The organism is Niallia tiangongensis, from assembly GCF_044704065.1.
GTDB classification, from domain to species: Bacteria; Bacillota; Bacilli; order Bacillales; family Cytobacillaceae; genus Niallia; species Niallia tiangongensis.
In genome coordinates, this window is record NZ_CP162613.1 from 2,822,029 (window position 1) to 3,052,714 (window position 230,686).

Annotated in this window: 232 protein-coding genes, 1 other RNA gene, 4 pseudogenes, 1 riboswitch and 1 other annotated feature (2 of these 239 running past the window's edge); of the genes and pseudogenes, 56 read left to right on the forward strand and 181 right to left on the reverse strand. The window is 34.4% G+C overall.

What is annotated here, in order from left to right:
• The 3 genes in view from AB3U99_RS13485 to AB3U99_RS13495 are tightly spaced (at most 30 nt apart) and all read right to left on the reverse strand, a layout consistent with a single transcriptional unit that may run on beyond the window.
• Positions 1-383 carry the 5' portion of a nucleotidyltransferase domain-containing protein gene (locus AB3U99_RS13485; protein WP_400241678.1) on the reverse strand. Its footprint begins 343 nt before the window's first position, so 383 of the gene's 726 nt are visible here — the first part of the coding sequence; the start codon lies at positions 381-383; its stop codon lies off the left edge, out of view.
• 30 nt (positions 384-413) lie between these two features.
• Positions 414-1,307, reverse strand: a complete 894-nt coding sequence (locus AB3U99_RS13490; protein WP_400241680.1) for a PhzF family phenazine biosynthesis isomerase — start codon at positions 1,305-1,307, stop codon at positions 414-416.
• Positions 1,308-1,332: 25 nt separating this feature from the next.
• Positions 1,333-1,911 carry a DJ-1/PfpI family protein gene (locus AB3U99_RS13495; protein ID WP_400241682.1) on the reverse strand — a complete coding sequence of 193 codons (579 nt, stop codon included), beginning with the start codon at positions 1,909-1,911 and terminating at the stop codon, positions 1,333-1,335.
• Between the two features lie 174 nt (positions 1,912-2,085).
• Between AB3U99_RS13495 and AB3U99_RS13500 the strand changes: the two genes are divergently transcribed.
• Both AB3U99_RS13500 and AB3U99_RS13505 read left to right on the forward strand, forming a co-directional pair.
• Positions 2,086-2,406, forward strand: coding sequence for a hypothetical protein (locus AB3U99_RS13500; protein WP_400241684.1), 321 nt, complete (start codon positions 2,086-2,088; stop codon positions 2,404-2,406).
• A gap of 77 nt (positions 2,407-2,483) precedes the next feature.
• Positions 2,484-3,419 (forward strand): acetamidase/formamidase family protein, encoded by a 936-nt coding sequence (locus AB3U99_RS13505; RefSeq protein WP_400241686.1) that lies wholly within the window; start codon positions 2,484-2,486, stop codon positions 3,417-3,419.
• 227 nt (positions 3,420-3,646) lie between these two features.
• Here AB3U99_RS13505 and AB3U99_RS13510 read toward each other — a convergent pair.
• The 4 genes and pseudogenes from AB3U99_RS13510 to AB3U99_RS13525 all read right to left on the reverse strand — a co-directional run.
• A pseudogene (locus tag AB3U99_RS13510) lies at positions 3,647-4,057 on the reverse strand (RtcB family protein); the annotation flags it as partial.
• 60 nt (positions 4,058-4,117) lie between these two features.
• Entirely contained in the window at positions 4,118-4,465 is a 348-nt protein-coding gene (locus AB3U99_RS13515; RefSeq protein WP_400241688.1) for a hypothetical protein, read from the reverse strand.
• The gene (locus AB3U99_RS13520; RefSeq protein WP_400241690.1) at positions 4,446-4,865 is read right to left on the reverse strand and encodes a hypothetical protein; all 420 of its coding nucleotides are present in this window, start codon (positions 4,863-4,865) and stop codon (positions 4,446-4,448) included. The genes AB3U99_RS13515 and AB3U99_RS13520 overlap by 20 nt, the downstream gene beginning before the upstream one ends.
• Entirely contained in the window at positions 4,866-5,423 is a 558-nt protein-coding gene (locus AB3U99_RS13525) for a hypothetical protein (RefSeq protein ID WP_400241692.1), read from the reverse strand. It lies immediately after the preceding gene.
• A 409-nt stretch (positions 5,424-5,832) separates the two neighbouring features.
• Here AB3U99_RS13525 and AB3U99_RS13530 point away from each other — a divergent pair, with 409 nt between their 5' ends.
• Positions 5,833-6,447 (forward strand): DedA family protein, encoded by a 615-nt coding sequence (locus AB3U99_RS13530; protein ID WP_400241694.1) that lies wholly within the window; start codon positions 5,833-5,835, stop codon positions 6,445-6,447.
• 48 nt (positions 6,448-6,495) lie between these two features.
• Here the strand turns inward: AB3U99_RS13530 and AB3U99_RS13535 are convergent, their stop codons facing one another.
• Both AB3U99_RS13535 and AB3U99_RS13540 read right to left on the reverse strand, forming a co-directional pair.
• Entirely contained in the window at positions 6,496-6,678 is a 183-nt protein-coding gene (locus tag AB3U99_RS13535; protein ID WP_400241696.1) for a hypothetical protein, read from the reverse strand.
• 231 nt (positions 6,679-6,909) lie between these two features.
• A complete protein-coding gene (locus AB3U99_RS13540) occupies positions 6,910-7,245 on the reverse strand; it encodes a DUF4183 domain-containing protein (protein ID WP_400241698.1) in 336 nt (111 codons plus the stop codon).
• 142 nt (positions 7,246-7,387) lie between these two features.
• Here AB3U99_RS13540 and AB3U99_RS13545 point away from each other — a divergent pair, with 142 nt between their 5' ends.
• Positions 7,388-7,765, forward strand: coding sequence for a DUF4183 domain-containing protein (locus AB3U99_RS13545; RefSeq protein ID WP_400241699.1), 378 nt, complete (start codon positions 7,388-7,390; stop codon positions 7,763-7,765).
• 173 nt (positions 7,766-7,938) lie between these two features.
• Here the strand turns inward: AB3U99_RS13545 and AB3U99_RS13550 are convergent, their stop codons facing one another.
• The 8 genes from AB3U99_RS13550 to AB3U99_RS13585 form a co-directional block, all read right to left on the reverse strand.
• Complete coding sequence (locus tag AB3U99_RS13550; RefSeq protein WP_400241701.1) at positions 7,939-8,481, reverse strand: GNAT family N-acetyltransferase; 543 nt, start codon at positions 8,479-8,481, stop codon at positions 7,939-7,941.
• A gap of 140 nt (positions 8,482-8,621) precedes the next feature.
• On the reverse strand, positions 8,622-8,810 hold the full coding sequence (locus AB3U99_RS13555; protein ID WP_400241703.1) for a hypothetical protein: 189 nt from the start codon (positions 8,808-8,810) through the stop codon (positions 8,622-8,624).
• Positions 8,811-8,902: 92 nt separating this feature from the next.
• Entirely contained in the window at positions 8,903-10,006 is a 1,104-nt protein-coding gene (locus tag AB3U99_RS13560) for a DUF4179 domain-containing protein (protein ID WP_400241705.1), read from the reverse strand.
• A 2-nt stretch (positions 10,007-10,008) separates the two neighbouring features.
• Positions 10,009-10,563, reverse strand: a complete 555-nt coding sequence (locus tag AB3U99_RS13565) for a sigma-70 family RNA polymerase sigma factor (RefSeq protein ID WP_400241707.1) — start codon at positions 10,561-10,563, stop codon at positions 10,009-10,011.
• A gap of 182 nt (positions 10,564-10,745) precedes the next feature.
• Positions 10,746-11,414, reverse strand: coding sequence for a Type 1 glutamine amidotransferase-like domain-containing protein (locus tag AB3U99_RS13570; RefSeq protein ID WP_400241709.1), 669 nt, complete (start codon positions 11,412-11,414; stop codon positions 10,746-10,748).
• Positions 11,407-11,979: a histidine phosphatase family protein gene (locus AB3U99_RS13575; RefSeq protein ID WP_400241711.1), complete on the reverse strand. Its 573-nt coding sequence runs from the start codon at positions 11,977-11,979 to the stop codon at positions 11,407-11,409. Before AB3U99_RS13575 ends, AB3U99_RS13570 begins: the two co-directional genes overlap by 8 nt.
• Before the next feature lie 22 nt (positions 11,980-12,001).
• Positions 12,002-12,532 (reverse strand): GNAT family N-acetyltransferase, encoded by a 531-nt coding sequence (locus tag AB3U99_RS13580; RefSeq protein ID WP_400241713.1) that lies wholly within the window; start codon positions 12,530-12,532, stop codon positions 12,002-12,004.
• A 236-nt stretch (positions 12,533-12,768) separates the two neighbouring features.
• The gene (locus tag AB3U99_RS13585; protein ID WP_400241715.1) at positions 12,769-13,113 is read right to left on the reverse strand and encodes a hypothetical protein; all 345 of its coding nucleotides are present in this window, start codon (positions 13,111-13,113) and stop codon (positions 12,769-12,771) included.
• Between the two features lie 139 nt (positions 13,114-13,252).
• Here AB3U99_RS13585 and AB3U99_RS13590 point away from each other — a divergent pair, with 139 nt between their 5' ends.
• From AB3U99_RS13590 to AB3U99_RS13600, 3 genes are all read left to right on the forward strand, one after another.
• Complete coding sequence (locus tag AB3U99_RS13590; RefSeq protein ID WP_400241717.1) at positions 13,253-13,468, forward strand: type II toxin-antitoxin system SpoIISA family toxin; 216 nt, start codon at positions 13,253-13,255, stop codon at positions 13,466-13,468.
• A 65-nt stretch (positions 13,469-13,533) separates the two neighbouring features.
• Positions 13,534-13,689, forward strand: a complete 156-nt coding sequence (locus AB3U99_RS13595; protein ID WP_400241719.1) for a hypothetical protein — start codon at positions 13,534-13,536, stop codon at positions 13,687-13,689.
• Between the two features lie 175 nt (positions 13,690-13,864).
• A protein-coding gene (locus AB3U99_RS13600; RefSeq protein ID WP_400241721.1) for an IS3 family transposase occupies positions 13,865-15,432 on the forward strand; the annotation gives its coding sequence in 2 pieces (ribosomal slippage) (positions 13,865-14,516 and positions 14,516-15,432; 1,569 coding nt in all).
• Positions 15,433-16,269: 837 nt separating this feature from the next.
• Here AB3U99_RS13600 and AB3U99_RS13605 read toward each other — a convergent pair.
• The 4 genes from AB3U99_RS13605 to AB3U99_RS13620 all read right to left on the reverse strand — a co-directional run bounded on the left by AB3U99_RS13605 (position 16,270) and on the right by AB3U99_RS13620 (position 20,888).
• Positions 16,270-16,785, reverse strand: a complete 516-nt coding sequence (locus AB3U99_RS13605) for a hypothetical protein (RefSeq protein WP_400241723.1) — start codon at positions 16,783-16,785, stop codon at positions 16,270-16,272.
• Positions 16,786-17,329: 544 nt separating this feature from the next.
• Entirely contained in the window at positions 17,330-18,970 is a 1,641-nt protein-coding gene (gene metG / locus AB3U99_RS13610) for a methionine--tRNA ligase (RefSeq protein WP_400248071.1), read from the reverse strand.
• 140 nt (positions 18,971-19,110) lie between these two features.
• Positions 19,111-19,366: a binding site (T-box leader), on the reverse strand.
• A gap of 215 nt (positions 19,367-19,581) precedes the next feature.
• Complete coding sequence (locus AB3U99_RS13615; protein WP_400241725.1) at positions 19,582-20,430, reverse strand: class I SAM-dependent methyltransferase; 849 nt, start codon at positions 20,428-20,430, stop codon at positions 19,582-19,584.
• Positions 20,431-20,504: 74 nt separating this feature from the next.
• Positions 20,505-20,888 (reverse strand): PH domain-containing protein, encoded by a 384-nt coding sequence (locus AB3U99_RS13620; RefSeq protein WP_400241727.1) that lies wholly within the window; start codon positions 20,886-20,888, stop codon positions 20,505-20,507.
• Between the two features lie 390 nt (positions 20,889-21,278).
• Between AB3U99_RS13620 and AB3U99_RS13625 the strand changes: the two genes are divergently transcribed.
• The 4 genes from AB3U99_RS13625 to AB3U99_RS13640 all read left to right on the forward strand — a co-directional run bounded on the left by AB3U99_RS13625 (position 21,279) and on the right by AB3U99_RS13640 (position 22,756).
• A complete protein-coding gene (locus AB3U99_RS13625; protein ID WP_400241729.1) occupies positions 21,279-21,458 on the forward strand; it encodes an ArsR family transcriptional regulator in 180 nt (59 codons plus the stop codon).
• A gap of 27 nt (positions 21,459-21,485) precedes the next feature.
• Entirely contained in the window at positions 21,486-21,716 is a 231-nt protein-coding gene (locus tag AB3U99_RS13630) for a hypothetical protein (protein ID WP_400241731.1), read from the forward strand.
• 12 nt (positions 21,717-21,728) lie between these two features.
• The gene (locus tag AB3U99_RS13635; protein ID WP_400241733.1) at positions 21,729-21,956 is read left to right on the forward strand and encodes a hypothetical protein; all 228 of its coding nucleotides are present in this window, start codon (positions 21,729-21,731) and stop codon (positions 21,954-21,956) included.
• A 95-nt stretch (positions 21,957-22,051) separates the two neighbouring features.
• A complete protein-coding gene (locus tag AB3U99_RS13640; RefSeq protein WP_400241735.1) occupies positions 22,052-22,756 on the forward strand; it encodes a DUF3298 and DUF4163 domain-containing protein in 705 nt (234 codons plus the stop codon).
• An 84-nt stretch (positions 22,757-22,840) separates the two neighbouring features.
• On the opposite strand, the gene AB3U99_RS13645 is transcribed toward AB3U99_RS13640, so the two are convergent.
• Positions 22,841-23,353, reverse strand: a complete 513-nt coding sequence (locus AB3U99_RS13645; RefSeq protein ID WP_400241737.1) for an HAD family hydrolase — start codon at positions 23,351-23,353, stop codon at positions 22,841-22,843.
• A 403-nt stretch (positions 23,354-23,756) separates the two neighbouring features.
• Between AB3U99_RS13645 and AB3U99_RS13650 the strand changes: the two genes are divergently transcribed.
• A complete protein-coding gene (locus AB3U99_RS13650) occupies positions 23,757-24,083 on the forward strand; it encodes a hypothetical protein (RefSeq protein WP_400241739.1) in 327 nt (108 codons plus the stop codon).
• Between the two features lie 58 nt (positions 24,084-24,141).
• On the opposite strand, the gene AB3U99_RS13655 is transcribed toward AB3U99_RS13650, so the two are convergent.
• Both AB3U99_RS13655 and bla read right to left on the reverse strand, forming a co-directional pair.
• Positions 24,142-24,309 (reverse strand): hypothetical protein, encoded by a 168-nt coding sequence (locus AB3U99_RS13655; protein ID WP_400241741.1) that lies wholly within the window; start codon positions 24,307-24,309, stop codon positions 24,142-24,144.
• 86 nt (positions 24,310-24,395) lie between these two features.
• Positions 24,396-25,169, reverse strand: coding sequence for a class A beta-lactamase (gene bla, locus AB3U99_RS13660; protein ID WP_400241743.1), 774 nt, complete (start codon positions 25,167-25,169; stop codon positions 24,396-24,398).
• A 154-nt stretch (positions 25,170-25,323) separates the two neighbouring features.
• Here bla and AB3U99_RS13665 point away from each other — a divergent pair, with 154 nt between their 5' ends.
• From AB3U99_RS13665 to AB3U99_RS13680, 4 genes are all read left to right on the forward strand, one after another.
• Positions 25,324-25,506: a hypothetical protein gene (locus tag AB3U99_RS13665; RefSeq protein WP_400241745.1), complete on the forward strand. Its 183-nt coding sequence runs from the start codon at positions 25,324-25,326 to the stop codon at positions 25,504-25,506.
• 106 nt (positions 25,507-25,612) lie between these two features.
• Entirely contained in the window at positions 25,613-26,488 is an 876-nt protein-coding gene (locus AB3U99_RS13670) for a LysR family transcriptional regulator (protein WP_400241747.1), read from the forward strand.
• Positions 26,489-26,642: 154 nt separating this feature from the next.
• Positions 26,643-27,023 (forward strand): CidA/LrgA family protein, encoded by a 381-nt coding sequence (locus AB3U99_RS13675; RefSeq protein ID WP_400248072.1) that lies wholly within the window; start codon positions 26,643-26,645, stop codon positions 27,021-27,023.
• Positions 27,020-27,709, forward strand: a complete 690-nt coding sequence (locus AB3U99_RS13680) for an LrgB family protein (RefSeq protein ID WP_400241749.1) — start codon at positions 27,020-27,022, stop codon at positions 27,707-27,709. The genes AB3U99_RS13675 and AB3U99_RS13680 overlap by 4 nt, the downstream gene beginning before the upstream one ends.
• A gap of 213 nt (positions 27,710-27,922) precedes the next feature.
• Here the strand turns inward: AB3U99_RS13680 and AB3U99_RS13685 are convergent, their stop codons facing one another.
• Positions 27,923-28,126 (reverse strand): cold-shock protein, encoded by a 204-nt coding sequence (locus AB3U99_RS13685; RefSeq protein ID WP_031535927.1) that lies wholly within the window; start codon positions 28,124-28,126, stop codon positions 27,923-27,925.
• 554 nt (positions 28,127-28,680) lie between these two features.
• Between AB3U99_RS13685 and AB3U99_RS13690 the strand changes: the two genes are divergently transcribed.
• Together AB3U99_RS13690 and AB3U99_RS13695 are read left to right on the forward strand one after the other, a co-directional pair.
• On the forward strand, positions 28,681-30,018 hold the full coding sequence (locus tag AB3U99_RS13690; protein WP_400241751.1) for an ISLre2 family transposase: 1,338 nt from the start codon (positions 28,681-28,683) through the stop codon (positions 30,016-30,018).
• A gap of 220 nt (positions 30,019-30,238) precedes the next feature.
• Positions 30,239-30,526 (forward strand): DUF6509 family protein, encoded by a 288-nt coding sequence (locus AB3U99_RS13695; RefSeq protein ID WP_400241753.1) that lies wholly within the window; start codon positions 30,239-30,241, stop codon positions 30,524-30,526.
• Between the two features lie 56 nt (positions 30,527-30,582).
• Here AB3U99_RS13695 and AB3U99_RS13700 read toward each other — a convergent pair whose 3' ends face one another.
• The 11 genes from AB3U99_RS13700 to AB3U99_RS13750 all read right to left on the reverse strand — a co-directional run bounded on the left by AB3U99_RS13700 (position 30,583) and on the right by AB3U99_RS13750 (position 43,203).
• The gene (locus AB3U99_RS13700; protein ID WP_400241755.1) at positions 30,583-30,978 is read right to left on the reverse strand and encodes a cytosolic protein; all 396 of its coding nucleotides are present in this window, start codon (positions 30,976-30,978) and stop codon (positions 30,583-30,585) included.
• A gap of 847 nt (positions 30,979-31,825) precedes the next feature.
• A complete protein-coding gene (locus AB3U99_RS13705; RefSeq protein ID WP_031535932.1) occupies positions 31,826-32,026 on the reverse strand; it encodes a cold-shock protein in 201 nt (66 codons plus the stop codon).
• Positions 32,027-32,173: 147 nt separating this feature from the next.
• Complete coding sequence (locus AB3U99_RS13710; protein WP_400241757.1) at positions 32,174-33,640, reverse strand: DEAD/DEAH box helicase; 1,467 nt, start codon at positions 33,638-33,640, stop codon at positions 32,174-32,176.
• A 552-nt stretch (positions 33,641-34,192) separates the two neighbouring features.
• The gene (locus tag AB3U99_RS13715; protein ID WP_016203922.1) at positions 34,193-34,393 is read right to left on the reverse strand and encodes a cold-shock protein; all 201 of its coding nucleotides are present in this window, start codon (positions 34,391-34,393) and stop codon (positions 34,193-34,195) included.
• A gap of 268 nt (positions 34,394-34,661) precedes the next feature.
• Positions 34,662-35,504 carry a bifunctional 5,10-methylenetetrahydrofolate dehydrogenase/5,10-methenyltetrahydrofolate cyclohydrolase gene (locus AB3U99_RS13720; RefSeq protein ID WP_400241760.1) on the reverse strand — a complete coding sequence of 281 codons (843 nt, stop codon included), beginning with the start codon at positions 35,502-35,504 and terminating at the stop codon, positions 34,662-34,664.
• Between the two features lie 44 nt (positions 35,505-35,548).
• Positions 35,549-35,632: riboswitch (ZMP/ZTP riboswitch) on the reverse strand.
• 810 nt (positions 35,633-36,442) lie between these two features.
• Positions 36,443-38,068 (reverse strand): glycerol-3-phosphate dehydrogenase/oxidase, encoded by a 1,626-nt coding sequence (locus tag AB3U99_RS13725; protein WP_400248073.1) that lies wholly within the window; start codon positions 38,066-38,068, stop codon positions 36,443-36,445.
• 299 nt (positions 38,069-38,367) lie between these two features.
• A complete protein-coding gene (gene glpK / locus AB3U99_RS13730) occupies positions 38,368-39,858 on the reverse strand; it encodes a glycerol kinase GlpK (RefSeq protein WP_400241762.1) in 1,491 nt (496 codons plus the stop codon).
• 28 nt (positions 39,859-39,886) lie between these two features.
• Positions 39,887-40,705 (reverse strand): MIP/aquaporin family protein, encoded by an 819-nt coding sequence (locus AB3U99_RS13735; RefSeq protein WP_400241764.1) that lies wholly within the window; start codon positions 40,703-40,705, stop codon positions 39,887-39,889.
• A 318-nt stretch (positions 40,706-41,023) separates the two neighbouring features.
• Positions 41,024-41,569, reverse strand: coding sequence for a glycerol-3-phosphate responsive antiterminator (locus AB3U99_RS13740; RefSeq protein WP_400241766.1), 546 nt, complete (start codon positions 41,567-41,569; stop codon positions 41,024-41,026).
• A gap of 90 nt (positions 41,570-41,659) precedes the next feature.
• Entirely contained in the window at positions 41,660-42,307 is a 648-nt protein-coding gene (locus AB3U99_RS13745; protein ID WP_400241767.1) for a phosphatase PAP2 family protein, read from the reverse strand.
• Between the two features lie 62 nt (positions 42,308-42,369).
• Positions 42,370-43,203, reverse strand: coding sequence for a Ku protein (locus AB3U99_RS13750; protein ID WP_400241769.1), 834 nt, complete (start codon positions 43,201-43,203; stop codon positions 42,370-42,372).
• Between the two features lie 215 nt (positions 43,204-43,418).
• Between AB3U99_RS13750 and ligD the strand changes: the two genes are divergently transcribed.
• Positions 43,419-44,618, forward strand: a complete 1,200-nt coding sequence (gene ligD / locus AB3U99_RS13755) for a DNA ligase D (protein WP_400241771.1) — start codon at positions 43,419-43,421, stop codon at positions 44,616-44,618.
• Between the two features lie 36 nt (positions 44,619-44,654).
• On the opposite strand, the gene AB3U99_RS13760 is transcribed toward ligD, so the two are convergent.
• The 6 genes and pseudogenes from AB3U99_RS13760 to AB3U99_RS13785 form a co-directional block, all read right to left on the reverse strand.
• Positions 44,655-45,584 carry an RNA ligase family protein gene (locus tag AB3U99_RS13760; protein WP_400241773.1) on the reverse strand — a complete coding sequence of 310 codons (930 nt, stop codon included), beginning with the start codon at positions 45,582-45,584 and terminating at the stop codon, positions 44,655-44,657.
• 68 nt (positions 45,585-45,652) lie between these two features.
• A pseudogene (locus AB3U99_RS13765) lies at positions 45,653-46,313 on the reverse strand (thermonuclease family protein).
• 70 nt (positions 46,314-46,383) lie between these two features.
• The gene (gene dapF, locus AB3U99_RS13770; protein ID WP_400241775.1) at positions 46,384-47,370 is read right to left on the reverse strand and encodes a diaminopimelate epimerase; all 987 of its coding nucleotides are present in this window, start codon (positions 47,368-47,370) and stop codon (positions 46,384-46,386) included.
• A 150-nt stretch (positions 47,371-47,520) separates the two neighbouring features.
• Entirely contained in the window at positions 47,521-48,756 is a 1,236-nt protein-coding gene (locus AB3U99_RS13775; protein WP_400241777.1) for an EAL and HDOD domain-containing protein, read from the reverse strand.
• 226 nt (positions 48,757-48,982) lie between these two features.
• Positions 48,983-50,281: an NCS2 family permease gene (locus AB3U99_RS13780; protein WP_400241779.1), complete on the reverse strand. Its 1,299-nt coding sequence runs from the start codon at positions 50,279-50,281 to the stop codon at positions 48,983-48,985.
• Positions 50,282-50,787: 506 nt separating this feature from the next.
• Positions 50,788-51,573: a hypothetical protein gene (locus AB3U99_RS13785; RefSeq protein ID WP_400241780.1), complete on the reverse strand. Its 786-nt coding sequence runs from the start codon at positions 51,571-51,573 to the stop codon at positions 50,788-50,790.
• Positions 51,574-51,897: 324 nt separating this feature from the next.
• Between AB3U99_RS13785 and AB3U99_RS13790 the strand changes: the two are divergent.
• A pseudogene (locus AB3U99_RS13790) lies at positions 51,898-52,089 on the forward strand (YdcF family protein); the annotation flags it as partial.
• A 158-nt stretch (positions 52,090-52,247) separates the two neighbouring features.
• On the opposite strand, the gene AB3U99_RS13795 reads toward AB3U99_RS13790, so the two are convergent.
• On the reverse strand, positions 52,248-52,586 hold the full coding sequence (locus AB3U99_RS13795; RefSeq protein ID WP_400241782.1) for a DUF4870 domain-containing protein: 339 nt from the start codon (positions 52,584-52,586) through the stop codon (positions 52,248-52,250).
• A gap of 401 nt (positions 52,587-52,987) precedes the next feature.
• Here AB3U99_RS13795 and AB3U99_RS13800 point away from each other — a divergent pair, with 401 nt between their 5' ends.
• Positions 52,988-53,545 carry a GNAT family N-acetyltransferase gene (locus tag AB3U99_RS13800; protein WP_400241784.1) on the forward strand — a complete coding sequence of 186 codons (558 nt, stop codon included), beginning with the start codon at positions 52,988-52,990 and terminating at the stop codon, positions 53,543-53,545.
• Positions 53,546-53,705: 160 nt separating this feature from the next.
• Here the strand turns inward: AB3U99_RS13800 and AB3U99_RS13805 are convergent, their stop codons facing one another.
• The 4 genes from AB3U99_RS13805 to AB3U99_RS13820 form a co-directional block, all read right to left on the reverse strand.
• Positions 53,706-55,349 (reverse strand): FAD-dependent oxidoreductase, encoded by a 1,644-nt coding sequence (locus AB3U99_RS13805; RefSeq protein ID WP_400241786.1) that lies wholly within the window; start codon positions 55,347-55,349, stop codon positions 53,706-53,708.
• Positions 55,350-55,530: 181 nt separating this feature from the next.
• On the reverse strand, positions 55,531-56,829 hold the full coding sequence (locus AB3U99_RS13810; protein ID WP_400241788.1) for an arsenic transporter: 1,299 nt from the start codon (positions 56,827-56,829) through the stop codon (positions 55,531-55,533).
• A gap of 14 nt (positions 56,830-56,843) precedes the next feature.
• Entirely contained in the window at positions 56,844-57,203 is a 360-nt protein-coding gene (locus tag AB3U99_RS13815; RefSeq protein ID WP_400241790.1) for an ArsR/SmtB family transcription factor, read from the reverse strand.
• Positions 57,204-57,393: 190 nt separating this feature from the next.
• Positions 57,394-57,732 (reverse strand): ArsR/SmtB family transcription factor, encoded by a 339-nt coding sequence (locus tag AB3U99_RS13820; protein ID WP_400241792.1) that lies wholly within the window; start codon positions 57,730-57,732, stop codon positions 57,394-57,396.
• A gap of 168 nt (positions 57,733-57,900) precedes the next feature.
• On the opposite strand from AB3U99_RS13820, the gene AB3U99_RS13825 reads away from it, so the two are divergent.
• Positions 57,901-59,265 carry an MATE family efflux transporter gene (locus AB3U99_RS13825; RefSeq protein ID WP_400241794.1) on the forward strand — a complete coding sequence of 455 codons (1,365 nt, stop codon included), beginning with the start codon at positions 57,901-57,903 and terminating at the stop codon, positions 59,263-59,265.
• A 407-nt stretch (positions 59,266-59,672) separates the two neighbouring features.
• Here the strand turns inward: AB3U99_RS13825 and AB3U99_RS13830 are convergent, their stop codons facing one another.
• Positions 59,673-60,920 (reverse strand): IS4 family transposase, encoded by a 1,248-nt coding sequence (locus tag AB3U99_RS13830; protein WP_400241796.1) that lies wholly within the window; start codon positions 60,918-60,920, stop codon positions 59,673-59,675.
• Positions 60,921-62,107: 1,187 nt separating this feature from the next.
• Between AB3U99_RS13830 and AB3U99_RS13835 the strand changes: the two genes are divergently transcribed.
• Complete coding sequence (locus AB3U99_RS13835; RefSeq protein ID WP_400241798.1) at positions 62,108-62,590, forward strand: Hsp20/alpha crystallin family protein; 483 nt, start codon at positions 62,108-62,110, stop codon at positions 62,588-62,590.
• 19 nt (positions 62,591-62,609) lie between these two features.
• Positions 62,610-63,029 carry an Hsp20/alpha crystallin family protein gene (locus tag AB3U99_RS13840; protein ID WP_400241800.1) on the forward strand — a complete coding sequence of 140 codons (420 nt, stop codon included), beginning with the start codon at positions 62,610-62,612 and terminating at the stop codon, positions 63,027-63,029.
• A gap of 65 nt (positions 63,030-63,094) precedes the next feature.
• Here AB3U99_RS13840 and AB3U99_RS13845 read toward each other — a convergent pair whose 3' ends face one another.
• Together AB3U99_RS13845 and AB3U99_RS13850 are read right to left on the reverse strand one after the other, a co-directional pair.
• Positions 63,095-63,598: a GNAT family N-acetyltransferase gene (locus tag AB3U99_RS13845; RefSeq protein WP_400241801.1), complete on the reverse strand. Its 504-nt coding sequence runs from the start codon at positions 63,596-63,598 to the stop codon at positions 63,095-63,097.
• Positions 63,599-64,064: 466 nt separating this feature from the next.
• Positions 64,065-64,703, reverse strand: a pseudogene (locus AB3U99_RS13850) (CAP domain-containing protein); the annotation flags it as partial.
• A 488-nt stretch (positions 64,704-65,191) separates the two neighbouring features.
• On the opposite strand from AB3U99_RS13850, the gene AB3U99_RS13855 reads away from it, so the two are divergent.
• A complete protein-coding gene (locus AB3U99_RS13855) occupies positions 65,192-65,437 on the forward strand; it encodes a DNA alkylation repair protein (RefSeq protein ID WP_235252781.1) in 246 nt (81 codons plus the stop codon).
• A 597-nt stretch (positions 65,438-66,034) separates the two neighbouring features.
• Here AB3U99_RS13855 and AB3U99_RS13860 read toward each other — a convergent pair.
• The 5 genes from AB3U99_RS13860 to deoD form a co-directional block, all read right to left on the reverse strand.
• Positions 66,035-66,856: a hypothetical protein gene (locus AB3U99_RS13860; RefSeq protein ID WP_400241804.1), complete on the reverse strand. Its 822-nt coding sequence runs from the start codon at positions 66,854-66,856 to the stop codon at positions 66,035-66,037.
• Positions 66,857-66,993: 137 nt separating this feature from the next.
• The gene (locus AB3U99_RS13865) at positions 66,994-67,899 is read right to left on the reverse strand and encodes a CobW family GTP-binding protein (RefSeq protein WP_400241806.1); all 906 of its coding nucleotides are present in this window, start codon (positions 67,897-67,899) and stop codon (positions 66,994-66,996) included.
• Positions 67,900-68,006: 107 nt separating this feature from the next.
• On the reverse strand, positions 68,007-69,488 hold the full coding sequence (locus tag AB3U99_RS13870; RefSeq protein WP_400241808.1) for a S41 family peptidase: 1,482 nt from the start codon (positions 69,486-69,488) through the stop codon (positions 68,007-68,009).
• 145 nt (positions 69,489-69,633) lie between these two features.
• Positions 69,634-70,494, reverse strand: coding sequence for a D-alanyl-D-alanine carboxypeptidase family protein (locus AB3U99_RS13875; RefSeq protein WP_400241810.1), 861 nt, complete (start codon positions 70,492-70,494; stop codon positions 69,634-69,636).
• An 88-nt stretch (positions 70,495-70,582) separates the two neighbouring features.
• Complete coding sequence (deoD, locus tag AB3U99_RS13880) at positions 70,583-71,284, reverse strand: purine-nucleoside phosphorylase (RefSeq protein WP_400241812.1); 702 nt, start codon at positions 71,282-71,284, stop codon at positions 70,583-70,585.
• A gap of 240 nt (positions 71,285-71,524) precedes the next feature.
• Here deoD and AB3U99_RS13885 point away from each other — a divergent pair, with 240 nt between their 5' ends.
• Positions 71,525-71,650, forward strand: a complete 126-nt coding sequence (locus AB3U99_RS13885) for a hypothetical protein (protein WP_400241814.1) — start codon at positions 71,525-71,527, stop codon at positions 71,648-71,650.
• A gap of 120 nt (positions 71,651-71,770) precedes the next feature.
• On the opposite strand, the gene AB3U99_RS13890 is transcribed toward AB3U99_RS13885, so the two are convergent.
• Positions 71,771-71,941 carry a YozD family protein gene (locus AB3U99_RS13890; protein ID WP_312098154.1) on the reverse strand — a complete coding sequence of 57 codons (171 nt, stop codon included), beginning with the start codon at positions 71,939-71,941 and terminating at the stop codon, positions 71,771-71,773.
• A 225-nt stretch (positions 71,942-72,166) separates the two neighbouring features.
• Here AB3U99_RS13890 and AB3U99_RS13895 point away from each other — a divergent pair, with 225 nt between their 5' ends.
• Positions 72,167-72,319 carry a hypothetical protein gene (locus tag AB3U99_RS13895; RefSeq protein WP_400241816.1) on the forward strand — a complete coding sequence of 51 codons (153 nt, stop codon included), beginning with the start codon at positions 72,167-72,169 and terminating at the stop codon, positions 72,317-72,319.
• On the opposite strand, the gene AB3U99_RS13900 is transcribed toward AB3U99_RS13895, so the two are convergent.
• Together AB3U99_RS13900 and AB3U99_RS13905 are read right to left on the reverse strand one after the other, a co-directional pair.
• Complete coding sequence (locus AB3U99_RS13900) at positions 72,316-73,020, reverse strand: hypothetical protein (protein ID WP_400241818.1); 705 nt, start codon at positions 73,018-73,020, stop codon at positions 72,316-72,318. The two genes, AB3U99_RS13895 and AB3U99_RS13900, sit on opposite strands and share 4 nt — an antisense overlap.
• A 444-nt stretch (positions 73,021-73,464) precedes the next feature.
• Positions 73,465-73,704, reverse strand: coding sequence for a YozE family protein (locus AB3U99_RS13905; RefSeq protein WP_312098157.1), 240 nt, complete (start codon positions 73,702-73,704; stop codon positions 73,465-73,467).
• 235 nt (positions 73,705-73,939) lie between these two features.
• Between AB3U99_RS13905 and AB3U99_RS13910 the strand changes: the two genes are divergently transcribed.
• Entirely contained in the window at positions 73,940-75,013 is a 1,074-nt protein-coding gene (locus tag AB3U99_RS13910) for a GDSL-type esterase/lipase family protein (RefSeq protein ID WP_400241820.1), read from the forward strand.
• 396 nt (positions 75,014-75,409) lie between these two features.
• Here AB3U99_RS13910 and msrB read toward each other — a convergent pair whose 3' ends face one another.
• From msrB to rsgA, 3 genes are all read right to left on the reverse strand, one after another.
• Positions 75,410-75,838 carry a peptide-methionine (R)-S-oxide reductase MsrB gene (gene msrB / locus AB3U99_RS13915; protein ID WP_400241822.1) on the reverse strand — a complete coding sequence of 143 codons (429 nt, stop codon included), beginning with the start codon at positions 75,836-75,838 and terminating at the stop codon, positions 75,410-75,412.
• On the reverse strand, positions 75,838-76,371 hold the full coding sequence (gene msrA / locus AB3U99_RS13920) for a peptide-methionine (S)-S-oxide reductase MsrA (protein WP_400241824.1): 534 nt from the start codon (positions 76,369-76,371) through the stop codon (positions 75,838-75,840). The genes msrB and msrA overlap by 1 nt, the downstream gene beginning before the upstream one ends.
• Before the next feature lie 321 nt (positions 76,372-76,692).
• A complete protein-coding gene (gene rsgA, locus AB3U99_RS13925) occupies positions 76,693-77,745 on the reverse strand; it encodes a ribosome small subunit-dependent GTPase A (protein WP_400241826.1) in 1,053 nt (350 codons plus the stop codon).
• A 158-nt stretch (positions 77,746-77,903) separates the two neighbouring features.
• Between rsgA and AB3U99_RS13930 the strand changes: the two genes are divergently transcribed.
• Together AB3U99_RS13930 and AB3U99_RS13935 are read left to right on the forward strand one after the other, a co-directional pair.
• Positions 77,904-79,234 (forward strand): IS3 family transposase gene (locus AB3U99_RS13930; protein ID WP_400241672.1). Its coding sequence is split into 2 segments (ribosomal slippage): positions 77,904-78,285 and positions 78,285-79,234, totalling 1,332 coding nucleotides; the frame shifts between segments, so codons are not numbered across the junction.
• A 393-nt stretch (positions 79,235-79,627) separates the two neighbouring features.
• Positions 79,628-80,386, forward strand: a complete 759-nt coding sequence (locus AB3U99_RS13935) for a DUF4397 domain-containing protein (protein ID WP_400241828.1) — start codon at positions 79,628-79,630, stop codon at positions 80,384-80,386.
• 105 nt (positions 80,387-80,491) lie between these two features.
• Here AB3U99_RS13935 and AB3U99_RS13940 read toward each other — a convergent pair whose 3' ends face one another.
• The 3 genes from AB3U99_RS13940 to AB3U99_RS13950 all read right to left on the reverse strand — a co-directional run bounded on the left by AB3U99_RS13940 (position 80,492) and on the right by AB3U99_RS13950 (position 83,694).
• A complete protein-coding gene (locus AB3U99_RS13940) occupies positions 80,492-81,067 on the reverse strand; it encodes a YpmS family protein (RefSeq protein WP_400241830.1) in 576 nt (191 codons plus the stop codon).
• Positions 81,068-81,077: 10 nt separating this feature from the next.
• On the reverse strand, positions 81,078-81,893 hold the full coding sequence (locus tag AB3U99_RS13945) for an SGNH/GDSL hydrolase family protein (RefSeq protein ID WP_400241831.1): 816 nt from the start codon (positions 81,891-81,893) through the stop codon (positions 81,078-81,080).
• A gap of 193 nt (positions 81,894-82,086) precedes the next feature.
• Positions 82,087-83,694: an ATP-binding protein gene (locus AB3U99_RS13950; protein ID WP_400241833.1), complete on the reverse strand. Its 1,608-nt coding sequence runs from the start codon at positions 83,692-83,694 to the stop codon at positions 82,087-82,089.
• A 331-nt stretch (positions 83,695-84,025) separates the two neighbouring features.
• Between AB3U99_RS13950 and AB3U99_RS13955 the strand changes: the two genes are divergently transcribed.
• Together AB3U99_RS13955 and AB3U99_RS13960 are read left to right on the forward strand one after the other, a co-directional pair.
• Positions 84,026-84,148 (forward strand): hypothetical protein, encoded by a 123-nt coding sequence (locus AB3U99_RS13955; RefSeq protein WP_400241835.1) that lies wholly within the window; start codon positions 84,026-84,028, stop codon positions 84,146-84,148.
• 478 nt (positions 84,149-84,626) lie between these two features.
• Entirely contained in the window at positions 84,627-84,776 is a 150-nt protein-coding gene (locus AB3U99_RS13960) for a hypothetical protein (protein ID WP_400248075.1), read from the forward strand.
• A gap of 478 nt (positions 84,777-85,254) precedes the next feature.
• On the opposite strand, the gene AB3U99_RS13965 is transcribed toward AB3U99_RS13960, so the two are convergent.
• Together AB3U99_RS13965 and ilvA are read right to left on the reverse strand one after the other, a co-directional pair.
• Positions 85,255-86,097: a DegV family protein gene (locus AB3U99_RS13965; protein ID WP_400241837.1), complete on the reverse strand. Its 843-nt coding sequence runs from the start codon at positions 86,095-86,097 to the stop codon at positions 85,255-85,257.
• Positions 86,098-86,442: 345 nt separating this feature from the next.
• Positions 86,443-87,708 (reverse strand): threonine ammonia-lyase IlvA, encoded by a 1,266-nt coding sequence (gene ilvA, locus AB3U99_RS13970; protein ID WP_400241839.1) that lies wholly within the window; start codon positions 87,706-87,708, stop codon positions 86,443-86,445.
• A gap of 200 nt (positions 87,709-87,908) precedes the next feature.
• Here ilvA and trhA point away from each other — a divergent pair, with 200 nt between their 5' ends.
• Positions 87,909-88,547 carry a PAQR family membrane homeostasis protein TrhA gene (gene trhA, locus AB3U99_RS13975; RefSeq protein WP_400241841.1) on the forward strand — a complete coding sequence of 213 codons (639 nt, stop codon included), beginning with the start codon at positions 87,909-87,911 and terminating at the stop codon, positions 88,545-88,547.
• A 65-nt stretch (positions 88,548-88,612) separates the two neighbouring features.
• On the opposite strand, the gene AB3U99_RS13980 is transcribed toward trhA, so the two are convergent.
• The 7 genes from AB3U99_RS13980 to AB3U99_RS14010 all read right to left on the reverse strand — a co-directional run bounded on the left by AB3U99_RS13980 (position 88,613) and on the right by AB3U99_RS14010 (position 95,228).
• Positions 88,613-89,107 carry a dihydrofolate reductase gene (locus tag AB3U99_RS13980; protein WP_400241843.1) on the reverse strand — a complete coding sequence of 165 codons (495 nt, stop codon included), beginning with the start codon at positions 89,105-89,107 and terminating at the stop codon, positions 88,613-88,615.
• On the reverse strand, positions 89,104-89,898 hold the full coding sequence (locus tag AB3U99_RS13985; RefSeq protein WP_400241845.1) for a thymidylate synthase: 795 nt from the start codon (positions 89,896-89,898) through the stop codon (positions 89,104-89,106). Before AB3U99_RS13985 ends, AB3U99_RS13980 begins: the two co-directional genes overlap by 4 nt.
• A gap of 46 nt (positions 89,899-89,944) precedes the next feature.
• Positions 89,945-90,652 carry an anthrax toxin lethal factor-related metalloendopeptidase gene (locus tag AB3U99_RS13990; RefSeq protein ID WP_400241847.1) on the reverse strand — a complete coding sequence of 236 codons (708 nt, stop codon included), beginning with the start codon at positions 90,650-90,652 and terminating at the stop codon, positions 89,945-89,947.
• 264 nt (positions 90,653-90,916) lie between these two features.
• On the reverse strand, positions 90,917-91,495 hold the full coding sequence (locus AB3U99_RS13995; RefSeq protein WP_400241849.1) for a TerD family protein: 579 nt from the start codon (positions 91,493-91,495) through the stop codon (positions 90,917-90,919).
• Positions 91,496-91,565: 70 nt separating this feature from the next.
• Entirely contained in the window at positions 91,566-92,177 is a 612-nt protein-coding gene (locus tag AB3U99_RS14000) for a TerD family protein (protein WP_400241851.1), read from the reverse strand.
• Positions 92,178-92,477: 300 nt separating this feature from the next.
• The gene (locus tag AB3U99_RS14005; RefSeq protein WP_400241853.1) at positions 92,478-93,581 is read right to left on the reverse strand and encodes a toxic anion resistance protein; all 1,104 of its coding nucleotides are present in this window, start codon (positions 93,579-93,581) and stop codon (positions 92,478-92,480) included.
• Positions 93,582-93,584: 3 nt separating this feature from the next.
• Positions 93,585-95,228, reverse strand: a complete 1,644-nt coding sequence (locus AB3U99_RS14010; protein ID WP_400241854.1) for a YceG family protein — start codon at positions 95,226-95,228, stop codon at positions 93,585-93,587.
• 235 nt (positions 95,229-95,463) lie between these two features.
• On the opposite strand from AB3U99_RS14010, the gene AB3U99_RS14015 reads away from it, so the two are divergent.
• On the forward strand, positions 95,464-95,721 hold the full coding sequence (locus AB3U99_RS14015) for a hypothetical protein (protein ID WP_400241855.1): 258 nt from the start codon (positions 95,464-95,466) through the stop codon (positions 95,719-95,721).
• 151 nt (positions 95,722-95,872) lie between these two features.
• On the opposite strand, the gene AB3U99_RS14020 is transcribed toward AB3U99_RS14015, so the two are convergent.
• The 14 genes from AB3U99_RS14020 to AB3U99_RS14085 form a co-directional block, all read right to left on the reverse strand.
• Positions 95,873-96,667, reverse strand: a complete 795-nt coding sequence (locus AB3U99_RS14020) for an HAD family hydrolase (protein ID WP_400241856.1) — start codon at positions 96,665-96,667, stop codon at positions 95,873-95,875.
• Entirely contained in the window at positions 96,664-97,782 is a 1,119-nt protein-coding gene (locus AB3U99_RS14025; protein WP_400241858.1) for a cysteine protease StiP family protein, read from the reverse strand. Before AB3U99_RS14025 ends, AB3U99_RS14020 begins: the two co-directional genes overlap by 4 nt.
• A gap of 3 nt (positions 97,783-97,785) precedes the next feature.
• The gene (locus tag AB3U99_RS14030; protein WP_400241860.1) at positions 97,786-99,144 is read right to left on the reverse strand and encodes a phosphoribosyltransferase family protein; all 1,359 of its coding nucleotides are present in this window, start codon (positions 99,142-99,144) and stop codon (positions 97,786-97,788) included.
• The gene (locus tag AB3U99_RS14035) at positions 99,083-100,282 is read right to left on the reverse strand and encodes an HpcH/HpaI aldolase/citrate lyase family protein (RefSeq protein WP_400241861.1); all 1,200 of its coding nucleotides are present in this window, start codon (positions 100,280-100,282) and stop codon (positions 99,083-99,085) included. The genes AB3U99_RS14030 and AB3U99_RS14035 overlap by 62 nt, the downstream gene beginning before the upstream one ends.
• A 391-nt stretch (positions 100,283-100,673) precedes the next feature.
• Positions 100,674-101,453: a TerC family protein gene (locus AB3U99_RS14040; protein ID WP_400241863.1), complete on the reverse strand. Its 780-nt coding sequence runs from the start codon at positions 101,451-101,453 to the stop codon at positions 100,674-100,676.
• A gap of 34 nt (positions 101,454-101,487) precedes the next feature.
• Positions 101,488-102,069, reverse strand: coding sequence for a TerD family protein (locus AB3U99_RS14045; protein WP_400241864.1), 582 nt, complete (start codon positions 102,067-102,069; stop codon positions 101,488-101,490).
• 110 nt (positions 102,070-102,179) lie between these two features.
• On the reverse strand, positions 102,180-102,776 hold the full coding sequence (locus tag AB3U99_RS14050; protein WP_400241866.1) for a YpjP family protein: 597 nt from the start codon (positions 102,774-102,776) through the stop codon (positions 102,180-102,182).
• A 128-nt stretch (positions 102,777-102,904) separates the two neighbouring features.
• Positions 102,905-103,681, reverse strand: a complete 777-nt coding sequence (locus AB3U99_RS14055) for a class I SAM-dependent methyltransferase (protein ID WP_400241867.1) — start codon at positions 103,679-103,681, stop codon at positions 102,905-102,907.
• Positions 103,682-103,969: 288 nt separating this feature from the next.
• Positions 103,970-104,404 (reverse strand): BrxA/BrxB family bacilliredoxin, encoded by a 435-nt coding sequence (locus AB3U99_RS14060; RefSeq protein WP_400241868.1) that lies wholly within the window; start codon positions 104,402-104,404, stop codon positions 103,970-103,972.
• A gap of 97 nt (positions 104,405-104,501) precedes the next feature.
• Positions 104,502-105,623, reverse strand: a complete 1,122-nt coding sequence (locus AB3U99_RS14065) for a conserved virulence factor C family protein (RefSeq protein WP_400241870.1) — start codon at positions 105,621-105,623, stop codon at positions 104,502-104,504.
• Positions 105,624-105,973: 350 nt separating this feature from the next.
• A complete protein-coding gene (locus tag AB3U99_RS14070; protein ID WP_400241872.1) occupies positions 105,974-107,860 on the reverse strand; it encodes an ABC-F family ATP-binding cassette domain-containing protein in 1,887 nt (628 codons plus the stop codon).
• Complete coding sequence (locus AB3U99_RS14075) at positions 107,841-108,491, reverse strand: HD domain-containing protein (protein ID WP_400248077.1); 651 nt, start codon at positions 108,489-108,491, stop codon at positions 107,841-107,843. Before AB3U99_RS14075 ends, AB3U99_RS14070 begins: the two co-directional genes overlap by 20 nt.
• A 155-nt stretch (positions 108,492-108,646) precedes the next feature.
• Positions 108,647-109,507, reverse strand: coding sequence for an amidohydrolase family protein (locus tag AB3U99_RS14080; protein WP_400241874.1), 861 nt, complete (start codon positions 109,505-109,507; stop codon positions 108,647-108,649).
• A gap of 17 nt (positions 109,508-109,524) precedes the next feature.
• On the reverse strand, positions 109,525-112,587 hold the full coding sequence (locus tag AB3U99_RS14085) for a GNAT family N-acetyltransferase (protein WP_400248078.1): 3,063 nt from the start codon (positions 112,585-112,587) through the stop codon (positions 109,525-109,527).
• Between the two features lie 325 nt (positions 112,588-112,912).
• Between AB3U99_RS14085 and AB3U99_RS14090 the strand changes: the two genes are divergently transcribed.
• On the forward strand, positions 112,913-113,506 hold the full coding sequence (locus tag AB3U99_RS14090) for a MerR family transcriptional regulator (protein ID WP_400241876.1): 594 nt from the start codon (positions 112,913-112,915) through the stop codon (positions 113,504-113,506).
• A 96-nt stretch (positions 113,507-113,602) separates the two neighbouring features.
• Here AB3U99_RS14090 and AB3U99_RS14095 read toward each other — a convergent pair whose 3' ends face one another.
• From AB3U99_RS14095 to AB3U99_RS14105, 3 genes are all read right to left on the reverse strand, one after another.
• Positions 113,603-114,085: a glutathione peroxidase gene (locus AB3U99_RS14095; RefSeq protein ID WP_400241878.1), complete on the reverse strand. Its 483-nt coding sequence runs from the start codon at positions 114,083-114,085 to the stop codon at positions 113,603-113,605.
• Between the two features lie 12 nt (positions 114,086-114,097).
• Positions 114,098-114,634: a hypothetical protein gene (locus tag AB3U99_RS14100; protein ID WP_400241879.1), complete on the reverse strand. Its 537-nt coding sequence runs from the start codon at positions 114,632-114,634 to the stop codon at positions 114,098-114,100.
• A gap of 127 nt (positions 114,635-114,761) precedes the next feature.
• Positions 114,762-116,450 (reverse strand): formate--tetrahydrofolate ligase, encoded by a 1,689-nt coding sequence (locus AB3U99_RS14105; RefSeq protein WP_400241880.1) that lies wholly within the window; start codon positions 116,448-116,450, stop codon positions 114,762-114,764.
• Positions 116,451-116,849: 399 nt separating this feature from the next.
• Between AB3U99_RS14105 and metA the strand changes: the two genes are divergently transcribed.
• Positions 116,850-117,758 (forward strand): homoserine O-acetyltransferase MetA, encoded by a 909-nt coding sequence (gene metA / locus AB3U99_RS14110; RefSeq protein ID WP_400241882.1) that lies wholly within the window; start codon positions 116,850-116,852, stop codon positions 117,756-117,758.
• Positions 117,759-117,851: 93 nt separating this feature from the next.
• Here metA and AB3U99_RS14115 read toward each other — a convergent pair whose 3' ends face one another.
• Complete coding sequence (locus AB3U99_RS14115) at positions 117,852-118,556, reverse strand: AIM24 family protein (protein WP_400241884.1); 705 nt, start codon at positions 118,554-118,556, stop codon at positions 117,852-117,854.
• Positions 118,557-118,763: 207 nt separating this feature from the next.
• Here AB3U99_RS14115 and AB3U99_RS14120 point away from each other — a divergent pair, with 207 nt between their 5' ends.
• Positions 118,764-118,976: a DUF3892 domain-containing protein gene (locus tag AB3U99_RS14120; protein WP_400241886.1), complete on the forward strand. Its 213-nt coding sequence runs from the start codon at positions 118,764-118,766 to the stop codon at positions 118,974-118,976.
• Between the two features lie 89 nt (positions 118,977-119,065).
• Positions 119,066-120,195 (forward strand): IS3 family transposase gene (locus AB3U99_RS14125; protein WP_400241888.1). Its coding sequence is split into 2 segments (ribosomal slippage): positions 119,066-119,312 and positions 119,312-120,195, totalling 1,131 coding nucleotides; the frame shifts between segments, so codons are not numbered across the junction.
• A gap of 111 nt (positions 120,196-120,306) precedes the next feature.
• On the opposite strand, the gene mntR is transcribed toward AB3U99_RS14125, so the two are convergent.
• The 5 genes from mntR to AB3U99_RS14150 form a co-directional block, all read right to left on the reverse strand.
• Positions 120,307-120,732: a transcriptional regulator MntR gene (gene mntR / locus AB3U99_RS14130; RefSeq protein ID WP_400241889.1), complete on the reverse strand. Its 426-nt coding sequence runs from the start codon at positions 120,730-120,732 to the stop codon at positions 120,307-120,309.
• A 354-nt stretch (positions 120,733-121,086) separates the two neighbouring features.
• Entirely contained in the window at positions 121,087-123,237 is a 2,151-nt protein-coding gene (locus AB3U99_RS14135) for a DNA topoisomerase (protein ID WP_400241891.1), read from the reverse strand.
• Between the two features lie 320 nt (positions 123,238-123,557).
• Entirely contained in the window at positions 123,558-124,547 is a 990-nt protein-coding gene (locus tag AB3U99_RS14140; RefSeq protein WP_400241893.1) for an aromatic acid exporter family protein, read from the reverse strand.
• Complete coding sequence (locus AB3U99_RS14145; protein ID WP_400241894.1) at positions 124,547-124,846, reverse strand: hypothetical protein; 300 nt, start codon at positions 124,844-124,846, stop codon at positions 124,547-124,549. The genes AB3U99_RS14140 and AB3U99_RS14145 overlap by 1 nt, the downstream gene beginning before the upstream one ends.
• Before the next feature lie 329 nt (positions 124,847-125,175).
• Positions 125,176-125,463 (reverse strand): hypothetical protein, encoded by a 288-nt coding sequence (locus tag AB3U99_RS14150; RefSeq protein WP_400241896.1) that lies wholly within the window; start codon positions 125,461-125,463, stop codon positions 125,176-125,178.
• A gap of 397 nt (positions 125,464-125,860) precedes the next feature.
• Between AB3U99_RS14150 and cspD the strand changes: the two genes are divergently transcribed.
• Entirely contained in the window at positions 125,861-126,061 is a 201-nt protein-coding gene (gene cspD / locus AB3U99_RS14155) for a cold-shock protein CspD (RefSeq protein WP_009332654.1), read from the forward strand.
• A 148-nt stretch (positions 126,062-126,209) separates the two neighbouring features.
• Here the strand turns inward: cspD and AB3U99_RS14160 are convergent, their stop codons facing one another.
• Together AB3U99_RS14160 and AB3U99_RS14165 are read right to left on the reverse strand one after the other, a co-directional pair.
• Positions 126,210-126,395, reverse strand: a complete 186-nt coding sequence (locus AB3U99_RS14160) for a zinc-finger domain-containing protein (protein WP_400241900.1) — start codon at positions 126,393-126,395, stop codon at positions 126,210-126,212.
• Between the two features lie 29 nt (positions 126,396-126,424).
• Positions 126,425-127,084 carry a reverse transcriptase-like protein gene (locus AB3U99_RS14165; RefSeq protein WP_400241902.1) on the reverse strand — a complete coding sequence of 220 codons (660 nt, stop codon included), beginning with the start codon at positions 127,082-127,084 and terminating at the stop codon, positions 126,425-126,427.
• Between the two features lie 354 nt (positions 127,085-127,438).
• Between AB3U99_RS14165 and AB3U99_RS14170 the strand changes: the two genes are divergently transcribed.
• Positions 127,439-127,828, forward strand: coding sequence for a reverse transcriptase-like protein (locus AB3U99_RS14170; protein WP_400241903.1), 390 nt, complete (start codon positions 127,439-127,441; stop codon positions 127,826-127,828).
• 16 nt (positions 127,829-127,844) lie between these two features.
• Positions 127,845-128,777: a DMT family transporter gene (locus AB3U99_RS14175; protein WP_400241905.1), complete on the forward strand. Its 933-nt coding sequence runs from the start codon at positions 127,845-127,847 to the stop codon at positions 128,775-128,777.
• A 117-nt stretch (positions 128,778-128,894) separates the two neighbouring features.
• On the opposite strand, the gene AB3U99_RS14180 is transcribed toward AB3U99_RS14175, so the two are convergent.
• Together AB3U99_RS14180 and AB3U99_RS14185 are read right to left on the reverse strand one after the other, a co-directional pair.
• Positions 128,895-129,164: a DUF6123 family protein gene (locus tag AB3U99_RS14180; RefSeq protein ID WP_400241906.1), complete on the reverse strand. Its 270-nt coding sequence runs from the start codon at positions 129,162-129,164 to the stop codon at positions 128,895-128,897.
• Positions 129,165-129,489: 325 nt separating this feature from the next.
• Positions 129,490-129,969 (reverse strand): divergent PAP2 family protein, encoded by a 480-nt coding sequence (locus AB3U99_RS14185; RefSeq protein WP_400241907.1) that lies wholly within the window; start codon positions 129,967-129,969, stop codon positions 129,490-129,492.
• Between the two features lie 109 nt (positions 129,970-130,078).
• Between AB3U99_RS14185 and sspL the strand changes: the two genes are divergently transcribed.
• Complete coding sequence (sspL, locus tag AB3U99_RS14190) at positions 130,079-130,216, forward strand: small, acid-soluble spore protein L (RefSeq protein WP_400241909.1); 138 nt, start codon at positions 130,079-130,081, stop codon at positions 130,214-130,216.
• A 21-nt stretch (positions 130,217-130,237) separates the two neighbouring features.
• Here the strand turns inward: sspL and spoIIP are convergent, their stop codons facing one another.
• The 3 genes from spoIIP to AB3U99_RS14205 all read right to left on the reverse strand — a co-directional run bounded on the left by spoIIP (position 130,238) and on the right by AB3U99_RS14205 (position 132,965).
• Positions 130,238-131,176: a stage II sporulation protein P gene (spoIIP, locus tag AB3U99_RS14195; RefSeq protein ID WP_400241911.1), complete on the reverse strand. Its 939-nt coding sequence runs from the start codon at positions 131,174-131,176 to the stop codon at positions 130,238-130,240.
• Positions 131,166-131,705 (reverse strand): RNA polymerase sigma factor, encoded by a 540-nt coding sequence (locus AB3U99_RS14200; RefSeq protein ID WP_400241913.1) that lies wholly within the window; start codon positions 131,703-131,705, stop codon positions 131,166-131,168. The genes spoIIP and AB3U99_RS14200 overlap by 11 nt, the downstream gene beginning before the upstream one ends.
• 387 nt (positions 131,706-132,092) lie before the next feature.
• Positions 132,093-132,965: a 5'-3' exonuclease H3TH domain-containing protein gene (locus AB3U99_RS14205; protein ID WP_400248080.1), complete on the reverse strand. Its 873-nt coding sequence runs from the start codon at positions 132,963-132,965 to the stop codon at positions 132,093-132,095.
• A gap of 819 nt (positions 132,966-133,784) precedes the next feature.
• Between AB3U99_RS14205 and AB3U99_RS14210 the strand changes: the two genes are divergently transcribed.
• Entirely contained in the window at positions 133,785-135,056 is a 1,272-nt protein-coding gene (locus AB3U99_RS14210; RefSeq protein ID WP_400241915.1) for an IS110 family transposase, read from the forward strand.
• A 1,321-nt stretch (positions 135,057-136,377) separates the two neighbouring features.
• Here the strand turns inward: AB3U99_RS14210 and AB3U99_RS14215 are convergent.
• Genes AB3U99_RS14215 through AB3U99_RS14225 form a run of 3 tightly spaced genes read right to left on the reverse strand, consistent with a single transcriptional unit; the run spans position 136,378 to position 141,370 of the window.
• Complete coding sequence (locus AB3U99_RS14215) at positions 136,378-136,863, reverse strand: GNAT family N-acetyltransferase (RefSeq protein ID WP_400241916.1); 486 nt, start codon at positions 136,861-136,863, stop codon at positions 136,378-136,380.
• A 35-nt stretch (positions 136,864-136,898) separates the two neighbouring features.
• A complete protein-coding gene (locus tag AB3U99_RS14220; protein WP_400248081.1) occupies positions 136,899-137,747 on the reverse strand; it encodes a sulfurtransferase in 849 nt (282 codons plus the stop codon).
• 35 nt (positions 137,748-137,782) lie between these two features.
• Positions 137,783-141,370, reverse strand: coding sequence for a dynamin family protein (locus AB3U99_RS14225; protein WP_400241918.1), 3,588 nt, complete (start codon positions 141,368-141,370; stop codon positions 137,783-137,785).
• 737 nt (positions 141,371-142,107) lie between these two features.
• On the opposite strand from AB3U99_RS14225, the gene AB3U99_RS14230 reads away from it, so the two are divergent.
• Positions 142,108-142,560, forward strand: a complete 453-nt coding sequence (locus AB3U99_RS14230; protein WP_400241920.1) for a chemotaxis protein CheX — start codon at positions 142,108-142,110, stop codon at positions 142,558-142,560.
• 510 nt (positions 142,561-143,070) lie between these two features.
• Here the strand turns inward: AB3U99_RS14230 and AB3U99_RS14235 are convergent.
• The 12 genes from AB3U99_RS14235 to AB3U99_RS14290 form a co-directional block, all read right to left on the reverse strand.
• The gene (locus tag AB3U99_RS14235) at positions 143,071-144,594 is read right to left on the reverse strand and encodes a carboxypeptidase M32 (RefSeq protein ID WP_400241922.1); all 1,524 of its coding nucleotides are present in this window, start codon (positions 144,592-144,594) and stop codon (positions 143,071-143,073) included.
• 216 nt (positions 144,595-144,810) lie between these two features.
• The gene (locus AB3U99_RS14240) at positions 144,811-146,724 is read right to left on the reverse strand and encodes an ATP-dependent DNA helicase (RefSeq protein ID WP_400241924.1); all 1,914 of its coding nucleotides are present in this window, start codon (positions 146,722-146,724) and stop codon (positions 144,811-144,813) included.
• A gap of 369 nt (positions 146,725-147,093) precedes the next feature.
• Positions 147,094-147,264, reverse strand: a complete 171-nt coding sequence (locus tag AB3U99_RS14245; RefSeq protein WP_400241926.1) for a hypothetical protein — start codon at positions 147,262-147,264, stop codon at positions 147,094-147,096.
• Between the two features lie 108 nt (positions 147,265-147,372).
• Positions 147,373-148,506 (reverse strand): class I SAM-dependent RNA methyltransferase, encoded by a 1,134-nt coding sequence (locus AB3U99_RS14250; RefSeq protein WP_400241928.1) that lies wholly within the window; start codon positions 148,504-148,506, stop codon positions 147,373-147,375.
• Positions 148,507-148,722: 216 nt separating this feature from the next.
• Positions 148,723-149,104, reverse strand: an RNA gene (gene rnpB, locus AB3U99_RS14255) — RNase P RNA component class B.
• 107 nt (positions 149,105-149,211) lie between these two features.
• Positions 149,212-149,514 carry a cell division regulator GpsB gene (gene gpsB / locus AB3U99_RS14260; protein ID WP_400241930.1) on the reverse strand — a complete coding sequence of 101 codons (303 nt, stop codon included), beginning with the start codon at positions 149,512-149,514 and terminating at the stop codon, positions 149,212-149,214.
• Between the two features lie 76 nt (positions 149,515-149,590).
• Positions 149,591-150,148: a DUF1273 domain-containing protein gene (locus tag AB3U99_RS14265; protein ID WP_400241932.1), complete on the reverse strand. Its 558-nt coding sequence runs from the start codon at positions 150,146-150,148 to the stop codon at positions 149,591-149,593.
• A 406-nt stretch (positions 150,149-150,554) separates the two neighbouring features.
• Positions 150,555-150,899 (reverse strand): CotD family spore coat protein, encoded by a 345-nt coding sequence (locus AB3U99_RS14270; RefSeq protein WP_400241933.1) that lies wholly within the window; start codon positions 150,897-150,899, stop codon positions 150,555-150,557.
• Between the two features lie 416 nt (positions 150,900-151,315).
• Positions 151,316-152,593 carry a ribonuclease H-like domain-containing protein gene (locus AB3U99_RS14275; RefSeq protein WP_400241935.1) on the reverse strand — a complete coding sequence of 426 codons (1,278 nt, stop codon included), beginning with the start codon at positions 152,591-152,593 and terminating at the stop codon, positions 151,316-151,318.
• Between the two features lie 10 nt (positions 152,594-152,603).
• A complete protein-coding gene (locus AB3U99_RS14280) occupies positions 152,604-154,886 on the reverse strand; it encodes a DEAD/DEAH box helicase (protein ID WP_400241937.1) in 2,283 nt (760 codons plus the stop codon).
• An 86-nt stretch (positions 154,887-154,972) separates the two neighbouring features.
• Positions 154,973-155,755: an alpha/beta fold hydrolase gene (locus AB3U99_RS14285; protein ID WP_400241939.1), complete on the reverse strand. Its 783-nt coding sequence runs from the start codon at positions 155,753-155,755 to the stop codon at positions 154,973-154,975.
• A 5-nt stretch (positions 155,756-155,760) separates the two neighbouring features.
• Positions 155,761-155,895: a hypothetical protein gene (locus tag AB3U99_RS14290; protein ID WP_400241941.1), complete on the reverse strand. Its 135-nt coding sequence runs from the start codon at positions 155,893-155,895 to the stop codon at positions 155,761-155,763.
• A 267-nt stretch (positions 155,896-156,162) separates the two neighbouring features.
• Here AB3U99_RS14290 and AB3U99_RS14295 point away from each other — a divergent pair, with 267 nt between their 5' ends.
• The gene (locus tag AB3U99_RS14295) at positions 156,163-156,648 is read left to right on the forward strand and encodes an Hsp20/alpha crystallin family protein (RefSeq protein ID WP_400241943.1); all 486 of its coding nucleotides are present in this window, start codon (positions 156,163-156,165) and stop codon (positions 156,646-156,648) included.
• A 143-nt stretch (positions 156,649-156,791) separates the two neighbouring features.
• Positions 156,792-156,944: a YpzG family protein gene (locus tag AB3U99_RS14300; protein ID WP_065429091.1), complete on the forward strand. Its 153-nt coding sequence runs from the start codon at positions 156,792-156,794 to the stop codon at positions 156,942-156,944.
• Positions 156,945-156,998: 54 nt separating this feature from the next.
• On the opposite strand, the gene AB3U99_RS14305 is transcribed toward AB3U99_RS14300, so the two are convergent.
• The 4 genes from AB3U99_RS14305 to AB3U99_RS14320 all read right to left on the reverse strand — a co-directional run bounded on the left by AB3U99_RS14305 (position 156,999) and on the right by AB3U99_RS14320 (position 159,633).
• The gene (locus AB3U99_RS14305) at positions 156,999-157,511 is read right to left on the reverse strand and encodes a YppG family protein (RefSeq protein WP_400241944.1); all 513 of its coding nucleotides are present in this window, start codon (positions 157,509-157,511) and stop codon (positions 156,999-157,001) included.
• A gap of 324 nt (positions 157,512-157,835) precedes the next feature.
• Complete coding sequence (locus AB3U99_RS14310; protein WP_400241946.1) at positions 157,836-158,207, reverse strand: YppE family protein; 372 nt, start codon at positions 158,205-158,207, stop codon at positions 157,836-157,838.
• 48 nt (positions 158,208-158,255) lie between these two features.
• On the reverse strand, positions 158,256-158,516 hold the full coding sequence (locus AB3U99_RS14315) for a hypothetical protein (RefSeq protein ID WP_400241948.1): 261 nt from the start codon (positions 158,514-158,516) through the stop codon (positions 158,256-158,258).
• A 148-nt stretch (positions 158,517-158,664) separates the two neighbouring features.
• Complete coding sequence (locus AB3U99_RS14320) at positions 158,665-159,633, reverse strand: DUF2515 family protein (RefSeq protein WP_400241950.1); 969 nt, start codon at positions 159,631-159,633, stop codon at positions 158,665-158,667.
• 89 nt (positions 159,634-159,722) lie between these two features.
• Between AB3U99_RS14320 and recU the strand changes: the two genes are divergently transcribed.
• Positions 159,723-160,328 (forward strand): Holliday junction resolvase RecU, encoded by a 606-nt coding sequence (gene recU / locus AB3U99_RS14325; RefSeq protein ID WP_400241951.1) that lies wholly within the window; start codon positions 159,723-159,725, stop codon positions 160,326-160,328.
• A 35-nt stretch (positions 160,329-160,363) separates the two neighbouring features.
• Entirely contained in the window at positions 160,364-163,039 is a 2,676-nt protein-coding gene (locus AB3U99_RS14330) for a PBP1A family penicillin-binding protein (protein WP_400241953.1), read from the forward strand.
• Positions 163,040-163,129: 90 nt separating this feature from the next.
• Here the strand turns inward: AB3U99_RS14330 and AB3U99_RS14335 are convergent, their stop codons facing one another.
• The 17 genes from AB3U99_RS14335 to AB3U99_RS14415 form a co-directional block, all read right to left on the reverse strand.
• Positions 163,130-163,645 (reverse strand): YpoC family protein, encoded by a 516-nt coding sequence (locus AB3U99_RS14335; RefSeq protein ID WP_400241955.1) that lies wholly within the window; start codon positions 163,643-163,645, stop codon positions 163,130-163,132.
• Positions 163,645-164,301 carry an endonuclease III gene (gene nth / locus AB3U99_RS14340; protein ID WP_400241956.1) on the reverse strand — a complete coding sequence of 219 codons (657 nt, stop codon included), beginning with the start codon at positions 164,299-164,301 and terminating at the stop codon, positions 163,645-163,647. The genes AB3U99_RS14335 and nth overlap by 1 nt, the downstream gene beginning before the upstream one ends.
• 323 nt (positions 164,302-164,624) lie before the next feature.
• Positions 164,625-165,335, reverse strand: a complete 711-nt coding sequence (locus tag AB3U99_RS14345; RefSeq protein ID WP_400241958.1) for a DnaD domain-containing protein — start codon at positions 165,333-165,335, stop codon at positions 164,625-164,627.
• 188 nt (positions 165,336-165,523) lie between these two features.
• A complete protein-coding gene (gene asnS / locus AB3U99_RS14350) occupies positions 165,524-166,816 on the reverse strand; it encodes an asparagine--tRNA ligase (RefSeq protein ID WP_400248082.1) in 1,293 nt (430 codons plus the stop codon).
• Between the two features lie 357 nt (positions 166,817-167,173).
• Entirely contained in the window at positions 167,174-168,373 is a 1,200-nt protein-coding gene (locus AB3U99_RS14355; RefSeq protein ID WP_400241960.1) for a pyridoxal phosphate-dependent aminotransferase, read from the reverse strand.
• 22 nt (positions 168,374-168,395) lie between these two features.
• A complete protein-coding gene (locus tag AB3U99_RS14360; RefSeq protein ID WP_400241962.1) occupies positions 168,396-168,869 on the reverse strand; it encodes a DUF5590 domain-containing protein in 474 nt (157 codons plus the stop codon).
• A 202-nt stretch (positions 168,870-169,071) separates the two neighbouring features.
• Positions 169,072-171,852 (reverse strand): ATP-dependent DNA helicase DinG, encoded by a 2,781-nt coding sequence (gene dinG, locus AB3U99_RS14365; RefSeq protein WP_400241964.1) that lies wholly within the window; start codon positions 171,850-171,852, stop codon positions 169,072-169,074.
• A 436-nt stretch (positions 171,853-172,288) separates the two neighbouring features.
• Positions 172,289-172,672 (reverse strand): aspartate 1-decarboxylase, encoded by a 384-nt coding sequence (panD, locus tag AB3U99_RS14370; RefSeq protein WP_400241966.1) that lies wholly within the window; start codon positions 172,670-172,672, stop codon positions 172,289-172,291.
• Positions 172,673-172,852: 180 nt separating this feature from the next.
• Complete coding sequence (panC, locus tag AB3U99_RS14375) at positions 172,853-173,698, reverse strand: pantoate--beta-alanine ligase (RefSeq protein WP_400241968.1); 846 nt, start codon at positions 173,696-173,698, stop codon at positions 172,853-172,855.
• The gene (gene panB / locus AB3U99_RS14380) at positions 173,695-174,534 is read right to left on the reverse strand and encodes a 3-methyl-2-oxobutanoate hydroxymethyltransferase (protein ID WP_400241970.1); all 840 of its coding nucleotides are present in this window, start codon (positions 174,532-174,534) and stop codon (positions 173,695-173,697) included. The genes panC and panB overlap by 4 nt, the downstream gene beginning before the upstream one ends.
• Before the next feature lie 235 nt (positions 174,535-174,769).
• Positions 174,770-175,753, reverse strand: a complete 984-nt coding sequence (locus tag AB3U99_RS14385) for a biotin--[acetyl-CoA-carboxylase] ligase (RefSeq protein ID WP_400241972.1) — start codon at positions 175,751-175,753, stop codon at positions 174,770-174,772.
• A complete protein-coding gene (locus AB3U99_RS14390) occupies positions 175,738-176,943 on the reverse strand; it encodes a CCA tRNA nucleotidyltransferase (RefSeq protein ID WP_400241974.1) in 1,206 nt (401 codons plus the stop codon). The genes AB3U99_RS14385 and AB3U99_RS14390 overlap by 16 nt, the downstream gene beginning before the upstream one ends.
• Complete coding sequence (gene bshA / locus AB3U99_RS14395) at positions 176,927-178,081, reverse strand: N-acetyl-alpha-D-glucosaminyl L-malate synthase BshA (protein WP_400241976.1); 1,155 nt, start codon at positions 178,079-178,081, stop codon at positions 176,927-176,929. Before bshA ends, AB3U99_RS14390 begins: the two co-directional genes overlap by 17 nt.
• Positions 178,078-178,833, reverse strand: a complete 756-nt coding sequence (gene bshB1 / locus AB3U99_RS14400) for a bacillithiol biosynthesis deacetylase BshB1 (protein WP_400241978.1) — start codon at positions 178,831-178,833, stop codon at positions 178,078-178,080. Before bshB1 ends, bshA begins: the two co-directional genes overlap by 4 nt.
• Positions 178,778-179,224 carry a methylglyoxal synthase gene (mgsA, locus tag AB3U99_RS14405; RefSeq protein ID WP_400241979.1) on the reverse strand — a complete coding sequence of 149 codons (447 nt, stop codon included), beginning with the start codon at positions 179,222-179,224 and terminating at the stop codon, positions 178,778-178,780. The genes bshB1 and mgsA overlap by 56 nt, the downstream gene beginning before the upstream one ends.
• Before the next feature lie 13 nt (positions 179,225-179,237).
• A complete protein-coding gene (gene dapB / locus AB3U99_RS14410; protein WP_400241981.1) occupies positions 179,238-180,038 on the reverse strand; it encodes a 4-hydroxy-tetrahydrodipicolinate reductase in 801 nt (266 codons plus the stop codon).
• A 31-nt stretch (positions 180,039-180,069) separates the two neighbouring features.
• Entirely contained in the window at positions 180,070-180,399 is a 330-nt protein-coding gene (locus AB3U99_RS14415; RefSeq protein WP_400241983.1) for a nucleotide pyrophosphohydrolase, read from the reverse strand.
• 241 nt (positions 180,400-180,640) lie between these two features.
• Here AB3U99_RS14415 and AB3U99_RS14420 point away from each other — a divergent pair, with 241 nt between their 5' ends.
• Positions 180,641-181,519 carry a YitT family protein gene (locus AB3U99_RS14420; protein ID WP_400241985.1) on the forward strand — a complete coding sequence of 293 codons (879 nt, stop codon included), beginning with the start codon at positions 180,641-180,643 and terminating at the stop codon, positions 181,517-181,519.
• 139 nt (positions 181,520-181,658) lie between these two features.
• On the opposite strand, the gene AB3U99_RS14425 is transcribed toward AB3U99_RS14420, so the two are convergent.
• From AB3U99_RS14425 to AB3U99_RS14455, 7 genes are all read right to left on the reverse strand, one after another.
• The gene (locus AB3U99_RS14425; RefSeq protein WP_400241987.1) at positions 181,659-182,885 is read right to left on the reverse strand and encodes an MFS transporter; all 1,227 of its coding nucleotides are present in this window, start codon (positions 182,883-182,885) and stop codon (positions 181,659-181,661) included.
• A 323-nt stretch (positions 182,886-183,208) separates the two neighbouring features.
• Positions 183,209-183,883 carry a zinc metallopeptidase gene (locus AB3U99_RS14430; protein ID WP_400241989.1) on the reverse strand — a complete coding sequence of 225 codons (675 nt, stop codon included), beginning with the start codon at positions 183,881-183,883 and terminating at the stop codon, positions 183,209-183,211.
• 60 nt (positions 183,884-183,943) lie between these two features.
• Positions 183,944-184,756, reverse strand: a complete 813-nt coding sequence (gene ypjB / locus AB3U99_RS14435) for a sporulation protein YpjB (RefSeq protein WP_400241991.1) — start codon at positions 184,754-184,756, stop codon at positions 183,944-183,946.
• A gap of 70 nt (positions 184,757-184,826) precedes the next feature.
• On the reverse strand, positions 184,827-185,420 hold the full coding sequence (locus tag AB3U99_RS14440; protein WP_400248084.1) for a DUF1405 domain-containing protein: 594 nt from the start codon (positions 185,418-185,420) through the stop codon (positions 184,827-184,829).
• Between the two features lie 132 nt (positions 185,421-185,552).
• On the reverse strand, positions 185,553-186,098 hold the full coding sequence (locus AB3U99_RS14445) for a ReoY family proteolytic degradation factor (protein ID WP_400241993.1): 546 nt from the start codon (positions 186,096-186,098) through the stop codon (positions 185,553-185,555).
• Between the two features lie 205 nt (positions 186,099-186,303).
• Positions 186,304-187,566, reverse strand: a complete 1,263-nt coding sequence (locus tag AB3U99_RS14450; RefSeq protein WP_400241995.1) for a tetratricopeptide repeat protein — start codon at positions 187,564-187,566, stop codon at positions 186,304-186,306.
• Between the two features lie 24 nt (positions 187,567-187,590).
• On the reverse strand, positions 187,591-188,490 hold the full coding sequence (locus AB3U99_RS14455) for a hypothetical protein (RefSeq protein WP_400241996.1): 900 nt from the start codon (positions 188,488-188,490) through the stop codon (positions 187,591-187,593).
• Positions 188,491-188,781: 291 nt separating this feature from the next.
• Between AB3U99_RS14455 and AB3U99_RS14460 the strand changes: the two genes are divergently transcribed.
• Positions 188,782-190,107 (forward strand): ISLre2 family transposase, encoded by a 1,326-nt coding sequence (locus tag AB3U99_RS14460; protein WP_400241997.1) that lies wholly within the window; start codon positions 188,782-188,784, stop codon positions 190,105-190,107.
• A 159-nt stretch (positions 190,108-190,266) separates the two neighbouring features.
• On the opposite strand, the gene aroA is transcribed toward AB3U99_RS14460, so the two are convergent.
• From aroA to AB3U99_RS14550, 18 genes are all read right to left on the reverse strand, one after another.
• Positions 190,267-191,556 carry a 3-phosphoshikimate 1-carboxyvinyltransferase gene (gene aroA / locus AB3U99_RS14465; RefSeq protein ID WP_400241998.1) on the reverse strand — a complete coding sequence of 430 codons (1,290 nt, stop codon included), beginning with the start codon at positions 191,554-191,556 and terminating at the stop codon, positions 190,267-190,269.
• Positions 191,557-191,571: 15 nt separating this feature from the next.
• Positions 191,572-192,675 (reverse strand): prephenate dehydrogenase, encoded by a 1,104-nt coding sequence (locus AB3U99_RS14470; protein ID WP_400242000.1) that lies wholly within the window; start codon positions 192,673-192,675, stop codon positions 191,572-191,574.
• A gap of 26 nt (positions 192,676-192,701) precedes the next feature.
• A complete protein-coding gene (gene hisC / locus AB3U99_RS14475; RefSeq protein WP_400242002.1) occupies positions 192,702-193,805 on the reverse strand; it encodes a histidinol-phosphate transaminase in 1,104 nt (367 codons plus the stop codon).
• A gap of 22 nt (positions 193,806-193,827) precedes the next feature.
• Complete coding sequence (aroH, locus tag AB3U99_RS14480) at positions 193,828-194,193, reverse strand: chorismate mutase (protein WP_400242004.1); 366 nt, start codon at positions 194,191-194,193, stop codon at positions 193,828-193,830.
• Positions 194,194-195,276 carry a 3-dehydroquinate synthase gene (gene aroB / locus AB3U99_RS14485; RefSeq protein ID WP_400242006.1) on the reverse strand — a complete coding sequence of 361 codons (1,083 nt, stop codon included), beginning with the start codon at positions 195,274-195,276 and terminating at the stop codon, positions 194,194-194,196.
• Positions 195,276-196,448: a chorismate synthase gene (aroC, locus tag AB3U99_RS14490; protein ID WP_400242008.1), complete on the reverse strand. Its 1,173-nt coding sequence runs from the start codon at positions 196,446-196,448 to the stop codon at positions 195,276-195,278. The genes aroB and aroC overlap by 1 nt, the downstream gene beginning before the upstream one ends.
• A 197-nt stretch (positions 196,449-196,645) precedes the next feature.
• Positions 196,646-197,419: a CheR family methyltransferase gene (locus AB3U99_RS14495; RefSeq protein ID WP_400242009.1), complete on the reverse strand. Its 774-nt coding sequence runs from the start codon at positions 197,417-197,419 to the stop codon at positions 196,646-196,648.
• Positions 197,420-198,280: 861 nt separating this feature from the next.
• Positions 198,281-198,727, reverse strand: coding sequence for a nucleoside-diphosphate kinase (ndk, locus tag AB3U99_RS14500; RefSeq protein ID WP_400242011.1), 447 nt, complete (start codon positions 198,725-198,727; stop codon positions 198,281-198,283).
• A gap of 127 nt (positions 198,728-198,854) precedes the next feature.
• Positions 198,855-199,817, reverse strand: coding sequence for a heptaprenyl diphosphate synthase component II (gene hepT, locus AB3U99_RS14505; RefSeq protein WP_400242013.1), 963 nt, complete (start codon positions 199,815-199,817; stop codon positions 198,855-198,857).
• Positions 199,818-200,100: 283 nt separating this feature from the next.
• Positions 200,101-200,802 (reverse strand): demethylmenaquinone methyltransferase, encoded by a 702-nt coding sequence (locus tag AB3U99_RS14510; RefSeq protein WP_400242015.1) that lies wholly within the window; start codon positions 200,800-200,802, stop codon positions 200,101-200,103.
• 6 nt (positions 200,803-200,808) lie between these two features.
• Positions 200,809-201,609, reverse strand: a complete 801-nt coding sequence (locus AB3U99_RS14515) for a heptaprenyl diphosphate synthase component 1 (protein WP_400242017.1) — start codon at positions 201,607-201,609, stop codon at positions 200,809-200,811.
• A 324-nt stretch (positions 201,610-201,933) separates the two neighbouring features.
• Positions 201,934-202,206 (reverse strand): non-specific DNA-binding protein Hbs, encoded by a 273-nt coding sequence (gene hbs / locus AB3U99_RS14520; protein WP_312098566.1) that lies wholly within the window; start codon positions 202,204-202,206, stop codon positions 201,934-201,936.
• Positions 202,207-202,682: 476 nt separating this feature from the next.
• Positions 202,683-204,161: a stage IV sporulation protein A gene (gene spoIVA, locus AB3U99_RS14525; RefSeq protein WP_400242020.1), complete on the reverse strand. Its 1,479-nt coding sequence runs from the start codon at positions 204,159-204,161 to the stop codon at positions 202,683-202,685.
• A gap of 744 nt (positions 204,162-204,905) precedes the next feature.
• Positions 204,906-205,955 carry an NAD(P)H-dependent glycerol-3-phosphate dehydrogenase gene (locus AB3U99_RS14530; protein ID WP_400242021.1) on the reverse strand — a complete coding sequence of 350 codons (1,050 nt, stop codon included), beginning with the start codon at positions 205,953-205,955 and terminating at the stop codon, positions 204,906-204,908.
• 16 nt (positions 205,956-205,971) lie between these two features.
• Complete coding sequence (gene der, locus AB3U99_RS14535) at positions 205,972-207,282, reverse strand: ribosome biogenesis GTPase Der (RefSeq protein WP_400248085.1); 1,311 nt, start codon at positions 207,280-207,282, stop codon at positions 205,972-205,974.
• A gap of 830 nt (positions 207,283-208,112) precedes the next feature.
• Positions 208,113-208,298 (reverse strand): capping complex subunit for YIEGIA, encoded by a 186-nt coding sequence (locus AB3U99_RS14540; protein ID WP_400242023.1) that lies wholly within the window; start codon positions 208,296-208,298, stop codon positions 208,113-208,115.
• On the reverse strand, positions 208,295-209,185 hold the full coding sequence (locus AB3U99_RS14545) for a YIEGIA family protein (protein WP_400242025.1): 891 nt from the start codon (positions 209,183-209,185) through the stop codon (positions 208,295-208,297). Before AB3U99_RS14545 ends, AB3U99_RS14540 begins: the two co-directional genes overlap by 4 nt.
• Complete coding sequence (locus tag AB3U99_RS14550; protein ID WP_400242027.1) at positions 209,182-209,793, reverse strand: hypothetical protein; 612 nt, start codon at positions 209,791-209,793, stop codon at positions 209,182-209,184. Before AB3U99_RS14550 ends, AB3U99_RS14545 begins: the two co-directional genes overlap by 4 nt.
• A 214-nt stretch (positions 209,794-210,007) precedes the next feature.
• Between AB3U99_RS14550 and AB3U99_RS14555 the strand changes: the two genes are divergently transcribed.
• Both AB3U99_RS14555 and AB3U99_RS14560 read left to right on the forward strand, forming a co-directional pair.
• Entirely contained in the window at positions 210,008-210,145 is a 138-nt protein-coding gene (locus tag AB3U99_RS14555; protein ID WP_400242029.1) for a YpzI family protein, read from the forward strand.
• Between the two features lie 326 nt (positions 210,146-210,471).
• Positions 210,472-210,630, forward strand: a complete 159-nt coding sequence (locus AB3U99_RS14560; protein ID WP_400242031.1) for a hypothetical protein — start codon at positions 210,472-210,474, stop codon at positions 210,628-210,630.
• A 561-nt stretch (positions 210,631-211,191) separates the two neighbouring features.
• On the opposite strand, the gene rpsA is transcribed toward AB3U99_RS14560, so the two are convergent.
• The 11 genes from rpsA to AB3U99_RS14615 all read right to left on the reverse strand — a co-directional run bounded on the left by rpsA (position 211,192) and on the right by AB3U99_RS14615 (position 222,958).
• Positions 211,192-212,331, reverse strand: a complete 1,140-nt coding sequence (gene rpsA, locus AB3U99_RS14565; RefSeq protein WP_400242033.1) for a 30S ribosomal protein S1 — start codon at positions 212,329-212,331, stop codon at positions 211,192-211,194.
• 187 nt (positions 212,332-212,518) lie between these two features.
• The gene (gene cmk, locus AB3U99_RS14570; RefSeq protein ID WP_400242035.1) at positions 212,519-213,196 is read right to left on the reverse strand and encodes a (d)CMP kinase; all 678 of its coding nucleotides are present in this window, start codon (positions 213,194-213,196) and stop codon (positions 212,519-212,521) included.
• Between the two features lie 273 nt (positions 213,197-213,469).
• Complete coding sequence (locus AB3U99_RS14575) at positions 213,470-213,643, reverse strand: DUF5359 family protein (RefSeq protein ID WP_400242037.1); 174 nt, start codon at positions 213,641-213,643, stop codon at positions 213,470-213,472.
• Between the two features lie 122 nt (positions 213,644-213,765).
• Complete coding sequence (locus AB3U99_RS14580; RefSeq protein ID WP_400242038.1) at positions 213,766-214,446, reverse strand: flagellar brake protein; 681 nt, start codon at positions 214,444-214,446, stop codon at positions 213,766-213,768.
• A gap of 401 nt (positions 214,447-214,847) precedes the next feature.
• Complete coding sequence (gene ypeB, locus AB3U99_RS14585; RefSeq protein WP_400242040.1) at positions 214,848-216,194, reverse strand: germination protein YpeB; 1,347 nt, start codon at positions 216,192-216,194, stop codon at positions 214,848-214,850.
• A gap of 14 nt (positions 216,195-216,208) precedes the next feature.
• Complete coding sequence (sleB, locus tag AB3U99_RS14590) at positions 216,209-217,306, reverse strand: spore cortex-lytic enzyme (RefSeq protein WP_400242042.1); 1,098 nt, start codon at positions 217,304-217,306, stop codon at positions 216,209-216,211.
• A 200-nt stretch (positions 217,307-217,506) separates the two neighbouring features.
• Positions 217,507-218,175: a glutamic-type intramembrane protease PrsW gene (gene prsW / locus AB3U99_RS14595; protein ID WP_400242044.1), complete on the reverse strand. Its 669-nt coding sequence runs from the start codon at positions 218,173-218,175 to the stop codon at positions 217,507-217,509.
• Positions 218,176-218,214: 39 nt separating this feature from the next.
• A complete protein-coding gene (locus tag AB3U99_RS14600) occupies positions 218,215-219,183 on the reverse strand; it encodes a YpdA family putative bacillithiol disulfide reductase (RefSeq protein WP_400248086.1) in 969 nt (322 codons plus the stop codon).
• Between the two features lie 217 nt (positions 219,184-219,400).
• Positions 219,401-220,678 carry a Glu/Leu/Phe/Val dehydrogenase gene (locus AB3U99_RS14605; RefSeq protein ID WP_400242046.1) on the reverse strand — a complete coding sequence of 426 codons (1,278 nt, stop codon included), beginning with the start codon at positions 220,676-220,678 and terminating at the stop codon, positions 219,401-219,403.
• A gap of 774 nt (positions 220,679-221,452) precedes the next feature.
• Complete coding sequence (locus AB3U99_RS14610) at positions 221,453-222,034, reverse strand: adaptor protein MecA (RefSeq protein ID WP_400242047.1); 582 nt, start codon at positions 222,032-222,034, stop codon at positions 221,453-221,455.
• 129 nt (positions 222,035-222,163) lie between these two features.
• Entirely contained in the window at positions 222,164-222,958 is a 795-nt protein-coding gene (locus AB3U99_RS14615) for a metallophosphoesterase (protein ID WP_400242049.1), read from the reverse strand.
• A 246-nt stretch (positions 222,959-223,204) separates the two neighbouring features.
• Here AB3U99_RS14615 and AB3U99_RS14620 point away from each other — a divergent pair, with 246 nt between their 5' ends.
• From AB3U99_RS14620 to AB3U99_RS14630, 3 genes are read left to right on the forward strand one after another with little or no spacing between them, the layout of a single operon-like run.
• On the forward strand, positions 223,205-223,420 hold the full coding sequence (locus tag AB3U99_RS14620) for a spore coat associated protein CotJA (RefSeq protein WP_400242051.1): 216 nt from the start codon (positions 223,205-223,207) through the stop codon (positions 223,418-223,420).
• A gap of 15 nt (positions 223,421-223,435) precedes the next feature.
• Complete coding sequence (locus tag AB3U99_RS14625; RefSeq protein ID WP_400242052.1) at positions 223,436-223,696, forward strand: spore coat protein CotJB; 261 nt, start codon at positions 223,436-223,438, stop codon at positions 223,694-223,696.
• Positions 223,697-223,742: 46 nt separating this feature from the next.
• The gene (locus AB3U99_RS14630; RefSeq protein WP_312098608.1) at positions 223,743-224,312 is read left to right on the forward strand and encodes a manganese catalase family protein; all 570 of its coding nucleotides are present in this window, start codon (positions 223,743-223,745) and stop codon (positions 224,310-224,312) included.
• A gap of 796 nt (positions 224,313-225,108) precedes the next feature.
• On the opposite strand, the gene AB3U99_RS14635 is transcribed toward AB3U99_RS14630, so the two are convergent.
• The 5 genes from AB3U99_RS14635 to AB3U99_RS14655 all read right to left on the reverse strand — a co-directional run bounded on the left by AB3U99_RS14635 (position 225,109) and on the right by AB3U99_RS14655 (position 229,635).
• A complete protein-coding gene (locus AB3U99_RS14635) occupies positions 225,109-225,567 on the reverse strand; it encodes a DUF2663 family protein (RefSeq protein ID WP_400242054.1) in 459 nt (152 codons plus the stop codon).
• Between the two features lie 133 nt (positions 225,568-225,700).
• Positions 225,701-226,420, reverse strand: coding sequence for a LysM peptidoglycan-binding domain-containing protein (locus tag AB3U99_RS14640; RefSeq protein WP_400242056.1), 720 nt, complete (start codon positions 226,418-226,420; stop codon positions 225,701-225,703).
• 66 nt (positions 226,421-226,486) lie between these two features.
• Positions 226,487-227,086, reverse strand: coding sequence for a lysostaphin resistance A-like protein (locus AB3U99_RS14645; RefSeq protein WP_400242058.1), 600 nt, complete (start codon positions 227,084-227,086; stop codon positions 226,487-226,489).
• 9 nt (positions 227,087-227,095) lie between these two features.
• A complete protein-coding gene (locus AB3U99_RS14650; RefSeq protein ID WP_400242059.1) occupies positions 227,096-228,589 on the reverse strand; it encodes a RecQ family ATP-dependent DNA helicase in 1,494 nt (497 codons plus the stop codon).
• Entirely contained in the window at positions 228,586-229,635 is a 1,050-nt protein-coding gene (locus AB3U99_RS14655) for a helix-turn-helix domain-containing protein (protein ID WP_400242061.1), read from the reverse strand. Before AB3U99_RS14655 ends, AB3U99_RS14650 begins: the two co-directional genes overlap by 4 nt.
• Positions 229,636-229,950: 315 nt before the next feature.
• Between AB3U99_RS14655 and AB3U99_RS14660 the strand changes: the two genes are divergently transcribed.
• On the forward strand, positions 229,951-230,199 hold the full coding sequence (locus AB3U99_RS14660; RefSeq protein WP_400242063.1) for a ferredoxin: 249 nt from the start codon (positions 229,951-229,953) through the stop codon (positions 230,197-230,199).
• A gap of 149 nt (positions 230,200-230,348) precedes the next feature.
• On the opposite strand, the gene AB3U99_RS14665 is transcribed toward AB3U99_RS14660, so the two are convergent.
• On the reverse strand, positions 230,349-230,686 hold the 3' portion of the coding sequence (locus AB3U99_RS14665; RefSeq protein ID WP_400242065.1) for an ECF transporter S component. The gene runs 244 nt beyond the window's last position; the window shows 338 of its 582 coding nt (coding positions 245-582); its start codon lies beyond the right edge, outside the window — the gene reads right to left on this strand; it ends in the stop codon at positions 230,349-230,351.

Sequence of the window (230,686 nt, forward strand, 5' to 3'; positions counted from 1 at the left end):
GTTTCCTCCGGCCATTCTTTCGGACCCTCTTTTAGCATTTTTTCTGCTTCTTGTTTGATAGCTTGCAAAACTCCGTCATCTTTTAAAACCATTCCTTCTGTAACCATTCGCTGCATAGAGGGCTTGGCTAAATTATAATCCATTAAGAAAAAATCTTTATATGTAGCTAAATTATGTACAAATATCTCCATTGGCCAACCAAATTCCATTATGGACTCTCTATAAGAAGAAACGATCTTTTCATCAAAAATGACAATATCAAGATCGGAAGTAGCTGTCGCTTGTCCTCTTACCACACTTCCTGCCAAAATAGCCGCATTACAACTAGTAAAATAGGTATCTATAAAAAGTCGAGCTGCTTCCATTGGCTCTAATCTTTCCATGTAATTTCCCTCCTTTTCTATTTTCTCCAATCATTCGATCATTACTTTTAATTCCTTTACAAATACAGCTGTACCACATATTTGTATATCTAATTGACCTTTCCTTTCAGAAACGAGAACAGTTACTCTCCCATCACGACCTATCTCCTGACCTTGTTCAATGATAATAGGCTCATTGTTCCATTTATCATTCACATAAGTAACATAATATGCTCCCATCACTCCTGAAGCTGTTCCAGTAACAGGATCTTCTATCGTACCTGAGTAAGGGGAAGAAAAATGCCGTCCATGCATCGTTGCATTTACATCATATGTTTCAAGGCAAAATGGATGAATGGATGCATGGGGAATTTCCTTTAAAATAGATGGAAACATTTCATTATTTACATTCATTTTCGAAAATGCATGCAGTTCCTTAATAGGAACAAGTAATGTCCAAAGCCCTGTATTGCCATAAAGGATTGGATTTTTTGCATCTAAATCGGATTCTTTCATACCAAGCGCTTCAGCTAATTCTCGGTGGGCGCCTTTAAATTCTTTAAATTGTGGTGTTACTTGCTTCATAATAATGGAAGGAGAAGACTGTTTATTTTGATTGATTCGAATAGGAAGTACACCTACTTTGGTTTCAATTGAAAAGATCTCTTTTTCAGAAAGATGCCCATTTGTTTTTAATGCAATAACAGTAGCGATAGTAGCATGTCCACACAAATTCACTTCATGTCCTGGGGTAAAATAACGAATTTGTAGATCCGCACAATGAGATGGTAACACAAAGGCAGTTTCATTAAAGCCCACCTCTTTGGCTATTTTTTGCATTTCTTCCTCTGTATATTTCTCCCCCTCTAATACGATTCCAGCGGGATTTCCCATATCTGGCATTTCAGTAAAAGCATCATAATGCAAAACAGAAATTTTTTTCATCTCATTATTCTCCTCCAATTTCTATTTATCTATCATACTCCATCCACTTGGCTGTTTCCCTTCCCACTTCCTTGCCACATAATTTCTCCACTAAATGAAAGGACATATTGATTCCCGCTGAAATCCCACCAGAAGTTAGTATCTTTCCTTCATCTACAAATTTAACATTTCTTACAAGCTGGACCTTTGGGAATTCCCTTTCCAACCGGTCAATATCCATCCAGTGCGTAGTTGCCCTTAAATCATCCAACAAACCTGCTTTCGCTAACAAAAATGCTCCTGTACAGACAGAAGTCATATATTCCACTTGTCTTGCTTGCTCTTTAATCCAATTTATGACAACAGGGTTATACATTTCGATTTCTTCTGCTCCATAACCACCAGGAACAAGGAGAATATCAAAATCAGGATGGTTTTCAAAAGAAAAATCCGCTTCTATTTTCAGCCCATTTCTTGCTAAAATAGTACCCCCTTTTTCTGAAATAGTATGGACATAGAATAATTCATTCTCCCCTCCAGCTAAAGAGAAAACTTCAAATGGACCAGCAACATCCAATACTTCCACTTCATTAAAAATCAATATTCCAACAATACGCTCTTTCATACTGCCTCCTAAAATAGTAATTCGTATATAAAAGTTGAAAGGAGAAAACCCAACTAACAACTCAAGTCTTTTTCATCCTACCATGAATTTAGAATTTTTAAATAATATTTTCTCTAAATTTCTTAAAAATAAATGGTATAATATTTGTTCGAATGATTTAACTGGGAGGAAGAAATGATTCAAGCAATTGGCGTCGTTGATTTTCATTACAAGCCAATGAGAACAACGAAATATAAAGAGAATGTAACAAAGAAAATAAACGCAAAAACAAATAAATTTGATGATTCCTTTGAAGTCATTACGATTTCAGAACCATATGACATGGATAGAGACATTTATGTCCGTGTATCCTGTTCATTTACGATTTATATGTATGAAAAGGCCTATATTCGAAACCCTGAGGAATATGTTGGTTCAGTCTTTCCTACTTTAAAAGAACGAATAACACCAAATATAATTGCAACAAAAGTTTATAGTTTAACCAAAAGAAGATAAATATTTTTTCATAGATAAAAGGATTGTGCACATTTTTAGCGAATAAAAAGAAAAACAATCTTTTTAGGAGGAGAAAAATGCAACATCAATTATCATTAAAGCAAGAAAACTTGCATGGTTCCTTTAGCAACAGCTATAAACCGATATTAACAGTGGAATCAGGTGACTCGATTACGCTAAAAACATTGGATATTGAATGGGGCTATTCAGCCTCTAAAGAGGAAGATTATCGTAAATATCCCTCAAGAGAACAAGAAGAAAAACCACAGCATCCGATGATTGGTCCGATTGCTATTAAAGGAGCTAAGCCTGGAATGGTTTTAGAAGTAAAATTAAATGATATTGTTCCAGGTTGGTATGGACGAAATTGGTCCGGCGGAATGGCAAATTGGCAAAATAATGCGATTGGAATCTCTCATACGGACAGAATACAATTAGATTGGGAATTAGATACGGAGAAAATGCTTGGATCGACCTCCATTCATTCTCGACCATTCCATGTTGCTTTGCAGCCGTTTATGGGAGTTCTTGGCGTTGCCCCAAAAGAAGCAGGTGTTCATTCTACTTCTCCACCAAGATATTGTGGTGGCAATATTGATTGTAAGGAAATCGTTAAAGGAAGCAGCTTATATTTACCAATCTCTGTTGAAGATGCACTTTTCTCGATTGGAGACGGCCACGCACTCCAAGGGGATGGAGAAATTTCAGGCACAGCAATTGAATGTCCAATGGACCATGTAGACATTACATTAATTGTAAGAGAAGATATCGATTTAACGTATCCAAGAGCGAAAACGCCAAATGGCTGGATTACATTTGGATTCGATGAAGATTTGAATAAGGCGACAGAAATTGCCTTATCTGATATGATTTCTTTAATGGAGCAATTTTACTCTATCTCACGTACAGAAGCCACTGCTTTAGCAAGTGTTTCTGTTGATTTACATATTACGCAAATTGTTAATGGTGTAAAAGGTGTTCATGCCATTTTGCCCCATGGTGTTATCCGTTAATTAAAAGGATTTATTTTTGAAAAAAACAAAAGAGAATAAAGACTCCTTTGTTTGGAATCTTTTAGACTTATTACTGGATTTCATTGAAATCTTCTATGGCTTTTTTCGGTTTTTATTTCGCTCGTTTTTGAAATTCTAATTAAATATGCATGTCTGGAGAGAGGTGGAAATATTAGTTCCTCCTCTCTCTTTTTATCCCACTATACATAGCACCATTTCATTTCTGGTTAATTTGCCTTAAAGTTATACAACGGCTTAATAATTTCCTCGATATCAATAATATCTGCTGTGTGCTTAATAATTTCTTCCATCGGTTTATAAGCAAATGGACTTTCATCTAAAGTACTATTCTTTACTGAAGTGCTCCAAACACCCTACATCGATGTTTCAAAGTCCTGTAAGCTAACTGTTTTTCTCGCTTTCGTTCTCGACATCAATCTTCCTGCTCCATGTGGGGCGGATTGATTCCAGTCATCGTTTCCTTTCCCATATGCAATAATGCTGCCATCTCTCATATTTAATGAAATGATCACTTTTTCTCCTTTTCTAGCAGAGATAGCACCCTTTCTTAAAATCCTATTATCCATATCAATATAATTATGAATAGTAGTAAATTGATCTAAAAATAACGCGTCTACATTTCATAATTGTTTGTGTTTATTATTAGTTGAAAGGCTTATGTCCCAGCCTCTCTTTATTCACCACTGTTCCCCATCCCATTCATCCAGAATAGATACATGTTCCGTTTTCGCACCTGAACTTGAGGAACTGCTATTTTCGTAGTAGTTATATGGATCTACATAATTATTTTCCTTATCATAACCTTTAACGCCAAAATGCAGCCCTTCTTCTTCATTATTAAAAGAAAATAAATCTTCTTCCTGTTTCTCAACCTTTATTTGTGTTGCCTTCCATATCTTCTTCCATTCATCCGATACTTTGTATATTCCATATGACTTATCACCTAAAGAAACAACTTCCTCTATTTGAATTGCTGGTTCATAAAATTCACCACCCCATCCACTTCTAAAATTTCGATCTTTCATTAAATAAAAGGTAAGAATGATCTAAATTATATTTTGTCTCTAGATTCCATAAAAAATAAGAATCAGACTGACTACTTCCATTAATTTTCCATAGGAGAGGTTCCCCTGAAGATGTTACATAGGTTACTTCCCATTTATTATCAACCCATTCTAGTAAACTATAGCCATATTGATTATCACTAGAAAGATGAGGTATGAAAACATGCTTTTCATTTAGAGCAATCTGTTCGAAAATAGTATTTACGTTTACTTCTCCAGTATCTAAAATCATTTTCTTTAAGTTATTTTCATTTGGGAGAGATGAAGGTGTGCTTTGATTTTCATTTAATGGTAGAAAAATAAATAAACATATAGTAATCATTGCTACAACCAGTAAACTCCATAGCCACTTATACTTCATCTATTCTTTCCTCCCTTTTAAAATAGAATCAGTGGATCGAAAATAGTACTGCCCCTTCTCTGTCGAAATAAGCATGCCTTTTCCATCGGATTCGATATAAATAGTAGATTCATAGCCACTTCCCCACTTTGGACTTGCTCCCAAAAGAATATAGGGAAAGCGTTCCGTTGTCTGATATGACACCTGTTCATCCTCTTCTAATTCTTCCTCTTCTATTTCCGGAAATGATTCATCATACCAAAGTCTCGAGTCCATTTTCCTTAACTCCCATGATGATAGACTTTCTATAAAAACCACATTATTAAGATCTGCTTGTTTACCAGAAGGATGAATTAATAGAATACCAGGATCATCTAATTCAGCTAAAAAAGTCTCTACTTTATCTGGTGGATACATAAAATTCTCTACAGGAGAAATAAGCAAAGTTGTAATAAGAAAAATATAATTTCCAAAGAATCCAAGCCACGCATATGGTCGATATACCTTCCAACGTTCTTTCTTCTTTCTAAAAACCAATATAAGTATCCATACTCCAAGTGGTAAAATTGCTATTTTCACTGCTGTATCACCAACGGCGAATTGAAAGTTAAAACAAAATAAACCTACGTAAACAACAATTGCCATTTTCCATATAACAGTTTTTTTCCGTTTGTCTTCTATATAAATAAGACACAGCACCGATAAGTATAACCCAACCAAATATGCTCATCATACTTGTACTTAAATGATTTGCTATCCAAAAATCAAGCATATGTAATCTCCATTCTATAAAAACCTTAATTTTTTATACTTATTTTAGCATGTTTACCAAATAACAACGTTAATTTTTAAGAAATAAAGAATGTTATAAATGGCATGGAAATAGGATTATAATAGAAGATTCACAGTCCCTATGATAAGATACGGATAGGCAAGAATAGAAAATCTACAATTAAGAATCGCGATAATCATTTAAGGAGTGCAGTGAATGGAAAATTGGATTATGGAAACGATGGAAAATTTCGGATACATTGGTATTCTATTGTTAATTATGCTCGAAAATATCTTTCCCCCGATTCCATCGGAAGTGATATTAACTTTCGGGGGGGCGATGACGGCAAAAACAGAGATGACTATAACAGGGGTTGTTCTCGTTTCTACGATTGGGTCCGTTCTAGGAGCAATCATTCTTTATTTCATTGGATCCTTATTAGAAATCAAGAAATTAGAAAAAATAGTGGATAAATGGGGGCGAATCCTCCGATTGAAAAGAGAAGATTTATATAAAGCAGATCGCTGGTTTGATAAATACGGCTATTGGACCGTCTTCTTCTGCCGCTTTATTCCGCTAATTCGAAGCTTAATTTCACTTCCCGCTGGTATGGCAAAAATGAATTTTGGTATCTTTTTATTTTTAACAACAATCGGTACTTTCGTATGGAACTTTGTGCTTATTCGAATTGGAGCAGCAGTAGGGGACTCTTGGGAAGATATTGTTCACTATATGGACATGTACTCAAATGTTGCATATACGGTTATTGCTATCATAGGAATTGCCTTTATCGGTAGATATATTTATAAACGAATTATTAAACAAGATTAAATGATACTACTCTTCATCTCATGGACTTTTTCCATGAGATGTTTTTCTTTAACTTTTTTTCCGAATTCGATAAAAAGAATAAAATAATATTCCAATAATTATTATTACAAAAATAATGCTCATCCTCATTGGATAAATGACGATAATTCTTGCATGCTTTATAAAATCAATAAAAAAATAAGCAAAAATTCCGAGGAAAAAAATCTTCACTAATAAACTTTTATTCTTCATTTTTGCCCCCACATCTCTGTAAAGTTTTATCCATATACCATCTTATGAAGTATTCAGGATATTTAGTTATGAATTATTAAAAAGGATTTTAAGTGTATGAAGAAAGGAACCCTATTAAGAAACTACATTTCCAATTTTACAAGTAAATAATTCATCTAATTTAATCTGCTTATTTAAACAGTACGGTAGAAAAAAGCCTGCCTTATCCTTTTCACAAGACAGACCTAATATTTATACAATGAACATCTGTAAAACAACTGTCGCTCCACAAATAGGAACATCTTCTGTTTTTAGACAAATCATTCCCTTTTTCACTTCGTAATTTTCCTTTGGTTGCAATACTGCATTAATAAATAAATTCATATAGGATACTTTCGATGGATTAAGAATTTTTTGTTCTCCTAATCCCTTTACACCATTGTTCTCTGTAAAAATATTCGACATTCCATCAGCAATAGCAAAGTATTCTATTACCGTTATTTTCTTAGGAATGTGTACATAAACCGCTGTACAAGGTACATCAGGAAGTATCAAATAAGGCTCAGGCAATCTTTGTTGGTTTTCCATTTCCCCCACCTTTTTACCATAATATTCATTTTATAAATAGAATGTCAGATGGTGCAAAAAAATTGTGATTAATTCCGTAATGTCTAGTCGTTTTTATTCTATTTTCATATCATAAAGTATAATTTAATAAGGTGGTGATACTATGGTACAAATAATGAAAATTGCCGTGAGTGCAACACTTGATATTGATACTGCCCCTACAGTTGATCGTTTTTTTAATATTGTTGCAGCTCCCATAACCGGAGCTGGTACACTTACAATTACAGCAGATGAGTTTATGACAGATACTGGTGCAGTTGGTGCTACATTACCTGATTTAGCTGCCGATAACAGTTATTTTAATGTGTATATAAATGGAGTACTCCAAATGGATGACCTTCTTGCATATACACCTGGTGGTACTGGTGTTGGTGAATTAAGTATTACCGTTCCTGCAGACACTACCATTATAGCTGATACTCCTGTTGTATTAGAAGTTACAAACTTCACGCCAACTTCAGAAGCAACGATTGAAACGTAAGCATGCGACAGGCAGATAATCCCTCGAATTCTCTGCCTGTTTTTTTAATTGAACTTCAAATATAAATCCTAAATTGCCGCTATATGCATCCATCAAGCAATTTAAAGAAGTTAATAATAATTTCGACTAGTTATCTTTTACCATCAAAAAAGTTACCCTATAATGAATTTCCTCTAATCATTCGGATTAATAATCGCCAAAATCTGATGGTCTTTCCACTGTCCATTTATTTTCACATTACTTTTTGCTATTCCTTCTTTATGAAACCCTGCCTTTTCTAATACTCGAATCGATCCTATGTTATGTGGCATGACTCCTGCTTCAAGACGATGTAATTTCAGGGTGTTAAATGCATAATCAACTAACTGTTTCACTGCTATTGTCATATACCCTTGCCCATTTTGCTCTTTATCCAGTACATAACCTACAATTGCGTTATGAGCAGGTTCTCTTCTTACCATATACAGATTGACACTTCCAATCAAAGTATCCGATTCCTTTATAAAGATTCCAAAGTGATAATCGATATCTTTTATCTCATTTTCTTTCCATGTTTTAATAAGTTCTCGTTGGAAATCTAGCGTATAAAATGCTTCCTTTCTTGCAATTGAGTATTTTTCAAAAAACTCTCGATTTCTTACTTCTAATTGCCAAAGTCCTTCTGCATCTCTATCTTCAAATAACCTTATGTATATGTTTTCAGTAGTTTGTACCATTTTGACTCTCCTCTCTCCTATTAATTTTAACCACCTTCCTCAATTAAAAACAACTGATTTTTCTGATAACAAGAAATGTTAATTATAGAATTCAAAACGGAGCTACAAGAAATTTTCTCCTAGCTCCAACTTATCAATTCTCATTTTGAAATATCAATGGTAAAGGCTTGATCAAAATAATACGTATTTGGACTATAAATCGTATAGTCACTAGACATAAGATTGCCAGCCATCACCGCAATTGCATCAGAGTTTACAGTGGAAGGAACACTTTCTTTAAAAATACGATTGTACTCCTTACCTTCCTTATCCCGAATAATAAATGGCATATACTCATAAACTGGTACATCTGCATGATAGGAAAGATAGGTTTTACCATCTTTTTCTTCCTCGTTTGTAATCGTTATATAATGCTCGTTACCTATTGGCAGATTTGTTCCCCATTAGAATTAAATTTTGTAGAATTGGATGTGGTTATTATATGTGGTTCTTTATGATATTCAACCGGTACAATGGTTAAAGATTTCATCGACGGATTATTATTCTCATAGTTACTTAAGAATCTTTTTGAACCATTGTCATTCACATAAACAGAACCACCTAAATCATTTTTTGTTTCTCCACTGTCATCTTTCATCACATAAGTTAAGATGCCCTTCCTTGCACCTTGAAGTCCTTGTATATAAACTCGAATTGGGGTGATTATTAATTTTTCCACCGTAACATTTTCACCTATTGCTGGAAGCCTTTTATTTAAATCAATGGTCTTACTGTTTTCCGTTGCTTGTACCGTTTCTACAGGCAAATTAAATTCCCAGTTCCCTTTTATTTTACTATTTTTACTTCCATTATCTAAACCAAGCTCTTCCAGATTGAATTGTAAATTGAATGTTTTTGGAAGGTTATATATATCCAATTTGTTTTCTTCAATAAACTTTTCTTCTGAATCTATTTCATGATTAAAATCAAACGAGCCCTTATTTAATGGAAAAACCGTCACACCATTGTAAACTGTTTTATTTTTATCTTCAAAATCACCATATTCATTTGATACTGATACAAAAGACCCTTTATCTCCCGCTACAATTTTGGCATTTTGCGGAAACAAGATAGGCGCTTTTTTATAAGGTTCTTTCTGTTCCGCTTTATAGGACACCATTAGAACCATTAGATAATACCCATCAAAAATGGTATTGGTAATCGTTAATTTAACTCCTTTACTTTCTTGTACTTCATTTGTCTGAAGAGACACTTTTTCATAGTCATTTCCAAATAAAAGAAATTTCTCTACGTAGGAAGGAATACCAATATTTTGTGCTAATGATGGGTTCATTTGAAGTGATGCTATGGATAAAACAAGAATTGCGGCAGCTGCTGTTGAAATAATCATTCGTTTTTTCTTACCGTTCATTTTTTGACTAGGTAAATTGGCTAGTGTTTCATTTATTTTGTTTTCTAGTTGTTCCGGGATCGTATATTCATCTTTTACCATTGCTTTTAACTTTTTATCAAAATGATCAGTCATTGTTATTCTCCTACCTTCTCTTCCTTATTAAGCTTTTTTTGAAGCTGTAATCTCGCTTTGGAAAGCCTTGAACGAACGGTCCCTTCTGGAAGGGCCAACAAATTGGCAATTTCTTTTGTTGATAAATCTTCATAATAAAAAAGAATCGTGACAATTCTTAATTTTTCTCTTAATGAATGAACAACATGATACAAATTAACATTTGTGTATGTATCTTCTATAGTAGCTAGATCATTAACGTTGCTTTCCATTGAAACAACTCTTTTCCGACCTCTTAAAACAGTTGTACATTCATTAATTAGAATTCGCGTAATCCATGTTTTGAAATACTCCGACACCTTTAGTTTTCTAATATGCTCATATGCTTTTAAAATTGTAATTTGAATGACATCTTCTACGTCTGCTTCGTTTTGCAATATGCCCTTTGCCACTCGGTACAAGCTTATTTTATTTTCTTGAATTAATTGTACAAATGCTTCTTTATCTCCTTGTCTTGCTAGCATTACTAAATCATTAATTTGCTCTATTTCCATACTCTTCATTGCAATTATTTTCAACTTTTTTCCCTACTTTCGAACTATTAGATAAACTAACTGATTGAAATGTTCTCTTTTTCGCAAAAACATCTTACATTGCAATATGCAACATAAGATGTTTTTGAATGGTATGTATCAATTGCCAATATTTTTTTGCTGAGGTTTTTGGATGCGTAAAATTTTATATTTTATGAAATGAAATTCTACAGCTTTGTCTCTATTTTTTCGAGTTGATTATTTTTCAAGTGATAAACGCCATTTCCATCTGTCTCCAATAGCTTATCATTATAAAAATACATTCCAGTGCCTTCGTCGATTCCAAAATTTAGGCTGGGTTGAAAAATCGTGACTGCTTTTCTTAAATGACTTTCATCCAACCATTCACTAAAATGGACTGCAATAACCGTATCTTTTAACAGACCTAGTCCAGCCTGATATTTAAAAACCTGATCGACATTATCTTTAGCTGAAACGATACATTTGTCCATACAAATAAGGGCTCCTGCTGAAAAACCGGCGATTGGCACTCCAACTGAAAATTGTTCCTTAAGTACCGTTGAAATAGGAGTCTTAACAATGAATTCTGCATAAAGCTCTGTATTCCCGCCGCCGATGATGATTCCCGAACTATTTTGAAGTAGTTTGCTTGCCACTGCTGCCGAAATAGTTGGTAAAGGTATATATTGAAATTCCCTTATCCCATGTTCCGTCAGTGTATTTGTATACTTAGGCATATAATCTTGCCAGTTTGCTCTTTCTAAAATAAGCAAAGATACTTTCCCAGTGCGTGTTGAAACCAGCTCTGCAAATTTCTTCGATAATCTACTCGTAAATGGAGGGCCACCACCAAATAAGAAAAGATGTCTATCCATTTTTGTCCCCCCATAATCTTTGCACTGCCTGTAACTGATTACCTTTAAAGGTTAGTCTATAAATATCAGGCATCTCTATATTTTTCCAGAAACGAAAATCATATTCCTTAGAAAAGTAGTTCATTATTATAACCATGATATTTCCATGGGTTCCAATAACGATGTTTTTGTTTTCATATTGATTTAGTAAATGAAAAAGTGCACGTACTCCTCTTTTTTGGGCAATGATATTCGATTCCCCGCCGTCCCATGCAAAAGTTTCCTCTGTCCACACCTTCTCAATAGCCGTATCAAAATCACTCACTTCCCCCGATGCTAATACTCGTTCTTTAAATTCTTCGATAGCTTCGATTTCTACTTGAAAATATTCAGCAGTATATTCAACAGTCTGCATCGCTCTCTTATATGGGCTAGATACAACGATATCGACTGATTCTTTTTCCATTCGCTTTGCTACTCTCTTAGCATCTGCAAAACCTTTCTCTGATAAAGGCCTGCCTAATTCATCTGTAGAATACACTGAGTGAGCATGCCTTACAAAATATATCGTTGTTAAAGACTCCACTTGTTTCTCCTACTCTCCTTTATTAAATGTCTTTCATTATTGCATATACATTTGTATCATAAGCTCTACCATTCTGAACAAAATACGATCTAAGAATGCCTTCATGTTGAAATCCGAGCTTTTTAACAAGATTATTAGATGCATCATTTTCTATATAAACCAAAGCCCCCAAGCGATTTAATTTAAGCTCTTCTAATGCATAGGTGACAACTCTTTCTACGGCTTCAGATGTATATCCATTCCTCCAATAATCGGGATGAATTTCATATCCGATTTCAGCTCGTTTGTGTGTAAGAACTATATTATTTAAACCAAGTGTACCAATTAGACGCTTACTTCCTTTCCTTTGAATTCCCCAACGAATCCCTTTATTATTTCGATAGCTATCCGAAAAGTGCTTGATTAATGTTTCCACTTGATCGATGCTTGAAAATGCTTCTTGACCATAATAGCGCATTACTTCCGGTTTAGAAAAATAAGAAAATAAGTCTGCAGCATCTTCTTTTAGTAGTTCTCTTAATATTAATCTTTCAGTCTCTAATGTTGGAAACATATTAATCCCCTTTTCTATGTTTATCTATCCCTGTTTCTTTTTACCATTTTTTTCTTATTATAAACGATATCTTCATTTTATCCTAGGGCAAAAGTGAAACTTCCAACAGTGATGGGTTCCTTCATCCCCACTGTTGGTTTGTTGAACCATTCGGACCTCGTCTTTCACTTATCGTCCTCGAATTCTCTTAAAGCTTGCAGAAGATAGTCTTACTGAAGTTTAAGAGTGGGACAAAACTAAAAAGTAAAATCCTCCTTTACTTCCACATCTAGTCTCCCATCTTTTGCTCTTCCCTTTATTTCAACAAGTAAATTTGCCTTATACAATCCGGTTAATTTCGTAAAAAGCACTACTTTCTCGGTTATCTTTAATTTTGGATTCACATATTGTAAATATAATGGCCTTTCTTCATCAGATAATTTTGCATTATAGACAGAAACCGTTTTTCTTTCTCCAGGCTTTATTTTTTTCACTCTAGCTAATTCAAACTTGTCACCAGGAAATGTTATCAAAATATTTTTTAGCGTTTCATTCGTTAAATTGTCAAGCCATACAACAGGCAAAATTTGTAGACCAAACATTGCAATCCTCTCCTTCTTAAAATTATGTGGATAATATAAATACGCGCGAACCAAGAAAACGATTTCATTTTTTTACACTTTAAAATAAATGCTGCATGTTATAATAATAGATACATAGGTGTCAAAAGGAGGAGGAACTTTGACAACGATTTATTTTAGCTTCCTTTCTGCCATTATCTTGTTGGTTGTTCTTTCACTCGGATATTTTTGGTGGCGGACAGATAAATATGTAGAAAATCTCCAAGCAATTCGAAAGTCGTATTATGTGTTATTCTTTCTTGTTATCTGCCTTGGCGTTTTTTCTAATCAACTGCAAATAGTTGACTGGAAAACTTCTTTGTCTTTTGTTGTTTAATAGTTTCATTACATACTTGCTTGTGCCTAGTTAATCAAAACCCTTTTCTTAAAGGAGGAATTGATATGGCAGGCAAAAAGAAAGCGACAGCTGCTTCAACTCCTACTCCATTCAATAAACCAAACAAACAGTCGAAAAAGTCAATGAATCCGAATAGGAGAAAAATGACAGTAGCAGTATCAGAAACATTTGAAGATATTCATGACATGAATAAGCATTAAACCTACTAGCAAAACGTGCCTAATTAGTTAGAGTCTCAAAAAATGAGTAGGGGTTGGGACATAAGTATTCCAGCCATAGTTAACCCCGAACAACCATACGAGAGTTGATATGCTCCCAATAAAGTAGACAGATGAAATAGTAAAAAATCTGTTTAACTTTATTGGGGGCTTTTTCATGGCGAAAAATGCATATTCAGCGCAAGAGAAATTTGAAATAATTATGGCTTATGTGGACAGACAAACTTCAATTTCAGACTTCTGTCAACAATATGGCATTTCAACAAGAGCTCTACACGATTGGCTTTATCTATTTCAGACCTATGGAACGTCTGGACTTCAAGCTTCTAGTGGATGGAAACGGTATACCAAAGAGGTAAAAACTGCTGCAGTACTTGATTATCTTTCAGGGGGCTATTCTCTGATTGAGATTACACATAAATATGAAATATCCAGTCGTTCGGTGTTGAAAGATTGGATAAAGAAGTATAATGATCATAGAGAATTAAAAGAGACGAAAAGGATGAACAACTCTATGATTAAAGGTCGGTCTACCACACAAGAAGAGCGTTTGGAAATCGTTATGTACAGCTTACAGAACGGCAAAAATTATCAACAGACATCGACACAGTTCAATGTTTCCTATCAACAGGTTTATCAATGGGTGAGAAAGTATGAGGAACACGGAGAAGAAGGTCTAATAGATAAGAGAGGCCAACGTAAGTCAGAACCAGAGTTAACTCCAGAAGAGAAGATCCAGCGTGAAATGAAACGGTTGGAGAGAGAGAATGAGCGCCTTCGGGCTGAGAATGCATTCTTAAAAAAGTTGGAGGAACTCGAAAGGAGGCGTTTAAAGAAACGTCCTTAAGCCAAATTCGATTGACCGATAAATATGTAGTCATTCAGGAACTTCATGAGAAAGAGAAATTCTCCATTGTGCTATTATGCGAAATTGGGAAAATTCAACGTTCTTCCTATTATAAATGGCTTAATCGTACCCCTTCCGAGAATGAAAAGTTGAATGAGCAAATTCTAGAGGAGATAAAGAATCTTTATGCGAAGGTGGACGGTATATATGGATATCGCCGCATTACGATGAACCTAAACCGTACCTTATCAAAGCCTATAAATCATAAACGTGTATACCGATTGATGGGAATCGCTGGAATTCACTCGGTAATTCGACGTAAAGGTAAAAAGTATAAGCCAAGCACACCACAACATATGGTTGAGAACATTTTGAACAGAGAATTCAACGCAGATGAGCCAAATGAAAAATGGCTAACAGATGTGACTGAAATGAAGTATGGAGCCTCACAAAAGGCTTATTTGAGTGCGATTTTAGATTTGTACGATGGCTCCATTGTAAGCTATATGTTAGGCAATTTTAATAATAATCCGCTGGTATTTAAAACATTCGATTTAGCGTTAGAAGTTAACCCAGGAGCAAAACCCCTCTTCCATAGTGATCGAGGATTTCAATACACCTCCCGAGCTTTTAAAAGGAAAATTGATAAAGCAGAAATGGTCCAAAGTATGTCAAGGGTAGGAAGGTGTATCGATAATGGACCGATGGAGGCTTTTTGGGGAACATTGAAAAGTGAAAAGTATTATCTGAACAAGTACATTACTTTTGAAGAGTTGAAGCAAGACATTGAAGAGTACATACGATTTTATAATCATGAACGATTACAAAAAAGACTAAACGGCCTTAGCCCCTTAGAATACAGGGCTAAAGCCGCTTAGAATATTTTATTTATTTCCGCTGTCTACTTGACGGGGGGCAGTTCAAGTTCCATATGATTGTTCGGGTTTTTTTATTAGTTTATAAAAGGCCTGTTTCAGTAAAGTTGGTACACTTCGCTTTCCGTGGGGCTCGCGCTAAAGTCGCGGTCTGCTTCCGCCTGCAGGGTCTCAGCTATCTCGCTAATCTCAAATGAGTCTACGTGTATCCAAGCTACTCCGTCTTTCCAATTAATTAATTTTTTACTATTTTCATAATAGTTTATAGAAAAACAATCTTTAAAAACGAAGTGGAATGGAGCGGGGGACACTTGACTTCTGCGGGAAATAGAGCAAAACCTAAGACCCCCACAGGCTTTAGCTGAGGAGGATTAGGTTGCTCCACTGCGCATCGAGTGTCTGTAGCGCAATGGAACGAATTGGTTTCTCTACTTGATTTTTTAAAAATAAAATAACGATAACCACATATTAGAAACCAGCCGTTGTTTAAATAGCTATATTAGAGATGGTTCGTCTTTACAGATTGGCAATTTAGTTTTGTCCCAGCCACTATCTCTTTTCCGAGGCTCTTTTTTTACCGTTTTAATGCTTGAATAAGATCAATGAAAAAATGGAAAACCTATATATATAAAAGTTACCTGAGGCTTATTTCTAAGACGATAAAAAGAAAACAAAATCTAAATCCTATTCGTAGACATATGTGTGTATCATCTATGCATTTTTCTGTTTCCATCTACAATAAAAATGCATTACAAATAATATTAGAATGGCTAGAAAAAAGAAAGAACGAAATTTAGTAACTGGTTTTAATCTCAAAATATACTGAGATCCCTTCGTTCACTATTTTATTTTAGGTTCCTTGTCATTACTATGCGATTCTGTTTCTAAATACTTATCAATATAGGAATAAAACTTTTCCATCGTATCCTGTTCTTTAAGGATTTTTTGGAGCTTTAAAGGATCTTTAATAACCACTTTATGTTTTTTTAAGAGCTGAATCAGCTCAGGAAAAAGACTAATATCTTCACTTTCCAAATATAAACTGGAATGGTCTTTTAAGTGAATGATAATATTTAGATGTAAGGATGATCCTAAAAGGTATAAAAAAACAGTCGGAACTCGTTGGACATTAAACTCCACTGATATAATTTCTTTATATCGAACCGTTCGTATACTTTGTTTCTTCTTTTTTCTAAATAAACCACATGGTGTAAAAAGAATTCCTAAATCGCTAAAGCTTGTATAACATATTGGATAAAGCTTACTTGCATAATGCGGATATTTTTTTCCGTATACCTCTACAATGACTGGTAAGACTCTGTTCTTTCCATGTGATACAAACTCACTCCACTTCATTTTTCGCTCCCTCCTACTTATTAACTGCTTTATTCAACCCCTTTTGCCATATACTCTCTTATAATCCGCTCTTTGTTAATTACCTTAAGTCTATTCCAGAATAAAGGAAATATTGCCAAGTAAATTTTCATACGTTCCAAGTAATGTATTTAACATAGTATATTCATAGCTATTGAAATGGTTATAAAAGATGATAATAATACTTATTTATTCGATATATTAACGCAAATTTCCTGTATCTTCCCTAAAAAAACATCAATTTTCTACAACGATTTTGTTTACTAAAGAAAAGCCTTGCTTACCGCCAAAACGGAAAAGATGGACACACGATGAATACTAGAGAATCGATGTTGATTTTTCGTAGGGAACGGGGCGGGAAGCACATAAGCCCCTTGGTGCCCTGAGCTATACATCCAATGCCTTCAGAAAACTTATAATTTCTTAACTGTTACAAAATGCTCCTTCCCATAAAGTGAAGCGAGTTATACTGAAGTATAAGAGTGAGATACTACTGAAAAAAGGGCTTAAAGATCTGTTTATAAGGTTAGACGTTTGTCACTCCATCTAGCAGCACTGTTAACTCTTCTTCGATTAAACCTAAATCCAATCTTTCAAATAGAGGGGTGACATGCAATATTTCGGATGGAAGTGTGTGTTGGTGCTTCCATTCTATTTTCTTTATACCCAGCATATCTCTAATTCTTTGGGTTGAATAAGGTACAAAAGGCTCAAGAAGCTGTGCTAAATTTATAATAATATATGTACAATTTGCTAAAGTAATTTCTCCTTCCTCCTTATTTACCTTCACCTGTTCCCAAGGTTTTTGTTGGTCGAAATAACGATTCCCATAACGGATGTAAGAAAAAATTTCTTCTACCGCTTTTTTTCCACTTCCCTTTTCAATCCATTCTCCTGCCTTTTTATAAACCTCTTCTGTAGTGGTAATAATACTTTTTGAGATCTGCTTCTCAGGAATCTTGCTATTCATTGCTTTTTGAATGAATTTCAAGGTTCTATTTACAAAGTTCCCGTATGCTCCCAAAAGTTCACTATTATGACTATAGATAAATTCTCGCCAAGAAAAGTCCGTGTCTCTTGCTTCCGGAGCATTAATCGTTAAAAAATAACGAATGGAATCAGGATCATATTTTTGTAAAATATATGGAACCCAGACTGCCCAATTTTGGCTAGTGGATAATTTCCTTTTTTCTAATGTTAAATATTCACTAGAGATGATATGGGTCGGTAAGGATTTTTTGCCCAAGCCGAGCAAAATACTCGGCCAAATAACGGAATGGAAGGGAATATTATCTTTTCCATGCACGTAATAGGAAATCGTCTCTTCATTCCAATAATCTTCAACATTCATGCCTTTCTTTTTACATGCCTCCATACTAGCCGTTAAGTAACCTGACACAGCTTCAATCCAAACATAAATTTTCTTCCCATCATAGCCTTCTAATGGAACATCAATTCCATTTGGTAAATCTCTTGTTACTGCTCTGTCTGGAAGTCCTTCCTGTAAGTAGCGTTTTGTCAAAGCAAGAGCATTTTCACGCCAAAGCTGTTTTTCTACAGCTTCTTTTAAGTATGTTTCCATCTCTTGCTGAAACTTGCTAAAAGCAAAATAGAAATGCTCTGTTTTCTGAATGACTGGTGTTTCTCCACAAATTTTACATCGTTTCTCTTCTAGCTCTAAAGGGTCTAAAATAGCAGAGCAGTGATCACATTGATCCCCTCTAGCTTTTTGTTTGCATTGGGGACAAATTCCCTCTACAAAACGATCAGGTAAAAACTGTTTATCTTTCTGACAATAGGCCTGCTCAACTGTTCTTTTATATAAATATTTATTCTTTAATAGAGCAAGAAATATCTCTTGCACCGATTGATGATGATGCCAAGCATCTGTTCTTGTATAAAGATCAAAAGAAAAGCCTAACCGGGAAAAGCATTGGTAAAATTCATGGTGGTATCGATCGGCAATTTCCTCAACAGTGGTATGCTCCTGCTGTGCCCGAATGGAGATTGGTGTTCCATTACAATCACTTCCTGAAACATAAAGAACATTCTCTCCCTTTTGGCGAAAATAACGTGCCAAAATATCACCTGGCAATAATGCTGCCACATGGCCTAAATGCAAGGATCCATTAGCATATGGCCAAGCGCCCCCGATAAATATTGTCATCATTTATTCCTCCCTCATTCAATATGTCCAATTTATCTTGCTTCTTTGAATTTATCTATCCCTATAACTCACGCTCTTACCGAATAACAAATCCCCCCTCACTTGAAAAAAGCATAAAAAAAACGCCCTAATCTTAAAAAGATTAGGACGAGTTTACCCGTGGTACCACCTAGCTTCACAAATAATTTGCACTATTTGCCTCTAATCAGTACGTCTTTTATAAAGAGATACTGCTGCTGTTATAACGAGTGCCTGTCTCGTCGTAGTCTACTCACGCTTAGTTTTCGGTACGAAGCTCAAAGGTCATTTTCAATAAGGTTCATTTACCTCCTTTCCACCATCGGAAGCTCTCTATAAAATACTGTCTTATTTACTTTTCCTTATCAATGCCATCATTTTTATTAAGGTTTATTGTAGATTTTTCTTCCTCAATTGTCAATATCTTTCGAAAAGTCCTTCGAATACACATTCGAACGATAAAGGGAAACTTCTATCAGTGGGTATTTTCCTTTATCCCCACTGATAGAAGTTGAACCGATCAGAACTTTTCGGACAGTTGATCTCCAACCTATCTTCCTCGAATTTCTCATAAACTAGTATTCTTCCAACACTCAAATGATAGCGCCTACATATACATGCAGGTCATTCGGAATTAATATTGTTTGGTCCTTACTGTACTTTTCAAAAAGAAACCCTAGTTCATCAACAAATTCATCATAAAAAATATCCTCTTTTTTTGGTGCATAGGAAGCAGACAGATTTCTGCCGATAAAATGTTCTTTATCCATTTTTAGTGGATTGGAGACAGCATAATGTTCATAGCCATGCGTGAAAAATTGATTCAAATCCAATCGTTCAATATTAATTCCACCACTAAATCCCTGGAAATTCGGACAGTATTTTTTTGATATGTTTGCTGTTTCCTTATTTAAGTTACTCGTATGGTCACGACTATTCCATATAAGCATGACAAGACCATTGTTCTTCAAAATACGTTCGCATTCTTTTTTAAAGGCAATAGCATCAAACCAGTGAAATGCTTGAGCGACCGTAACTAAATCAACACTCTTATCAGCAAGCTCTGTTTTTTCAGCTGACCCGTTTACACAGGTTACCTGTGTGAAATCTTCCATTCTTTCTTTTAGAATAGATCTCATATCGTCATTTGGCTCTATCGCTATAATATCTGTTCCAATAGTAGCAACTAATTCTGTAAAAATCCCCGTACCAGCACCAATGTCGGCAATGACGAAATTATCATTTCCGCCGATATACTCTGTAAAAAGCTCAATAAAGAACCGTTTTGGATAACCTGGACGATAACGATCATATAATGTAGACTTCCCTGTAAATTTCGCTTCTGAATTCATATTATTCCCCCTTTTCCATCCAAATCTTTCCTTCTCCCCATAATCTTTTCCTATAAGCACCATACTAAATAAATATTCCACAAAGAACATTACATTCCTTCTATATTTTTTAAGAGAATGTCCCATAACTGCTTTTAAGGAGTCAGGGACTGGTTCCAATTATATTAAGCTTTTGCAACATAACTTGCGAGCGCTTTTTGTACTTCATATATACTACTGTCTTTTTTGAATTGTTTGGATATGGCTGGCAACTCTGCTCCCGAAATCCAAATTTTTAATTCAGCATCTAAATCAAAATGACCAGCAGTTTCGATACTAAAACGAGAGATACTTTTATAAGGCACTGATAAGTACTCGACTTTTTTACCAGTTAAACCTTGTTTATCAACAAGAATTAAACGTAAATCAGTAAATACAATTAAGTCTCTAATTAATTTATATGCAAGCTCTATTTGTTCATTTGTTCCGATTATCTTATTTAATTCCTTTTCTAATTCTTTCACATCTGCTGCACTTGCATTTCCCATTAAACCATTTAAAAAGCCCATATAATCAACCTCCATTTTCTTATATTCATATACTGATTACCAGCTATAAAAGTTCCCATTTTTTTCTCTTTACTAAAAGATTGTATTTTCAATAGAAAAATATACTAAGCAACAATTTTATAAAAATAGCCTTTGCTTTTTATGGAGTCTACTCTTATTTTCCTCCATCTTCAAATTCTTTGCAAATTTTAAAAAGTATCCATGATTGCTCTTGCATTATATTTACACCTATAACAAAATTATTACATATGAAAAAATAAGTAACGGCAATCAATTACTCCTTGTCCTAGAAGCTCTGTCTAACCCCTATCGGTTAAAAATTATTGCAATCCTGCAAAAAGAAAAAAATATGTCAGCCTGTTAGCCCGAGAGCTCGGGATTAGTAGACCTTTGTTATATTTACATCTTCAAAAATTAGAAAACGCAGAAATTATTATGGGACACCATGAAATCTCTGAAGATGGAAAAGCAATGAAATATTATGAATTGATTCCTTTTTATCTTCCATTATCAGAAGTATTCATTACAGATTTGGCTGAAAGCGTATCTATTAAAAAAAGAAAGGCGTAACAAAAGAACAATTTTAGGAGGTTACGAATGCAATTTTTCAATTTTATCAATTTACTCATCTTTATTCTTCCCATTCTCATAATCCTTGGGTTTCTATTCTATTTAGCTAGATACATGAAAAGAGCGGAATCGCGAGCAGATGAAAAGCTTAATATTGAAAAAGAAAATGTTGAATATCAAAAAGAACAGATAAATGCCCTTAACAAAATAAAAGAAAGAATTGTCAACATTGAAAAAATGTTAGATGAGACAAATTAAAAGGAGAAAATTATGAACGTAGCCATTATGGTTTTGCCGACTTTATTCCTTTATATTTTCATTCCCATGCTACTTATTTTTATCGTTGTACGCTTTCTAAAACGAAAAGAGGCTAGAGCCATCGAAAGGTTAAAGGTGGAAAAAAATAGCCTATCTATTCATAAGCAGCAAGTGGCCATGATAAATGACTTAAATAATCATCTTAAATCCATTGAAAAAATGCTAAAGGATGTAGAATAATCTACTTCTTTTCGCATTTTTCCATTTATCACCATACATATCCATTCTCTTTCGTAAAAAAATAGTATTAATATCAAAAAAGAATGGAGATTTATATGAAAAAACAAACGAATTTATTTATGCTCTCAATACTTGTCGTGCATTTACTTTTACTTACTATGCAACCAATACCTGCATTTGCGATTAAAACACCTAATGTCGTGATGACAAAACAATATAAAAATATAGAAAATCTTAATTATCCTACACTAATAAGTGCACCTAATAACAAAGCTCAAAATAAAGTAAACAATATTCTTTTACAACATATCCAACATTCTTATAACAGATACTTAAAATTGATGAAAGAAATGGAAAAAATAAAAGCAGATCCAATTTGTAAAGAGTCACCATCTGTTTGTAAATACGAATACATTACCAACTACAAGGTGAAATACAACAGTAATAATAAACTAAGCATTTTATTTAATGATTATCAATTTACTGGTGGTGCACATGGGAACACAGTTATCTCGACATATAATTTTGACCTCAAATCAGGAAATCAATTAACATTAGATGACTTTCTCCCCTCAGAGCGAGAGTATGAAAAAGTAACAAATTATGCATTAGCATATATGAAAAAGCATCCTGAAATTTTTTATTCAGATCCAGCTGAATTTGCAGACTTTAAAGTAACAAATGAAACGAACTTCTTATTATCTGACAAAGGAATTGAGTTAGTATTTCAGCAATATGAAGTTGGGCCATACGTTTCTGGCAATCCCTCTATATTGATTCCAGCTTCCGTATTTCAATAAAAGTAATTATTAAAAAAGGGAAGAACTATGGTGGTCATTACCTCCTTTTCGGCAATGACCACAACCTCAGCTCCTCCCATTGTTCTATTTAATTTTTCTTTGTCTTTCTATTTCCGCTTTTAATCTGCCTTCTGGTGCAAAATCAGCCTCCCAATTTGGCGGCTTAATAATCTTGCCATCTCCTTCTCTGAATCGTGGTTTGCCATCTTCAAATAATTTCCCCATATTCGCTTCTTGTACTATTTGAAAGAGAGCAAATGGTTCAACTCCAGCAATGACAAAACTTCCTTGATTGAAATATTCAACATCTGTTAATGCATCCATCTGTGCTACTAATTTATCATCGACTGGTTTCTTTTGAGTAAGTATTTTATCAGCTGCTTTATCTAACCCTTGTAAAAACTGTTCATATAATGCTTGAAATTTTTGTTCATCTCCTTCAGCCGTAGCGTATAGAAATTCAACTAATTCTTCTCCTGTCCAAACCGCTCGATTAACAGCTGTTTTTTCATCAATAGCAGTAGGTTCTTTTGCCACTTCATGTCCAAATGCTTCATGAAAATTTTTTACCATATAATACATCTTATTATTATCCATTACTACTCCTTTTTGAAATAAACGTAAATTTAATTAAGAAAACTTAAATCAATGTGGGTTTTTCCCGAGCCCCACTTTTAGTTGATTGCTCTTATCGGATTCTTTACGGAAGAGTTTCAACACCTAGCTTCCTCGATTTTCTGTAGCTTGTGGGTTGTTCCCGTTAAGAGTGGGATAAAGACTATTGTAACATTAGTTATTCTTTTTGTAGCACTTTCCTTTCAATTTAAGGAATAACTATATAGCCAAAATAGTAAAAAAGCCTTCCTATTCGTTCTCTCAATCTTTTATATAACACCGCTAAAGGATTGTTAAATCAAGCTTTTTCAAATAGTGTAAAAACATCAATTTACTACTGTTTAATAGCCTGTTATAATACTAGAGGGAAAGAGGTGTATAATCAATGGAGATATTTAGTATTCAAGAATTAGAAAAAGTAATACGTCATGTCGAAATTGAAGGACAAGGGGGAATTTTTCAAGAACAAACTGGTAAACAGCCAAAAGATTACCCGAAGGAATTCCTTGATCGTATCGTTAATTACATTACTGATATTCAACTAATAAAGAAAATCCAGAAATTAACGGATGATGAAGCATTACACTTATTTGTGAAATCAGTTTACGTAGTCTGTATAAAGGACCTACATAGTTCGGATGATATGCAAGAAGAAGCTCTTGTACAAAAGGTTTTTTCTGATTATTTAAAAGAAACATCCATGGCTCAATAAAATATGCTGAGTTATTTTGAAACATAACAAAGACTAGGATGTGTCTCACCCTAGTCTATTATTTTTGTTCATTTTGTTTTTTTGATTTTAAACGATAAATATTACTATATTTCACTTCTGCTGCATTTTTTTTGTACAACTTTTCATACTTTCTGTGTGCGATTAAATTATCCTTCCAATTATGTGTAAAGATTATCTTATCTTTTAACTCGTGAAAAATGCTCATGTTGTTCACACCTTTCTTAAGTTGATAATCTACTTATACCACCTCGCTTTCATGTTTAAACCTAAAAATATGACGATATTAATATTTTATAGCAGTGCTTTTATAATCATTTTCGCAGTCTTCGCAATAAGCGCATCTGCAAACTTTGCATTCTTTGTATTTCTGCATGATAAAATGGCAATAACAATAGTCTTATTATCAGGAGGCCAAACAATAGCCAGGTCATTTCTTGTTCCAAAACTTGCAGCCCCACTTTTATCACCTATATCCAATCCTTCAGGTATTCCAGCACGGATTAATGTATCTCCAGTCGTATTCTCACGCAGCCAGCCGTTTAGGAGTGCCTGTTTTTCATCAGGAAGCAAATCACTAGTTGTAAACGCTTGGAAGCTTGTTGCAAGAGCCCTGGGTGTACTTGTGTCACGGAGATCTCCCGGTACTGTATCGTTTAAATCAGGCTCGAAACGATTAGACATAGTATCCATATCACCAATATCTCTTAGTGCTCTTTCAAATCCAAAGGGCCCTCCCAGTTCTTTAAGTAGAATATTTCCTGCTGTGTTGTCACTATAACAAATGGCAACAGCAGCAATCTCCTTAAGCGTCATCCCGTTTTCTACTTGCAGTACTGTGATTGGTGAATAGGTGACTAAGTCTTCTTTTCTAAATGTGATAATTTGTTCGAGATCCTTTAATGATTTCTTTAGAAGTAAGGCACCTACAGCTAACGCTTTATATGTGGAAGCGAAAGCAAATCTTTCATCTCCGCGATAGGATATTTTTTTCTCTGTCTTCATATCAATTGCAAAGACTCCAAGTCTTGCGTTGAATTCCCTCTCAAGCTTGATAAAATCGTCCATTAAATTTAGCTCCTTTAGTATCTCGATTGAATTAGGAGCAGCCAAACACACCACAATTTTCTTCAAACTACTAGGCAATAGTTGTGCTTCGCTTCTAATTTGCGTAAAATAGGTAATTATTAATACATTTTATTTAAAGGACTGGAAGTTTATTATGACTAAATTCGGTTGGTTTTTATCGTTGATTGGATTTTTTGCAATCTTAAGCAGTGTACTCTATCCACTAGACGTCATTAGCAAGCAAACAGTATTAATTCTTCTTTTTGGAGGAGCTGGCACGATGTTTGTCGGTTCGATGATTAGAAATTTATCCCTGCTAAAGAAAATACCGAAATAAACATTTTTCGGCAATTTTAGAGCTGTAACAACATAATGAATTATGATCGGAAGGCTGTCTCCTAAAATAGAGGCAGCCATTTTCCGTAATTGAAGGAGGAAGAAAAATGGAGATAAGACAATTGCATTACTTTGTAGAAGTAGTTAAGCAAAAAAATATGACGAAAGCTTCAGATAATCTTCATATATCACAGCCTGCACTAAGTAAAGCAATCAAAAGCTTAGAATCAGAAATTGGATTAACCTTAATTCATCGGTCCAATAAAACACATGAGCTAACAGATGCAGGTTCGGTCGTTTTTGAATATGGGCAAAAAATCCTCGCTCAAGTGGAAGAAATGTCATCCACACTCCACGATATGACGAATCTAACAAGAGGAAATATTAATATTGGTCTCCCGCCTATTATCGGAAGTTTATTTTTCCCGAAAATAATTGCGGCTTTTCATAAAGCATATCCTAACATCCAAATTAACATAAAGGAATATGGTGCTGCTAAAGTGGTTAAAAGTGTAGAAGAAGGCGAATTTGAAATGGGTGTAGCTGTGCTTCCTTTAACGGATGAAGCCTTTCATGTATTTCCACTTGTAAAGGAAGAATTAAAATTAATTGTGCCAGAATCGCACCGGTTTGCAAGTAGAAATAAAGTTCAAATGAAGGAATTAAAAGAGGAAGAATTTATTTTTTACAGTGAGGAATTTGCTCTATATGAAATAATGAGAAGAAAATTCATTCAAGAAGGATTTGAGCCGAATATTATCTTCAAGAGTTCTCAGTGGGACTTTATGGTCGAAATTGTAGCAGCAAATTTAGGTATCTCCATATTACCAGAATCGATATGTAATCGAGCAAATAATAATCAAGTTCGGTTCATTGACTTAGAGCCTGTTACGAATTGGGAGCTTGTTATCATAACGAAAAAGGATCGCTATCTATCGGTTGCCAGCAGAAGATTTATCGACTTTGTTCTTAACAATGAATAATTTATCATTAAATTCTTCATGTATCCCATCTTTCTATAACTTTTAGTTATACTAACTATAATAACTATGTATTTTACGAATAACGAATAGAAGCGTATGATATTCATATACCAAGGTGATGGAAGTTTTTATTCCATCAAATGAATATCAGAAGGTGATCTCATTGAAGAATATATTGATAATCGCAGGTCAAATCTTATTCCTCCATGTTTTTCTTTTTATCGGAATGGGAATTAAATTGATCGTTTCTATACCAATTCCTGCTTCAATGATTGGATTAATAGTCCTTTTTATTGCATTAAGGCTTAAAATAGTGAAAATAGAATGGGTCGAAAAAGGAGCTGCTTGGCTGCTTGCAGAATTGTTGTTATTTTTTATTCCATCTGCTGTCGGCATTGTAAATTACAACGAAATTCTAAATCTAAAAGGAATTGAAACAGTACTACTAATCGCGATAAGTACTTTTATCGTAATGGGGGCTACAGGTTTTACTGCTGAAAAAATCTATAATAGAAAGAGACGTCTTAATAAATGAAAATTATAATACTTACCATTATAACTTATGTGCTTTATCGGATAGCTAAAGCATGCTATAAAAAATGGAATATCCCATTATTTCATCCGTTATTAATTACCCCCATACTCCTTATAGCGTTTATTAGTATCTTTCGTATTCCAGCAACGACTTATATGGAATCTGCACAGCCATTAACACATTTATTAGGACCTGCAACGATCGCTTTCGCCGTTCCAATTTATAAAAACTTACATTTGTTAAAAAAATATTTTACGATTATTATGATTAGCGTTACAACAGGTACATTGGTCGCCATTTTTTCTTCTTATTTATTATCAATTTTGATTCATTTAAACAATGACTTTATTATGAGTATCTTGCCACGCTCCATAACTACTCCTATCGCAATAGTCGTTTCAGAGGAAATTGGTGGTCTTCCTACACTAACTACGATATTTGTGATTATCACCGGCGTTTTAGGGGGAATCATTGGGCCTTATACGATAAAATGGTTATCCCTTCACTCTCCGATTGCGAAAGGCTTAGCACTTGGGATGGGAGCACATGGCGTCGGCACATCTAAAGCGATGGAATTCGGTGAACAAGAGGCAACCTTTTCTACACTTGCGATGATTTTAGCAGCGTGGATTACTGTTCTGTGGGGAACTTCTTTAATCCCTTTAATGCTTAACTTTACTGCTTAACGGAACACATTACACCAAACAAGAAATAATTAATTGCAGAAGAAATGTCCCTTTATTGACATTTCTTCTATTTTTATTTTCATTTTAAAAATAGACAAAAAAAATAGGACTTCTCCTCACTGGATTAGACCATACAAGATTCCCCAATCGATCACTATTAATCGAATGGACAAATCTTGTGAGGTCAATCCTTTTGGAAAATTCCTCTTCTTTTTATTTCGAATAGATGCTATTATTATTAACTACTTGAAGCTCTCTAGTTGTTTTTACCATTTCACTTCCGCAAATTGGGCATTTTGGTGTCTCACTGCTTTTAAAATTATCACGAATCCAGCACTTACAAGTTTCTGATGTACAATCCCAAACCATCACTTCTTCTTTAACAATTTCTTCATTATTTCTTCTTCCAAATCCCATTGCCAAATGAAGCACCTCCAGGAAGCTAATTTTTTGTCAAATACACTATGTGATATAGGTAGTTTTCGCAATACATTTCATGCTTCTACCGCCATCTCTTACTATTATTCTCAACATCCACATAGAAAATTTAACGCCATAAAAATAAAAAACACTTGTAATCAAGAGAAAAACAAGAAATAATCCCTAAACAAGTGCATGAGAAGTATAAATCTAAACTAAAAACTAATATTAAATATAACATAAATTAATCAGAAAGTCAAACTTTTTATTATCCCACACTTCCTACTGTTAATGCAAACATTATTTAAATAATATGTCGAGTTATCTGTCTTTCACAAAGTCTGAAAAGTTTAGGATATTAAATTAGTATGAGTAAAATGTTTGTGGGAGAATAAATATCCTTTTTGTCTAGTTGGGGGACGAGTCCCCCAACTAGACAAAAAGGCCACCAAGCGAAAGCGCGGTAGCTGGAAAAAATTAAGTATTAAAAAAGAGAGCTTCCTTTTGTAAAGTAGAGTTTGACTAGAACACTACGAAAAGGAGAGGCTCTCATGAATGAATGTAACATAAAATTACCATCATTAAAAGAATTGGAAAAAACTTTATTTCGAACGCTACAAAATACGTTTCAAGAAATCCTTGTTCAAACATTAGAAAATTGGGATCTAGAGATTGCCCAGCAACGAGATAAAAGAAGATTTGCTTTACGAGATAAACGAGATATACGATTAGAGACAGCTTTTGGAGCAGTGGAGCTGAAGCGTAATTATTATTTCGATCGTGTGACCAAAAAATATATTTGTCTATTAGATCACTATTTACAGTTTCAGGGGAATAAGGGATTTAGTCCGCTACTAGAAGAATGGGGGTTAGAACTAGCGACGAATGGCTCCTCCTATCGAAAGGCTGTGGAAACCTTAGAACAGTTTTTAGGCTATTCGGCGATGAGCCACGAAGCATTACGGCAACATCTTCTTCAAACAAACGTGCTTCCAGTTACGGAAAAACGTCCCTTTCAAAAGGTCTTGTTTGTCGAAGTAGATGGATTATATGTGAAGAGCCAAGAAAAGAAAAAGCGTGGATTTGAGTTGAAATTCGCCGCTGTACACGAGGGATGGAAAGGAAACGGAAAGCGAGTCAGGCTCCGAAATAAAAGGCATTTTCTCTATGAAGGAAAAGAAGCATTTTGGGAAGCGTTTGAAACGTTCTTACAGAATAATTATGCGTATGATCCTACCCAAACCTTGCTTATTATTAATGGCGATGGAGCAGGATGGATAACGGCATGTCGGGAGTATTTTCATGAACGCGCCTTTTTCACCATGGATCGTTTTCATGTAGCTCGTTCGATGAAACAGCTAATGAAGAGCCATCCCCGATACCGCTACATGAAAATAGCGTTAAAAAACTACCAGGTAGAAAAATTACTTCTAGAGTTGAATAGTGCAGTAGGAACAATGGAAACACCAGAAGAAGAAGAAAAACTAGAGCATTTACTTGCATTTTTGACGCATCATCAGGAAGCAATAAAAGATTATCGTATTTGGTTAGAGGAGAAGGATGTGAACACCGAAGCTTATCGTCCGATGGGAAGTGCAGAAGCAATGATGAATCAATTAGCCAAACGATTAAAAAATGGAAGAGCATGGAGCAAAAAAGGCGTCATGAGCATGGCACGTTTGTGGATTGGGTTGAAGGATGATCTATCTATCCAAACGATATATGGAAAATGGGAAAAAGCCACGGAAAAATCAAAGAAAGAGCATCGACCGAAAAGAAAAATATCCACAAAATTAGTGACAGAAACCGTGCGTCAGAACATGCCATACTTAAATCAGGCGATTGGAAAACCCATTCACTTTGCCTTACAGGGATTAAAAGGTTTTTAAAAAATGAGAGAATCAACAGTTGGAAGAACAAAACCAATTGGAAAGCGGATACAAACTTAGAGGTTTTACTTTATAAAAAAGGGAGCTAAAAAAACTCCCACAAAAACTTGACTCAATCATTAAATTATTTCAATTAGCTATTCCCTTCTTAATATGATATTATTTTTTAGGTGAACAAATTAACAGTTGTTTTATCGAAGAATTATTGGAGGTTTATGAAGTGAACATAAAAGAATATACCATTGAGGAAATCAAAGACCCTACTGGCATTCTTGTCGGAAAGCGTTACGAATTTTTCCTAACTGTTGAGTTCGATGAAGAAGATGAATTAGCAGAAGAAGACCATCTGCAAATAAAAGTTCTTTTCTCAATAGATGAGAGTGGATCACGCATTCTTAATTATCATTTTTATAATAGCTTAGAAAATAAATACTTAGATTATGGCTTAGAAGACGAGGAGCTTGAGGAAATACAAGCATTTTGTCATATGCATTATTTAGAAGATTAAATAGAATATAGAAAAAAACGGAAAGGGTTATCCCTTCCGTTTTTTTCTATATTCACTTAAACTTCTACAGATTTTCCATCCTCAACAATATGATGCATTAAATGTGCCAAGTAATGAATAGGACCAAATTCTTCTTCATCCTCTTCCTCATCTTCTTCATATTGCAAATCATTTAAATGCAATGCGACAAATTGATAAAAATCTTTCAGTTGGAAGCCAAAGCAAGCAGATGGGTCTTCGCTTCCCTCTTCATACTGAAGAACTAAGTATGATTCTTTTCCAGCCTCGTCCACTGCATCAAAATAAATAAAGAAACCGATATTTGTATCTAATTCAAATAATTGTCTTGTTCCACCACTTGTTGAACGATTAAAATCGTCCTCGCTTAGTTTTTGTACAATCATTTGATCGACTCCATCTTCCGCATGGAAACTCACTGTAAATTCTTTCATGTTAAGCACCTCTTTCTCTACTTTATTATTTTATACAATTACAGTGAAATTAGCAAAGAGTTGTACTTTTATATCCTTTTAAATAAGTTCTCTACATAAAGTTAAACTTCCATCAGTGAGGGTTTTCCTTAAATCCCCCACTGTTAGTTAGTTGAACCAATCTTTACGGACAGTGAATCTCCCACCGTTCCTTCCTTGAATTCTCAAAAAGCTTGTAGCTGAGAGTCTTACTGACGTTTAAGAACGAGGTAAAGTTTTCTGTTAAAGCTGTTTAACGTGATTACACTTTACTATTCGCGGGCAAGCTTTTGTTGTCTTGGTTTCCCTGTCTCGCTATTACAGAAACTTTTCCTTTTCACAAACAACCATCTTTAAAATAACTGCCTAAAGAGGCTGGGACAAAACTAAATAGCCAATCTGTAAAGACGAACAATCTCTAATTTATCTCTTAAATAAAGCTACTTTCTCATGATGGTTATCTATGTTTTTAAATATAGTCACATGTAAAAACTAAGATGTTTTTTTTAAGTCTTTTCTAAAAAAATTTTGAATAGAAAAATTTAATTATATGGAAGAACTGAGCAGTCTGAATACACGTAGACTCCTATGGGAGCTGCGAAAAAGTCCGAGACCCCGCAGGAGCTAGCGATGAGGAGGCTTTGCGCTCGCCCCATGGAAAGCGAAGTATTCAGATATGCTGGTAATAGCAACAGCCTTCTTTCCAAAACGATAAACACGAACAATAATACATATACATTGCATAGATATTCGTATTTATTACTAATTGAAATGCTTATGTCCCAGACTCTAAAATAAAAAGAGTCCTTTAAAGGACTCTTTATTACAATTATAGTTTTGTCACATTTACAGCCTGCGGTCCACGGCTACCTTCTTCTATATCAAAGTTAACCTCTTGACCTTCATCTAAAGTTTTGAACCCTTCTGTTTGAATGGCAGAAAAATGTACAAATACATCCTCTCCACCTTCCACTTCGATAAATCCAAATCCTTTTTCAGAATTAAACCATTTTACTTTACCTGTTGCCATTTTTTATTGCCTCCTAGATTTAAATAACAAGGATATTTTAAATACCCTTCATTTAACTAGTATACCCAATTTCCCTTATTTAAAACGATGAAATTAAAACTTCCATCTATCGAAAGAAAAAAGTGCATTCTAGATAAAGCAAAGGAATTATTTGCTTCTGTTACGGCTTCTAGGTCTTCTACTATCACCTGAAGAGTTCGGGCGTTTTCTATCATATCCGCCGCGTTCTCCACCACGATCAGTACGACGTCTACGATTACCGCCGCCACCACCAGAACGATTATCTTTCTTTCTCGAACGTAATGGTTCAACAGCTGTTAATTTAACTGGTGTAGCATCTGGTTCTTTTGTAAGTAGCTTCAATGCTGCAGCAAGTAATGTTACGGAATCAGTTTCTTCCAATAAGCCCTCTGCAACACGTTTATATTCAGAATACTCATTTTCTTCAACTGTTTTTGTAATTTTATTAATGGTTGCTTGTTGGTTTCCAGCTAACACATCTGTAAGGGAAGGAATAGGTTTTTTAGTCATTGATTTCTTCGTTACATTTTCAATTATACGTAAATGATCAAGTTCTCTAGGAGTAACAAACGTTATTGCAAGACCTTTTTTCCCTGCACGTCCCGTTCTACCAATACGGTGAACATAGCTTTCTGGGTCTTGTGGAATATCAAAGTTATAAACATGGGATACACCACTAATGTCTAATCCTCTAGCCGCAACATCTGTAGCAACCATTATATCAATGCTTTGTTCTTTAAAGCGACGGATAACTTGGTCACGTTTCCCTTGTGGAATATCTCCATGAATACCTTCCGCTGAGTAACCACGCTTAATTAGTCCTTCAACCACTTCATCAACACGTCTTTTTGTACGTCCAAAGACGATTGCAAGTTCTGGTGATTGAATATCAAGTAAGCTACATAATACATCAAACTTTTGGCGTTCTTGCACTTCCATATAATGTTGTTCGATGTTTGTTACTGTCATTTCTTTTGCTTTAACTCTAACTATTTCAGGCTCTACCATGAATCTTTCTGCAAGGCTTTGAATTCTTTTTGGCATTGTCGCAGAAAACAATAGTGTTTGACGAGAATCTGGAGTTTCACTTAAGATTCTTTCGATATCTTCAATGAATCCCATATTTAACATTTCATCCGCTTCGTCAAGAACAATCATTTTTAAATCTTGCAGACGAATTGTTTTGCGTTCAATATGGTCAATTAAGCGACCTGGTGTAGCTGCGATGATTTCAGGTTTCTTTTTTAAACCGCGGATTTGGCGGTTAATGTCTTGCCCACCATAAATTGGTAATGTGCGAATTCCTTTTACAGAACCGATACGATTTAATTCTTCTGCTACTTGGACAGCCAATTCTCGCGTTGGAGCAAGTACTAAACCTTGAACTGCCTTGCCGACTTCGATTTTTTCAAGTAAAGGTACACCAAATGCAGTTGTTTTACCTGTACCTGTTTGAGCTTGTCCAATCATATCCTTGCCTGATAATGCAATCGGAATAGCCTGTGCCTGAATAGGTGTTGGCTCTTCGAATCCCATGTTTGATAATGCTTTTTCTAAACCGTTACTTAATTTAAAATCTGAAAAAGTTGTCAATACTTTTTCCTCCTTATTAATTGTACTCCGTTGATTGATATTCCTTAAAATATAGGGCCAGAAATGTCGTAGGATAGGATCTTTATCATTTTAAAATGAATGGATTCCACTAATTTTAGCGCATGATTACTCTTTAATATAAACCTTAAAACACCGCCCTATTACTTAGGGACATTATTTGTTTAGAAAATACCAACCTAGAGTGTATTGTTTTATTTTGTTATAAATATATACTCTCCATTTTATTTCACTTTTTTTCATTTTCCAAAACATTAAGGTAAATAGGATCAATTAAAAGCCTTTATACCATACTTTAGTGGGAAATTATGTGGTTTTTTAACGGATGAATATAATGAAGTTGATGGAGAATTTTTATATAAATGCTAAGTTAATGTAAAAGGATAGTGAAATAAATCACTTAATGCTTTCGTTTAGAAAAATATTTTTTCGCAAAGCTTTTTATATTAAATACTCCTTATTATAGAAGTGCTTGTAAACATCATTAAAAAAGGTGATGCATTTTGAAAGGCATCACCTTTTTTTAATTTTTTATTAAGCTTTAGTTACGTTAGAAGCTTGAGGTCCACGGTTACCTTCAACGATTTCGAAAGTTACGTCTTGGCCTTCTTCTAAAGTTTTGAAACCTTCTGTTTGAATAGCAGAGAAGTGAACGAATACATCTTGCCCTTCAGAAGACTCGATGAAACCAAAACCTTTTTCTGCGTTAAACCATTTTACTTTACCTGTGTTCATTGTAAAACCTCCAAAAATGTGTTACACACTAAGCACCTAATATAACTTTTAGGAATCGATACGTCATTCAACATGAAAAAGCCGTAGCTGGAATGATGTAGAAGAAAATCGCCTACATACATTGCAGCTACGACCACCTTATCCATAAAACATATACCGAACTTAATTGCGTTACCCTTATAATATAATCTTATTGGCTTTTTGTCAATAACGTTTTCAAAACTTTAGTTTTCTTTATTTTTCGGAAATGCATCATTTAAAGATCCTTTTAGCGAGATGCTATTTCCGCTGAGTCTACCGTATGTTTTAAAAGCATACTTATGGTAACAGGACCTACCCCTCCTGGAACAGGTGTAATCGCTGAAGCCTTTTCTAAACAAGCTTCGTAATCCACATCACCAATATTGCCTTTATTATAGCCTGCATCTAAAATTACTGCGCCTGGTTTAATCCATTCGCCTTGAATAAAGTTTGCTTTCCCTACTGCAGCAATAACTATATCTGCTTGTCTTACATAGTCCTCTACATTCACTGTACGAGAATGGCAGGTTGTTACTGTTGCATCTTTATTTAAGAGCAATGCAGATACAGGCTTTCCTAAAATTGGACTACGACCTACAACAACTGCATGCTTCCCACTAACTTCTATCTCATAATGTTCCATTATTCTCATAATAGCAGCTGGAGTACAAGAAGGGTATTTCCCAAAACCCAGTGCAGTTTGTCCATAACCGAAACTTGTGACACCATCGACATCTTTTTCAATATCAATTGCTTCAAATGCTTTTCGTTCGTCTATTTGACTTGGTACAGGATGCTGTAGCAAGATTCCATGGACATCCTTATCCTTATTTAATTTGTTAATCGTTTCTAACAATTCTTCAGTTGTTGTTTCTTTATCTAAGTGGATTTTCCTAGATTCTATTCCAAGTTTAGCACATGCATTACCTTTCATTCTTACATACGTAGCGGATGATGAATCATCTCCAACTAATATTGTTGCTAAGCAAGGAGTTACCCCTTTTTCCTTTAGAGCACTTATTCTTCCTTTTAATTCATCCTTCACTGCATTTGCTACTACTTTTCCGTCTAAAATCAGCTTTTTCGACATGTATATACCTCCTGGTAAATTATAAAAAGAAGTGCGCTTTGCTGCTCTTCTGCCCAGACGACCGGCTATACATATACACAGCTCCCATATGGTTATTTCCATCTATGTCGTCAGTCACTATGTATTGATAAGTACCTATGTATCATAACATAGCTCTATTTTAAATGAAATAAATTTTCCGATGATTTTGAACATCACTCAATCAAAAATATCACTTTTCTAAGCAAATGAAAAAAGGATCTTCTAAACTGATTATAAAGTCAGTTTCAGAAGATCCTTTGACTACTACCGTATCCATCAATAATGAATACACATTAGCTATGCATATATTTAAGGAAATACACTAATACTATTTAATGGTGTAAATGCCTAAAACAACGAAAGCCCTACCTCTCTTTCATCCTTACGGCTCCTAGGCCGTGCCAGTGTGAATTTAGGGTGAATTGTGCAGAACACAAAAATACATTTCTGAAAAAAATAATGGAAGGATTAATCCGCATTAGGAAGGATTTTAAATGTGTTTTTGAAGATAATTGGAGTGTAATTGTTATGAATGTTCTTATAGAGCTGTTCCGTTTACTTATAAATATCTTAGTTACCTTACACATAATTCTACAAAATTCTTTTTAAACCTCAAATACATACAAGGAACATCATATCTTAGAATTGGATATAAGTCAACTTTTAATCTCCCTATTTTTTGTAAAATTATTAATTTAATGGTTATCAAAACCCAAGTAAATTAACAAAAGAAGATGTCCTTAAAACCGCAGGCTAAATACAGTTCGCTTTCCGTGGGGGGGCGGTGCCATCTTCGCCTTTTTTGCTTATCCCACTTAAGTCTATATGTATTCAGCCTACTCAGTATTTTCCCAATAAACTTCCCCTATCTTTAGTAAGTTTTTAGACTGTTAAAAAAAGAGAATAATTGAAGGAATTTATTTCTTAATCAAATTTCCTTCAATTGGCACTGTGGCTTTTTGGATTTCTTCTTCTAATTCAGCTGATAATATTTTTTTTCTTTCTTCGCTCCAATTAAAATAATCTGCCATATACTCTATTACCGCTTCCTTTATTTCTTGTACTTTATCTATATCAAAAAGTAGCATTCCTGTTCGTCTTAAAAGAACATCTGTAGGCGTCATAGCAAATTCATATTCCATGGCATAACGAATTCTTGAAAGTACTATTGGAGTAAGCTTTTCAGAACTTCCAATTGACTCTTTTACTAGCTCATAAAGAATTGGAGCATTACTACCATATAACGTTGCGATTTTTTCTGCACCCTCATTAGAGAGCCCTGCATTAATTCCCTTCACTACTATATCTTTGATATATGTCGAAAATCCTTTTGAACCTCCAACTTCACCACCTGAAATTGGCAATGATTTTGTCATACATTTTTTAAATGTTTTTTCTGTTTTTTCTTGCAATCTACTTGCAACTAGATTAACAACAGTTTCTGCCATTTTTCGATAACCAGTTAGTTTGCCTCCAGCGATGGTAATTAATTTACTTTCAGACTCCCATATTTCATCTTTTCGCGAAATTTCAGATGGGTCTTTTCCATCTTCCAAAATTAATGGTCTAACTCCCGCCCAGCTTGATTCTACATCCTCCGCTGATACGGATACGGAAGGGAACATAAATTTAATTGCCCCTAAAATATAATCCCTATCTTCTTTAGACATTGATGGATGGATGGGATTATCACTATAAAAGGTATCTGTTGTCCCTACATAGGTTTTACCATCTCGCGGAATCGCGAAAACCATTCTGCCATCAGGAGTATCAAAATATATGGCTTGTTTTAGGGGAAATACCGATTGATCAATAACTAAATGAACCCCTTTTGTTAGCTGAAGCGTTTTTCCTTTCTTGCTTCCATCAATTGTTCTTAACGTATCCACCCATGGCCCAGTTGCATTGACAATAGTATTTGCATAAATTGGATAAACGGTGCCTTCTATTAGATTTCTAACTTCAACACCTTCCACCTTACCATTTTTATCATATAAGAAGTTTTCTACTTTCGTGTAATTAATGGCAGTCGCCCCATTATCTACTGCTTTTTTCAGTACTTCAACCGTTAAACGACTGTCATCTGTTCGATATTCCACATAGTATCCGCCACCTTTTAGACCATCTTTTTTAATTAAAGGTTCTTTAGATAGCGTTTCATCCTTTGATAACATTTTTCTACGTTCTGATTTTTTTACTCCAGCAAGAAAATCATATACTCTTAAACCAATATTCGTTGAAAATTTCCCGAAGGTTCCTCCTTGATGCAAGGGAAGGAGCATCCACTCAGGCGTGGTCACATGTGGGCCATTTTCATATACAACCTCTCTTTCTTTCCCTACCTCTGCAACCATTTTCACTTCAAATTGCTTTAAATAGCGTAGTCCTCCATGAACTAATTTCGTCGATCTGCTCGAAGTTCCAGCTGAAAAATCTTGCATTTCTACTAGCGCTACTTCCATTCCTCTTGTTGCTGCATCTAAGGCAATCCCCGCACCTGTTATACCTCCACCAATAACTAACACATCAAATTTTTTATTCATTAATTGCTGTTCTATTTTTTCTCTATTACTTGGCTTCTTTTGCAAAGTAATAACCTCCCTTTAAGTGAAAACCATGTTGGTTAAATTATGTTCTCTGTTGAAACAAATGGGTTAATTGAGTTGTAAGCAGTTTTTTTAGGGAAAATAAAAAGAGACCACAAGGCTACATTACCATTAGAATGATAATGCGTTGTGGTCTCTCCGATTCTCCAGACAAAATTATTAACTTGAGTAAATTATAACATATTATTCTTTATATTCATAGTATTTATATTATTTAAATAAGTAAGTAATATTTCTTATTTAAAAGCCATCGTTGCCTTGACTGCTTTCTTCCAGCCTTTATACAATTCTTCTCTTCTATCTTCTTCCATTTTTGGTTCAAAGGAACGATCCAAACTCCATTGTTCTGCAATTTCACTTTGATCTTTCCAGAATCCAACAGCTAATCCTGCAAGATACGCAGCTCCCAGCGCGGTTGTTTCATTTACAACTGGTCGTTCTACTGGAACATTTAGTATATCTCCTTGGAATTGCATAAGGAAATTATTTCGAACTGCTCCTCCGTCTGCTCTTAACGTTTTTACTTGAATATTCGAATCTGCTTCCATCGCAGAGAGAACATCTCTTGTTTGATAAGCAAGTGATTCCAGTGTCGCACGAATAAAATGCTCCTTTGTTGTTCCTCTTGTTACGCCAAACATCGCACCTCTTACATGACTATCCCAATAAGGTGTACCAAGTCCTACAAACGCTGGAACTAAATACACTCCATCCGTTGATTCCACTCTGCTTGCATATGCTTCACTATCCTTCGCATCCTTTAGCATTCTTAGTCCATCTCGTAACCATTGAATAGCAGATCCAGCAACAAAAATACTTCCCTCTAGCGCATACTGCACTTTTCCATCTATTCCCCATGCAATTGTTGTTAATAGACCATGATCTGACTTGACTGCCTTCTCTCCTGTATTCATGAGCATAAAACAGCCTGTTCCATACGTATTTTTCGCCATACCAGCTTCAAAGCATGCCTGCCCAAATAATGCAGCCTGCTGATCTCCAGCAACTCCCGCAATCGGAATTCTATTACCAAAAAAATGCCCTTCAACCGTATATGCGTATATTTCAGAAGAAGGCTTTACTTCGGGAAGCATCGATTTTGGGACTGTTAAAATATCTAGTAATTCCTGATCCCATTTTAAATCATAAATATTAAACATTAATGTACGAGATGCATTTGTATAATCTGTTACATGTGCTTCTCCACCTGACAATTTCCAGATAAGCCATGTATCGATAGTTCCAAATAACAAATCTCCATTTTCTGCTTTCTCTCTTGCCCCATCTACATGATCTAAAATCCATTTAACCTTTGTACCCGCAAAATACGCATCAATCAATAATCCTGTTTTATCACGGAAAAGCTGATTGTAGCCCTGTGTTTTTAATTCTTCACAAATTTCATTCGTTTGCCTAGATTGCCAGACGATTGCATTGTAAATAGGAACCCCAGATTTCTTATCCCATACAACTGCTGTTTCACGCTGATTTGTTATCCCGATTCCTTCAATTTGTTCTGGTTTAATTTCAGATTCCGATAAAACGGTTGCAATTACAGCTAGAATGGAACCCCAAATTTCATTAGCATTATGCTCTACCCAGCCTGGCTTTGGGAAAATTTGCGTAAATTCTTTTTGTGCAACATGCACAATTTCTCCTTTTTTATTAAAGATAATCGCTCTAGAGCTTGTTGTCCCTTGATCTAATGATAAAATATATTTTTCCATATTAATTCCTCCCCAGTTTAGTAAATATTTACGCTACTTTTTTACTAATACTCTTACTTTCCCCTTTTGTCATAAAAAATGCAAGCATTAAAACAATCGCATTTATGCCTAAAACTATCCAGAAGCTGGATAAGACAATTCCTTTAAAAAGATACGTATATATTACTGCCGCTAGGGAACCTCCGAGAATCGGACCAATTACCGGTATCCATGCATATTCAAAATTGGATGTTCCTTTTCCTGCTATCGGCAGTACAAAATGGGCAATTCTTGGACCAAGGTCACGAGCAGGATTAATTGCATAACCCGTTGTGCCTCCTAATGACATACCAATTACAACAATCAATAAACCTACAGCTATTGGGTTAAGACCTTCAGTAAAACTATTTGCACCAATGAATAACAATCCTAGTACTAACATAAACGTTCCAATCAACTCACTTAATATATTGGAAAAAGTATGTGGAATAGCAGGACCAGTTGAAAACACTGCTAATTTTGCACCAGGATCCTTTGTTGCTCCCCAATGTGGAAGATAGTGCAAATAAACAATACAGGCTCCTAAAAACGCACCAATCATTTGCGCCAATATATAAGGACCTACTTGATTCCATGGAAAATCCCCAGTTATTGCTAGAGCAATCGTAACTGCAGGATTTAGATGCGCTCCACTAATGCTTCCTACAGCAAATACACCCATTGCTACTGCTAATCCCCATGCAATCGTAACAACAATCCAACCACCGCCATTTGAGAACGCTTTTTTTAAGTTTCCACCTGCTACGACCCCTCCGCCAAATACAATCAGAATCATTGTTCCAATAACTTCTCCCATAAACACAGACATTCGAATCCCTCCAATCATTTTTTCACTCTGTTTCATTTCGATTTTACACAAAAATTAAAAGCAACTTTTTTGACTCTAGTTTGAAGCTTGTTATTACATCTTTTTGATTCAAATCACAGAGTGTAATTGGTTAAAAAATGCGCAAAAAAAGGAGAGCACTACAGATTATCGCCAATAAATAAATTATGGCAACCTGCGTGCATCTCCTTTTCTCCTACACATTAAATTAACTTGTAAATTTATTGTAACCGCTTACCTACAGACTGTCAATTTTTTTTGATATTTCCACTATAAAAATAGTATTTACTCATTATCAGCTCACTTTATATTTTCCCATAACTCTCTTTTGGAGGTAGTAATACTTGTAGCACCAGCTTCGATTGCTTTTATAACATCTTCTTTTGTGCGAATCAAACCACCAGCAAGTATAGGTACATTCAAACTCTCTTTAATTTCCTTAATCATCCAAGGCATTGCACCAGGAAGAACTTCAATATAATCCGGATGCGTTCTTTGAACCAATTTAACACTTTTCGCAATCGCATGACTATCGAGCAGGAAGACCCTTTGTATAGCAATTACATTTTTCTGCTTTGCTTTTAAAATAACCGATGATTTTGTAGATATTACCCCATATGGCTTAAACTCTTGACAGATAAACTCTGTACCAAAATCATCGCTTTTTAATCCTTGAATTAGGTCAACATGATAAATCATTTTCTTATTTGCCTTTTTTGCAAGTAGGCTAATATGCTTTAATTGAGAAATATGCACCTCTAAGAACACGCCAATTTCATAATCACTTTTTAAAAAAGCTTCAAATTCCTTCATATTTGAAGATGCAGGTATGATATGCTGATTCATTTTTCTTCCCCCAAAATTCACTTTATTGCAAAATTAATATACCTTGTATATGCTCCTCAATATTAACAAACTCTCTTTAAGATTAAAAAATTATCGTTTCGATATAATTTCATATAGCCGAAAAGCTAAAATACAAACGGCTGAATAGGCAATTCCAATTGAATATCCGCCTACAACATCTGTCGGATAATGGACTCCTAAATATATTCTGCTTATACCAATTTGAATGATAGATAGACAAGCAACCATATATGCAATTATTTTATTTCCAGTCGATTTCACAATATGTATAAATAAGTAAGCACATGAACCAAAGAAAATAAGAGAGCCCATTGAATGTCCACTTGGGAAGCTATATCCTTCCTCTATTATAACAGGCAAAATATCTGGACGCTCTCTTTTAAAAAACCATTTAAGCAATTTATTTAACAATGCACCGAAACCATTTGCAAAAACAAAAAAGATTGCTAAAGCATATTTTTTTCTCCATAACAAAAGAACAGTAATTATTAGTAATGCAGTGGTTATAAAAGATACGGATCCTAAAAATGTCACCCGTTCCACCCATATTGTTAAATCATCTGAAATAAATGACTGTATAAAATCAATAATCGTATCGTCAAAAGCAATGATATCAGAACTGGTAACTAGTTTTGCTATTAAATAAAAAACACAACTAAAAGTTATGATAATAGCAATCATCAGGATTATATACTTTAATGTTATTTTTCTTTCCATGTTAATCCCTCACTACTTTTCGGTGCTAGCTTGTCAATGCAAGCTTAGCACCTATCTAAATTTTAAGCTTCTTTAGCAACTTTCTTTCTCGTTGTTTTCTTCTTCTTTTCTTCTGTTTTCTTTGGCTTTGTATTATCAATGGAAGCTTGAAGCGCAGCCATTAGATCCATGACATTCGAATTTTGTTGCTTATCTGTACCTGTCACTACTTCTTCTCCAGTTTTTTTCGCTTCAATTAACTGAAGAAGCGCGGTTCTATATTCATCCGTGTATTTTTCCGGTGTAAACTCTGTTGTTAATTGGTCTATTAATAAAATGGCTGTTTCTAATTCTTTTTTCTCCATTTGATTGGCCGCAGGTACATTTGGTACATCTTCCACCTTGCGAACTTCATCAGGAAAATGAATCGTTTCCATCACAAGCGTATTTTCATACACTCGAATAATGGCTAATTGCTCCTTTGAGCGAATAATGATTTTTGCGATTCCTACTTTTCCTGTTTCAAGCAAGGCTTGTCTTAATAAAGCATATGCCTTATTTCCTCCCTCACCTGAAGACATATAATAACACTTTTCGAAATAAATGGGGTCAATTTCTTCCATTTTCACAAAATCAATAATCTCTACAGCTTTATCCTCATTCTCTTTGCGAAGATTTTCTAAGTCTTCTTCATCGAGAACAACATATTTTCCCTTTGCATACTCATATGCCTTTACAATTTCTTCTGGAGCTACTTCTTTATCACAGGCAGAGCATTTCTTTTCATATTTAATAGGAGCATGACACGCCTTATGAAGCGTTCTTAGCTTAATATCTTTATCCTCAATTGCAGAATGCAACTTAATCGGTATACTCACTAATCCAAAACTTATATTTCCTTTCCACATCGTGTGCATAGTATATCTCCATCCTCTTTTAATTAGATTACTTCCATAAAAAATTAGTACGATTTCTTACCATGAGCCATATAAATCGTTTTTTATATCTATTAATACATTGTGTTTCCATGTCTTTTTCATACCATTTAATTATTGGTAGTGAACATCATTCATACATAGCAACAAAGCAAGGATATACTATTATTATCGAATGATTATCAGGAGGATTACTTATGCATACAGCCGCATTTTTTATTAGTAATTATCATAAAAAAGCTGAGACATTTAGTGTTAGCGTCTGTTTAAATAAGGAAATAATAACTGTCGGGAATTTTAAAAAAGGGTTAAAGGAAGAGGAGAAGACCGCCCTGTTAGGCATTATAAAAGAACATTGCCAAAAAGAAGATGAAGATTTTTATTATATGGATCCAGGAATTTGTGTGGAACTACATTTTTCCTCATTCAAACATCATGAAATAATCAATCCTGTTTTCTCTAAATTTTTATTTAAACAAAATTGGCGCGAATGCACATTAGAACATTTACTTCTAACAGCTGGCACTACCATTACTCACCCTGACAAACCACTTTTTCCCGATACGAGCATTACTAAACTCGATTATCTTTTATACTTAAAGGAGGTAAGTTCCTATTTTCTTCCTTTTTTGCAAAATCGGTTGCTGACAACCATTCGCTTTCCCCATGGTCTGTTTGGAGAATCATTCTATCAAAAACAATGCCCAGATTATGCTCCTTCGTTTATAGAAACATATGTAAATGAGGACATTCAATATATTGTTTGTAATAATCAAGAAACTCTAATGTGGTTGGGAAATCAATTAGCTTTTGAATTTCATATCCCATTTGAAACAATCTACTCAAATGGAATGCCCTCTGAAATTGTATTTGATCTAGACCCGCCTTCAAGTGAACATTTTCATATGGCAATCGAAGCAGCAAAAGTTTTGCAAAAGATTTTGGATAGATTGCACCTACAATCCTTTTTAAAAATCTCGGGAAACAAAGGGATACAAGTTTATTTACCACTTCCTGAAAAAACTTTTTCTTACGATGAAGTGCGGCTTTTCACAGAATTTATCGCGCATTATATGATAGAAGCAAATCCAGAACTTTTCACAATTGAACGACTGAAAAAAAACCGAAAAAATAGATTATACATTGACTATATCCAGCATAGTGAGGGAAAAACGATTATTGCACCCTACTCTATTCGCGGTAACAAAGGTGGATATGTTGCGTGCCCAATCGAATGGAAGGAACTAACAAATAACCTGCATCCTAGTCAATTTCCAATGAAAACTGTCCTGCAAAGATTAGAAAAAGGGATTAATCCATTTTCTACATATTTTGAAGCAAAAGAAAAACAGCCGTTCCGTCAAGTCCTGGAAATTTTAACACAACACCAAAAATAAACAGGGAGTTCCTGTAAGAGGATCACTCCCTGTTTTTTATTCCAACAAACACTCTTCTATAGGGACCGTTACAAAGGATTCAATCACTGGATGTCTTAAGGTTCTGCCCTCTGTCCACTCTAAAAAGGAAATTTTCACAGTAAGAGCTGGTCTTAGCCAGACACCATCCTTAACATCTATTTGATTAAAAAAAGGATTGTCCTTGATAATAATTGGTTCAATGGCATTTGTTATGGCAACCCAGTCTTTTGCTGTTAATTTTCCAGAACCAGCACTACCAATATAAAATAATTTTCCTTCCTTATCAAACTGTCCAAGTTGAAGGGAATGGACAGTCTTATTTTTCAAAGTAACCCCACCCACTACTGCGATTAAATCCTGCTCTTTTTTTCTCTTTCTCCATCTTGTATCTTTTCCTTCAAGTACATATGTACTTTCAAGATTTTTACAAACAATTCCTTCGAGCTGATGCTCCATGCAAACGTTAAATAAACCTTCTGTATCGGAAAAGCTTTCCACTAGCCGAATTACTTCATTTTCAGTAATCCTTTCTCGTAGTATTTGTTGCCTTTCTCGTAGAGGCTTATCTAATAACCATTGGTCATCAGCATACAGGATATCAAAAATCATATATGTAATGGGAACTCCCTGCTGTAATTGGCTAACTCTATCCAAATTTCGTACTCGATCGCGCTTCATTACTTCATAAAAAGAAGGCTTGCCATTCTGTAAAGCGATTATTTCTCCGTCCAAAATACAATTTTCAGCCCGAATATACGAATTTGGACGTAAGAGCTCCGGATATTGTTTTGTTCTTTCGTTTTGCTTTCTATTAAATAATTGAGTTTTATCCCCATCATAATAGGTGAGTATCCTTGTTCCATCCCACTTCACTTGGGCAATCCACTGGTCACCTTGCGGAATTACATCAGTTAAGATTGGTTCAAACGGCTTTATTGGCTTCATTGTAGTTATCCTTTTTATCCTTACCATTTACTAATTGAAAAATAATATACTGCCATAAAATTAGAATACTATCGCTTAAGGGCACGAAAGCCAGCCTTAATAGCTTCCTCTTCAGACCAAAACATAACTTCCGCCTTTATTTGTTCATACCATGGAGAATCAGGTGTATGATAGATTTTCTCCGCACCTATATTCCCTTTAATATTACATGCTTTTGTAGCATTCGATTTATTTGAATCCATGGATTCTGGATGAAATCCATCTTCTTGTGCATAGTTCTTTATTTCCCATATACCTACACCTTTTTTCTGTGCATGTTTCTATATCTTTTCGAATTCATCCATATAACGAGTATTAGGCGCATACACATAAGCTACATGAGCAAGCCCTCTTTTTAGTAATTCTTCTTGAATCATGACATTATCTACATAAACATAGGCTAAGAGTCTGCCGTATTTATCTCGATTCTGTCCGATGTCGAATTCTAATTCAAGCGTTTTTGCTTGTTCCACTAGCTTAGTAGTAAATTCCTTCGCATCTTGTCCAAATGGCTGTTTTCCTAATCGCGGATGGGAAGTTTCTGGTGTGTCGACTAATAAAAACCGCACATTTTCTTATTGATTCTGATAAAGTACAGGTATCCCCGTCGATAGGCTTTTGAAGAGTGACCTCTATACGATCCTTATGCTTGTTTTGTTGTTCTGAGTTTGCTGCGCATCCAAAAAGCATCACTATTAAAATTAGTAATCCATACACTGACCTTTTTATCCTATCTATATAGAAAAAACTATTATAAACCTTACTTTAAATGAGCCTCTACATAATTTTGTGCTTCTTCTTGTAGTTTATTATATTGGATAGCTTCATCTTCGAAATAAACCTTATTCTTAACGATAAAGTTTTCGATTGTATCCCACTCTAAAGCTACTTCTGCACGATAAACATAAGTTGCATTTCCAATTAAATCAATACGGTATTGACCATTTTGATGATGAACATAGCAGCGAACTTTACCACCATTATTATATACATCAACATAACTATTTTCTTTATTATATCCATTTAATATCGTAACAAGAGTAGATGCGCTCATCGCCGTCCCGCATGCATTTGTGAATCCAACTCCTCGTTCATATGTACGAACATAGATGCTGCCTTGTTCTAATATCGAAACAAAGCTAACATTAACTCCATCTGGGAAATATTCATTTGGTCCATTTACATATTTACTTAACGTTTCTTGTACTTCAGAATCAAGAATATCCTTATCTACTAGCGTAATTAAATGCGGATTTGGTACTGCCAAAGCGGTAAATGACAAATCTTTATGAAGCCCTTGGATTTTCTCATTCAGTAATGTATCTGATTCTATATGCAACGGAAGATCCTTCGTTTTAAATGATACAGGAGATATCTCCACTAAATAAGTAGGTATGTTTGGATAAATATCCGCTTCATTTTTCACTTCCAAATTAGCTTTCATCGTTTCAATTACAGCCTCTTCTACTTCAAGCAATTCACAAACATAACGTGCAACACAACGAATACCATTTCCGCACATAGACGCTTCCGATCCATCTGCATTAAATACTCTCATTCTTGCATCAGCTACTTGACTTGACATGACATAAAGAATTCCGTCCGCCCCCAATGAAGACTCTCTGTTACACAGCGCTTTAGCTAATTCCGCTCTTGCTTCTTCGGAAAACTGATAACCATCTGTTATCTCATCTATAATTAAAAAATCATTTCCACTACCATGACATTTTGTAATTTTTAAATTCATTTCCCAATTCCTCCAAGCTAATTTCAATCTTCTTTCATTTTACTGTTCCTGCGTCTAACCTGCAATCAATTCTTCCTAGTAAAGGATAATAGAAAATAACAAAAACCTTAACGGCTTATAATAAAGTCGTTAAGGCTCCTATTTCAAACATTATAAATAATCTTCATCTAAAAGCTTTTTAGCCCATGAAATGGATTCTGCATATACTTTAAATAATTCTTTTTCCTGTATATTTAACTCTTTACAGCCAAGTCCAATGCTAGACCAGTCAGCTGTTTCTGCAGCTATGACCAATTGAAGTACATCTCGTTGCATATTTTTCTCACCTGATAAGGCTTGCACAATCGTTTCATCTAGAGGTAAATCAGAAAGAATTGTTGCCATATCTCTATTCATAATAGTATCCATAAGTGAGAACATCCCAGTTAAAAAAAAACTGCCATATTCCAATCTACCAGGTATTAGCTTTGCTACCGATTCACACATTTTAGAGCGGATTATACAATTATGCATAACTTCAAATGAGATTCCATTCTTCCACTCTTTTTCTCTCACCGTTAAAACGTAAATCCATTTTTGCAGCTCAATAAGTCCAATATAAATAATCGCATTTTTAATACTAGTTACTTTTTGCTTTATCCCATAGCCTAGTGTGTTTATTAATTTCAATAGTTTATAGGACAATGAAATATCCTGTTCGATTAATTTTGAAATACGATTAATATCTGGATCTTCATCATTCAAAAGTTCAAGTATTTTGTAATAAGTATGAATATAGATTGGTACATCATGAGAAGACATAATCAGTGGTCTAGAAAAGTAGTAGCCTTGAAAATAATGATATCCTTTGTTTTTAGCTTGTTCATACTCTTCACTTGTTTCCAGCTTTTCTGCAACCAATTCAATTTCATGCTTTCTTGCCAACGTTTCCAATTCCGCCCTCGAATCAATGGTCGTTTGCTGAAAATCAACTTTAATCATATCTGCTAGCAATAGCAAGGAGTGGGAGTATTGATTACTTTTGTCAAAAATAAAATCATCTAACGCTAATTTGTAGCCTAGTTGTTTAAGCTCTAAACAAATATTGATTATTTTTTGACTAGGAATAACGGTTTCGAGAATTTCGATTACAATGTCTCTTGGTTGAAAATATGTCGGTAGCCTTAGTTCTAATAAATTTTCTGTGAAATTGATAAAACAAGGTTTTCCGTCTGATAGTTTATCTATTCCAATATTAAAGAAACTGTTAATAAGCACTTCGGTTGTTGCCTGATCTCCATTTACATTTGGAAATGAATTTATATTATTATGTCTATAAAGTAATTCATAACCATAAACTTCTTCCATTTGATTAAATAGTGGCTGTCTCGCCACAAAAACTTCCATTCCTTTACCTCCGTCAATCTATTTATGCCATAGTTATTGCCATTTTAATAAATTTATAAGCAGAAGGTTGTCGAACCTTGAGTGTAAGATTATTATTTTTATCGTTTAAATTGTCTTATTATAGGGGCATCTAAGGTGCAGTTTTATTTGCGATGATAAAGACCATCCTTTATCCTGGTAAGTTAGTAAAAAAAGAATTTTGATAAAGGATGGTATTTCTCTTTGATTAATGTGTATATTGTAGTATAAAATTAATCAAAAACAATGAGGATATGAAATACAAAGGAAGTGAAACTTCTTTTGCTTTACCTAATGCTATCTTTAAAATTGGGTAAAGGATAAATCCAATTGCCATGCCATCAGCGATACTGTAAGTAAATGGAATCATGGCTATAATAAAGAAACTGGGGAAACTTTCACTTAAATCCTTTAAATCCAGATTACGGATATTCTGTAGCATTAATCCTCCAATAATAATTAAAATCGGTGCAATGGCACTGTCTGGTATTAATTTAATGACAGGGATAAAAAACGCAGAACAAAGAAAAAGAAGCCCTGTTGTTACCGCGGTTAAACCTGTTCTTCCACCTGCAGTCATACTTGCAGAGCTTTCCACTGTCGCTACCGTTGGACTTGTGCCAAAAAAACTAGAAAGAAATACAGAAATAGAATTAGCACGAAAAGCCTTTGTAAATCGCTCTGGTCTGTTAATATATTGCACATGGTTATTTACCAGTCCAATATTCTCAAAAATAAGTACCATTGTTAGTGAAAATACAGCAATCCAGAATGGAATCGTTATAAGTTTATCAAAAGACAAATGACCAAACACATTTTTGTATTCTTGCAAGTGAAGCGATTGACTATTTCCGCTATTTACATCAATTAGCCCAAACATCCATGCTATGAGTGTCCCAACAACAATCGTAATTAGGAAGTTTCCCTTCACATTTCTTAAGAATAGGACAATACTAATTAAAAATGTGAGTACAGTTGCTAATACATGTAAATCGCTAAACGATCCCAATGCAATAATGGAATTCGTTCCTCTTTCTACAATCCCGCCTTTTTCCAAACCGATTAACATTAAAAATAAACCTAACCCAACCGTAATCGATTCTTTTAACGAAACAGGGATTGAATCACTCACAATCTTTGCAAGTTTCGTAAAGGCAACAATCATAAACAAAATTCCTGAAATGAATACAACCGCAAGAGCTTCTTGCCAGGTTAGAGCCATTGAATTTACAATTGTATAAGAAAATAAAGCATTAATCCCCATACCTGGCACAAGTAAAATCGGAACATTCCCGTAAAATCCCATTAAAAAACAGCCCACTACTGAAGTAAGAATTGTGGCAATTATTGCTGCTTCTAAAGGAATACCTGCTTCTGCCAAGATTAAGGAATTTACTACCACAATGTAAACAACAGTAAAAAATCCAATAATCCCTGCAATAATTTCACTTTTAATAGTTGTTTGACTTTCCTTTAGCTTAAAAAATGAAAAAATATAATCTTTCATCTGAAATACCTATTTAGTTATAGCCCTCTCCCTACCCGCTTCCCCCTTAAAAATAAGAAAAGCATGTCAGATATTGACATGACTTTTAGCATTAAATAGGGTAGCCACAAGAATTTATGATAGCAGATTACCATTGCTTTGCCAATGTTTTTTAGGAGAAAATACTGACTTTTTCCTACATATCACGATGATTTTTCATTTTTATAGTATTATTTTCTTATTAAAAGTTCCTGCATAAAGTAGGGTAACTTTTTTTTCGTTTATACTTGCGTTCATGAAAAGAAATGGCCGCTTTCTAAAAGATTGTTTCTTTTTCAATAGGGAAAATAAATTAATTAGAAATACTGGTAGCCTGAATCCACGTAGACTCCCTATGAGAGCTACGAGAAAGTCCGAGATCCTGCAGGAGCACAGCGACGAAGCGGATCGGCGCTCGCCCCATGGAAAGCGAAGTGTATTTAGGCTGCGGATCATGGCATGACACTTTACGAAAACAGTCAAATATATTAATGATTTGTATACGCTAATATTTTCGCCAATAAAGCATATAAATGGATTACTTCTCTATGAGAGGCATGTGGATCAATTGTTAATAAAGGTAGATTCGGATCCATGAAACGCTTTGACCACTCTTTTGGCATCCATCCTTTTCTCAAATGTGCTAATACAATACCATCTTCTTTCTCAAAATGATATTCCATGTTTCCAAAGCTCTTTTTCATCCTGATTGTATTTTCACCATATAAAAAAATACGCAAAGATCGTTTATCTGTTTTAAGCTCCATTATAGTGCTAATAATTTTATTGTCTTTATTTAAAATCTCTATCCTATTACTCTTCATTCTAATCGTATATTGAAGCTCGTCCTCAGTATTATAAAATCCATATAATTTTGCATAAAACCGGTCAAATAAAAATGGAAGATACCAGCGAATGACGGAAAATTTCACGTCTTTAATTTCTCCAATTTCTTGTCCATTTCCATCAAAAATAACCATACGCAATGAGGGGGCGGGTAAAAAGGATAAAACAACTGTGTTTGTTTTTAAAATGGATTTAACTTGACCGAATGAAAATACTGTATCTACCTTTTCGAATCGTCGTTTATGTAAATAATACTGGCTATAGCAAGTTACGCTATAGCATCCAAATGGCACTAAAAGCAAGAAATAAGTAATGCTAGAATGTCTAAAAATAAACAGCACAGTGAAAAGAAAAATTGGAATGCAACTAATTAGACTAGCGTTTAAAGCGGAAACGGCTGTGTATTTATAATATTTTTCTATATTCATAACGAGTCTCCTTTATTTCCATTCTTACTTACAAGATAGGATTGTGAGTTTATGCGTATTTTTAAATCTTTAGTATCTATTCTATTAATTTCTACTCAAATCTATGATTAGTTGGAGGAGACTTTTTAAAAAAAATGATATTTATTCTATTAACTTGCCTATTATTTTCATTTATTACCTATATATCTCTTATTTAAAAATAAAAACACAGCAGCAATTAGCCAACAAATGAGGTATCTTATTTGATCGTATTAAGAGTAAAAGTAAATGGAGATTAGCTTTCGTCGTGCAGAAATCGCTTAAAATTATTGGGAAAATAATCAATCTACAAAAATAATTGTAACAAGAGGACAAGGGAATGGAGCGGATATAACAGAAGCATCTGCATTAATGAATTATTTTAAGGAAAAAATAGTCCCTAAAGATTGTATTCTTTTAGAAGATAAATCCATAAGCACCTATGAAAACATTCAATTTACAGGGATTTATTTTCCATTAACAAGACGATTATCGTGAGTAATGCTTTCTATTTTTATAGAGCATTAGAAATGGAAAAAAACATAAAATAACAGCATATCCCCTATCTGCAAATACACAAAAATCAGTAAGGATAGTATTATACTAAGTGAATATGCTGCCATTCTTAAAATGCGTGTAAGCTATAGCAAAATGTACTATTTAATAAAACGAATCGTTAAAGGAATATGGTACTCTTGTCCCTCATAAGATTTTATTGCTGCGATAATTGTAAATACAAAAGCCATTATTCCAATAATAGGTAAAATAACCATTCCTATAATAATAAATACCAGAATCCAGGCAATAAAGGAATAGATCGCATAAGAAATTAAAAAATTGAAATATTCTTTACCATGATAATTAACAAAAGGAGAATCCTTTTTCACGAGCCAAATAATTAATGGTCCGATAAAAGTAGTAAAGAAACTAGATACGTAAATCAACATTGCAAAAATTCTCTCATCAGTTGATGATAAATCTTTTTTGAAATCCATTAGTAACCTCCAAATAGTAAGTATAATTGCTATATTATTATATACGATTGATTGAATTAAATGTTTCATTTTCATTTAATATTTGTCCGATTATTTAAAGTATGTTCATTTACCTATATAACTATTTAGCCTCCCTCACCTTTACATTTCTTCATTAAATTTTTACATTTTGTTTGTATTTTCCTATTTTCATTTTCAACGTAATTTTGTATGATATAGAAAGGTAATTTGTTATCATGAGATAATAATAAAAGATGGGAAGGCAAATGGTGCGCCACCGCTTTGGTTCTAGTGGGTTCGATTCCCACCCCGAAATTTTTTTTCAATTGGATTAAAAATTTCGAGGGTGGGCTTTTCTTTATCAAGAGTAAGTTCTGCCCTCAGGACATGGAGGGTTTATTATGTTAAAGAAAAGAGACCTTGAGGAATGCCAAGCATTATATCCTTTAATGACGCATTCAGATGTCTTCCCATTTGTGCGTCAAAAAGCTAATTCTTATGAAGAATACCTTTTTCTAACAAAACAAACAATGGAAGCAGAAGAAAGAGGTGAGCTTATTTCAAGAACCATTTTGGATGAATGGCAAAATCCAATTGGTACGATAAGTCTATATGATCTTAATGACAATATTGGCTTTCTTGGTACATGGTTAGGGAAACCCTATCATGGAAAAGGATACAATAAATTAGCAAAGGAACTGTTCTTCTCGGAGGCATTCTTTGAACTAAATATTGACACCATATTAATGCGAATCAGAAGCACTAATATACGTTCTCTAAAAGCAGCCGAAAAGCTTCCTTATGCTATTTCTGCTAATGAGGCAAGAAGCAATCTTTTACAAACTTTAAATAGTTCTGGCACTACTTATCAGCTATTTGAAATTCCTAAAGATTTATTTACCCTTTATACTTTACGTCAAACTACTGAAAAGAGTACAAATGATCTCAGAGAGGCGTAAGCTCATTAGCCAACTGTCAATAATCTACTAAGGTCAGGGATAGCTCAAGTGTCTATCTACTGATCTTATTTCATTTCTTGCGTTTTTTATCTAAATTTTGCGTGTAAAAAAAGAACCAATAAGTATTGAGCTTAAAGGTTCCTTCCAATGTTTGCTATCCTTATTTTCTCTTCTTATAGTTTTGATAATTCTTATTTCCACCAGAAAGATTATAAATGTCACTGTATCCTAAATTTCGTAATACATTTTGTGCAGCATTGCCTGTTACACCACTATTGCAATATGTCACAGTAGGGAGGGACGGATCGAGATCCTTTGATTTTTCTCGCAACTCACCTAGCGGTATATTAATGGCACTATCCACACATGAAGCTTGAAATTGTTTTGCAGCACGTGTATCAATTACCTGTATAGCTTCACCGCTTTTCATTCTTTCAGTTAAAGCACTTGGTGTAATTAATTTATTTTTCTTTTCTATAGCATTTTGCAAAGCCATCCCAGTATACATAACAGGATCCTTTGTTGTACTAAATGGTGGAGCATACGCAAGATCAAGATGGAATAAGTCTTCTGCTTTTGCTTTAAATGTAATTGCTGTAACAAATACATCAATTCGCTTATCCACCCCTTCTTCCCCCACTATTTGAACACCTAAAATTCTACCTGTTTCTCGATCTGCAATTGCCTTAATGATTAATTCTTTCCCGCCAAGATACTCCGCTCTGGCAGGTTTGATATTGTGCAGGATTTCAATTGTATATCCTTCTTCCAATGCTTCTGTTTCATTCATACCAGTTTGTCCAACAGCTAAGTCAAAAACCCGGAGAATGCCTGTACCTAAAATACCACGATGCTCTAAAGATCCGCCAGTTATCACATCACCAGCTATTCTTCCCATTTTATTGGCTGTACTACCTAATGGACGATACAGTGGTTTCCCTGTTATTAAAGAATAACTTTCCGCAACATCACCTACTGCATACACATCTGGTATATTTGTTTGCATTTTACTATTTACGACGATCGCGCCCGATTGACCAATATTAACACCTATTGCCTCTGCTAATAGTGTATTGGGACGGACACCAGTTGCTAAAATGACCATATCTGTTTCTAAAAATTTTCCTGATTTTGTTTGTATTTCCTTTTTATTTATAGCTGTTACTTCCTCATTTAAAACGAGATTTACTCCTTTTTTAACTAAGTGCTCTTCCACACGTGAAGCCATATCCTTATCCAAATGAGACATAACTTGATTACTGCGCTGCACTAGCGTTACATCTAATCCTCTCGTTTTAAGCTGTTCTGCCATTTCTAAGCCAATATAACCTGCGCCAATAATAGTAGCCTTTTCGGGTTGCTTTTCTTTAATGAATTTTTCGATAGCTTTCGTATTTTGAATGGTTCGAACCTGAAAAACATGCTCCAATTCTACACCACTAATTTCAGGAGTAATTGGTGATGCACCTGTTGCAAAAACTAATACATCATATATATCCTCTTTTACTTCGTTTGTATCTAAGTTTTTCACTTGGATTTTTTTCTCTACTGCATCGATACTGGTAACTTCATGTCGGATAAAAATGTCTACATTATATCGTTTTTTAAACCAAGATGGAGTCCTTGGTGTTAAAGTTTCCAATTCATCTATTTCTCCACCTAAAAAATAAGGAATTCCACAAACTGAATAGGAAATATCATAATCTGCATTATAGAGTGTGATATCTGCTTGTTCGTCATTCCTTCGTGCTTTTGCTGCTACAGATGTACCTGCTGCTACCGATCCTATTATGATAATTTTCATGTTCATCCTCCTATTATAATTAATTTATTTTTTATCGTTAAATCGATTTTAACTCTCTTTTTTTACGTCTTTTTTCAAATGATTTATTGAGTTAAACTTAATATCAGGCTCGCTCCTTCCACTCTTGTATTTTTATAATACGGAAAGCAACAACAGCCTTTTTAAAGGTTTAACTTACCAGCTATGAAAGGAAAGAGAGCCAAAAATATAAGCCAATTAAAGTAATGAAAAGGGTAGGAATAGTTAAGATAATTCCTGTTTTGAAATAGGTTCCCCATGAAATCTTTACCCCTTTTTGTGATAATACGTGAAGCCATAATAAGGTTGCAAGAGAACCAATCGGTGTAATCTTTGGTCCTAAATCGGAACCAATTATATTTGCATAAATTAATCCCTCTTTGATTACTCCAGTTGCATTAGTATCTGCTATTGCTAAAGCATCGATCAGCACAGTCGGCATATTATTCATTATGGAAGAAATAATAGCAGCGATGAATCCCATGCCAATGGTCGCAACAAACAATCCCTGATCTGCAGCTGCTTGAATAACGCTTGTAAGCAGGCTGGTTAGTCCTACATTCCGAAGACCATAAATAACAACATACATTCCAATCGAAAAGAAAACAATTGCCCATGGTGCTCCCTTCATTACATTCCGAATAGATACAGCCTCGCTTCTTCTTGCAAAAAGGAGAAAAATAATTGCGATAATGCCAGCAACAAACGATACTGGAATCGCTAAAAACTCACTTCCTAAATAACCAATAAGTAAGACGGCTAAGATGATCCAAGAAATACGGAACATTTTTTGATCTTTGATTGCTTCAACTGGAGCCCTTAAGTGGCTTAAGTCATACGTCTTTGGAATTCTCTTACGAAAGTATAGGTATAACACAAAGATACTTGCTAATAAGGAGAAGATATTTGGAATAATCATTCTGGATGCATATTCAACAAATCCAATACCAAAAAAGTCAGCTGAAACTATATTAACTAAATTACTTACCACCAAAGGCAAGGATGTTGTATCGGCGATAAATCCACTTGCAATGATAAATGGAAAGACCATTTTTTCTTCTAGCTTTAATGCTCGAACCATTGCTAATACAATTGGAGTCAATATAAGTGCTGCGCCATCGTTTGCAAACAACGCTGCAACGATTGCACCTAAAATCGAAACATAAATAAACATTTTAAGCCCGTTACCATTCGCAACTCGAGCCATATGTAGTGCTGCCCATTCAAAAAAGCCAATTTCGTCTAAAATCAAAGAGATAATAATAATAGCTATAAATGCAAGTGTTGCATTCCAAACAATCCCTGTTACATCAACGACATCATTATAATCAACTACACCTACCAGCAATGCTAGTATTGCGCCCCCACAGGCAGACCAACCAATCGAGAGATTTTTCGGCTGCCAAATAACCAATGTTAATGTTATTAAAAAAATAATTATTGCCAAAACTGTATGTAACAAAGTGTCAACCTCCATTAATTGCATATAATTCTAAATCCTTTTTCTTCTAACCAATCGATTTTTTCACGTTGACTTGGGATGTGCTTCAATAGCTCCATTATCATTTCGTAATAGTCACTAGTGTTATTTAATGAATAGAAAACCCACTGACCTTTCTTTTGTTCCTTTACAATTCCCAAATCTCTCATTTTACGAAGATGCTGACTAATCGCCGGCTGTGACATATTAAAGATTTCTACAAATTCACACACACAGCATTCTTGTTCAGACAACAAGCCTACAATACCAAGTCTTGTTTTATCCCCTAGTAGTTTTAAAACACTTGCTGTCTCTTTTAAAGATAATTCTTTTAAAGATTGGTCTTTTTTGCTCATTTTTATCCTCCTTTCTACACGATTTCCTTTTACATAAGCTTATTGTTATATAATTATTTAAAAAAAAAGAAAAAAAATACTATGTTTATTAGTATTTGTATCTATTCATTTAATATATAATTATATTCTTATATAGATATGTTATCAGTAAGAAAAAGGTGCTGTCAATACAATTACATTTTTTTTACTTTTAATTACAAGAAATTCTTAGGCCTTGATCATCTAACCAAATAAATTTTTCTTCTTGATCAGGTACGTACTTTAGAATATCTTTAACCATCGAAAAATGTATATTTTGTTGATCTAGAGAATAGATTACCCACTGTCCCTTTCTTTGTTCCTTGACCAACCTAGCATCCTTTAACTTTCTCAAATGTTGACTAATAGCAGGTTGAGACAATTGAAACACATCTACAAATTCACATACACAGCAGTCGTGAATCATTAGCATCCCTACCATTGATAACCGTGTTTTATCCCCTAAAAGTTTTAAAATATTTGTTGCACTGTCTAATTGTTTCGAAGACATATATTCTCATCCATTTCCATTCGTATTTAAATTTCATCATAATCTGTTCATTTTTACTACAAACCACTTTTATGCAAATAATTTAGAAGTTTCCGTTTCTTTCATTCCTTCATTCTCCCTATCTATGGTATAATACGAAACGTTATTGTTAAGAAAGAGGCCAAAAAGATGAAACAAACAAATTCAATTAATCAAAAGTTAACACAAATGATCGTTATTTTAATGCCTATACTTGTTACACAGGTTGGCATATTTGCACTAAGCTTTTTTGACACGACAATGTCTGGACATTATAGTCCAGTTGACTTAGCAGGAGTAGCAGTAGGGAGCTCCTTGTGGACACCAATCTATACAGGACTCAGTGGGATTCTTCTTGCTTTACCTCCAATCGTTTCCCAATTAATGGGTAGAAGCGAACCACAAAAGGTACGATTTTCAGTTATCCAAGCTTCGTATCTTTCTTTTAGTATGGCTGTAACACTTATAATAATTGGCTACTTCTTTTTAGAGTCCATATTAGGAAGTATTGGGTTAGAAAAAGAAGTCTTTGACGTTGCTTACCATTACTTAGTGGCCTTGAGTACGGGGATTATTCCTATTTTCTTATACTTTGTTCTTCGTTCTTTCATTGATTCCCTTGGCCAGACTCAGATTACCATGTTTATTACTTTAATTGCCATTCCGATTAATGTAATATTAAATTTTGCACTTATCAATGGTATATGGATATTTCCCGAGCTAGGTGGAATAGGAACTGGTTATGCAACAAGTATAACGTATTGGATTATGTTTTTTATTGCCATTTATATCGTGCATCGAAAACAGCCTTTTGTTTCGTTTCAATTATTTACTCAATTTTCAAAAGTATCTTGGACTAAATGGAAGGAAATTTTGACAATTGGGATCCCGATTGGTTTTTCCGTGTTCTTTGAAACAAGTATCTTTAGTGCTGTGACAATTCTAATGAGCAATTACGATACCAATACAATTGCTGCACATCAATCGGCAATTAACTTTGCCTCTCTCTTGTATATGGTTCCTCTTAGCATTTCTACAGCATTAACCATCCTTGTTGGTTATGAAGTTGGAGCCAATCGCATGAAGGATGCAAAAACATATAGCTGGCTAGGAGTGGGACTAGCGTGTTTTATTGCATTTATAAGTGGAATAATTCTGTTAACGTTCCGAATGAATATTGCTGAAATTTATTCAAAAGATTGGGAAGTTCTAAATCTAACAGCACACTTTCTTATCTATGCGATATTCTTTCAATTATCAGATGCCATTCAAGCACCAATTCAAGGGGCTTTACGAGGCTATAAAGATGTAAATGTTACACTTCTTATGAGTTTTCTATCATACTGGGTGATTGGCTTACCAAGCGGCTATCTTCTTGCTATGCATACCAATTTAGGACCCTTTGGCTATTGGATTGGACTCATTATAGGTCTTGCTACCGGTGCCATTTTCTTAACAAGTCGATTAATAAAGCTACAAAAGAAAAAATTTGCTTTTCCACAATATCAGAATTAAAAAAGAACTGCGCCTATCATATTAAACCGTTCCGTTTTGAGGTACATTTTTTAAAATAAGTGCTGAAATGACGATCGGATTGGCATCATTATTGATATTTAAAAAGGGAAAACTCGCCGTAGTAATAGGCGAGTTTCTTAATTAGGAAAATAAAACCTCACTCACAAGTGATATGGATATGGTTCATCGTAATCTTTTAAATAAGATGTCTTCTCCTCTCCTTTATCGAAGAACCGCGAAAGTAAAATAAGCGGAGATTTTCCACTAGCATTGCAAAAATATCCACAAGGGTATATCAGGGTTACTTTATATGGGTTTTAAGAATAATTTTTCCATACCTATTTCTTGGTTCTGAGCCAAAAAGTTAAGGGGGTTGTAATCGAACTTAATTATCCAAAAATTGGATATTATTTTCTTTTTTTCTTATATTTTGCCATCGAGCTAGTACTTACCCCCACTGGTTTTACCATGGCCACCCCTGCATCATAAAGTTCAATTTCATTTGGCGGGTGCTGGCTCTTTTGTCTTCCTTTCGATGTTCTTTCTGGTAAACGGTGTAACTCATGGAGAAAACTTTTCCATGTCCTTTCGGCATAGATGCGGAGTAAGGTGAGTACTTTCCAGGTGGTCTTCTTAGTTTTCTCAACTAACCTAATATATAAAGTGACACAGTACGCCGTCATAGCAAAGAAAATCTGATTCCAAATCCCTTGGGGTTGGGTACTTTGTAGTTTAACTAGACGTAGATGTTGTTTCATCCACTTGAAAAACAGTTCAATGATCCAACGGTGCCGGTACAATTCGGTTACTTCTTCAGATTTCAAATCCCAACGATTGGTTACGACACGGTATTCTTTCCCCTTTTCATCTGTAAATTCAACAAGACGAAGGGGCTGTTCCATGGATCTGAAGTTACTCCCCATGACGACTAAGGCGTCTAGCTTAACCCTGCTGCCATCGGGAACTTCATAGGATTTTATAATGTTCGCCTTATGGCCGGCCTGGATACGCATGGCGAATGGAATCTGGTTTCCCACCCAATGGTCCATTTTTTTGTAATCCACATAGCCACGATCCATCACATGGGTCCCACGAGAATCTATCACGAGCTCAAGCATGACTTCACGATCATCTACATTACCTGTATAAGGAATGAGCATGTCGGGATAAGCTGTGCCGGGATCCGTTACCACAATCCGAGTATGTAGCTTCACGCAATTACTATGCTTTGTAAAATACGTCCATTTTCCTAATGTAGGTCCAAGAAGCAGAGAAGAAGAATCTACGAGATGAAGACGAACCAAAGAAGGGAGCCCTTTTTTGCTACTCGTCAGCTTATTCAATTGACTAACAGCGGCAAGAAATAACTGCCGTGGGAGGATTGAAGGTAAAGCATTGACTCGACGACAAAGTTGAGAAGCACTAATGCTAGTAAGGCTAAACAGTTCCTCTGTCCCTTCCATAGCGCGAATACGTTCTTCTGTTTCCTCGTAGGATTTCCAATTTCCCAATTGCATGGCGACACAAATCCTCATTAGATTAGCGGTGGTCAGTTTTTTAACACCGTTGTCTAAGAACGAACACTTAAATGTTTCAAACGGTAAGAAAGATAGGTATTTACTAAATACAGTCTGATTTGATATGATGTTATCCATGAAAGTCTCCTTTAGTAGCAGTCACGGATAACGTGGGTTCAGCTTCTACTTTAAGGGACTTTTTTACTTTCGTCCATAAAACAGGAGGCTAGGACAAAACTAAATAGCCAATCTGTAAAGACGAACTATCCTTAATTTAGCTCTTAAATAAAGGCTACTTTTTTCATGCTAGTTATTTATGATTTTAAATATAGTCAGTGTAAAAACTAATTCGTATTTAAAGATTGTTTTTCTATAAACTATTATGGAAATAGAAAAAATTTATTAATTGGAAAGACGGAGCAGCCTGAATACACGTAGACTCCTATGGGAGCTGCGAGAAAGTCCGAGACCCTGCAGGAGCGTGAGCGACGAAGCGGCTCGGCGCTCGCCCCATGGAAAGCGAAGTGTATTTTAGGCTGCGGATAATAACACCATCTTTACTGAAACAGCCTTTTATAAACCAATATAAATCCGAATAATCATATGGAAGTATCGTATGGTTGTTCGGGTTTATTTATGGCTGGAATACTTATGTCCCAGCCTCGTGTTTAAATTTATTTTTTGACCTGTGGATACATATGCAATGCTAGTGGAGATTTTCCGGTTAAATGCAGAATGGAGCTTGTTTCGGAGTAAATAAGTGGAGTTTTTCCACTTATGAACAGTAAAATCACCCATTTCCGGAGATTTCGAGGCAATAGGCGGAATTATTCCTTCTATTTATCAGCTCTGATGTTTTAACCTGATCTCCCAACCGATAAGTGCGGACCCTCTCAATCCCAGATGAGGGAATCAGTAGCTTTTTATCGACCAGCTTATAAAGATCAATTAAATTGGTACTCAAAACAGCACTACAAATGACAGAAGTTTTGACCCTCTTTTTTAGTTGTACAACACTTATTGTCCATCAAAATAATGTTGTCAATTGCTATGTCAAATCTAAAGAAATTCCGCAGAAACCTTGATAAATAAAGAAAAGACGTATGCCAATTCATATCTTTTCTTGTGTCGTTTAGTAAGAATGCACCCGAAAACGGAACCCTTTACTATCATATGCATAGCTCTTTTTTGACTATTTTAAGTAATCGTTCGTTTCAATAATCTTTTTGCGGAAAATGCCAACTAGGCAAATACACACTTTTATCATCCGTGAATACAATGAAAAATAAGCATATATTTGCAAAGTGAGAAAGGATGAATTTCCAATGTTCCCATGGAATTTATTCCCTTTTAATAAAGATTCAAAAAATAGAATGGATCAAATGAATCCCCAAGATATACAAAAGTATGTGCAAGAAATGATGGATAAACTTATGCCAGAATCTCTTCAGAAAATGGAACCAGATAATATGTTCGAGAGCTTTTCTAAAGGAGCAAATTTTCGCAACGATAACATCCACCATTCAGAAAAATTCAACTATGTTGTATTTGAAACCCATCATCACGTCTATGTAAGAATTCCTATCCTAGACAGCAGCTGGCTAGATCATATTAAGATTTTCTATACATCTAACCAAATAATCATAGAGCATATTCCTTCATTTGAAGACAAACATGCTATTACACTGCCTGCCATTGTAAGAAAAAAAGGCTCTGCTGCCGTTTTCAAAGATAATATTTTAGAGATAAGGATTCAAAAGAATAGTGATATTCAATATTCAGAGATTGATGTGACAGAAATGAATTAATTAGGAAGAGGAGATTTTTATGAGTTTTGATAACTTAAAAAAAATCTATCAATTTTCAGAGAATAGCCATAAGGAAGATTATTGGAAAGAAATGTTTGGATCAAGTGACAAGGAGTGGTTAAACCTTCCGATAACATCCATAAAGAATAGTGATGCTTTCCCAGCATGTGATTATTATATATTTGATTCTCGTTATTATATCGATATAGAGTTACCAGGAATGGATTTGAACCATTTAAGGATTCATATTAATAATAATACCCTCCACATTGAAGGATATTACCAAACCCTTCTTCCTAAAAGTTCATATCTTTTAAAAGAACGACAGAACAAACATTTTATTAAAAAAATCAGTATCCCAATATATGTGAATGAGAATAATATTAAAAAGAAATATGAGAATGGAATATTACAGCTTTCCTTTGCTTGTAAAGAGTAGAAATAGGAGGGGATTTAAACCTTTCCTCCTATTTCCTTAAACTCAGTTCGTTTTAATAATAGGAATCATAGAAATAACTTATCATAGCAATAAAACGGTTTGTCTTTTCCTTCAAAATAAGTGGAACCAACTTTATTATATCCATTTTTCACAAATAAGTTTTGTGCTTTATCATTTAATGAATATGTATCGGTTTTCAAATAGAATATATCTTGTTCAATGGCGTATACTTCAGCGAATGCTAGTAAATTACTCGCAATTCCAGCCCCACGAATATCAGGGTCAACAACTAATCGATGTATAACCATGTACTCTGTATTGTGATAAGTCCAAGCGATTTCCTCATAATTTTTTCCACCAATTTGATCAATTGTAATAGAACCAACCACTTTATCATCAATAATAGCAACAAAGAGGTTTTTATTTTCAATATCTATTTTAAAGCTATTTTCATTAGGGTATTTATGAGACCATTGATCATTTCCTTCTTCTTGCATAATCACTAAAGCCTTTTTTACAATCTCCATGATTGTTGGTAAATCATCTATATGCCCTTGTCTAATTTCCACTTGTAATTTCTCCTATGCAATAATTTCTTCACTGGTATCTCTTTTAGTTAGTGTGCTTTTTCTAAAAGTAGATATTCAGGAAAAATTATTATATAAATTTATGCCCAAAAATACCACTATTTTGTTTAGCAAACATCTATATTTCTATAATTTCTTTTTTCAGAATTATCAACCATAAAGTAAAACTTCCATCAGTGGGGGTCTTCCTACCACTACCACTCCCTCTGATGGTTAGTTGAACCGTTCGTACCTTACGGACAGTTGATCTCCCACCTATCTTTCTCGAATTCCCATAAAACTTGCTGTTGCGTCTTACTGAAATTTAAGACTGGGATAAAATTCTGGCTTACCAAATCATTTTTCTTCAAGATATTGAAAAAAAACAACTCCATCAGAAAACATTCTGTAGAGCTGCATTTTTAATCGTTTTATTTCCATAATAAGATAGATGTTATTTTCCGATAAATTGGCCATTTGCAATATTTTCACCTGCAGCTTTATACGTGAAGCCAAATTGCTTCATCATATCAAAAGGACTGCCATAGGTTGGGCTTGTATGATCAAAATAATTATTTGTACTCATATCTTGTGACTTTGCTCTGGCAACATTACTTAATTCACTATCTAAAGTCAGGGCTGGCAAGCCATAGTTAGCTCTTTCTTTATTTGTTAGTTCTACTACTTCTTATTCATAAGCGCTTACCGAAGCAGTTGCATCTTCAGTATTATTTTTAGTGGGTTCAGCTACCTTATTATTTTGTGAAGTAGTGGTTTCAGGCTTTGATTGATTTTGTTTGTTCTTTTTATCTTTATGTTCAGGTTTATGCTTTTTAACTTCCTTTTGTTTATTTTCATATTGATACGTTTGTTGTTTTCCAACTGAACCTCTTAGTTCATTCCATACTTTATCCATATCAAATTGATAATTAGTAGAAAAATTATTTATCATTTTATTAAGATGGTCTTCTGAAAGATTATATGATTGATAGATTACTTTTGCCTCATTTGGTTGAATGGAAGCAGCCTCTGTTTTGCTTGCTAGTGGAATTGCCATCATTAAAGTTGATGCTGCTGCTACTGAAAAAATTACAATTTTCTTTTTCATTCTATATTCCTCCTTGGTTGTCCAAATCGAAAAGTATAAGATATTTGTTGTTTTCGACTTACACCAGCATCATAACATAGTTTTTGTCATATTTTTGGATGAAAAAACCAGTTAGTAGTTATATTACATAGAATATTGGGAGGAAAAATAGATTAATCAACCAAAATTTATTCTTTATTATCTCTATAACTCATATGGATGATAAAACCAGTTAAGATAAATACTTTATTTACACCCATATTTTTGTCAATAAATGATGCTTGACAGACTTTTTTTTCGAGTGAAATTAACATTAAAGTCAATTTGTTTACAAAAATGTACGGTTTGTTACAAGTGGATCTAAGAGAACTATTTTTCATTTTGAGCATGTGTTAATTCTCACAGTAAATAAGGAATCCTCATTATTTCTACAGCTGCTATATGCATAAAAAAACGACATGCTTGGAAACATAAATAGGAATAATATCTAAAAAGAATGGAGTAATGATATGAATACACCGTATTGCTGCCCCAATTGCAAAACGAATCGAAGTCGATTTAATATTATTAAGCAAGTTTCTCAATCAGTTAAATTAGATCCACAAACAGGTAATGTTATGGAGGAATATTCATCTGATAACCTATCTCCTTTCCATATGGGATATTCTGGACCAGAATATCGAATTCAGTGTGCTGCTTGCGGATTAGTGGAAGACGAAAAAACATTTATAAAGTTTGGAGAAATGAAGGGATAACGAGAAGTAACCTTTCAGTAAATTGAAACTTGTGTGGGGATTTCCCTTCATTCCCCACTGTAAGATTAGATTAGATGAAAATTCAGACTAACGGACAGTTAAACTACCTATCTTACGCTCAAATGCAAGAGGTAATAGTCCTGTTGCGCATAAAAGTGGGGAAAATTGAGTTTACTCAAAAAAGAGGAGTTATGGTACAAAAGTATTTTACTTAAAATGAATACAATAATTGAGGTCTACTATTATACCTGCAGCCTGAATACCACTTCGCTTTCCAAGGGGAGAGTGGTATTCAGGCTGCTCTGTTTTACTTATTAATTAGTGTTTTTTGATCGTTTATTGAAAAAGACACTTTAAAAACGAAATAGAAAGGAGGAGAAAGCACTGAATAAGTATAGTTCTCCAAATTAAATGAGGATTTATCTATTTGAAAGCGAGCTATTGCCTCAATAGAGGAAAGGATTAGCCCCCGTCGTTCATGCAGAGAGGAGGCATAGCTTCCTCCTCGGCCCTCGAATGTCTGCATCTATAACCAATGGAATGACTTTTTTAAAATCCATAGATAAACAATATGAGAAGTAGCATTATTTATAGCTATTAAAATAGTGGTTCTTCTACTTTAACCTTCCAAGGTTCTAGTGGGGAGCTTCTGATTATTACTAGCTCCTTGTTTATACTTTTTGGTTTCTCGTTCTTAACGTAAATATTCCACTCAATTGGAAGATTAATTTGTAATGCTTGTTCAAACTGTTGGTGGTCAGGCTCTTGTAATTGATTAATTTTAATATTCTCTATTGGTTCTAACTCAGTCAACCATTCCTGTTTCGTTGAAATATATGTTAAAATAGTAGTGTCCTTTTCCTTTATTCCGGCAGTATATGCTTGGGCAACATCGCTAGGATTCATCTGGTCTAAGTATTCTCTTAAATTGCCTGCAGCCTTATACACCATTAATTTATGGGAAAAGTCCATCTTCTCTGTCTTATGGGTAGTGCTCCCTAAAAAATGCACACAGAAATGACCTGGAAAGTCGTTATTTAAAGCGCCTGCCCCGTGTGGCATTCCATGCATCGATGCAGCAAACAATTGGTCATCTAACATAATAAGAATCGCTCTTCGTCGCCAACTCCATTTTCCTTCATATATTTCTTTCATTATCTTTGTATCTTTAACAGTTAGTGGCTGTACATCAGCATGCTGGCTTCCAGCTCTCCGTTGCACCATAAACTGCTTCCCTGACTCTATATCAATAATGGTAAACTTCCTGTATTTAGGAATCATTTCATTAATTGTATTCCATTTTAACAGCTGCATATCAAAGCTAATTGGAGAGGCAATTTCTTCTTCTGCACCTCGCACAGGAAGAGCAGTAGCCAGTAATTGAAAACAGATAACAATAAATAAAATTTTACTGTACACAAAGGACCCCCCTTCACTTTTATTTGAATAATGAAAGTTTGCCCCTTTTTCTCTTCTGTACTCTTTTCATTTTACTTATCGTTAAAAATTACCAAATTATATCGCTAAGTACAATCATTCCTTAAAAATAATAAATTTTATAATTTATTCAGCGCTTCTTCAACCTTTTTCCAGTCAATGTTCTCCCCTATAAATACCATATTTAATGGCATTTTCATGTCCTCTTTCATGAACAAAGGCATTCCGTATGAGTATTGAAACAAATCTGGATATTTTGCTTGATGAAATGGAACATATCCTTTTATTCGGTAAATCGTATCAGGAAGCTCTCTTAAAAAGGTTTCAAATTGATCTGCAGCAATCGATTTTTTAAACGTATACACAAATGTACTCAAATGTAAATTATGGATCGATGTTTTTTGTATATTTTCGTATACCTGACTTTCCATCTCCAGTAATTTTTCAAATGGAAATTTAGAAAAGGTTGTTAATATGGTAAATGCATGTGGACAAATAGATTGAAGTTCAAAGCTAATTTTTGCTTTTTCTGCTTCTGTCAGTTGATCTTCTTTATTAATGATTAGTAAACTAGCATGTCTAGCTTGCTCAATGATAAGCTGTTGAACTGGAGCATTTAATGTGGCTCGCTCTAGCCACTGCTTTCCATTTATTACTGTTATAATCCCTTTAAATCGAAGACAATCTGCGAAAACAGGAGAAAGAATTCCATCGATTGTTTCTACTGGATGTGCAGCTCCTGTTGTCTCAAAATATATCACATCTGGTTTTTCTTCCACTAATAATGTTTGAATTTGTGCTTCCACTTCATCTTGAATGGTGCAGCAAACACATCCTCCAAGTAACTCTTTTAAAGGAGTATCTTCATCTATTTCACTCGAGTCAATTGAAACTTTTCCTAGTTCATTCATTAAAACTGCGACTTTTCGCCCAATTCCCTTCTCTTTTTTTAATATTTCCTTTAATAAAGTTGTTTTTCCACTACCTAGAAAACCGGATAATATATATATATCTGTCTGTTTCATCTTTATAACTTCCTTTTACTATTGTCGTTTTACTCTTGAAGCTGATTTGAAAACAGCCTATGAAAAAGAGGATGACAATGTGTCACCCTATTCCTCGATGTTAAAGCTTATTTTTCCATTTCCTTTTTTAATACTTCTACTGCTTTTTTCATTTGTGTATCTGATTTTTGGATCTTTTCGCGAAGTTTATTCATTAATTCCGTTGTTGTCTTGTCTGTAATAACTCCGTCTTCTTTTAATTTTTCTTTCTTTTGGAACTCTTTTGTTGCGCTCTCTGTACTTTCATCAAAATAACCATTGGTATTGTCTACATCATACCCTAATGCTTTTAACATTTCTTGTGCTATTTTAACTTCTTCAGAATTACTTCCTTTTTTTAATTTACTTTCAGGATTAATCATTGTAAGACTCGCATAGCTTGGAAGCTCCACTTTATGTGTAGGCTCAATTCCTTTTTCATGTATCCAGCTACCATTAGGAGTTAACCACTTATCAATTGTAAACTTAATATTGCTTCCATCTGTGAAGCTTTTTGCCTGTTGTACGGTTCCTTTTCCAAACGATTTTACACCAACCAATGGAACGTCTGCAGATTGATTAACAGCACCTGCTAAAATTTCAGAAGCACTTGCACTTCCTCCATCGATAAGGACAACAAGAGGTATATCCATATTGCTGCTATTTTGTGAAGTAACCTTTTCTACAGTACCGTCTTTATGTTCAATTTGATAAATAATTTCCCCATTTGGAACAAAGAGACCAGCAATTTTTTTCACTTCTTCTAATAACCCACCAGGATTATGTCTTAAATCGAGAACAATACCTTTCATGCCATCTTCCTGGTATTTATTTAAGATATCAACTAATTCCGACGCTGTATGTTCCGAAAAGCTCGTAATTTGAATTTTAGCAATTTTATCTTTTCCCATTTCTCCATAAACTGTCTCAATCGGAATTGTATCTCTTGTTATTGTTATTTTTAATGGATCGTTTGCACCTGAACGTTCTATTTCTAAGTCTACTTTTGTTCCTTTTTCGCCACGTATTAAAAGAACTGCTTCAGAAGAACTCATCCCTTGAAGAGCTTTCCCGTCCACTGTAAGAATTTTATCGTTCGGTTTAATTCCTGCTTTTTCAGCTGGAGATCCTTTAATTGGCGATACAACAACAATGCTATCATTTAATTGCTGGATTTCAGCACCTATTCCTTCAAAAGAGGAAGAGATGCTTTGTTGAAAGCTTGCTGCTTCTTCTTCATTCATATAATCAGAATATGGATCATCCAGGGCTGTAAACATTCCATCAATAGCACCATTAACAAGATCCTCTGAAGTTAAATCTTTATAATAGTCATCCATTAATGTATCGTAAGCTGTATATAATTTATTGAATTCATCCCGTTGATTATTAACAGTCACAGCAGGCTCATCTCCAAATGAAAGAGCTATCGTAGTTATTCCAGCTGCTGCAATAACTACAACAAATAAAAGCATGACAAAATAAAACTTTTTTATTTTTAAATATCCCTGCCCGCTTTCTTGTTCTATTTCCTTTTCATTACTGTTTTTTTCGTTATCCAAATGCTTCACCACTTTCGTTTCCAAGAGAGTTATACACTATGTATAAAAATAGAATACCATTTTTAATTTTATTTAATCAAATGTTAGATAATTTCTCCTATAGAACTACAGAAAAGGAATAATGTATGATAACACTCCTATCCTGTATTCTTCATTAGATTTTTCGAACAACCTTGAAGTATTCTTCTAATGTCCAATCATTTTCATAGATATCTTTTGCAGATTTTTTCCCAACATATCGGAAATGCCATGGTTCGAATTTATACTGCGTTATACTTTCCTTTCCCTTAGGATAGCGGAGTATAAAACCATATAGATGAGCATTATCTTTTAACCATTTTCCTTCTTTCATTTCTCCAAATTCTTCTGTTAATAGGAAATCCTCACTTTCGCTTGAGATGTCCATTGCAAGTCCTGTTTGATGCTCACTATTACCAGGATAAGCAACTGCTTGTACCGCCTTTTCTTCTCCAACTCGGTCCACTTCTGCTCCAAATAAGACTGTTTGCCGGTCAAATGAACGATATCCTGAAACGGCGTAAAGTGTTATGCCACTATTCTTCGCTCCATTGAACATATCTTCTAACGCTTTAGCAGCTTCTTCTCTCATATAACTTTTTTCAATATCTTGATCACCGAAGGAAAATTCTACATTTGGTCGTACTAAATCTTCTGGTGTATATCCATCTGGCAATCCAAATTCTTTATTGACAAGAGAAACAATATTCATTGGATTTTGAATAATATTCCTTCCATCTACTACTTTAATTTCGTTAAAAAAGATGGATTCTAATGTCCAAGGATATTCTTCTTCTTCCTGAACCTCTTCTGGAGGAGTTTGTTGCTCTTCCTCCTCTTGTTCTTCTTTATTAACCGGAGTTTCGCTAGCTTGCTCATCTGCTTTTTCATCCCAAAAAGAAATTTTATCTTTGAGGGATGAATAATCTACCTTTTCACATCCCGTTAGCATAAGCGTAGCTAATGCAAGTGAAGAGATGGCTACTGATTTTCTCATTTATGTCACCTAACATATCTTTTATATTTTCTTTTCATCAAAATGATTATATAAAGGTATGCCAAAGCATACCTTTATATAATCTCTATTATTTAATTGCAGCTTCTAAAGCCACTTCAATCATTTCATTAAAAGTTGTTTGTCTTTCCTGTGCTGTTGTTTCTTCTCCAGTTAAAATATGATCGCTTACTGTTAAAACAGAAAGGGCTTTACGATTAAATTTAGCAGCGATTGTATAAAGTGCAGCTGATTCCATCTCGATAGCAAGAATTTGATACTTAGCCCATTTCTCTAACTCAGAATTATCGTTATAAAACATATCTGCGGTAAATACATTTCCTACTTTTAAAGATAATCCTTTTTCAAGTCCACTGTCATATGCTTTTTTTAGTAAATCAAAGTCAGCTGTTGGCGCATAATCAACACCGCCAAATGTTAAACGATTCATTTGAGAATCTGTTGAAGCACTCATAGCAAGAATGACATCTCTTACTTTTACATCCTTTTGAATTGCACCACATGTACCAACACGAATTAAATTTTGTACATTATAGCTACTAATTAACTCATTAATATAAATAGAAATAGATGGAACACCCATTCCTGTTCCTTGTACACTAATTCTTTTTCCTTTATATGTTCCAGTGTAGCCAAACATATTGCGGACTTCATTGTAGCATTTTGCATCTTCCAAGAAATTTTCAGCAATGTATTTCGCTCTTAAAGGATCCCCTGGTAGTAAAACTGTTTCTGCAATTTCATGTTCTTTTGCACCAATATGTACACTCATTAATATTTCCTCCAATTGATACTCATTTCATTTCAATATTCTTATTCAAATATTTATACTTATGAAAACTTCACTATTTGTACTATATCATATTCTAATATGCTGTAAAACATATTTAATTTTAGCATAACTGTTTTTTAAAAGGTTATACTAAAATTAGTTTTCCTCCACTAAGAAGGAAAACAGGTTGTCAAACAGATGAGAGCAAGTAAAAGATAAATGCTTATGAGGGGGATTATAATGGGAAAAAAACATCGAAATCGTATAAATTCTCCAAAGAAAAATAATCATATATCAAAAGAAGCGATTATCGCTGAGCACGAAGCTCACGGAAAAGAGTATTCTGCAACAGGGCGAAAAAGATAATTTTAAAAAAGCTTTGACTTTCTTCTCGGTTATATAGTCGGGAACGAAAGTCAGAGCTTCAAAATTAATTTCCTTAAATAAAAAAATGGCAAGGATTTATCCTCACCACTCTTATTTTCTTTATTCATCAAGTTCCTCATCAATTATGCATTTGTCCAATAAATATTCAAATGTAATGTCAGCCAATTCTTCAATTTCACCTTCAGTAGGAACGAATCCCCTTTTTAATAGCTCACGAAAGAAAAACTCTGCTATTTCCTCAGTGTCAATAATCACGTCGATTTCTTTCAAGCTTATCGCCCCCTTTTTAAAGAATATATGTGACATCTAAAAAAAAATGCTTTCACAATAAAATTATCTGACAAAACTGACTTTTTTTCAAGAAAAAATCTCTACAATACCTCGAAATAATGGAAATGAAATTTAAAAATATATCCTCCAGATAATTTTAAAAAAATAGACATGTTTATTAAAGCTTATACATATAGTTTTAGTAAAAAAAGGGAGGCAGAATATATGAATAGAATCCAAAATTTAGTCGAAGATATAAAAGTAGATTTGAATAATGAGAACGGTGAGATCCTTACTATTTTCCATTCCCTTTTAAAAAAGCTCTTTTCACTTCTTGTACTTAGCAGTGTACCGATGTTTATCTATCTCTTATTCTAAATTTTGGTTTCATTGTCCTTATCCGATCTGTTGCTTAGTAGCTTCAATTTTCGCAAAGTTAACTTCATAACTTGTTCGTACTCGTCGTCTTTAAATAACGAATAAAGAATACTGTAATCATTATATATATCTAACAAACCATCAATAAGCTCTTTCTTCTCCTTTGTTCTTTCTAGCAGTTCTTTTTCTGTCTGATGGAAAGAGCTATTTGACTTTTTAAGATCGATTGATTTTTGTTTTTTATCCATTATATATAATAACCCTAATTTTTGTATAAATGAATCAGCACTATCTGCATCTGCCACTAAGGTTAATTCATCTTCTCCAGCCTCTAACCATTCTCCATCACTAACTCTAGAAAGCTCGTAAATTACATCTTCCCAAGCGTCTGATTTATATCTCCAAATCTCTGTTCGAAACCCCATAATTTTAAAAAGGTTTGATCCGTATCCTTTTACTTTCACTAAATCACCAATAAAAAAGCGATACTCTATATCGATTTTCTCTGAATCCATTATTTCTCCATCATATTCAGACAGCATTTGTAAACTGGATTCTAAATATAATCCTTCACTTTTATTTACTTCATAAACATGCATACTATCTAAATATTTCACATCGGTAATTTTACCTACAGTGCCATATATCGTGATTACAACAGTATCTCCAATTTTGAATTTAGGTTTTTTTCGATTCGCCATAATTACTAATCCTCTCTAAACAAGATTGTGTGGCATTGCCTACTTATGCGGTTTTCCCCCACACTCTTGAGTAGAACATTTAATCAAATGAAGATGGGGGATATTAAAGGAATATAATCCTATCTTCAGTTACCATTTAATTTTCATCCTTTTTTATTCATCTAGACTTTCACTTTCGTTTTGTTTCTATTATCATATGCACTAATCCACTATTCGCTCATAAAAATTCATGTATACTAAAATCCAGTAGTTCATTTTACGCTAAAAAACTATTTATTCATTATATGTCTATATGTCAATAGGAAGAATACATTCTAACGTTTAAGTACAGGCCTAGCTCTTCCTTTTTCTTTAAGTGAAAATAAATCCTTGGAAGAATGCGGTTACTTGAAAAAAATCCAACCAAAATAAAAAAACATCCAAACAATATCATGCCGGATGTCATCAATAGCTATAATTTTTCTTTTCTTCTTGAAATAAGTATTGCTCCCAAGCCTCATCAAAAACACGCATACTTTGAAGATAGTGTCCATTTAATTCTAAGTAATCACTGATTTCGTCATAGTCAAAGCTATTTTTTGGAAAATCATGATCAAGATAAGCTTCATTTGCAAATTCGCTGATTTGATCATTTGGTTCAGGATGACGGAACTTCATTAGAAAATGATAAAAGGATTTAGTCATGATCTCACCTTCCTCGATCAATAGATATAACGTATACTATACATAATTGGAAATAATGGTGCAAGTGATACGACCAATTTTCAAAGAAAGATTTAGATGATTTTTTTAAAGTCTGTTTTCTAAAACATCCTTGTTTTATCAGTAGAAATGCTTAGCTTATCCTTTAGTAGGGTAATTTAATGAACAGAATAATTAATAGGTCTCTATTGTATAAGGAGGGAAAATAAAAAGAGAAATGAAAAAAGGAATTAACTATTTTATTTATTCTCTTATTTTTATAATTATTATAAGCATGTTCTATTTATTAATTCATTCGAAAAAAACGGAAAGAAATGTCTATGAAAAAATAGCTGATGGAAAAAAGGTGAACTACTTAATTGTAGGCGATAGTATAGGACGCAGCTCAGGCGCTAGCAATAGTCACCATAAATGGTTTCAACTTGTCGAAAGAGGTTTAACGAAAAAATACGGTGGAGACTTTTCTAGGCATTTAGTTGTTCAAAGTGGTGCTACAGCATTTGAAGGATTATATAAATTGAAGAATAACTTGTCTAAAGATATAGATCTAGTCTTCATTGTATTTGGAGAGAATGATCGTAAATATATGGATAACAAGCAATTTTATTTCTTTTATCAATCCTTATTAGATGAAATTGTCATCCGTTTTCCACATGCAGAATTAGTAACTATTACAGAAAGTAGTCTGGATTACGAGGAATTTATTGATGTTATTAAACAGCTATCAAAAGACTATTATGCTACAAATATCGATATGCGCATCCCATTTCGAAAATCTCGGCTATCTACTGAACGATTAACAAGTGACCTCGTACATCCGAATGATTATGGCTACTATTTATATGCTCAAGAAGTGATCAATACAATCGAAACAGCAATTCGTGAAAAAAAAACTGTGCTTACTTCTTCAATTCCTTTAAATGAGGTAAGTAGTTTACAGATGAATACGATTTACCCTTATCATTCTATTGATCCTTCTTTTCAAAATAATAAAGGCTATTATACCTCTAATCAAATTGGTTCAAACATTGCATATCATTTTTCTGGATCATTTTTAGGTCTAAACGTGATAAGAAGTGAAAAAGGAGGAATGTTGGATGTATTTATTGATGATAACTATGTAACAACTATTTCTACATGGTGGCCTTTTAAAAAAGAAAGATCGTTATATGTCACAAGTGGATTAACCAATCAAGTCCATACTGTTAAATTTCAAATTTCTGCAAACAAATCTAGATACAATATTACAGATCAACAACTTATTCAAATCTCTTCCATTATTACGAATTAGCTTTATTTAGAGGAAAAGAAAACAAAAATAGAAAAGGCTGGGACAAAACTAAATAGCCAATCTGTAAAGACAAACAATCTCTAATTTAGCTCTTAAATAAAGGTTACTTTCTCATACTGGTTATTTATGGTTTAAATATAGTCATGTGTAAAAACCAATTTGTTCCACTTCGTTTTTAAAGCTTGTTATCTTAAAAAATTTTTAAATTGGAAGAACTAAGCAGCCTGAATACACTTCGCCCCATGGAAAGCGAAGTGGTATTCAGGCTGCGGGTAATAACAACAGACTTTACTTGAAACTTTCTTTTTAAAATTAAAAACATGGACAATCATACATTATATTTGCATAACCGTTTGTATTTATATCTAACTGGAATACTTATGTCCCAGCCTCTTTCTATTTTTCAAATAATCGCAGATACTTACCATATCCTTTTTCTTCTAACTCTGCTTTTGGAATAAACTTCATGGCAGCAGAGTTCATACAATATCGCAAACCTGTCGGATTCGGTCCATCATTAAATACATGTCCTAAATGAGAATCAGCTACTTTACTTCTAACTTCTATACGAATCATCCCATGACTAGTATCTTTTTTTTCCATTAATTCCGCTTCATCAATTGGTTTTGTAAAACTTGGCCAACCACAACCAGCATCATATTTATCGAGAGAACTAAACAACGGCTTTCCAGAAATAATATCTACATAAATACCTTCTGAAAATTCATCCCAATATTCATTATGAAACGGCGGCTCTGTTCCATTATTTTGTGTAACTTCATATTGTATAGGTGATAATTTTTCTTTTAATTTCTCTTTTTCCATTACTTATCTCTCCAATTCTCTTGAATATATGCTGCACGTCCTGAACCAATTTGATAGCGATTGTAATGTTCAGGATTCTTTTTATGATAATCTTGATGATAATCCTCTGCTGGATAGAAGGTAAAAGCGGGAAGAATTTTTGTAGCAATCGGCTTATTGAACTTTCCACTTGCCTCTAATTGCTGCTTCGAGTGTTCCGCTAATTGCTTTTGTTCATCCGTATGATAGAATATTGCCGTTTGATAAGAAAGACCACGGTCAAAGAACTGTCCACCAGCGTCTGTCGGATCAATTTGTTGCCAATAAGTAAGAAGCAGCTTTTCATATGAATAGACGCTCGGATCATATGTAATTTGGACAGCCTCATAATGTCCAGTAGTCTCCGAACAAACTTCTTTATATGTAGGGTTCACTTTATGGCCTCCTGTATACCCAGAAACAACCTTTATAATCCCAGGTTCTTGATCAAAAGGCTTAACCATACACCAGAAACAGCCCCCCGCAAATGTTGCTAATTCCGATTTCTTTTCCATTTAAACAACCCCTTTAAAAATCATTCTTCTTTTTATATTCCCTTATCTCATTAATTTCACACTATTAGCTTAATGTTTAGTAAAGAAATATGCAAAAATAAAGACTCCACTGGAAAGTAAAGGTGCTTGGACATAAATATTCCAGCCATAGACAAACCCGAATAACCTGACGAAGTTTCTTATGGTTATTCGGGTTTGTTATTAGATTTATAAAAGGCTGTTTCAGTAAAGTTGGTGTTATTACCCGCAGCCTGAACACTTCGCATTACAGATTGGCTATTTAGTTTTGTCCCAGCCTCTTATCAAAGTGACATGGGCAAATTACCTTGTTTTAGCTTGTTTTGTCATGCTCTTCCATTTCTTCTTTTCATCAGACTGTGCTTTCTTATCTTGACGTCTTTCTAAAAAAGCTAATTCTCGTAATAATTTTTTATAGCTTTGCAGTCTTTCTTCCTTGATTTCTCCATTTTCAATCGCTAATTTCACTGCACATCCAATCTCTTTTTCATGCTGACAATCTCTAAATTTACAACAGGCTGAAAGCTCTTCTATTTCTGAAAAGCTGTTAGAAATACCTTCTTCACTATTCCATAACTGAAGCTCCCTCATCCCTGGTGTATCAATTAATATCGCATTATTAGGTAATAATACCATTTTCCGATTAGTTGTAGTATGCCTTCCCTTTGCATCCGAATCTCTAATTCCCTGTACTTCCTGCTTTTCAAATCCAATTAAATAATTTGTTAAAGTCGATTTACCAACACCTGAAGAACCTAATAGGGCAATTGTTTTTCCTGGATGAAGATACGTTTGCAGATCATCTAACCCCGTATTATTTACAACACTTATTGTAATAATTGGGATACCATGAGCAACTCCTTCTACTAACATTAATTTTTCTTTTAGATCAATCGCTAAATCGGCTTTGGTTAAAACAATAACAGGATTTGCTCCACTTTCCCATGTTAAAGTTAAGTATCTCTCTAATCTTCTTATATTTAAATCTTCATTTAACGAATTGACCAAAAAGATTGTATCAACATTTGCTGCTACTATTTGCTCTTCCGTATTGTTGCCAGCAACTTTTCTAGAAAATTTGCTTTTTCTCGGCAAAATAGCAGTGATTGTCCCTTTTCTTTCTTCTATTCTTGGAGAAACGATAACCCAATCTCCTACAGCAGGATATTCTTCCCTAGAATGAGCATCAAAAGCTAATTTTCCAGAAACTTCACATAATAATTCTCCGTAAACGGACCATACTCGATACATTCTTTTATGTTCTAACGAAATTCTGCCGATAATTTGATTTGTCTTAGCTACCTTTTCAAATTGTTCTTTTACATTATTGTTATAACCGATTTGAGTTAACTCCATTTATAAACCTCCAAATGTTTGCATAATAAAAAACCATGAACCATATAAAATGTACCCTATAGAGTAGACGCATAAAAAAAGTCTACCTATAGGGTACTTTTTTGTATAATAAAGAAACACGACTAGAGAAATTACAACAGGGACTGGAGAAATATTTTATGAGTAAAAAGACATTTACAGAAAAAGAGATCAAACAGCTGTCTACTATTAAATACGTTAAATCTGTTAGTTCTAAAGGGATCACTTATACGGATGAGTTTAAACATATCTTTATAGCGGAGAAAGAAAAAGGTAAGTTTGCCAGAGATATATTTGAAGAATATGGATTTGATGTAGATGTTTTGGGGAAACAACGAATCCATTCAGCTAGTAAAAGATGGAAAGCAGCCTACATTAAGAATGGAATAAGCGGTTTACGTGATACTAGAGCTGGTAACTCAGGGCGTCCCCGAGAAAAAGAACTATCTTTTGAGGAGAAGAATGCTCGTTTAGAAGCGCAAATCAACTTACTTAAGGCTGAAAACGAACTGTTAAAAAAGATACGATTCGCGGAAAGGGGGATGAAGAAATAGTCCTTCCTCCCTCTCAAAAGTATCTTTTAATTCGTTCAGTAATTGAAAAATATCAATTAAAAAATATGGTGAGCTATCTTTGTGAGCTAGCTGGCGTCTCAAGAAGTGGTTATTATAATTATTTCACTGAGAAATCATTTGGACGAAGAATGCAAAAGGATAAAAAAGAGGAAGTTGTAAAGGAGATTATTTTAAAAGCTTTCAACTTTAAAAACCGCAAGAAAGGGGCACGTCAAATCAAAATGACATTGGCGGGTCAATTTAATATTGTCTACAATTTGAAACGTATACGACGAATTATGAAAAAATACGGTATAATCTGCCCCATTAGAAAAGCAAATCCTTATAAAAGAATGATGAAAGCCACACAGGAGCATAGCGTTGTACCAAACCTTTTAAATAGACAATTCAAGCAAGGAATTCCAGGGAAAGTGCTATTAACTGATATCACTTATCTTCATTTTGGAAAAGGAATGAGGGCTTATTTATCAGCAATTAAGGATGGTTCAACTGGTGAAATCCTGGCCTATCACGTATTAGATCGAATGACCTTAAATTTAGCTACAGATACGCTCAAGAAGTTAAAGAAGAATAAAAAATTCAAGAAAGTAAAAGATGCACTAATCCATTCAGATCAAGGAGTCCATTATACACATCCTGACTTTCAAAAGGCAGTAAAGAAGTTAGGATTACACCAATCTATGTCAAGACGAGGAAACTGTTGGGATAACGCCCCCCAAGAATCTTTCTTTGGCCATCTTAAAGATGAAGCCTCTATTAAAGCATGTACAACACTAGAAGAATTGAAAAAAGAAATTAAGCAATATATGATTTATTACAATTACTATAGATATCAGTGGAATTTAAAAAAGATGACCCCTGTTCAATACAGAGATCATCTTCTTAACGCAGCCTAGGCTTTTTTAATTTGTCCTTTACAAAGGGTACATTTTAATACAGCCCATGGTTTTTACAAACATTTAAAAATCTACAACAAGAGATCGCGTCATCCATATTAAATACAAATAGGAACCTGAATGAGCACTATTGATGTAACCGTTTGGGCTGTATGCTATATAAGTTATTTACGTTGAATAATATATTTTTGCTCATAATACATCAGCCCCTTTCATTAATATCTTTATTATATAAATTTTCTAACTAATTGTAAAGGCGTTTTTCTCCTTTGTCAGTAGGCACTTTCTCTAATCTTTGGCATATTCTATTTCAGGAAGGCTCTTTCTCAAGATTGTTAAACACTTTACTTCATAAGAAAACAGCTTAAAATATTATTCATAGGAGTGAGTAACATGACTCAAGATCAAAATCACTCGATACAAGAAGCCGGTATGTATAATGTATTAAGTGATTATTATAAATATACAAGTCCGGAATTACATGTTTATTACTATCATAAACATCTACAAAGCTTGAAAAATGCTTTTAGCAATGAAAGCCAATCTGCAGTAGTCCCAGATATCCAACGACAAAAGGAATATGGAAAAATAAGAATATTACATGGTTCTAAGACCACCGGAACTGTCGATATTTACATTAATGGTATGCGTATGTTTAAAGAAGTATCATTTAAAACGATGAGCAATGATTTAACAATACCTGCTGGAAAATACCAAATAGATATTTATGAAACTGGAAAAATGATTGATTCATTATGTAGTCAGAAAATTAATGTAGAAAGTAATGTTTACCATACCTTTGCATTTTGTGCAGTAGATAACAGTTTAAAAATACATTGTTTTCCAGAATATCCAGTTGTACCTCCAAATGAAACAAAATTACGATTTGTTCAACTTGCAGACAACTTGCCGACAATTGATATTGCCGTTCAAAAAGGGGATGTCATCTTTCCCTCCATCAACTATAAAAGGGTAACTTCGTACCTAGGATTGTATCCAATGTCTGTCTTTTTGGAAGCTAGAAATTCGGAAACGAAGGAAGTAATTACTATATTTCCTTCCATGAGGCTGGAAGCTGATAAGGCATATACGGCATTTATTGTTAAAGCCACGGAAGACATAAATTGTGAATTGCTTCTCTTTTCCTGCTAAGAACAAAAAAGGCTATCCTTAAAGCTCATACAAAACAAATTTATTATTTACCCAATCGTTTTGTTTTCACATGAGATTTTAAAGAATTAGCCTTTTGCTGTTTTCTTATTCGGTTGGCAGCAATAAGTTAAATTGAATATTATTTTGTTCTAAATCAAAAGTTTTCATTTCTACTAGCATTCCATTTTTTAAGTCCATCTCTGTTAAATGAACATATATTTCTTCATCATTCGGCTGAATATCAACCCATTCCGGGAAATTATATTGGTTAGCGATAAAATTCATGACATAAGAAACTGGCAATGGCAGCTGACCGATGCTTATTTCTTTTTGTTTCAGTAATAAATCGCCGTTTTCTAATGCTATTGGTTCAAATGTTAATTTCATTTGAATATCTGTATTAAAAATCGGTAATGTTCCATATAACTCTACTTGGTCTGCTATATTTATTTCATAATGAATTGGTCCATTTAATCCTTCTTTTTCTAAATAGTGATTTATTAACTTTGTTAAATCCTCACGATTTGTCTTAACCGCAAAAGGGACTTCTTCTCGCTGTTGCTTCTTAATGATTGTTGACTTCTCAACTGGTTTAACAATCATAAACGCTAAAATAATAATACTAAGTAATAGAACACCTAATAATGTTAAAAAAGCTACTTTCCACTTATTCTTAAACAACCTTTTCTCCTCAATTCTCTTCTGTTTGCAAATTCTCAAGTATATCAGCTAACGGTGCTGTTAACATTTTATTGTATATAGCGTCTGCGATAAGCTTATATCCCTCGTCATTAGGATGAAAATAATCTTCATACAATAATTCCGATGTCGGATTTTCAAAAATATTTTCAATGCTAACAAAATAAGTATGATCAAATTCCGCTAATACTTTTTCGCTCGTATTATTCCAATCTGCAACAATTTGATTCATTTCTTTTATGTCTGCAAACATTTTAATAAAAGGATTGTATACTCCTACCAATATAATGACTGCATTAGGATTGTTTTCACGTATAATAGACATTACTTCGTATAGATTTTTTTCATATTCATTTAATTGTTCATTAAATGAATCAACCTGCAAATTGGTGAAATTATTTCTTACTACTTTCATAATATCATTTCCACCAATGGTTATTATGACCCCATCTGCTTTTTGGATTGATTTGCTTACTTCCTCTGTTTTAATTCTTTTTAATAATTGATCTGACCTGTTGCCTCTTACTCCATAATTAACAAAATCTGCTTTGTTCACTCCCTTTGTTTCTTCAAGTAAATCTTGCAGATAAGGAACATACCCTCCTTTTCCAGTGCTGTCACCAACACCTTGTGTAAGGGAATCTCCAACAGATACTATTGACAATTCCTGTGGTAAAAAACTTACCGGAATATCCTTTTTTTCGATCACTACAACATCTTTTTCTTTATTATAGAGCGTCTGATTAGAGCAGGAAACAAGCATCAAAAGAGAGAATAATAAAACAAGGAAGGTAAATGGTTTTTTCATTCTTTCACCTACCTTCATTTCTTATAGTATAGCATATTGGAAAGGTTTCGAAATTATTTTTTACACTTATTTTTTTACCAATAGCCTACCTATATGCATTCTATTCACTTCCAAAAAAGTGAAACGTTTTCCCTCTTTTTTACTCTTGATTTTAGATTACTACTTTAAAGTTGGATTGATACTTGTATTAATTTTAACTATTATTAGCCTTTTGTGAAAGTGGGATATAAATTTTAAATAATGTCCCTCTTCCCTTTTCACTTTGGACTTCGATGCGTCCTTTCATCTGTTCTACCATTTGATAACAGACCATTAATCCCATTCCAGTCCCTTTTTCTTTCAATGAATAAAAGGCGGTTCCTAACCGGTTTATCTCCTCTTCTGTCATTCCAATACCAGTATCCTCTATTTCAAAAACACCATATTCGATTGTAGGATACAGGTTAATTGTTACAGTACCACCATTTTTCATCGCTTCAATTGCATTTTTTAAAATATTTATTAATACCTGCTTTAATTCATTATTATTAGCTTCTATGTATACTTGCTGAATATTCTTCTTAAAGTGAATTCCTTTACCCATCATCGCATAAGAATGCATTAAATCAATGACTTTATTCGCTAAATCAGCTCCGTCAATTATTTGTGATTGTTCAACATCAGGCTTTGCAAGCGATAAATAATCATTAATAATCGTTTCCGCCCTATTCATTTCTTCAATCATCAATTTAATATATGTTCGTTCTTCTTCACTCATATGTTCTTTTGCATAAAATATTTGCAAAAAGCCTTTGACTACTGTCATTGGATTTCTGATTTCATGTGCAACGGATGCGGCAAGCTGACCAACGGCATTCATTTTCTCTGCTTTTTGTAGTTCTCGATTCATCTTCATAAATTCTACAATATTATCCATTTGCGTAAGGGCTTCTTCTATTGTCGTTAATTGAAAATCCTTAGATATTGTACCAAGTTCCTTCGCCGTATTTGTTAATCTGTAAAAAAGAGAGGCGAGTTTATCAACAACTTCATTAAAGTTTTTCATTAAACCTTGTATTTCTTTGTTATCATTCACTTCCATCTTAACATCAAAGTTCCCGACACTTAATTCATTTAAACTTACCATCATTTGATTAATAGGACGTAGAATCTTATTTAACCATCTTCTTATAAATAGAAAAATCAATATATAACTTATTAAAATAAACAATCCGGTTTGAATTATTAGCTTTTTTAAAAAAATAAGGTGATCATTGATTTTCATATCCATACCAATAATTCCAACTAATTGTCCGTTCTCATCATTAATAGGTGTAAAAGAACTGATATAATACTCTTCCTTCAGTCTGTATATGCTACTATGCTGCATATCATGCAATGCAATTGTTTTATTGTAAATTGCCATAGCTTTATCTGCTAAAGTATTAACATAATTGATTTCCTTTTTTGGATTTTGTGGAGAAATAACTGCTATAGGAGTCTGCTCTCCATTTTCATCTACCATTGATATATATAATATTTCCGTCAACGCAGAAATATTATTGTTAAAATCCGTTGAAGAAATAACATTTTGTAAAAGTTGACCAGAATTAATATGTTTCGATTCGCTCATTTGAAAAGTAACATTATTACTTAATAAAGTTAAGACTTCTTCTCCATCTTTTTCAAAATGTATTTTCAAATCTTTATAATGATGATAAAAAATGGATGTTAAGAAAAGAATTAGAAGGAAGAAGGGCAGAAAAAAAGATACTACTTGTTTTTTATTCACAAACGGAATATTACATATTTTTTTTATCATACTGGCCACCTATTTCATATATTCCTTAGTCTGTAACCGTTAATGTTGTTACATTCTATTGCTTTCATCACACAATTCCCAATTACAATTTACTTATATGAGTACGTAAATATAATTATTATCTTGATTCGACATTTTCACTTAAATTCCCTTTAATTACTCCATTTTTTTTATTAAATAACAAATTTATGCTTTAAGAGAGAACACCTGTGACTATAGTCGTGGGATGAATCTCATTTCTTTTTGTTTTTTGAAAAAAGAATAAATAAAACACCAAAGAAGCGAACGTACATTCGTTTTAGTAAAATAATAGTAGAGGGAGGTGGAAAATTTGGAAAAGACAGAGAAACAATTTTGCTTACAAAAAGAAATAGTAAAGCTAAGATCAAGAAAAGAATATTTGGCATTGCGTAAATTAAGTCAATTGAGTAAAAATATGTACAATGTTGGTTAGTATTCGGTTCGCCAACACTTTTTTGAAACCAAATATATCTCCCCGCATAAGAAAAATTACCATGCATCTTAATTCAATGAGAACTACAAATTAATGGGTTTAGCAGCGGCACAACAAACGCTCAAAAAAGTAGAAGAAAATTTTAAATGTTTCTTTGGTGTGTTAAAAGTAGAAGGTCAAAAAGCACGGATTCCACGCTATTTGGATAAATATACTCATTTTGAATGGAGTTACCCTCCATTCATAATACAAAAAGATGGTACATTCAATATTCCAGTAAAAGAGAATACGGAACGATTAAGGTGCGTTTTCCATCCAATTCGGCTCCTTCAGAAATTGCCGAAATACGTATTATTCCCAAATATAATGCATATTATTTTGAAATCGAGTATGTATATAATAAACAAGTGGAACAGCAGAATTCAAACAAAAGTAAAGCACTTTCTTTAATTTAGGGATAGATAATTTCGTTGCCGGTATTGATACACTTGGTCATTCTTTTTTAGTTTCTGGTAAACGAGTAAAGTCTTTGAATCAATGGTACAAAAAAGAAAACAAACGATTACAGTCGTTTAAAGATAAACAAAATATTCACATCGGATCTAAAATAAAAGAGGCTGAGACATAAGTATTCCAGCAATAGATAAACCCGAACAACCATACGATAGTTCCATATGATCGTTCGGGTTTATATTGGTTTATAAAAGGCTTTTTCAGTAAAGATGGTCTTATTATCCGCATCCTGAATACACTTCGCTTTCCATTGGGCGAGCGCCGAGCCGCTCCCATAGGAGTCTACGTGTATTCAGGATGCTCCGTCTTTCCAATTAATTAATTTTTTCTATTTCCATAATAGTTTATAGAAAAACAATCTTTAATAACGAATTAGTTTTTACACTGACTATATTTAAAATCATAAATAACTAGCATGAAAAAGCAGCCTTTATTTAAGAGCTAAATTAAGGATGGTTCGTCTTTACAGGTTGGCTATTTTGTTTTGTCCCATCCTCTTTCAAAAACTAAATATGTTTTAAATTAGTTATAAAGCATACTAGTTAATTCATCATAAATGAGTCATGGCTAGATTTGATCAAGAGGTAAGCTTTCTATTCAATATAATAGCTGAAACCAATTGCCCCTTGTCCTGTATGTGTTGAAATGATAGGCGTGGTATAGTCTATATCCACTTTATTAAATCCAGTTGCCTTTTCAATTGCTTCCTTTAATTTAAGGGCAACATCAAGACTGCCAGCATGTGTAATTCCCACACTTTTAATTTTTTTGCCGAGACTGTCTTCTACAAAAGCACCAACTAAATACTTTACTGCTTGTGAACGACTTCTAACTTTTGCAATAGGTGTGTATACACCATCTTCAAGGGTTGCGATTGGCTTAATATTTAGTAAAGAACCTAAAAAAGCTTTTCCTTTTCCAATTCTTCCGCCCTTCATTAAATTCTCCAATGTATCGACAACTACAAAAAGTTTCGTATGTTTTTTCACATGATTTAATCTTTGCAATATTTCCGCTACATTATGTCCTGCTCGCACCATTTCTGCAGCTTCTAATACTTGAAAGGATAAACCCTTCGATATAAATTCAGAGTCTACTACAAAGACCCTTGCCTTTGTTAATTGACTAGCACTTTTAGCTGATTCTACTGTCCCACTCATTCCACCTGTCATATGAATAGATATAATATCATACCCTTTATCAGCAAGTTCATCATATTTTTCAACGAAAGTGCCAACAGAAGGCTGTGAGGTTTTAGGCAATTCTTCTGATTCCATCATTTTATCGATAAATTCAGCAGGGGTAATATCCACTCTATCCAAATAAGATTTATTATTAATATAAATTGATAAAGATATTACTTCAATTTCATATTTTTCTAATATTTCCTTCGATAGATCGACTGTTGAATCTGTAACAATTTTAATTTTTTTCATTTCACACTTCCCTATTTGTCATTCATTTTTCATTAAAACGCTTACTTTATTATACATTTATTTTTAGGATATTCCTATGCTCTAATGATTTTATTTTTTGAGCATATACTATCCACTATACCACAAAATATGCTTTTCGTAACCTGTGAATCCCATCACATATTCTTGATTATTCTATAAGGAAAAACTTTTTGCAAAAGGTTTTGAATGATTGAGAGGTATAAATAGAGATTTAAGAAAAATTTTTCTAGCTTTACCCGGTTACATCCCTTTAACTATAGCTAATAAATAGGCCTTGCATGATTAAAATCTCCCATGCAAGGCAATAATCGATTACTTTAAATGTTAGACGAGCAAATGAAATAAATTAGAATCTCTATTCACTTCCGTGTAAGGAAATCCTTTTTTATCCATTCTTTCAATTAATCCTTTATAGTCATCCCTATTCTTCAGCTCTAACCCGACTAGCGCTGGACCATTTTCTTTATTATTCTTTTTGGCATATTCAAAACGGACGATATCATCATCAGGTCCTAAAACATCATCTAAAAATTCTCTAAGAGCACCTGCTCTCTGTGGAAAATTTACGATGAAGTGATATAACAATCCTTCATATAATAGCGAACGTTCTTTAATATCCTGCATTCGATCAATATCGTTATTTCCCCCGCTAATCACAACTACAATATTTTTCCCTCTTATCTTTTCTTTATATAAATCCAGTGCAGCAACTGGTAAAGCTCCAGCTGGCTCCGCAACGATAGCATGCTCATTGTATAAAGAAAGAATAGATGTACAAACTTTACCCTCAGGTACTAAAACGATATCATCAACATAATCTCGACAGATTTCAAAATTCTTTTGACCAACACTTTTGACTGCTGCTCCATCTACAAATTTATCAATCTTATTTAACGTAACTACCTTATTTCTAATTAAGGCTTCTTTCATAGAGGGTGCACCAGCAGGTTCCACACCAATCATTTTAGTTAATGGAGAAACGCTTTTCATGTATGTACTTAATCCAGCCATTAAACCGCCGCCACCAATGCTTGCAAAAACATAATCAATTGGCACATCAATATCATTCATCATTTCAATAGCCATTGTTCCCTGTCCTGCTATGACATTCTCATCATTAAATGGATGAATAAATGCTCTTTCTTCCGCTTCTGCACAAGCAACTGCTTCTACATAGGAATCATCAAATGTATCACCAGTTAAGATAATCTCCACATTTTCCTTTCCAAACATTTTAACCTGCGTCACCTTTTGTTTAGGAGTTGTCGCTGGCATAAAAATTTTCCCATGAACATTTAAATAACGACATGAATATGCTACTCCTTGAGCATGGTTACCTGCACTTGCACAAACTACGCCATTTTTCATTTTTTCTTTTTCTAGCATCTTCATCGAATAAAAGGCACCCCTTAATTTAAAGGAACGCACATGCTGTAAATCTTCCCTTTTTAAATAAACATTGCAATCATATTTTTCAGATAATCGATAATTTTTTTGTAAGGGAGTATGGGCTACTATGTCTTTAATTCCTTGGTATGCAATGATAATATCCTCTAATTGCACCCATTTTTTCATTACATTTTGTTCCATTTCCACACCCTCATTTCTAACCATTTTAATTCGTACATTATACCATGAATTTTCCGCTTTCTCCTAATAAAATTTTAAATTTTCTTTTTTTTTAATTTATTTGATCGCGTAGAATTTTTCCCAGTAGAATCCTCGCTGTATTTGTTTGTTTTTATTGAAGGAATACATTACAATGAAAGAATAAGGAGTGACTTTAATTTATGAATTTTTCGATAAAAGATTTTTCGATAAAAGAAGAGATAGCCAACAGTATTACCCATGGTATTGGATTACTCTTAAGTATTCCCGCATTAGTAATGCTTATTGTAAATGCTGCTGAAACCGCTAATCCATGGAGAATTGTAAGTTTTTCCATTTTTGGTGCAACAATGATAATCCTCTATCTTTGCTCCACTTTATTGCATAGTATTACCCATGAAAAAGTAAAGGATTTTTTCGAGATATTGGATCATTCTTCCATTTATCTTCTAATTGCAGGAACATATACTCCCTTTGTTCTAGTTGCCATTCGTGGTGGCTTAGGCTGGACCCTTTTTGGAATTGTGTGGGCATTAGCTATTATTGGAATTGTCTTTAAATGCTACTATGTCAAAAAATATATTGTAACATCAACAATCCTCTATGTTATTATGGGCTGGCTAATTGTGACGGCAATCGTACCACTTTATCATGCAATCGGAGTGACCGGTTTCATGCTTCTCATTGGAGGTGGCCTTCTTTATACTGTTGGTAGTATATTTTATGTCATGCAAAAAATCCCATACTTTCACGCCATTTGGCATATCTTTGTTTTAGCTGGAAGTGCGTTAATGTATTTTTGTGTATATCTCTATGTTTGATTGTTAAATAGGTTCACCATATCTTTCTATAAGAAAAAGGAAGGCAAAATCGGCCTTCCTTTTTCTTATAGTTCCGCTCTTTCATACACATAAAAAACATGAGAATACAAATTTTTTTCGTCTTCTATCCCTTTTTGTTCACTCACAAGCTCCCATTCTTGCCAATTTAGGGCAGGGAAAAACGTATCTCCATCAAATTCATGGTCAATTCGTGTAATGTATAAGCGGTCTGTTTTGCTAATTGTTTCTGCAAAAAGCTCAGCACCTCCAATTACAAAAATTTCCTCCTCGCGATGGGCAAAACTCCATTTATAAAATTCATCAATCGAATGAATAATTGTACATCCTTCACAAATATAATCTGGATTTCTCGTTATGATTACATTTTCACGATTTGGAAGATTCCTTCCAATCGAGTCCCTTGTTTTTCTTCCCATCACAATCGGATGCCCTGTCGTTACTTTTTTGAAGTACTTTAAGTCCTCTGGCAAATGCCATGGCAATTGATTATTCACACCAATAACATTGTTTCTATCCATTGCAACAATCAATGAAATCATACACTGACCACCCCTTTAATATGGGGATGTGCTTCATAATTAACAATTTCAAAATCCTCATATTTAAAGGAGAAAATATCTTTCACGTCTTTATTAATTTTCAGCTGTGGTAATGGCTTTGGATCTCTCGTTAGCTGAAACTTTACCTGCTCCATATGATTTGTATAGATATGAACATCTCCAAAGGAATGGACAAAATCCCCTACCTCTAAATCACACACTTGGGCGATCATATGTGTAAGCAGTGCGTAAGAAGCAATATTAAAAGGCACTCCAAGAAATACATCTGCTGAACGCTGATACAGCTGACAAGATAATTTTCCATCTGCAACATAAAACTGAAAAAGACAATGACATGGCGGCAAAGTCATTTTCTCTATATCTCCAACATTCCATGCACTAATAATTAATCTTCTAGAATCTGGATTCGTCTTGATTGCATGGATCAATTCTGATATTTGGTCAATCGAGTTGCCATCTCTTGTCGTCCAAGAGCGCCATTGATGTCCATAAACCGGTCCCAAATTACCTTGCTCATCTGCCCATTCATTCCAAATTCGAACATTATGATCTTGTAAGTATTTCACATTTGTATCTCCATTTAAAAACCAAAGCAACTCATAAATAATTGAGCGCAAATGCAGCTTTTTAGTAGTAATTAACGGAAATCCTTCTGAAAGATCAAACCTCATTTGATAACCAAACGAACTAATTGTTCCAGTACCTGTTCGATCTTCTTTTTTTACACCATTTGTTAAAATATGCTCACAAAGATCTAAATATTGTTTCATTTTTATAAACACCCTTTATATTAAATTATGATTCAACTTTCATAGCTTATTGAATAGAAGCGATATAACGATATGTTTTCGGAGCTAATTGCAATAGTTTTTCCTTTTCCTTTCCTCCAATATAAAACATTGCAAATGTTTCTGCGAAATATTCTTCTGCATATTGAAGAAAGTAATGTCTATTAGGAAATAACGTCCCTTTTTCCTCGTTCCAAACTAACCTATACGCTTCTGTTGTGCTCGCATCGTTTAGTACTTTGTAATCAATGGAATGAGCCAATTCATGGTATTCTAAATTAACAGAGCTGTGCCCTTTTCCCTTTTCACTAGCACCTATTTTTACAAGAACCACTTTCCCGCCACCTATTCCAGGCACATCATCCCATGTCTTTTTGGAGGTGTATCCTCGTGGAATAATTCCAGCAAATTTCTTTGCTGTTTTATTATCTGTTAATTTGCCTGTAAATAATTTTACTTTTATTCCACTGGATTGCACCTTATATAATAGAGTTGAAGGCAAATGATTTAATCTTTCAATCATAGCAGCTGCTACTACTTGATCAAAAGATTCTTCTGGCAATATAATAATATTCCCTAAGTTTTCTTTTGCATCCAAGGATAAATTCGCTTTAATAATGGTTAATTCAGAAAGGCTATTTAAGTATATTTCATTATTCGAAAGCTGTGAGTTTCCCATCAGAATACTTGTTGCTGCTATCATACACAATGGTGCGAATCTTTTGAGCCATCTCATCCTTATCCTCCACAACTAACCTCTCTCCCTGTTTCTATTATTCTAAAAATAACTAAAGAATTAAGAGAGGAACAACCTATTCTATTAAAATTATAGCATAGGTTAGGAATCTCAAAAACTAGATTTTATTGGCTAAAATCCTCATAAAAAAATCCAAAAGAATGGATAGAAAAATATTATTGCAATTCTTCTACTGCCATTCTTTTGGGATAATATGTTTTAAATGAGAAGAAGAGGACACTTTTTATAGTCTTACAATTCTAGTTAAACTTCTAAACCATAATTACCGCACAAAGCAGCAAGTCCTCCAGAAAAACCACTTCCAACCGCATTAAATTTCCATTCCCCATTATGTTTATAAAGCTCACAAACGATAACAGCTGTTTCAACGGAAAAATCTTCCCCTAAATCAAAGCGAAGTATTTCTATATTATTATCTTCATTTACAACACGTACAAATGCATTGGAAACTTGTCCAAAGTTTTGTCTTCTTGATTCTGCATCATGGATAGTAACAGCAATGCCAATTTTATTAACGTGAAGAGGAATCTTGGTAAAATCAATAATGATTTGTTCATCATCTCCATCCCCTTCACCAGTGCGATTATCACCAGTATGCTCCACTCCGCCGCTTGGATGGACAAGATTATTATAAAAAATAAAATCCTCATCATTAATTACCTTGCCGTCTTCATTTGCCATAAAAGCTGACGCATCTAAATCAAAGCCAGTTCCACCATCGTACTGGTTAATATCCCAGCCTAATCCAATAATGGCTCTCGTTAAACCTGGATTTGTTTTTGTTAAATCAATTCGTTGTCCTTTAGAAAGGTTAATACTCATTTTCTATTCCCCCATATCTGAATAATAGATTGATTCATATATAGCATTTTTTTTTGCATATATTATGAAATTATGAATAAGATTTAACAACTTCACCTAGACTTCCTGCGTTTGTCCCTGTACCAATTGCCGCAAACTTCCAATCTTGTCCGTGTCTATATAACTCACCAACTATCAAACTTGTCTTTCCTGAGTAATCATCTGTCAAATTATAGTGAATAAGCGATTGATTTGATAATGGATTTACGATCCGAATAAAAGCATTCTGTATCATGCCAAAATGTTGTCTTCTATTTACAGCATCATATATATTTACAACAAAAATTAACTTATGAATATGTTTAGGCACCATATTTAATTCTACATGGATTTGTTCATCGTCCCCATCACCGTCACCAGTTAGGTTATCCCCTGAATGGTTAACACTACCGTCGCGGCTTTTTAAATTCCCAAAATAGATAACATCACTATTTGCTTGAACTTTCCCTTGGTCATTTACCATTATGACCGAAGCATCACAATCGATACTTGCTGACGCTCCTCCACCAAATAGAGAGCCTAAAAAGCCTCCTCCTTTACTTTGCTGAACTGGATCCCAGCCAAGACCAATCAAAATTTTACTTAAGCCTGGATTTCCCTTTGTTAAATCAACTCTTTGTCCTTTTTGTAAATTAATCGCCATTATTCTTTCACTCCTATGTATGATAGTTTAATTGGTTATAGTGCAGGTTTCGAGAGCTTGTAATAGATGAAATGCACTATTAATCAGGGTCTATATTCAAAAAGAGTTTTGCTTTTAAAAGAAGCTTGTTGATTGCAGAGAAAACGAGAAATTACACAAGGCAGAATGGTGTTCCTCGTTCAACAAACATAAGGCTCCCTCTTTCCCTTGGAATAAAATGAATTCACTACAATCAACGCGGTTTGTCAAATTCTTTAAAAAATAACAAACCTTCCAAAACAGCCATTAAATAAGACGAAATTACCCTTGAAGCTTCATTTGCTTGAAGTTATTTTGTAATTCTTCTAATTTTTTTGTTCCTTCTTCTCTTAAGCGTTTATTCTCTTCTTCAATAGTTTTTGTTTCTTGCATTCCTTTGATGATAATATTCCAAGACTCTTCAATTGTCTCAATCTTAATGCTTGGGCTGCCTGCAAGCCTTGCAATATCTACACTTTGCTGGGAGATATTTTGAGCGTTTTTAACAAGCATTTCATTTGTTCTTCTATCCAATTCACTCATGCTGTCAGCAACTAATTTCTGTCTTTTTGCAGCCACAGCTTGAATAAGACCATTTTTAAAAATAGGAATTGTCGTCACAAATGCTGAATTAATCTTACCAATTAATTTTGTGTTTCCTCTTTGCAATAAGCGTATCTGTGGTGCAGTTTGCAAAGAAACCATTTTTGCCATTTCCAAATCGTAAACACGCTGATCTAAGAGCTCTATTGCATTTCTGAGGGTATCAAGCTGCATCCCTGCTAATTGATCACCCGCAACTGCTTTTGCCTCAAGTTGTGGAAGTACGTGAGTCTTTAATTCTTCAGACTTCATCCCTCCTGCTACAGCATATTTTTCTAATGTTAAATAATATTGATAATTTTGCTCGTACATTTCATCGAGCATCGTTGTAGAATCAACCATTTCATTTTGATATTTTGAAATTTCCACATAAACTTTATCTATCTCTTGTCCCATAGACTGGTATTTTCCAAAAAGCTTTTCCATTATTTTTTCACTTTTTTTAAACAGTTTGCCGAAGAACCCCTTCGATGTGTCCTCAAAATCCTTTTTGTCGAATTTATCCATGATTCTGCCAAGCTGTTTCAATAATTCGCCAGAGTCTTCCACTTTAGTAGTTCTCATATTATTAAGGATTTTATCGGAGAATTTTGAAATTTGAGTTGCAGGTTCCTTCCCGAATTCAAGTATTTGGATTTGATCCTTTTCGTCAATTGACTGTGCCAATTTCTGTACTTCCGGCTCATTTCTAAGCGCTAATTTTATTTCTGATACTTTTTCTTCCGTTAATACTTCTGCAACTTGATTGTCTGCATTATTTATATTTGATGGTTGCATATTCATCTTTTACTCTCCTTTTCTATTCTTTAAAAACCCACTAAATATACCCCTTTTTAGAAAGGATGGCTCTTTATATTCCATGTCAAACACCATATCCTCTAGCCAATGCACATCAAATAACGTATCTTTTGTAAAGGACTCCATGTCTACATGACCTGCAGGATTGTAAATAATAATATCAACCCCGAGTGTGTTCATTAATAGTAAAATGGCTGCATCTTCTCTTGTAAACATACCATTTTGCTCTGTTTTAAACAGTACGATACTTGGTACTTCTTGTGCGTAATCAAACTTTTGCAGCATTTTCAAAAAATCATCAGGTATTAGCAAGCATTGTGAAAACAGAAAAATTGCTACTTCTTCATCTGATTCATTAGCTAGTTTCTTAAGTGATGGCCTTGCACAAACTCTTGAAATGGCAGCAGCAATTCCTTTTTGCAAGCCTGCTGGCAACTGTTTATAATTCCAATAATGTGCTGCTATCATCTTTTCAGGATCAAGTAAACCATCTGTTCCAAGTGCACCGCGATAATGGTATCGAAAATCACTAATAATAGCTCTTGTGAACGGAAAACTTCGAATTAATAAAGTTTCCTCTTTATTCACGATAGCATGGATACGCTCCCAGTACTCTTTTCGATTCTTACTTACACCAAATATTTTAGCAAAAACAGACGGGATATGCACTTCTCCATTTCTAACATCAAAGTTTGGACGAATCATTGCCAGTTCTTTCTCAAGAAGAAAAATTTCATCATAAGTCGTTTTTAATGTAATGGAAATCGGTAGATACTCTCTAAATTGCCACGGTTTATAAAGATTGGAACCTTCATGGTGAAGAATATTCTCAATCTCCCTTGACGCTCGATATGCTACAGTTGCTGTTCTTTTTCGTTCTTCTTTAGGAAAACTTTCAGGTTCTTTCATTCGTGGGTATTGATGTTGAAAAAATAATTCCTTATCCAGCTTTAATTTTTCTAGAATGTCATCCCCATTTGGATGTACAATGACGATGTCGCAACCAAAGGTAAGAAGAAAGTAAATAAAATACGACTGACTTTTATTCGCATCACCATACCAAAGAAATTTAGGCATATTTTCATTTAATTGGCTTTCTTCTATAGCTGGTTGTAAATGATTGATGGACCATTTTATTATATCAACTACTAATCTTCTTAAATCATTATTTTTCAAGCCGTTTTCTTCCACTTCTGCAAAGTGCTGAATAACTTTAATAAAGCTCTCTCTCAATTTTCGATGAATGGCAGGAATAGAGGATTTTATCAACACATTTTCTCCATCTAGAAAAGCAACAAAACGATTAATGGATAAATTTTGCTCCTGCATTCGATTAAATACTTTTTGAATAGATTGAAAATGCTGATTATCAATCGTCCTATCAAGCGATTCATCTGTCAGTAAATATAAGCCTGTATTATCTTTATTTATCCAATTGAACAGCTGATTATAGTATTCATCCTCGTCTATTGGTATTCCAAGTAATTTTACTACAGCCTGACCGAACGTAAAAATGCGATTACTCGTATCGTGTAGCGGTCGTTCTTTAATTGGTTTTAATAGAATATCAAACCAATTTTCCGTAGACAAAGGAAGGATAACATTATTGATTGTATAATAGTCTTTGTTCATTTTCTCCACTTCCTAATTTCAAACCAATGATAACTATCTATCTCTATCATAGCATAGCTTTACGTTAAGACTAAATATTCTACTTAGTAATTCTTTACGAAAATTTTATAAAAAGGTTTCATTTTTTAGAGAGAAAGGAAGAAGATTTTTCTCTTTTATCTTACATTGATGATTTTAGCACCTATTCTTTTACTCAAGCATATAATACAGTACATTAGGCGAGTAGGTGCTAACTATGAGATCATTCTTTCGAAAATACACGTATCACGAAATTGAAACAGATTTAAATTATGTACAAAATGTTCTATCATCCAATATGTATGTTTTTGTTGATTTAATCTTTATTTCTCTAATTATCAGTTTTTTCATGGCAATATTTTTCGAATCTATTTTATTTGGGGTTATTGTATTTATTTGCTGTTATTTATTTTTTGTCGCCATATATTGTTTATTGCTTAAATGGATTAAAGATCCGCCAGAAGATGAGCTTTAGATATGCTTGCTCTTGTAAAAAAGTGAATCATCATGATGCTTTTCCTCATACTATATTGTTTTTGGAATTCTAACTATCCATTAATGAGGGATAAAGTTTAGAGGCGAGTCTTTTGTATTCGCCTCTTTCTTATATGTCTATTTATTCATATTTAAAAAATAAACTGTTTATGAACATTTCTCACGATTTCTTCTCCAGCAAATGCTCCTTTTTGAATAGTTAGATGATGAGTTGGATTTTTTACTTTTTCCAAAGTTAACTCACCATGTCTTGGAATGTATCCTATTTGACATATATTTAGAAACGGAAAATCTAATAAGGAATCACCCGCACCAATTGATTTCTCTACTCCTTCTCTTTCCATTATGTACCTAATCGCCTCTCCCTTACAGATAGGCCTTGGCATAAAATATAGTTTTCGTCCTTGTGAGGATATATTCCAGCCATTTTCTATTGCAACGTTGATTAGTTCTCTTTTGGAATCTTCGTCTATATTTGTTTTTAATACATAATAAAAGAAAAGATTATCAGCAATTTTCAACTCACCATGCAGAGAATATTTCTGTAGCTTTTCTAATAATTCTTCTTTTTCCATACAATCTTCTTTTAATCTGGTGTGAATGGTTTCTGCCCACTCCTTTACAAGCTCTCCTTTATAATGAATTTTTGCTCCATTACTTGTAACACAGTATGTCATTGGCATATCTTCATCAAAGATAAAAATTCGCTTATATTGTTCATAGGTTCTGGTTGTAACCGGAACGAATAAATGCTTAGTAGCAATTTCCTTCAATAAATAATAACTATCTTTTGTCATAAAGGAAACATGTTCACCATTTTTTGCTTCCACACCAATCATCGATTGATTCCAAGGAGTTTCCATTTCATGTAATGCACGTTTTGAATAAATTAACGTTCTATCTAAATCTGACGCAAATAGATTCATCCTTTTTGCTCTACCTTCTTAATTAATCCACAGCATGTATAGCTCATATTAGGATATGGAATTACTTCTACGCCTCTTTCTTTTGCTAGCAAAACAATATGTTGAACATAAGGACTGTCTGGATCCTTCATTAATACCTTCCATGGCACCCTTCTTAATAATACTCTTGTCGTTTCACCAACACCAGGTTTTACATAATGCGTACTGTCAATGTTGAATTCTTCCTTAATGCTCAGAACTTCTTTCATCCCTTTAAAATCAACGGTTTGATCTAGCTCATTTGCACGAATATTTTCCTCAATTTGGACAGGAGGTACTTTTTTGAATCCCTTTGTAATTTCGTCTAAATAGCTATTCGATACATCATAGGGCTCTAATTCCTGATAATACTTCGCCCCGTGAAAATCATCTTTTTTGATATATTCTTCATTTAACACCGTACGACTTACAAGGCCTGAGACAGTTGAATTTAAACAAGCACTTGGAATCAAAAAGTCTTCTCTCGTTCCATAAAGTGATGTACAGTATCCTGGATCAGCAAGCACTGCTAATGTATCATCTAATCGAACCTGATATTTTTGGTAAAATTCCTTACAGTTTTTCGTTAATTCAATTGAAATTGCTCCTTTTCCTGTCCATCCATCAATAAATTGGAGGGCATATCCATTATGTTTTTGCAGCATATAATGAATCGCATTTTCATCGATGCCTCTATCTCTTATGATAGAAATACTGTAGTGAGGTAGAGATACATCATATTTCCATTTCAAATAGCGTTTAATTAAGATTCCAATAGGTGTACCTGCTCGTGCTAAGGAAACCAATACCGTTTGTTTACCATGTTTTCGATAAATTTGCTCTGCAACAATTGCTGTACAAAGGGCTACTTTGTCTTTATAAGCATGAAGTGTCTCCCAAAAAAGTTGCAAATAATGTTCAGGTGGATTATATTCAATTGGCAGTGTTTTACTATAATGCTCGCCACCTTGAATCTTTTTTTCTCGTTCCTCGGTAGAACCCTCTAATGTAATGTGACTTAAGTCTTTTAATAGAAAAATAACATCTTCTTTATCATAGGACCCGAACTTTACTGGTTGTTGTACGTTTGCTTTCATGCTTTACCTCCCGCTGCAGTATACAATATTTATTTTTTTTACTTGTGCTGTTGACAATTCAGCTAGCAACTCCGTTAATCTTTCCCTACTTACTTTTCTCTCAAAAAAAACAAAGATATCATCGTATTGATTCGCTTTAATATTGTATAAGTAGTTTACTATATCCACATCTTCTGGATTAGAAAAACAAAATGCCGTTTTAGCACCGTAATGCTCTTCATTATTTGGATAAATTGGACTTCTTGTAGTTGATTGATAATATGTATTTTCCCCCATATAGCTTGCTAGCTTCATAGGAATATACATAAATTCTCCTGTTCCAATGCAAAGTGTCGTACCTACTCGCTTCTTCTTCAGCTCATTTGCAGCACTTCTGATCCAAACATCAGTTACCTCGTCTGTATGTATGGCAAACCTACCTGTATCCTTCAAATATCCATACTCAATTCGATTTCCTGCTAGACTCGAAGATGTTATAGGAACTATTCGTTCTTTCACATAATTTTTTAGACTTATAAACTCTATTAACGGTTCCTCTACATTCCTTTCAATAGATTCTGCATGGGAAACCATATTAATTTGATCACCAGCTAGCTCAAAACTTCCTTTAAGCAAAGACACTACTTGAATGATTATTTGCAATTCCCGTTCCAAAGATTTCATTTCTAACTGCCATTCTTTAGAGCGCCAATCTAAGATGGAAACAACCGTATATTTTTCTCTTGGGTATTTCCTATGAATATCTCTAATAATATTGATTGCTGTTTTACCTGTTGTTAATTCATCATCGACTAGAATAATTTCTCGATTATTATCAAGAATGTCCTCTTCCACGTAACAACGGTGAGAAGTTGCATGAGAATGCTCTTCTTCAAAAGTAATGATTGGAATTAGCTCATTTACGTTTTCCCTAGTCGTGTGAAAAAAAGCAGCCTGTTCAAATGCTCGAAAAAAAGAATGACCTAATGCCGTTGCTGTTTCTGCAAAACCAATAATTATCGGATTTACTTGGTCGCTTGAAATAAATGGCTTGTCAAAAAAGTGTAAATCAGACTCACGATAAATAGCCATTATTTCCTCTCTTTGTGGGGAAATAGTACCTGTAATAATTTCTTCATATCGTGTTGCCAGCATAAATCCAGTAAGCAGCCCTTTTTTTGGTTCAATCGGTATATGCTTTCCCAAAAGCTTACTAACAAATAAAAATGCCCGCTTCTTATTTATTCGTGCAGCCATTTTAAAAAAATCCTCTACTGGCAGGTTAAATGGATTTTCTTCAACGATAATGTTCATCTGTAAATTATGAATGATTGGTAATGAAATTTTCTTGTTTAAGTAAGTCAATGTATGTAAATCCTTCATGAAACACCCCGTAAACCTTTGATTTTAAAATAATTTTCTGTGCCCAGTATAGATGTGGCTTAATTTCGTTCATCTTATTTGAAAAACTGCTTTTTATTACACCAATTTCTCCATTATTACTTTCAATTATATTACAAGCGTCTAAATACTCCTCATAGGAGACAATATTTAATGCCTGAACAGGTTTTATATGTGTTGGATGAATTATTGTCTTCCCTGTTAAGCCATTCGTAATATCCATGATTACTTCTCGTATTAATCCATCCATATGCTTATCAATTAGCTGTGTTCGCATATTCATGCCAGCTTTACCATATCGTTTGCGAAATGGTGTTTCTCTTAATTGAGGGATAAGCATCCTTTCTCTTGTTGTGAAATATTCCCAAACAGGTCCAGAAACAACATAAGAACTTTCAGCACGTGTAAATACGTTAACAATATCTGAAATACAATCTCGAATGATAGCAACATCATATACAGTCGTTTCTGCATTTCGACGGATGCCATATAATCCACAAAAATCAGTAGCACCAATTCGCACATTTAAAATGAGATGTTTATAATCATCTAAAACTTTCTTTATTGAAAGAAGTTCATCCATTCTAGTTTCTTTTTCAATTATTTTTTTTGTTTCTAAAATCGGCATCGCATATAAAGAATGCCCTAGCATATTATATTTTTCTAATTCTTTTAAAATTATCTCACCCACAGCAGCTTCAAACTTTGGAATGACGATACCAGTTAATAAACTTATTTTTTCACCAAGCAAATCCATCAGATTTAAAAATTGAGATACGGAACGAATTCTAATAAAAATCAACGGTAATTCATTTTTATAAAGCACCTTGTCCTCTAACGCTTGATAAATACTTGTTAACTCCTCGACTAATTTACGTTCAGCAACATCCACTTCATGATCACCTATTGAGTCCTCTAAACAAATTACCATTGAAGTTAAAGCGGAGTGTTTTTTTGTTAATAAATCGTGAAAAATATTCGGTCTTGTTGCAGGCATGTATAGGGTTGAAGCAAGTGCATAGGATAATACTTCCTTCTCGGAAGTACTAAATACCTCTTCTGGTAATTTAAAGAAAAGACGTTCCATTTGTTTTTCATTTAAGTCAGAGAATAATTTCATTTCCTTTGCTCCATTCAATAATATTAAAGACTTTTTAATAACTATTCTGAAAATTCAAAAACAAAAATTGAATTTTATAGTAGGATAATTAATTATATCTTACAATAAAACTTTTTTTTTGAAAATATTTACTTTATAAAGGCATTTTTAAGGAGTTTCCATAATGCCTATCGTAATCAATGCGAAGGATATCCTGTGCAGGTAATAGGCGGAGGAGAAAGAATAAGCTAACTTTTTTGGGAGGCTGTTTGCGTAAAGATTGTTGCGCTTAATTCTCAGCCTGAAAAATCATTTTTCCGATTAAAAACAAACAATCTTAGAAAAGTGTCTTAGGAAAAGAGGATATCTCTAGCAATATCTATGTAAAGCTACTAGAAATATCCTCAAATGATTAAGCTTCGCCCTGTTGTTCTGCTTTTTTCTTATTTCTAAAGTGTACAATAAAAGTTGCACCAAATGCTAGAACTAATAATCCAAAGAAATAAATATGATCTATATGAATATCAAATACTCCTAGCAGCATCTTAACTGCGATAATTAAGATTAGGATATAAGCAGTTGCTTCCAGCTCTGGAATTTTATCAATTAACTTAAGGAAAACACCTGCTACCCCCCGCATCATAAGAACGCCAAGAATACCACCAATTAATAATACCCATACTTGATTACTTACACCAAATGCAGCTAAAACACTGTCTACAGAAAAGGCAATATCCATTAATTCAACAGAAATTACTGTTCCCCAAAATAGACCGAATGTACGAATAAGAATCCCATTTTTATTAATGCCTTTATTCTCTTCTTCGTCTTCTGTTTGATTTGCTGCTTTTCTTCGATCCATGAAATATTTAATAGCGAGATATGCCAAATATGCCGCTCCTAGTACTTTCACCCATGAGAATTCGATTAGATAAACACCAATACCGATTGCTATAAAGCGGAATAAATATGCACCTAACAAGCCATAAAACAACGCTTTTCTTCTTTGCTCTGGTGGTAAATGCTTAACCATTACAGCTAGCACCAATGCATTATCCGCAGATAATAAACCCTCTAATATTACTAGTGTTCCAATATAACCCCAACTTACTGGGTCAGTTAAAACTTCTCCCCACATTTCCCAGTTAAAAAACTGAGCATATGTATCAATAATTGTCTCAAATATTCCCATGAAAAAAGCTTCCCCCTAAAAAATGCTAATAAAATTAGCCAACTTGTAGTCCAAAATCAGTAGCTAATGCAGCTAAACCGCCTTGGTATCCACTTCCAATTGCACTAAATTTCCATTCATTATTATGACGATATAATTCTCCAACAACTAATGCTGTCTCAATAGAGAAATCCTCTCCTAAATCGTAACGAATTAACTCTTCATTTGATTCCTCATTTAAAATACGAACATAAGAATTAGAAACTTGGCCAAAATTTTGATTTCTTCCTTCGCCATCATGAATAGTAATGGTAAAAGCAACACGCTGAATGTTAGCAGGAATTTCTTTTAATTCCACAATGATTTGTTCATCATCTCCGTCACCTGCACCTGTACGATTATCTCCTGAATGAACGATGGAACCATTTCCACCTGTCGGATTATTGTAGAATACGAAATCAGCATCATTTGTTACTTTTCCATTTTCTCCAAGTAAGAAAACAGATGCATCTAAATCAAAATCTTTTCCGCCATCATACTTATTTACATCCCAGCCTAAACCAATAATTACTTTTGATAATCCAGGATTTCCTTTTGTTAAATCTACTTTTTGTCCTTTTGATAAACTAATTGCCATAACTTTACTACCTCCAAATTTTTCATTATAGTTTCTATACGTATTCTGAAATGAAAAGTTTCAACTTCTTTCATTCACAAGCAACAATCGTTACATGTCGACCTATTATTCTAACTCATCCACCTTGGGGGAGTATTTTTATCCCAATAAATTTCCCCAAGTGTATAATGAGTTTGGAATTGATCATGATACGTATGGTAATGGAAGTTAAAATAGTATCCTTCCTGTGGTGGGCGATCCCTTCTTACGTGAAAACGAATAATGTCCTCATTTTGTCTTGAAATATGAAATATTCGCTCACTTGTTCCTGATGATGGGAGCTCACTCACATTCAAATAGCTTAACTCCTCTTCCGGAAAAATACTGGTTACTTCATTAATTGCTTTTTCCATATTAGGGAGAACGACTAGACGAAATTCATCTTCAATTACAGGTTTGATTTTCGATCCAAATTTTATATAACTTTGCTCTTCCGCTTTTTTAAGCATTTCACTAATAAAGGCTTCTCTCGATAAGAATTCCTCTTTACTATCCGCCAGTATAGCTTCTTCTATACTTTCTCTAGCAAAAGACATTTCTCGTTCATCAACTGGTTTCTTATCGTTATCACTGCTATTATTTAAAAATGTAGATGGTAATGGAGACACAAGACCAAAAGTTAAAATAGAAACAAAAACAACCAGGCTTTTACGAATCCAATTAGGCATTTATTACACCTCGCTTTCCGTTCATCCTGATGACAAAAAAATGCAATAAAAAATATTGATAGTCTAAGTATATATTATTTCCTATCTAATCTTCTAGTATTATCCTATATAGATAGATTATTTTTTCATTATTCTTTTTTTAGCCAGATTCCATAGTGGAATTGGGCTGATTTACGTTTTAGCTGTTCAAATTGAAATCGGTCAAATCTGCTACTTCTAAAATGATCTTTCAAAACGACTCGTTGTTTTGCAACCCGCTTTGCATGATTGATTATTTCTTCTGTCAATTCCTCATAATAGGCTAGTTTCTTTAATGGATGAATACCATCAGAAGAAATTTCTTCTTCGAACATGGGATCCAAATAAACACAATCCATACTATTTTCTTCTTTGCGGATAAGCTCATCTAATGCGTTAATGTGCTTAACTCTTACTCTACGCATCGCATTATCAATTGTCGAATGACTCGTCTCCCATTCTTTTAAACCAGTTTTCACAAGAAAAGCGATTACTTTATTCACTTCCACCCCCTCTACATATCCATTGCCTCCAACTGCAAAACTAGCAACAATACTATCTGAAGCAAGGCCTAAGGTGCAATCTAAAAAGCTCATCCCTTTTGTTAAATTGGTTGCTTCGATAAATGGATCATGTTCGTGATTAATAAGCCTTTTAATCCGGAATACAGCTGAATTTGGGTGAAAAAAAAATGGTTGTGCTGTATTTAAGGGATAAAATTCAAATCGATTTTTCCCGATGATTAGAATATCCGTCATATAATACGCTTTAAGATAATCGATTGATGCTTTCTTTCGTTCTACAAATTTACAATCAAATTCTTCGGCAATTCTATTTGAGAGAATTTCCATTTCATTATTTGTTCTGCCCGCAGTTGTTATAATCATATTTTTCTCCTAATTATCATGAATTTATTTTTCTAATAAAGTGAAACTTCCATATGCGGGGTATCCCCATTGAAGGTTAATTGAACCATTCGGACTTTTACGGACAGTTGATCTCCTACCTATCTTCCTCAAATCCTGGGTAAGTAAGAGAGTAGAATCTTACTGGAGTTTAAGCGTGGGATAAAATGGAGATTGATTCCGTTTATTTGAGGATGGAACATGATAACAAAAAAAAGAAAGTTCATGAGAGAAAGTGTCATCCCCTTTATCCCATGAAACATTCTTTGTTTAGCAATATTGTTCAAGAGCTGATACTAGATTTTCCATAATTGCTTCCATTGAATTTCCTTCAATATCGTAACGGTGAATAAAGTGAACAACTTTATTGTCTTTAATAAGTGCCATAGAAGGAGAGGATGGCTCAATATCTCCGAAGTATTCGCGCATTTTTGCTGTCGCATCTTTATCTTGACCAGCAAATACCGTTACTAAATGATCTGGTTTCTTTTCTGATGCAAGTACTGCTTGTGTAACGGCTGGTCTTGCTAAGCCTGCTGCACATCCACAAACTGAATTAACCACTACTAAGGAAGTCCCTTTGTTTGTTTCAATAAATTGCTCCACTGCTTCTTCTGTTACTAATTCTTCAAACCCTGCTTGTGTTAGTTCTGCTCTCATTGGCTTTACCACTTGTTTCATGTATTCATCATATGCCATTGACATATTCAATTCCTCCAATTCCTACGTGTTTTATATTCCATAAATATACATTAGAAATGCTCTTCCTGCAATCTAAAAAGCATCAAAGTTGCTAACAGACTTATTTTCGCGCCTCTGTCATTTGTTTCCAAACTGAGCCTTTTGCTTCTTCCCCTAATTCGATTCGTTCAATTGCCAATTTTATTTGCAGGCTAACTTCAAATTCTGGATCATCTTCATGAGTCTTCAATGCAGGAAGTGCTCTTTCGTCTCCAACTTCATATAGAAACATAGCTGCTCTCCAACGAACTATCTTGCTCTTATCTGACAGTGCATCCATCATTTCTTCCATCGCTTCAGGGAATCCTAAATCTGATAAACAATCACCTGCAGTACGTCTGACAGTTACTGTTTTATCCTTTAAAGCCTTATACAAGGAAGGTAGAACGGCAGTATCCTCAATCATTCCAAGGTAAACAGTTGCGAGTCTGCGAATTGATGGTTTTTCATCATCAAGCGCCATTGTTAAAACAGGAATATCGGCAACAGTAGGATCTTCGCTTTGCTCTAGTTTTTGATATCTTACTTTCCAATCAGGATCCTCTAAATCGGAAAAAGTAAGCTTTGTTTTTACTCGCACAGCATTTTCACTTGCTTCCGTTTGAGGATTTTTAGCGTGTTCGATGATTGCATCCAATCGTTCTTGCGGATATGCAGCAACGAGTTCTTCCACCATAACATTACCAATTTCATCAAACTCGCCATATCGCACGCCATATTCTTTCCATTTTCTCGTCATCACAACATTATCTTCAGGAGTACGCACTGCTGAAATGGCTTGAATAAACGATTCAGGTAACCCGAATCTCCTTTCTTCATTGCCATCCGATAATTTAATTTGCATTGGAATACCTTTATACATTTGAACTTGGACCTTAATTTCCCCGTAGTGCTCATTTATCTCCTGTGGATTCTGGGCTGCTTCATCCTCACCAAAGACAATGCGCACTTTTGAAAGCAATTCCTTCCAATCATAGCGCGCATTTCTTTCAACTGCTAAAAAATCGGCTACATGATAGACCCCTTTAATCCCTTCAATGGAAAGGATATTTCGAATTAATTCAGGTGCATCTTCTAATGTTTCTGCCTTATAATTATTGCTTTTTCCCATTGGCAACTCTTGGTCTAAATTAATTTTCATTGTATTTGGACTTGGTGTTGGTTCAATAGAAATAATTCTCACATTCCATTCCCCCTCTTCTTACATCCTTTATATTATCATGCTTTATTGCTTTTCAAAAAAGAAATAGCTTTCGGATTTTTCTTTTGGTTATTTTTAAAGATATAACATGAATGTTACTCAGCTTGATCAGCTTTGAAACTAACTAAATTATTCATTTTAAATAATTGTTAGCCCGAAGAACAACACGAATGGATCCACAGCCTGATTACAATTCGTTTTTTCGCTGGTGGACTGCGGAGGCTCCCCCTGTCTTGATCGCCTTGGCGTTTTCATGTATACAGGCAGCTCAGTTATTTATAAACTGTTAAATTTTACTTTTTGAGCTAAGTCCAAAATATTTCCCCTATTCATTACAATTTCTCTGCTATTTCCGATAAATAGCTCCATCGCTCTATAAGATATTCTAATTTCTCATTTAATTGATCTTGCTCTTTCATTAATTCAGCAGCTTTTTCAAAATCACTGCCTGTCTCGGCTAAGTCTGTTTCAATATTTGCCAGTCTTTCTTCTACCTTTTCAATATCCTCATCGATTGTTGCCCATTCTCTTTGTTCATTATAGCTAAGTTTTATTTTTTTCTCTTTTGGCTCTTTCTTTGCAATCGGTGTGTCCGACTTTTCTTTTATTTGTTGTTCTTCTTTTCGCTCAACCTCTAAATATTCACTATAGTTGCCATAATAAGTATCAATAACACCATTTCCCTTTAATATCAATAGCTGTTCAGTTACTTTATCTAGAAAATAGCGATCATGAGATACGGTAATAACGACGCCATTAAAGTCTTCTAAATAATCTTCAAGGACCATTAATGTTTGTGTGTCTAAATCATTGGTTGGCTCGTCCAATAAAAGCACGTTTGGTTCTCCCATTAAAATTTTCAATAGATAAAGTCGTCTTCTTTCTCCTCCAGAAAGCTTTCCAATAATTGTTCCATGTGTATGAAGGGGAAATAGGAATCTTTCTAGCATTTGTGCTGCCGTAATAACTTTTCCATCTGAAGCCTCTATTACTTCTGCTGTTTCTTTTAAATATTCAATCATTCTTTTGGAAGTATCCATATCTTCGTTTTCTTGCCTATAGTATGCTACCTTCACAGTCTGACCAATAATTCTTTCACCTGCATCAAGGGATAATTTACCTGCCAATATATTTAGGAAAGTTGATTTTCCCGTTCCATTTTTACCGATTATCCCAAATCTATCACCAGGTTTCACAAGTAAATTAAAGTTATCTAAAATGATTTTATCCTCAAAACGCTTGCTTGCATCAACCAATTCAAAGACTTGCTTTCCTAATCTGCTCCCTTTAAGGGAAATATCTAATTTATCTTTTCCTTTTACATTAGCTAATTTATCGTCCAATGTATCAAAACGTTGAATTCTTGCTTTTTGTTTTGTCGAACGAGCCTTTGCCCCTCTTCTAATCCATTCTAATTCTCTTCTAAATAAATTCTTTTGCTTCTCAATTGTTGCCGCTTCATTTTCCTCACGAATAGCTTTAGCCTGTAAGAAATCTCCATAGTTTCCTTTATAGCTATAAAGATTTCCTCCATCTAGTTCAAACATTCTATTCGTTACGCGATCTAAGAAATATCGATCATGGGTTACTAATAAAAGGGCTCCAGTATATCGACTTAAATAATCCTCCAGCCATTTCACTGCCTCAAAATCGAGATGGTTTGTCGGTTCATCTAAAATAAGTAAATCTGGCTCTTGGATGAGGACTTGCGCTAACGCAACACGTTTCTTTTGTCCTCCCGACAATTCACCAATTTTCTTATCAAAATGCTCAATCCCTAATTTCATTAAAACAGTCTTTGCATTTGTATGAACTTCCCAGCCGTTTAAAGCATCCATTCTTTTTTGCAGATCAAAAAGCTTTTCATGAAGTTTTTCGTTTTCAGGGTCATTGTTGATTTGGATTAACATGGCTTCATACTCTTTAATAAGTGTTAATACTGGTGCATCGCCAGCATATACTTGATTCAATACACTAAGGTCAGAGTCTAATTCAGGACTTTGTGCTGAATAAGCAATCTGATAATCTTTCGGAGCAATTATCTCTCCTTCATCGGCAATGTCAATTCCAGCCACAATTTTTAATAAAGATGATTTTCCTGTACCATTTATGCCGATTAAACCGACTCGTTCTTTTTCACTTATTGAAAAAGATATATTTTCAAATAGTTTTTTCTCCCCATATGTTTTGGTTATATTTTCAATTAAAATACTCTTCATCCTGTACATTCCATTCTTTATAAAATTCTTGTAAAAACTTTTCCATAAACAGATGCCTTGCTTCTGCTATTTCTCTGGCACTATCTGTATGTAATAAATCTTTTATTTTTAATAGCTTCTCATAGAAATGATGAATAGAGGAAGAGTTATTTTTCCGGTATTCTTCTTCCGTCATCTTATCTTTTATTGGTAAAGCGGGATTATAAATTGGATTTCCTGTGCTTCCTCCATAAGCAAAAGTTCTCGCGATTCCAAGTGCTCCGATCGCATCCAAACGATCTGCATCCTGGACTATTTTAGCTTCTATACTTTTGGGAGAAATTCCATTTCCGCCTTTAAAGCCGACAGAAGATATAATCGCTAATATAGACTCTTTATCCTGAATGTCTATCGGAATAGATTTAAGTATAGCAGCTAATTTTCTTTGACCATCTTCTTTTGATTTATTTAATTTTTCATCCGAAATATCATGTAATAATGCTGCAAGCTCTATAACAGTCGAATAGCCAATCCCCTCTTTTTTTGAAAGAAATAGAGCCATTTTCCGAACTCTATCGACATGATACCAATCATGTCCACTCGCATCTTTTTCCATCTCTATTTTCACCAAATTTTCTACTTGATTTATCATTTCCACTTATTCTCACATCCAGCTATCCTTTTATGAACTTATTGTATCATGAAAAGCAGTTATTCGAATAAGAAAGAATATCGCTTGCTCTATTCAAAAACCGGAGTAGAATTTTTTTCCATTCTACTCCGGTTTTCTTTTCTGTATGAAGTTTCTTATGCTTCCTTTAAAAATGGCTTGATTTTTGGAAATACTTTCAGTGCTGTCCGATAAAATACGTCTTTATGATAGGCTTCAGGTATAAGTTTTTTAATAAACTCGATATAGGGACCAATGGGCGCTAATGGCCAATCTGTGCCAAAAAGCAGCTTATCATAGGAATGAGAAAAGACTAATGCATGACGCAAATGGTCAAGAAATATCCCTTCATGTGCTTCTTCTAGTTCCTTTTTTGCTCCAACAATTAAACCAGATAGGTCTGCATATACATTCGAATTTTTGTAAATAATCTCAGCGCCAGTCAACGTCCACGGATCACCGAAATGAGCCATCATAAATTTCACCTTACGATGTTTTACCGCCACTTCATCAATTGCTAGAGGATGGCTATATTTTAAGAGTCCTCTTTCAGAATACGTATCTCCAGTGTGAAAAACGACAGGTAAATGATACTTTTCTGCAAGCTGGTAAACTGGTTCATAAACGTCATCATAGGCATAAAAGGGATAATAGCCTAAATAGATTTTCATTCCGACAACATGCGGCTTTTGAAGCTCTTTTTCCAAACGTTTAATTGCTGACTTATCCATATCATATGGATTTATGCCAGCACAATAGACTATATTTTCAGGGAGAGATGCAGTTAAATCAAGTCCCATTGGAGTTTGCGTATGATAATCAGGAAAACCCATCTCCGGAGTTTCTGTAACACCCATTCCAATTGCAAGGACAATATTTGCATTCTCCATCTCCTCTTTAATTCCTTCAAAGCTATAATCAACAAAGGAAAGATTTTTTGCAGTATCTTTGAATGTGTCTATATTCGAATAATGAATATGTGCATCAATTATTTTCATCAAAAATATTCCCTTTCTTAAAATACAATTCTTCTGACTTGTTTTACTAAAGCTGGAGAGAGTTCCTCATTCGCAAACAGTAAATAGTTCGGTTCTGTGTATAAGCGGTTCGCTTTTCTTTTACAATTGTCAAAGGAAATTAACTGTATCGCATCTTTGTTACTATAATATTCTGTATCCTTTGCATCTTCACTTGCGATAAAGTAAAGCTTATCTTCCCCTAACGATAAATAGTAATTATCCTTTACATTTGCTTCCTGCTCTTCGTCAGCAACGATAAATCGTTTATTTGTCATCGTATCATCCATGATATGAAGCACACACTTTTCCTTCTCATTACATGCCATAAATAGATTGATATGCCAATCTTCTTCTGCCATACGTTTTCCAGCATCATTCATTATTTCTACAAATGTAATAACTAACGGTAAGCCTGGCATTGTTACATAATATTGCACATACTTTAAACCCTTCCATTTTTGATGATGATTAATCGTTGTTTCAAGCTTTATTCCAGACCAGACATTGTGATGGATATCCTTTAGACTAGTAAACTCACATATTGTATGTTCTTTTAATAGAGAAAACACATTTAACTCTGGTGGACCATTTTTTATGCCTCCACACCACGGATTCCACCAGCTTTTTGCAATCGGTTTTGGAAAAGAGTGCTCCATCCAGTGTTTCCCGTTTGCTTCAAGGGAATAAACACCGGGATAATAGGCAGGAGAAGCTTTAAAGGTCACCACTCCGTTGGAAACCTGATAGACAGCTAATCCTTCTTCTTCTAAAAGATGTGTAGTTAACCCTTTTTGATTCGAAACAAAAAACAAATCAGCTGTGTCCATATCCTTTGTTGCTGAAGCTATAGTAGTAGTCATTTTATTTAGACCTAATTGTATGGCATTTTGATGATTTACTCGATAAACTTCTGATTGCTCTGTATTAATCTGAACGCAATCGACCTTATTATTATTTATTCTAAAGGTAGCATCACCAATTATTGGTTGATTTCTAAAGTTTTTTAGAGATACTTTAACATCTTCATCTTTATCCCAAATCGGATTACCATCGTTATATTCAATGATTAATTCCTTTACAACTTTTCTTTTGTGTTCGTCCTTCATTCCCTCCGCAGCTAGCTCCCATTCTTGCCATTTGCGATAAGCACCGATATTTATGCAAATAGGGGGGAAATTGACTGATTCATTTGATTGAAGGAAGCGTGTAGACTCTATATGCATTTTCCAATTATCCATTTTTATGCGAGCGTCTTTATCCCACGCTACTCCAAAAGGAAACACTGTTGGAGTAGAAAAATACCAATTACCCGTTATATCTTTTGATGCGATTTCAAATGGAAGTACAGTATTTAATTCACAAAATGACACAACTTCTCCTTTTAAAGGGAGAAATAAATTATGCCAAGAATCATAGAATGTTTCTTGTAAGCTTATTTCTTTTGCTACCAAGCTATTATTATTAATTGTTACCCAACGCTTTATTAAACCTTCTGCAAAAAGCTCATTCGTTAAAATAATTTCCATACCAGGAAAATCGCTAGACTTAAAGAATAATTTTATTGCTGTACTGTTTCCAGCTTTATCTGTGATCACCAAATATGGGTTTAGTTTAGACAGTTCATTAGAAAAAGGCTTTCCAATTGCTGGTGCAAAAAGAGTGAAATCTGTATCAGCAATTTCCGTTGTCTGATCAACTTTACTTATAGAAAGCTGATGTGGACCGTTATATACCTTCCAACTCTTATCATTTTCCACTACAAACTGTTCACCAATCCCTTTTAATGCAAGGGTTATCTCTTTCTGAATACTTAATAGCTCATCGTCATTACCCATAATTTCACATTGAAAGTTTTCTTTAAAGCAGCCACAACTCTTCACTTCAACAGGAATTCTAATCCACTTTTTCTCTTTTTTTGCTAGAGTAAAAGAATACTTATCCCCATCAAATTGAATATGTTTATTTAACGGTATCATTAGGTTAGCGCTAATGTCTTTATCTAAATTGTTTTGGAGTTCCAAATCTAAGTAAGCATTCATTCCTTTAGCCAAAATGGCATCTATTTCCTTTGTCTCAATAGAAATTGGCGATTTAGGCAATATCCCCAATTGTAGAATTGTTTCCAATTCGTTTATGCTGAGATCAACTTTTAACGTCGGGAAAGTTTTCCCTTCTACAGGCTCTTCTCCTACCTTTACTACAAAAGGAAATGGAACAATCAACTCTTCCTTCTCCTTTACTGTAAATGTGTTGGAGAAACTGCAGCTAATTCTGCCATCATTATCAGCCCTAGCTTGCAAGGAAATTGGGTTTCCTGCTTTATTTTTAATTTTCAAGAATACTTGCTGTTCTATTTCTTCTATACACTCATGATTTTCTATTATTAATTCCATTTGAAAATCCTTTGTTTCAATATAGCTGATTCCTCTACCGGTTTTTTCGAATTTTACTACAACACTTTCCTGTTCTTTTTGCCAAACATATTCATAGTGCGTAAACCCATGAACAATTTCTCCATCTGGTCTAATTTCCAGGTTTCTTTTTAAATCCTCATACCAATCCATATCTTTTAAATAATGATTGATTAATTCATTATTGCGAACAGTTGGGATAAAGTTCATTAAGTGGGTATTTTTATCGTTATCCTCCCAAAAGAAACCGCAGCGTTTGTATAAAGGAACCGCCTTTAAGTTACCCGCCCAAGTATATAAATCTAGCCTTGGCCATTTTTTGTCTATTGCCATGTTAAGGGCATGTAATAATAATTTTTTACCTATTTTCTTTCCATGATAATCTGGGCGAACATTTAACAAAGGTACATATAATGCTCCGACATCTTCCTTATAAACAGAAAATCCGCAATATCCCACCACTTCTTCACCTATAACAGCTAAGAAAGTGTCAAGATTATCGGAACTTTGCTGCTGCTCGAGCACTTGCTCCTCTGTTTTAATTGATCCTCCCCATGATTCCTTACTCTTCGTCCACATATCAGCCACACTTCTGGCAAACCCATCATGATAGCTAACAATTTTTATTGTTTGTGTTCCATCCTGCATCTTTTCCACTAAGAACCCTCATCCCTCTTATTTTGAATTTTTGTTTGCATCGATACTTCTTTGTGGTTTCGCATATTAGCTCCTCCTTTCATTATTATAGGAATGTTTTTCCAACATCCCCTTCTTATCGTATTATTATTAAGAATATTTGTAAAGATATTGCAATAATAATTTTTCTGATAATTAAATATGCTATCCAACAAAACTAGACAAAGCTCGTCAAAGGATATTTTTCTCTTTTCTCGAAAGATATAAAGACAAGGCTTTTAAACGTCCTTCTAGCCAATGGTTTTGTTTTGATTATTATTATTGAGGGGTGTGTAGAATGTTAAGTGTACAGACAAAAGAACTTTCTATTAAGGAAGAACAAACAAAATTATTAAGTGTGAAAGAAGCAGCAGAATATATCGAAGAAGGTCCTGGGGTTGTACGAAACTGGTTAAGAGAATTAAAAACCCTCATCCCAGTTATTATTGGAGAAAATGGCTATCGTTATTTTGACCAAAAAAGCTTGGATATTTTAGTAAAAGTGAAACAAATGCGAAATGAAAAGCAAATGTCTTTAAGACAAATTGAAGATGAGCTTACATGTCCTGTCCCTACCTCTATCCCAATTGCCACCGATGCCACGGGAAAAATTCTTCAGGATTTACAAACGATCAAAGAAGAATTAGAACTTCAAAAAAATTTCAATCAAGTATTAGTGCAGCAATTAAAAAAACAACAGGAGCATATCGAACGTCAGCAAGAACATATTGTCAGCCAAGAAAAAAAAATAACACTATTAGAAAATCCGATTATCCAGCAAGATATAGAAGAAAATCTTGCTAAATCAAGAAAAACAAAACAAAATTTCATAAACGAAAAGGAAACGAAACAAAAAAAATCAGGTTTTATCCGCTTATTTTCTTATCGTTAACAGTTGAAAAAAGATGTATTAGATACTGGGGTTCTGCCTTTTTTGATGTAAAATTACGTCTCCGCTAAAATTCGGGCAGAATCCCTTTTTTAATGTTTAATGATTCAAGAGCTTTTCAATCTCTTCTTTTATTTCGGATGGCTTTGTATTTGGTGCATAGCGCCCGATTATTTTTCCATCTCGATCAATTAAAAACTTTGTAAAATTCCACTTAATCGCCTTTACTCCAAGCGTCCCAGGTGATTCTTTTGTTAAATATTGATAGAGTGGATCTGCCGTTTTTCCATTTACATCGATTTTTGCAAACATCGGAAACGTTACACCATAGTTAATTTCACAAAACGAGATAATCTCCTCGTTTGTTCCTGGATCCTGATTCAAAAACTGATTGCTCGGGAATCCTAATACAGAGAATCCCTTATCTTTATACGTTTGATACAATTCATGCAACTCTTTAAATTGAGGAGTAAAACCACATTTGCTAGCTGTATTTACAATCAATAATACTTTCTCTTTATATTTGCTTAATGATTGTAAGTCTCCATCCATTGTTTTTACTTCAAAATCATAAATATTCATTTTATCATCTCCTTATACAGTTAATAATGCATCAACAGAGTAAAGGGAAAGTAATGTTTTTTCCATAAATTCCATCATAGTAATCATATCATCTATTTGTTCTTCGGTAATTAAGCGTTTAAAATCAATTGTAATATGATTATTTACTATTTGCTCAGCATCAAGTGGATAAAAACTAATTTCTTGGGTAATCTTCATATCTTTTCCCCAAATATCTTCGACTATGTTTTGTAGCATAGGATAAAGTGATTCAGACTTTTTATGCCGTAAATATAGGTGAATATAGATAGAGGAACCAATCAAGTTTTCCTTGTTTGTACTTGCTAATAACTCTGCAGATAAATTTTGCAAATCTGCCGATAATTCGAATGTTATCTTTGCGTTTTGTTGATTTTTTAACCTAAAAGTAATCGTATAATTCCTTGTTAGTTTACTACTATTAAATAAATCATTTCGGTCTATGACTACGATATCTCCATCCAAATCTCTATCATAAATAAGACCTTCCATTACTGTTCTCATGTTTTCAAAGGCAGTTGGATCAAACATTCTTTTTCTCCTTTTCTTTACCGCTTAAAAAAGCGCAAGCACCTTGCCAAAAGTAGCAGAGAAATGTAAAGCCTCTGCTACTTTTGGCATGCAATACCTTGCGCTTGATTATTAAGATTAACTACGTTTAAAACAGCCCTACCGCTTTCCCATTCTCGTCTACATCCATATTTAAGGCAGCAGGCTTTTTTGGTAATCCAGGCATTGTCATAACATCACCCGTAAGCGCCACAAGGAAACCAGCACCAATAGAAGGCTTAAATTCTCGAATCGTGATTGAAAACCCTTCTGGTCTGCCAATTAACGCCGGATCATCTGATAAAGAATACTGTGTCTTTGCCATACAAACAGGAAGGTTAGCCCAGCCATATTTTTCAAAGTCAGCAATCTGTTTTTTTGCTTTAGAAGAATATTCAACACTCTTTGCTCCATAAATTTTCGTTGCAATTATGTGTATTTTTTCTTCTATCGAAGCATCTAATGAATATATATGCTCAAAATTGTGTTTCTTCTTCTCCAATATCGCTAACACCTTTTGAGCTAATTCGATGCCACCATCCCCACCTTTTTCCCATACTTCTGTTAAGGCCACTGGAATTTGCGCTTGTTCACAAAGCTGTTTCAATACATCAATTTCTGCATCTGTGTCTGTCACGAATTTATTAATCGCAACAACAAATGGTAAACCGAATTCGTTTATGCTCTCCACATGCTTTTGTAAATTTGCAAAACCGGATTTTAATGCTTCCGTATTTTCTACCGATAGTTCTTGCTTCGAAACTCCACCATGCATTTTTAATGCGCGAATTGTTGCAACAATAACGACAATCTCTGGATTTATCTCTTTATTTCTCGACTTAATATTCAAAAATTTCTCTGCCCCTAAATCTGCTCCAAATCCTGCTTCCGTTACTACATAATCCCCTAATTTAGCAGCGGTTGTTGTTGCAATGACACTATTACAGCCATGAGCTATATTAGCAAATGGACCTCCATGAATAATTGCTGGAGAATGTTCAATTGTTTGCACCAAATTTGGCTTTATCGCATCTTTCAACAATAAAGTAAGTGCCCCTTCTACTTTCAAATCACCGACTGTTACTGGCTCTCTATCTATATTATAGGCAACAACCATTTGAGATAATCGTTTCTTTAAATCGCTGATATCTGCTGCCAAACATAATACAGCCATAATTTCAGAAGCGACTGTTATGTCAAACCCATCTTCTCTAGGTACTCCTTGTAAGGGACCTCCTAAGCCGATTACTACTTTTCTTAGGGCACGGTCATTTAAATCAACCGCTCTCTTCCATACGATTCTGCGCTGATCAATTCTGCATTCATTGCCTTGATGAATATGGTTGTCAACTAATGCAGCCAAAGCATTATTAGCAGTGGTAATTGCATGAAGATCTCCTGTAAAGTGGAGGTTGATATCCTCCATTGGAAGCACTTGTGCATTTCCGCCACCAGCAGCTCCCCCTTTTATGCCCATAGTTGGACCTAAAGAAGGTTCTCGCATTGCAATGACCGCTCTTTTTTGTAATTTATTTAATGCATCGCCTAAACCAACTGTCACTGTTGATTTCCCTTCGCCGGCTGGAGTTGGGTTAATAGCAGTTACTAGAATCAATTTACCTGATTTATTTTTTTTCAATTCAATTAATGTTTGTGAGGATATTTTCGCTTTATATTTTCCATATAATTCAATATCTTCGTCAGTTAGGCCCATTTTCTCGGCAATATGTATGATTGGTTTCATTACTGCTTGTTGAGCAATTTCGATGTCAGATTTCATTTCCGTCTTTACCTCCATGATTTCCCTCTGCAATTTTAACCTTCAAATATTATTGTACAATAAAAAACAAGTTATAAGTACACGTTTCGACAAAATCACTTTATTGACTCCACTAACAAATCGCTTTTTTCTCCTTCCCATTATTGTTCTCTTATTAAAAATTTTCCATTATAAGCTAATAAAATAAGCTATCATTTAAAAAATTCTAAACATTATGATTGCGACATATTCAAATCAATTTTATAATAAGCTATGTTATCGGTTAGAGAAAGTATCTTTTCGTAAAAAAATTCGATTTTAAACACTTTATATATTATTTTATTTTAAAAATATATAAACACCAAACATTTTATGTAACACTACTATTTCTACCATTGAAATCATAATAAGATGATAATTAGGAGGAGACATACCTATATGCCAATAAAAATTCCTCATCTTTTGCCAGCACGAGAAATACTAGAAGATGAAAATATATTTGTAATGGAAGAAGGCCGGGCAAAAGCACAGGATATTCGACCATTAAACATATTAATATTAAACTTAATGCCCCAAAAGGAAAAAACGGAGGTTCAAATATTACGATTGCTTGGAAATACCCCTTTACAAGTGAATATTTCCTTTTTAAGAACGGCTTCATATGAATCAAAAAATACAAGTCCATACCATCTTGAACAATTTTATCGAGACTTTGAGGCAATAAAACCCAATCGATACGACGGAATGATCATTACAGGAGCACCTGTAGAATTAATGAGTTTTGAAGAAGTCGATTATTGGGAAGAATTAACGAAAATAATGGAATGGTCAAAGACAAATGTTACTTCTACTCTCCATATTTGTTGGGGAGCTCAAGCAGCCCTTTATCATCATTTTGGAATAAATAAATACGAATTAGAACAAAAATGTTATGGAATTTATTCTCACTATGTTTTAAACCCATCTTATAAACTAATGCGCGGCTTTGATGATAGCTTTTTAGCTCCTCACTCGAGGCATACAAATGTAGCGATAGAAGAAATTAAGAAACATCCGAATTTAGAGCTATTATCTGCCTCAGAAGACGCTGGAGCCTTTATCATTAGCGCAAATAATGGAAAACAAATTATGGTGACTGGTCACTTAGAATATGATTCTGTTACATTAGCAGAGGAGTATAAAAGGGATAAAGAAAAAGGATTAAACATCCATCTTCCACTGCATTATTTTCCAAATAACGATCCGAGTATGCGGCCCTTAAACAGTTGGCGCTCTCATGCCCATTTATTATTTTCTAATTGGCTGAACTATTATGTCTACCAAGAAACACCTTACGAATGGAAATAAAATAGAATACTTGCTTAGAAAGTGTAAAAAAGCGAGGGAAAAACCCGCTCGACCAGCAGAATCCCTCGCCTTTTATGCATTTCACATGAAAAATTAGCCATTATTGTTGCCAGCATTTGAAAAATAAACTTCTTCATATGGCTGAATAACTACAAACCCCTCTCCAGAAAATTTCATTTGAATAGATTCCCCACTCCCTCTTCCAAAAAAGGTTTTAAGAGAAATGTCTGTTACAAACTCTGGCTGCAAGTTGCCAGACCATGCAACAGTAGCATTAGGGTCAGTAAAAACAGGGTTATGTGAAGTAACTCGTAGTGTTAGTGGTTCGTAATGAGACGTGATTGCTACCATTCCCCTACCAGTGAGGTTAATATTAAATAAACCACCAGATAGCACGCCTGCAATTCTTCTCATTAGCTTAATATCCCATTTGATTGTTGGTTCAAAAGCGAGTAGATCATTACCGTTTACAAAAATTGAATCTCCATTTAAATGCAGAATAGAAATTTTCTTTCCTTGGTCTGCTAAATATAGCTGTCCATTCCCTTCTGCTTTCATCAATGAAGCTCCTTCTCCTGTAAAGGCTTTCTTAAACATTTTGCCTAGTCCGTGTTCCAAAATCCCTTCCCGTGTAAATCGAATATTTCCACGATAAGAAACCATACTTCCAGCTTTGGCCCATATTTGACTGGTTAAATTTATTTCAAGCATTCTTTCTGTTTCTAACTCAAAAAGTCCCTCATTCTTATCTTTTTGCTCTGTTTTTGCCAAGAACTCTTCTAATCCATATCTTCCCATGTTCTCACCTCTTTATAAAAATTGTTAATTTAAGGATATCATCTAGCAGGTTGCATGAAAATATAAAAATAGGGTAGAAATAAATATATTTACTCCTGTTATGGAAAACATAGCCTTGGATATGATAATTTTCATAAATTTTGTAAATACGATTATTTGGTAGAATGGTTAAGATTCATATATTTACGAGGAAAGGAGCTAAGAAGTATGGAAAAAATTATCGCTGTTGAAAGAAATCACATGGGAGACATTATTAGTTTTAAAACTTCAAACGGAAGAGTTATTTCCTATCGTAAAGCTTTGATGGATATTGAAACTGGTGTTATCGAGGGGGTAGTAGTTACTGAAAATGTACAAGAAGAAGAGGATTTATCCTTTTCTATTATAGATAGCTTTGACAATTATCCACCCATCTTTTAACTAAAAAAAAATGGATAGGCTACACTAAGTTGGACAGATAAAATAAGGGGATGTAAACTTAGACTAATGAATAAAAGGAGCGTGCTAAAATGACACGTCAACGTCGAACTTTTACTCCCGAATTTAAACTCCAATTAGTGAAGCTATATGAAAATGGCAAATCGCGTGCGGATATTGCTAGAGAATATGATATTACTCCATCTGCGCTAGATCGTTGGATTAAGAATCATCAAGAAACAGGTTCCTTCGCTGCGAAGGATAATCGTTCAGAAAAAGAATCTGAGTTGATGCGCCTTCGCAAAGAAAATCAGCGTTTACTTATGGAGAACGACATTTTAAAGCAAGCCGCGCTGATCATGGGACGAAAATAAATGTGATTTGTAATAACGCTCACAAATATTCGGTATCAGCAATGTGCGACGTCCTCGATATCCCCAAAAGTACGTATTACTATCATGCCGATGTAACAGGTAAACGTGCACAGAAAGCTGAAGATAAAGAGCTTTCCAAGGAAATTGCCCGTATCTTTAAAGAAAGTCGTAATAACTATGGGACACGTAAAATAAAAAAAGAATTAGCTAAGTTGCCAGATCCAAAGCAGGTATCTCGTCGGAGAATTGGCCGGTTAATGAACGAAATGGGCCTTGTCTCAAACTATACAGTTGCGCAGTATAAACCTCATAAGTCAACCTGTAATGAGGCACCAGTGAAAAACGAATTACAGCGTCAATTTAAACAAGAGGAGTATTTAGCCGTTATTGTAAGTGATTTAACATACGTTCGTGTCGGAAAAAGGTGGCATTATGTATGCTTATTTGTTGACCTTTTCAATCGTGAAATCATTGGCCATAGTGCTGGTTCAAATAAGACCGCAGAACTTGTATACCAGGCAATCGCGCGCATTCAAGCGAATTTAAATGATGTCAACATGTTTCATACTGACCGCGGAAAAGAGTTTGATAATAAACTAGTTTCAGAAGCACTAGAAACATTCGGGATTCAGAGATCCTTAAGTATGAAGGGCTGTCCTTATGACAATGCCGTTGCCGAAGCAATGTTTAAGGTATTTAAAACAGAATTCGCTAATGGAGCTCATTTTTCTTCCCTTGAACAACTCGCCCTTGAACTTGATGACTATGTTCATTGGTTCAACAACATTCGAATTCACGGAACACTTGGATATGTAACACCTGTAGAATTTAGAAAGCAAGCCCTTTAATTTTTTGTCCAGTTTAGTGTTGACATTCCAAAAACAATAAGGGCAATTCTCTGTCGGCATCATGCTACTATAGCTATGTAGCATATACCAAGAGAGAATTACCCTTTTTCTTTAATCTAGTGAATCATTTTTTTGCTGAATAATCTTTAATTCTTTCGTATACTCTGGATTCTCCTCAAAAAATTGAACTAAATCACCAATTCGATCAATGGAATCCCAGCTTAAATGATGCTCAATTCCTTCCACATCTTCATAAATATTCTCTTCTTTTACTCCGATAATTCTAAGTAATTGTTCTAAGAGTTCATGCCTGTATACTAAGCGTTTACCGATTTTTTTTCCTTTTGGTGTTAAAACCAGACCTCTATATTTTTCATAAACAAGATATTCATCCTTATCCAATTTCTGAACCATTTTTGTTACAGAGGAGGGATGTACAGATAGGCCTTCCGCAATATCTGATACACGTGCATATCCTTTATCTTCAATTAGGTTGTAAATGCGTTCAATATAGTCTTCCATACTAGGTGTCGGCAATTTTCAACCCCTCCTTTACCAGGATTTCTCCTTTTTTCTATTCTATTCGCAAATGCTTGTATGAGTTTATCTATGTATGTGCTCCCATTTAAGAAAGCACTCCCACTATTTATCAACCGAGAATAAGAACGTTACGAACAAATTGTTTTAGGCAATAATAATGGAAAGAAAATAGCCTTTTAAAAAAAGGCATGGGATTAAAAGAACATTTCTTTAGCATTTTACTATAAAAAAAAAGGGGAAACAAGATTCTTTCTAACGTAAGCTTTTTAATATAGCTGTCTTGTTTCCTCTTTTAGGATGAAAATTGCTTTATCTCCCTATATTATGGATCGATACAATTTCGAGGAAAATCTATTCTGGGAATTCCATTTTCCAACTAAAATATTCATTATCTTGATTCTTCTCATATTTCATAATTGCATCGAATTTATTCCCTTTTTTGCTCACTAATCCTTTGATAGGAGCTTTTCCATTTTTAAGTAATATTTTGACCATTGTTTTTGTCGGCTTTTTCTTCATAGTTGCAAGAAATTTATCATTCTTCCAAATGACGAATTTACAGCCATTCTTCCAATTGCTGCAGCCAAATCCTTTATTTCCTTCTACTACAGAATGACCACAAAGGGGACATTTCCCCAACACTTCTGTCGTTTGCTTAGCATATGTGACTTCTTGAATAATGATATCGGCTTCTTTTTTTATCGTTTCCACTGCGTTGGTCGTGAAGTTACTAATCATTTGCAAAAATTGCTTTTTGCTAAATTGTCCTTTTTCCATATCATATAGGTCTTTTTCTAGTTTACCAGTAAAATCTAAATTAAACAGATCTTTAATTGGGAAGGTTTCCACTATTCTTCTTCCTAAATCTGTGCACACTAAATTTTTATTTTCCGCTTCAATATAACCTATATCTTTAAGCTTCTTTATTGTTTCTGCTCGTGTAGCTGGTGTCCCAATACTAAAACCACTTAAGATGGTCAAAACATCCTCTTCGTTTTCTGCATCAAAGTTTTTCCCGCATGTTTCCATCAACCTTAGTAATGTCTTTTCCGTATGCTCTTTTGGAGGCTCCGTAGTATGGGTTGTCGTTACTGCTTCACTAGTAAAAACCTCTTCTTCTACTTGTACCAATGGAAGCATAACATCTTTCGATTGAATTTTCTCGATTTTTTTCCAACCTTCTACTAATTGGACTTTTCCTTTCGTAATAAAGCTACCCTTTAGTTGTATATGATTTATACTTGTAATGATTTTTGTCTCTTCTACCTCAGCAACTGGCATAAACTGCATTAATAATCGATTTTTTATCGCCTCATATACTTGTTCTTCATCTTGGGTTAATCGTTTAGGTAACACATACGTGGGAATAATTGCACTATGACTCTCTACTTTTTTATTATCGAAAATTCGTTTGGATGGAAAAAATTTAATTTCCTCTTTAAATGGTAAATCTGTTGCAAGAAGATTTACTACTTTTTCCGTTTTCGAAATTAGACTTTCTTCTAATGCAATACTTGCTGTTCGCGGATACGTTATATACTTTTTTTCATAAAGACTTTGTGCTACCTTCAATACTTTATCCGCTGTCCAACCTTTATATTTACTAGTTATATAGCCTTGTAGATTAGAAAGATTAAATAAGAAAGGTGGATATTCCTTTTTCTTCTGCACCTTTTTATCTTTTACAATTGCTGTTTTGCCCTTAATTTGTTCCTCTAATTCTTTTAAATATTGTTCCGCCTTAAACTTTTCTTCTTTATTTTCTATATAAGTACCTGAATAACTGCTTCCGTTTTCCGTTAAAAAGGTGGCTTGTAGTTTATAATAATTTTCTGGAACAAAAGTTTCAATTTCTTTATCACGATCATAGATGATTTTAAGCGTAGGAAGTAAGACTCTTCCTATATTTAATGCCTTCCCTTTGCCCTTTTGATATTTTAAAGTGGCAACAGATGTTAAGTTAATCCCGATTAACCAATCTGCCCATTGTCTGCTAACACCAGCATCTTGAAGGGGACGCAGTTCTTTGTTGGAACGAAGATTCTCTAATCCACTTAATACTTCTTTAGGCGTCCATTCATTCAATAGTAAACGATAAACTTCCTTTTCTGTTCTTAAATTATAAATAATACTATCCCCGATAAGCTGCCCTTCTCGATCATAGTCGCATGCAGAAATAATCGTATCTACATCTGATCTTTTCATCAGTCTGTGAATGATTTTAAGCTGTTTTTCTGCGCCACGATCTGGCTTATCTCTATTTTTCGGATCTGACTTCACTTTATATTGAAATTTGCTAGGAATAAATGGAAAGTTTTCTAGTTTCCATGTAGACATTTTTTCATCATAATCTTTTGCATCATTTAATTGCAATAAATGTCCAAATGCCCATGTAACAATATAGCCATTTCCTTCAAAATAACCATCTTGTCTATTTTTTATTTTTAAAGCATCTGCAATATTTTTCGATACAGATGGTTTTTCCGCCAATATTAATTTCATCTATATCACCTTTTTTCATTACTTACGGTCATCAATATTTTTTATACAAGATAACATTATAATCGCAAAAAAGAGAAATGTATAGAAAGGGTAAAACTTATAAAATTGCAAATGGGGTAAGTTCGAGGTTTTTTTTATTGAATTAATTATATGATTCTGTTTTTCTTACCTTTTACAATGAAATAGAATATGAAGAAGCTGATGCGTGAGGGGATGATGAGCCTCATTATTGCTATGTTAACTCTGTTACTAAGTTAGACGGAGACCGTAACTGTAAATAGAGTCCCCGTCCATTATAAAGGATAAGAAGGAGCATATCGTTAATAGGCTACCTTTAAGGATTTTTTTATTTGTAAATACTGTTCTAATTCTTTTATAACAAAAAAGACATGGGCTTGTTCTTCAAATGAATTCCAGTCATCAGGCAGTTTATCATGTTTAATCATTTCCTCTAATCGCTGAAGCTTACTTAAAAACAGTACTGCTGTATTTCCTGAATGGACACATAAGCTAAGTTCTTCTAAAAAGTCTGCGACAAGCTCTCTTTGATTATCTAAGGTCTCTACAGATATAATACGATCAAATAGCCTAGAAATAATTTCTAATTGCTTTTCTCTAATCGTAAAATATTTGTAATAATAATTTTCTTTTCTAGAAAAATGATTTTCGACATCACGATACGCGACGGATTTAGCAAATTGCACCTCATCTGAAGCTTGTTTTAACTTTGATGCAAAATCTTCTTTCATTTCCTTTGTGCGAAGATACACAACCATATCCATCAAAAGAGCTTTAAAGTATTGCTCGATATCCTTTTGATGAAATTTCATTTCTTTATCAAGACTAGGCATATAACTATTAACAAGTAATGCTGCACCAATTCCAATTATGATTAAGCCCAACTCATTTAAAACAACCTGCCAAGTCATTTGATTGGTAGAATATATGTGGAGAATAATTACCGTACTTGTTACTACACCTTCATTTACCTTCAATAATACGGTTGTTGGGATAAATAACAATAGTAACAATCCAATAATATAGGGCTCAAATGCAATCCCCTCAAAGAAAATATACGAAAATGGAATGGCAAGCATACATGCAATAAACCGTGAGAAGGCACTATGAAGTGATTTCTTTTTGGAATTTTGTACACACAGGATTGTAATTATCGCAGAAGATACATAGAAATCTAATTGAAAAAACTGTGCAATAGATATACCTATGCTAACTGCCACTGCTGTTTTAAGTGTACGATAACCAATTTTATACTTTTTTAATTTTTGCAAAGCTCTTTGCATTTGCATCATTAATCACAACCAGTAACTAGTAAATCATCCTGTAAAGAAGCCAGCCTCGTATTTATGGCAATTTTATCACCAGGCTTTACTAACAATTCCACAACGGATCCACTAAAAGGAACACTTACATCTTTTATTTCCCCTGCTAAAGTTCTAATGGTTAAAATCGTTTCCCACTCATAGAAATAAGCTTTTTCTTTCATTAGAATCTCATTTACAGTTCCTTCATACGGGCTAAGTATCATCTGGTCTTCTCTAGATATTTCATAATACGGACTTTGACTGCTCTTTACAATCGTTTCAATCATTTTAATAAATCTTCCCTTTTTATTTATAGTTTTTTACCTAAATTGCATTCGTTTATTTTTTCCTAAAATAAACTTGGTTTTATAATAGTAATCATGTTAATAAAAACATATTTTCCCTTATAATTCAATGATTTCGAGAATAATTTTTTCGTTTTTTCATAGGAAATTTTTGCAAGATTAAATTCGCTTAGAATGCCGTCAGCACTCGGTTCTTCCCACTAAAATATGAAAGCGGAAACAAGTTTTTCATAAAGGAGAAAACAACCTACACCTACAATATAATATAATATAATATAATATAATATAAAAAAACTAGCTGGATAGCTAGTTCACATAAAGTACTTTTTTATCTTACTGTCTGTTTGGATATACCAATTTTCTTTTTCGATTATATTCGACACAGTTAAAATAAGAGATGGGATCTTTTCTACATTGAATACGATTAAGCCGATTTTTTTAACCATTATGACAAAGGACTTCCCATGTGAAAAAGCGGGTAACACATTCCCTAATTGAAGAATGCTTTTTACAACTGCCTCCTTGCTGTCATCCTCTAATACAGTATTCGGTGTAAATCGCAAAATCCAATTTTCATTTTCAATCGAAAATCGATACATTAATGCCACCCTCTTATTCTATTTCCTTCAAAAACAAAACTGCTACTTCATAATATGTTGAAAATGAGTATTTATGAAACATATTATTTTAGTTTAGAGGACATATTAAATTATTTAAAACAAATTGTATCACACTATACAAAATTATTAATTCGATATTAGCTTCGTTGTATCCGTTTACTTGCTAATTTTAAACAAGTAAGCCTTTTCAAAATTTTGGTGAAATTTTCGGAAAAAACGCTTAGAAACCTTGACTACATATAGGTTATCGTGTATATTATAGTCATCATTTAACAAAATTCAGAATAATTATTTTCTATTATTATTTTGTTCTATGAGAATATTTATTTTATAGGCACCAATCATGTGTCTTGAAAGGCTTAGGAGGAAATATAATATGCAAAACGGTAAAGTAAAATGGTTCAATAACGAAAAAGGATTTGGATTTATCGAAGTTGAAGGTGGAGACGATGTATTCGTACATTTCACTGCTATTCAAGGCGAAGGTTTCAAGTCATTAGAAGAAGGACAAGAAGTTTCTTTCGAAATCGTTGAAGGAAACCGTGGACCTCAAGCTGCTAATGTTGTTAAACTATAATTAATAATAAATTATATTAATAATAGTAGTCAGGGGATTTTTCTAGAAGGTTTCTTCTTGAGAAATTCCCTTTATTTTTGCCCATCATAAATTTGACTGATTACTTTAAAATAATAGTAAAAGACGAAAGGTGGAAGTATGTTTCCCCTTACTTCGCACCTGATAATTTTTCTCCATATTCCTTTAGCTTATAACCCACCGTACACTGCGAAATACAAAAGCGGTGAGCCCTTCTTTTTCCATACTCTAATTTATTTTGTCGATATAAAAAACAATCCTTGCAATAATCTTTCATTAACTCATCTGCTTCCTCAATCAGTTTCTTTCGTTCCAAGCCACACCCCTCCTTTACCTATAACCATATTAAAGCAATTGCATTTTACTGTAGATACGCTTTCCTTCTAGGCTTTGAGTTGCAAGTTTATCCGCTTCTTTATTTTCATTTCTCCCAATAGAAGTATATATCATATTTAAATGTAATTTTTTAATTTTAGCTTCTATTCGATCGAGCCATCTATTTAATTCTTCTTCATAGCATGGCCATTCGCCTTCTAATTGCTTTAATACTACTTGTGAATCCCCCTTTACTTCACAAGTAACAGCCCTTACCTCTAGTTCCTCCAAAAGATTTAAGGCGTGAAAAAGGGCTGCGTATTCTGCTTCATTATTAGAGAGAATATCATGAAATAATTCATTTGCCCGAACTCTAAATTTCTTTTTGCCCTGCTGAAAGAAAAGGACAACACCGATTCCTGCTGTTTTTGTTTCCTTATGGTAGCCACCATCAAAATAAATCGTAAAATCATGTGGCTCCTCTTCCATTTCTTCATTCAGTTTTCGTAATTCCTTTAATGTCCAGCTTATTCCTTTTTCATCATAAAAAATAAGATCCTTTGTATCATTTCGTTTCTCCAACTCCTCCCCTATTTCAAGAGCAAGAGCTGATTGGATCCAATCAGAAGTAAAATGAATACTTTCCTTCTTTTTCTTCATCTGAAATGTATATTCCAATTTGTATTTCATAATGGTACAACCTTTCTACAAATAAAGTAACTTTCGAAGCTTCGGTGTCTTCTTGCTTAGGAGTTGGCTAAAAGGCTACTAAGCAAAAAATTATAAAAAACATTCCCATCACATCTTTTTTTCATTTATAATATTTTCATCGTTTCATTTATTCATTATTACTTTTCACATTAACCATTGCTTGTCATTATATCATTTTTCAATCCATCAACAGGAGCCTATCTAATATTTATAACTCGGTTACATGTTTAATGATATATATACAGCTTTTGCGTTTTGTATGAAAACAAATTGTAAAAAATAGTTAGTACACAATTATTGTTTAATCATATCAAAATTTCAGGAGGTATCAAAATGATTGAAGTTTATATTGATGGCGCCAGTGCTGGAAATCCTGGTCCTAGTGGTGCTGGTATCTTTATAAAAGGGCATGGTTCTGCAGAGAAATACTCTTTCCCACTTGGTTTGATGAGTAATCATGAAGCAGAATATTTTGCATTGATTAAAGCTTTAGAAATCTGCATTGATAAAAACTATCGCACAGTGAGCTTTCGTACAGATTCTGAATTAGTAAGTCGAGCTGTTGAAAAGGAATTCGCTAAGAATAAAAAATTTGCCCCCCTTCTTGAACAGGCCTTGAAGCTCGCAAGGGAATTGGATTTATTTTTTATTAAATGGATTCCAAGTAATGATAATAAAACAGCTGATGAATTAGCAAGACTTGCAATTAGAAAAAATAAATAAGGAAAGGAATCGTCCATTGAAAATACATACTTCTCAACGATTTGCAGATTTATCCCTTTTATTTGTTGCTCTAATATGGGGTTCTACCTTTGTAATTGTTCAAAATGCAATTGCCTTTTTGCAACCACTTATCTTTAATGGGATTCGGTTTTTCCTAGCTGCTCTTTTTTTATTCCTATGGTTACTTCTATTTAAGCCTTCCCAACTGAAGCAAATAAATATACATTGTTTAAAAGCCGGAATTATTTTAGGTATCTGTTTATTTATCGGCTATGCTTTTCAAACAATTGGGCTAGTATATACGACTAGCTCGAAAGCAGGTTTTATAACTGGATTAAGCGTTGTGCTTGTTCCTTTATTTATGTATCTTTTTATGAAACAAGCTTTATTGATCACTCATATTATTGGTGTTATTATTGCTACAATTGGTCTCTATCTCTTAACAATAAGCAAGGCATTTTCTTTTAATATTGGTGACTTTTTTGTACTAATTTGTGCCATAGGCTTTGCATTGCAAATCATCTTAACAGGAAAATATAGTAAAGAATATCCAACGTTATTATTAACGATTGTGCAGCTTTTCACTGTATCTATTCTAGGGTTTATTGGTAGCATTTTATTTGAGAATCCAATGTCTAATTTTAAAATGAATATCATTTTCCACAAAGAAGTAATAATTGCTTTACTCATTACTTCTATCCTTGCTACAGCTATGGCATTTTTAATCCAAACAAGCTTACAAAAATATACCAATTCTACTAGGGTTGCGTTGATTTTTGCAACTGAACCAGTATTTGCAGCAATGACTGCATATCTCTTTAATAATGAACAGTTAACAGCTAGTGCTACGATTGGTTGTGTGCTGATTTTACTAGGAATGGTTTTTTCCGAATTGCCGAGGAAAACATTGCTTGCAGCATTTAAAAGAGGTAGCTTTATAGAGAAGTAATTAGAAAATTCCCTTAGATTTATTATACTCTCCATTCTAATACGATTTGAACTATTATGGTGCTTCGTTCACCATAATAGTTTAACAAAAACAAAAAAGCCACTCTATGTAGATACATTAAAGTGGAAATAAATGATTTTTTTTTATAAAGTTCATTACTTCTTTTTTTGTTTTCAGTTCGTTGTCGATAAACATCTCGAGTAAAGAGACAAAAAAGCTCCCATCAAATTTCTTTTGTATTTTTAAAGTACATTCAATTGCTGTAATTACAAGCTCGTCTGTAGCATTTGTATATGCTTTGCCAAAATAAATAAAACCTATTGCATCGTCACCGAAGGAAAAGCCTTTCCCATCTAAAAAAAGCAAATACTCCTCTACCGTTTTCAAACTTAACGTACATTCCCCTCTATCCTTTTACCTACATGTTACTTTATATCACGACATTTTTCTAGCTTTTTCAACACTATTTAACAACTTTAATGACTATTGTCACGATTTTTCAATTTACTTCGATAACTTAAAAAAAAGATTGAGGCTGGGACATAAGTATTCCAGCTTGCGATAAAAACGAAGGAACGAATTAGACTTTACACTTGACTATATTTAAAATCATAAATATTCAGGATGAAAAAGTAGCCTATATTTAAGAACTAAATTAGAGATTGTTCGTCTTTACAGCTTGGCTATTTAGTTTTGTCCCAGCCTCTTCTTTTTAACGGCGTATAAATGTTTTTTTCTTCTTCGTACATAAATGCCCTAAGAAACCGATAAAAATACCTAATAAAGCACCACCAAATACTTCTTGCGGCTGATGACCTAGCATTTCTTTTAACTTTTTTGGTTGCTGTTCTTTATAGGCAATATTCTTATCTGTATTAATTTTATCTACTAGCTCTCCTAAATCATTTACCTTTAACGTTAATTCTCCTGTCTGTCTTCGAATTCCCTGAGCATCGTACATGACGATTAATCCGAAAATAAGCGATAAAGCAAAATCAATGGTTGGTAAGCCACGTTTTAATGCGATGAAAGTTGTTAGAGAAGAAACGCCCGCGGAGTGAGAGCTTGGCATCCCTCCTGTTTGAAAAAACAAGCCTTTATCCCACTTCTTTGTTTTAAAAAAATGGATGGGAATTTTTAAAAACTGAGCCATTCCAATGCTTATTAAGGCAACATAAATGCCCTTATTCATATCCAATCACCTCTTTCAAATAGTCTCTTTATTTACGGATGATATTATTCTTATTTGCCCATACTATAATTGATTTTTATTTCCATTATGACTTTAAGAGGTGAATGCAATGAGTAATAAAAACCATACAAATAGAGGAAAAGCAGCTGGCGGGGTAAATCCACAAGGCTACGGTCAAGACGCTGATATAACACCATCTCCAAAAAGCAAATTAGAAAATGCTGCGAAGAAGAAGAATACAAAATAATGATAATCCATTAATTTGCTATTAAGATGGGGCTGTAAAAAGCCCCATCCAGCTTGAATTATTCTTTTTTTCTTCAATGATTTCTTTAATGACTTCGGCAAAAGCATCTGTAGTTCTGTATACTTCTTCAACAGAATTTTCAGCTCCACCTATTTCTAATAAAACAGAATCATTATGAAGATCCTGATTATATGTGTTTTGCGGATTTACTCCTTTTTCTAAAACACCCCTTGATAGACCAGGATATAATTGTTGTAATTTCTCATTAAGCTGGAAGGCAAAATCTTTATTTTCTTCATAATTATCACTTGTCATTGATACAACAAATAAAATTCTCGCATAGTCTTTTCCATCAATGTTTTTAGTTGTATCCGTTCTTTTTTCTGAGCCTCTGTGAATATCAAAAATCATTTTGATATTTTTATATTCCTTTAATGTTGCCTGTAACTTTTCTCTTGAAATAGAATAAGAATCGGTAAAAGATAAATTTCGTTCTAATAAGATTCCTGTAATATCGGTGTCATCATGGATAGCGTTAATATTTTTTTCAATTAATTTCTTACTTAATTCTTTACCAACCAACGTTACATTTTCCGAATCACTAACGGCTTCATTAGGATTGGTAACGCCAAGCTCCGGCATAAATGATTCTGAATTATGAGTATGATAAATGTAAACTAGTGGATCTTTTTCTTCAATAGCAAGGGATGATTGATTTTCTACACTATGGAAAGCTCCTGTAATACTCTCTGTCCCATTGAAAAAGAATAACCATGAAATAGCGAAAGAGAAAAGTGAAAATCCAGCTGAAATGGCAGAAACCTTCTTAATCATCCATTTTCTATTCACCTTCCTTGCCTTTTGTCTAAGGCTATTTTCCGTGGATAAGATAAAGTCATTGCTCGGATGTTGGGGATATGCATCCTTTATCATATCAAATAAGTCTTTTTCATTTTGCATTTGTTATAACCTCCTCCGCATGAAAATTCAGTTTTCTTTTTAGAGCTTTTAACGCTCTATGATAATCTACCTTAACTTTTGATTCCGTGCACTGCAGAATTTCAGCTGTTTCGTTAATGGAAAATTCATTTATGCCACGGAGAATTACCACAGCTCTATGATTAGGTTTTAATGTAGATATTGCCTCATGCACCATTTGTTTCATTTCGGAAATTTCAAAAGCTTCATCAGGTTTTTTATCATTCGCTTCTAACTGTTTAAAAAAGCCTTCTTTAAAAATAGTGGCAAATTTCTTTTTTCGATAGTGATCCACTGCTACATGCTTTGCTATCGAAAAGATCCATGTTTTTAAATTGTTTCCACTATGAAAATTGGCAATCTTTTTTAATACGCGAATAAATACTTCCTGTGTCAAATCCTCTGCGTCTGTTTGATTTCCTGAAAAACAAACGAGAAATCTGTAAACATCTAAATAATGCTCATTATAAATAGAAACAATGCTGGATTCTACGTTCTTTGGATCAATCAATCGTTTCCCCCCTTATGATGTCTTCACCTATTATTCGTTTGAAGCAATTAAAAGGTTACAACTATTTATTATAAAGTGGAGACTTTTTTGATTTTTTCTTGCTTTCCTCTTGTTAAGAATTTTAAAATATATCCAATAAAAAAAGAACGGAACACAACTAAAGAGATAATCTGTAAAGAAGAATAATGTCTACTTTAGCCTTTAAATAAAGCAATAAACAAATAAAAACCCAAACGATTATACGAAACTTTCCATTAGCATTTCGTATAATCGTTTGGGTTTATCTTTTGTTAGAATATTTGTCCCAGGTTCTTGGGTACCTTGTCCTTTATCCTTCTAGTTTAGTATACCAATACAAATTTTGTGTAAAATATACTAAACCATTTATTAAAATAACGTTAGCTCTTCTTTCTTTTCTACATAATGATGAAATCTTTTAAATTCTAGTTCCTCGAATTTCTTAATTGCGGTATTTGGATTGATATCTAAATAGCTATCTTCCAACAAACAGCTTACCGGAACGTCGCATTTAATCTCTGCCAATTGTCTGCTTAAATGGAGCATTTCGAGGTCTGCTTCAATTTTCGTACGCTGACCCTTCGTAAGCAACGATAAATTAGCTAAAATTCCTTCTATATCCTGATGAACTTGGAGAAGCTTTAAAGCGGTTTTTTCCCCTATCCCCTTTACGCCAGGATAGTTATCACTTGTATCCCCCATTAATCCCTTTAAATCGATCATTTGCTTGGGAGTAATCCCTTTTTCCTCTTGAAAATTGGCTGGTGTATAAACCATATAGTTACCATATCCTTTTTTTAATAACGCAACAGAAATATGATCATCCAGTAGTTGAAGAATATCTTGATCTCCTGTTAAGATGGTAACATTTGCTTCACCTTTCATTTGTTTCGCAATCGTTCCGATACAATCGTCAGCTTCAAATCCTGTTATCCCTATATTCGGTAAATTCAAGCTTTCTACAACTTCTTTTACCAAATCAAATTGTGGAATTAATTCAACAGGAGCGTCTTGTCGATTCGCTTTATAAGAAGGGTACATTTCTGTTCTAAATGTAGTACTTCCCATATCCCAGCAAACCGCAACATGTGATGGGGTAAAATGTTCAATTGCCGTAAAAAAATGTTTTACAAAACCATGAATCGCATTTGTTGGAATTCCTTTTGAGTTAACCATATATTGACCTGTAACAGCTGTTGCAAAAAAAGCACGAAATAATAGCGCCATCCCATCTACTAGCATCAAGTTTGCTTGTTTCTCATTGATCAAATCACATCTCTCCTTTATTTCCATTAGTTCATTATAACAGATTCTAAAAAAGTTGTGGCTGGTAGCTTTTTCTTCTCCATTTTTGAATTGATGAAATTTAAGGAAGGCTGTTTGTATGTTTGTTGCTGTTAACACGAAGTCTGAACAATTTATCCATACAGCCTAAGGAAATAACAGGAGACTAATTTTCTAAACCATTCCGTTTTGAGGTGGTTTTTTTAAAATAAGTGCTGAAATGACGATCGGATTGGCATCATTATTGATATTTAAAAAGGGAAAACTCGCCGTAGTAATAGGCGAGTTTCTTAATTAGGAAAATAAAATCTCACTCACAGGTGATATGGTTCATCGTATTCTTTTAAATAAGGTGTCTTCTCCTCTCCTTTATCGAAGAACCGCGAAAGTAAAATAAGCGGAGATTTTCCACTAGCATTGCATATGTATCCACAGGTCAAAAAATAAATTTAAACACGAGTCTGGGACATATGTATTCCGGCCATAAATAAACCCGAACAACCATACGATACTTGATGATTGTTCGGGTTTATATTGGTTTATAAAAGGCTGTTTCAGTAAAGATGGTGTTATTATCCGCAGCCTGAATACACTTCGCTTTCCATGGGGCGAGCGCCAAGCCTCCTCGTCACTTAAGTTCCTGCGGGGTCTCGGACTTTCTCGCAGCTCCCATAGGAGCATTCCTGTGGGGTTAGTTTTAGGGGCTTGCATAAAAAAAGATCCTCCTATATGATGCATGTATCAACGCCAATCAATACGCATCAAGGAGAATCTACTATGAATAATAATCGTAATCAAAAAATAAATCAAGTCACTAATTCTACTCTGATACTGGGCATTGATATAGCAAAAAGAACGCATTATGCTTGTGCAGTGGATGATAGAGGACGGGAATTAAGTAAATCTTTTGCCGTCCATCAGTCTAATCAAGGCTTTCAACAATTTTATATCTACTTACATCAATTGATGAAAAAACAGGAAAAAAAGGATCTTTTGATCGGTTTTGAACCTACTGGTCATTATTGGATGAATCTCGCTGCATTTCTTGCCTCCAAAGGCATTCGTTACGTCATTGTCAATCCCTTACATGTTAAACGATCGAAGGAATTGGATGACAATCTCCAAACAAAGAATGATAAGAAAGATGCGAGAGTTATTGCCAAATTAATCACAAACGGCTATTTCAGTCCTATTCGCAAGCTAGAAGGAATAGAAGCAGAACTTAGACAAGGGTCTTCTATTCGGGGGAGTGTGAAGAAAGAAATAGCGAAAGTAAAAAACCAGATCATTCGCTGGACAGACAGGTATTTCCCTGAATTTCATACTGCTTTTAAAGAGTTAGGCAAGAATGCCTGTGCGGTGTTAAAACAGACACCTTTACCAGTAGACTTAGAAGGACGGGACGTAGAAGAGTTGATCACTTTCTACCGAGAGAAAGAACATCTGGCCTATCCAGCAAGACCCAAAATAGCCAAATTAATAAAGGCTGCAGAACAATCCATCGGCTTAAAAGAAGGCGTTGAAATGGCACGACTGGAAATTGTTATGTTGATACAAAAATATGAATTATATACAAATCAGTTAGAAAGAGTGAATAAAGAATTAAAAGAAATGGTGGAAGGCCTAGCAGAATTTCACTATCTTTTATCGGTTCCAGGTATTGGGGAAGAGACAGTGATTGATTTACTGTCAGAAGTAGGATCTCTAAAGAACTATCAACATCCACGCCAACTCATAAAATTAGCGGGATTAACGTTACGAGATAATTCTTCTGGAAAGTTTATAGGTCGAAAAAGTCTTTCAAAGCGAGGGAGAAGAAAACTACGATCTCTTCTCTACCGGGCAGTACTCCCTTTAATACGAAACAATAAGGTCTTTCACGATTTATATCAATATTATATTACCAGGACAAAAAATCCACTAAAGAAAAAAGAAGCACTCGTTATACTCTGTAGTAAACTATTGAAAGTTTTTCATGGGTTAAGTAACCAACAAGTTTTATTTGATGGAGAACGGATGAGACAGGATCTTTCCGTCCTCCAGCTTTAACTAATCCAAGGTAGAGTAATAGAAACAGTAAATCACAAGATGACACAGTAGCTGGCTTATAAAAAGACATACGACTTAGAGTCTATATAGGAGCAGGATGCCAGCCTCTACCTTATGATGAAGCCAAACGAAGGAATGTAAGCGCGCGACGCTAAGAGACATGGGAGGGTACGTTCTCGTAAGAATAGTAGAGACCAAAGTGCATCAAATAATGTATATTTGTCAATTAATCCCTATTGACTCTAGCGAAGCGTCTTCTTAATTCCCAGTTATTTTTAAAAATGGGTAATACCACCTGAAATGAATCTGAAATAACTTTTAAAAAATTTTTTATTTCTCAAAAAATCTACTACAAACGTTGGTATATCAACTTTTCTGGAGGGAGTCTACGTGTATTCAGGCTGCTCCGTCTTTCTAATTAATTAATTTTTTCTATTTCCATAATAGTTATAGAAAAACAATCTTTAAAAACGAATTAGTTTTACACTGACTATATTTAAAATCATAAATAACTAGCATGAAAAAGTAGCCTTTATTTAAGAGCTAAATTAAGGATAGTTCGTCTTTACAGATTGGCTATTTAGTTTTGTCCTAGCCTCCTGTTTTATGGACGAAAGTAAAAAAGTCCCTTAAAGTAGAAGCTGAACCCACGTTATCCGTGACTGCTACTAAAGGAGACTTTCATGGATAACATCATATCAAATCAGACTGTATTTAGTAAATACCTATCTTTCTTACCGTTTGAAACATTTAAGTGTTCGTTCTTAGACAACGGTGTTAAAAAACTGACCACCGCTAATCTAATGAGGATTTGTGTCGCCATGCAATTGGGAAATTGGAAATCCTACGAGGAAACAGAAGAACGTATTCGCGCTATGGAAGGGACAGAGGAACTGTTTAGCCTTACTAGCATTAGTGCTTCTCAACTTTGTCGTCGAGTCAATGCTTTACCTTCCATCCTCCCACGGCAGATGCTTAACCTGATCTCCCAACCGATAAGTGCGGACCCTCTCAATCCCAGATGAGGGAATCAGTAACTATTTATCGACCAGCTTATAAGGATCAATTAAATTGGTACTCAAAACAGCACTACAAATGACAGAAGTTTTGACCCTCTTATTTAATTGTACAATACTTATTGTCCATCAAAATAGTGATGTCAATTGCTTTGTCAAATCTAAAGAAATTCCGCAGAAACCTTGATAAATAAAGAAAAGACGTATGCCAATTCATATGTCTTTTCTTGTGTCATTTAGTAAGAATGCACCCGAAAACGGAACCCTTTACTAATTTTCCCCATTAGTTTCCTGTTCTTAATCACTTATTTTAAGATAAGTTCAAAACTACTGTATTCTCTTCCCTTTTCATCTAATTTTGTCTCTACTTTTGTAAATCCTAAGCTTTCAAACATTTTTTTAGATGCGATATTATATGAATATATTTTCTTAACCTTCATTTTCTCCCATTCAAGCCTCTTGGCTCTTTCGATTAATAACCCTATAATTCGTTTTCCTAACCCTTTCCCTCGAAAAACTTTCGGTCCAATAACAATCGGTAGCATATCTTCGGCTAAGGTTACATCACCAATAGGCTGCCACTTATGTTCATCAAAAATCTCAATTATGTATAGTTCCCCTAGTTTTGATAAGTAGCTGTACATTCTCTCTATAATGTTTATATCATATGGCGCAGTACCATCTCCCTCAGAGAAATAGAGAACTTCTTTATCTTGATACCAGGGGAGAGCGATAGTTAAGTCTTCTGGTATCTGTATAGGTCTTAATCGCAATTCTTTGTCTATTAACATTCTTTACTGCCTCTCCTTAGACATCAATACTTTGTTCATTCTTCTATCTTGTTAGGCAAACAGGTCTCAATTGCATTTTCACCATAAGAAATCCAATCACTAAAACTGCCCGGATAAAGCTTTACTTTGTCTAATCCTGCCATTTTTAAGGAAATATAATTAGGGGTAGCAGTTATGCCAGAGCCACAATATACAATATACTCTTTTCTTGGATCTAATGAGGAAAACCTTTCTTTTTGCTCATTAGTCGACAAAAAGAAGCCGTTTTTTAATCCTTCTGTCCATACAAAGTTTATTGCTCCAGGGATATGTCCACTTTTCTTATCTATAGGTTCTATCTCTCCTATATACCGTTTATGTTCTCTGGAATCAATAAGCACCTTATCTTCCTCTTTTACTTTTACTTGAGCTGAAACATCCTCGTATGTAGCAATCATTTGAGACTGAATAGCAAGTGAGATAGTACCCTGTGAAAAAGTCGGGACTTCTTTTGAACTAGGAAAATCCTTTTTTACCCATTCATTATAGCCGCCATCCAAAATATATGTATTTGAATGACCTATATAGTTTAATAACCACCAGAGTCTACTGGAAAATGCCCCCTCCCCATTATCGTAGGCAATGACGATAGTTTCCTTACCAATACCTATTTTTTCTAGTTTAGAAACAAATTCTTCTATAGCTGGTAATGGATGTCTTCCCCCGTGTTCGGTTACTGGATTAGAGAGGTCTTTTTCTAAGTGAAAGTAAACGCTATTCGGGATATGACCTTCTTTATACCATTCGGTTCCAGCATCAGGATTTTTTAAATCAAAACGACAATCAATAATTCTCACCGAATTATATTCTAAATTTTCCTGCAGCCAATCAACACTTTTTACAATTTCCATCTTCATTCCTCCTCTTGTATTCCCTGTTTTTAGTTAGTTTGTTTCGGAAAATCTTTTTGTGTTGATTCTTTAATTATCCACTCAAGCTTATCTATATTTTCATGTTCCGTTAAAAGTGCGGTTTTTCCATCATAATATTCGACCACTTGTTCTTTTAAATTATCAAGAAGTGTATCGAAATGTTGTTCAAATAACTCTTTATAAAAAGTAAAGAAGGAGTGGATTTGCTCTTTTATAAAGATATTCCCATGCTCATCAACTAATTGTTCTAACTCTACCCCCATATTCTTTCGGTCATTATTTTCAAAAAAGCTTTTTGGATTTTTGTAATATTTTGTTCCGATTTTATTAAGGGCATTATCTAATTCTTTGAAAGGAGCATGATACGTTAATTTTGAAGCCAATGCATTTTCCATTTCTTCTTGCAAACGAATTTCTCCATTGATAGATTGAATCGAATGCTGGATTCCTTGATACCCATCTTTTCTTCCTTTATAAAATTTTTGGTCCAGTCTTACATTTACTGCTCGCAATTCTTGTTCAAATTCAAAATTCAACTGTATTAGAAACGAAGCAGTCGCAATGGAAATTTCTCTTTTCTTATTATCCCCTCGTAAAATGGATGGATGATAGGATTCCTTTATTAATTCCTGCAATCGAAACATGATTCTTTGCTTTAAATAAAATAGTTGTTCTTCAACTTCCATTTTAAATTTCGCTAATAAATCTCGAAACGTTATTGTTTCAAACTGTGAGAGTATATTCCGTTTTTCTTCCTCCATCCGAGAAAACTCTTGTTCAGCTTCTTCCTTTTTCGCAAAAGCAGATTTAACTAGCTGCTTTAAAAGTTCAATCGTCCCTTCATAATCTTTTTTAGCAGATTGGAGCATCATTGATAGCCATTCATGTTCAATAAATTCATACATTTTAGCCTCTGCTTTTTCCATCCATTTCCCGTAAATTTCATGCTTATAATAAAGACTAGAAACAGGAAGAATTCGTGGAGAACGTATACCATATAATTGCAGTTGCTCTTGTAAATACACCTCTACAGCTTCTTGCTCTTCTTCATCCTTCGCTAAATCTATTGCATTAATGACAAAAAATATTTTATCCTTTTCGAAAGCATCCTTTAATCTTCCAAGCTGTACTAAAAAAGCACGATCCGCTTTGGAAAATGCGTGATTATAGTAGCTGACATAAAAAATACAATCTGCTTTTTTCATAAATTCAAAGCTTAATTCCGTATGTCTGCTGTTTATAGAGTCTCCTCCTGGTGTATCAACGAGCGTAATTCCTTTTCTAGTAATTATACAATCAAAATAAACATCTATTGAAGCCACAAAACAAGAGGTTTCTTCCACTGCTACAAAATTCGAAAGCTCTTCTAAACCAACATTAATCTCACTGCCCAAATGATCTCGATGGGCAGAATACCCTTTTACAAAAGCTTGCAGATAGCGAAATTCATTTGCATATCTCTCGACAGGTTTAGCAGCCAGCTTTTTTATCAAATTTTGTGCAGATTCTAATGAACTTGCCTCTTCCTTCACTAATTGTAAATAGTCATTTATCTCTGTAAGCATTTCTGACTCAGTTTTCCATTTAACAATCACCGTTTTATGTGGATGGGCTTCATCTATTGGCAAAATTCGGTTTATTGTTGCCGTAGTTGGATTTGGCGAAACGGGCAAAATCGGATAATCTAGTAAAGCATTGGCAAAAGAAGACTTCCCTGCACTAAAAGCACCAAATAAGCAAATAGTATATGTTCGATTTTCAATATTGGAGGCTTTGGTGAGCAAATTCTTTGCTATATGTGTAAAACCCTTTACTTGTTGCAGGTTATTACTTAAAAAACGTAATTGTTTAATTAGTAAATCTGTATCAAATTCATTTCTTTCTTCTCGTTTACTATCCTCAGTCAGATTTCTTTTCTTGTCCACGGCTCTTGTGTTTATGGATGATAATGTATGGTAAGTAATTTTTTCTTTATCTGAATCTAGTAACCTTTGCAAAAGACTCTCATCAACTGATTGTGTGATAAAGAGATGATTTAGGTTCTCTCTCCACTCTTGCCATTTAGTCTCAAGCTCTTCCTTTTTTAGCTTACAGTCTACAAATCCTTGCCAGATTTTCTGTTCTTTCTTAAGTTCTTCTTTTTCCGTATGTAATTGCCGCTGGCGTTCTTCTTTCCATTGAGCAAATAGTGTCGCAATTTCTTTCCTAAAAGACTGTTTCAAATCATTTTCAACAGTCTCACAATATACCAGAACATAGTTTTCAGAAAGCTGTGCATCCTTATTTACTAACTCTTTCAACCTATGCATATTTAAAATAGAGGCAAGCCCTTTAATTTTCGGAAAATACTCTGGCTTACCGTGTTTCTCAAAAAACTGCGATAATGGCGTTATTAATTGTATTTGAACAAGCTTTTCGAGCTCTGTGTAAAAAGCTAATAGTCTTTCCTCTCTTTCTTTTTGTGTTTTGTTTTTACTGCCAAATAATCCAATTTTAAAATTTTTCTGTTCTGTTTCTAAATACGATTTGGCCAATTCACGAAGATTGAATGGCATAATATATGCATTCTTAATAATCGAATGCCATTCATTTTCTAAAGATAATACTGTTTCGTTTTCATTCTTATCTATTGTTTGAATGGCATTTTTTATTGTACTCAAGGTTGATTCTAATGAACGATACTCTTCCTGTGTTAAACCTGATAACTGCTCCTCTAAAGGAGCGATTCTTTCAGCATACTTTGTTTCAATAAAGGAATTATGGTCTTTATATAGCTTTTGAAAGGATTCATCCATTGAAATAGGAAGAGTCAACTCTTTTTCTTTCATTTTTCCAACAATATATCTCTTTAACTCTTCCAATCCTTGATAGAAAAAATTCGTTTCGATTAATGTAGTAAAGAAAATTTTTTCTGGCTTAATCCCATAAGATAAAAAGGAGTCAGAAACACTTTGTTTAAAGTCTTGAAATGAAATTTCTCCTTCTCGATGTTTATCCATTTGATTAACGATTAATACAAACTTTTTTCCTGAATCAACTAGCTGTTTCGTAAAATCAAAATTTATTTCGGACTGTACATGATTATAATCAACGACATAAAAAATAATATCTGCAAGATGAATGCTAGATTCTGTTGCTAATTGATGGGCTTGATCTGTACTATCTATTCCTGGAGTATCCATTAAAATAGCATTCTCTAAAAGCAGTTCCGTATCCAATTGGACTTCTAATTCTTTTATATCCTCCACTCTTTCAGTTGCCCGTAAAACGCCTTTTATATCAAGAACATCTTTATAAACGTCTGCTTGATTAGAGCAATAAGAAACTTTTAACTGCTTGCTTCCTTTTTTGACCCGAAAAATATTAGCCGTTGTTGGAATGGGGCTAGTTGGTAAAACATTTGTACCAACAAGTTTATTAATCATGCTTGATTTCCCAGCAGAATAATGTCCACAAAAAGTTGCAATAAATTCTTGTCTAGTCGCTTTTTTAATTAGTTCTTTCAACCTTTGCGCAGTTTGTTGATCATCATGTGCCAAAAAATATTGATAAAATGCTGTCCATTTATGTAATGTGTCTGTATTCGTTGAAAGCATGATAAGCTCCTTTTCATCTGTGTTTCTTTTATTTTAACTATTTTCCACATAACAATAAAGTAAAATTAACTGAAAATTGAAAGCGACGACAAAAAAATGAAACTTCCATCAGTTTGGGTTTTCCTTCTTCCCCCCACTGATGGTTAGTTGAACCATACGGACCTGTACGGACAGTTGATCTCTGCCTAACTTCCTCGAATGCTCATAAGCAAGAGATGATAAACTTACTAAGCTGATAAATTTTTCTAATATCTAAGCAATTTACTTATAGTTTTACCAAGCTGCTTCCGATTCCAGAATAATAAAAAACTGCTTTCCCTTGTCAGCAATCCCTATGTAGGTAGTTAATGCTAACAAGAAAAAACAGTATTCCATATTTATATGTAATTACAATTATTTAATATCTGTTGCTTTTGTCGTATGATCTAAAACATACTTCATAACAAATAAATAACTGATAACCGTTAAACCAATTGGAAAAGCTATCATTCGTTACACCTCGTTTCCTTAATGAGAATAATTTTCTATCTCAATTACATATTACCATTATTGAAAATCATTTTCAATAAGAAAAATCAGTTACATTTTTCTACCCTTTTAGTAGTGAAAAATCCTATAAAATAAAGCGTGTAGGAAAAATGTACCATGAACTTTCTCCTATTTTCCAAAAAAATTATAAACAAAATAGGTCTATTTTATGATAAGATGGTTTTATCTAGAGGATGGGGGAATAGTGAGTGACATTAACTAAAAGTACAACTGAAATTTTAAACGGAACAATTGAAGCTGTAAAAGGTGTTATTCCCTGCGAACTACAGATTGAGAGGCCTTCTGTAACTGTCTCACCCTTTGTTTTAAAATCTTTAGGGGTATTAATAGGATTAACTGGAGATTTACGCGGCAGAATCATTATAGATGGGGATGACCAAGTTTTCGGTAAGCTTGGCGAGTCCATGTTTGGTATGTTTTTGGAAGGAGCCATGCTTGAATCATTCTCCGGGGAATTAGGGAATATGATTGCTGGTAATTTATCTACATTTGTATCTCAAAATGGAATTGATATAGATATTACACCACCTACCGTTTTAGCAGGTGAAACAAAGCTATCTGGTTTTGAAAAAGCACTTAACTTACCTATTTCACTAAAAAATATTGGTCAATTAACCATTGTTCTTATTTTAGAAATATAAAGTTCAACTTCAATCAGTGTTATTTCCATCCACATTGATTGAAGTTGAACTAATCCACTTTCCACTGAAGTTTCCCCCATTTATAATTTCTTATTTTCTCACCCATTCAGGCTAGGGAATCCTTCTGGTCGTTCATGCAGAATAAAAACAAACAGAATAATAGATTTTTATCTATCCTATTTATTTTCCTCTACATTATTTTCTTATTATCTGTATGGCTTTGCACTTCAATTTTAATTTTATTCTCCACTTTATGCCCACAACATTTACAAATTGTCTTTTCTTTATAGATAGTCAGGCAGTGACTACAATAATAATTTACCATATTTATCACACCCACTTCTTTATAAACATATATTAGTATATTTATCATTCGTGGAATATGTGCCAAAACTAGAAAAGATTAACCGATTTGTTATAATCGATTTAATTGCAAAGCTGCTGTAATATAGAGATACTTTGAAGAGTAGGCTCGATTTGTCAGAATGGTTTTAGGTAAATTAATTTTGGTTATTGCTCTAACTGATATACGTCACTATATTTATTATAAAGATAATCAATTAGATATTGAGCATTTAAGCCTTCTCCAGTAACATCTTTCAATATTTCAAGTGGTTTTTTCATTTTTCCGTAGCGATGAATTTTTTCATTAAGCCATTCTTTTATAGGCAGTAATTGGCCTTGTTCTAATAAATCATCGAATTCAGGAATGTCTTTTTGCATTACCTGTTTTAGTTGTGCTGCATACATATATCCAAGTGCATAGGAAGGAAAATAACCAAAGCTTCCTCCAGCCCAATGTACATCTTGAAGAACACCTTCCCCATCATTTTCAGGAACCACTCCTAAATAGGATTGATATTTCTCATTCCAAATCTTCGGCAAATCCTTGACCTGTAAATCACCATCAAATAAACCTTTCTCTATTTCATAACGAATCATAATATGTAGCGGATATGTTAGTTCATCTGCTTCAATTCTGATTAAAGAAGGCTTTGATTCATTGATTGCACGATAAAAATCTTCAACGGAAACTTGATCAAACTGACCGCTTGTATATGATTTTAGTGTTTCATAGTTATGTTTCCAGAAGGATAAATTTCTTCCCACAAAATTCTCATAAAATAGTGATTGGGATTCATGAATTCCCATAGAAGTTCCTGAGCATAAAGGAGTACCGATTAAATCTTTAGAAATATTTTGTTCATATAACGCGTGACCAACTTCATGGATTGTTCCAAATATAGCCACTCTAAAGTCTGATTCATCATATTTCGTCGTTATACGAACATCCCCTGGATTGATTCCTGTAGCAAATGGATGAACAGTTTGATCTAAACGTCCAGCATCAAAGTCATATCCTACTTGCTTTAACACTTCGAGGCTAAATGCTTCTTGATTTTCTTGTGAAAAATGCTGATATAAAAAGGCTGTAGATGGTTTGTGAGATGACTCTGCAATTTTATGTACTAAAGGCACTATTTTATCCCTTACATTAGAAAATACTTCATCTAAAACAGCGACTGTCATACCAGGCTCATACATATCTAATAAAACATCATATTTATTGTTTTTATGTCCCCAATACTCTATAAATTTCTTATTCATTTCTACTAGTTTTTCTAAATACGGCTGAAAAAGTGCAAAATCTGCTTTCTCCTTCGCTTCTTCCCAAACACTTTCTGCTTTGGATTGCAGCATAACATATTCTTTATATTCCTGAGCAGGAATTTTTTTATTACGATCAAAATCCTTTTTCATTTCCGCAACTGTCTTTCTTGTAATTGGTGATAATTCCATTTGAATGCTCTCTTCGGAGAGAACAGTAAGATAGGATTCTAATTGTTCGGAAGTTGATAATTCAAATAATTCAGACGATAATACACCAATTACTTCTGTTCGCTGGTTCACTCCTTTTTTTGGAGCCCCTGTACGTAAATCCCAATAAATCAAAGCAAGCGCTTCATTATACGCTCCTATCTTCTTCACATACTCCAAAAATTTTGTTTCAATCTCTTTTCCATTAATAGACAATATACTCTCCTCTTTTCAACTTAGTATGCTTTTATCATAACATACCAGTAGATTAACTAGGTATATTTAAAAATGAGGCTTAGAAAAAAGAGACATACTAGCTATTTGCAAAAAAATGTCTCACAAGTTCATTCTGTGCTGCTTGAATAGCAACTAGGTGTCATATTTTAAAGACACACTATTAGAATGACTAATGAGACATTTATTATTAACTGCTTAATTTGGTGTAACAGGCAATGCCTTTAATACCGCATTTTTCACTAAGTCTGTTTCGTCAATATCTATACATAAATGGATAGAACCTTTATCTTCATGTGTTCGAATTAATCGACCAATACCTTGACGTAGTCTTAAGATCATATAAGGTAAATCCACTTCTAAAAATGGATTTTCTACATTTTCTCGTTTACTTTTATACACAGGATCATTTGGAGGAAATGGCAAGGAATAGATAAATACATTCTCTAGTGATCTACCTGGCACATCTAACCCCTCCCATAAATTTACTGCACAAAGGATGGATTCTTCCTCATTTTGAAAGTTAGAAACAAGGGTACTGATTTCTCTTTCTCCTTCAAAATATATTGGAAGGGAAAAGTCCTTCGGTAGATTTCCCTTAAAACTAGCTAAATCTTCTTTGCTATTGAAAAGCACCAATGAGCGTCCATCTGCTTTTATCAATTCTTCATAGCAATAACCTTGTTTTTCGTTATTCGTTTCTTTCTCGAATGACTTAATATGAACAGTCATCTTCTCTTCGTAATCAAATGGAGAATCAACAGAAAAAGATAAATAATCAGATGCTCCAATACTTCTCGCCATATATTCAAATGATTTGCTTTCAGACAACGTTGCAGATGAGAAAATAATAGGTTTTTGTTGGCTAAATACTTCCTCTTGCATAATGTCTTGAACAAGTCTTGGCATAATCACAAGCGTTCTTTCCCCGTTCGTTTCTTCAAACCATGTAATTCCATTCATTTCCTTTAAAAATAAGCTTAATGAATGAGATATCTGTTCTAAATACTCCTCAACAACCTTTAAGTCATATTCATTAATAACATACATTTCGCTTTCAAACACGAGCTCTTCCTCTAACTCCGAAATATATCCTGCTAATTTTCTTCCTGAATGCATCACATTTTCTGTTTTTTTAATTTCTTGTTTATCAGAGCCTTCTGCTTTAAAGGAAGCATCTGTTAGCTCTCTAAAAAACTGCTCGTTCTGATAGATTGTTTCTTCAATGATATTCAATGTTTTTTCACGCACATCATTTGCCATCAATCGAGTTAATAGATTTTCCAAATTCTGTTCTGTTAATCGATATGTTAACGCATTTTGTGCTGCATATTCTAGTAAATGACCTTCATCAAAAACTACGCATGCACTATCAGGCAATAATGGTAGCTGCCCTTCTCTTTTTCTAGATTCTTTTGTCCAAATATGTTCCATATAGAAATCATGGGAACATATGATTAAATCCTTAGCATTCCGATAATAGTCTCTGTGCAATGTCTGTCCACAGCGATGGCGTTTGTCACATGTAAAACAATCTTGCATAGAATCCCATGCTACACCTTCCCAATCTTTATCATTTAAATCTGGATAATCCTTTCTATCCCCATATGGAGCAAAGGATTGCATAGAACCTGTTCCGTGAACAAAATCAGGAAGGCTGTCATAAATCGAATTATACGTATCTTCAAAGGTGATTTTTTGATCCAATTTTGTTAAGCATAAATACTGGTTGCGGGATTTTGCCAAGCGAACATCAATATTTAATCCAAGAGCTTGCTCTAGCTTTGCAATATCGCCTTCTTTTTTCACAAGCTGTTCGATTAATGTTTCATCTGAACAAGCAATAATTGCAGGCTTATTTACATATCGAGCATAACAAATGCTGTATAATAAATATACAAATGTTTTTCCAGTACCGACACCAGCTTCTGCAAAAATCGTTTTTTTGTCTTTAAATGCTTTTTCTAATTGATAAGCCATATAAACCTGCTCGTCACGTAATTCATATCCTGCTTCGGGAAGAATGTCATAAAAGACATCGCCAATCCATTCTCCCAATTTTTCATAAAATGATTCTGTTTTTGATACTTCAAATGGCATGCTATTTTGCATGATACCCCTCCGACTTTACGAATTGACTTCCTTTTTTCTCTCTTAGCTATATATAAATATTACAATGAAATTTTCATAACGAATCCTAATCATAGACAATTTAGAGCTAATATTCAAGTGAAAAGAGGGTTGCCTCAAAAGAATTTGGCACCCTCTCTTACTTTTTTTACATTTTCATTTTGTACTAAATTAAGCAACGGGAAAAATAGTGATTTATATCTAAAAATCGAGGATGAATAAAGTTCATTCTAATGCGCTCCAAACAATTGCTTTTCGAAAGGAGTCAAGTATCTGGAACTACATTCCACTCTCATTTTAAAAGATAATTCTTTACGAAATCAGAAAGTTACCTTTCCTTACATTTCTCCTTCACCCTCTATCTCTTGACAAGGAATGAGACAATGCTTGCTGAACTATTTGTTGGGCGTCAGAGAGCTGTTGAATCACGGTTTCGTCAGCAACTCCTTCTCCAGCCATAAGATCCATAGAAGAATTTAACGCATCCATTATTTTTGTATAATCTACTGTATTATCTTTCATAAATATTACCTCCAGAAAATTACGTATAGGATAAATATATACTGATACGAAAAAAATATACTTATCGAATCAGGTAATCTTTTAAAGGGACTATTTATTTTTTATGTTTTAATCTCTTTTTCGCTTTCCCCAATACTGGTAGTAATCTGTTCTAATAAATCCATTGAATAATTTACGTTTTTTCGTCGCTTTTTTGCCGTAATGTGTTTCAAACTCTTCATCACTTGTAAGCATATAAATGGACCATGTTTCAAGTGGAGCAAAAGCCTGTCCCATTTCTTGGTACATTTTTTGAACAGATGGTTTATCGCCTAGTCGCTCTCCATATGGCGGGTTCCCCACAATAACACCATTTTCTTTCATTGTGGTAAAGTCTTTTACTTGCATCTGTTTAAAGGTAATTAAATCTCCTAGTCCTGCCTCAAATGCATTTTCTTGGGCTATTTTAATCATACGATGGTCAATATCTGATCCAAAGATTTCGAGTGGCTGGTCATACTTTGCATTATCCTCTGCCTCTGTACGAACATCATTCCATACTTTACTCGGCATCCAATCCCAGCTTTCCGAAATAAAATCGCGATTAAAACCTGGTGCGATATTTTGTCCGATTAAAGCAGCTTCAATAGGAATCGTTCCTGATCCACAAAAAGGATCTACAAATGGTCGATCACCTGTCCAATTCGTTAGTAAAATTAACGATGCAGCAAGGGTTTCTTTTAGTGGTGCTTCTCCTTGGCCAGCTCGATAGCCCCGTTTATGAAGACCTTGACCTGAAGTGTCAATTGTTAATGTTACAATATCCTTTAAAATTGCTACTTCTATTTTAAATAAAGCTCCGTTTTCCTCTAGCCATCCTGTTTTCTTATAGTGCGAGCTTATTCGATTAACGATTGCCTTTTTTACGATTGCTTGACAATCAGATACACTGAAAAGCTTTGATTTTACCGATTTACCTGAAACAGGGAATTGAGCATTAACAGGTAAATACTCCTCCCAACGAATAGCCTTCGTCTTTTCAAAAAGTTCATCAAATGTTGTAGCCTTAAATTCGGCCACTTTTATTTTTACACGATCTGCTGTACGAAGCCACATATTGGTTCTCGCTATTGCGGTTTCATCGCCTTTAAATAATACCTTCCCATTATCTACTGTACAATCATATCCTAACTCTCTTACTTCTTTCGCAACTACTGCTTCAAGACCCATAGCAGCTGTTGCTATTAATTCAAAGTTTCGCATATTGTCTCCTTAATTATAACTAGAATTTCATCTTATGTATCTTATTTTATTTTTTCTTTCATTCCGTTAAATAGAAATAATCCATATAAAAAGGATGACCAGAATATATGCATGACATACTGTTTTGAATTAAAACTCTAACAGTTTATCAGACACCAATCTCCGTGTCACCCTTTGTGATTTTATCTTCATTCTCATAATTAATCAACATAAACGCTTTATAAGCCATGTTCTGTTCCTCTGTACTCATACGACTTTAACATCTCGTACAAAGGCGGTAATCATCTATCTACAGAAATATAATTTCTGTCCTTCTCATCCGTTCATTTCCTCAGAGAAAGTTCCCCTACCATAATTTGGGTTTCTCGCTCGTGGGGTTTACCTCGTTCCACCCTTGTCATTTCTGACAAGGCTACGTCACTGTGGCACTTTCAAGGTATTCATACCATATCCTAAGACTTAGGTATTTTCCCTGCCGTCAGCATAAATATGCTGCCCTAGCTTATTTTTTAACTAGGCACGAACACTACAAGCATCTCAGCCTGTGCGAGCATGGACTTTCCTCTACAAACAAAGTTTGCAGCGATTACCAAAGCGTTTTATTGATACAATAGCTATTATAGTTGTTTTAGCAAAGCATTGCAATGGTTATTATAGGTAATTCCTATCTTTTATATAGCATGATCATTATTTATCAAATGAAACTCAATCGTAAAGCTTACTACCAAACACATGCTTTTCTAAGTTAGATAATCTTTTTAAAATATCAAAATTAGTTGTGCCTGCTGTAGTTGGAGCTGGTTGTCTGCGACTAGCATCCTCCGCTTGCTTCTTTAAGCGTAAATTCTCTTGTTGAAGCTCTTCAATTTCTTGATGCAATGTTTCATAATCTTTAATAATTAAATCTAAAAACTTATCTACTTCTTCCGGCTTATATCCTCTTACACTTGTTTTGAACTCTTTTTCCAAAATATCTTTTGCTGTTAATTTCATTTTATCTGATAGCATTTATCGCTCACCTCAGTCGATTACCATTTATCTCAATTATTTTTTCAAATATACGCCATTTTGTCAATTAAATCTACTAATACTCTTCATTAAATCTGACTTCTTCCACAATATCTTGTAAATCTGAAAACTGGATTTTACGAATTTCATATTTGTTTTGTTCCTGATACATTTGAGCCAATTCGTACAAATACTTTGGACTACCAGGATTCTCCTCATCATAAAACAGAAGAAGCGTATCACTTTTTTTTAGTAAAAATACATTCTTATCTCTTAATTGCTGTGGATTCTCATAGGCTTTTTTGGAAACTGAATCAACGAAATCAGCCTGCATCATAATTTCTTCATACCACTCTTTATTTGCTTCTTTCCAATTTTGTTCCTGTTCAAGAAATGGAGTAATAATTCCAAGTTTTAAATCAGGGTATTCTTCCATTTGCAAATCATAAACAACTTCAGCAGCCCAGAGCTCTGTACCGAGTTGACCGCTAATTAATACCCATTCAAGTCCTTCTTCCAGCATTATCTGCAGGTTTTTCCTAATTGCTAATTTTATGTATTCTACTGCTGGTTCGTCTCGCTTAAATATTCCTATCTCAAAAGGCTTATAGCCAGAAATAACGGCTATTTTCATAATCGTATAAGTAACTCCTTCGTATTAACCATTATTACTATAAAATATATCATAAATAGTTTATCCCATAAAGAATTTATACTTACTTAGAAGAGGAGAAACACCTTTTCACCTCAAATTGTTGCATGACTGATTTCATTATATGATAAGTATTCGATAAAATGAACGAAAATAATCGTTACAATAAAATCAAACTTCCATCAATGGGGTTTTCCTTCCTCCCCAACTGATGGTTAGTTGAACCATTCGGACCTTTTTTGACAGTGGATCACCAACTTTTCCTCCTCGAATTCTTATAAAGCTTGCAGGCGAGAGACTTACTGAACTTTAAGAGTGGGATAAATCTTAATTATCATTTAGTAAATAGAAACAAGGATCTCAAACAAAGATCCTTGTTTTATCTTACTTATCTTTTTCTAAACGGAAATCCACCAGGCATTCCAGTTTGAGCTGGGAACATTTGACCAGTTGCTGTAAATGGTGTTCCTCCAGTTGTTGGATAAGCTGGAGCTACTGGTGCAACTGGATATGGAGCTGGAGCTGGACCCATATTAGCCTGGGTATTAGTTACCACATTCTCAACAGATTGAGTGTTTGGGAAGAAATGTTGGTGCTCATAATTCACATGGTTTACAGTAGTAGTATGTGTTGGATGAATATGTGGCACAATATTATTAGAAAAAGTGTTATTCACACAACATTTTGTCGGATGAACTACTGCAGGTAAAATATTATTAGGTTTACAATGCATAAGAAAATCTCCTCTCAAAAATTAGTTATCTTACAGTAACAATTTATGTAGAAAGGGATAATCTTGTACTAATACAAACACCTATTTTGTGGAGATATTTTTCACTGCATCCATAAATCACAAAAATACTTGGCTATTACGGCGGCATAATTTTTTTTATAAATGGGCATAAAAACTATCTTTTAGTGTTGTAAATAAGATGATTGTTAAACAAATAAGAACAAAAAACAAACACATAACCACTTTATACAAGTTCGTTCACTCCAAATTAGTATTTCATTTATTCTAACCTGTATTTCAATGATATTATCTTACTGTTAAACTGCTAGAAGATAATTCTTAGAAATAAAAACAATTTTTTAGTATAAATGAACCAATTACTATTTTAATAGGGAACTGGCGTGCAAACAACTAGGTTATTGATGGAATATCTGTTTTCTTTTATTCGTTTGCAGTTTTCTTTCCACTCGTTCACTTCTTTTTTGAAGCTCAAACATCATTTTATCTAGCTTGTTATGGTGTTTTACTATTTGCTGTGCTTTTTGGGTATAGTTTAATGCCATTTGATAGTTTTTCTCTTTATGCTCTGCCATTTTTGCAAGTTCTATCAGAGATTGTAAAACAATTGCTACTTTTGTTTCGTGTGTATAGGTTTGAATAATTTTTCGCCAAAGCTCGGCAGCGTCCTCTAATCTTTTCTCTCTTTTATACTCTTTCGCCAATAAAAAGGCAGCCTCTAAAACTTCTTCTTTATTTTGCTCCTTAATACTTTGTAAATTTTGCTTTGCAATATCAGTCTGCCCTATTACGGCATACCATTTTCCAACTTCTAATGCCTCTTTGGCGCTAATTTTATGATCTTTTCTTAGCAATTGATAGCTTAAATGGGTATATAAAGTGATAAGAGAAAGGATATCTATTTCATTATGCTTTAAAATACCAAGCATTCCTTCAGGATTCTTTCGTTCAACAAAGTCAAAATAAATCATTGGAGCGAGAAATCCGGGAATGTCATCTACCCGCTTTACTCCAAGGATTTCTTCCTCAACTATAGACAACTTTGTTCTATCTAATCGATGTTTCCACATTCGCCTTGCCCCGTGGTATAAATCAAAATGACCAAATTCAGGGAGCTTCGGTACATGCTCCTTAATTAGCGTATGTCTTGTTTTTACTTGAGGCCAATCAAAAGCCTTTCCATTATATGTTACGAGTGTTGTGTAGTCTACGTTCTCTAGAAAACTATTAAATAAAGGAACTTCTGCTCCTGGATATGGTAATATATGCTGTTTCAATACAATCTCGTTTTCTCGTAATTGTGCATACCCAAGAATAAAAATAGTATTTCCCGCTCCACCTCCAAGACCAGTTGTCTCCGTGTCAAAGAAGAAAAGCTCCTTTGCTTTATGACCTTTTGCTGAAAGGGGATGCTCATAATTCACTTTATTCCATTCATCTACAATGTGACAAAACTCACGAAATGTATAATTCCCATGTGTATAGCCCAGCGGATATCTTACTTCGCGAATCAAACAATATTCCTGATCCAGCCAATACGGATGGACATTTTCTTCCTCCCACTGCTGCATAAATGGAATATTATTTCCCTTTATCTCGATATTTTTCACAGGGGCAGTCTGTTCTTCTTTTTTTATATGAGACTTCATTCTGCTTAGCTTATTTTTAATCGACATATTAATCCCCTTAAATAGAAAAATCACTTTCCTCCAAGAGCGAGAGGATTCTAATTACATCCCTTTTACTGTTATTCGAATGGCTCTCTGTTCCTATACAAGAAGGACAGCCATATTCACAAGCACAATTTTTCACCATTTTTTTTGCTTCCCTTAATACTGCTGGCATTTCTTCATATATTTTTTTACTTAAGCCAATCCCACCTGGGTATTGATCATAAAAGAAGATTGTTGCTTTTTCATTATGCTCTGCTTTTACCTGTGGAACTACATGTAAGTCAGATGGATCTGCCATTACAAGAAGCGGTGCAATATGTTTTAATGCATGTGCAGCACCAATTAGCCCTTGTTCGGTTTGCTCTTGATTCCATGCTAATTTTTCTTGTGGAAAAGAAATCCAAGCCGCGTTCGTATGAAGCTCTTCTTCAGGAAGAGTAATGGGCCCAGACCCTATATTTTCATGTGTTTCAAATTTTATTTTTTTAAAGATTGTACTCATTGCTATAATACTAACATCGCCAAAGCCTGTTTCTGCTTCCGAATAATTACTACGATTATCTTCTTCCAAAACCTTTAGGGATACCGCTAAATTGGCATCTGTATAATAATCGACACTGACTTCACGAACATATGCTTTTTTCTCTTCCCAATCAAGTTTCTCAACTTGATATTGAATCCCTTGATGCATGTAGATAGCTTCTTCATGTAAAAGTGTCATTGCAGAAAAGCGATCGCTTTCTCCAATCACCCTGCTTTTACTAACATCAGAAATATCAATAATGACAATATTTTCTTGTGAAGCAGAACGAAGACTTATATTATGTGCTGGAAAAGAATCATTCATCCAATACCATTTATCCCCGTTTTGAAAGAGGATTCGCTCTTCAGTTAAATACTCGAGTATTTCGGTTATTTCACAATTTCCAAATGTGTCTCCTTCTTTAAAAGGAAGCTCGTAAGCCGCACATTTCATATGATCGATCAGAATAATCAGATTATCAGGGTTTATCCTCGCTGTTTCAGGATTTCTACTAAAGAAATAGTCAGGATTAGCAACCATATACTGGTCAAGGGGACTAGAGCTTGCAACCATAATCACTAGTGATTCATCATGTCTACGACCAGCTCGCCCCGCCTGTTGCCATGAACTTGCAATGGTACCAGGATACCCTGTCATCACACAAGCTTGGAGTTGTCCAATGTCTACACCTAGTTCTAATGCATTGGTGCTAACAACTCCATAAATATTCCCATGTCTCAAGCCTTGCTCAATTTCTCTTCTTTCCGATGGTAAATACCCTCCTCGATAACCACGGATAGATTTTGGACCAAGCTGAAACTTAACAAGTTCCTGTAAATAAGTTAGTAGTATCTCTACTCTCACTCGACTTTTGGCAAAGACGATTGTTTGAATTTTATTTTTCAACAATTCTCCTGCTAACTGTCGAACTTCTAAAGTTGCACTTCTCCTAATATTTAAAGGAATATTCACAATTGGAGGATTATAAAAGACGAAATGTTTCTTGCCGCTTGGAGCACCATTATTGTCAATTAGCTTAACACGCTGTTCTGTTAAATTTTCTGCCAATTCCTTTGGATTCGCAATTGTAGCAGATGTACATACAAAGACAGGATTACTGCCATAGAAGGCACAAATACGCTTTAACCTTCGAATTACATTCGCTACATGACTGCCAAAAACGCCTCTATAAATATGCAACTCATCGATAATGACATATTTCAAGTTTTCAAATAAAGATACCCATTTTGTATGATGTGGCAAAATCGCTGAGTGAAGCATATCTGGATTTGTAATGACGATATGTCCTGCTTTTCGAACCTTTTGTCTAATCGAAGCAGGAGTATCTCCGTCATATGTATAGCTATTTATTTGTAATTCTGCACTTTCAATTAGCTCATTTAATTCACTTTTCTGATCCTGTGCAAGTGCCTTTGTAGGAAACATATATAATGCTCTTGCATTTTTATTCTCAGCAATCGACTGGATAACGGGTAGATTATAGCAAAGTGTTTTTCCTGATGCAGTTGGAGTGACAGCAACCACACTATTCCCTTCCCGAATCGCCTGATAGGATGAGTATTGATGTGTATAAAGCCTTGTTACTCCCCTCTTTTGCAAAGCATCCTTTAGATTAGGAAATAAATCATTAGGAAGCGGGACTGTTACTGCTTCTTTTGCTTCAATTGTATGCCAATAGGAAATTCTTTCTTTATAATCTTCCTTTGTTTTTAATTCTTTGATAATTTCTTGAAGGTTTTTACGTACTTTCATTTTGGTTCACCTCTATTACATCCATTCTACCGAATAGACGTTCGATTTAAAAGAGGTTTTCCAAAGAAAATAACAACCATTATTTGTTAGTTTTGCTTTACAAATGAGCAGATTGCATTTACTAAATCATTTGGAGCTTCCTGCATACTCATATGTCCAGTTTCTAATCTGACTTCTGAAATATTTAAGCTTGATGCAGAAGCTACACGATCCATTGAAACCACTTTATCTTTTGTACCCTTTAGCAATAAAATAGGCAGCCTGGCTTTTTCCACAACATTATTTCTATCTGGTCTTTTTCTCATAGCTGCCTGTGTTTCCATCGCTGCTATAGCGTTGGTGCCATATCCAATTTTTTTTGCCTTTTCCACCTCGCTTGGTAGCTTGTCAAGTGACTCGTCCGCAAATAAATTAGGAATTAGACCATTAACAAACTCTATTATCCCAATGTCTTGAATTTTTCGAATGGCGTTTAGCCTTCCTTCCTTGCCTTCTTCTGTATCAGGGTATGCGGTGGAATGAATTAAGCCAAATCCCTTTAAGCTTTCTATAAAAAGATCAGCAAACGCCAATGTCACATAACCGCCTAGGGAATGGCCAAACATATATACTTTTTCAATCCCTAATCCCGTTAATAACTCCTTAATATCCTTTGCTAAATCTTCTATCTCAAAAGGTTCTCCACTAAAGCTTGAAGTTCCATGTCCTCGTAAATTGACTGCTAATACATGATAGTTCTCTGCAAGGGGTGGAATAATATATTCCCAGTAATCTGTACTTCCACAAAAGCCATGAATGAGTACAATGGTTTCCCCTTCTCCTTTTTCTACATAAGAAAGCTCTTCCTTACCAACTTTTATAATATTCATTTTTACTAACTTCCTTTCATCCACTTTTCATTTAATATAGCACTTTTTTTAGAAGCAGATAAAGTGAAACCTCCATCAGTTGAGCTTTTCTTTCCTCCCCCATTAATGGATAGTTGTACCATTCTGACCTCTTTGGACAATTTATCTCCCCCAGATCTTCCTCAAATTCTCATAAGCAAGAGATGAGCGGCTTATTGTCCGGTAAAATGTGGGATAAATCAAAACTCATACAATCATCATTTCTAATTCTAATTCAAAATAGTAAAAGAACGTAACACCAATTGTTTTTATTAGGCATAGTATAAGTAGAAAAGAGCCTATTCATTTGCAGTTTTCTTCCCTGAAATGAAAAAGGAAGAAACCATTTATCATTTTATGTTCATGTTTTATGTAAGGAGTGATTTACAATGTCTTCAAATTTCCCAATCGACCCGAATAAAAAGGAGAAAAGCCCTCAAGTTCTTAATGGATTTATGCGTTCCATGAATCAATTTTTTCAAGAAAAGCCAGTGAAAAACTTCCTTCAACAAATGGATGAATTTTTTAGCAATCCCTTTCCAAACATGGCTTTTTCCGTTAGTGTAAATGAAACGGAAAGTGCAACAATTATCAAAGCAGAACTTCCAGGAATCAACAAAGAACAGATCCAGCTAGATATTTTTGACTACCATTTAACAATAAGTGTACACCATCAGGAAATTATTACAGAAGAAAATGCGAAAGCGAAAACATTTCATACAAGTCAGACGTTTAAAAAAAGCAGTAGAAGTATTACGTTCCCTCACCCTATTGATGAAAAAAAAGTCAAAGCATCCTATCAAAATGGCTTGCTTACAATTAAAGTCCCAAAACAAAAAGGGACAAAAATAATGATTGAAGACCAAAGTTCCTAAACCAAAAAGAGTAAATAATTTATAATTTGCGCATACTATTAGTGGATGCTAAAAGAAACACACTCTCCTTCCATATATGTAAGAAGGAGAGATTCCTTTTACATCCATAAATTTCTTCTAATCTTACTTCCTGAGGTGATAAGATGAGTTATAAAGATCAGTTAGATTCTCATTCTGCGCTTTTTCATCACAATTGGACGAGACCAAAACGTTCTAAGTCCCAAGTAAATGGGCATACACAAATGTCTCAAAACAATATCATTCTAAGAAGTAATGCAAAAGCACACCGCTGGTAAGTAGAGAAAAAAGAAATGGAGGCTGTCGATTGACAGCCTCCTTGTTCGTTCTGCTTATACTTTAAAGATTCCGCCGACGCCTTTCACTAATCCCGTAACCTGATTCATCGCGTTCATCATCATCCCAGCAGTATCCATCATCTTATTAAAATCTAATGAACCATCTTGTGATTTAAAAGAATTCATAATACTTTTCACATTCCCTTGTTTTTTGGGGATAAATGACTGCTTTGGATATGGATTCATAAAGTTTGGGTTTTGATTCATATAATTTTGCGAGTAATTGTTCATTTCTGTATTCTCCATATAATGCAATGGATTTTGGAAAATGTCTTGGGTGCTCTTGTATGCATTTTGCGGATGATAATAACTCGGTTGATTGTTTGGGTAATTTGGTTGCATTGGCATATTATAGAAGTTTTGTCCATTCATTCCTGCCCCATTCCATTGCCCTTGGTTCATGTTCATATACGGATAATATTGTCTATTATCGGGTTGCATATATGGCGAGGTATAAGCGTTCAGATAAGGTACATTTCTTCTTTGTGGATTAGATGCTCTATACATGAAATTCTATCCTCCCACGTTAAAGGTATCCTTCTCTACTATATGATGATTTCGCCTATACCGTGCATTAATTATCTAAAAACGACTGATTATGAAGGTGTCAATTTCTCTGTTACCCGCATCTCTACTTTTTGATTGTTACGGTCACAGATGTGCCTTCTCTGATCTCTTTTCTTATCAAACGCAATTTTCATAATACCTGTCCTGTTTTACTCTAGCTTGCGCTTTTTCAAATTGAATAGAGGAAAATTGCTCTACTTATAAACAAACGAAAAGAAAAAATGCAAAAAAAAAGAGAATTTTCATCTCCTTTTTGAAATTCCCCTATTGTCTTTCTGCTTTTAAAGCATCAAGTAATGTTTGTAATATATACTTTACAGATTTTACCGAATCGAGAAATCGTTTCTTGCTCGTTTGCGTAAAAAAGGCTTGAATAGAAATTATTTCAATATGATCAGATGCCGTATTAATTTGAATGGTATTCAAATAATCAGGCTTTGCTTCGCTGACCCATGTTTTAGCCAATTCCTTCCATTCATCATTAATCTGTTTAATTTGATTTGCAAAGGGACGAACGATGTCATAAAAATCCTCATTTACTCCCGATTCCTTCACTGTGTAAAACGTCTCTACTGCATATTCGACTGCTTCTAAAAGCTTCTCTGTATGTTCAAGCAATTGATGATTTTCGGTCATTTTGCCACTCCATTTACCTAATATCGTTAATCCCTTCATTTTAGCGATTTATTTCGCTAAGTTCAAGTAAAGTGGCATTTTTCTTGCATATGGAGGAAGATCAGAAGGAATGCATAATGGGCTTGCTGAAATTTTTTTCTCCAGAGTAGCCATTAAATTTTCTATTTCATTTAAAGAAGTGATATGCTCCTCGATAAGTTGCATATTTTGGTTTTTCGATTTTAAAAGCGTCGCATCTAATGTATCTAATTCTTCTTGGATTTCTTCTAACATATTCAATAACTTTTCTTTTGTATAAGCAATTTCCATGCAAATCCCTCCAAGCTATTTTGATATATACTCTTTTCTTTTTTTTTATCAACTATCCTGCCCAGTTGACAAAACTAGAAGAGATTCGGCAAAGAAAGTATATTTTCTTATTACTCGTTTAAATTTCGACAAATCCAGAAAAAATTGACTAAAACCACTTATTTTCTTGACGAATAAGTTCATGTAACTGCTCTTGTTTTTTAAAGTACCAATCCGTTATAAGGAAAGGTTCATTATGATTGCTACTTATTCGCCACTTATGCTTAATTTTCTTTTTATACCAATCCTCTCTTGCGCGATTGCGATGGTTGACTACTGGATAAACAGCTCGCAGTATTGGTGTCGTATTGGCTATTTTTGGGTAAATATATTTTTCATAATCCTTTCTTGAGCCAGTATGTTCTATTTTTCTTGCAAAATCATAGAACTCTTGATATAAATTATTTTTAAATAAAAGGGCTGCTAAAGTATTTCCTAGCTTAATTCTTTCATCAAGAGAAGTAAAGTTAGCAACGCTAGCTCCGTAAAGTTTCCCTTGTAAAGTTGGAAAAAGAACAGCGTTAAAATGCAGTAAATCTTGAAAAAGATAGGGAAGATAATGAAAAATATGATGCTTAATTCTTGCATTTTTAATTACAGGCTTCTGGATAACGTTTTGTTCATTAATAATCAAACTGTTCATTAACCTTTGCTTATCCTTATTCTCCCAAAATCCCAACCATTCTTGTTCCATAAAAGTGGAAACCTGAAAAACTTTTAATAAATGAAACATTGGTGCGTTTATTTTCGTCGAATATTCATAGAGTAATAATTGGGGGTATGCATCTTTAAAAATAAGCCAATTTGCTTTCTCATAGGTTAAGTAAATTTGCTGCCTTTTTTTCTGACTAACTAATTGTGGTAGCCAGCGCCCGTTTAAGTCACACATATTCCAGCCAGCATTGCGCGAAACCTGGCTGGCAAGAAAAGCCCATTGTATTTCTTGATTTTTGTTATAATAACGAAGATAGGCATTTGTTCTTGAAATATTGTCTAAGTTGCACTTATCGGTAATTAGCCTTATTCTAGTTATAAGTTTTTCTTCAAACGGAGAAAAATACGAATTTATACCTATCAAAATGTTCACCTCTTATGAACGCTTTATGGTATTATTGTTTGTTGATTGCAATAAGTTATACTTTGAAAGAATCTTTGTGAGGTGAAAAAATGAAGATTCATTATCCAAATGGAAAAAAATATACTCCGGTAGGAAACGATATTATTAAGCCGCAAAAAAAAAATAGCTATAGTAACCGGGGAATGACTTTAGAGGATGATCTGAATGAAACAAATAAATATTATTTAGAATTTGGAAAGGCCGTCATACATAAAAAACCGACACCTGTTCAAATCGTTCAGGTTGATTATCCAAAAAGAAGTGCTGCAGTCATTAAAGAAGCCTATTTTAAACAAGCTTCCACTACAGACTATAACGGTGTTTATAAAGGAAAATATATAGATTTTGAAGCGAAAGAAACGAAGCATACTACTTCCTTTCCGCTAAACAACTTCCATGAACACCAAATCAAACATATGCGGATGGTATGTGAACAACAAGGAATTTGCTTTGTCATTATCTCCTTCTCTGAAACAAATGAAATATTTTATCTAGCTGCAGAAAAACTCTTTATGTTTTGGGAAAGAATGATAAATGGCGGAAGAAAATCGATTACGAAACAAGAATTAGCAATCAATGGTCACTCTATTAGTCTAGGTTACCACCCTAGAATTGACTATATTAAAGTAATCGATATGATTTATAAATTTAACTAATTCCTTTTGTTTTTCAAAGAAAGGTAGGAATAACAATGACAGATAAATATCAAACGCGAGAGGAGCGCCGCAAGCAACTCGAAGCCTCTAAGAAAAACGCTCCTAAGAAAGCAAAGAAAAAAGGTAGCATAAATTTGTTTAAGCGCGTTCTGCTTATCTTATTAACAATCGGTATTATTGGAATTATTGCTGGTGGCGTAACATTTGCCATCATGGTTAAAGATGCGCCAGAATTGAATCCTGAAACGTTAAAGGATCCAATTTCTTCAACTATTTATGATAAGAATAACGATGAGATAGCTAAGGTTGGAGCGGTTAATCGAGACTATGTCAATTATGAGGATATACCAGACTTAGTAAAAGATGCGTTTATCGCTACAGAAGACTCACGTTTCTTTAAGCATCATGGAATTGATCCAATTCGCTTAGGTGGAGCAGTTATTGCAAACTTCAAAAATGGGTTTGGTTCAGAAGGAGCAAGTACGATTACTCAGCAAGTAGTAAAAAACTTTTTCTTTAACCAACCGCAAAAAACATTGAATCGTAAAGCCCAAGAAGCTTGGCTTGCCCTTGAGCTAGAGCGCAAGTACTCAAAAGAAGAAATCTTTGAAATGTATGTTAATAAAATTTTTATGTCTGAGAATATGAGCGGTGTTAAAACCGCTGCAAAAGTGTATTATGACAAAAACTTAGACGAATTAACATTACCAGAGGCTGCCCTTTTGGCAGGGATGCCACAGGCTCCAAATGCCTATAATCCATTTAATAACCCAGAAAGAGCAGAGAAAAGACGTAACATCGTTTTATCATTAATGTATCAACATGGATATATTTCAAAGGCAGAAATGGAAGAAGCACAAAAGACATCTGTAGAAGATACATTAGTTGCAAAAGAAAATCGTCAATCAAACGACCTTAAATATGATCCGTTTATAAAACAAGTTATAGCTGAAATTGAGAAAAAATATCCAGATGTCAATGTATTTACAGACGGATTAGAAATTTATACAACAATGGACAAAGATGCACAAGAGTATGTGGAAGAATTAATGTACAAAGGGGAAATTGTAAAATTCCCAAATGAAGATTTCCAAGCTGGTATTACCCTTTTAGATACGAAAACTGGTGGTATATTAGCACTTGGGGGGGATCGAGATCCAGAGGTGAAGCTAGGTACAAACTATGCTACGGATGTACCAAGACAACCAGGATCTACTATTAAGCCAATCTTAGACTATGGACCAGCTGTTGAATACTTGAAATGGGGAAGTTATCAAACATTAGTGGATGAACCAACGACCTATAATGATGTGAATAAAACACCTATCAATAACTTTGATAATCGTTTTCTAGGATCGATGACAATGAGGGAAGCTCTAGCACGCTCTAGAAATATCCCTGCTCTAAAGGCATTCCGAGCTGCAGGTGCAGAAAATGCTCAAGAATTCGCAGTAAATCTTGGTATTCCATTAGATGATATTCAAGAGTCCTATTCAATCGGAGGACTAAGAGATGGAATAACCTCTCTTCAACTTGCTGGCGCATATAGTGCTTTTGGGAATGAAGGAGTATACAATGAGCCCCATGCTGTTCGTTCCTTTAAATTAAAGGATGGAACAAAAATTAATATGGAGCCAAAATCAAAAGTTGTCATGCAAGATTACACAGCTTTTATCATTTCTGATATGTTAAAGACTGTTGTAAGTGGACCTAACGGAACTGGAGCACTTGCAAATGTACCTGGATTACCGATTGCAGGTAAAACAGGTACAACAAATTATTCGAAAGATGATCGTGAGAGATTTAATATACCTAACGATGGTAGAGTGCCTGATGCATGGTTTGCTGGATATACGACCAACTATACCATGGCCGTTTGGACTGGATATAAAGATCGAAAAAATGGTTTATTAGCAAATGGGTATGATCAAAAGGTTGCTCAGCATATTTTCAAAGCAGTAATGGGACATATTTCTGAAGATGTAGAAACAGCTGATTTCAAGCAGCCAAATAGCGTCGAAACGATAAAAATAGAAAAAGGCACGTATCCAGCTAGATTGGCAAGCTCTTATACACCAAGCAGTCAAATTCTTACGGAGTATGCAGTCAAAGGAAATATTCTGAATGAAATATCCCAGAAATACAATAAGCCAAATGCTCCTGCTGGAGTTAAAGCAAGTTATAACGAAAACAGAGATGAAATCGAGTTATCATGGAGTTATGGGGATAAAAAAGGCATAAAATTTGACGTAAGTGTAAGCGTCGATGGTGGAGCTAGCGAGCAACTGACTGTTACTTCCGATACAAGCTTAAAAATTGCAAAACCAACGCCTGGTAGTTCGTATACTTTTACTGTAAAAGCTATAAAAGATGATCAGGAAAGTGATCCTGTATCTAGTAATATTTCTGTGCCAGAGAAAATCGAGGAGCAGCCACCTGTAGATCCAAATGAGACGATAGATGACGAGGAAGATCAAGACGATTCTAATGGCGAAGAGTCTGGTGATAATCAGGATGAGAAAGACAACGAAGACTCTAATAATGGCGGAGAAAATAACAGCAACAATGGAAATGGCAATAACAACGGCAATGGGAGCAATAACGGTAACGGAAATAATAATGGGAATAATGATACTGGTAACAGCAATGTTCAAAACGATAACACTAGCACGACTGCTACCAATCAAGATAAAGATAGAAATAGAGATTAAAATCGAAATGATTCTCAGTAAACTAATTAAAGAACCTGTTTAAGCAAAAGAAGAAGGACAATTCCTAATGGAAAAGTCCTCTTCTTTTTTCTAAACATCTCTATTTAATTTTACTAATTTTATCGCAAACTGCTTTTCCAACTCTTTAAACAACTCATCCAATTGTTTATAGGAATGATACCCATTCAGTCTTTTTAGTATAAATTCGAGTCGATCTTCTAAATTAAATGGCTTTATTTCTAGACTTTTGTCTACCAAACCGTCTATTAAAGTCACTGGTTTTTCATTTATCCAATATAAGCATTCTAAAAAGTATTCCATTGCCAATGTTAATCCGTATTGAAGATTCGTCGTATCTCTTTTAGCTGCAAATTGTTGTAATTCCACTTTAAGCTGTTTCCACTCTTCTATTACCTTTTTAACACATTCCTGAAAATTTTCTTTATTCCACGGCTGAAACGTTTCCTTATTTTGATAGTAATTTGCTTCATGCAAAAATGCCGGTCTCCTAACAAAGCAATCCGTCATTAAACAAGAAAATTCCTTTATCACTGGGAAAGGACCATATAAGAGCTGTATTGGTGCATCCAATCGATTCTTGTCCATTACACAATACCTTTAGTCTTCATTCTTTTTTTCCCTTCTCTACATAATGCTAGAAGCGGACAAGCTTCACATTGAGGATTTTGCGCCTTACAGTGATATCTACCAAAAAAGATCATGCGGTGATGTGTAACAGACCATTCGTCCTTGGGAACTTTTTTCATTAACGTTTTTTCTACTTCCAAAACAGAATCTTTCCATCTGCAAATCCCTAATCGTTTACTTACCCTTTCGACATGTGTATCAACAGCAATAGCAGGAATATTATAGGCAACAGAAACAACAACATTTGCCGTTTTCCTTCCGACACCTGACAGATTAATCAATTCATCTCGATCCATTGGTATCTCACCATTGTATTTTTCTAAAACCATTTGACAAAGTTTTTGAATATTTTTTGCCTTATTTCGGAATAGACCAATAGAGCGAATATCATTCTGCAATTCTTCTAAAGGTACACTTAAGTAATCTTGTGGTGTCTTATATTTTTGAAATAAGTCTTTTGTCACCTTATTAACTAGTGCATCGGTACATTGTGCAGATAAAGATACTGCTATCACTAATTCAAACGGATTGGAATGAATTAATTCACAATGTGCCTCAGGAAACATTTCTCCCATTTTATCTAGACAATATCTAATTTCATCTTTTTTTAACATATAATCCTCCGAAATGATAATCTTTCTAAACTATAAAAAAGGGTTGTTCTAAGAATAGAATGGAGCTTCTTTGCTCTATCTAAGTAATTTTTTTACTAGATAGATAATGCGTGTAAAGAAGTCTGAACGATTCTTATAACAATCCCAGCTTTGCAAGTATAGATGGTTTCGTGAATTTGTTGCTTTTTCACATGGAAAATTTTGTATCAGAAAGTTTTTTGTTATTAACAGACTTGCTTTCTTCTGGAAAAAGTAGAGTTCTCATACATGGAAAAAGACTCTCCCATTTTAAAGTCGAGTATCATTAACCATAACTACTAAAATTATTGATCCAACCAATTATAAAAAGGTACTGCTTTCTTGTTGGTAGTTTCCTCCTTCAGCTCCACTTTATATGCAGCAGTCTGATGTTGTCGAAACTTTTTCCCATGACTTTTTGCTTGTTCGATTGTTTTAATTCCATTCTTCTTCCATTCAAACAAGATTCGATCAATATATCGAAAATTTAATTTACCTGAAATAACTGCTTCTCTAAGCGCTGCTTTAATAATAACCATTTCATGCTGATCGTCATCGACCCACATATTTAGGGTTTCTATTTCAAACGGAGATAATGGTCGACCAAATTCTCGTTCAAAGCTAGTATATAAATCAGATTCTTCTTTTTCGTTTAAAGCTTCTTCTTCTTTTTTATTATTTAACAAAAACTGGTCGATTAATTTATTCCAAAGAGGCTCTAAAGAATATCGCTCAAACCGAATTCCTGTATCACTGTTGCCTTCTATTATTTCAATAAATCCTTTTCTGATTAACTGGCTCAATATTTCACGACAATCCATACTATCTAAAGTCATGTGAGCAGCTATTTCTGCAGGCGTTGGAAAATCATTGCCTCGTTCTAAATAGTAATGTACCTGCAATAGAAGTACTAATTCTTGCTCATTTATTTTTAAATGTTTGTAATGTGTTAGAAGTGTGGAAGGTATATTTATATTCCCTTCTTGCAACCATTTTAAAAAAATTGTTTTATTCATAAGGACACCTCTAATCAAGTATATCATGTTGGCCATAAGCATGTAATAATGAAAATCAACCAAACCTAGCAATAGTTAACAAAAAGAAGAAGGGAGAAAATAGGATTGTTATCAAGGATGCCCTCACTTTTATTCAATGTGAGATCATCCTTAGAAAAACTTTCCGTATTTTCTACCCTACTCTTTCATTAAGGATATAGACGATTTAATAATCTTGGGAATGGAATTGTTTCACGAACATGCTCTACTCCCGTAATCCAAGCTACTGTTCTTTCTAAACCAAGTCCAAAACCAGAATGTGGTACAGATCCATATTTTCTTAGCTCTAAATACCATTTATACGTTTCTGGATCTAATTGATGCTCTTCAACACGTTTGCTTAAAAGCTCCATGTCATGAATACGCTCAGATCCTCCAATAATTTCTCCATAGCCTTCTGGCGCAATTAAATCAGCACAAAGCACTACATCTTCTCTTTCTGGATGTGGTTGCATATAGAAAGGCTTAATCTTCGTTGGATAATGTGTAATAAACACTGGTTTATCAAAACTTTCAGCGATTGCCGTTTCATGTGGTGAACCAAAATCGTCTCCCCACTCAATATCATCAAAGCCTTTTTCATGTAAGAATGTTATGGCATCATCATAGCTTATTCTTGGGAATGGAGCTGTAATCTTTTCTAATATAGAAACATCTCTTCCTAATGTTTTAAGCTCTAGCTGACAGTTTTTCAACGCGGATTGAACAACATAGGATACATATTGTTCCTGAACTTCTAGATTTTCTTCAAACTCTACAAATGCCATTTCAGGCTCAATCATCCAGAATTCAATTAAATGACGTCTTGTTTTTGATTTTTCGGCACGGAAAGTTGGTCCGAATGAAAATACCTTCCCTAATGCCATTGCTGCAGCTTCCATATATAGTTGTCCACTTTGTGATAGATAAGCATCTTCATCAAAGTACTTTGTTGCAAATAGTTCGGTTGTACCCTCAGGAGCACTTCCTGTTAAAATTGGTGGGTCTACCTTTGAAAATCCATTTTCATTGAAAAATTCATAGGTAGCACGAATAATTTCATTTCTTACTTTCATTACTGCATGCTGACGTTTTGAACGTAACCATAGGTGACGATTATCCATTAAGAATTCTGTTCCATGCTCTTTTGGCGTAATCGGATAATCTGTAGATGTATGAATCAATTCAACATTTGTTACAAGTAATTCGTATCCAAACGGAGAACGTTCATCCTTTTGTACAGTACCAGTAACATAAACAGAAGATTCTTGCGTAATTGTTTTAGCTGTTTGAAATACTTCTTCCTCTACATCACTTTTAACAATTACTCCTTGTACAAATCCAGATCCGTCGCGAAGCTGCAAAAAGGCAATTTTTCCACTAGATCGCTTGTTGGCAATCCACGCACCTAATTTAACCTCTTTATCAACATATTTTGGTAACTCGGCAATAGTTGCTTTAATCACAATTAACTCCTCCAAAAACAAATAAATATATGTACTTAAATAGAGACGGTTTTTCTTCACACACGATAAAGATAATAGCTAAACCGCTTCTTCCTACCTGTTTAGCCTATTTAGTAGAAAACGTACTAGTTAAGAAAAAAATATTCTACCAAAACATTATACCTTTACATCTTAACACAATCAACACTATCGACCTTACAACAGGCAACAATAATAGTGTTTATATATATGTCCTCTTTATTATATCTTTTATATTAATTGTTTACATTACAATATTCCAAAACAACAAAGAAAAGAGAGAATGCCGAAAAAAGATATGGAATCTTTTTTGACATACTCTGCTATGAAGATAACTTAATTGTTAACAACCATTTTCTTTTCCACAAACTGCTCCATTCGCGATACAGCGTCTTCTAGCTTATCAAGTGATGTTGCATAAGATAGACGGATGTAATTGTCCGCTCCAAATCCTGATCCTGGCACAACAGCAACTAATGCTTCTTCTAACAAGCCAGTAGCAAACTCATCTACTGATGCATATCCTGTTAATTCTACTGCTTTTTTCACATTTGGAAATAAATAAAATGCCCCTTTTGGCTTTAAGCACGAAAAACCAGGAATTTTATTTAATTTCTCATGAATGATGTCTAAGCGCTTGTTAAATGCTTGGCGCATTTCTTCCACCGAATCTTCGGGACCAGCGTAAGCTTCAATCGTCGCATACTGAGACGGTGTGGTTGGATTTGAGGTACTGTGACTAGCAAGATTCGTCATCGCTGTGATTATTTCTTTATTACCTGCGGCATACCCAATTCTCCAGCCTGTCATCGAATGGGATTTTGATACGCCATTTATAATAATAGTACCTTCTTTAAGAGCAGGAGATAAAGAAGCAATCGATACATGTTTACTATCACCATAAACCAATTTCTCATAAATTTCATCAGAAATAATTAAAATATTATGTTCTAAGCAAATGTTTCCAATTGCCTGTAATTCTTCCTCTGTATAAATCATTCCAGTTGGGTTACTTGGTGAATTAATGATGACCGCTTTAGTTTTAGAAGTTATTACCCCTTTTAATTGTTCTGGAGTAATTTTAAATTCATTCGATTCATATCCCTCTACAAAAACTGGTACACCTTCTGCAAGCTTTACTTGCTCTGGGTAACTAACCCAATATGGGGTAGGAATAATTACTTCGTCACCTTTATCCAAAATGACCTGGAATAAAGTAAATAATCCATGTTTTGCACCATTTGTAACGATAATCTGATTTGTTTCATAATCTAAGTGTTGATCTTTCTTTAGCTTTGCTGCAATTTCTTTTTTTAATGTTAGCAATCCTGATGCAGGAGTGTATTTGGTATGTCCTTCATTCATGCTTCTAACAGCAGCATCAATAATATTTTGAGGAGTGTTAAAGTCTGGCTCTCCTGCGCCTAAACCAATCACATCATGACCAGCTGCTCTTAAGCTCGCTGCTTTTGCAGTAATGGCCAGTGTTGTGGATGGCGTTAAAGCGTTCACTCTTTGTGCTAATTGAATTTTCATTTCTATTTACCACTCCTATCAGTTAATAATTTTCAATTGTTAAAAGGATTTCTCCTGTCTCAAAATCTAGCCAATGGTAGTTTATCGAGTCCGTATCTGTATGAGTATAAATCTCCCAGACAGGCAATCCATCATACATCCCTAAACGGACTGCATTTATTTTTTCTGGTGTTTGCTCCGATAATAATATATTAAGTGCTTCTTGTTTGGTTAGCCCATCTTTTTTCAGCTTTTGAGTAACTTGATGGTCTTGTTCATTTATCCAAACAATAATTTCTTCATTATTATCGTTTTTTCCTTCTAAAATATAATAGGCTTCCTTCCCATTATATAATTGAAAGCTGTCAATCTTCTTCAAATCTGATTCATTTTTAGCAATCGTTTCAGCTAGTTCTCTTGCAGATTTTACAGGCTTCATTGCTTGTACATATGTATTAATACTCACACCTATACCAATTAGAATGACAACAATAACGATCCATATCCATTTTCTCATAATATTACATCACTTCTTTAAAATCGTATTTTGTACATAGGTTATTATAACAGTATTTATAAATAGAAAGAAATTATTTTATATAATAATTGGTTGTTTTTAGGCAAGAAAATAATGATTTTGCTATACCACTTAAACGATTCATATAGGCATTCAAGAAGCATGCTTTTCTCAGAACGCCTATATTCACCTGGAAAAATATTTACTTAAGCCAGTTTTCGATAAACTTAACCATTTCATGACTATTTTGTTGCTTAATCGGCACAGTAGGAATGGACTGCAGGAATGTGTCACCATAAGAGGTTGTAACAATCCGGCGATCAAAAACAATAATAAATCCTCTATCCTCTTCCGTGCGAATTAATCTACCAAATCCTTGTTTAAATCGCAAAACTGCTTCTGGAAGACTGTTTTCTAAAAAAGGATTTCCTCCCTTGTTTTTAATTAGCTCATTTTTCGCTTCTGTTAAAGGATCTTCTGGTGAAGAAAACGGTAATCGCACAATAATTAAGCAGGTTAAGTCCTCTCCAGGAATATCAATTCCTTCCCAAAAACTATTAGTGCCTAATAATATTGCTTTATCATAACGTTGAAAATTACGCGTTAATCTCATTCTACTCCCATTTGTAATCCCTTGAGCTAAGATTGCGTATTCTTCTAGACAACCACTTTCTTTCATATAATCATATGTTTTTTTAAGCATATCATTTGCCGTAAAAAGAATAAGCATTCGTCCCTTTGTAGCTTGTGCGATACTGATTATTTGCTCTCCGATTGTAGATACATAATCATTTAATGATACTGTATTAACTTCTGTTACATCAGTTGGGATAAGTAATTGAACTTGTTTCTCATAATCAAATGGTGAATCAATTTGAACTTCCAGTTGGTTATTTCCTAATCCCAACCCTTTAGCATAGTATTCAAATGAATTATTAACAGTAATCGTTGCAGATGTGAACACAATACTTTTTTTCTTATTAAAAAAGTTCTTCTGTAAAGTTTCAGCAACAGAAGTAGGTTGTGTATAGATTACTGCATTGTTTGGGTAATTCTTTACATCGGCTTCCAACCATGCTATATTGTCCCCTACTCGTAAAAACATTTCCCGTAAATGGTTAATGTATATTTGCCAATCGTTTAAAACCGATTCGATTCTCTCCACTACAAGCATTTGAGAGGCTTTAAACTTCCTTCCTTGTTCCTTTAACTGCTGTACTTTTTCTAAAAGAACTTCTCTTCCATCCTTCCAAAGAAAAATGATCCGTTCCGCAACGCTTTTGACAGCATTCCAATCTCCCATCCCATTATTCTTTAGCCGATAGCTACCTTTTCCATCTCTTCTAGGTTGATTCGTTTTTTTCGCATAGCGAAGAACTGCTCGAAATAGTTCATCTAATTCAACATGTAATGCAAGGATAAATTGATTAAACTCCAATTTCTGATGGACATGAGATTCCCCTAACATATTTTCTAAATGAAACATGAGCTGCTTTTGATCCGTGGTGCCAATCGCATTAATACTTAAACGCACAGCAATGTAGGAAAAGCGAAATCCAAAATGCTTTGTCGCTGTTTTTTCAAAATGATGTCCTTCATCTACAATGACATAATCATAGGAAGGGAGCAGATGTTGATCAGCTGTGAGATCTTTTATAAGCAAAGCATGATTCGTTATAATCATATTTGCCTTTTGTGCTGCATTTCGAGTCCTTCTATAAAAATCCTTTGAAGCCCATTCTTTAGAGATAGGTAAAGAAAAATTTCCGTCATTTTTTATTTTTTCCCAGTAATTGCTGCCGCCACTTGTTAAATTCAATTCATCTTTATCGCCTGTTTCTGTCTCTGTTAACCAAATTAATATTTGCATTTTTGTAAGGATAATATCATAATTATCATCTTGCTCTTTTAAAGAAACTTCAAATTTATCTAAACTGATATAATGATTTCTACCTTTTAATAGCGTATAAGTTATAGGAAATGGAAGAATACTTTTTAGCAAGGGCAGATCCTTATGAAAAAGTTGTTCTTGTAATTGGGTTGTAAACGTACTAATAATTACTTGCTTTTTATTTCCTATCGAAAAATAAGCAGCCGGCACTAGATAGCCAAGAGACTTTCCTACACCTGTCCCAGCTTCAATAAGCCCATGGCGGTTGTCTGATAAGGCCTGATGAACAACACCCATCATTTCTAATTGCCCATCTCTTCTTTGATAAAAAGGAAAAGTGTCCCTCATTCTTTGCTCAATTTTTTCAACATCAAAAGAAACAGAACAATCTCTTCTTTGATCAACTATCAGATTACTAGGCAATCTTTTAAGTGTTAATCCTCGATATACCTCCCAATTTTCCGGTATATATTCTATTTTCGATTGTTTTTCTTGAATAAGAGCCTGTAAATAAATATCTAAATCGCTTTTGAGCGATGAACTTAAGAATTCTAATTGCTTCGTCGTTACTTGAGGCAGCACGTTCAGCTTCTCCAACAGTATTAGCAATAGCTCGGCTGTAACATAAGCATCACTATCAGCCTGATGTGGTCTGCTATGAACAAGCCCTTCTTGTGCAGCAAGATCAGTTAATTTATAGCTATCTGCTGTTGGGTATAAAATTCTTGCTAATTCTACTGTGTCAAGAATCGGTCCATAAAACTGCTTAAATCCAGCCTGCTCTAGCTCTTCATTTAAAAAGGATAAATCAAATAATACATTATGGGCTACAAAATAAGCATCCTCTAATAAAGAAACAATTTTATCTGCAATTTCGTCAAAAATTGGTGCTGATTCCACCATTTCATCGGTTATTCCAGTTAATTCTTCTATAAACGGTGAAATTGGTTGAAGAGGATTAAGTAAGGATGAATATTCCTCTACTATTTTCCCGTTTTCAATGATAACTGCCGCAAATTGTATAATTCGATCCCCTTTTCTCGGAGAATTACCGTTTGTCTCCAAATCAACTACTACAAATTTGTTACTCATTACGTCCACCTCAAACTTTCAGTCATTCAAACGGTATCATAAAAATGAAAAAAGGGAAAGATGTTAGTTCTCAATTAGTGGTATTCTTTTTATTGTTCCACCTCGTAAAGTATGTAGTCATCCCTTTATTATATAATGGAATCTCTTTTAGATGCATGTAAAAACAAGGCTGTTTCGTAAAATTTGCTGATATTAATAACCCAAGCATGCATATCCTTCGCTTTCTATAGTCCCTATACTTCAACCTCATCAGTATTTTTCTGTGTCCCAGCTATTCTTGCTAGTACTCTCATGAATCAACTGAATTAAGGCTCCAATAATCTTTTAGAAAATAAACAAAAATAATGATAAAATAAAACGTAAAAATTAATTGTAAAACAAGCATTAAAACCCCTATTCATAGTGAATAGGGGTGATCTATATCAGCATTAACTATTTACATCACAGTTTTCTCTGGTTCTTGATGAAGAATGGTTGTAATGCGATTGTGTTCATCCATAATTGCTACTTTAGGTTGATGACAGGGTAGCTCTTCATTTGAAACATAACAATAAGAAATAATGATCACAATATCCCCTACTTGTACAAGTCTTGCTGCTGCACCATTTAGACAAATAGTGCCAGACCCTCTCTCCCCTGGGATTATATAAGTTTCTAATCTTGCCCCATTATTATTATTAACAATTTGAACTTTTTCATTCGCTACCATCCCAACAGCATCTAATATATCTTCATCTATTGTAATGCTGCCAACATAATTTAGGTTTGCTTCCGTTACTGTTGCTCGATGGATTTTTCCGTTCATCATTACTCGAAACATAGGGTTAACCCTCCATAATATAAAGTGAAACTTTTATCTGCGGGGTTTTCTTTCCTCCCCCACTGATGGTTAATTGAACCATTCGGACCTACGCACAATTGATCTCCCACCTAACTTCCTCAAATACTTATAAGCAAGAAGTGAAATTGAGAGTGGGATAAATATGCGAATCTAGTTATATTATAATTTAAAGATTATATTATCAATTAATCTTGCCTTACTGAATTGAACTGCAATCGCAATAATAATCTCTCCCGTTAACGGCTTTACATTCTCCAATTGGGGATAGGTAAGTATCTCAAAATAGTCCACTTTTCCACTTGATTCCCTTTCAATCAACTCTATTACGCGCTTCTGCAATATTTCCAGATTATCTGTCCCTTTTATTAATTCAGCCCTAGCAATACTTAGGGATTTATAGAGAATACCAGCTTCTTGTCTTTCTGTTGGAGTGAGGCGAATATTTCTAGAACTCTTCGCTAAACCATCTTCTTCCCTTACTGTGTTCACTGCAACCAGATTAATAGGAAAATGAAAGTTTTCGATTAATCCATCAACTACTGCAACTTGTTGAGCATCTTTCTTTCCAAAATAAACATTAGTTGGCTGTACTAAATGAAACAGCTTCGTTAGAACGGTTGCCACCCCATCAAAATGCCCAGGTCTTGAACGTCCACACAAGCAATTTGTACGTCGCTCCACTTTTACGGTAACAGACATTGGTTCTGGATACATTTCTTCTACAGAAGGATGGAATAAATAATCTACCCCTTCTTCGATTGCGACCTGTTTATCATGTTCAAAGTCTCTTGGATAGGATTCCAAATCTTCATTAGGACCAAATTGGAGGGGGTTAACAAATACGCTCATTATAACAACATCATTTTGCTCTCTCGCCGCTTTTAGCAAAGCTCGATGCCCTTCATGAAGGTAGCCCATCGTTGGAACAAACCCAATTGTTACTTGATCTTTTTTTAACTGCGTTGACATCTCCTGCATTTGCTGTGGGTTAGAAATTATGTTCATTGTCTTTTTCCTCCATATAAGCTTTTTACTTCATCTGCTTTCATCTGAAAACTATGCTTAATTTCAGGAAATGTTCCAAGTTTTACTTCAGATATATATTGATCCAATGCTAGAGAAATTGCATCGTTTACGTTCGTATATTGCTTTACAAATTTTGCTACACGATCAACACCATAAGTAATAAGATCGTGATAAACAAGTACTTGGCCATCCGTGCCACTTCCTGCACCAATACCAATTGTTGGTATATCTAGTCGATCACTTACTTCTTTCGCAACTTGCATTGGAACACACTCTAGCACTACCGCAAAAGCTCCTGCTTCTTGGCATTTCAGTGCGTTTTGAACAAGAAGCTTAGCTTCTTCAGAGCTTTTCCCTTGTACTTTATACCCACCTAAAACACCAACAGACTGAGGTGTTAAGCCTAAGTGAGCCATAACTGGGATACCAGCATTTGTTAAACTATTTATTTGATCGATGACATCATCAGCACCCTCAATTTTCACAGCATTTGCTCCTGTTTCTTGAATTAAGCGAGTAGCATTGATTAGTGTATCACGGTTTGATAAGTGGTAGCTCATAAATGGCATATCAATAACAATAAATGTATCCTTAGCCCCTCGTTTAACTGCTTTCCCATGATGTATCATATCATCCATTGTTACTGGCACTGTCGATTCATATCCGAGAACGACCATTCCCAAGGAATCCCCCACCAATATTAAATCGGTTCCTGCTTGTTCAACTAATTTAGCAGAAGGATAATCATATGCCGTAATCATTGTAATCTTTTTTGCATCTTGTTTCATTTTGATAAACTCTGTTGTAGTTTTCACTCATTTTCCTCCTTTAATAGGAAGAGGGAATGGCTTAAAACGAAAAAAAACCTTCTACAAAGAATAGAAGGATTGTCTTTATGTTTCGATTTTCATCCCTCTGTCCTTGTCCAAATGTGGATCTAGGCAGATTTAATTATGGTAATTGCACATTAAAATCAATTGGTGCAGTTCATTAAGATACTGCCCGACAAAAGAATTATAACAAACCTGCTAAGGGATGACTATGGGCAATTTACGTTTCCATTAAAATATCCGCTGAATAAATGAAATGGACAACTCCCTGTTCATCTTCAAGAAGTAGTACGCCATCGTCTGTAATTCCTTTAGCCAGCCCAAAGATACTTCCATTTAACGTATTCGCCCTAACTTTTTGCCCTAAACTAATGGAATAGCTTTCCCATAATAGTTTTATCGGATAAAAGCCTTTTTGTAAATAAAGAAGATATAGTTTTTCTATATGCTTCATAATCCCTTGAATGATTATTGCTCGATCCCAGCTTGTCTTTGTTTCAAGGTAAATAGAAGTAGCACTAGACTGTAGCTCTTCTGCAAAATCTTCAAGCTGCTGATTCACATTAATCCCGATTCCAATGATTAACGAATGAACCCTGTCACTATCAGCCTGCATTTCTGTTAGAATGCCTGTCAGTTTTTTACCATTCACCAATAAATCATTCGGCCATTTGATATCAGCCTGTACTCCAGTAACTTCCTGTATTCCCTGAACAACCGCAACTGCAATAAGCAATGTTAGCTGCGGTGTTTTCATAATCGGAATAACTGGCTTTAAAATAAGGCTCATCCATATTCCTTTATATTTAGGAGATTGCCATTTTCTTTCTAATCGACCTCTGCCGCCAAGCTGCTCTTCTGCTACAACTAACGTGCCTTCTGCCGCCCCTTCCAAGGCAAGCTTTTGGGCAATATTCTGGGTAGAATCCACTGTTTCTTCAAAATGAACATTTCTGCCAATATAGGAGGTATTTAAACCAAACAAAATATTATCAGGAACGATTTTCTCTGGTGAACTAATAATTCTATAACCCTTTTTACGGACTGCTTCTAGGATAAAGCCATCTTGTCTTAGCGCTTCAATATGCTTCCAAATTGCTGTACGGGAACATCCTAAAAGGTCAGCAAGCGCTTCACCAGATACATACTGATTCGGGTTATTGGTAAAAGCCGCAATTAGTCCTTTTCTTATATCTGATGACATTCTCTTAGCCACTCCTTTATTAATTGCTTATCATTGGGAATTTTCCGTTCCACTACTTTTGTTTCAACAAGCAAAAGCATTTCTTTTATCCATGGCCCTGCTTGTTTATTCGTCCATAATAAAAGGTCGTTTCCGCTAATAGCAAGCTCATCCTTCGTTGTAATTGGTAGCTTTATATATTGTTCCTCTAGTATAGAGATATTTGGCTTGATTTCATGATTCCATAGAAGTTGATATATTTTCTCCGCGCTGACTGCAATAGATAATGTAGCAAAATAAAGCGATTGATTAGACCAGGAGGCCATTTTTTCTCTTTTTAAAATCCAATAGATTATTTTTTGGATATGCCGCATTTGCTTAACTGGCAGCTTCCAAGCCCGTAAAAATGACTCTATTCGCTGTTTCTCTTTTATTCCAATGGATAGTAGTAAAACAACCCATTTTTCTGTCAAATCGAGCTGAAACAGGGCTGTTTTCGCAAACTTAGTGATTCCTTCTTTGCCAGATGCAAGCATCGGTAAAAAATTATACATTTTTGTTTGAAGCAATATAGCTAAAGCATCCGAACACCATTGCCCTTGTAAAAGCTTTTCAAATTCAGTGGTAATTCTCTCAACAGCTATCTTAGAAAGGAGATGTTTATTGTTGATGATGCCTTTTAACGTCTCCTCCTCCAACTGAAAGCCTAAGGTACTCACAAATCGAATTCCTCGCATGATTCTTAATGCATCTTCCTGAAACCGTTCATTTGCATTACCAACTGTTTTAATTTCCTTCTTACTTAAAGCATCCTGGCTATAAAAAAAATCAATAATATGACCTTCTTTACTCATCGCCATCGCATTGATTGTAAAATCACGGCGTTTCAAATCCTCTTTTAATTCGCGAACAAAAAACACCTGTTCCGGTCTTCGATAATCAACATAGGTAGATTCTGTTCGGAAGGTCGTTATTTCGTATGTATGATTTTTCCATATCACCATCACTGTTCCGTGAGCAATTCCGACATCAATGGTATGAGAAAATATCGCTTTTATTTCTTCAGGTGTTGCTGAGGTAGCAATGTCTACATCATTAATTTGTTTGTTTAATAGATAATCTCGAACAGCTCCCCCTACAAAATAAGCTTCGAAACCAGCAGCCTCAATTTTTTCAATCACGGGAATAGCATCTTTAAAAGGCTTGATCATTCGTTCCACCAGTTTCTAGAATTGATTTATAAATCTCCACATATTGATCAACAATGATATTCGCACGGAAATAATCTCTTACTCTCGAAATAGAATTTTTCGAGAATTGAGCATGTTTTTTACTATCTGATAAAAGATTTACAGCGTGTTTAGCAATATCTTCTACATCACCTAGTTCACAAATAAAACCAGTCTCATTTGGAACGATTACTTCTGGTATGCCACCGACATTTGTCCCTATAACTGGTACACCACATGCCATCGCCTCTAAAGCTACTAAACCGAAACTTTCTTTTTCCGAAAGAAGCAGCATTAAATCACTTAAAGAATATAGCTCCTCCAGATTTTCTTGTTTTCCAAGAAACAGTACTTTCTCTCTTAATTGGAGTTCATCCACTAATTTCGTTACTTTAGACATTTCAGGACCATCACCAACAAGCAATAGTCTTGATGGAATCTGATCAGATATTTGTTTAAATGATTTTACAACATCCGTTACTCTTTTCACACCTCTAAAATTAGATACGTGTATAACAACCTTTTCATCATTTAATATAGCAAATTCCTTTTTCAAATGGCTTGCGTCAACCTTACGATAAACTCTTTCGTCAATAAAATTATAAACAGGGACGATTTCTTTATTTGGTTCAATTACTTCATATGTTTGGGCTATTAAAGAATTCGAAACAGCCGTTACAAGGTCTGATTTTTCAATCCCGAACCGAATACCCATTGCCAGAGAAGGATCATACCCTAATACTGTTATATCTGTGCCATGTAGAGTTGTCACTATCTTTACATCCCTATTGCTCATTTGTTTTGCTAATATTGCACAAACAGCGTGAGGAATCGCATAGTGAACATGAAGCAAGTCTAATTCTTCTCGATTAATTACTTCTGCCATTTTACTGCTTAGTGCTAAATCATATGGCGGATATTGAAAAACAGCATATTGATTCACTTCTACTTGATGGTAATAAATATTAGGATACATTTTATTTAAACGAAATGGAATGCTTGAGGAAATAAAGTGAATTTCATGTCCTCTCTCCGCCAGCATTTTCCCTAATTCTGTTGCAATAACACCTGAACCACCAACAGTTGGATAGCAGGTAATGCCAATCTTTAGTTTTTTCATATGTCTCCACCTAATAAATCTTGATTTAATAATATTGGCTTGGATTTTATAAAGCCTTCCGCATAAGTTACGCCGACTTCTTTTCCAAAAAGTTTTTCTCTTGCTTCGATTGTGTCAATATAGCCATTTGTCAACGGGGTTTCTACACTGTCTTCACCTTTTACAAATTGACTTTGATAACAATTTAAACTTGCTTCTTTATACTTAATAAAATCACTTGTATCAATTACAAAATCTGGTTTATGAAAACCATTTATCATATAATAATATACATTTTGAACTTTATGTGGGTCTGGGTTATTAGCACGATAATTTCGAATACCTGCTGAAAAAACGGCTTCTTTAACGATTTTTGTACAGTTACCATGATCAGGATGTCGATCTTCCCAATAAGGGGAGAAAACTAGCTTAGGTTTGTAGGAGCGAATTACCTCTACTACCTTTTGAATGGCCTTCTCCTCCACATATAAACCTCTATCAGGAAAATCTAAGGTGATTCTATCGACAATTCCCAACACTTTTCCAGCATTTTCCGCTTCTTGTTTACGTCTTTCAACCGTTCCATTTGAGGAAAGATTACTTTCTGTCAAATCACAAATGACTATTTTTTTTCCTAATGCAGCATATTTAGCTATTGTTGCACCCATGCCAATTTCAACATCATCAGCATGTGCACCAAAAGCAAGTATATCTATATTATTTACCATCGAGTTTTTCTGTAAGTTTTTTTGCCACAGGTTCTGTCTTTCCATGAACTATTTTTCTCCAATCTATATCGCCTTGCTCTAGTCCTCTAATTAATACTTCTCCGGTTCCCATATTTGTTGCGAGAGGAACAGAATAAACATCACATAAGCGGATTAATGCTGTAACATCTGGTTCATGAGGCTGTGCTGTTAACGGATCTCTAAAGAAAAACACCATATCCATATCATTATTGGCAATGTACGAGCCTATTTCTTGATCTCCACCGAGCGGTCCTGAATGAAAACGATGTACATCTAGTCCTGTTGCTTCTTGAATTCTTGCACCTGTAGTTCCTGTAGCATACAAAGTATGCTTAGTAAATATCTTTTGATACGCAACAACAAAAGCTACCATATCATTTTTCTTTTTATCATGAGCAATTAATGCAATGTTCATCCTTATACCACTCCTACTCCATAATATTTTCTAAGCCATATATCAATACATTAACTTTTAATACCTCTTCTACTGCAAATTTAACGCCTGACATAAACGATGTACGATTATAGGAATCATGTCTAATTGTTAAGGATTCTCCGTCTGCTCCGAACATTACTTGTTGATGAGCAATTAAACCTGGTAACCTAGTAGAATGGATTCGCATACCATCAAAGTCAGCTCCTCTTGCTCCTTGTATTGTTTCCTTCTCTTCTGGATGACCTTGCTTTTTACTTTCTCGGACTTCAGCAATAAGTTCTGCTGTTTTAACAGCGGTGCCTGATGGAGCATCTAGCTTTTGGTCATGATGCATTTCCATAATTTCCACATCCGTAAAATATCGTGCTGCCATTTTAGAAAATTTCATCATTAAAACTGCACCCAAAGCAAAGTTTGGAGCAATAATACAGCCACGGTTCATTTCTTCACATAATTCTTCTAACTCTTCCAAGTTTTCTTTTGTAAAACCAGTTGTTCCAACTACCGGTCTAACTCCATAGCTTAAAGCTGTTTTCGCATGATGCATACCAAATTCAGGTGTTGTCAAATCAATGAGTACATCTGGCTTTTCTGTTTTTAAACAAGCTTCGATATCGGTATAAATTGGTACATCATAAGTAGAAAAGCCTTCAAGCTCATTTAAGCTTTTCCCTTCATTTTTATGATCTAAAACTGCGACAAGCTCAAATTGCTCCGTTCTTCCCGTTAAATAAACAGCTTCTTTTCCCATTCTACCTCTTGGTCCAGCTATTACGATTTTTACTTTATTCAATGTATAATCTCCCTACTCTTATGTATTTTCTTCAGTCTTTTCTTGTCCATCTGTCTTTATCTCGTGTATTAAATTTATGCATGACACGATTATGCGCTTCCTCCAAATCAATATTTAGAGAATTCGCTAGACAAGTTAATACAAACAGCATATCACCAATCTCGTCGGTAATTTCCTTTTCCGTTTCTGTTTCTTTTTTGGGCTTCTCTCCATAGTAATGATTCACTTCTCGTGCTAATTCGCCTAACTCTTCGGTAAGACGAGCAAGCATTGCTAACGGACTAAAATAGCCTTCTTTAAATTGCCCAATGTATTCATCTACTTCTCTTTGTATATCTTTTACTGTTTTTTCTTGATTCAATATAGACACCTCTTACGTCAATAAGTAATCTTATCCAATTCCATGTTAGCTAATCTGCGCCATTTTTACAAACATTTTTAACGAAGATACGATTAGATTTAACAAGTATCAAACTTTTACTCGTTTCTAACAATTGTTTATTCCCGATTTTTCCTCCTCCATTGCCCATCTGAATGTGATTCGGTATAATGGATACGCTAATAGCAATGTAATCTGTACATAGAGAAAGTAGGCTGAGTTCATGTTTAAAGGTATTAAAATTAAAAATGTCTTATTTATTCTATTAGGGTCTGCCATTTTTTCCTTTGGAATTGTTCATTTTAATATGCAAAATAATTTGGCTGAAGGTGGTTTCACAGGTATTACCCTTCTATTATATGCATTATGGAATTGGGATCCTTCCATTACAAATCTACTGCTTAATATTCCCTTATTTCTGATTGGATGGAAGCTCTTGGGGAAGAATGTATTTATTTATACTATCATCGGAACCGTAGCGGTATCCATTTTCTTGTGGTTTTTCCAGCTTCCAAGGATTCAATTAGAGATACCTCTAACAGAGGATTTAACATTAGCTGCATTATTTGCTGGTACATTTATCGGTGTAGGATTAGGAATCATTTTCCGTTATGGTGGTACAACAGGTGGCGTAGATATTATTGCTAGATTAGGCTTTAAATATTATGGCTGGAGCATGGGAAAGACCATGTTCGTTTTTGACTTTTGTGTCATCGCCCTGTCCCTTTTGACCTACTTATCATACAGGGAAGCAATGTATACATTAGTAGCTGTTTTTGTCGGGACTAGAGTTATCGACTTTCTTCAAGAAGGGGCATATGCTGCAAGAGGAGCAATGATTATTTCTGACTTAAATACAGAGATTGCCAATAAAATTATGAGTGAAATGGATCGTGGTGTGACCGTATTAAAAGGTCATGGTTCATTCACAAAACAAGATCGAGAAGTACTTTATTGTGTTGTAGCGAAAACAGAAATTGTTCGCTTAAAAAGTATCATCACAAGCATTGATCCACATGCCTTTGTTTCAGTTAGTGTCGTTCATGACGTAATGGGAGAAGGCTTTACTTTGGATGAGTATAAACAGCCAATCGAGAAGTAACAATTAAAAAAATGTATTTCTTTTAGCATTTCTTTTTTCAAAGATATCTGCAAAAGGAAATACATTTTTTTTATAGAGCTCATTTGTTCACAACACAAATCACACTTATATCCGCTTCCATTCAACTAAAATTGCTTGCTTATTTTAAAGTTGAATGAATTTCACTTACACGTTTATCACTCGGCAGTAAATAAGTTAATATTCCAAGTAGAGGCAGCATACTACAGATAATCATAATTGCCTGTAAACTAAACGCGTCTCCTATCACTCCAAAGATTACTCCACCTAGAGCCCCCATTCCAAACGCTAGCCCTACAATTAAACCTGATACAAGACCAATCATACCTGGAAGCAGCTCTTGTGCATAAACAACTGTCACACTAAAGCTAGACTGCAAGATAAATCCGATAATAAACAACAAAGGTCCAATAAGCCAAAATGGCATATGAGGTAAAAGTAATGCAAATGGTGCAGAACCAACTAATGAGAATAGAAGAATTGTTCTTTTGCCAAAACGATCAGCCAACGGCCCTCCAAGAAAAGTTCCAATTACACCTGCAAGTAAAAATACAAAAACAAAGATTTGCGCATTTTCAATACTTAGACCAAATTTTTCGATTAAATAAAAATGGAGAAAGTTACTGATTCCTGCTCCATACCAAGACCGAGCAAACACAAGAAAAATTAGTAAGCATATAGCAACAATAATTTCTTTATTCACAACAAATTCACGCTTAGCCTGCTGTTTCTTTTGTGGATTTCTACTATACAATTCTCTTTTATACCAATTTGAAACTTGGAATAACACAATCATGCCTAGAGTCGCTAAAAGCGTAAACCAAATAGTTCCGAATTGTCCTGTGCGTACAAAGATAAGGGCTGTAAAAACTGGTGCTAAAGACTGACCAGCATTTCCTCCTACTTGATAAATGGATTGAGCTAGACCTCTTTTGGAGCCAGCCGCCATATAGGAAACTCGTGAACCTTCTGGGTGAAAAATGGCTGAACCAAACCCAATAAATAATACCGACAATAAGACAAGATAAAAATTAGGAGCAAGGGAAAGCCCGAGCATCCCGATTAAGCTTGAAAGCATCGCAATTGGTAATAGATACGGTGCAGGCTTTTTATCCGCAAGAACGCCAAATACTGGCTGCAAAATAGATGAAGTAATATTCAATGTAAAGGCAATCCAGCCAATTTGCGTATAATTTAACTCCATGGACTTTTGGATAACCGGAAATAAAGCAGGTACAACAGATTGCATACAATCATTTAAAAAATGCCCCAAGCTTATCGCAAATAAAATCCGATAAACGGTCAACTCCTGTTGTTTTTTTCCTTGTGCGTATTCAGCAGTTTGCAAATAACCCCTTCTTTCTATATGTTATTCGTTTATCCCACTCTTAAACTCCGGTGAGACTCTCACCTCTTGTTTATGAGGATTCGAGGAAGAGAGGTGGGAGATCAACTGTCCGAAAAGGTCCGAATGGTTCAACTAATCATCAGATTCAGATAGGATGAAGGAACCTCCCCATTGATAGGAGGTTTCACTATATGTAAATCGCATTGTTTATTATACACCTTAGTTTCTTTCGATTCTATCTTTTTAGAAAAATCAAAATATAAATTAATCAAATAAAAAAACGACGCAAAAGGATAATCCCCTTTCACCTCGTTCTATTATTTCTATTCGTCTCTTGACATACCTGTATAGATTAAAACTAAACGAACCAATTCGAGAACCGCTACTGCTGCGGCAGCCACATAGGTAAGTGCTGCTGCATCCAATACTTTCTTTGTTTCTCTCTCTTCGTCGTTTCTAATAATCCCTAATGAAACTACCTGATCCATTGCACGGTTAGATGCATTAAACTCAACTGGAAGTGTCACAAATTGGAACAATACACCGGCAGCCATTAAGATAATTCCTAGCAATAACATCCCTTCTATTCTTGCAAAAATACCAATCATGATAAAAATCCATGATGCATTACTTCCAAAACTAGCAACTGGTACTAAAGCTGAACGAAAACGTAAGAAAGAGTATTCCTGTTGATCTTGAATAGCATGACCGACTTCATGTGCGGCAATAGCTGCTGCAGCAACTGAGTGCCCGTGATAGTTATCAGTGGATAAACGTACAACTTTAGAGCGAGGATCATAATGGTCAGACAAGACTCCTCTTGTTTCTTCTACAGATACATCATATAGCCCATTGGAATCCAATATTCTTCTCGCTACCTCTCTACCGGACATCTGTGAGGAAGAAGCTACTTTTGAATATTTTTTATATGCGCTTTTCACCTTCATTTGTGCCCAAATAGGTATGAGAATAATTAGTATAAAATATGCAAAAAACATGTTTTTCCCCCTATTTCATCTTGTAGTATAATATTATTGTAAGCAGGAAAAACATCAAAGTCAAATATTATCCCTTTTTTGTTTTGCTTGTCTTTTTTCCGATTTATCCCCAAGATATTTCCGCCATCCTACGTACGATAAGGTAAGTATAATGATGCTTCCTGTAGAAATAATCACCCACCATAAAGAAGGATCCGCCTCATCTTCATACAACTGATTAAAAACATCCTGTAGCTCAGCTTCTAATTGGCTTACTTCTTCTTGATCCCCTTTTTGATTAAATACTTGTAAACGGTAGGTATTCATAAACTCAACAAGAGAATTCAATTCTTGAAATTGAGTAGTTGAAACATCTAGCTTAAGACTAGGATAAATAATTTGATATAACGATAAAAAGGAATCTAGCTTCTCATTAAATCTCTCTTTATCTTCAGAAATGATTGCATCTTTTATATCTCGATACGTTGTCATGACAGGCTCTTCCATCTGTGTCCATAAAGGCTGCTCGCCTGATGAAACTGCATCAACCGCTAAACGAAATTTCGTTACAGAATTTATCCGTTCATCAATATTTATCGATGGATTTGTTATAGCTTCTACCGCTTCATCATGTGTACCAGTTAAGATTCTCCGTTCATCGAGTGTAAAAGGACTTCCATTTACCGTTACAGAACTAAATTGATTCGAAAAATAATCAAGAATTTTTTTAGCATCCTCATATCTTTCTGATCGTACAAGCTGCAGTACTTCATCTGAAAGTGTATCTAGTTCATCTAATTCCTTAGCAGGCGTTTTTTGGTCTGCATATACAGAAAAAGAGATAGGCAAAAGTAAAATCAATATCATCAACAACATAACCAATTTAGCCTTCATTCTTGTCCCTCCTCTATCTACTATTAAAAATGTATGATGAGTTGGACAAGGTTAGACTAAAAAAATAATTCTATTGAATTTTCCATTGTAATTGCTCGCTTTTTTTATATGCATAAACACCTATTAATAGACTTAGGATACTTAGCCAAAAAGTAAAGTAGCCGATATTTGCCATATATTGATCCAATACACTATATTTAGGCATCATTTTAAACACATAGTCAATAACGTCATTATGTAAAGTCCAAATTGCTACAAGTAGGATATGAATCCATTTAAAACGATAAAAAGGAATATATAACAATCCTTGAATCGCCATAGCCCCATGTGAAAAAATGAGCATCCATGAGTCTATCCCAATTTCTCCTGTTTCAAAATAAACAAGAATGTTCATTACTACTGCCCATATTCCGTACTTAAATAAAGTTACTAGAGCTAAAGCTTCCATAAGCGGCCAATTCTTTTTCCATAAGAAAGCAATTAATACGAACACAAAAAAGAGACTCGCTGTTGGACTATCAGGTACGAAGAGCAAAAATTTTGTCGGTGTCTCTGCTAGCTGAAACCTGTACCAATAATAGCCATAAGCAGTTCCAAATATGTTAATAATGAGTAAAAGTCCTAAAAATGAACGATTGCTTAGTATCATATAAATACTTCTCACACTTTTTCCCCTTTTCAATAACTTATCCTCCTATTTTATCACAGTTTATGAGACATAGGAAAATCTCATACGAAATTAAAGCTTTCATTAAAATAAATCCCGTAAAGTTTGCTTTACGGGACTACAGTTACCTTATTTATTTTGAAAGAATTTTAATTGATTCGTTAAGGTGTTAAACATATCTTTATCTCCATTATCTAATGCTTCATCAATTAACTGGAGAAGTTTTTCTTTCTGAAACTTCTCTATACTACTTACCAAAAATTGTTCCGCAATCATTTTGTCTTTTTCGGTGATTTGTAGCTTTTTCGTCATAAACGGATTTTCTACTAGTACAGCTGCGTATTGATGAACCTGATTAGATGCGTAAAAGTTCAGCTGAATGTATATGTCTTCATCTCTATTTAGTCGAATATCATGAAAAGACTTTTCTGCATCTGTAGTCATTACATTTTCTTTATAAAATCTAAATGGTACTTCATCTACACAATGCGTGGACATAATTAGTCCTCTTGGACATTTTTCTGCATTTTCAACAAAATGGACTTTTTCCATCAATTGATCATGACTCATTAAATAATTTAAAATCCAAACACATTCCCGTCTCTTCAATTGATAGTGATTCAAAAACCAACGAATGAAGTCTTTTTTTTCATTGACAGATACAGGGGTTTTCATTTTGTAATTCCCTCCTCTGCTTGCAACAAATTTTTATTATCCAACCTGTTTTACCTGCATCGCTCCTAAGGAAATGACAACTCTTATAGTGGGTCAACAAGCTTTTTGTTTGACCCGCTTCCATAAAACCTTTGAGTTCGCTAAAGGAAAACCTTTTACGAAAATCACCTTGCGAAAAAAATTTAAAGCTTTTTCAGTTAAATAATTATTCGTTATCTGTGAGGCGTTGCAAGATTTCAATATACTCTTCATTACTTGGGTCTGTTTGTAATAGCATATTAAAAATTTCGGCAGCATCCCTTCTTTTTCCTTCTTCTAAAAGAAAATATCCATAATCATACAGAAAATCTGGAAGTTCTTTAAAGAAAGTATATGCTAATTGATATTTGTTTAATGCCTCTGAATATTTTTCTATTCCATGAAATGCTTTGGCCGCATCCCAATGAAATTGAGGCTCTTCCATTTCTTGCTTATCCATCATCTCAATCAATTCTATAACATCTTCAAATCGATCTTGAGTTAAGAATAATTTATTTAATAAAAGAACTGCATCTATAAACTCAGGGTCCATTGCAAGCGCTTCTCTAAAATGCTCCTCGGCTTTTTGTTCGTCTCCACGTTTTAAAGCTAATTTGCCACCATATAAATATAAATCTTTATTAAACTCATCTTGCTTTAATCCTTCTACAACTGTTTTATACGCATCATCAAGCATTTCTTCATGCTCATACGCTCTGGCCAAATACAGATAAAGGGAATGATAGGAAGAATCCAAGGCTTTTACCTCTTCAAATCGATTTATGGCAATCGTATACAAACCCGCCTGCGATGCAGTTAAAGCTAGATTAAAGAGGGTATTTATCTCTATTTTTTCTTCTAAAGCTTTTTCATAATAAGGAATAGCATCCTCAAAGGCTCCGCCCGCACTTAAATTATCCGCAATCCTTCCGTTGATATTTACTCCTGCAATATTTTCCTGCATTGGTAATACCTTTTGATAGGATTTTATCGCATCTGCAATTTTACCTTGTTCTGAATATAATTCACCTAAGGCAAAATCAATAATCACTTCATCTGGTAGAATTTCTTTGGCTTCCTTCAATTTCTGTTCACTAACCTCATACAACCCATCCATTTGATATAAGTCAGCAAGCAATAGTAACGCTTGAGGAAAAGAAGGATCATTCGGGTTGATTTGTTCTAAATAAGAAATCGCTATTTCCTCATTCCCCAATTCCATTTCCACTTCTGCAACTAGAACGAGTAATTCTCCTTCTTCCGGATATGCTTCTAGTAATACTAAAAATAGATTTTTTGCTTCTTCCAAAAAACCTAACTGAAATAGCTCTTCCCCTAGCAAAAATCTTTCTTCATTATTGCCCGATTTTAACAAATCTTGATAATATTTCAACGCTTTCTCTTGTTGTCCATCTTCTAATAAAGATATAATTTCATTAACTCTTTCCATAAGATAATCCTCTCTAATCTCCTTCTATATCGTTAGGAAGGAAGGTACTTTTACTTCAAGTAATTCACCATAGCCGGGACGGTAATACACCTTTGACCCTGCTCGAATACATTTTCCTTTGTGTATAGTCATTTGTATTCTATCATAATGATAAAGAAACAAATCGTTTTCTTCAATATTTATGATTGATTCATCGAAAGCAAATAAATTATACGTTACTTCTCCACCCTGGTACACATTTCCTTTAAATGGATAGATTCCCATTTTGACTAAATCAGGATAGGCGATAGGCATTCCTTCTTTTATTTCACGAGGAATAGATGGTATTTTAACATCTCTCATTAAACTTGACCATATATTTTGTGCCCTTTTCTTTTCTTGTTCAACATTTGATAAAAATATTGGTACTAATGGTGCATTATATGGGAATAAAGCCTCTTTAATCCAGCCCCAGGGAATTTGATATAAGGCTTCAATATCTTCAATTTCAATAAATAAAACAGGAACTTTTTCTCTTTTGCACGTTCGAACAAAACTAGGAGATAATAATTTCAAAGGAATTTTTACAGCTGCGACATAATCTATTGCGCAATTTAGTAATTGACTGTTAATTTTCTTTAATTGTATCGCTAATTCTTTTTCTCTCCTTACTTCTAAATAAAAGAGAAAGGTAGTACATCCTTTTTTTATCAAGTTCTCTTCTATATGCCTTCTTTGTTGTATATTAGAGGTCATTTGCTTCACTTCGTTATCCAGCATTACAGTGGTGGGAGTCATTATATATGGAGAGCCATCCATTCGCATATATTGATAGGAGTGGAATTTATCTTTAAGTAAATCCATTCGATTATCCTCCATTAGTATAGATGTCTTTTTCAGTCTTTGCCTCTTTAATAAATGTATATTTTCAATGATATATCGCATCCTAAATCACCACCTATTCTTTTAAGACAGGCTATGAATTAAATTTAGCAAATATTCCTTTCATCCATATTTTTAATGATTTTCCTATACCAGAAAAAAATCGTCGGTATGAGTAAAATGTTTGTGGGGGAATAAATATCCTTTTTGTATAGTTGGGGGACGAGTCCCCCAACTATACAAAAAGGCCACCAAGCGAGAGCGCGGTAGCTGGAAAAAATTAAGCATTAAAAAAGAGAGCTTCCTTTTGTAAAGTAGAGTTTGCCTAAAACACTACGAAAAGGAGAGGCTCTCATGAATGAATGTAACATAAAATTACCATCATTAAAAGAATTGGAAAAAACTTTATTTCGAACGCTACAAAATACGTTTCAAGAAATCCTTGTTCAAACATTAGAAAATTGGGATCTAGAGATTGCCCAGCAACGAGATAAAAGAAGATTTGCTTTACGAGATAAACGACATATACGATTAGAGACAGCTTTTGGAGCAGTGGAGCTGAAGCGTAATTATTATTTCGATCGTGTGACCAAAAAATATATTTGTCTATTAGATCACTATTTACAGTTTCAGGGGAATAAGGGATTTAGTCCGCTACTAGAAGAATGGGGGTTAGAACTAGCGACGAATGGCTCCTCCTATCGAAAGGCGGTGGAAACGTTCGAACAATTTTTAGGCTATTCGGCGATGAGCCACGAAGCATTACGGCAACATCTTCTTCAAACAAGCGTACTTCCCGCTAAGGAAAAACGCCCTTTTCAAAAGGTATTATTTGTAGAAGTAGATGGATTATATGTGAAGAGTCAAGAAAAGAAAAAGCGTGGATGGGAGTTGAAATTCGCCGCTGTACACGAGGGATGGAAAGAAAACGGAAAGCGAGTCAGGCTCCGAAATAAAAGGCATTTTCTTTATGAAGGAAAAGAACCCTTTTGGGAAGCCTTTGAAACGTTCTTACAGAATAATTATGCGTATGATCCTACCCAAACCTTGCTTATTATTAATGGCGATGGAGCAGGCTGGATAACGGCATGTCGGGAGTATTTTCGGGAACGCGCCTTTTTCACCATGGACCGTTTTCATGTCGCTCGTTCGATGAAGCAACTAATGAAGAGCCATCCTCGATACCGCTACATGAAAAGAGCGTTAAAAAACTACCAGGTAGAAACATTACTTCTAGAGTTGAATAGCGCAGTAGGAACAATGGATACACCAGAAGAAGAAGAAAAACTAGAGCATTTAACGCATCATCAGGAAACCATAAAAGATTACCGTAGTTGGTTACAGGAGAAAGGCGTGGACACGACAGCGTATCGTCCAATGGGAAGTGCAGAGGCGATGATGAATCAATTAGCCAAACGATTAAAGAATGGAAGAGCATGGAGCAAAAAAGGGGTCATGAGCATGGCGCGCTTGTGGATTGGATTGAAGGATGACCTATCCATCCAAACGATATATGGGAAATGGGAAAAAGCCACGGAAAAATCAAAGAAAGAGCATCGAGCGAAAAGAAAAATACCCACAAAATTAGTAACAGAAACCGTGCGTCAGAACATGCCATACTTAAATCAAGCGATTGGAAAACCCGTTCACTTTGCCTTACAGGGATTAAAAGGTTTTTAAAAAAGAAAAAAAACGAAATTTTGATGAAAGAAAACATTTAGAAAACGGATACAAAATTAGAAGTTTTACTTTATAAAAAGGGAGCTATAAAAAACTCCCACAAAAACTTGACTCAATCAAATCGTCGACAAACATAGCATGTTCATCGACGACCAATTATTATTTAGTCAATACATTAAGATGTTCGAAGAAAGCTGGATAGGACACCGCAATAGCATTCGCGTTTTCGAGAATAATTTCTCCTTCACAAATCTGTGAAGCAATTGCAAGCATCATTCCGATGCGATGATCTCCATGAGAATCCACTTTCGCTCCAGTAAGCTTCGTTCCTCCCGTGATAATCATTCCGTCATCAGTTCCTTGAATATCTGCACCTAATTTCTTTAGCTCCGTTACTACTGTATCAATTCTATTAGTTTCCTTTACCTTCAATTCATGAGCATCTTTTATGACCGTAACTCCCTCTGCCTGTGTTGCTAACAATGCAATGATTGGGATTTCATCAATTAATTTTGGGATTATCTCCCCTTCGATAATTGTCCCCTTAAGCTTACTTGACATCACATTAATTGTGCCAGTCGGTTCAAAAGCATCAGTAGCATCTTTTTGTATATCCATACTTGCTCCCATGTTTTGCAAAACATCTATTATTCCCGTTCTTGTAGGATTAAGTCCAACATTTTTTAAAGTAATGCTACTGTTAGGAACAACACAACCAGCAACAAGGAAAAATGCTGCAGATGATATATCCCCTGGAACATGTATTTCTGTTCCGAGAAGCTTCTGGCCACCTTCCACTTGAATTTCATTATCTTGTCTACTAATTTTCCCTCCGAATCGCTGAATCATTCTTTCTGTGTGGTCCCTAGTAGGTACTGGCTCAATAACCCTTGTGATTCCATCTGCATTAAGACCTGCAAATAAAATGGCAGATTTAACTTGCGCACTTGCTACAGGCAATCGATAGGAAATACTTTGTAAATTCCCACCACGAACGGATAAAGGAGTATATTTCCCCTCTTCTCTGCCGTCAATTTTCGCACCCATTTCCCTTAAAGGAGTAACCACTCTCGTCATTGGTCGCTTGCCTATCGAAGAATCGCCAATTAACGTGCTGTGAAAATGCATACCTGATAATATTCCCGTTAATAAGCGAATTGTTGTGCCCGAATTCCCAACATCCAAAATGTCTTTTGGTTCTTGTAATTCACTCATTCCTTTTCCATGGATAACGACCTTTTCCGTATCTTGCTCTATTAATACCCCTAATTTTCGAAAACAAGAGATTGTGCTTAAACAATCATCTCCTAATAGAAAATTTGTTACTGTTGTCTTTCCATTTGCGATTGATCCAAACATTATCGAGCGATGAGAAATCGATTTATCACCAGGTACTGCAATTTCTCCTTTTAGCCCATGCCTATTACTTTTTAATGTTATTAATTCCATACATTCACCTTCGTTCTATCCAATCGTAGTATCATAATTAGAATAAGAGGCAATGCATTTCTGTGCTCTTATTCTATCTTCCTCCGTTTGAAAGCTAATCGTTAGTATTCCAAAAATCTCTTCCCGCGTTTCCATAATTCGAATATTCGTTATACTTATTTTTTCTTTTGCTAAATAGCCAGTAATTTCGGAAATTACCCCTGGATAGTCAGGCACATCTACATATAAATCATAAAAAGCTGGTATTGCACCTTTTTGGTCTTGAGGCAAACCGTCTCTTACATTTTTCGCTCGCGAAAAATAGTCATATAACTCCTCTGCTCGTTCATGTTCAATCAGTGAAAGGACTTTATCCATTTCTTGTTTCCAGTCATTCATTAACTGAATTAATACGTTTTTATTATGTATTAAAATGTCCCGCCACATGGAGGGACTGCTTGATGCAATCCTAGTGATATCTCGGAATCCACCAGCAGCTAACCTTGTAACAAGCTTATGTCTTTCACTAATGTGATCAGCCTGATGCACTAGCGATGCAGCTACTATATGTGGCATATGACTAATGGCACCTGCCAATAAATCATGCTCCTCTGGAGAAATAATTAGGAACTTTGCATTTGTTCCTTGGAGCCATTTAAGTAACCCTTGGACCATTTGTTCCTTAATTCTTTCGTGAGGAGTTAGCAAATAAAAAGCATTTTCAAATAGAATAACTTTGGAAGCAGAGACACCACTTTTATGCGATCCAGCCATCGGATGTCCCCCAATAAAAGTAATACCTTTGTCTAGAAGCACTTGCGATTTATTTGTAATCACAGATTTTGTGCTCCCAACATCCGTAATTAATACATTTTGTTTTAGCTCTAATGTAGAAAGCAAATCGATGATTATTTCTGTTTCTTTTACAGGTGTAGAAATAACAATAAGATCAGCCGATTGTGCTCCTACCTCAATCGTTGGTGCTATTTCATCAATAACCCCTAGCATTTTAGCTAATTTTAAATTATCCTGGGAAATATCATATCCAGAAATGATACTTTCTGGATGTTCTTTTTTTATACATAAAGCCAACGATCCACCTATAAGTCCTAAACCTATTATGAAGACGCGACCATTCATCCTATCACCGCCTTCTATTCGCATCATTATTTCGCTACTTTCTTTTCAGCAAGAAACTCCGTCATTACTTGAATCAATCCTTCATTCTCTTCTTTCGAACCAATTGTTATACGAACTGAGGTAGGGAAATTCAAAGGAACTCCTGAACGAACGATATATCCTTTACTCATTAAATATTGGAATACTTCATTTCCATCTATTTTAAAATCAACTAAGAGAAAATTCGTTTGTGATGGGTAGTATGATAAATTATTTTCTTCACAAAAACGGTATAATTGCTCTAATCCTTCTCTATTTTTCCGTCTACAAGTTTCAACAAACTCCTGATCCTTTAATGCCTCTTCTGTCGCAATTTGCCCTAATGTATTAACGTTAAAAGGTTCTCTAATTGGATCTAAAGTGTTTAATAGAGAAGCATTTGCAACTCCATATCCAACACGGAAGCTTGCAAGACCATATATTTTTGAAAATGTTCGTAATACAATAAGATTGCTAAATATTCTTGTCAGAGAAATAGAATCATAATAATCGTCAGCAACTACATATTCGTAATACGCTTCATCCAATACCACTAAGACATCTTCTGGAACCTTTTCTAAGAAAGAAACTAATTCTTTTTCAGGAATATACGTACCTGTTGGATTATTAGGACTGCATAACCACACTACACTTGTATTTTCATCAATTTCTGCAAGCATCGCAGGTAAATCATGCTCTGCTTTTTCTGTTAGCGACACTTCTCTAACCTCTGCACCATCCACAATTGCATTATGCTTATACTGTCCGAATGTATGGCTAGCCATTACAGTATTCAACCCTGGTCTTAACAGGGCTCTTGAAATCATTAATATAATTTCATCAGATCCATTACCAAGCACTAACTCTTCTGGTGTTACTTTTAGAAAATCAGCAAGCGCATAGCGTAAGTTTGTAGCATATCCATCTGGATATAAAGCATAAGAGCCATCTATTTTTTTCAATGCCTCTAACACTTTCGGAGAGCTTCCAAACGGGTTTTCGTTGGAGGCAAGTTTTACAATTTGGTCTAAATTAAATTGTTTTTTTACTTCTTCAATCGTTCTACCTGGTTGATAAGCTTTTAAACTTAAAAGCTGCTGTTTCCACTTCATTATTTTTCACTCCAAAAATTATTTATTGTTTCGTTAAATCTGGTCTTAATTGAATTGCCTTCTCTAAATAAATATGTTGAATCTCGTCCTGACAAAGTTCCGTATTCCAATGCATCATAATTCGAATACACTTTTCTAACGAATTGGGAACAGCAATTTCCTTCATACACATTACTGGAACGTATGTCCAATCTCCTTGTATACGAATAACTTTAGCCGGAAAAGCAGCATTTATATCATCAGTTACTGATAAAAATACCGATGCTACATCACTTGCTTTTATATTATTTGATTTAATCATTTCTTTAACAAGACTTTCTGTCGCTGTTAATATTTCTATCTCTTCATTATTTTCAACCGTTATAGCTCCCCTAACTCCTCTAATCATTTATTTCCCACCTTTAAATAACACTAATTCTTTTCTAATTTCCTCTTCATCCATTTCTACTAAAACAGGGTAGCCTAGCTCTTTCAACAGAACAAAACGGATGCTTCCATTTATCGATTTCTTATCTTGCTTCATTCGATTGATTAAACTGTCTATTTCTAAATTCCCCGGAATATCACAGGTATATCCAAGTAGTTTGAGCCACTTAATGTATTCCTCTATTGAAAAAGCTAAATCATATTTCTGTTTGCTTAGCCTTAATGCAAAAATCATTCCGATTACGACAGCTTCCCCATGAGTAAATTTGCCGTAACCCATCTCCGCTTCAATTGCATGCCCAAGCGTATGACCAAAATTCAAAAAAGCTCGAATATTTGATTCTCTTTCATCCTTCTCTACAATAGCTCGTTTAACAAGAATTCCCTTTTCAAGTATTTCAGACCAATAAGCTACCTTTACTTTTGATAAATCACTTATCTTAATAGTCAATTCTTGATAAAACTGTGAATTACTTATTAATGCATGCTTGATTACTTCTCCAAACCCTGAACGAAGCTCCTGAATTGGCAGAGTAGACAAAAATGTTGTATCATAAACAACTGCTTCTGGCTGATTGAAAACACCAATCATATTTTTTCCAAGGGGATGATTTATAGCAACTTTTCCACCAACAGCACTATCGTGAGCCAAAACAGTCGTAGGTATTTGGATAAAGGGAATACCTCTCATAAAGGATGCAGCTACATATCCAGCTAAATCCCCAACCGCACCACCACCTAATGCCAAAACTAGTGATTTTCTATCTAAATGTTGTTCTAGCATATAGGTTAAGCAAGCATAAAAAACATCAAATGATTTGGCCTTTTCCCCTGCAGGTACTGTATAGGTAACAACAGGAAGAGAGGAAAGTTCTTTTTCCACTGTTTTTAAATGTAGCTTCTTTACTGATTCATCTGTAATAATCAATATTTTCGTTACGTCTACAAATTTCCTTTGAATAAACGAATGTAGTTGATTAATGACATGTTCCCCAATCCATACATCATATTGTTTCGACGTAGTTTGAATAGAAACAGTGTGCATTAGAATTCCCTCGCATGTTTGTTATGCTCAGCAATATTAGCAACAAGTCCTTCAAAACGATCAGAATAAAATTGATCAACTATTGCTGAAGCAAGCTCCCATGCAATGGCATGCTCTGCAACGACTGAAGCTGCTGGTACTGCACAACTATCACTTCGTTCAATACTTGCTGTGAACTCTTCTTTCGTGTCAATATCAACACTCTTTAATGGTTTATAGAGTGTCGGAATCGGCTTCATAACCCCTCTAACGACAATTGGCATGCCATTTGTCATTCCACCTTCTAAACCACCTAAACGATTCGTTCTTCTGGAATATCCTGTTTCTTTATCCCAGATAATCTCATCATGGACTTCACTTCCTGGCTTTCTCGCAGCTTCAAACCCAATTCCAATCTCGACGCCCTTAAATGCATTAATACTCATTATGGCACTAGCAAGCTTTGCGTCTAACTTTCTATCGTAATGAACATAGCTGCCAACGCCAATTGGCATACCTTCCACTATTACTTCTACTACGCCTCCAATTGAATCGCCATTTGCTTTCGCTTCATCAATTGCCTTCATCATTTCAGCCCCTGCTTGTTCATCTAAACAGCGGACAGGGGAATTCTCTGTTATTTCCCTAAGCTTCTCGATCGATTCATAATTCATAACATTAGATTTCACACCGCCGATTTCCACAACATGGGAAGCAATTTTAATCCCCAATAAAGAAAGGAGCTTTTTCGCAACTGCACCAGCTGCCACCCGAACGGTCGTTTCACGTGCTGACGAACGTTCTAATACGTTTCTCATATCTCGATGACCATATTTAATGGCACCATTTAAATCAGCATGTCCTGGTCTTGGTCGGCTGATTTTTCTCTTAATTTCATTTGCTTCTTCTTCATCGATTGGCTGCTGACCCATAATTTTAGTCCAGTGTTTCCAATCATTATTTTCTACAATTAAAGAAACAGGTGAACCTAACGTATAACCATGTCTAATCCCACCGCCAATCTCAACGGTATCCGTTTCTATTTGCATTCTTCTTCCTCGACCATGGCCTTTTTGTCTTCTAGCTAATTCTTCATTTATATCTTCCGCTAATAAAGGCATTCCAGCAGGAAGACCTTCTATAATTGTAATTAGTTTGGGACCATGCGATTCCCCTGATGTTAAGTATCTCATAAATAAATCCTTTCTCCCTTCAACGCTTTAAAGTAATTATGTTCCAATATAACATACCAATCCAGTTATGAATAGAGAAAAACCTAAAAATCTTTGCAAAATTATAGAAATCTATTGTAATTTCAAAGGATAACGTATTAACAAAATTCAAATAATGGCAAAACAACGGGAATTTTTTATCGTTGTTTTGCCATTGCTTATATTTTTCGATAGAAAAAAGTATCTGCTGTTTCTAAGCCATATTTTGCAGGGGTAAAAATTTGCTCTGTACTGCCAACAAAGAAAATTCCACCAGGTCTTAAGGCTTGAGCAAATTTGTGGTAAAGCAAATCTTTTGCATCCTCCGTAAAATATATTAAGACATTTCGACAAACGATTAAATCAAATGGACCACCAAAGGAATCAGCCAATAAATTCTGCTTTTTAAATGTGACGTTTTTTTTCACTTCGTCGATTATTTTATACATCGACCCTTGCTGTTCAAAATACTTGTTCTTTTGCGCCAGCGGTACTTCATTCAATGCTCGCTCTAAATAAACGCCATTTTTTGCACGTTCCAATGCATTAGCATCGATATCTGTTGCAAGGATTTGAAAATCCTTTACCTGCGTTTCATTGGAAAGGAGCATCGATAATGTATATGGCTCTTCCCCTGTTGAGCAAGCCGCACTCCAAACCTTTAACTGCGATTTAGATTTATGGAGAGTTGGCAATATTTTTTTCTCCAAAACCTCCCAACGTTTATAATTACGATAAAACTCGGAAACATTGATCGTCATTCTATCTAACAACTCGTCCAATAAATTTTTATTCGTATGTATTGCTTTAAAATAATCTGCAAAAGAAGTAAAACCCCTTTTTTCATAAAGAGATGTCAACCTTCTTTTCATTTGTGCCTCTTTATATAAAGACAAATCTATTCCTGATAATTTATAGAAATTCTTAATAAAATCTTGAAAATCCTTCTCCATGTAAATTCCTCACAACCATCATAAAATCAACTTCTTTTTTAGTATATACGATTTTCCCCAAAAAGGGCCAAATTTTATTCCGATAATTCATATAATTAATCGAAATGCGGAAGCGCCTGTTTATCGACGTACAAACTGGAGGGCTCTGACTGAGATAAAGGAAACACGGTGAACGCTAGTGAGCCGATGTTGACTTATCGTAGGGAAGTGACCGGAAGTTTGCTAGACGATAGGCGCTGCAGCTAGACAATCGAAATGCGGAGGGCACCCGGTTTAGGGCGTGTGGGGTGGAGCGACCATTCCTGAGATAAAGGAAACACGATGAACGCTAGTGAATCGATGTTGACTTATCGTAGGGAACGGTCGTGAAGCCCATCAGCCCCTGGGTGCCCGAAGCTAGACAATCGAAATGCGGAAGCGCCTGTTTATCGACGTACAAACTGGAGGGCTCTGACTGAGATAAAGGAAACACGGTGAACGCTAGTGAGCCGATGTTGACTTATCGTAGGGAAGTGACCGGAAGTTTGCTAGACGATAGGCGCTGCAGCTAGACAATCGAAATGCGGAGGGCACCCGGTTTGGGGCGTGTGGGGTGGAGCGACCATTCCTGAGATAAAGGAAACACGATGAACGCTAGTGAATCGATGTTGACTTATCGTAGGGAACGGTCGTGAAGCCCATCAGCCCCTGGGTGCCCGAAGCTAGACAATCGAAATGCGGAAGCGCCTGTTTATCGACGTACAAACTGGAGGGCTCTGACTGAGATAAAGGAAACACGATGAACGCTAGTCTGATAAGAGACTTTATCCACATATAAATATAGCTGCCCTGCATTAACAGGACAGCTATCGTAAGCAAAAGTTAGTAAACCCAATTATCTAATAATTTATTATACTCTACTAATTCTTCTTCGTTGAAAAACAAAGAAATTTCTCTTTGTGCACTTTCTTTTCCATCAGAACCATGAATAATATTTTTATGTTTTACTACTCCAAAATCGCCTCGAATAGTACCTGGCAAAGCATCTAACGGGTCAGTTTTGCCCATCATTAGTCTCGCTTTTGATATAACTTCCTCCCCTTGCCAAACCATTGCAAAAACAGGACCAGAAGTTATAAAATCTACTAATTGTGTAAAAAACGGCTTACCTTTATGTTCTGCATAATGCTGTTCTGCTAAATCTTCCGAAATATGCATAAGCTTTGCTCCAACAAGTTGAAAACCTTTTTCTTCAAACCGGGCTACTATTTTCCCCATTAAATTTCTTTGTACACCATCTGGCTTTACCATTAGAAATGTTCTTTCCATAAGCTCACTCCTACCATATGTATTAGACTAACAAAAATGGTTATTCATGAAAAACTTAACACAAAAATCCAAATTCCGCAAAAGATTTTTCAAGCGCTTTCATATGTATTAGAAACTTGCAACGATACTAAAATTTACGCTTACCTAAATATTTTGCTATATTAGTAAGAGCCGACTTTGCTTTTCCATTTGGCAAATCACTAATGGTTAGAAGAGCCTTATTTAAATACATGTCACTAATTTGTAGGGAGCGATTAATAGCATCCGTATTTTTGATGCTTGTTATAACCTCGGTTAATTCCTGCTTCGACATTTCTTCATGGACAGTGATTACTTTTTGGCGAACCTCTTCGTTTTCCATTGCAAATAAAACAGGCAATGTAATATTTCCTTGAAGTAAATCTCCACCTGCAGGCTTCCCTAATTCTTTTTCTGTCCCAACAAAATCAAGTACATCATCTATGATTTGATAAGACATACCAACATAGTAACCGAATTGATGTAACTTTTGTTGAAATTCTTCTTCTACATCAGAAACAATCGCACCTACTAAAGAGCTTGCTGATATTAACAAAGCAGTTTTTCTTTTTATTCTCCGAAAATAATCTCTGATATTTTGATCAAATCGGTATTTGTCTTTTATTTGCTGGATTTCACCGATACATACTTCTACTATTGTATTTGCTAAGACTCTGTGGGCATCAGGCTTATTTATATCACTCATAATTTCTATTGACCGAGCAAAAATATAATCCCCAGTATACATCGCAACCTTGTTATCCCACTTTGCTTTAATAGTAGGCTGACCTCTTCTTAAATCTGAATCATCTATTACATCATCATGAACTAATGATGCCATATGAATTAATTCCAATGAAACTGCTGCCTTTTTTATTTTATGTATATCATAATTTCCAAACTGCCCAGCAAGCAATACAAATATCGGACGTATTCTTTTTCCGCCTGCTTGTAGTAAATGTAATGAAGATTCACGTAATATAATAGAGTTTGCCTGTACTGTTTCTTCTAATTCTCTCTCAATTTTTTCTATATCCGAATTCAAAAATGAGTACATCATTTTTAATTTCACCAACTACTCACCCAACTTGTATCCATATTTTAAAATAATTATGTATAACTTGATATTACTTAAATGTTTGTTTTCGTAAAGTATGTTGCTATTAACAGCAGCCTAAAATACACTTCATTTTCCGCTAAAGCAGGGAGCGAACCTCCCTAATCCCCAATTAGTCTACTCATATTTTGGCTACTCCATATTTCCTTATTTTAAATTAAATTCATTTAAACAGCTAAAGTCTTTTTCCTCTTATAAGACGTTCAACTCTACTAAGACATCTATTAATTACTACCTATTACTTATAACCAAAATGAACTGCAGCCACACCGCCGAAATAAGGCTTATATCCTACTCGCTTTAATCCTGCCTCTTCAAACATCGTAGCAAGTTCTTTCGTGCCTGGAAAATCACGTGCAGATTCCTGCAGCCACGAATATTCCTTATAGCTTTTAGCAAAAAGTTTACCGAAAAGCGGCATGATATATCTAAAATACATATAGTAGCCTTGTCTAAAAATTGGCATTGTCGGTTGCGATGTTTCTAAACAAACGACCATCCCTCCAGGCTTTACTACTCTTCTCATTTCTTTTAAGACAGTTAAGTAGTCTGGAACATTACGTAAACCAAAGCCGATTGTTACAAAATCAAAATGATTATCTGCAAAAGGTAACTCCATTGCATTGCCATGAATTAGCTGTATATTTTTATACTCAGCTGTTTTTTGCTTTCCAATACTCAGCATATTTTCACTGAAATCAAGACCAATCACTTCACCATTAGGACCAACTTGCTCTGCTAAGCTAATTGTCCAATCAGCTGTTCCGCAGCATACATCCAAACATGCTGAACCTTTAAGCACATTCATTCGCTTCATCGTGTCTTTGCGCCATAATTTATGCTGCTGAAAGCTAATTAACGAATTCATTTTATCATAATTCCCATAAATCTTTTCAAATACATTATGTACCTTTTCTTCTTTAGACTGCTGCTCTTGCATGTTTATTTACCCTTCCTCTACGTACAATTGTTGTTTGCTTATTTCATTCAAAAATTGATAGACGTTTTCTCTAAAGTCTGCTTGTAATGCAGGAAGATTTTCTAGTAACTCTTCTAGGCGTGAGCTTGTCTCTTTTATATATTTATCTAACACTGCATCTTTATTATTTTTAGTTATTGAAATTAATTTATCATTATTCTCATACTTATAAAAAGCATCTACTACCATTGAGCCATTCGTTTGATCAAACAATTCTTTTTCTTTGCAGATCCGATGAAGAAACAAAAATTCCTCCACGAAAGCTTTCCATCCATCCAATTGATAGTAGTCAACAAGCTTTTGGATTAATGCTCCTTCAATATTTTTCAGACTTTTGATTAATTGATCTATTTTCTTTGCATTTTGATGGTAAAAGAATATTTTATTCTCGTTAACCATTTTAATACCTTCTGCTAAAAATTTAAGCATTTTAAAGTCTTCTATTTCAGCTAATATTTTATAATATTGCCCACTGTATAAATCCCCTGCTAATACAGTTAATTGTCTATTTCTTTCATTCCCTTTATGCATCATCTTTTCATTTGTAACGAGTTCATGGGTATCAAGGGCAATCTGAATAAGTGTAATTGTTGTTGCATAGGTAATAATATCCTGTTTTTTTAAATTTGCCTGTAACAAGACGGTTATTGTTAGTAAAAGCTTGTGTTCATCCAAAATTGGATTTGGTATATGTTTTTGTAAATAATGATTTGAGGTTTTTTCAACTACTCTGATTTTTATACTCTCTAATAATTCCTGTATAGCCATAATATCACCCTTGTTCCCCATTTATTCCTATTTCGCTATTATCTATTCATGCCACTATTTAAAAATTGTCGAATTAGCATTCTTTATTACACGTAAAAAAACAGCAGCCTTTAAAATGAGCTTTTCAATTCTATCACATATTTTAATTATTATATCATAAGAGAAAGTAAAGGGGTACAATAGCTACTTTGGAAAGATTCTCTCTCTTACTCATTTTTCTCATTTCATTTAAATCATCCGTTACCTAGATGATTTTATACTAAAAAAATTCATAAAAAAAACCGCGATAATTTCGCGGTTTTAGTGAAATACTATTGTATGTAATTATTTCACTGCGTCTTTAAGTGCTTTACCTGGTTTAAAAGCAGGAACTTTGCTTGCTGCGATTTCAATTTCTTCACCAGTTTGTGGGTTACGACCTTTACGAGCCGCACGCTCACGTACCTCAAAGTTACCAAAACCGATAAGTTGAACCTTATCACCATTTTTTAAAGCATTCAAGATTGTATCGAAAACAGCGTCAACTGCTTTAGTAGCGTCCTTTTTTGATAGTTCACTTGCTTCAGCAACTGCATTGATTAATTCTGTCTTGTTCATGCCTTTCACCTCCTCCCGAGTGTTTCAAATAAAAGCTTAAAATAAGTTTCATATCTTTATTTGTAAACAAATTAACGGAATTATATACGTCCTACCGAATTTTTTCTTAAATGACATACATTTGTACACTCAAAGAAGTATTCAAGTATAAAGCACCTTATATCTTACAAGAAAGAATAAGAAACCTTATATAACGCTAATTCCTTTAAAAGATTATCATAATCGTTTATGCATATCAAGAAATTTTATATATTGATAGCGTTATTTTCTTATTTTGAAATAAAAGCGTAACATTAAAACCATAAAATTACCATTTACACCCAAAATTGAAGCAGAAATAGAACTATCTCTCCATTGATCAGTTAAGCAGGTGGGGTATAAGGATAAATAAGATTTCTCCATTTAGACTTTCTACTAAAATTTCCACTTTCTACTCAGAACAAAAGACAAAAAAAAAGAACCCTAAAATAGAGTTCTTACAAAATAATTGCTATTAGTCCACCAGAACCTTCGTTGATGATTCTTTCCAATGTTTCTTTTAATTTATAGCGCGCATTTTCTGGCATAAGTGAAAGTTTAGCTTGAATACCCTCTCGGACGATAGAGCTTAAGCTTCTTCCAAAAATATCTGAATTCCAAATAGATAATGGATCATCCTCAAAATCCTGCATTAAATATCTGACTAATTCTTCACTTTGTTTTTCCGATCCAATAATTGGAGCAAATTCACTTTCAACATCTACCTTAATCATATGGATAGAAGGTGCAACAGCTTTCAGTCTAACTCCAAATCTAGAGCCCTGACGGATAATTTCAGGTTCGTCTAAACTCATATCTACTAAGGATGGAGCAGCTATCCCATAACCTGTTTGCTTCACCATTTTTAATGCGTCTGAAATTTGATCATATTCCGTTTTTGCATGGGCAAAATCTTGCATTAATTCTAGTAAATGGTCTTTTCCTCTAATCTCTACCCCGACAATTTCTTTCAAAATGTCATCATATAACTCATCTGGTGCGAAAAGATCAATTTCGGCAATCCCTTGCCCCATTTCAATGCCAGCTAGACCTGCATTTTCAATAAATTCATATTCACTAAATTGAGAGACAACTCTATCTACATCTCTTAATCTCTTAATGTCTTTTACTGTTTCTTTTACTGCTTCTTGATAATTATCTCTTAACCAATGATTTTCCCTTAGTACCATTACCCAGCTCGGTAAATTCACATTTACCTCCAATACTGGGAACTCAAATAATGCTTCACGCATTACATTTAAAACATCTGTTTCGCGCATACTTTCTACACTCATCGCAATTACCGGGATGTCGTATTTTTCGGAAAGCTCATCCTTTAATGCTTCTGTATTCGGATGATATGGCTGTGCACTGTTTATAATCATTATAAACGGCTTCCCAACCTCTTTTAGTTCCTCAATTACTCTATTCTCAGCTTCTAGATAGTTACTTCTTGGAATATCACCAATAGTACCATCTGTTGTAATAACTACTCCAATTGTACTGTGCTCTTGAATAACCTTTCTTGTTCCTATTTCAGCAGCTTCATGAAATGGAATTGGCTCTTCATACCATGGTGTATTTATCATTCTAGGACCATTCTCATCCTCATATCCTTGAGCTCCAGGTACTGTATAGCCCACACAATCAACAAGCCTAATATTTACTTCTAATCCTTCATCTACTTTAATAGAGGCCGCTTGATTTGGAACGAACTTCGGTTCTGTTGTCATAATCGTTTTTCCTGCTGCACTTTGAGGAAGCTCATCTTTTGTTCTTGTTCTTTCCCCTTCATTTTGCATATTCGGAATTACAACCAATTCCATGAATTTTTTTATAAAAGTTGATTTTCCAGTACGTACTGCACCTACTACACCTAAGTAAATATCACCGCCCGTTCTTTCGGCAATATCTTTAAAAATATTTACCTTTTCCAAGTGATCCCCTCCTGAACTTTTCCTAGTACATGGGATAGAATTATCCTTTTAATACTATTAGACAATATATATTTATGATGTTGTCCTATCTCTTTATGACTAATTTTTTATTTTCCCCTCCTTTTTTTTGCTAGTTTTTATATTTACATAGCAAGTTAATTGTTTATGAACGTAAAAATGGTACCCATAAATACGTTTTATTTGTTTCTGGAACTAACCAAATTCATATAAAAGCAATCATTATCCCATTGTTCTTTTATAGATAAAATAAAAAACCTTCTCTTCAATATATACAAGAAGAGAAGGGATATGACATTTTTGTTTGGAAAAAAGATAGAAAAGAGACAAGGGAAGACTGTAAAATTAGTCAGCCAGTCTATTGAGTTAACTAACTTGTTTCATGGTATCATCATATTCTGCAATAATTTATAAAAATGAACCATTCGGACCTTCACGGACAGTTGATTCCCCACCTATCTTTCTCCAATACTCATACACTTTCAGTTGAGTCTTACTGAAGTTTAAGAATGGGATAAAAAAAACCAAAGTAAAAAGTAGGGGAAACTTTTTACTTTGATTATCCATTGACTATTTGACCCAAACCCTGTTCATTCCACTAGGTTGCTTCAAAGCATTTTATGTTATTACATCCATTTTCGAACCATTAAAACGCCTATATTTGCTTAAAAAGATTCCTTTTTTCGTCCTTCTATAGGAAAGGATTTAAGAATACACATCTTTTTCTTATTCTATGTACTGAGAGGCAAGAATGTTTATTAAATCTTCCATTTCATTCGTTTTCCCTCTTGCCATTAGGCTCTCTACGGCAGCTTTTGCATCTTGACCATTAAATAAAATGTGGAATAAGGCATTGGTGATAGGCATTGTTACACCGTATTTTTCTGAAAGCTGATGTGCTGCTTTTGTTGTACGAATCCCTTCAACAACCATACCCATCTGAGCAAGAACTTCATCTAGCGCTTGGCCCTTCCCAAGCATGTTACCAGCTCTCCAGTTTCTAGAATGGATACTTGTACAGGTAACGATTAAATCGCCAATTCCAGTCAGACCTGCAAACGTAAGCGGATTTGCTCCCATTCTCGTTCCTAGCCTTGCCATTTCTGCAAGACCTCTTGTAATTAATGCAGCCTTGGCATTATCACCAAATCCTAAACCATCAGCAATTCCAGCGCAAACAGCTATTATATTTTTTAAAGCTCCGCCAATTTCAACACCAATAAGATCTGGATTTGTGTAAACTCGGAAATTATGATTAATAAATAAATCTTGAACAAGTTCCGCTTCGGTCATATTCTTTGAGGATACTGTAACGGTCGTCGGATGCCGAAGACTCACTTCCTCCGCATGACTAGGTCCTGATAATACAACAATGCTTTTTCGTTTGCTTTCTGGTATCTCTTCCTCGATAATTTCAGAAATTCGCATTAGCGTTCCAGGCTCAATTCCCTTACTAACATGAACGATTGTTTTCGGTTCATTTACGTATGGAAGCAATTGTGGAATTACCTCGCGCATAGCTTTTGTTGGTATAGCTAAAATAATAAAATCCACATCGCGAACACTTTCTTCTAAAGAAGTAGTTCCCACTACTTCTTTAGGTAAGGTTACACCTGGTAAATATTTATTATTCTGATGCAGATTATTTATCTCCGCAATATTTTTCTCATCTTTGCCCCAAATACGAACAGTATGGCCATTGTCGCCAAGTACTAATGAAAGTGCTGTTCCCCAGCTGCCAGCACCAATCATCGCTACAGATTTTTGACCTTTCATTCTCTTTACACCTCTTTTATTTTCTTTCTCTTGCAAAGATTTTAATCGGTGTTCCTTCAAAACCAAATGCATCTCTAATACGATTTTCTAAAAATCGCTCATAAGAAAAGTGAAGTAATTCTGGATCATTTACAAAAACGACAAAAGTTGGAGGTCCAACCGCAACTTGGGTAGTGTAGTATATTTTCAATCGTTTTCCTTTATCGGTTGGAGTAGGATTCATCGCTACAGCATCCATGATAACATCGTTCAACACACTTGTTTCCACTCTACGAGTATGGTTTTCGCTAGCAACTTTAATCATTGGTATTAATGTATGAATACGTTTCTTCGTTTTTGCAGAAAGGAAAACAATTGGAGCATAATCCAGGAATAAGAAATGTTCCCGAATATTTTGTTCAAATGTTTTCATTGTTTTCTCATCTTTTTCTACTACATCCCATTTATTCACGACAATAATGACTGCTCTTCCAGCTTCATGTGCATATCCAGCAATTTTTTTATCCTGTTCAATAATTCCTTCTTCTCCATCAATAACAACTAAAACAACATCCGATCTTTCAATTGCACGCAATGCTCTTAATACACTGTATTTCTCCGTAGACTCGTATACTTTTCCTTTTTTTCTCATTCCTGCTGTATCGATAATAACAAACTTTTCTCCGTTAACCGTTACCTCAGAATCAATTGCATCTCGAGTTGTACCAGCAACATTACTTACGATTACTCGATCTTCTCCTAACATCGCATTAACTAATGATGATTTTCCTACATTCGGTCTCCCAATAAGAGAAAATTTAATGATATCATCACCATATTCTTTTGTATCACGCTTAGGAAAATGCTTTGCAGCTTCATCCAATAAATCACCAAGACCTAAGCCATGAGATCCTGAAATTGGAAATGGTTCGCCAAATCCCAATGCATAAAAATCATAGATTTGCTCTCTCATATCTGGATTATCAACTTTATTAACTGCAAGCACCACAGGCTTTTTAGCTTTATACAATATTTTCGCGACTTCTTCATCGGCAGAAGTAACTCCTTCGCGACCATTTGTTATAAAGATAATAACATCCGCCTCTTCTATTGCTATCTCCGCTTGCATACGGATTTGATCTAAAAATGGTTCATCCCCAATATCGATACCACCAGTATCAATAAGATTAAAATCATGGTTTAACCATTCTGCAGAACTATAGATACGATCTCTCGTTACTCCTGGTATATCTTCTACAATTGAAATACGTTCTCCTACTATCCGATTAAAGATAGTCGATTTTCCTACATTCGGTCTTCCAACTATCGCAATAACTGGTTTAGCCATCGCTATCATTCCCTTCACACATTATCATTCTATCCATGCAACATGATTCCTTAAAAATTTAAATTACTAAGTAATCACGGTGTTAAAGAACATTCTTAGATTATTTATTACTTTTATGACGTAAGTACATTAAACTATAGTACTTCCCGCTTTTATAGCTTCGTCTACATTAGAACTCATTATCATTCGAATTTGTTGTTTTTTAGGCTGAAATTCCACTTATCCATCACGCTTTCTAAGCAATAAAAAGCAAAAGGAAAAACTTATTCATAAGATTCTAAACATAATGAAACCAATAATCGATTGCTCAAGTAATACCCTTTAACAAACAAAATAGTAAAAATAGGGGCTAACCCTAAAATAGAGAAGCAGACCCCTAACTAAAACAGTTTATCAAAGAGAAGTTATCCTAGCAACAGAAAACTGCATTTCTTTTCGATAACCATCATTATTATTTTTATCACAATGTACGCGCTACTGAATATCCTTCTGTTTTTATGCAACATATAAGCGCCCTCAGGCTAATGCTCAGCTGCCTTGCTATTCCCTGAGTCGACTTCTTATACAGGCTTATTCTTACATAATTAATTCATCCTTTTGAAAAACAACATTTTTATTAGAAATCACCCTCTAAAAACCAACTCTCATAAAATCAAACTTACATCAGTGAGGTTTTCCTTCATCCCCCACTGATGGTTGGTTGAACCATTCGGACCTTTACAGACAGTTGATCTTCCACCTATTATCTTCCTCGTATTCTCATAAGCAAGAGGGTGAGAGTCCTACTGAAGTTTAAAAGTTGGATAATAACAGCTTTATAAATATTGAAACTAATGCTTTACTATAATATAAACTTCCTCACCGATTTTATGAGCAATCCCATCTAATATAGCTTCTAAATTAGTGGCCACATTCTCCATTTCAGTCTTATTTTCACAATAAAACACGCCGTTTCCTGGAGCGACTTTACTTGGATTAGTTGTGATTGAGGCTAAAATGTATTTTTCTAAATTCATTCTACCTCTCCCTCTCTTTCTAAACGTTTACTCGGCATCCGAATGGCATTTTCTAACGTTGGGACGGCTCCGATAATTCTTATCGCCTTTTTTTCATTTTGTATTTGAGGTAATACAAATACAGCCACCCTTCCATCCTCTAAATCTCTTTTAGCTAATGGTACTAACGCAGGTGTTCCAGAGTCTCGATAGACACCAAGAGCAGTAGTCACATCATATAAAATAGCCTGCCTTTGTCCTAAATTCGCTATGGTTGTTCTTGCATTAAAATTTTTAGGAGTCAAGATAAAACCCATTCCATACTTTAAAACTTCCTTCTGCCGCTCTGGCAAACCAATATTCATAATATAAATAGTATCTACATATAAACCAGAATCTTCAAACGTCGGCTTCGCATATGTAATATTTACAATATCCTTTAATTGACCACCAGACATCAGTTTTTTCGCTACGAATACAGAGATGATTGCTGCGAGAATTCCTGTCCATATATTATAAACAATATAGCCAAAGGTGCTTAAAAGACCAGCAAACATTACCAAATAGTTCCTGCTTTCAAAAGCAATAGCAATACCTTCAATATAAGTTTTTCCTCTTGAAACCAGTTCAAAACTATCCAACTCTGTAAGCGTGTTTCTTTCCATATTTCTAACCTCTCGAAATTGAGAGGCTGCAACAGTTAAGAAAGTCACTGCCGTATAGTCTTTGTTTAAGATTGCAGGTATGGCAACTGAGCCCAAACCTGCGGCTATGAAGCCTAACGCGATATGAATAATTTTCCCATGCAAATATGTAGGATATTGGCGATAATCTGTTCTTAGCATATACATTCTTAAAACGGTCCCAACAATTATTCCAAGTAAAATTGGATAAGTAAAGTCACTCATATATTTTTTTGTCTCTCCTTTTCAATCATAAAGACATGCTGTTCCCACTTTACAAGTGTCATTCTTATATAAAAAAGAGATAAGAATCCAACTACACCAAGCATTAAAAAGTCAAAAAAAGTCATAGAACCAATATAATATTCCATCTGATAATTTCTTAAAATGCTACTTAATAATATTTCTCCAGTGATACTTCCGATTAGCAAAGTAAGTATTTGACAGACAATATTTTTATGTAAAAGGATAACTAGGACAAATAATATGCTTACTTTAAGCCACGGGTCTGGGAGAAATACCCATATAGGATCAATGATTGCCATCAGTTCATAAGTTGTATAAGCTAACATCATAAAAAAAGACGATACAATAATGTAAATAGCAGTCTTCCATCGTAAACGACCAGTGTAAAAAAACGAAATAATTAATATACTCAAAAGTAAAACAGAACAACTTATTTCATGCCACTCCCATTTATAGGGGCTTAAAACAATTGCTATTAATACATACATGGAATATTTTGTTCGTTTCGGATTATCTTTGTGCAAAAAAAACGTCGTGATAATCCATATAAACCATGTGCAAAATAAAAAGATTGATCCTTCCATCATTCTCACTCTCCTATTTCCCATTATGTCTCGGAAATATGTAATTTAAACGAAAAAGATACAAGTAAACAAAGGAAATATATGCAGTTATTCGAAAGGAATTTTTTTCATAAAGTAGTTTCGAGTATCCTGTAGAATAATAAAAAGAAACTTCCATTAAGGAAGTGAACCGGTCCATTTAATGAATGGAACAATTAACTTACGGGAGGAAAATTATATGGGCAAGGATAGACAGGAAAAAAAATTAAAACAGAGTAAACGAGTAGAGTCTGACCGTGATCAAGCACTTCATTATAGTGGTTCAACTCGATTACAAAGTCCTGAAGAAGGCAGATTATTAAACGATAATAAGTAGGCCATTGCAAAAAGGGTGACTTTTAAGGGTCACCCTTTCAGACTGTAGACAAACTACTTGAAATTCGAGGTTTTTGCCTATAGTCTTTTTTTTGGCCCTCTCTAATAGGAATGTTGATTTCCGCTACAGGGGTTCGCTTTCCATGGGGCGGGGCGAGCGCCGACCCGCTTCACAGCTCACCCTTCCTGCAGGGTCTCGGACTTTCTCGCATCTCCCATGGGAGTCTCCCCCCTTCTGCTACAATCAACATGGTTTTATCAACTTAGTCTAGAATTTTAATTGCTCTAGTTTTAAAATATAGGTAGAAAATTTTTTGAGGTGAAATCATGCTTTCCAAACATTCTTCTATACAAAGAGACCAATTAGAAATGATTGCTTTAGATCAACTTGATCCGTCAAATCATTTAGTTCGCAAGATAAAGACTGCACTTGACTTCTCCTTTGTATCCATGAACTTAAAGAAAATGAAAAAAAGACTTAGGTGAATACAGTAACAGCCTAAGAAGAGCATAAGGGATAGAGCAAAATACAATAAAATAACGAATAAAGAAACCAAGAATAAAAAAAGAGGCTGGGACAAAAGTATTCCAGCCATAAATAAACCCGAACAACCATACGATAGTTCCATATGATTGTTCGGGTTTATATTGGTTTATAAAAGGCTGTTTCAGTAAAGATGGTGTTATTATCCGCAGCCTAAAATACACTTCGCTTTCCATGGGGCGAGCGCCGAGCCGCTTCGTCACTTAAGTTCCTGCGGGGTCTCGGACTTTCTCGCAGCTCCCATAGGAGTCTACGTGTATTCAGGCTGCTCCGTCTTTCCAATTAATTAAAATTTTTTCTATTTCCATAATAGTTTATAGAAAAACAATCTTTAAAAACGAATTAGTTTTTACACTGACTATATTTAAAACCATAAATAACTAGCATGAAAAAGTAGCCTTTATTTAAGAGCTAAACTAAGGATTGTTCGTCTTTACAGGTTGGCTATTTAGTTTTATCCCAGCCTCTTTTGATTCTTCTTTATATTTTACTATAAAAAGAAATTAGTTTTTCAACTTTTTCAATTGTTCTCCAATCATATCACCTAATTGGAAACCTTTTGATTCTTCAGGAAGCTCGTATGCCTCTTCCTGGTCCACTTCTTTCTCTGTTAGTTCTTTAATACTTAATGAAAGACGTTGTTCTTCTTCATTAACATCTAAAACTTTCACTTGAACTTCTTGACCTTCTTTTAGCACTTCATGTGGTGTTCCAATATGTTTATGGGCAATTTGTGAAATATGCACAAGTCCTTCTACACCTGGGAACACTTCAACGAAAGCTCCATATGAAACGATACGTTTAACCGTTCCATCTAGTACACTACCTTTTTCAGCACGATCTGCAATGTTAGCCCACGGTCCTGGCTGTGTTTCTTTAATAGATAAAGAGATACGGTCATTATTGCGATCTACATTTAGCACCTTCACATTTACTTCCTGTCCTTCTTGGACTACATCTGTTGGGCTTGAAATATGTTCATGGGACAATTGAGAAATATGAACTAATCCATCAATGCCTCCCAAATCAACAAACGCACCAAAATCAGTAATTCTTTGAACAGTGCCCGTTAGTGTTTGACCAGCTTCAATTGAGTCAAGGAGATTTTGCTTTTGCTTATTTTTCTCTTCCTCCACTACTGCACGGTGGGATAAAATAAGGCGACTTTTATCTTTTTCTAATTCTACAATTTTAAAAGAAATTGTCTTACCTTTGTAATCAGAAAAATCTTCTACATAATGAGCTTCAACTAAAGAGGCAGGAACAAAGCCTCTTACACCAAGATCAACAACAAGTCCGCCTTTAACAACGTCTTTTACTTCTGCTTCAAAAACTTCGCCTGATTTAAACTTCTCTTCAAGTTGATCCCACGCCTTTTCAGCATCGATTTTTCTTTTTGATAAAACAAGGGCATCCTCTTCCACTTTAATTACTTCTAATTCAAGCTTGTCTCCTTCTGAAACAACATCACTCGCTTTTTCAATGTGAAGGCTTGATAATTCACTTATTGGTAAAATCCCATCCAGTTTACTATCGCTGATTGCAACAATTACCTGCTTTTCTTCTACCTTCGTAATCTGACCATTTACTACGTCTCCAACAGAATAATTATTTACAACTACATCATTTAATTCCTCAGACATATGTACTCCTCCTTCGACTCTATCCTGCATGAACATTTGTTTAAAATGTTCATGCAGTTTAAATAAATTTACATGCATACGAATTTTAAGAATGCTTCTCTTTAAACTTCTTACAAACTTGTTTTTTTGTCAAGCAAGAAACACTAGACTAGTTTGTAAGATTAATTGTATCATTTATCTGCTAAAGTTAATTACTTATTCTTTCTCTTGTCAATTCCATGATTTTTTCAACTACATCATGAATAGATAAAGAAGTCGTGTCGATTTCGATAGCATCATCTGCCTTCTTAAGTGGAGAAATTTCACGTTCTGAATCTAATTTATCCCTAGCAGCAATTTCCTGTTTTAATTGTTCTAAGTCAGATTCGTATCCTTTTTCAATGTTCTCTTTATGTCTTCTAATAGCTCTTTCATCTACAGAAGCTAAAAGGAACACTTTCACCTCAGCAGTAGGAATCACATGGGTACCGATATCTCTACCATCCATTACCACTCCACCATTTACTGCAAACATTTGCTGTCGTCTTACCATTTCTTCCCTAACAAGCTTATGCTTAGAAACGATAGAAACAGTGTTCGTTACTTCACTTGAACGAATTTCGTTTGTTACATCTTTGCTATCTAAGAAAATTAATTGTCCTTGCTCACCTGGAAACAATTCAATCACTGTCTCATTTAACATATTTATTAAATTCTCTTCTTCTTCTAAATTCAATTTATGTTTTATTGCTTTATAGGTCAATGCTCTATACATCGCACCTGTATCAATATAAATATATCCTAATTGTTCTGCAACAATCTTTGCAACCGTACTTTTCCCTGCAGCTGCGGGTCCGTCTATTGCAATGCTAATTTTCTTTTCCATAAATCCTCCTGAACTACTGGCTCACATATACCAATTATCTTATTATAAAACTCTCCCTATACCATATTAGATTCTTAAAAGAATAGGCAATCTTTCTGATTCACAATTCAAATAAGGTGCAGGAGAGCTAACTCTATTTCTTTGGCTTAACTATCTTTTATTTTAACATATTTCTTTTGATTTTTTATCAATAATATCGGCTAATTTATGTAGCACTTTTATATATAACAATGATAACCAAAAAAGACAACTTTCTTCATTATAATGAGGTAATTATCTTCCAAAAGTCTCAAGAAAGGAAATAAAATTGGAATCCATAACACCTTCATATTGGGTAATTGTTCTTATTTCGGGTATAATATCCCATATATGAAACAATTGACCTACTAAAAAAAAGACAATTTGAAGCAGAATGATCTTTATAATAATTCTTTCCACCGTTTTCACTTGACGCACTCCTTTTACTAGCCACTACTAAAATCGCAGATGAGAAAATGAAACTTAAAAGCGATAATTCAAAAACGAATTCATCCTATAATGTTAGTATCGGAGTATTTGTATTCCTTTATTCAGATTTCCAGCCCTTTCTTTTTTAAAGATAATTGGCGGTCAAAACTAAATCTTAACATGGACTGACGATCAACCGGATCTACTTCTAAAAATTCAATGGACATTTTATTGCTATTTTCATTGTAATCGAAGATTTTTTTGATTTCCGCATCCAAATGCAAATAATTATACTCTCCGTTTTGTAATGATAAGACTAACGAAACTTTAATCTTACTATTTTCCTCTAAGTATACATGCTTAGGAACGATAACAGCAGCACCACCTGCACTAAAATCTAAAGATATCGTTGTGAATGGATCAAAGGAATTCTCTACTTCCAAAGGATGAATAGCCATATCAATACTTGTTTCTATCCGTACAAATTGTCTCCGCTGAATTTTGATCATTTGATCTATGTTAGGTAATGAAAGAATTAACAATGGTACATTATTATCTTTTTTTCTTCCGATAACTTCTGAATGGAATAAATAAGCGATACCTTCATTTGTAACAAAATTTACTCTTAATTGAGCACCATTCATTAGAAAAAGCAGCTTGTTTGTTTCAAGATGAATTGGATATTCAATATTAACGGATTTTTCCTCTATACCTAAAACACGACTTTTATATTGATCAACTTTATTTTCTCCATGAATCGGTTCAATAATTAATGTATCTCCAATTGAAATCACTTTTTTCACACTTTCCTTTTATTGGCCTACATACTCTGTATTCCTTAATTATGTATGTCACCTTATATAAATTGTATTTTCTTATAATTGAAGTTCTTCTATTTAAAAATAGTTCTAAATACTCATAAACGAAGCTCTAACACTGCACTATATACCTACTTTTATGTATCATTATTGCATGAATGATTTATATTTGGCAATACCACCCATTAATAAACTGTAACTTCATTAGCGGAGGTATTATTATCCGTTTGTGATGAATTATTCGGCCCTTTACAGACAGTTGGTCTCTTACTAGCTTCCTCGAATTCTTCTAAGCAAGAGGTGATAGTCTTATTGAAGTTTAAGAGTATGATAAAAAAAGCCGTCAACATTCTCCCTATAGAGCTTGTTGACAGCTTTCCATTTTGTTATACTACCTCTTCATAAACTGGTTCAGCATTCTTTAATTTTTCGACCTTTTCTTCTGTTCCATTATCGGCGTTAATATAAATCCGATAAGTATCTTCTCCTAATGTCCCAATAAATTCATAACATAACACTTCTTCATTAAAATCATTAAGGATTATCGCTAATCCATCATCCATAATATTAACCTGTTTGTTGATTTTCTTTAATGCATCTTGTTTAGATATCACCGGATCTTTTATTTTTCTTTCCGTATTTGCCATTAAGTAATCCTCTGCTGCAAATCCAATGATATTTCCATTATCTAATGCTACTTTCATTTTAATGCTATCTGGATATATTTTTACCCCATCGACTTCTGTTACAAAATTAAACACACCAATGTTTTCATACTGCATGCTTTCAAATAAAGCTAAGTTTTTAAATTTATGCTCCTTTAAAAATTTCACAGCATGGTTATTCGCTTCATTAAGGCTAATTTTATCTTTTTTTACATCTCGAGAAACAATCGACCATATTGGATATCCACCCTGCTTTGTAATATCCATATTGGCTTCTATATCCGTGCCTTTTTCCTTTAATGTTACACTATAGAATCCATAATTTGAACCTTCTCCACTTTCAGTGATTTTCACATCTACAGGGTTTTTAAATTCAGCAAATTCTTTTGCAATTTTTTCTGCTTCTTTTTCAGAAATCGTCTTTCCTTTTAAATGTTTGAAGTTTTCATCCTTCTTTTCCATATTTACATTTGTTACCCCAAAACTCGTTTGCTGATAGCCTTCTACTTTATCTTCTACCGTTTTCAAACCATCAATAATAGTATTATCTAATTGTTTATCTGTGGCCAAAGCCATTTCAACATCCATCCAGCGGAGATTATTTTCCAAAACTAAATGCTGAACATTTCGTAATTCATCTTGGATATCTGCCGCTTCTTTATACAATTCATCTAACTTCTTATATTCATCATCAGATAATGGTTCCGAATTTAAGTCTCTTACTGCAGTACGATAACTAAAATCGCCAATGCTTGCTAGAAACTCTTCTGTTTTATTAAATGGAAGCAATGTTAATGGCAGCTGTCCCACATCTGAATGTGCTTCAGATGTTATTCTCCATACTTCTGCTAATGCAGGAGAAAGTGATTCTTGTGAGTTCATAGCTAATGTTGTACCAATTTGGTCATGAAGTAAATCTACTTGATACGTTAAATCGTGGAAAGCCCTTTGATAGTTATTCTCCGCATTCAATAATACTGCATTTTTCTCTTTGTGCTCTTGATAGCCCCAGTAGGCTACTCCTGCTATTCCGAGTGTCAAAACTCCTATTAATATTCCTCTTAACATTTCATCTCACCCCACTATTTACAGAATATATGCTTGCCTATTTGTTTAATTTGTGGTCGACCCCAAATCCATGCACTAGTTGCTGTATCTGGATTAAAATAATACATAGCATGTCCAGTTGGATCCCATCCGTTTATAGCATCTAATACTGCTTCTTTCGCTCTTTCATTAGGAGTAAGCCATATTTGTCCGTCAGCAACCGCTGTAAAAGCACGTGGTTCAAAAATCACACCAGAAACTGTATTTGGAAATGTAGCGCTATTCACTCTGTTTAGAATAACTGCTGCAACTGCTACCTGTCCTATATATGGCTCACCTCTTGCTTCACCATATACTGCATTAGCCATTAATTGAATATCATTTTGTGAGAACCCACTTGGGACGTTAGCTGCAGTTGGTTCTTTCCCTGTTGTATTTTCGCCGCCATTTGAATTAGCTGTATTTTGTGGTGCGGGAGTGTTAGTGTTATTATTCTCTGCAGCAGTACCTCCCTCACCAGCACTTGTCCCAGTACCATTCTGGTTTCCAGATGTATTATTTTTCAGGGCTGCCTGTCCACCATTATTTGTTTTGTTTTGAGTCCCATTTTGATTCTTCGTTTTTTGCGCTGTATTATTACTGTTTTTCTTTGCGGTATTACTACTTTGCTTTTTCGCCGTTTTATTATTTGATTTTTTTGTTTGCTTTTGTGTTGTGCCTTTATTAGCAGACGGAGTCTTTTGTTTTTCTAAATCAACACCACCATAATGGGAGAACTTTTTCCCACGATTAATTTGTTCTTTTACAAACTGTTCATTATATTTGGTCGCACGAGCTAGCTTATCTTTCGTCTTAGTGCCAGCTAAACCATCAATTGGCAATCCAAATTCATACTGAAAGTTTCTTAATGCCCAATATGTTTGCCAACCAAAAACACCATCAATCTTTCCATTATAATAGCCTACGTATTGCAGTCTAGCCTGTAATTCAATAACGTCATCCCCTACTGCGCCATGCTGAATAACTTGTTCAGAAAACGCATGCACTTTTTGTTCATGAAAAGGGAATGCTAGTAGTTCTAACATAACAAAAAGGATGACCGATATTTTTGTGAGTAAAAACTTTTTATTCATGCTTATTACCCCCATAACTAAATACTATTAACATTAACAGTATTTTTTGTAGCAAATGGTTTTTTATACAAAAAAAAGTAGAGTGATGTTTTTCACTCTACTTTCTTGTATTTTGTATTGCCACTCATACCTATTCCATAGAGGATTAAGAAACCTTTCTTTGCTGAATGGTAAATTTTCCCCTTAATCGCTTTATACATTTATGTTCCTGTCATTTTTTGTATAGGTTCTTTGCTTAGTTCTCGAGCGCTCTTTACTTTTCTAAGTCCTAGCCACCATAAATAGAACATAAATGGAGTAATAAAAATCAACCAGTTTTTCTCCAAGGATATAATATAATCATACACAGCATGAAGGATGAAAGGAACAAGTAACGAATATACTAGCCATTTCCCTCTTGGCACAATGAATTTTCCTTTACCAAAATAATAGCCCATAATAACTCCAAATAGTGCATGACTTGAAACTGGTAGCAATGCTCTTCCAATAGCATACTCCAGTCCGTTTGCCACTAAATATAGAATATTTTCCATGGTCGCAAACCCTAATGAAACTGCAACTCCATACACTATTCCATCATAAGGTTCATCAAAGTCAGCATGCTTTACAGCTGTATAAAAAAGGATAAACCATTTAAAAAATTCTTCTAATAAACTGGTGGTAAACAGCGCACTCCAAATACCTTCTGGAATAACATTCTCTGTTTGTAACACATATTGTATAAACATGATTGGAAAAACAAGTAGTGCCCCTGTTATAAAAGACCGTAAGACTAGTGATATTGGTTCTGAACCATATTGATCTTTTAAATAAAAATAGCTTAATAATGCTAATCCAGGCGCTATTCCGGCTGAAAAAATCGCCAACATTTCATTTCCCCTTTTCCCCTGTTTAAGGAGTGTTCGGACCTATCTATTTTTTTCTAGGATGGCTTTTGCTATTTGCTCACCGTGAAATCTCCCATTTTCGATGAAGATTTCATTCGCATCATTTCCTGCCGCAATTACCCCAGCAATAAATATTCCATTCATATTCGTTTCCATCGTTTCTGAGTCAAATATAGGTCTCCCTGTTTCTTCCTCGATTCCAACACCCATTTTTCTCAAAAATTCGTGATCAGGATGATATCCAGTCATCGCAAACACAAAATCATTTTCTATTTCATGCATTTGGCCATTTACTTCATATAAGAGAGTAGTTTCTTTAATTTCTACTACATTCGCTTCAAATTCCATCTTGATGATCCCTTTTCTTACTAACGATTCGAATTCTGGTAAAATCCATGGTTTGATGCTTGAAGAATATTCGCTTCCTCTATATAAAACCGTTACTCTTGCGCCAGCTTTCACTAATTCAATTGCAGCATCTACACTTGAATTTTTCCCACCTATTACAGTTACATCATGATTGAAATAAGGATGTGCCTCTTTGAAATAATGCATTACCTTTTCCAATTCTTCTCCTGGGACATTCATAAAATTTGGATGATCATAATATCCAGTTGCAACTACAATATAGGGAGCACTATATTCTGCTTTTTTCGTTTTTACTATAAACGCTTGTTCTTCTGTTTTTTGAACCTCTAGTACTTCTTCGTATGCATTAATTCGAAGTTCTTTTCTTTTGGCTACTTCTCGATAATATACTAACGCCTGATTTCTATTGGGCTTATATTGTTCTGTTAAGAAAGCTACTTCGCCAATCTCTAGCTTCTCACTTGTACTGAAAAAAGTCTGATGAGTAGGATAACCATGTATGGCATTTACAATATTTCCTTTTTCAATAATTAGTGGATTTATATTTATTTCCTTTAAAGCGATCGCTGCTGCTAGACCACACGGACCTGCACCAATGATAATTGCTTCTTCTCTTTTCAAATCGTTCACTCCTAACATTTTACCAAAAGGGTAAACTTCATTAAAAAATCCATTGTCGATTAATAAATATTGGAAAAACATCTTTAGTTTCTCCTATTTTTTTAACATATGGATTCGCTAAATTGAAGGAATTCACCCTAAAAAGTTCCAAAATAAAAAATCTCCTACCTATAAGGATAGGAGATTTTTGTATTTTCAGCAATAGATTTGGTCAAATTTATATCCAACCGCGGAATCTAGATGCTTCCGCCATTTTTCTAACCCCCACCATATATGCTGCCAATCTCATATCAACACGACGTAATTCGGCAGTATCATAGATGTTTTTAAAGGATTTGCTCATTACTTTTTCTAATCTTTCTTCTACTTCTTCTTCTGTCCAGTAATACCCTTGATTATTTTGAACCCATTCAAAATAAGAAACAGTAACTCCCCCAGCTGAAGCTAATACATCGGGAACCAATAATATTCCTCTTTCAGTTAAAATATGAGTAGCTTCTAATGTTGTAGGTCCATTCGCCGCTTCCACCACAATACTTGCTTTTATATTATGAGCATTTTGTTCTGTGATCTGGTTTTCAATAGCAGCAGGAACTAAAATATCACAATCTAATTCCAATAATTCTTTATTTGAAATCGTATTATTAAATAAGTTAGTAACAGTGCCAAAACTATCTCTTCTATCTAATAAATAGTCAATATCCAATCCTTCTGGATCATGCAATGCTCCATATGCATCAGAAATGCCAATTACCTTTGCCCCAGCATCATGCATAAACTTAGCCAAAAAGCTGCCCGCATTTCCAAATCCTTGTACAACAACACGCGCCCCTTCGATGGGTATGCCTCTTCTTTTTGCCGCTTCCCGAATACAGATAGTAACACCTTTCGCAGTAGCAGTCTCGCGTCCTTGTGATCCACCTAAGACAAGTGGTTTACCTGTAATAAATCCTGGTGAATTAAATTCATCAATACGACTATACTCGTCCATCATCCATGCCATAATCTGTGAATTAGTAAAAACATCTGGAGCGGGAATATCTTTCGTCGGACCTACAATTTGACTAATTGCACGTACATACCCTCTACTTAATCTTTCCAATTCTCTAAAGGACATATCACGAGGATCACAGACAATTCCACCTTTCCCTCCACCGTAAGGAAGATCAACAATTCCACATTTTAAACTCATCCAAATGGAGAGTGCTTTCACTTCTGTTTCCGTAACATTCGGATGAAAACGTATGCCACCCTTTGTAGGTCCAACAGCATCATTATGCTGAGCTCGGTAGCCTGTGAAGATTTTTACAGTTCCATCATCCATTCTCACAGGAATTTTAACTGTCATCATTCGAATCGGCTCTTTTAATAATTCATAAACTTCATCTGAATAACCAAGCTTGTTTAAAGCTTTATGAATTACTGTTTGTGTTGATTTCAAAACATCGTGTTGCTCTTCTACATGATTCTTCTCGTTAGATTTGTTGGCTACCATTAATAAATCCTCCTAAAAAACTACTAGTTTATAAACTGTAGTTCTTCTTTATAAGAATAATTATTTAGCTTCTTTAAATAGAATCGAAAACATATTTGTTTACAATATTTCTTGTTTATTTGCTAATTCAAAGCATAGTATACACTTTTACCTGGAAGATGCAAGAAAATTTATTGATACAATATTGCCATAGAAAACTTTATACAGGATTCACTTGTTTACTTTCACATATGCTACCTAATTTTATCTATTTCAGGAGTATTCTCCATTTAATAAATCTATTTTCACTGTGAAAAACTGTTTTTTATTCATTATTCCTACTAACAGTATATTCAATTAAACGATTCTTTGTCCTACCCCACCCTCATTTAATTATCATTAATTAATTTCTCTATAAACTTATTTCTTTACACGATTTAATTACTTGAGGTCAAATAAAAATTATAAATTTTATGGGAAGGATATCCCCATTTCATTTTAACACTTTCAACAGGTTTTACCAATCATCAACTTGTAAATTTTTATGTAGAATATTTTCTAAAAACACAAAAAAAGGATAGACGATTTTGATTGCTGCTAAAGCAACTTTATTCTCAAACACTTAAGAATAAAAAATGAAATCATTCTATCTTGTTTATATGTAAATGACTGTTTTTGTAAAAGTTTGTTACTATTAACCTCAGCCTGAATACAAGTCGCTTTTAGCGGGTCTCTCCTGTCTCGCCCATCCCCACATAAGTCTACGTATTCAGGCTGCTCAGTATTTCTAAATAATTAAAAATAATGTACTAACGTCTCAATAGCATTCTCTTTTATTATCGTATTTCCATACTCCTCAATAATGTATATACTCTTTAAACTTGTTTCCCCAAACTCACTTAGAATAGCAATAATTTGTTCTTCCTTGTACGAAGAAATATCTGTAAAACAAAAATAATATATTTCATTTAAATTATATAAAGAACCACCAGTGAAATTATTTTGCACTAATTGTTTCGCTGCATCAATAACATCCTCTATATCTGAGAATTCATATATTATATCCACCGTTTCTTCTACAGTTACTTGCATCTCTAAAAAACCTTCTGATAATATTTCTTCTGTATCCAATTCATTTTCTGTTATCGTTAAAATCATTACCATACCTTGAGCTTTCATTGTAAATATTTCAACAGCAACCGAACCGTGTATCTCCATATCAAATAAATCATTTGCTTCTTCAAGCATTTCATGAAAAAAATACTGCCACTTTATCGAGTCTTTCCATATATCTTCCTTGGTCAATCCACGTTCATACAGATCATCGGTGGTCAGATGGATTTTAATTCTATTGCTATTTAATCTCTCCAAACGCATGACTACGCCTCCTGCTCCTTGAAAAAACTCTTAATGCAGTTTATGAAAAGAAGGAGTAATCGGTGAGTAATATTATTAAGTGAGTTCATATATAAAAAAGCCAACTATTCAAACTGTTGGCTCAAAAAATTAAATTTCTTCATCATTCTGTTTGTGTTGAATTCTAATAATATGTGTTTCTGGCTTTGCCCCTAATCTTAAAGGAATACTTGTTGTGCCATATCCATTACTTACAAACAAAGTTGTTTTTCCAATTAGCTTTGTTCCACCTAATTCATATGGTCCGAAACCAAATATCCGAATTTGACCACCATGAGTGTGACCACTTAATACTAAGGAAATTTGATTTTCTGCATCCAGTTTTTCCATTATTTTCGGATTATGACTAATTAATATTTTAAAGCTATTGTCTTCAGCTTGCTTCAGAGCAATTTCTAAATCATCGTACTCTAGCGAATAATCTTCAATGCCAATTAAAGACCAGCCTTCTCCATTTGATGATTTAAAAGATACCGCTTTATTATCCAACAAAACGATGTCCTCTTCTTTCAACAAGCTCTCTAATGCATCTCGATCGATTTCATAATCATTATTTCCCCATACAAAATAAACAGGTCCAATTTGTTTTAGCTTGCGTAAATTTTCCCGGGTTTTCTCCAGTTTCACACCCTTTTCTAGAAGGTCTCCACCTATTATAACAATCTCTGCTACATCCATCGCCTCATTAATTATAGAATCATCAATTGTTCTTCGGTGTATATCCGAAATAAAGAAAAGCGTAATTTCACGGATTGAAGAAGGAAAGTTAGGAAAATAGAATATCTCATATTTCACATTATTCTCATTCGCGATATTTTTCATATAGATAATGAATGCAATACTAAAAATTACAAGCAAAATAAATCCGCCAAATAAAAATACCATATAAACCTCCCCGAATTACCCCTTTATGCTGATTCCTTTATTTTAATACAACTTCTGCTTGTTTTACTAATTTTAAGAATAGCTTCCTATCCCTTCTTTCCGTACATCCATATTTTCTATTAAACAGAAACTTTCTTGCCATCAAAAAATCAAAAAGGAATAAGGTCCTTCTATAAAAGAAAGCATGTAAATTAATTTTTAGACATAAGATGTAAAGTATCCTATTAGAAAAGGAGGGAATTCATTATGCCTTCATTTTACAAAGAATATCACCCTTATATCAGTCCGTTTGATCCCTGTCCACCGATGAAAACAAAAGTATACTCAACGCCGCCCAATTTATATCTTGGTTTTCAACCACCTCACCTTCCTCAGTTTAGTCCAATGGAAGCTTTAAAAGCAGGGACGTTATGGAAAACCTTTTACGACCCTTACTACAGTCCATATGAGAAAAAAAGTTAAGGGGGTGAAAAAATAATGAAACAGCTTCCACCTGAATATTATCAATTATTAGAACAGCTCCAAGCCATTGACTTTGTACTAGTCGAACTTACCTTATATTTAGATACCCATCATCATGATCAAGATGCCATTAATCAATTTAACCATTATGTAAAAGAACGAGAAAAATTCAAGAAGTTATACGAAAGCAAATATAGTCCTTTATTGCAATATGGAAATAGCCCATCTGGTTCACCATGGGATTGGGATTCAGCCCCTTGGCCTTGGCAAGTATAAGAGTACTACAAATATTCAATTTTGCGATAAAGGAGAATAGAATCTTATGTGGTTATATGAAAAAAAGTTACAATACCCAGTTAAAGTGAGTACCTGCAATCCAATGCTTGCAAAATTTTTAATTGAACAATATGGAGGTGCCGATGGAGAACTTGCAGCTGCATTAAGATACTTAAATCAAAGGTATTCCATACCTGATCGTGTTATTGGATTATTAACAGACATAGGAACGGAAGAATTCGCTCATTTGGAAATGATTGCCACAATGATATATAAATTGACGAAAGATGCCACACCAGATCAACTAAAAGCGGCAGGTCTTGGTGATCACTATGTTAATCATGATCATGCCTTATTTTACCATGATGCTGCAGGCAATCCTTGGACAGCAACATATATACAGGCAAAAGGAGATCCAATAGCTGATCTTTATGAAGATATAGCTGCCGAGGAAAAGGCTAGGGCCACATACCAATGGATCATTAATATGAGTGATGACCCAGATTTAAATGATAGCCTCCGTTTTCTTAGAGAACGAGAGATTGTACACTCCCAACGATTTAGAGAGGCAGTCGAAATTATCAAAGAGGATCGACAGCAGCGAAAGATTTTTTAAGGTACATTTACTGTTTATACACAAAGAGGCTGGGACATAAGTATTCCAGCCAAAGTTAAAGCCAAACAATTACACGAAAATTTGTATGATTGTTTGGCTTTTTAATCGGCTTGTAAAAAAGCTATTTCAGTTGTTATCACCCGCAGCCTGAATACACTTCGCTTTCCATGGGGCTCGCGCTAAAGCCGCGGTCTGCCTTTAGCCTGGAGGGTCTCAGGCTGTCTCGCTAATCCCCGTGGTGTCTACGTGTATTCAGCCTGCTTCATATTTCCTACTAATTTATTTTTTTTGAAAAAACAATATTTTTTTAGGAAATTGCCTTTAAAAACAGAGTGGAATGGAGCGGAGGACACTCGACTCCTGCGGGAAGTAGAGCAAAACCTAAGACCCCACAGGCTTTAGCCGAGGAGGCTTAGGGCCCTGCGCATCGTGTGTCTGTAGCGCAATGGAACGAATTAGTTTTTACACTTGACAATATTTAAAAACGTAAATAATCAGTATATGAAAGTAACCTTTATTTAAGAGCTAAATTAGAGATTGTTCGTCTTTACAGATTATCTATTTAGTTTTGTCCCAGCCTCTTTGTTCTATATAAATTACGTTTAAAATAAAGTGAACCTTCCACCAATAGCGATTCCTTCCTCCCCCACTGATAGTTAGTTGAACCAATCGGACCTTTATGGACAGTTGATACCCCACCTATCTTCTTCGAATTCTCATAAGCTTGTGGTTGAGACTTACTATCCGTATAGGTGGGATAAATAACTCTATTGCTATCCTTATCTCCATTTATTTTTTACTTTGCTTGATGGAATAAATTAATATCGTAGGAATCTTTAATTTTATTATATATTTCATGTCGACTATTCCATGTTTCACTATTCCCAAATAAATCTTTACTTTTATCAATAAACTCGCAACGTAAATCATGATATTCTTTTTCTGCTTTATCCCTTTTTTGTCTCAATACATTCATATACCCAAATACTCCGATTATAAATAGAAGAATATACAGATTAATGCTTTCTTCCACATATACCGAAAACATTACAGCAAATGAATGGGAATAAGGAATAGCAATTTGCTTATAAAGCCAAAGAAAATAACAAAAGGTTGTAAAGATAGTAAACCACATAATTAGTAAGTGCCGGTTTTTTAACTTATCAAATTTTTCCTTTTTCTCAATTATTTTTAGGATAACTTTTTTTGTTGTACCATCTAACACATAGTTTTCAGGGAAGATTGAGCTTTCCAAAGTCACTCCCTCCTTCAAATAGCGCATTTTAAAAGTCTCTGTTCAAACATAAGCCTTCTATGCATAAACAACACAACTTATCAATCGCTTTAATAAATTATATGTAGTTAGAGGACAAGTTAGAATAAATTAATTATGGGTCTAATACAATTTTCAATGTTTGCCCTAATTGAACCTGATCATTAGCCATATTATTGGAGGATTTAATTTTTTCGATTCCATCTCCATTAGGGTAATAATTTAAAGCAATTCGATATAAAGTTTCTCCTTTTGCTACAGTATGATATACTATCTTCTCATTAGAATTAGTTTGCTCATCAGTTTCTACCTTTTCCTCTTCTGGTTCTTCTTTTTTCGGTGGCTCCTTGATTGTATGCTCAGATTCAGACTTTTCCTCTTTGGCTTTATCCTCTTCTTCGTCAATAACTTTTTCTTTTGAATTATCTGCAGTTACATCTTCCTCTTCTTCTGCTGTATTACTTTCTATTATTAATTCTTCTTGTTCTTCTTCAGGTTTAATCCGCTGTGATTCATTATTTGATGGTTTTTCTTTTTGAATATTCACATTTTCAAATAATCCAGAAGTATTTTCTGTTGATAAAAGATTGGAAAAATTTTTTCCATTTAATAAACTATTTATTAATAATAAGACAACCGGCAATAGCACAAATATAAATGCTAATAAACTAATTATTGGAACTTTAACTTTTTTCTTTTTATTTTTATGAACAGTGCTTCTTGAAGGTAATGACGATTCAACCTGTTCCTCCGATTTTTCCTCTTCATTTATCACTTTTTTTAATCGTTGTTTTTGTAATTCCGCTTGAACCCTATATGGATCTTCTTTTTTCATTTACATCCCATCCTTACAATTCCCCATAAAATCCCCCAAATAAGGAGCTGTTTCTCCACTGAACATTCACTTTGATGCGCTAATTTCCTTCTGAAACAAATTAAACCGAATAATACAGCCGAGCAGGAAATCAATAAGAAAATGCATAATCACTGTTACCCAAAGATTTTCTGTTACTTCAAATAAGACACCAATAACGATACTTACTAATACAACATTAGCAAATAAAAAAGGATTAAATAAATACCGATAATGCATAATAGCAAACAGAAGGCAGCTTAGTAGTAACCCTAAATTCGACTGGATAACTCCACGAAAAAGTAATTCTTCACTAAATGCTACTATTAATGCTATGAACGCAATATGAAAAGGATGTCTATTTTGAAAAACCCGTTTGTTCACACCACCATCATCATGATAATGAGCAGAAAACCGATTCATCAACCAAATATCCATTACTACAACCGCAAGCCCCGCTATAATCCCAATTATAAAATCTGTCCATTCATACTTAAATATTTTGGTTATCGGAGGATTCCATCCAAACACAATCGTATGTAGAACGAAAGCCATAATTAGTAGGATAAATTGCGTCATGTATACATTTTTTAATAAATCACGGTCTGTCAATTGATTAATTATCTCCGTATATTTTGCTTTATTCATTTACATACCCTACTTTTTTATATTTAAAATAAAAGCTAACTGCTCCTTCCAATCAACTTGTGGTTTATCATGTCTATTGTTCCTACTTTGAAAGAAATCAGATAACTCCAATCCACATCTGTCACAGCAATTTTCTTTTCTTTTGCTTTTGTACGTTTCTCCGAAATATTCCAAAATATACTTTCTTCGACAAGTTTCAGAATGTAACCAAGCAATCAGTTCTTGTATTTTTTGTTTTTTTACTTTCACTCTTTCTTCTCGGAATTTACAGTATAATTCAAGAGAGTGCAACAGTTCCTCCATTGATTTATTTTGCGGCTCAATATATGACTCCAAGACTCGCCACTGTGTTTCTGAAAAAAGCATCTGTAATTGATAACTTTCGTTTTTCAACCAATCATCAAATGTTGGGTATTTCCTTAAAAGTGCTTTCCATTTATTAATCTGTAGCTTGTCTGGCAACTCCGATTCAATCAACTGATAAGCAATCCATTCATCGCCTGGTGTATAAAGAACAATCGACACACTCTCGTTCCCATCTCTTCCTGCTCTTCCAATTTCCTGAAGATAAGACTCTAACTGTGTAGGCATATGAAAGTGAATAATGAAACGGATGTCTTCCTTATTGATTCCCATGCCAAATGCACTTGTAGCACAAATAATGTCTAGCTGTCCAGCTTGAAATTGTTGTTGCACAAGGATTCGGTCTTCTTGGGACATTCCTCCATGATAAGCCATTATTCGTTTCGAAGCTCTTTCTTTTAAGAAAGCAACAGTCTGTTCAGCCAACTTTTTACTAGAGAAATACACAATCCCCTGCCCATTAAGGACTTGAATATTCGCAAGAAGCTTCTCCATTTTTTCTTGTGTATGTGCTAGTTCTTCAATATTGATTGCGATATTGGGTCGATCAACGGAATAAATAATCTCCTCTACATTTTCTAGATTTAACGACCTCTTGATATCCTTGCGAATTTCTTCTGTCGCTGTCGCTGTCAAAGCTAAAGTCACGGGGTTATTCAATTTTTGTCGAATTTCCCCTAATTTTTGGTAATCCGGTCGAAAATCATAACCCCATTGTGAAATACAATGTGCTTCATCAATTACAAATAAGCAAATCTTCATTCGTTGAAAAATTTCAAGAACATGAGGCATAGAAATCATTTCTGGGGAAATAAAAATATATTTGTATTGGTTAATTCGTTTAAGTACCCGTTGTTTTTCTCCTGGTGTTAGAAAGGAATTTAAAGCAACTACTCTTTTCTCACCTTTCATCTTCATTTGTTCTACTTGATCCTGCATTAAAGATAAAAGTGGAGATATAATGATGACGGTTCCTTCGAGAAGCCTTCCAGCAAACTGATAACATAACGACTTTCCTGTTCCAGTTGGCAGCATCGCAAGCGTATCTCTTTGATTAAGAATCGAAACAATCGTTTCTTTCTGTCCTCCACGAAAATGAGTTAATTGAAAGTACTCTTTTAGCTTGTCTTCTAATTTCATGATGAATCACCATACCTTGCCATTACCACACGTATCTCAAAATAGGAGACATCCGCTAATTGTTGCTTTATTACCTTTAATGATTTAGACGATGATTGCTCGATACTTTTTTTAATTCTCCTTATTTTTTCCTCGCTCACTAGACTATGAACTGGAAATTCAGGGACATTTAATAATACTTCAATAAGATGATCTTCAATTGTACTTTGCTTTAAATTTCTTATATGAACAATTTCCTCTATATTATAGCCTTTTTGAATAAAATCATATGTTTTTGCTGTTGAAGCCGTAAGCGTAAAATTTTTTTTATTATCCTTGATCATATAACGTAACAATGAATATTCCTCCTTATTAGAAAGGATTCTTTCTATCATAAAATGAAGAATAGCAAGGAAAGATAACTGATATAAGGATGGATCCATTTTCAATTCTAATGCAGCTTGATCTGACGTAAGACCTATTTCTTTCATACCAGTTAATCTGTTAATCAGGATTGCTGGATTTATTTCTATCCCGTCAAGACAGTTTACTAAATCTTTATAGAGGTACTTATTAATTTCGTTTCTTTCCATAGAGATTGAATGGAGTGTCTCTTTCAGCCATAATTGGGTCACAGGATTCCTTTGTACTGGTATATAACGAATACTATTTTCTGACAAATGTGAAGCAACTTGAATAAATAAAGATAGTCTTTGCCAAAAAGGCTCTGTTATAGCATGAAATTTCCAACCGTTTAAATAATTCGGAAGTAGATTCTCCTTTAACAAATTCTCCAACTCTATCTTTCTAGTATCATTAATAAAATAATGATTATCTCCCGACTTAACGAGCCATTTTTCCTTATACAGTATATGAACAACTTCCTCTAATTGCACTCTTGATAACATAGGAAAGGACTGATATAAGGAGGTTAACTGAAAGATATGAATATCTTGGATTGTTTGGGATGATTTTTTGCCATTTAATATATGAAGGATGGAGTATATGGTCCTTTCTCCATTCATTTTATACAAACTTTTAAGAATAATTATTTTTAAAAAGGACATACATTCATCTTCCTCTATATTCGACAAATTTTGTTGAAATTTGTTTGTAATATTTCTTTTATTTTACCATGAATTTAATTGTTAAGTGAACTTTGATATCGCAGCATGTATAGATTTTTTAATAAAAAGAGCGGTAATCTTTAAAGAAACTGCTTGAATTTTTGACTATTTTAAGAAAAGTAATTCTTACTTTCTACTTTTTCTCTCTCTTTTTTATTGAAAAGTTAAAGATTCAGTCTTACAATAAGATAATAGTAAGGAGTATGCCAGTCATGTATATACTCCGTATGAATAACACTGGAGGTTTTTTTACTCATGGCAAAATATACGATTGTTGATAAAGACACATGTATTGCATGTGGGGCTTGCGGAGCTGCGGCGCCTGATATTTATGATTACGATGACGAAGGTATTGCTTTCGTTATGTTAGATGATAATCAAGGAACAGTTGAAGTACCTGAAGTATTACTAGATGATATGTTAGATGCTTTTGAAGGTTGTCCAACTGATTCTATCAAAGTTGCGGATGAATCTTTTGATGGAGATCCACTAAAATTCGAATAGTTTTCTTTATCATACACAGAGCAGAAAGGAATTATGTATCCTTTCTGTTTTTTATTTCTCATGCTGTGCAAAACATCACATAAGAAATTTCCCCACACTAATTAAACAAAAAAAGCAGTTCAGTGCTATATGCTGAACTGCTTTTACGATTAAACGTTTCTAGATGGGATTTGTTTATTAATCCATACACCCATTTTAGAAAATACTAACGCAAAGATTATAGAAATGATGATTCCTTTTAACAGATTGAATGGAATAATTGCTGAAATAATTGTTTGTCTTAATATTGTAGTGTCATTCGGAATTTTCATTAACGCATTATAGAAAGGTAACATGATAAAGTAGTTAAACAGACTCAATAATGCTGTCATGATTAAAATACTTAATGTTAAACCAATAGCCATTCCTTTTTTCGACTTAATTTTATTATAAATAAAGTAAGTTGGTAGTATAAATGAGATTCCAGCGATAAAATTAGCAAAATGTC

Coding starts and splice junctions, on each gene's coding strand:
- AB3U99_RS13945 (WP_400241831.1), bottom strand. CDS start 81,893: ATGAAAAAACCATTTACCTTCCTTGTTTTATTATTCTCTCTTTTGATG.
- AB3U99_RS14030 (WP_400241860.1), bottom strand. CDS start 99,144: ATGAAGGATTTACATACATTGACTTACTTAAACAAGAAAATTTCATTA.
- AB3U99_RS14645 (WP_400242058.1), bottom strand. CDS start 227,086: ATGAATAAAGCAAAATATACGGAGATAATTAATCAATTGACAGACCGT.
- AB3U99_RS14270 (WP_400241933.1), bottom strand. CDS start 150,899: ATGCATTGTAAACCTAATAATATTTTACCTGCAGTAGTTCATCCGACA.
- AB3U99_RS14560 (WP_400242031.1), top strand. CDS start 210,472: ATGCTTTCCAAACATTCTTCTATACAAAGAGACCAATTAGAAATGATT.
- AB3U99_RS14135 (WP_400241891.1), bottom strand. CDS start 123,237: ATGAAATTAATATTGGCGGAAAAACCATCTGTATCGAAAAATATTGCA.
- AB3U99_RS14025 (WP_400241858.1), bottom strand. CDS start 97,782: ATGAAAGCAAACGTACAACAACCAGTAAAGTTCGGGTCCTATGATAAA.
- AB3U99_RS14455 (WP_400241996.1), bottom strand. CDS start 188,490: ATGCGATATATCATTGAAAATATACATTTATTAAAGAGGCAAAGACTG.
- AB3U99_RS14330 (WP_400241953.1), top strand. CDS start 160,364: ATGACAGATAAATATCAAACGCGAGAGGAGCGCCGCAAGCAACTCGAA.
- AB3U99_RS14145 (WP_400241894.1), bottom strand. CDS start 124,846: ATGATTGAAACGATTGTAAAGAGCAGTCAAAGTCCGTATTATGAAATA.
- AB3U99_RS13530 (WP_400241694.1), top strand. CDS start 5,833: ATGGAAAATTGGATTATGGAAACGATGGAAAATTTCGGATACATTGGT.
- AB3U99_RS14185 (WP_400241907.1), bottom strand. CDS start 129,969: ATGAATAAGGGCATTTATGTTGCCTTAATAAGCATTGGAATGGCTCAG.
- dapF (WP_400241775.1), bottom strand. CDS start 47,370: ATGAATTTAAAAATTACAAAATGTCATGGTAGTGGAAATGATTTTTTA.
- AB3U99_RS13855 (WP_235252781.1), top strand. CDS start 65,192: ATGAATACACCGTATTGCTGCCCCAATTGCAAAACGAATCGAAGTCGA.
- AB3U99_RS14300 (WP_065429091.1), top strand. CDS start 156,792: ATGAGTTATAAAGATCAGTTAGATTCTCATTCTGCGCTTTTTCATCAC.
- AB3U99_RS14295 (WP_400241943.1), top strand. CDS start 156,163: ATGTCTTCAAATTTCCCAATCGACCCGAATAAAAAGGAGAAAAGCCCT.
- AB3U99_RS14090 (WP_400241876.1), top strand. CDS start 112,913: ATGTTAAGTGTACAGACAAAAGAACTTTCTATTAAGGAAGAACAAACA.
- AB3U99_RS14450 (WP_400241995.1), bottom strand. CDS start 187,566: ATGGAAAGAGTTAATGAAATTATATCTTTATTAGAAGATGGACAACAA.
- ndk (WP_400242011.1), bottom strand. CDS start 198,727: ATGGAAAGAACATTTCTAATGGTAAAGCCAGATGGTGTACAAAGAAAT.
- metA (WP_400241882.1), top strand. CDS start 116,850: ATGCCAATAAAAATTCCTCATCTTTTGCCAGCACGAGAAATACTAGAA.
- AB3U99_RS14360 (WP_400241962.1), bottom strand. CDS start 168,869: ATGAGAAAATGGATATGGATCGTTATTGTTGTCATTCTAATTGGTATA.
- AB3U99_RS14275 (WP_400241935.1), bottom strand. CDS start 152,593: ATGTCGATTAAAAATAAGCTAAGCAGAATGAAGTCTCATATAAAAAAA.
- AB3U99_RS14215 (WP_400241916.1), bottom strand. CDS start 136,863: ATGTTAATAGACAAAGAATTGCGATTAAGACCTATACAGATACCAGAA.
- AB3U99_RS13980 (WP_400241843.1), bottom strand. CDS start 89,107: ATGATTTCATTGATTGTTGCAATGGATAGAAACAATGTTATTGGTGTG.
- AB3U99_RS14085 (WP_400248078.1), bottom strand. CDS start 112,587: ATGCAGGATGGAACACAAACAATAAAAATTGTTAGCTATCATGATGGG.
- AB3U99_RS14555 (WP_400242029.1), top strand. CDS start 210,008: ATGGGCAAGGATAGACAGGAAAAAAAATTAAAACAGAGTAAACGAGTA.
- AB3U99_RS13580 (WP_400241713.1), bottom strand. CDS start 12,532: ATGTTTCCAACATTAGAGACTGAAAGATTAATATTAAGAGAACTACTA.
- AB3U99_RS14020 (WP_400241856.1), bottom strand. CDS start 96,667: ATGAATCTATTTGCGTCAGATTTAGATAGAACGTTAATTTATTCAAAA.
- AB3U99_RS14040 (WP_400241863.1), bottom strand. CDS start 101,453: ATGGGAATATTTGAGACAATTATTGATACATATGCTCAGTTTTTTAAC.
- AB3U99_RS13875 (WP_400241810.1), bottom strand. CDS start 70,494: ATGAGAAAATCAGTAGCCATCTCTTCACTTGCATTAGCTACGCTTATG.
- AB3U99_RS14015 (WP_400241855.1), top strand. CDS start 95,464: ATGAGATCATTCTTTCGAAAATACACGTATCACGAAATTGAAACAGAT.
- AB3U99_RS13780 (WP_400241779.1), bottom strand. CDS start 50,281: ATGAAAGATTATATTTTTTCATTTTTTAAGCTAAAGGAAAGTCAAACA.
- AB3U99_RS14620 (WP_400242051.1), top strand. CDS start 223,205: ATGCCTTCATTTTACAAAGAATATCACCCTTATATCAGTCCGTTTGAT.
- AB3U99_RS13665 (WP_400241745.1), top strand. CDS start 25,324: ATGACTAAATTCGGTTGGTTTTTATCGTTGATTGGATTTTTTGCAATC.
- AB3U99_RS13645 (WP_400241737.1), bottom strand. CDS start 23,353: ATGGATAATAATAAGATGTATTATATGGTAAAAAATTTTCATGAAGCA.
- AB3U99_RS14045 (WP_400241864.1), bottom strand. CDS start 102,069: ATGGCAATTAGTTTATCAAAAGGACAAAAAGTAGATTTAACAAAAGGA.
- AB3U99_RS13505 (WP_400241686.1), top strand. CDS start 2,484: ATGCAACATCAATTATCATTAAAGCAAGAAAACTTGCATGGTTCCTTT.
- AB3U99_RS13540 (WP_400241698.1), bottom strand. CDS start 7,245: ATGGAAAACCAACAAAGATTGCCTGAGCCTTATTTGATACTTCCTGAT.
- AB3U99_RS14610 (WP_400242047.1), bottom strand. CDS start 222,034: ATGCGTTTGGAGAGATTAAATAGCAATAGAATTAAAATCCATCTGACC.
- AB3U99_RS13800 (WP_400241784.1), top strand. CDS start 52,988: ATGTTAAAGAAAAGAGACCTTGAGGAATGCCAAGCATTATATCCTTTA.
- AB3U99_RS14625 (WP_400242052.1), top strand. CDS start 223,436: ATGAAACAGCTTCCACCTGAATATTATCAATTATTAGAACAGCTCCAA.
- AB3U99_RS13490 (WP_400241680.1), bottom strand. CDS start 1,307: ATGAAAAAAATTTCTGTTTTGCATTATGATGCTTTTACTGAAATGCCA.
- AB3U99_RS13735 (WP_400241764.1), bottom strand. CDS start 40,705: ATGTCTGTGTTTATGGGAGAAGTTATTGGAACAATGATTCTGATTGTA.
- AB3U99_RS13630 (WP_400241731.1), top strand. CDS start 21,486: ATGCAATTTTTCAATTTTATCAATTTACTCATCTTTATTCTTCCCATT.
- AB3U99_RS14445 (WP_400241993.1), bottom strand. CDS start 186,098: ATGAAAACCCCTGTATCTGTCAATGAAAAAAAAGACTTCATTCGTTGG.
- AB3U99_RS13570 (WP_400241709.1), bottom strand. CDS start 11,414: ATGGATAGACATCTTTTCTTATTTGGTGGTGGCCCTCCATTTACGAGT.
- AB3U99_RS14070 (WP_400241872.1), bottom strand. CDS start 107,860: ATGAAGAGTATTTTAATTGAAAATATAACCAAAACATATGGGGAGAAA.
- AB3U99_RS13595 (WP_400241719.1), top strand. CDS start 13,534: ATGGCAGGCAAAAAGAAAGCGACAGCTGCTTCAACTCCTACTCCATTC.
- AB3U99_RS13820 (WP_400241792.1), bottom strand. CDS start 57,732: ATGTCTTCGAAACAATTAGACAGTGCAACAAATATTTTAAAACTTTTA.
- AB3U99_RS14550 (WP_400242027.1), bottom strand. CDS start 209,793: ATGATGGAAGGATCAATCTTTTTATTTTGCACATGGTTTATATGGATT.
- AB3U99_RS14080 (WP_400241874.1), bottom strand. CDS start 109,507: ATGAAAATAATTGATGCACATATTCATTATTCGAATATAGACACATTC.
- AB3U99_RS13935 (WP_400241828.1), top strand. CDS start 79,628: ATGACTCAAGATCAAAATCACTCGATACAAGAAGCCGGTATGTATAAT.
- AB3U99_RS13785 (WP_400241780.1), bottom strand. CDS start 51,573: ATGAATATAGAAAAATATTATAAATACACAGCCGTTTCCGCTTTAAAC.
- AB3U99_RS14420 (WP_400241985.1), top strand. CDS start 180,641: ATGTTTAAAGGTATTAAAATTAAAAATGTCTTATTTATTCTATTAGGG.
- AB3U99_RS13775 (WP_400241777.1), bottom strand. CDS start 48,756: ATGGAAGTTTTTGTGGCGAGACAGCCACTATTTAATCAAATGGAAGAA.
- AB3U99_RS14605 (WP_400242046.1), bottom strand. CDS start 220,678: ATGGTAGCCAACAAATCTAACGAGAAGAATCATGTAGAAGAGCAACAC.
- AB3U99_RS14245 (WP_400241926.1), bottom strand. CDS start 147,264: ATGAAAGATAATACAGTAGATTATACAAAAATAATGGATGCGTTAAAT.
- AB3U99_RS13835 (WP_400241798.1), top strand. CDS start 62,108: ATGTTCCCATGGAATTTATTCCCTTTTAATAAAGATTCAAAAAATAGA.
- AB3U99_RS14170 (WP_400241903.1), top strand. CDS start 127,439: ATGATTGAAGTTTATATTGATGGCGCCAGTGCTGGAAATCCTGGTCCT.
- glpK (WP_400241762.1), bottom strand. CDS start 39,858: ATGGAAAAATATATTTTATCATTAGATCAAGGGACAACAAGCTCTAGA.
- AB3U99_RS13995 (WP_400241849.1), bottom strand. CDS start 91,495: ATGAGTATTAACCTTTCTAAAGGACAACGAATTGATTTAACAAAAACA.
- hisC (WP_400242002.1), bottom strand. CDS start 193,805: ATGAAGTGGAAACAGCAGCTTTTAAGTTTAAAAGCTTATCAACCAGGT.
- AB3U99_RS13815 (WP_400241790.1), bottom strand. CDS start 57,203: ATGAGCAAAAAAGACCAATCTTTAAAAGAATTATCTTTAAAAGAGACA.
- AB3U99_RS13795 (WP_400241782.1), bottom strand. CDS start 52,586: ATGGATTTCAAAAAAGATTTATCATCAACTGATGAGAGAATTTTTGCA.
- AB3U99_RS14385 (WP_400241972.1), bottom strand. CDS start 175,753: ATGTCATCAGATATAAGAAAAGGACTAATTGCGGCTTTTACCAATAAC.
- msrA (WP_400241824.1), bottom strand. CDS start 76,371: ATGGAAAAGAAATCGGAATTAGCAACATTTGCGGGGGGCTGTTTCTGG.
- AB3U99_RS14640 (WP_400242056.1), bottom strand. CDS start 226,420: ATGAAAAAAGAAGATCCATATAGGGTTCAAGCGGAATTACAAAAACAA.
- AB3U99_RS13495 (WP_400241682.1), bottom strand. CDS start 1,911: ATGAAAGAGCGTATTGTTGGAATATTGATTTTTAATGAAGTGGAAGTA.
- AB3U99_RS14140 (WP_400241893.1), bottom strand. CDS start 124,547: ATGATGCAAATGCAAAGAGCTTTGCAAAAATTAAAAAAGTATAAAATT.
- cspD (WP_009332654.1), top strand. CDS start 125,861: ATGCAAAACGGTAAAGTAAAATGGTTCAATAACGAAAAAGGATTTGGA.
- AB3U99_RS14530 (WP_400242021.1), bottom strand. CDS start 205,955: ATGAAAGGTCAAAAATCTGTAGCGATGATTGGTGCTGGCAGCTGGGGA.
- bshA (WP_400241976.1), bottom strand. CDS start 178,081: ATGAAAAAACTAAAGATTGGCATTACCTGCTATCCAACTGTTGGTGGT.
- AB3U99_RS14035 (WP_400241861.1), bottom strand. CDS start 100,282: ATGAAATTATTCTCTGACTTAAATGAAAAACAAATGGAACGTCTTTTC.
- dinG (WP_400241964.1), bottom strand. CDS start 171,852: ATGAGTAACAAATTTGTAGTAGTTGATTTGGAGACAAACGGTAATTCT.
- AB3U99_RS14240 (WP_400241924.1), bottom strand. CDS start 146,724: ATGCAAAATAGCATGCCATTTGAAGTATCAAAAACAGAATCATTTTAT.
- AB3U99_RS14010 (WP_400241854.1), bottom strand. CDS start 95,228: ATGAACAAAGACTATTATACAATCAATAATGTTATCCTTCCTTTGTCT.
- AB3U99_RS14615 (WP_400242049.1), bottom strand. CDS start 222,958: ATGGTATTTTTATTTGGCGGATTTATTTTGCTTGTAATTTTTAGTATT.
- AB3U99_RS13715 (WP_016203922.1), bottom strand. CDS start 34,393: ATGAACACAGGTAAAGTAAAATGGTTTAACGCAGAAAAAGGTTTTGGT.
- AB3U99_RS14005 (WP_400241853.1), bottom strand. CDS start 93,581: ATGAATATGCAACCATCAAATATAAATAATGCAGACAATCAAGTTGCA.
- AB3U99_RS14210 (WP_400241915.1), top strand. CDS start 133,785: ATGAATAATAATCGTAATCAAAAAATAAATCAAGTCACTAATTCTACT.
- recU (WP_400241951.1), top strand. CDS start 159,723: ATGAAGATTCATTATCCAAATGGAAAAAAATATACTCCGGTAGGAAAC.
- AB3U99_RS13760 (WP_400241773.1), bottom strand. CDS start 45,584: ATGAAGCCAATAAAGCCGTTTGAACCAATCTTAACTGATGTAATTCCG.
- AB3U99_RS14225 (WP_400241918.1), bottom strand. CDS start 141,370: ATGCTTTCAACGAATACAGACACATTACATAAATGGACAGCATTTTAT.
- AB3U99_RS14460 (WP_400241997.1), top strand. CDS start 188,782: ATGAATGAATGTAACATAAAATTACCATCATTAAAAGAATTGGAAAAA.
- AB3U99_RS14390 (WP_400241974.1), bottom strand. CDS start 176,943: ATGATCAAGCCTTTTAAAGATGCTATTCCCGTGATTGAAAAAATTGAG.
- AB3U99_RS13905 (WP_312098157.1), bottom strand. CDS start 73,704: ATGACTAAATCCTTTTATCATTTTCTAATGAAGTTCCGTCATCCTGAA.
- AB3U99_RS14315 (WP_400241948.1), bottom strand. CDS start 158,516: ATGGAAATTGCTTATACAAAAGAAAAGTTATTGAATATGTTAGAAGAA.
- AB3U99_RS14545 (WP_400242025.1), bottom strand. CDS start 209,185: ATGAGTGACTTTACTTATCCAATTTTACTTGGAATAATTGTTGGGACC.
- AB3U99_RS14335 (WP_400241955.1), bottom strand. CDS start 163,645: ATGGACAAGAATCGATTGGATGCACCAATACAGCTCTTATATGGTCCT.
- AB3U99_RS13655 (WP_400241741.1), bottom strand. CDS start 24,309: ATGAGCATTTTTCACGAGTTAAAAGATAAGATAATCTTTACACATAAT.
- AB3U99_RS13900 (WP_400241818.1), bottom strand. CDS start 73,020: ATGGCGAATCGAAAAAAACCTAAATTCAAAATTGGAGATACTGTTGTA.
- AB3U99_RS14050 (WP_400241866.1), bottom strand. CDS start 102,776: ATGCCTAATTGGATTCGTAAAAGCCTGGTTGTTTTTGTTTCTATTTTA.
- AB3U99_RS14060 (WP_400241868.1), bottom strand. CDS start 104,404: ATGTCAATGGCATATGATGAATACATGAAACAAGTGGTAAAGCCAATG.
- AB3U99_RS13805 (WP_400241786.1), bottom strand. CDS start 55,349: ATGAAAATTATCATAATAGGATCGGTAGCAGCAGGTACATCTGTAGCA.
- AB3U99_RS14345 (WP_400241958.1), bottom strand. CDS start 165,335: ATGAATAAAACAATTTTTTTAAAATGGTTGCAAGAAGGGAATATAAAT.
- msrB (WP_400241822.1), bottom strand. CDS start 75,838: ATGGAAAAAGAGAAATTAAAAGAAAAATTATCACCTATACAATATGAA.
- panD (WP_400241966.1), bottom strand. CDS start 172,672: ATGTTTCGAGTAATGATGAACGGAAAAATCCATCGAGCAACAGTAACG.
- bshB1 (WP_400241978.1), bottom strand. CDS start 178,833: ATGGAAAGACAGAACCTGTGGCAAAAAAACTTACAGAAAAACTCGATG.
- AB3U99_RS13515 (WP_400241688.1), bottom strand. CDS start 4,465: ATGAAAGATCGAAATTTTAGAAGTGGATGGGGTGGTGAATTTTATGAA.
- AB3U99_RS13990 (WP_400241847.1), bottom strand. CDS start 90,652: ATGAGATGGCTCAAAAGATTCGCACCATTGTGTATGATAGCAGCAACA.
- AB3U99_RS13640 (WP_400241735.1), top strand. CDS start 22,052: ATGAAAAAACAAACGAATTTATTTATGCTCTCAATACTTGTCGTGCAT.
- AB3U99_RS14075 (WP_400248077.1), bottom strand. CDS start 108,491: ATGATAAATCAAGTAGAAAATTTGGTGAAAATAGAGATGGAAAAAGAT.
- AB3U99_RS14650 (WP_400242059.1), bottom strand. CDS start 228,589: ATGAAATTAGAAGACAAGCTAAAAGAGTACTTTCAATTAACTCATTTT.
- AB3U99_RS13550 (WP_400241701.1), bottom strand. CDS start 8,481: ATGGTACAAACTACTGAAAACATATACATAAGGTTATTTGAAGATAGA.
- hbs (WP_312098566.1), bottom strand. CDS start 202,206: ATGAACAAGACAGAATTAATCAATGCAGTTGCTGAAGCAAGTGAACTA.
- AB3U99_RS13700 (WP_400241755.1), bottom strand. CDS start 30,978: ATGAAAGAATTTACAGTGAGTTTCCATGCGGAAGATGGAGTCGATCAA.
- AB3U99_RS13620 (WP_400241727.1), bottom strand. CDS start 20,888: ATGGGCTTTTTAAATGGTTTAATGGGAAATGCAAGTGCAGCAGATGTG.
- AB3U99_RS13690 (WP_400241751.1), top strand. CDS start 28,681: ATGAATGAATGTAACATAAAATTACCATCATTAAAAGAATTGGAAAAA.
- ypeB (WP_400242040.1), bottom strand. CDS start 216,194: ATGTTAAGAGGAATATTAATAGGAGTTTTGACACTCGGAATAGCAGGA.
- AB3U99_RS13555 (WP_400241703.1), bottom strand. CDS start 8,810: ATGCCATTTATTATTCGGGATAAGGAAGGTAAGGAGTACAATCGTATT.
- AB3U99_RS14055 (WP_400241867.1), bottom strand. CDS start 103,681: ATGATTATAACAACTGCGGGCAGAACAAATAATGAAATGGAAATTCTC.
- AB3U99_RS14470 (WP_400242000.1), bottom strand. CDS start 192,675: ATGAATGGTCGCGTCTTCATAATAGGTTTAGGACTTATAGGTGGATCG.
- AB3U99_RS14165 (WP_400241902.1), bottom strand. CDS start 127,084: ATGAAATACAAATTGGAATATACATTTCAGATGAAGAAAAAGAAGGAA.
- AB3U99_RS13885 (WP_400241814.1), top strand. CDS start 71,525: ATGGGAAAAAAACATCGAAATCGTATAAATTCTCCAAAGAAAAATAAT.
- AB3U99_RS14430 (WP_400241989.1), bottom strand. CDS start 183,883: ATGTTTTTTGCATATTTTATACTAATTATTCTCATACCTATTTGGGCA.
- AB3U99_RS14000 (WP_400241851.1), bottom strand. CDS start 92,177: ATGGCGATTAATTTACAAAAAGGACAAAGAGTTGATTTAACAAAGGGA.
- rsgA (WP_400241826.1), bottom strand. CDS start 77,745: ATGGAGTTAACTCAAATCGGTTATAACAATAATGTAAAAGAACAATTT.
- AB3U99_RS13950 (WP_400241833.1), bottom strand. CDS start 83,694: ATGATAAAAAAAATATGTAATATTCCGTTTGTGAATAAAAAACAAGTA.
- AB3U99_RS13840 (WP_400241800.1), top strand. CDS start 62,610: ATGAGTTTTGATAACTTAAAAAAAATCTATCAATTTTCAGAGAATAGC.
- ilvA (WP_400241839.1), bottom strand. CDS start 87,708: ATGGAACAAAATGTAATGAAAAAATGGGTGCAATTAGAGGATATTATC.
- aroA (WP_400241998.1), bottom strand. CDS start 191,556: ATGGAATTAATAACATTAAAAAGTAATAGGCATGGGCTAAAAGGAGAA.
- AB3U99_RS14310 (WP_400241946.1), bottom strand. CDS start 158,207: ATGACCGAAAATCATCAATTGCTTGAACATACAGAGAAGCTTTTAGAA.
- aroC (WP_400242008.1), bottom strand. CDS start 196,448: ATGAGATACTTAACATCAGGGGAATCGCATGGTCCCAAACTAATTACA.
- AB3U99_RS13965 (WP_400241837.1), bottom strand. CDS start 86,097: ATGAAAAAAATTAAAATTGTTACAGATTCAACAGTCGATCTATCGAAG.
- AB3U99_RS14285 (WP_400241939.1), bottom strand. CDS start 155,755: ATGAATATTATAAAAGTTGGTAAGGAAGAGCTTTCTTATGTAGAAAAA.
- AB3U99_RS13725 (WP_400248073.1), bottom strand. CDS start 38,068: ATGAATAAAAAATTTGATGTGTTAGTTATTGGTGGAGGTATAACAGGT.
- AB3U99_RS14100 (WP_400241879.1), bottom strand. CDS start 114,634: ATGTTTGATCCAACTGCCTTTGAAAACATGAGAACAGTAATGGAAGGT.
- AB3U99_RS13745 (WP_400241767.1), bottom strand. CDS start 42,307: ATGGAAAGAAAAATAACATTAAAGTATATAATCCTGATGATTGCTATT.
- AB3U99_RS13585 (WP_400241715.1), bottom strand. CDS start 13,113: ATGTTTGGTCTACAAATTTTGCCTGTTGTATGGCTTGACAATTTAACG.
- AB3U99_RS14540 (WP_400242023.1), bottom strand. CDS start 208,298: ATGAATTTAGAAAAATACATTTTAGCCTCAATCACAACTAATCCAAGT.
- AB3U99_RS14265 (WP_400241932.1), bottom strand. CDS start 150,148: ATGAAAATAGCCGTTATTTCTGGCTATAAGCCTTTTGAGATAGGAATA.
- prsW (WP_400242044.1), bottom strand. CDS start 218,175: ATGTTGGCGATTTTTTCAGCCGGAATAGCGCCTGGATTAGCATTATTA.
- AB3U99_RS14120 (WP_400241886.1), top strand. CDS start 118,764: ATGGAAAAAATTATCGCTGTTGAAAGAAATCACATGGGAGACATTATT.
- AB3U99_RS14105 (WP_400241880.1), bottom strand. CDS start 116,450: ATGGAGGTAAAGACGGAAATGAAATCTGACATCGAAATTGCTCAACAA.
- AB3U99_RS14495 (WP_400242009.1), bottom strand. CDS start 197,419: ATGGAGAAGGATTTTCAAGATTTTATTAAGAATTTCTATAAATTATCA.
- AB3U99_RS13605 (WP_400241723.1), bottom strand. CDS start 16,785: ATGAAGTGGAGTGAGTTTGTATCACATGGAAAGAACAGAGTCTTACCA.
- aroH (WP_400242004.1), bottom strand. CDS start 194,193: ATGATTAGAGGAGTTAGGGGAGCTATAACGGTTGAAAATAATGAAGAG.
- deoD (WP_400241812.1), bottom strand. CDS start 71,284: ATGAGTGTACATATTGGTGCAAAAGAACATGAAATTGCAGAAACAGTT.
- der (WP_400248085.1), bottom strand. CDS start 207,282: ATGGCTAAACCAGTTATTGCGATAGTTGGAAGACCGAATGTAGGAAAA.
- ypjB (WP_400241991.1), bottom strand. CDS start 184,756: ATGAAGGCTAAATTGGTTATGTTGTTGATGATATTGATTTTACTTTTG.
- AB3U99_RS13615 (WP_400241725.1), bottom strand. CDS start 20,430: ATGTTCTTTGTGGAATATTTATTTAGTATGGTGCTTATAGGAAAAGAT.
- AB3U99_RS13635 (WP_400241733.1), top strand. CDS start 21,729: ATGAACGTAGCCATTATGGTTTTGCCGACTTTATTCCTTTATATTTTC.
- AB3U99_RS13670 (WP_400241747.1), top strand. CDS start 25,613: ATGGAGATAAGACAATTGCATTACTTTGTAGAAGTAGTTAAGCAAAAA.
- AB3U99_RS14095 (WP_400241878.1), bottom strand. CDS start 114,085: ATGAATATTTATGATTTTGAAGTAAAAACAATGGATGGAGACTTACAA.
- AB3U99_RS13545 (WP_400241699.1), top strand. CDS start 7,388: ATGGTACAAATAATGAAAATTGCCGTGAGTGCAACACTTGATATTGAT.
- AB3U99_RS13500 (WP_400241684.1), top strand. CDS start 2,086: ATGATTCAAGCAATTGGCGTCGTTGATTTTCATTACAAGCCAATGAGA.
- AB3U99_RS13680 (WP_400241749.1), top strand. CDS start 27,020: ATGAAAATTATAATACTTACCATTATAACTTATGTGCTTTATCGGATA.
- AB3U99_RS14515 (WP_400242017.1), bottom strand. CDS start 201,609: ATGGCTATACAGGAATTATTAGAGAGTATAAAAATCAGAGTAGTTGAA.
- AB3U99_RS14150 (WP_400241896.1), bottom strand. CDS start 125,463: ATGTATCGATTTTCGATTGAAAATGAAAATTGGATTTTGCGATTTACA.
- sleB (WP_400242042.1), bottom strand. CDS start 217,306: ATGAATAAAAAGTTTTTACTCACAAAAATATCGGTCATCCTTTTTGTT.
- AB3U99_RS14355 (WP_400241960.1), bottom strand. CDS start 168,373: ATGAAAATTCAATTAGCACAAAGAGTGAACGCTTTAACGCCATCCACA.
- AB3U99_RS14305 (WP_400241944.1), bottom strand. CDS start 157,511: ATGTATAGAGCATCTAATCCACAAAGAAGAAATGTACCTTATCTGAAC.
- AB3U99_RS13535 (WP_400241696.1), bottom strand. CDS start 6,678: ATGAAGAATAAAAGTTTATTAGTGAAGATTTTTTTCCTCGGAATTTTT.
- bla (WP_400241743.1), bottom strand. CDS start 25,169: ATGGACGATTTTATCAAGCTTGAGAGGGAATTCAACGCAAGACTTGGA.
- gpsB (WP_400241930.1), bottom strand. CDS start 149,514: ATGCTATCAGATAAAATGAAATTAACAGCAAAAGATATTTTGGAAAAA.
- trhA (WP_400241841.1), top strand. CDS start 87,909: ATGAATTTTTCGATAAAAGATTTTTCGATAAAAGAAGAGATAGCCAAC.
- AB3U99_RS14280 (WP_400241937.1), bottom strand. CDS start 154,886: ATGAAAGTACGTAAAAACCTTCAAGAAATTATCAAAGAATTAAAAACA.
- AB3U99_RS13750 (WP_400241769.1), bottom strand. CDS start 43,203: ATGCACACGATGTGGAAAGGAAATATAAGTTTTGGATTAGTGAGTATA.
- ligD (WP_400241771.1), top strand. CDS start 43,419: ATGCATACAGCCGCATTTTTTATTAGTAATTATCATAAAAAAGCTGAG.
- AB3U99_RS14115 (WP_400241884.1), bottom strand. CDS start 118,556: ATGGGAAGATATGGATTAGAAGAGTTCTTGGCAAAAACAGAGCAAAAA.
- sspL (WP_400241909.1), top strand. CDS start 130,079: ATGAGTAATAAAAACCATACAAATAGAGGAAAAGCAGCTGGCGGGGTA.
- nth (WP_400241956.1), bottom strand. CDS start 164,301: ATGTTAAAAAAAGATGAAATTAGATATTGTCTAGATAAAATGGGAGAA.
- metG (WP_400248071.1), bottom strand. CDS start 18,970: ATGACAATATTTATCGGGGGCGCTTGGCCATATGCTAATGGATCCTTG.
- AB3U99_RS14660 (WP_400242063.1), top strand. CDS start 229,951: ATGGCAAAATATACGATTGTTGATAAAGACACATGTATTGCATGTGGG.
- AB3U99_RS13865 (WP_400241806.1), bottom strand. CDS start 67,899: ATGAAACAGACAGATATATATATATTATCCGGTTTTCTAGGTAGTGGA.
- AB3U99_RS13830 (WP_400241796.1), bottom strand. CDS start 60,920: ATGGATAACATCATATCAAATCAGACTGTATTTAGTAAATACCTATCT.
- AB3U99_RS13705 (WP_031535932.1), bottom strand. CDS start 32,026: ATGGCAACAGGTAAAGTAAAATGGTTTAATTCTGAAAAAGGATTTGGA.
- AB3U99_RS14655 (WP_400242061.1), bottom strand. CDS start 229,635: ATGTCCTTTTTAAAAATAATTATTCTTAAAAGTTTGTATAAAATGAAT.
- AB3U99_RS13720 (WP_400241760.1), bottom strand. CDS start 35,504: ATGTCGAAAAAGCTGATTTTAGACGGAAAAGTAGTAGCAAATGCAGTG.
- AB3U99_RS13895 (WP_400241816.1), top strand. CDS start 72,167: ATGAATAGAATCCAAAATTTAGTCGAAGATATAAAAGTAGATTTGAAT.
- AB3U99_RS14250 (WP_400241928.1), bottom strand. CDS start 148,506: ATGCGAAACTTTGAATTAATAGCAACAGCTGCTATGGGTCTTGAAGCA.
- mgsA (WP_400241979.1), bottom strand. CDS start 179,224: ATGAACATTGCATTAATTGCTCATGATAAAAAGAAAAATGATATGGTA.
- AB3U99_RS13560 (WP_400241705.1), bottom strand. CDS start 10,006: ATGACTGATCATTTTGATAAAAAGTTAAAAGCAATGGTAAAAGATGAA.
- cmk (WP_400242035.1), bottom strand. CDS start 213,196: ATGGAAAAGAAAATTAGCATTGCAATAGACGGACCCGCAGCTGCAGGG.
- AB3U99_RS14510 (WP_400242015.1), bottom strand. CDS start 200,802: ATGCAAGAGCAGCAGTCTAAAGAAGAAAAGGTACATAATGTATTTGAA.
- panC (WP_400241968.1), bottom strand. CDS start 173,698: ATGAACATAATTTCTAACCCACAGCAAATGCAGGAGATGTCAACGCAG.
- AB3U99_RS13910 (WP_400241820.1), top strand. CDS start 73,940: ATGAAAAAAGGAATTAACTATTTTATTTATTCTCTTATTTTTATAATT.
- rpsA (WP_400242033.1), bottom strand. CDS start 212,331: ATGTCTGAGGAATTAAATGATGTAGTTGTAAATAATTATTCTGTTGGA.
- aroB (WP_400242006.1), bottom strand. CDS start 195,276: ATGCACACTGTTTCTATTCAAACTACGTCGAAACAATATGATGTATGG.
- AB3U99_RS13650 (WP_400241739.1), top strand. CDS start 23,757: ATGGAGATATTTAGTATTCAAGAATTAGAAAAAGTAATACGTCATGTC.
- AB3U99_RS13520 (WP_400241690.1), bottom strand. CDS start 4,865: ATGAAGTATAAGTGGCTATGGAGTTTACTGGTTGTAGCAATGATTACT.
- AB3U99_RS14205 (WP_400248080.1), bottom strand. CDS start 132,965: ATGCTAGTAGATGGGATGGCGCTATTATTTCGTGCTTTTTTTGCAACA.
- AB3U99_RS13825 (WP_400241794.1), top strand. CDS start 57,901: ATGAAACAAACAAATTCAATTAATCAAAAGTTAACACAAATGATCGTT.
- AB3U99_RS13985 (WP_400241845.1), bottom strand. CDS start 89,898: ATGAAACAATATTTAGATCTTTGTGAGCATATTTTAACAAATGGTGTA.
- AB3U99_RS14630 (WP_312098608.1), top strand. CDS start 223,743: ATGTGGTTATATGAAAAAAAGTTACAATACCCAGTTAAAGTGAGTACC.
- AB3U99_RS13685 (WP_031535927.1), bottom strand. CDS start 28,126: ATGGGATTTGGAAGAAGAAATAATGAAGAAATTGTTAAAGAAGAAGTG.
- spoIIP (WP_400241911.1), bottom strand. CDS start 131,176: ATGCAAAATGAAAAAGACTTATTTGATATGATAAAGGATGCATATCCC.
- AB3U99_RS13740 (WP_400241766.1), bottom strand. CDS start 41,569: ATGAATCAGCATATCATACCTGCATCTTCAAATATGAAGGAATTTGAA.